211 protein-coding genes, 1 other RNA gene and 6 pseudogenes (1 of these 218 cut by a window edge) are annotated in these 227,634 nt (G+C 59.7%); 121 read left to right on the forward strand and 97 right to left on the reverse strand.

The window, feature by feature from the left end; translation table 11 throughout:
• Positions 1-890 precede the first annotated feature (890 nt).
• From M0814_RS10585 to M0814_RS10680, 20 genes are all read left to right on the forward strand, one after another.
• Complete coding sequence (locus M0814_RS10585) at positions 891-1,274, forward strand: hypothetical protein (protein WP_003229579.1); 384 nt, start codon at positions 891-893, stop codon at positions 1,272-1,274.
• On the forward strand, positions 1,271-1,678 hold the full coding sequence (locus tag M0814_RS10590; RefSeq protein ID WP_177434698.1) for a hypothetical protein: 408 nt from the start codon (positions 1,271-1,273) through the stop codon (positions 1,676-1,678). The genes M0814_RS10585 and M0814_RS10590 overlap by 4 nt, the downstream gene beginning before the upstream one ends.
• A gap of 22 nt (positions 1,679-1,700) precedes the next feature.
• The gene (locus M0814_RS10595) at positions 1,701-1,922 is read left to right on the forward strand and encodes a hypothetical protein (protein ID WP_247868479.1); all 222 of its coding nucleotides are present in this window, start codon (positions 1,701-1,703) and stop codon (positions 1,920-1,922) included.
• The gene (locus M0814_RS10600) at positions 1,919-2,371 is read left to right on the forward strand and encodes a hypothetical protein (RefSeq protein WP_103483745.1); all 453 of its coding nucleotides are present in this window, start codon (positions 1,919-1,921) and stop codon (positions 2,369-2,371) included. Before M0814_RS10595 ends, M0814_RS10600 begins: the two co-directional genes overlap by 4 nt.
• Before the next feature lie 27 nt (positions 2,372-2,398).
• Complete coding sequence (gene tssF / locus M0814_RS10605; RefSeq protein WP_003229572.1) at positions 2,399-4,186, forward strand: type VI secretion system baseplate subunit TssF; 1,788 nt, start codon at positions 2,399-2,401, stop codon at positions 4,184-4,186.
• Entirely contained in the window at positions 4,150-5,157 is a 1,008-nt protein-coding gene (tssG, locus tag M0814_RS10610) for a type VI secretion system baseplate subunit TssG (RefSeq protein WP_003229570.1), read from the forward strand. Before tssF ends, tssG begins: the two co-directional genes overlap by 37 nt.
• A gap of 11 nt (positions 5,158-5,168) precedes the next feature.
• Positions 5,169-7,826 carry a type VI secretion system ATPase TssH gene (tssH, locus tag M0814_RS10615; protein WP_103483744.1) on the forward strand — a complete coding sequence of 886 codons (2,658 nt, stop codon included), beginning with the start codon at positions 5,169-5,171 and terminating at the stop codon, positions 7,824-7,826.
• 10 nt (positions 7,827-7,836) lie between these two features.
• The gene (locus M0814_RS10620; protein ID WP_045122679.1) at positions 7,837-9,357 is read left to right on the forward strand and encodes a sigma-54-dependent Fis family transcriptional regulator; all 1,521 of its coding nucleotides are present in this window, start codon (positions 7,837-7,839) and stop codon (positions 9,355-9,357) included.
• A 333-nt stretch (positions 9,358-9,690) separates the two neighbouring features.
• A complete protein-coding gene (locus M0814_RS10625) occupies positions 9,691-9,831 on the forward strand; it encodes a hypothetical protein (protein ID WP_003229566.1) in 141 nt (46 codons plus the stop codon).
• A gap of 18 nt (positions 9,832-9,849) precedes the next feature.
• Positions 9,850-11,043, forward strand: a complete 1,194-nt coding sequence (gene tagH, locus M0814_RS10630) for a type VI secretion system-associated FHA domain protein TagH (RefSeq protein ID WP_096795407.1) — start codon at positions 9,850-9,852, stop codon at positions 11,041-11,043.
• A 5-nt stretch (positions 11,044-11,048) separates the two neighbouring features.
• Positions 11,049-11,549, forward strand: a complete 501-nt coding sequence (tssJ, locus tag M0814_RS10635) for a type VI secretion system lipoprotein TssJ (RefSeq protein WP_103483742.1) — start codon at positions 11,049-11,051, stop codon at positions 11,547-11,549.
• A gap of 2 nt (positions 11,550-11,551) precedes the next feature.
• A complete protein-coding gene (gene tssK, locus M0814_RS10640; protein ID WP_007962327.1) occupies positions 11,552-12,883 on the forward strand; it encodes a type VI secretion system baseplate subunit TssK in 1,332 nt (443 codons plus the stop codon).
• Positions 12,884-12,888: 5 nt separating this feature from the next.
• On the forward strand, positions 12,889-13,764 hold the full coding sequence (gene icmH, locus M0814_RS10645) for a type IVB secretion system protein IcmH/DotU (protein WP_103483741.1): 876 nt from the start codon (positions 12,889-12,891) through the stop codon (positions 13,762-13,764).
• Positions 13,765-13,776: 12 nt separating this feature from the next.
• Positions 13,777-17,316 (forward strand): type VI secretion system membrane subunit TssM, encoded by a 3,540-nt coding sequence (tssM, locus tag M0814_RS10650; RefSeq protein WP_103483740.1) that lies wholly within the window; start codon positions 13,777-13,779, stop codon positions 17,314-17,316.
• Positions 17,316-18,044, forward strand: a complete 729-nt coding sequence (locus tag M0814_RS10655) for a PP2C family serine/threonine-protein phosphatase (RefSeq protein WP_003229555.1) — start codon at positions 17,316-17,318, stop codon at positions 18,042-18,044. The genes tssM and M0814_RS10655 overlap by 1 nt, the downstream gene beginning before the upstream one ends.
• Entirely contained in the window at positions 18,041-19,042 is a 1,002-nt protein-coding gene (locus M0814_RS10660; protein ID WP_003229554.1) for a serine/threonine-protein kinase, read from the forward strand. The genes M0814_RS10655 and M0814_RS10660 overlap by 4 nt, the downstream gene beginning before the upstream one ends.
• 28 nt (positions 19,043-19,070) lie before the next feature.
• Complete coding sequence (locus M0814_RS10665; protein WP_103483739.1) at positions 19,071-21,119, forward strand: type VI secretion system tip protein VgrG; 2,049 nt, start codon at positions 19,071-19,073, stop codon at positions 21,117-21,119.
• 5 nt (positions 21,120-21,124) lie between these two features.
• Positions 21,125-22,147, forward strand: coding sequence for a tetratricopeptide repeat protein (locus tag M0814_RS10670; protein ID WP_103483738.1), 1,023 nt, complete (start codon positions 21,125-21,127; stop codon positions 22,145-22,147).
• 16 nt (positions 22,148-22,163) lie between these two features.
• Positions 22,164-25,418 carry an EF-hand domain-containing protein gene (locus tag M0814_RS10675; protein WP_103483737.1) on the forward strand — a complete coding sequence of 1,085 codons (3,255 nt, stop codon included), beginning with the start codon at positions 22,164-22,166 and terminating at the stop codon, positions 25,416-25,418.
• Between the two features lie 2 nt (positions 25,419-25,420).
• The gene (locus M0814_RS10680) at positions 25,421-26,254 is read left to right on the forward strand and encodes a tetratricopeptide repeat protein (protein WP_247868480.1); all 834 of its coding nucleotides are present in this window, start codon (positions 25,421-25,423) and stop codon (positions 26,252-26,254) included.
• Between the two features lie 361 nt (positions 26,255-26,615).
• Here the strand turns inward: M0814_RS10680 and M0814_RS10685 are convergent, their stop codons facing one another.
• Positions 26,616-26,951: a DUF6124 family protein gene (locus M0814_RS10685; RefSeq protein WP_247868487.1), complete on the reverse strand. Its 336-nt coding sequence runs from the start codon at positions 26,949-26,951 to the stop codon at positions 26,616-26,618.
• A gap of 104 nt (positions 26,952-27,055) precedes the next feature.
• Here M0814_RS10685 and M0814_RS10690 point away from each other — a divergent pair, with 104 nt between their 5' ends.
• The 8 genes from M0814_RS10690 to M0814_RS10725 all read left to right on the forward strand — a co-directional run bounded on the left by M0814_RS10690 (position 27,056) and on the right by M0814_RS10725 (position 34,923).
• Entirely contained in the window at positions 27,056-27,592 is a 537-nt protein-coding gene (locus M0814_RS10690) for a hypothetical protein (protein ID WP_103483735.1), read from the forward strand.
• A gap of 105 nt (positions 27,593-27,697) precedes the next feature.
• Positions 27,698-29,065, forward strand: a complete 1,368-nt coding sequence (locus M0814_RS10695) for a lysozyme inhibitor LprI family protein (RefSeq protein ID WP_247868481.1) — start codon at positions 27,698-27,700, stop codon at positions 29,063-29,065.
• Between the two features lie 66 nt (positions 29,066-29,131).
• Positions 29,132-30,526, forward strand: a complete 1,395-nt coding sequence (locus M0814_RS10700; RefSeq protein WP_103483734.1) for a TIGR01777 family oxidoreductase — start codon at positions 29,132-29,134, stop codon at positions 30,524-30,526.
• 9 nt (positions 30,527-30,535) lie between these two features.
• The gene (locus tag M0814_RS10705; RefSeq protein ID WP_103483733.1) at positions 30,536-32,986 is read left to right on the forward strand and encodes an alpha/beta fold hydrolase; all 2,451 of its coding nucleotides are present in this window, start codon (positions 30,536-30,538) and stop codon (positions 32,984-32,986) included.
• Between the two features lie 17 nt (positions 32,987-33,003).
• A complete protein-coding gene (locus M0814_RS10710; RefSeq protein WP_103483732.1) occupies positions 33,004-33,486 on the forward strand; it encodes a hypothetical protein in 483 nt (160 codons plus the stop codon).
• Positions 33,487-33,514: 28 nt separating this feature from the next.
• Positions 33,515-33,892, forward strand: a complete 378-nt coding sequence (locus M0814_RS10715) for a hypothetical protein (RefSeq protein ID WP_103483731.1) — start codon at positions 33,515-33,517, stop codon at positions 33,890-33,892.
• 298 nt (positions 33,893-34,190) lie between these two features.
• Positions 34,191-34,724 (forward strand): N-acetyltransferase, encoded by a 534-nt coding sequence (locus tag M0814_RS10720; RefSeq protein WP_103483730.1) that lies wholly within the window; start codon positions 34,191-34,193, stop codon positions 34,722-34,724.
• Between the two features lie 37 nt (positions 34,725-34,761).
• Entirely contained in the window at positions 34,762-34,923 is a 162-nt protein-coding gene (locus M0814_RS10725; RefSeq protein ID WP_177434699.1) for a hypothetical protein, read from the forward strand.
• Between the two features lie 114 nt (positions 34,924-35,037).
• Here the strand turns inward: M0814_RS10725 and M0814_RS10730 are convergent, their stop codons facing one another.
• Entirely contained in the window at positions 35,038-35,409 is a 372-nt protein-coding gene (locus M0814_RS10730) for a DUF6124 family protein (RefSeq protein ID WP_103483767.1), read from the reverse strand.
• 514 nt (positions 35,410-35,923) lie between these two features.
• On the opposite strand from M0814_RS10730, the gene M0814_RS10735 reads away from it, so the two are divergent.
• Complete coding sequence (locus M0814_RS10735) at positions 35,924-36,307, forward strand: helicase (RefSeq protein ID WP_003229522.1); 384 nt, start codon at positions 35,924-35,926, stop codon at positions 36,305-36,307.
• Between the two features lie 257 nt (positions 36,308-36,564).
• On the opposite strand, the gene M0814_RS10740 is transcribed toward M0814_RS10735, so the two are convergent.
• The 6 genes from M0814_RS10740 to exbB all read right to left on the reverse strand — a co-directional run bounded on the left by M0814_RS10740 (position 36,565) and on the right by exbB (position 43,498).
• A complete protein-coding gene (locus tag M0814_RS10740) occupies positions 36,565-37,965 on the reverse strand; it encodes an aminoacyl-tRNA deacylase and HDOD domain-containing protein (RefSeq protein ID WP_003229520.1) in 1,401 nt (466 codons plus the stop codon).
• A gap of 79 nt (positions 37,966-38,044) precedes the next feature.
• A complete protein-coding gene (gene recG, locus M0814_RS10745) occupies positions 38,045-40,120 on the reverse strand; it encodes an ATP-dependent DNA helicase RecG (RefSeq protein ID WP_103483729.1) in 2,076 nt (691 codons plus the stop codon).
• A gap of 9 nt (positions 40,121-40,129) precedes the next feature.
• Positions 40,130-41,059 (reverse strand): hydrogen peroxide-inducible genes activator, encoded by a 930-nt coding sequence (locus M0814_RS10750; RefSeq protein ID WP_027610401.1) that lies wholly within the window; start codon positions 41,057-41,059, stop codon positions 40,130-40,132.
• A 262-nt stretch (positions 41,060-41,321) separates the two neighbouring features.
• Positions 41,322-42,071 (reverse strand): energy transducer TonB, encoded by a 750-nt coding sequence (locus M0814_RS10755; RefSeq protein WP_103483728.1) that lies wholly within the window; start codon positions 42,069-42,071, stop codon positions 41,322-41,324.
• Positions 42,068-42,496: a TonB system transport protein ExbD gene (gene exbD, locus M0814_RS10760; RefSeq protein WP_103483727.1), complete on the reverse strand. Its 429-nt coding sequence runs from the start codon at positions 42,494-42,496 to the stop codon at positions 42,068-42,070. The genes M0814_RS10755 and exbD overlap by 4 nt, the downstream gene beginning before the upstream one ends.
• A 6-nt stretch (positions 42,497-42,502) precedes the next feature.
• The gene (gene exbB / locus M0814_RS10765) at positions 42,503-43,498 is read right to left on the reverse strand and encodes a tonB-system energizer ExbB (protein ID WP_103483726.1); all 996 of its coding nucleotides are present in this window, start codon (positions 43,496-43,498) and stop codon (positions 42,503-42,505) included.
• Between the two features lie 188 nt (positions 43,499-43,686).
• Between exbB and M0814_RS10770 the strand changes: the two genes are divergently transcribed.
• A complete protein-coding gene (locus tag M0814_RS10770; RefSeq protein ID WP_103483725.1) occupies positions 43,687-44,544 on the forward strand; it encodes an SDR family oxidoreductase in 858 nt (285 codons plus the stop codon).
• 20 nt (positions 44,545-44,564) lie between these two features.
• Here M0814_RS10770 and M0814_RS10775 read toward each other — a convergent pair.
• The 7 genes and pseudogenes from M0814_RS10775 to M0814_RS10805 all read right to left on the reverse strand — a co-directional run.
• Positions 44,565-44,675, reverse strand: a pseudogene (locus M0814_RS10775) (metal ABC transporter ATP-binding protein); the annotation flags it as partial.
• 6 nt (positions 44,676-44,681) lie between these two features.
• On the reverse strand, positions 44,682-45,422 hold the full coding sequence (locus tag M0814_RS10780) for a hypothetical protein (RefSeq protein WP_103483724.1): 741 nt from the start codon (positions 45,420-45,422) through the stop codon (positions 44,682-44,684).
• A 73-nt stretch (positions 45,423-45,495) separates the two neighbouring features.
• Complete coding sequence (locus M0814_RS10785; protein ID WP_003229509.1) at positions 45,496-45,876, reverse strand: RidA family protein; 381 nt, start codon at positions 45,874-45,876, stop codon at positions 45,496-45,498.
• Between the two features lie 24 nt (positions 45,877-45,900).
• Positions 45,901-48,006, reverse strand: a complete 2,106-nt coding sequence (spoT, locus tag M0814_RS10790; protein ID WP_103483723.1) for a bifunctional GTP diphosphokinase/guanosine-3',5'-bis pyrophosphate 3'-pyrophosphohydrolase — start codon at positions 48,004-48,006, stop codon at positions 45,901-45,903.
• A 57-nt stretch (positions 48,007-48,063) separates the two neighbouring features.
• Complete coding sequence (gene rpoZ, locus M0814_RS10795) at positions 48,064-48,327, reverse strand: DNA-directed RNA polymerase subunit omega (protein ID WP_003229503.1); 264 nt, start codon at positions 48,325-48,327, stop codon at positions 48,064-48,066.
• Between the two features lie 167 nt (positions 48,328-48,494).
• Positions 48,495-49,115, reverse strand: coding sequence for a guanylate kinase (gene gmk / locus M0814_RS10800; protein ID WP_003229498.1), 621 nt, complete (start codon positions 49,113-49,115; stop codon positions 48,495-48,497).
• Positions 49,116-49,125: 10 nt separating this feature from the next.
• Positions 49,126-49,989 carry a YicC/YloC family endoribonuclease gene (locus tag M0814_RS10805; RefSeq protein WP_003229497.1) on the reverse strand — a complete coding sequence of 288 codons (864 nt, stop codon included), beginning with the start codon at positions 49,987-49,989 and terminating at the stop codon, positions 49,126-49,128.
• Between the two features lie 270 nt (positions 49,990-50,259).
• Here M0814_RS10805 and rph point away from each other — a divergent pair, with 270 nt between their 5' ends.
• The 3 genes from rph to gltS all read left to right on the forward strand — a co-directional run bounded on the left by rph (position 50,260) and on the right by gltS (position 52,979).
• Positions 50,260-50,982 (forward strand): ribonuclease PH, encoded by a 723-nt coding sequence (gene rph / locus M0814_RS10810; protein ID WP_003229494.1) that lies wholly within the window; start codon positions 50,260-50,262, stop codon positions 50,980-50,982.
• Positions 50,983-51,011: 29 nt separating this feature from the next.
• Positions 51,012-51,380: a DUF4870 domain-containing protein gene (locus tag M0814_RS10815; RefSeq protein WP_003229492.1), complete on the forward strand. Its 369-nt coding sequence runs from the start codon at positions 51,012-51,014 to the stop codon at positions 51,378-51,380.
• Between the two features lie 390 nt (positions 51,381-51,770).
• On the forward strand, positions 51,771-52,979 hold the full coding sequence (gene gltS, locus M0814_RS10820) for a sodium/glutamate symporter (protein ID WP_103483722.1): 1,209 nt from the start codon (positions 51,771-51,773) through the stop codon (positions 52,977-52,979).
• Positions 52,980-53,058: 79 nt separating this feature from the next.
• On the opposite strand, the gene M0814_RS10825 is transcribed toward gltS, so the two are convergent.
• Positions 53,059-53,838: an exodeoxyribonuclease III gene (locus M0814_RS10825; RefSeq protein ID WP_003229491.1), complete on the reverse strand. Its 780-nt coding sequence runs from the start codon at positions 53,836-53,838 to the stop codon at positions 53,059-53,061.
• A gap of 82 nt (positions 53,839-53,920) precedes the next feature.
• Here M0814_RS10825 and pyrE point away from each other — a divergent pair, with 82 nt between their 5' ends.
• Entirely contained in the window at positions 53,921-54,565 is a 645-nt protein-coding gene (pyrE, locus tag M0814_RS10830) for an orotate phosphoribosyltransferase (RefSeq protein ID WP_103483721.1), read from the forward strand.
• A gap of 120 nt (positions 54,566-54,685) precedes the next feature.
• Here pyrE and argB read toward each other — a convergent pair whose 3' ends face one another.
• The 4 genes and pseudogenes from argB to coaBC form a co-directional block, all read right to left on the reverse strand.
• Positions 54,686-55,591 (reverse strand): acetylglutamate kinase, encoded by a 906-nt coding sequence (gene argB, locus M0814_RS10835; RefSeq protein WP_003229488.1) that lies wholly within the window; start codon positions 55,589-55,591, stop codon positions 54,686-54,688.
• 17 nt (positions 55,592-55,608) lie between these two features.
• Positions 55,609-57,006 (reverse strand): annotated as a pseudogene (locus M0814_RS10840) (phosphomannomutase/phosphoglucomutase); the annotation flags it as partial.
• A 300-nt stretch (positions 57,007-57,306) separates the two neighbouring features.
• Complete coding sequence (dut, locus tag M0814_RS10845; RefSeq protein WP_003229483.1) at positions 57,307-57,762, reverse strand: dUTP diphosphatase; 456 nt, start codon at positions 57,760-57,762, stop codon at positions 57,307-57,309.
• A 5-nt stretch (positions 57,763-57,767) separates the two neighbouring features.
• Positions 57,768-58,976 carry a bifunctional phosphopantothenoylcysteine decarboxylase/phosphopantothenate--cysteine ligase CoaBC gene (gene coaBC, locus M0814_RS10850; RefSeq protein WP_103483718.1) on the reverse strand — a complete coding sequence of 403 codons (1,209 nt, stop codon included), beginning with the start codon at positions 58,974-58,976 and terminating at the stop codon, positions 57,768-57,770.
• 135 nt (positions 58,977-59,111) lie between these two features.
• Here coaBC and radC point away from each other — a divergent pair, with 135 nt between their 5' ends.
• Positions 59,112-59,786, forward strand: a complete 675-nt coding sequence (radC, locus tag M0814_RS10855) for a DNA repair protein RadC (protein ID WP_103483717.1) — start codon at positions 59,112-59,114, stop codon at positions 59,784-59,786.
• 133 nt (positions 59,787-59,919) lie between these two features.
• On the opposite strand, the gene M0814_RS10860 is transcribed toward radC, so the two are convergent.
• Entirely contained in the window at positions 59,920-61,506 is a 1,587-nt protein-coding gene (locus tag M0814_RS10860; RefSeq protein WP_103483716.1) for an ABC transporter substrate-binding protein, read from the reverse strand.
• Between the two features lie 445 nt (positions 61,507-61,951).
• On the opposite strand from M0814_RS10860, the gene rpmB reads away from it, so the two are divergent.
• Positions 61,952-62,185, forward strand: coding sequence for a 50S ribosomal protein L28 (rpmB, locus tag M0814_RS10865; protein ID WP_003229474.1), 234 nt, complete (start codon positions 61,952-61,954; stop codon positions 62,183-62,185).
• A gap of 11 nt (positions 62,186-62,196) precedes the next feature.
• Positions 62,197-62,352 (forward strand): 50S ribosomal protein L33, encoded by a 156-nt coding sequence (gene rpmG / locus M0814_RS10870; protein WP_003177274.1) that lies wholly within the window; start codon positions 62,197-62,199, stop codon positions 62,350-62,352.
• Between the two features lie 181 nt (positions 62,353-62,533).
• Here the strand turns inward: rpmG and M0814_RS10875 are convergent, their stop codons facing one another.
• Positions 62,534-62,896: a cupin domain-containing protein gene (locus M0814_RS10875; protein ID WP_103483715.1), complete on the reverse strand. Its 363-nt coding sequence runs from the start codon at positions 62,894-62,896 to the stop codon at positions 62,534-62,536.
• A gap of 236 nt (positions 62,897-63,132) precedes the next feature.
• Here M0814_RS10875 and M0814_RS10880 point away from each other — a divergent pair, with 236 nt between their 5' ends.
• Positions 63,133-64,626, forward strand: coding sequence for an aldehyde dehydrogenase (locus M0814_RS10880; protein ID WP_103483714.1), 1,494 nt, complete (start codon positions 63,133-63,135; stop codon positions 64,624-64,626).
• A gap of 187 nt (positions 64,627-64,813) precedes the next feature.
• Complete coding sequence (locus M0814_RS10885) at positions 64,814-65,959, forward strand: MFS transporter (protein ID WP_003229469.1); 1,146 nt, start codon at positions 64,814-64,816, stop codon at positions 65,957-65,959.
• A 128-nt stretch (positions 65,960-66,087) separates the two neighbouring features.
• On the opposite strand, the gene M0814_RS10890 is transcribed toward M0814_RS10885, so the two are convergent.
• Positions 66,088-67,656 (reverse strand): phospholipase D family protein, encoded by a 1,569-nt coding sequence (locus M0814_RS10890; protein WP_103483766.1) that lies wholly within the window; start codon positions 67,654-67,656, stop codon positions 66,088-66,090.
• Positions 67,657-67,952: 296 nt separating this feature from the next.
• Between M0814_RS10890 and M0814_RS10895 the strand changes: the two genes are divergently transcribed.
• From M0814_RS10895 to M0814_RS10910, 4 genes are all read left to right on the forward strand, one after another.
• Positions 67,953-68,600, forward strand: a complete 648-nt coding sequence (locus tag M0814_RS10895; RefSeq protein ID WP_103483713.1) for a DUF1120 domain-containing protein — start codon at positions 67,953-67,955, stop codon at positions 68,598-68,600.
• Between the two features lie 91 nt (positions 68,601-68,691).
• Positions 68,692-69,405: a fimbria/pilus chaperone family protein gene (locus tag M0814_RS10900; protein ID WP_103483712.1), complete on the forward strand. Its 714-nt coding sequence runs from the start codon at positions 68,692-68,694 to the stop codon at positions 69,403-69,405.
• Entirely contained in the window at positions 69,405-71,831 is a 2,427-nt protein-coding gene (locus M0814_RS10905) for a fimbria/pilus outer membrane usher protein (protein ID WP_103483711.1), read from the forward strand. Before M0814_RS10900 ends, M0814_RS10905 begins: the two co-directional genes overlap by 1 nt.
• 14 nt (positions 71,832-71,845) lie before the next feature.
• A complete protein-coding gene (locus M0814_RS10910; protein WP_112997805.1) occupies positions 71,846-72,370 on the forward strand; it encodes a hypothetical protein in 525 nt (174 codons plus the stop codon).
• Here the strand turns inward: M0814_RS10910 and M0814_RS10915 are convergent.
• Positions 72,311-73,789: a PLP-dependent aminotransferase family protein gene (locus M0814_RS10915; protein ID WP_003229457.1), complete on the reverse strand. Its 1,479-nt coding sequence runs from the start codon at positions 73,787-73,789 to the stop codon at positions 72,311-72,313. The genes M0814_RS10910 and M0814_RS10915 overlap by 60 nt on opposite strands.
• Positions 73,790-73,968: 179 nt before the next feature.
• Between M0814_RS10915 and M0814_RS10920 the strand changes: the two genes are divergently transcribed.
• Positions 73,969-74,214, forward strand: coding sequence for a DUF1127 domain-containing protein (locus M0814_RS10920; protein ID WP_003229454.1), 246 nt, complete (start codon positions 73,969-73,971; stop codon positions 74,212-74,214).
• Between the two features lie 117 nt (positions 74,215-74,331).
• Here M0814_RS10920 and M0814_RS10925 read toward each other — a convergent pair whose 3' ends face one another.
• Complete coding sequence (locus M0814_RS10925; RefSeq protein WP_103483709.1) at positions 74,332-75,642, reverse strand: FAD-binding oxidoreductase; 1,311 nt, start codon at positions 75,640-75,642, stop codon at positions 74,332-74,334.
• A 147-nt stretch (positions 75,643-75,789) separates the two neighbouring features.
• On the opposite strand from M0814_RS10925, the gene M0814_RS10930 reads away from it, so the two are divergent.
• Positions 75,790-76,143 carry a YkgJ family cysteine cluster protein gene (locus M0814_RS10930; RefSeq protein ID WP_103483708.1) on the forward strand — a complete coding sequence of 118 codons (354 nt, stop codon included), beginning with the start codon at positions 75,790-75,792 and terminating at the stop codon, positions 76,141-76,143.
• An 88-nt stretch (positions 76,144-76,231) separates the two neighbouring features.
• Here the strand turns inward: M0814_RS10930 and M0814_RS10935 are convergent, their stop codons facing one another.
• Positions 76,232-76,720, reverse strand: coding sequence for an Lrp/AsnC ligand binding domain-containing protein (locus M0814_RS10935; RefSeq protein ID WP_003177284.1), 489 nt, complete (start codon positions 76,718-76,720; stop codon positions 76,232-76,234).
• Between the two features lie 156 nt (positions 76,721-76,876).
• Here M0814_RS10935 and dadA point away from each other — a divergent pair, with 156 nt between their 5' ends.
• The 6 genes from dadA (at position 76,877) to M0814_RS10965 (ending at position 82,968) form a co-directional block, all read left to right on the forward strand.
• Positions 76,877-78,181 carry a D-amino acid dehydrogenase gene (gene dadA, locus M0814_RS10940; protein WP_003229452.1) on the forward strand — a complete coding sequence of 435 codons (1,305 nt, stop codon included), beginning with the start codon at positions 76,877-76,879 and terminating at the stop codon, positions 78,179-78,181.
• Positions 78,153-78,506, forward strand: a complete 354-nt coding sequence (locus tag M0814_RS10945; protein ID WP_003229450.1) for a RidA family protein — start codon at positions 78,153-78,155, stop codon at positions 78,504-78,506. The genes dadA and M0814_RS10945 overlap by 29 nt, the downstream gene beginning before the upstream one ends.
• Positions 78,507-78,600: 94 nt before the next feature.
• The gene (gene alr, locus M0814_RS10950) at positions 78,601-79,674 is read left to right on the forward strand and encodes an alanine racemase (protein ID WP_003229447.1); all 1,074 of its coding nucleotides are present in this window, start codon (positions 78,601-78,603) and stop codon (positions 79,672-79,674) included.
• Positions 79,675-79,762: 88 nt separating this feature from the next.
• On the forward strand, positions 79,763-80,311 hold the full coding sequence (locus tag M0814_RS10955; protein WP_003229444.1) for a cupin domain-containing protein: 549 nt from the start codon (positions 79,763-79,765) through the stop codon (positions 80,309-80,311).
• Positions 80,312-80,493: 182 nt separating this feature from the next.
• On the forward strand, positions 80,494-80,910 hold the full coding sequence (locus tag M0814_RS10960) for a c-type cytochrome (protein WP_103483707.1): 417 nt from the start codon (positions 80,494-80,496) through the stop codon (positions 80,908-80,910).
• A gap of 135 nt (positions 80,911-81,045) precedes the next feature.
• Positions 81,046-82,968: an acetyl-CoA hydrolase/transferase C-terminal domain-containing protein gene (locus tag M0814_RS10965; protein WP_103483706.1), complete on the forward strand. Its 1,923-nt coding sequence runs from the start codon at positions 81,046-81,048 to the stop codon at positions 82,966-82,968.
• Between the two features lie 129 nt (positions 82,969-83,097).
• On the opposite strand, the gene M0814_RS10970 is transcribed toward M0814_RS10965, so the two are convergent.
• Both M0814_RS10970 and rep read right to left on the reverse strand, forming a co-directional pair.
• Positions 83,098-83,670 (reverse strand): xanthine phosphoribosyltransferase, encoded by a 573-nt coding sequence (locus M0814_RS10970; RefSeq protein ID WP_007962388.1) that lies wholly within the window; start codon positions 83,668-83,670, stop codon positions 83,098-83,100.
• A gap of 55 nt (positions 83,671-83,725) precedes the next feature.
• Positions 83,726-85,735: a DNA helicase Rep gene (gene rep / locus M0814_RS10975; protein WP_027610430.1), complete on the reverse strand. Its 2,010-nt coding sequence runs from the start codon at positions 85,733-85,735 to the stop codon at positions 83,726-83,728.
• A gap of 262 nt (positions 85,736-85,997) precedes the next feature.
• Here rep and M0814_RS10980 point away from each other — a divergent pair, with 262 nt between their 5' ends.
• Entirely contained in the window at positions 85,998-87,671 is a 1,674-nt protein-coding gene (locus tag M0814_RS10980) for a bifunctional diguanylate cyclase/phosphodiesterase (protein WP_103483705.1), read from the forward strand.
• Positions 87,672-87,780: 109 nt separating this feature from the next.
• Here the strand turns inward: M0814_RS10980 and M0814_RS10985 are convergent, their stop codons facing one another.
• Complete coding sequence (locus M0814_RS10985) at positions 87,781-89,175, reverse strand: NorM family multidrug efflux MATE transporter (RefSeq protein WP_103483765.1); 1,395 nt, start codon at positions 89,173-89,175, stop codon at positions 87,781-87,783.
• Between the two features lie 158 nt (positions 89,176-89,333).
• Here M0814_RS10985 and M0814_RS10990 point away from each other — a divergent pair, with 158 nt between their 5' ends.
• The 3 genes from M0814_RS10990 to M0814_RS11000 all read left to right on the forward strand — a co-directional run bounded on the left by M0814_RS10990 (position 89,334) and on the right by M0814_RS11000 (position 93,854).
• Complete coding sequence (locus M0814_RS10990) at positions 89,334-90,254, forward strand: LysR substrate-binding domain-containing protein (RefSeq protein WP_103483704.1); 921 nt, start codon at positions 89,334-89,336, stop codon at positions 90,252-90,254.
• A gap of 189 nt (positions 90,255-90,443) precedes the next feature.
• On the forward strand, positions 90,444-92,420 hold the full coding sequence (locus M0814_RS10995; protein WP_103483703.1) for a methyl-accepting chemotaxis protein: 1,977 nt from the start codon (positions 90,444-90,446) through the stop codon (positions 92,418-92,420).
• 219 nt (positions 92,421-92,639) lie between these two features.
• On the forward strand, positions 92,640-93,854 hold the full coding sequence (locus M0814_RS11000) for an aldose 1-epimerase family protein (RefSeq protein WP_103483702.1): 1,215 nt from the start codon (positions 92,640-92,642) through the stop codon (positions 93,852-93,854).
• Here M0814_RS11000 and M0814_RS11005 read toward each other — a convergent pair.
• Positions 93,851-94,498, reverse strand: a pseudogene (locus M0814_RS11005) (ATP-binding protein); the annotation flags it as partial. The gene M0814_RS11000 and the pseudogene M0814_RS11005 sit on opposite strands and share 4 nt — an antisense overlap.
• 258 nt (positions 94,499-94,756) lie before the next feature.
• Here M0814_RS11005 and M0814_RS11010 point away from each other — a divergent pair.
• The 4 genes from M0814_RS11010 to M0814_RS11025 all read left to right on the forward strand — a co-directional run bounded on the left by M0814_RS11010 (position 94,757) and on the right by M0814_RS11025 (position 100,676).
• Entirely contained in the window at positions 94,757-95,302 is a 546-nt protein-coding gene (locus M0814_RS11010) for a TnsA endonuclease N-terminal domain-containing protein (protein ID WP_103483764.1), read from the forward strand.
• On the forward strand, positions 95,299-97,224 hold the full coding sequence (locus tag M0814_RS11015) for a DDE-type integrase/transposase/recombinase (protein ID WP_103483701.1): 1,926 nt from the start codon (positions 95,299-95,301) through the stop codon (positions 97,222-97,224). Before M0814_RS11010 ends, M0814_RS11015 begins: the two co-directional genes overlap by 4 nt.
• Entirely contained in the window at positions 97,221-98,111 is an 891-nt protein-coding gene (locus M0814_RS11020) for a TniB family NTP-binding protein (protein ID WP_093429684.1), read from the forward strand. The genes M0814_RS11015 and M0814_RS11020 overlap by 4 nt, the downstream gene beginning before the upstream one ends.
• A gap of 1,644 nt (positions 98,112-99,755) precedes the next feature.
• Positions 99,756-100,676, forward strand: a complete 921-nt coding sequence (locus M0814_RS11025) for a hypothetical protein (RefSeq protein ID WP_146774680.1) — start codon at positions 99,756-99,758, stop codon at positions 100,674-100,676.
• On the opposite strand, the gene M0814_RS11030 is transcribed toward M0814_RS11025, so the two are convergent.
• On the reverse strand, positions 100,645-101,040 hold the full coding sequence (locus M0814_RS11030; RefSeq protein ID WP_103483698.1) for a hypothetical protein: 396 nt from the start codon (positions 101,038-101,040) through the stop codon (positions 100,645-100,647). The genes M0814_RS11025 and M0814_RS11030 overlap by 32 nt on opposite strands.
• A gap of 318 nt (positions 101,041-101,358) precedes the next feature.
• On the opposite strand from M0814_RS11030, the gene M0814_RS11035 reads away from it, so the two are divergent.
• Together M0814_RS11035 and M0814_RS11040 are read left to right on the forward strand one after the other, a co-directional pair.
• The gene (locus tag M0814_RS11035; protein ID WP_247868483.1) at positions 101,359-101,997 is read left to right on the forward strand and encodes a DNA adenine methylase; all 639 of its coding nucleotides are present in this window, start codon (positions 101,359-101,361) and stop codon (positions 101,995-101,997) included.
• The gene (locus tag M0814_RS11040) at positions 101,997-102,830 is read left to right on the forward strand and encodes an 8-oxoguanine DNA glycosylase (protein WP_103483697.1); all 834 of its coding nucleotides are present in this window, start codon (positions 101,997-101,999) and stop codon (positions 102,828-102,830) included. The genes M0814_RS11035 and M0814_RS11040 overlap by 1 nt, the downstream gene beginning before the upstream one ends.
• On the opposite strand, the gene M0814_RS11045 is transcribed toward M0814_RS11040, so the two are convergent.
• The 13 genes from M0814_RS11045 to M0814_RS11105 all read right to left on the reverse strand — a co-directional run bounded on the left by M0814_RS11045 (position 102,771) and on the right by M0814_RS11105 (position 114,242).
• Positions 102,771-103,445, reverse strand: a complete 675-nt coding sequence (locus tag M0814_RS11045) for a nitroreductase family protein (protein WP_103483696.1) — start codon at positions 103,443-103,445, stop codon at positions 102,771-102,773. The genes M0814_RS11040 and M0814_RS11045 overlap by 60 nt on opposite strands.
• The gene (locus M0814_RS11050; protein WP_103483695.1) at positions 103,423-104,028 is read right to left on the reverse strand and encodes a 7-cyano-7-deazaguanine synthase; all 606 of its coding nucleotides are present in this window, start codon (positions 104,026-104,028) and stop codon (positions 103,423-103,425) included. Before M0814_RS11050 ends, M0814_RS11045 begins: the two co-directional genes overlap by 23 nt.
• Positions 104,025-105,233 carry a PfkB family carbohydrate kinase gene (locus M0814_RS11055; protein WP_103483694.1) on the reverse strand — a complete coding sequence of 403 codons (1,209 nt, stop codon included), beginning with the start codon at positions 105,231-105,233 and terminating at the stop codon, positions 104,025-104,027. The genes M0814_RS11050 and M0814_RS11055 overlap by 4 nt, the downstream gene beginning before the upstream one ends.
• Before the next feature lie 15 nt (positions 105,234-105,248).
• Positions 105,249-105,572, reverse strand: coding sequence for a hypothetical protein (locus M0814_RS11060; RefSeq protein ID WP_093429692.1), 324 nt, complete (start codon positions 105,570-105,572; stop codon positions 105,249-105,251).
• Positions 105,573-105,672: 100 nt separating this feature from the next.
• Complete coding sequence (locus M0814_RS11065) at positions 105,673-106,131, reverse strand: hypothetical protein (RefSeq protein ID WP_103483693.1); 459 nt, start codon at positions 106,129-106,131, stop codon at positions 105,673-105,675.
• A 114-nt stretch (positions 106,132-106,245) separates the two neighbouring features.
• Positions 106,246-107,934 (reverse strand): hypothetical protein, encoded by a 1,689-nt coding sequence (locus M0814_RS11070; protein WP_177434700.1) that lies wholly within the window; start codon positions 107,932-107,934, stop codon positions 106,246-106,248.
• A 150-nt stretch (positions 107,935-108,084) separates the two neighbouring features.
• Entirely contained in the window at positions 108,085-108,420 is a 336-nt protein-coding gene (locus tag M0814_RS11075; protein WP_093429695.1) for a DUF6527 family protein, read from the reverse strand.
• Positions 108,414-109,802, reverse strand: coding sequence for a ThiF family adenylyltransferase (locus tag M0814_RS11080; protein WP_103483691.1), 1,389 nt, complete (start codon positions 109,800-109,802; stop codon positions 108,414-108,416). Before M0814_RS11080 ends, M0814_RS11075 begins: the two co-directional genes overlap by 7 nt.
• Positions 109,799-110,899 (reverse strand): multiubiquitin domain-containing protein, encoded by a 1,101-nt coding sequence (locus tag M0814_RS11085; RefSeq protein ID WP_103483690.1) that lies wholly within the window; start codon positions 110,897-110,899, stop codon positions 109,799-109,801. The genes M0814_RS11080 and M0814_RS11085 overlap by 4 nt, the downstream gene beginning before the upstream one ends.
• Positions 110,900-111,155: 256 nt before the next feature.
• On the reverse strand, positions 111,156-111,491 hold the full coding sequence (locus M0814_RS11090; protein WP_103483689.1) for a YegP family protein: 336 nt from the start codon (positions 111,489-111,491) through the stop codon (positions 111,156-111,158).
• A 112-nt stretch (positions 111,492-111,603) separates the two neighbouring features.
• A complete protein-coding gene (locus tag M0814_RS11095) occupies positions 111,604-112,164 on the reverse strand; it encodes a helix-turn-helix domain-containing protein (protein WP_112997806.1) in 561 nt (186 codons plus the stop codon).
• Complete coding sequence (locus tag M0814_RS11100) at positions 112,161-113,288, reverse strand: ATPase (protein WP_103483688.1); 1,128 nt, start codon at positions 113,286-113,288, stop codon at positions 112,161-112,163. Before M0814_RS11100 ends, M0814_RS11095 begins: the two co-directional genes overlap by 4 nt.
• Before the next feature lie 324 nt (positions 113,289-113,612).
• Positions 113,613-114,242 carry an antitoxin Xre/MbcA/ParS toxin-binding domain-containing protein gene (locus M0814_RS11105; protein WP_103483687.1) on the reverse strand — a complete coding sequence of 210 codons (630 nt, stop codon included), beginning with the start codon at positions 114,240-114,242 and terminating at the stop codon, positions 113,613-113,615.
• Between the two features lie 762 nt (positions 114,243-115,004).
• On the opposite strand from M0814_RS11105, the gene M0814_RS11110 reads away from it, so the two are divergent.
• Positions 115,005-115,592: a hypothetical protein gene (locus M0814_RS11110; protein WP_103483686.1), complete on the forward strand. Its 588-nt coding sequence runs from the start codon at positions 115,005-115,007 to the stop codon at positions 115,590-115,592.
• Positions 115,593-116,099: 507 nt separating this feature from the next.
• On the opposite strand, the gene M0814_RS11115 is transcribed toward M0814_RS11110, so the two are convergent.
• The 8 genes and pseudogenes from M0814_RS11115 to M0814_RS11150 all read right to left on the reverse strand — a co-directional run bounded on the left by M0814_RS11115 (position 116,100) and on the right by M0814_RS11150 (position 125,375).
• Entirely contained in the window at positions 116,100-119,204 is a 3,105-nt protein-coding gene (locus tag M0814_RS11115) for a DEAD/DEAH box helicase family protein (RefSeq protein ID WP_103483685.1), read from the reverse strand.
• Positions 119,205-119,360: 156 nt separating this feature from the next.
• Positions 119,361-120,392, reverse strand: coding sequence for a hypothetical protein (locus M0814_RS11120; protein WP_247868484.1), 1,032 nt, complete (start codon positions 120,390-120,392; stop codon positions 119,361-119,363).
• 259 nt (positions 120,393-120,651) lie between these two features.
• A complete protein-coding gene (locus tag M0814_RS11125; RefSeq protein WP_103483684.1) occupies positions 120,652-120,870 on the reverse strand; it encodes a hypothetical protein in 219 nt (72 codons plus the stop codon).
• A 309-nt stretch (positions 120,871-121,179) separates the two neighbouring features.
• The gene (locus M0814_RS11130; RefSeq protein ID WP_103483683.1) at positions 121,180-122,670 is read right to left on the reverse strand and encodes a hypothetical protein; all 1,491 of its coding nucleotides are present in this window, start codon (positions 122,668-122,670) and stop codon (positions 121,180-121,182) included.
• 154 nt (positions 122,671-122,824) lie between these two features.
• Positions 122,825-123,310 carry a hypothetical protein gene (locus M0814_RS11135; RefSeq protein WP_218565914.1) on the reverse strand — a complete coding sequence of 162 codons (486 nt, stop codon included), beginning with the start codon at positions 123,308-123,310 and terminating at the stop codon, positions 122,825-122,827.
• A gap of 168 nt (positions 123,311-123,478) precedes the next feature.
• Positions 123,479-124,321 (reverse strand): annotated as a pseudogene (locus M0814_RS11140) (magnesium chelatase domain-containing protein); the annotation flags it as partial.
• A gap of 171 nt (positions 124,322-124,492) precedes the next feature.
• The gene (locus tag M0814_RS11145; RefSeq protein ID WP_177434701.1) at positions 124,493-124,663 is read right to left on the reverse strand and encodes a hypothetical protein; all 171 of its coding nucleotides are present in this window, start codon (positions 124,661-124,663) and stop codon (positions 124,493-124,495) included.
• A 34-nt stretch (positions 124,664-124,697) separates the two neighbouring features.
• Entirely contained in the window at positions 124,698-125,375 is a 678-nt protein-coding gene (locus M0814_RS11150; RefSeq protein WP_247868485.1) for an N-acetyltransferase, read from the reverse strand.
• Positions 125,376-125,384: 9 nt separating this feature from the next.
• Between M0814_RS11150 and M0814_RS11155 the strand changes: the two genes are divergently transcribed.
• The gene (locus M0814_RS11155) at positions 125,385-125,579 is read left to right on the forward strand and encodes a HigA family addiction module antitoxin (protein ID WP_103483759.1); all 195 of its coding nucleotides are present in this window, start codon (positions 125,385-125,387) and stop codon (positions 125,577-125,579) included.
• A 283-nt stretch (positions 125,580-125,862) separates the two neighbouring features.
• Here M0814_RS11155 and M0814_RS11160 read toward each other — a convergent pair whose 3' ends face one another.
• Entirely contained in the window at positions 125,863-126,123 is a 261-nt protein-coding gene (locus M0814_RS11160) for an accessory factor UbiK family protein (RefSeq protein ID WP_007920416.1), read from the reverse strand.
• Between the two features lie 413 nt (positions 126,124-126,536).
• On the opposite strand from M0814_RS11160, the gene glnK reads away from it, so the two are divergent.
• The 4 genes from glnK to sutA all read left to right on the forward strand — a co-directional run bounded on the left by glnK (position 126,537) and on the right by sutA (position 129,321).
• The gene (glnK, locus tag M0814_RS11165; protein WP_002555808.1) at positions 126,537-126,875 is read left to right on the forward strand and encodes a P-II family nitrogen regulator; all 339 of its coding nucleotides are present in this window, start codon (positions 126,537-126,539) and stop codon (positions 126,873-126,875) included.
• A 37-nt stretch (positions 126,876-126,912) separates the two neighbouring features.
• Positions 126,913-128,250, forward strand: coding sequence for an ammonium transporter (locus M0814_RS11170; protein ID WP_103483682.1), 1,338 nt, complete (start codon positions 126,913-126,915; stop codon positions 128,248-128,250).
• Between the two features lie 216 nt (positions 128,251-128,466).
• Positions 128,467-128,892 carry a secondary thiamine-phosphate synthase enzyme YjbQ gene (locus M0814_RS11175; protein ID WP_003229414.1) on the forward strand — a complete coding sequence of 142 codons (426 nt, stop codon included), beginning with the start codon at positions 128,467-128,469 and terminating at the stop codon, positions 128,890-128,892.
• A 102-nt stretch (positions 128,893-128,994) separates the two neighbouring features.
• A complete protein-coding gene (gene sutA / locus M0814_RS11180) occupies positions 128,995-129,321 on the forward strand; it encodes a transcriptional regulator SutA (protein ID WP_003229413.1) in 327 nt (108 codons plus the stop codon).
• 85 nt (positions 129,322-129,406) lie between these two features.
• On the opposite strand, the pseudogene M0814_RS11185 reads toward sutA, so the two are convergent.
• The 7 genes and pseudogenes from M0814_RS11185 to M0814_RS11215 all read right to left on the reverse strand — a co-directional run.
• A pseudogene (locus tag M0814_RS11185) lies at positions 129,407-129,526 on the reverse strand (metal ABC transporter ATP-binding protein); the annotation flags it as partial.
• The gene (locus M0814_RS11190; RefSeq protein ID WP_103483681.1) at positions 129,510-130,217 is read right to left on the reverse strand and encodes an HAD-IA family hydrolase; all 708 of its coding nucleotides are present in this window, start codon (positions 130,215-130,217) and stop codon (positions 129,510-129,512) included. The gene M0814_RS11190 and the pseudogene M0814_RS11185, both read right to left, overlap by 17 nt.
• Positions 130,214-131,113 carry a tyrosine recombinase XerC gene (gene xerC, locus M0814_RS11195; RefSeq protein WP_003229409.1) on the reverse strand — a complete coding sequence of 300 codons (900 nt, stop codon included), beginning with the start codon at positions 131,111-131,113 and terminating at the stop codon, positions 130,214-130,216. The genes M0814_RS11190 and xerC overlap by 4 nt, the downstream gene beginning before the upstream one ends.
• A gap of 2 nt (positions 131,114-131,115) precedes the next feature.
• Positions 131,116-131,841, reverse strand: a complete 726-nt coding sequence (locus M0814_RS11200; protein WP_003229406.1) for a DUF484 family protein — start codon at positions 131,839-131,841, stop codon at positions 131,116-131,118.
• A gap of 13 nt (positions 131,842-131,854) precedes the next feature.
• Positions 131,855-132,685 (reverse strand): diaminopimelate epimerase, encoded by an 831-nt coding sequence (gene dapF, locus M0814_RS11205; RefSeq protein ID WP_103483680.1) that lies wholly within the window; start codon positions 132,683-132,685, stop codon positions 131,855-131,857.
• A 3-nt stretch (positions 132,686-132,688) separates the two neighbouring features.
• Positions 132,689-133,936: a diaminopimelate decarboxylase gene (lysA, locus tag M0814_RS11210; RefSeq protein WP_003229402.1), complete on the reverse strand. Its 1,248-nt coding sequence runs from the start codon at positions 133,934-133,936 to the stop codon at positions 132,689-132,691.
• Between the two features lie 9 nt (positions 133,937-133,945).
• Positions 133,946-134,122 carry a lipoprotein gene (locus M0814_RS11215; RefSeq protein WP_003229400.1) on the reverse strand — a complete coding sequence of 59 codons (177 nt, stop codon included), beginning with the start codon at positions 134,120-134,122 and terminating at the stop codon, positions 133,946-133,948.
• Positions 134,123-134,448: 326 nt separating this feature from the next.
• Between M0814_RS11215 and cyaY the strand changes: the two genes are divergently transcribed.
• The 3 genes from cyaY (at position 134,449) to rnk (ending at position 135,674) form a co-directional block, all read left to right on the forward strand.
• Entirely contained in the window at positions 134,449-134,781 is a 333-nt protein-coding gene (cyaY, locus tag M0814_RS11220; RefSeq protein WP_003229398.1) for an iron donor protein CyaY, read from the forward strand.
• A 4-nt stretch (positions 134,782-134,785) separates the two neighbouring features.
• Complete coding sequence (locus M0814_RS11225) at positions 134,786-135,004, forward strand: DUF1289 domain-containing protein (RefSeq protein ID WP_103483679.1); 219 nt, start codon at positions 134,786-134,788, stop codon at positions 135,002-135,004.
• A gap of 259 nt (positions 135,005-135,263) precedes the next feature.
• Positions 135,264-135,674 (forward strand): nucleoside diphosphate kinase regulator, encoded by a 411-nt coding sequence (gene rnk, locus M0814_RS11230; protein WP_103483678.1) that lies wholly within the window; start codon positions 135,264-135,266, stop codon positions 135,672-135,674.
• A 7-nt stretch (positions 135,675-135,681) separates the two neighbouring features.
• On the opposite strand, the gene M0814_RS11235 is transcribed toward rnk, so the two are convergent.
• From M0814_RS11235 to M0814_RS11245, 3 genes are all read right to left on the reverse strand, one after another.
• The gene (locus M0814_RS11235) at positions 135,682-138,522 is read right to left on the reverse strand and encodes a class I adenylate cyclase (protein WP_103483677.1); all 2,841 of its coding nucleotides are present in this window, start codon (positions 138,520-138,522) and stop codon (positions 135,682-135,684) included.
• A gap of 183 nt (positions 138,523-138,705) precedes the next feature.
• Entirely contained in the window at positions 138,706-138,951 is a 246-nt protein-coding gene (locus M0814_RS11240; RefSeq protein WP_003229392.1) for a TIGR02647 family protein, read from the reverse strand.
• 255 nt (positions 138,952-139,206) lie between these two features.
• Positions 139,207-139,491 carry a hypothetical protein gene (locus tag M0814_RS11245; RefSeq protein WP_103483676.1) on the reverse strand — a complete coding sequence of 95 codons (285 nt, stop codon included), beginning with the start codon at positions 139,489-139,491 and terminating at the stop codon, positions 139,207-139,209.
• A 123-nt stretch (positions 139,492-139,614) separates the two neighbouring features.
• Between M0814_RS11245 and M0814_RS11250 the strand changes: the two genes are divergently transcribed.
• Positions 139,615-140,274: a glutathione S-transferase gene (locus M0814_RS11250; RefSeq protein WP_103483675.1), complete on the forward strand. Its 660-nt coding sequence runs from the start codon at positions 139,615-139,617 to the stop codon at positions 140,272-140,274.
• A gap of 110 nt (positions 140,275-140,384) precedes the next feature.
• On the opposite strand, the gene argH is transcribed toward M0814_RS11250, so the two are convergent.
• Entirely contained in the window at positions 140,385-141,779 is a 1,395-nt protein-coding gene (gene argH / locus M0814_RS11255; protein ID WP_103368168.1) for an argininosuccinate lyase, read from the reverse strand.
• Positions 141,780-142,243: 464 nt separating this feature from the next.
• Between argH and M0814_RS11260 the strand changes: the two genes are divergently transcribed.
• The 7 genes and pseudogenes from M0814_RS11260 (at position 142,244) to rsd (ending at position 148,642) form a co-directional block, all read left to right on the forward strand.
• On the forward strand, positions 142,244-142,990 hold the full coding sequence (locus M0814_RS11260) for a LytTR family DNA-binding domain-containing protein (RefSeq protein WP_103483674.1): 747 nt from the start codon (positions 142,244-142,246) through the stop codon (positions 142,988-142,990).
• A 137-nt stretch (positions 142,991-143,127) separates the two neighbouring features.
• Positions 143,128-144,069, forward strand: coding sequence for a hydroxymethylbilane synthase (gene hemC / locus M0814_RS11265; protein WP_103483673.1), 942 nt, complete (start codon positions 143,128-143,130; stop codon positions 144,067-144,069).
• Complete coding sequence (locus tag M0814_RS11270) at positions 144,066-144,833, forward strand: uroporphyrinogen-III synthase (RefSeq protein ID WP_103483672.1); 768 nt, start codon at positions 144,066-144,068, stop codon at positions 144,831-144,833. Before hemC ends, M0814_RS11270 begins: the two co-directional genes overlap by 4 nt.
• A gap of 16 nt (positions 144,834-144,849) precedes the next feature.
• Positions 144,850-145,992, forward strand: coding sequence for a uroporphyrinogen-III C-methyltransferase (locus M0814_RS11275; RefSeq protein WP_103483671.1), 1,143 nt, complete (start codon positions 144,850-144,852; stop codon positions 145,990-145,992).
• Positions 145,989-147,227, forward strand: a complete 1,239-nt coding sequence (locus M0814_RS11280; protein ID WP_103483670.1) for a heme biosynthesis protein HemY — start codon at positions 145,989-145,991, stop codon at positions 147,225-147,227. The genes M0814_RS11275 and M0814_RS11280 overlap by 4 nt, the downstream gene beginning before the upstream one ends.
• Positions 147,228-147,445: 218 nt before the next feature.
• Positions 147,446-147,998 (forward strand): annotated as a pseudogene (locus tag M0814_RS11285) (disulfide bond formation protein B).
• A gap of 185 nt (positions 147,999-148,183) precedes the next feature.
• Complete coding sequence (rsd, locus tag M0814_RS11290) at positions 148,184-148,642, forward strand: sigma D regulator (RefSeq protein ID WP_103483669.1); 459 nt, start codon at positions 148,184-148,186, stop codon at positions 148,640-148,642.
• A 77-nt stretch (positions 148,643-148,719) separates the two neighbouring features.
• Here rsd and M0814_RS11295 read toward each other — a convergent pair whose 3' ends face one another.
• A complete protein-coding gene (locus M0814_RS11295; protein WP_003229378.1) occupies positions 148,720-149,385 on the reverse strand; it encodes an FKBP-type peptidyl-prolyl cis-trans isomerase in 666 nt (221 codons plus the stop codon).
• Between the two features lie 192 nt (positions 149,386-149,577).
• Between M0814_RS11295 and M0814_RS11300 the strand changes: the two genes are divergently transcribed.
• Complete coding sequence (locus tag M0814_RS11300; RefSeq protein WP_103483668.1) at positions 149,578-150,732, forward strand: AlgP family protein; 1,155 nt, start codon at positions 149,578-149,580, stop codon at positions 150,730-150,732.
• Here M0814_RS11300 and M0814_RS11305 read toward each other — a convergent pair.
• The gene (locus tag M0814_RS11305) at positions 150,729-151,193 is read right to left on the reverse strand and encodes a TIGR02444 family protein (RefSeq protein ID WP_103483667.1); all 465 of its coding nucleotides are present in this window, start codon (positions 151,191-151,193) and stop codon (positions 150,729-150,731) included. The genes M0814_RS11300 and M0814_RS11305 overlap by 4 nt on opposite strands.
• A 50-nt stretch (positions 151,194-151,243) precedes the next feature.
• Between M0814_RS11305 and M0814_RS11310 the strand changes: the two genes are divergently transcribed.
• The 3 genes from M0814_RS11310 to rhtB all read left to right on the forward strand — a co-directional run bounded on the left by M0814_RS11310 (position 151,244) and on the right by rhtB (position 154,570).
• On the forward strand, positions 151,244-153,154 hold the full coding sequence (locus M0814_RS11310; RefSeq protein ID WP_003229372.1) for an ATP-binding cassette domain-containing protein: 1,911 nt from the start codon (positions 151,244-151,246) through the stop codon (positions 153,152-153,154).
• Entirely contained in the window at positions 153,154-153,735 is a 582-nt protein-coding gene (locus M0814_RS11315; RefSeq protein ID WP_003229371.1) for a mechanosensitive ion channel family protein, read from the forward strand. Before M0814_RS11310 ends, M0814_RS11315 begins: the two co-directional genes overlap by 1 nt.
• A 202-nt stretch (positions 153,736-153,937) precedes the next feature.
• On the forward strand, positions 153,938-154,570 hold the full coding sequence (rhtB, locus tag M0814_RS11320; protein WP_064589768.1) for a homoserine/homoserine lactone efflux protein: 633 nt from the start codon (positions 153,938-153,940) through the stop codon (positions 154,568-154,570).
• 189 nt (positions 154,571-154,759) lie between these two features.
• Here the strand turns inward: rhtB and M0814_RS11325 are convergent, their stop codons facing one another.
• The 5 genes from M0814_RS11325 to M0814_RS11345 form a co-directional block, all read right to left on the reverse strand.
• Positions 154,760-155,503 (reverse strand): penicillin-binding protein activator LpoB, encoded by a 744-nt coding sequence (locus M0814_RS11325; protein ID WP_103483666.1) that lies wholly within the window; start codon positions 155,501-155,503, stop codon positions 154,760-154,762.
• A gap of 3 nt (positions 155,504-155,506) precedes the next feature.
• Positions 155,507-156,094: a penicillin-binding protein activator LpoB gene (gene lpoB, locus M0814_RS11330; RefSeq protein ID WP_003229365.1), complete on the reverse strand. Its 588-nt coding sequence runs from the start codon at positions 156,092-156,094 to the stop codon at positions 155,507-155,509.
• 36 nt (positions 156,095-156,130) lie between these two features.
• Positions 156,131-156,505 carry a YcfL family protein gene (locus tag M0814_RS11335; protein WP_103483665.1) on the reverse strand — a complete coding sequence of 125 codons (375 nt, stop codon included), beginning with the start codon at positions 156,503-156,505 and terminating at the stop codon, positions 156,131-156,133.
• Positions 156,506-156,520: 15 nt separating this feature from the next.
• Positions 156,521-157,915, reverse strand: a complete 1,395-nt coding sequence (locus M0814_RS11340; protein WP_003229360.1) for a hypothetical protein — start codon at positions 157,913-157,915, stop codon at positions 156,521-156,523.
• Positions 157,916-158,129: 214 nt separating this feature from the next.
• Positions 158,130-159,524: a hypothetical protein gene (locus M0814_RS11345; RefSeq protein WP_103483664.1), complete on the reverse strand. Its 1,395-nt coding sequence runs from the start codon at positions 159,522-159,524 to the stop codon at positions 158,130-158,132.
• Positions 159,525-159,716: 192 nt separating this feature from the next.
• Between M0814_RS11345 and M0814_RS11350 the strand changes: the two genes are divergently transcribed.
• The 3 genes from M0814_RS11350 to M0814_RS11360 all read left to right on the forward strand — a co-directional run bounded on the left by M0814_RS11350 (position 159,717) and on the right by M0814_RS11360 (position 163,163).
• On the forward strand, positions 159,717-160,616 hold the full coding sequence (locus tag M0814_RS11350) for a LysR family transcriptional regulator (RefSeq protein WP_103483663.1): 900 nt from the start codon (positions 159,717-159,719) through the stop codon (positions 160,614-160,616).
• 86 nt (positions 160,617-160,702) lie between these two features.
• Positions 160,703-162,598, forward strand: coding sequence for an FTR1 family protein (locus tag M0814_RS11355; protein WP_103483662.1), 1,896 nt, complete (start codon positions 160,703-160,705; stop codon positions 162,596-162,598).
• Positions 162,599-162,707: 109 nt separating this feature from the next.
• Entirely contained in the window at positions 162,708-163,163 is a 456-nt protein-coding gene (locus tag M0814_RS11360) for a YaiI/YqxD family protein (protein WP_103483661.1), read from the forward strand.
• Positions 163,164-163,293: 130 nt separating this feature from the next.
• Here M0814_RS11360 and elbB read toward each other — a convergent pair whose 3' ends face one another.
• Positions 163,294-163,962 carry an isoprenoid biosynthesis glyoxalase ElbB gene (elbB, locus tag M0814_RS11365; protein WP_103483660.1) on the reverse strand — a complete coding sequence of 223 codons (669 nt, stop codon included), beginning with the start codon at positions 163,960-163,962 and terminating at the stop codon, positions 163,294-163,296.
• Between the two features lie 114 nt (positions 163,963-164,076).
• Between elbB and M0814_RS11370 the strand changes: the two genes are divergently transcribed.
• Complete coding sequence (locus M0814_RS11370) at positions 164,077-165,312, forward strand: sterol desaturase family protein (protein WP_103483659.1); 1,236 nt, start codon at positions 164,077-164,079, stop codon at positions 165,310-165,312.
• On the opposite strand, the gene M0814_RS11375 is transcribed toward M0814_RS11370, so the two are convergent.
• Positions 165,293-165,943, reverse strand: a complete 651-nt coding sequence (locus M0814_RS11375) for a DedA family protein (RefSeq protein ID WP_003229351.1) — start codon at positions 165,941-165,943, stop codon at positions 165,293-165,295. The two genes, M0814_RS11370 and M0814_RS11375, sit on opposite strands and share 20 nt — an antisense overlap.
• Positions 165,944-166,150: 207 nt before the next feature.
• Between M0814_RS11375 and hemB the strand changes: the two genes are divergently transcribed.
• Positions 166,151-167,164 carry a porphobilinogen synthase gene (gene hemB, locus M0814_RS11380; protein ID WP_103483658.1) on the forward strand — a complete coding sequence of 338 codons (1,014 nt, stop codon included), beginning with the start codon at positions 166,151-166,153 and terminating at the stop codon, positions 167,162-167,164.
• Between the two features lie 18 nt (positions 167,165-167,182).
• Positions 167,183-169,408: a polyphosphate kinase 1 gene (gene ppk1, locus M0814_RS11385; RefSeq protein WP_003229347.1), complete on the forward strand. Its 2,226-nt coding sequence runs from the start codon at positions 167,183-167,185 to the stop codon at positions 169,406-169,408.
• Positions 169,409-169,576: 168 nt separating this feature from the next.
• On the opposite strand, the gene ppx is transcribed toward ppk1, so the two are convergent.
• The 5 genes from ppx to M0814_RS11410 all read right to left on the reverse strand — a co-directional run bounded on the left by ppx (position 169,577) and on the right by M0814_RS11410 (position 174,162).
• Entirely contained in the window at positions 169,577-171,079 is a 1,503-nt protein-coding gene (gene ppx / locus M0814_RS11390; protein ID WP_003229345.1) for an exopolyphosphatase, read from the reverse strand.
• A 235-nt stretch (positions 171,080-171,314) separates the two neighbouring features.
• Positions 171,315-172,052, reverse strand: coding sequence for an amino acid ABC transporter ATP-binding protein (locus M0814_RS11395; protein WP_103483657.1), 738 nt, complete (start codon positions 172,050-172,052; stop codon positions 171,315-171,317).
• A complete protein-coding gene (locus M0814_RS11400; RefSeq protein WP_103483656.1) occupies positions 172,039-172,689 on the reverse strand; it encodes an amino acid ABC transporter permease in 651 nt (216 codons plus the stop codon). Before M0814_RS11400 ends, M0814_RS11395 begins: the two co-directional genes overlap by 14 nt.
• Positions 172,686-173,354 (reverse strand): amino acid ABC transporter permease, encoded by a 669-nt coding sequence (locus M0814_RS11405; RefSeq protein ID WP_103483655.1) that lies wholly within the window; start codon positions 173,352-173,354, stop codon positions 172,686-172,688. The genes M0814_RS11400 and M0814_RS11405 overlap by 4 nt, the downstream gene beginning before the upstream one ends.
• Positions 173,355-173,376: 22 nt before the next feature.
• Positions 173,377-174,162: a transporter substrate-binding domain-containing protein gene (locus tag M0814_RS11410; RefSeq protein ID WP_103483654.1), complete on the reverse strand. Its 786-nt coding sequence runs from the start codon at positions 174,160-174,162 to the stop codon at positions 173,377-173,379.
• Positions 174,163-174,418: 256 nt separating this feature from the next.
• On the opposite strand from M0814_RS11410, the gene M0814_RS11415 reads away from it, so the two are divergent.
• The 6 genes from M0814_RS11415 to M0814_RS11440 all read left to right on the forward strand — a co-directional run bounded on the left by M0814_RS11415 (position 174,419) and on the right by M0814_RS11440 (position 181,695).
• A complete protein-coding gene (locus M0814_RS11415; protein ID WP_045122669.1) occupies positions 174,419-175,126 on the forward strand; it encodes an FCD domain-containing protein in 708 nt (235 codons plus the stop codon).
• A 120-nt stretch (positions 175,127-175,246) separates the two neighbouring features.
• Positions 175,247-175,576 carry a thioredoxin TrxA gene (trxA, locus tag M0814_RS11420; RefSeq protein WP_003206727.1) on the forward strand — a complete coding sequence of 110 codons (330 nt, stop codon included), beginning with the start codon at positions 175,247-175,249 and terminating at the stop codon, positions 175,574-175,576.
• Positions 175,577-175,823: 247 nt separating this feature from the next.
• Entirely contained in the window at positions 175,824-177,083 is a 1,260-nt protein-coding gene (gene rho, locus M0814_RS11425) for a transcription termination factor Rho (RefSeq protein WP_003229334.1), read from the forward strand.
• Between the two features lie 141 nt (positions 177,084-177,224).
• On the forward strand, positions 177,225-179,180 hold the full coding sequence (locus M0814_RS11430) for an acyltransferase family protein (protein WP_103483653.1): 1,956 nt from the start codon (positions 177,225-177,227) through the stop codon (positions 179,178-179,180).
• 80 nt (positions 179,181-179,260) lie between these two features.
• The gene (ubiD, locus tag M0814_RS11435) at positions 179,261-180,727 is read left to right on the forward strand and encodes a 4-hydroxy-3-polyprenylbenzoate decarboxylase (protein WP_003229330.1); all 1,467 of its coding nucleotides are present in this window, start codon (positions 179,261-179,263) and stop codon (positions 180,725-180,727) included.
• Positions 180,727-181,695 (forward strand): CDP-6-deoxy-delta-3,4-glucoseen reductase, encoded by a 969-nt coding sequence (locus tag M0814_RS11440; protein WP_103483652.1) that lies wholly within the window; start codon positions 180,727-180,729, stop codon positions 181,693-181,695. The genes ubiD and M0814_RS11440 overlap by 1 nt, the downstream gene beginning before the upstream one ends.
• 23 nt (positions 181,696-181,718) lie before the next feature.
• Here M0814_RS11440 and M0814_RS11445 read toward each other — a convergent pair whose 3' ends face one another.
• Positions 181,719-182,195: a sn-glycerol-3-phosphate transporter gene (locus M0814_RS11445; RefSeq protein WP_103483651.1), complete on the reverse strand. Its 477-nt coding sequence runs from the start codon at positions 182,193-182,195 to the stop codon at positions 181,719-181,721.
• Positions 182,196-182,549: 354 nt separating this feature from the next.
• Here M0814_RS11445 and M0814_RS11450 point away from each other — a divergent pair, with 354 nt between their 5' ends.
• Complete coding sequence (locus M0814_RS11450; RefSeq protein ID WP_045122668.1) at positions 182,550-183,218, forward strand: gamma-glutamylcyclotransferase; 669 nt, start codon at positions 182,550-182,552, stop codon at positions 183,216-183,218.
• On the opposite strand, the gene glpT is transcribed toward M0814_RS11450, so the two are convergent.
• Complete coding sequence (gene glpT / locus M0814_RS11455) at positions 183,194-184,543, reverse strand: glycerol-3-phosphate transporter (RefSeq protein ID WP_003229323.1); 1,350 nt, start codon at positions 184,541-184,543, stop codon at positions 183,194-183,196. The two genes, M0814_RS11450 and glpT, sit on opposite strands and share 25 nt — an antisense overlap.
• 226 nt (positions 184,544-184,769) lie before the next feature.
• Between glpT and M0814_RS11460 the strand changes: the two genes are divergently transcribed.
• Together M0814_RS11460 and M0814_RS11465 are read left to right on the forward strand one after the other, a co-directional pair.
• Positions 184,770-185,399, forward strand: coding sequence for a flagellar basal body-associated protein FliL (locus M0814_RS11460; RefSeq protein ID WP_103483650.1), 630 nt, complete (start codon positions 184,770-184,772; stop codon positions 185,397-185,399).
• Between the two features lie 177 nt (positions 185,400-185,576).
• Positions 185,577-186,191 carry an energy transducer TonB gene (locus tag M0814_RS11465; RefSeq protein WP_103483649.1) on the forward strand — a complete coding sequence of 205 codons (615 nt, stop codon included), beginning with the start codon at positions 185,577-185,579 and terminating at the stop codon, positions 186,189-186,191.
• A 90-nt stretch (positions 186,192-186,281) separates the two neighbouring features.
• On the opposite strand, the gene M0814_RS11470 is transcribed toward M0814_RS11465, so the two are convergent.
• Positions 186,282-187,259 carry an NADPH:quinone oxidoreductase family protein gene (locus M0814_RS11470; protein WP_103483648.1) on the reverse strand — a complete coding sequence of 326 codons (978 nt, stop codon included), beginning with the start codon at positions 187,257-187,259 and terminating at the stop codon, positions 186,282-186,284.
• Between the two features lie 150 nt (positions 187,260-187,409).
• Here M0814_RS11470 and M0814_RS11475 point away from each other — a divergent pair, with 150 nt between their 5' ends.
• Positions 187,410-187,817: a flagellar basal body-associated protein FliL gene (locus M0814_RS11475; RefSeq protein ID WP_003229316.1), complete on the forward strand. Its 408-nt coding sequence runs from the start codon at positions 187,410-187,412 to the stop codon at positions 187,815-187,817.
• 16 nt (positions 187,818-187,833) lie between these two features.
• Here the strand turns inward: M0814_RS11475 and M0814_RS11480 are convergent, their stop codons facing one another.
• The 4 genes from M0814_RS11480 to M0814_RS11495 all read right to left on the reverse strand — a co-directional run bounded on the left by M0814_RS11480 (position 187,834) and on the right by M0814_RS11495 (position 193,211).
• Complete coding sequence (locus M0814_RS11480; RefSeq protein WP_103483647.1) at positions 187,834-188,952, reverse strand: ABC transporter permease; 1,119 nt, start codon at positions 188,950-188,952, stop codon at positions 187,834-187,836.
• Positions 188,952-191,678 carry a ribosome-associated ATPase/putative transporter RbbA gene (gene rbbA / locus M0814_RS11485; RefSeq protein WP_103483646.1) on the reverse strand — a complete coding sequence of 909 codons (2,727 nt, stop codon included), beginning with the start codon at positions 191,676-191,678 and terminating at the stop codon, positions 188,952-188,954. Before rbbA ends, M0814_RS11480 begins: the two co-directional genes overlap by 1 nt.
• Positions 191,675-192,640, reverse strand: coding sequence for an efflux RND transporter periplasmic adaptor subunit (locus M0814_RS11490; RefSeq protein ID WP_103483645.1), 966 nt, complete (start codon positions 192,638-192,640; stop codon positions 191,675-191,677). The genes rbbA and M0814_RS11490 overlap by 4 nt, the downstream gene beginning before the upstream one ends.
• A 121-nt stretch (positions 192,641-192,761) precedes the next feature.
• Complete coding sequence (locus M0814_RS11495) at positions 192,762-193,211, reverse strand: EVE domain-containing protein (protein WP_103483644.1); 450 nt, start codon at positions 193,209-193,211, stop codon at positions 192,762-192,764.
• Between the two features lie 197 nt (positions 193,212-193,408).
• Between M0814_RS11495 and M0814_RS11500 the strand changes: the two genes are divergently transcribed.
• Positions 193,409-193,564, forward strand: coding sequence for a hypothetical protein (locus M0814_RS11500; RefSeq protein ID WP_003229308.1), 156 nt, complete (start codon positions 193,409-193,411; stop codon positions 193,562-193,564).
• 35 nt (positions 193,565-193,599) lie between these two features.
• On the opposite strand, the gene M0814_RS11505 is transcribed toward M0814_RS11500, so the two are convergent.
• The 4 genes from M0814_RS11505 to M0814_RS11520 all read right to left on the reverse strand — a co-directional run bounded on the left by M0814_RS11505 (position 193,600) and on the right by M0814_RS11520 (position 195,018).
• On the reverse strand, positions 193,600-194,205 hold the full coding sequence (locus M0814_RS11505; RefSeq protein ID WP_103483643.1) for a 5-formyltetrahydrofolate cyclo-ligase: 606 nt from the start codon (positions 194,203-194,205) through the stop codon (positions 193,600-193,602).
• 80 nt (positions 194,206-194,285) lie between these two features.
• Positions 194,286-194,464: non-coding RNA, 6S RNA (gene ssrS, locus M0814_RS11510), on the reverse strand.
• Between the two features lie 30 nt (positions 194,465-194,494).
• Positions 194,495-194,812, reverse strand: coding sequence for a cell division protein ZapA (locus M0814_RS11515; RefSeq protein WP_003229305.1), 318 nt, complete (start codon positions 194,810-194,812; stop codon positions 194,495-194,497).
• On the reverse strand, positions 194,809-195,018 hold the full coding sequence (locus M0814_RS11520) for a TIGR02449 family protein (RefSeq protein WP_103483758.1): 210 nt from the start codon (positions 195,016-195,018) through the stop codon (positions 194,809-194,811). The genes M0814_RS11515 and M0814_RS11520 overlap by 4 nt, the downstream gene beginning before the upstream one ends.
• Positions 195,019-195,152: 134 nt before the next feature.
• On the opposite strand from M0814_RS11520, the gene M0814_RS11525 reads away from it, so the two are divergent.
• The 9 genes from M0814_RS11525 to gcvH all read left to right on the forward strand — a co-directional run bounded on the left by M0814_RS11525 (position 195,153) and on the right by gcvH (position 204,699).
• A complete protein-coding gene (locus M0814_RS11525) occupies positions 195,153-195,713 on the forward strand; it encodes a YecA family protein (protein WP_103483642.1) in 561 nt (186 codons plus the stop codon).
• A 27-nt stretch (positions 195,714-195,740) separates the two neighbouring features.
• Positions 195,741-197,075 (forward strand): Xaa-Pro aminopeptidase, encoded by a 1,335-nt coding sequence (pepP, locus tag M0814_RS11530; protein WP_103483641.1) that lies wholly within the window; start codon positions 195,741-195,743, stop codon positions 197,073-197,075.
• The gene (gene ubiH / locus M0814_RS11535; RefSeq protein WP_003229299.1) at positions 197,072-198,259 is read left to right on the forward strand and encodes a 2-octaprenyl-6-methoxyphenyl hydroxylase; all 1,188 of its coding nucleotides are present in this window, start codon (positions 197,072-197,074) and stop codon (positions 198,257-198,259) included. The genes pepP and ubiH overlap by 4 nt, the downstream gene beginning before the upstream one ends.
• Positions 198,252-198,737 carry a DUF4442 domain-containing protein gene (locus tag M0814_RS11540; protein WP_103483640.1) on the forward strand — a complete coding sequence of 162 codons (486 nt, stop codon included), beginning with the start codon at positions 198,252-198,254 and terminating at the stop codon, positions 198,735-198,737. The genes ubiH and M0814_RS11540 overlap by 8 nt, the downstream gene beginning before the upstream one ends.
• Before the next feature lie 9 nt (positions 198,738-198,746).
• Positions 198,747-199,964: a 2-octaprenyl-3-methyl-6-methoxy-1,4-benzoquinol hydroxylase gene (locus M0814_RS11545; RefSeq protein ID WP_177434707.1), complete on the forward strand. Its 1,218-nt coding sequence runs from the start codon at positions 198,747-198,749 to the stop codon at positions 199,962-199,964.
• A gap of 243 nt (positions 199,965-200,207) precedes the next feature.
• The gene (locus M0814_RS11550; protein WP_103483638.1) at positions 200,208-201,212 is read left to right on the forward strand and encodes an extracellular solute-binding protein; all 1,005 of its coding nucleotides are present in this window, start codon (positions 200,208-200,210) and stop codon (positions 201,210-201,212) included.
• Positions 201,213-201,411: 199 nt separating this feature from the next.
• On the forward strand, positions 201,412-203,028 hold the full coding sequence (locus M0814_RS11555) for an iron ABC transporter permease (RefSeq protein ID WP_003229293.1): 1,617 nt from the start codon (positions 201,412-201,414) through the stop codon (positions 203,026-203,028).
• Between the two features lie 156 nt (positions 203,029-203,184).
• Positions 203,185-204,267 (forward strand): glycine cleavage system aminomethyltransferase GcvT, encoded by a 1,083-nt coding sequence (gene gcvT / locus M0814_RS11560; RefSeq protein ID WP_003229291.1) that lies wholly within the window; start codon positions 203,185-203,187, stop codon positions 204,265-204,267.
• A 48-nt stretch (positions 204,268-204,315) separates the two neighbouring features.
• Positions 204,316-204,699: a glycine cleavage system protein GcvH gene (gene gcvH, locus M0814_RS11565; RefSeq protein WP_103483637.1), complete on the forward strand. Its 384-nt coding sequence runs from the start codon at positions 204,316-204,318 to the stop codon at positions 204,697-204,699.
• Positions 204,700-204,755: 56 nt separating this feature from the next.
• Here the strand turns inward: gcvH and M0814_RS11570 are convergent, their stop codons facing one another.
• On the reverse strand, positions 204,756-205,898 hold the full coding sequence (locus M0814_RS11570) for a DegT/DnrJ/EryC1/StrS aminotransferase family protein (protein WP_103483636.1): 1,143 nt from the start codon (positions 205,896-205,898) through the stop codon (positions 204,756-204,758).
• Positions 205,899-206,054: 156 nt separating this feature from the next.
• On the opposite strand from M0814_RS11570, the gene gcvP reads away from it, so the two are divergent.
• A complete protein-coding gene (gene gcvP, locus M0814_RS11575; RefSeq protein ID WP_103483635.1) occupies positions 206,055-208,928 on the forward strand; it encodes an aminomethyl-transferring glycine dehydrogenase in 2,874 nt (957 codons plus the stop codon).
• Positions 208,929-209,116: 188 nt separating this feature from the next.
• On the opposite strand, the gene M0814_RS11580 is transcribed toward gcvP, so the two are convergent.
• Complete coding sequence (locus M0814_RS11580; RefSeq protein ID WP_177434708.1) at positions 209,117-209,437, reverse strand: DUF2388 domain-containing protein; 321 nt, start codon at positions 209,435-209,437, stop codon at positions 209,117-209,119.
• 135 nt (positions 209,438-209,572) lie between these two features.
• Between M0814_RS11580 and M0814_RS11585 the strand changes: the two genes are divergently transcribed.
• Positions 209,573-210,550 carry a hypothetical protein gene (locus tag M0814_RS11585; protein WP_146774681.1) on the forward strand — a complete coding sequence of 326 codons (978 nt, stop codon included), beginning with the start codon at positions 209,573-209,575 and terminating at the stop codon, positions 210,548-210,550.
• Between the two features lie 4 nt (positions 210,551-210,554).
• Here M0814_RS11585 and M0814_RS11590 read toward each other — a convergent pair whose 3' ends face one another.
• Together M0814_RS11590 and M0814_RS11595 are read right to left on the reverse strand one after the other, a co-directional pair.
• The gene (locus tag M0814_RS11590) at positions 210,555-212,339 is read right to left on the reverse strand and encodes a GspE/PulE family protein (protein WP_103483632.1); all 1,785 of its coding nucleotides are present in this window, start codon (positions 212,337-212,339) and stop codon (positions 210,555-210,557) included.
• Positions 212,340-212,429: 90 nt separating this feature from the next.
• Positions 212,430-212,768, reverse strand: a complete 339-nt coding sequence (locus M0814_RS11595) for a hypothetical protein (protein ID WP_103483631.1) — start codon at positions 212,766-212,768, stop codon at positions 212,430-212,432.
• A gap of 126 nt (positions 212,769-212,894) precedes the next feature.
• On the opposite strand from M0814_RS11595, the gene M0814_RS11600 reads away from it, so the two are divergent.
• Positions 212,895-213,359 carry an Lrp/AsnC family transcriptional regulator gene (locus tag M0814_RS11600; RefSeq protein ID WP_027610503.1) on the forward strand — a complete coding sequence of 155 codons (465 nt, stop codon included), beginning with the start codon at positions 212,895-212,897 and terminating at the stop codon, positions 213,357-213,359.
• 142 nt (positions 213,360-213,501) lie between these two features.
• On the opposite strand, the gene M0814_RS11605 is transcribed toward M0814_RS11600, so the two are convergent.
• Positions 213,502-214,872, reverse strand: a complete 1,371-nt coding sequence (locus tag M0814_RS11605) for a CYTH domain-containing protein (RefSeq protein WP_003229277.1) — start codon at positions 214,870-214,872, stop codon at positions 213,502-213,504.
• 156 nt (positions 214,873-215,028) lie between these two features.
• On the opposite strand from M0814_RS11605, the gene argE reads away from it, so the two are divergent.
• Both argE and argA read left to right on the forward strand, forming a co-directional pair.
• The gene (argE, locus tag M0814_RS11610; RefSeq protein ID WP_103486203.1) at positions 215,029-216,183 is read left to right on the forward strand and encodes an acetylornithine deacetylase; all 1,155 of its coding nucleotides are present in this window, start codon (positions 215,029-215,031) and stop codon (positions 216,181-216,183) included.
• A gap of 269 nt (positions 216,184-216,452) precedes the next feature.
• Positions 216,453-217,751 carry an amino-acid N-acetyltransferase gene (gene argA, locus M0814_RS11615; RefSeq protein WP_103486205.1) on the forward strand — a complete coding sequence of 433 codons (1,299 nt, stop codon included), beginning with the start codon at positions 216,453-216,455 and terminating at the stop codon, positions 217,749-217,751.
• 123 nt (positions 217,752-217,874) lie between these two features.
• Here argA and tauA read toward each other — a convergent pair whose 3' ends face one another.
• The gene (gene tauA / locus M0814_RS11620) at positions 217,875-218,867 is read right to left on the reverse strand and encodes a taurine ABC transporter substrate-binding protein (RefSeq protein WP_177434702.1); all 993 of its coding nucleotides are present in this window, start codon (positions 218,865-218,867) and stop codon (positions 217,875-217,877) included.
• Positions 218,868-219,233: 366 nt separating this feature from the next.
• Here tauA and M0814_RS11625 point away from each other — a divergent pair, with 366 nt between their 5' ends.
• The 8 genes from M0814_RS11625 (at position 219,234) to M0814_RS11660 (ending at position 226,496) form a co-directional block, all read left to right on the forward strand.
• Entirely contained in the window at positions 219,234-220,559 is a 1,326-nt protein-coding gene (locus M0814_RS11625) for an OprD family porin (RefSeq protein ID WP_103486206.1), read from the forward strand.
• Between the two features lie 294 nt (positions 220,560-220,853).
• Entirely contained in the window at positions 220,854-221,492 is a 639-nt protein-coding gene (locus tag M0814_RS11630) for a peroxiredoxin (RefSeq protein ID WP_103486207.1), read from the forward strand.
• A gap of 324 nt (positions 221,493-221,816) precedes the next feature.
• The gene (gene ssuE / locus M0814_RS11635) at positions 221,817-222,410 is read left to right on the forward strand and encodes an NADPH-dependent FMN reductase (RefSeq protein ID WP_003229266.1); all 594 of its coding nucleotides are present in this window, start codon (positions 221,817-221,819) and stop codon (positions 222,408-222,410) included.
• An 88-nt stretch (positions 222,411-222,498) separates the two neighbouring features.
• Positions 222,499-223,479, forward strand: coding sequence for a sulfonate ABC transporter substrate-binding protein (locus M0814_RS11640; RefSeq protein WP_103486208.1), 981 nt, complete (start codon positions 222,499-222,501; stop codon positions 223,477-223,479).
• 25 nt (positions 223,480-223,504) lie between these two features.
• Complete coding sequence (ssuD, locus tag M0814_RS11645; RefSeq protein ID WP_003229262.1) at positions 223,505-224,653, forward strand: FMNH2-dependent alkanesulfonate monooxygenase; 1,149 nt, start codon at positions 223,505-223,507, stop codon at positions 224,651-224,653.
• 8 nt (positions 224,654-224,661) lie between these two features.
• Positions 224,662-225,444, forward strand: coding sequence for an aliphatic sulfonate ABC transporter permease SsuC (gene ssuC, locus M0814_RS11650; RefSeq protein ID WP_103486209.1), 783 nt, complete (start codon positions 224,662-224,664; stop codon positions 225,442-225,444).
• A complete protein-coding gene (gene ssuB, locus M0814_RS11655) occupies positions 225,441-226,247 on the forward strand; it encodes an aliphatic sulfonates ABC transporter ATP-binding protein (protein WP_103486210.1) in 807 nt (268 codons plus the stop codon). Before ssuC ends, ssuB begins: the two co-directional genes overlap by 4 nt.
• Before the next feature lie 33 nt (positions 226,248-226,280).
• Entirely contained in the window at positions 226,281-226,496 is a 216-nt protein-coding gene (locus tag M0814_RS11660) for a TOBE domain-containing protein (protein WP_003229256.1), read from the forward strand.
• A 159-nt stretch (positions 226,497-226,655) separates the two neighbouring features.
• Here M0814_RS11660 and M0814_RS11665 read toward each other — a convergent pair whose 3' ends face one another.
• Together M0814_RS11665 and M0814_RS11670 are read right to left on the reverse strand one after the other, a co-directional pair.
• Positions 226,656-227,288, reverse strand: a complete 633-nt coding sequence (locus M0814_RS11665; RefSeq protein ID WP_045122665.1) for a TetR/AcrR family transcriptional regulator — start codon at positions 227,286-227,288, stop codon at positions 226,656-226,658.
• A gap of 249 nt (positions 227,289-227,537) precedes the next feature.
• On the reverse strand, positions 227,538-227,634 hold the 3' portion of the coding sequence (locus M0814_RS11670) for a glutamine synthetase family protein (protein ID WP_003229254.1). It continues 1,280 nt past the right edge of the window; 97 of the gene's 1,377 nt are visible here — the last part of the coding sequence; the start codon falls outside the window, past its right edge; the stop codon is at positions 227,538-227,540.

Here is a 227,634-nt window from a genome sequence, read left to right on the forward strand (position 1 = left end):
CTACGCCGAAGCCAACACCGCGCCGTTCCTGCCGCCAGGCAAGCATCCCTGGCAATGGGACGGCTACGACACGGCCGGCATCCTCGACACCAAAATCCTCAAAAGCCCAAACCTCAAGGTACGTCTGACCGCGACCGGAGCAGGCAAGCAGCAAGTCACCGAAGTGAAGCTCGCTTGTTCGGCCGAAGAGGTGAAGTGGGTCGATGTGCGTATCGATCGTAATGCCAAGACCGTGGAAGTGACCCTGCGCCCGAGCTTCTCGGATGGTGGCAGCAGTGGTTCCACGCCTGGCCTGGTGCCTACGCCATTCAGCACTCTGCTGGGTTGGGCCAAGGAAGGCATCGAACTGTATTGGTCTCGCAATGGTTCGCGCGGCGGTGGTATTGCAGAAGGCATCACGACCAGCAAAGGGGTCTACAAAGTCACGGTCAAGGCCGACGTCAATGTCGAGCCCAAGGCCGGGAACTTCCCGTTGATTGATTCGTTGTCAGCGGACTTCGGTCGTTCGACCAGCCTGGCGATTGCCCGCAAGGTTTACCACAACGCTGGCTATGCCTTTGACCAGCTCGTCAAGCGTCAGGGCCTCACGGCTGCGGATGCTGCCAACTACGCCCAGGAAGAGTTCAAAGAGACTTCGGCGCATGAATTCGGGCATCTGATTCTCAACGAATACGGTGGCGGGCTGATCCCGAATTACTCGTGGACGCACAAGGAAACGTCAACGTTGATGCAGAACCCCAAGGCCAACCACCCGACACCGAGCACGGGTGAGGTGGATGTCATGCATTACTTCAGCAGCTACACCCAGTCGGCCGCCAACCTGCAGAAGCGCATGGCCGCTTCCGAACAAGACGTGAAGAGCTTGCTTTGGCTGGCCAGGGTTGAATTCGATGACTAGGTTCGCCGGTTTCATCCTGCTGTTTGTCTCCCTGTACGGCTGCGCCGCGCAGCAGGTCTACAACAACCATGTGTACATGGAAAACCGTTGTGGCCAGCCACTGGAGATCAAGGTCTCCAACAGCTCGAACATGCATTCACTGGAGCGCAACCTTACCGTTGCAGCAGGCGCACGCGCGCTCGTGGCGAGTTTTGCTTCTTACGGTGAAGACGTGATCGAACAGATCCCGAGCAATTATCAACTGACCCTCCACGATGCCGCGGGTAGCAAGACCCTGGACGCCGCTCAGTTGAAACAACACCTGGCTGCCGTCGAGAAAGTCACTGAAGGCACGCAGCGCGAGTGGACAATCAGCGAGGCATCGGTTTGTCCATGAAACTGCCAAAGACGATTTTGATGATGAGATGGGTAAGTTTCTTCGCGTACTTCTTTTCGCTGACTGCATGCGCTGCGCAGCAGGTCTATCGCAATGATGTTTACCTGCTGAACACTTGTGGAGTACCACTGGAGCTGACGCTGGCGAACGACTCCAACTATGCCGATCAGCCACGCTGTTTCACGTTAAACCCGAACCAGCGCAGTTCCATCGGCAACTACCAGTCATTCGGTGAAGACGTATCCGGTCAGATCAGCGACCAGTACAGCCTGTCGATCAAAAGCCAGAACGCGACTAAGTCCATCGACGCGCAGACCTTGCGAAATGCAGTAGCGAGCATCGAAAAAACTGAAGAAAAAGCGGTCCGTTCCTGGACGGTCGATACCGGGGCTTTCTGCCCATGAAGCATTTGTTCGGGTGGGTTCGATGAAACTCAAAGTTTGGCAATGTCTCATCGCTTTTCTCGGCTCGGTCGGTTTGCTGACGATTGTGGTCGGCTTGACGCTGCTGGTGCGAATGCAAAGCTCGACCGAACCAAAGCTGTTCGCGCATCCCAACGCGCTGTGGGTTGGAGCCGAGGATGGCGGGGTGTTCGTCGAGATTACCAAGCACGAAGCGCCGGATCACGCTGTGGAGGTTCGCCGATGACCGACTCATCAAGCGAGATGCTCGTCCTCAGTCGCGCGCAACTCAGCTTCTTCATGGCTGCATTGTGGCTGCCACTGCTGGCGGTGTTGGCGTTTACTTCCTATGACCAGTGGAATGGCGAGTATTTAACGCCCGAGTCGTCCGGGATTTATTGGCAGTACCTGTTGTGGTGGGGAATCCCCGGGCTTCTTGGTTTCTCGCTGTGGATGTCCCGATCGGCGCAGCGCCGGAACGAGCAGCAGGCATTGCGAATGGTTTGGTTGGCGCCGGTGAAGTTCATCCCGTTCTATGCCGTGCCGTGGATGCTGTATGGCTTGCTCAGTCTGGTCGTCGGTCAGCTCAGTGATGCCTACATGGCGTACGGCTGGATCACGATTGTGCCGTTCCTGCTGATTGGCGGTTATGTCTGTGCCGGCGTGACGGTCGCGCTCTACAGGATATTTTTTTGATGAGTTCCACTACCAGGCAGGTAACCCGTGTCCTTTAACCACTACTACCAAAGCGAACTCACCGCACTGCGCCAACTGGGCCGCCGTTTCGCCGAGCGTAGTCCGGCGTTGGCGCCGTTCCTGGGCCAGGCCGGGCGGGATCCGGATGTGGAGCGGTTGCTGGAAGGCTTTGCGTTCCTCACCGGGCGGCTGCGGCAGAAGCTCGATGACGAACTGCCGGAACTCAGCCATTCGCTGATGCAGTTGTTGTGGCCGAACTACATGCGCCCGCTGCCGGCGTTCAGCATTTTGCAGTTCGATCCGTTGAAGCGTTCCGGGCCGGCGCTTTTGGTCGAGCGCGATACGCCGATTGAAAGCAAACCGATCGAAGACGTGCGTTGCCGTTTCCGCACCTGCTACCCGACCGAAGTGCTGCCTCTGGATCTGGCCGCGCTGAACTACTCGGTGAAGGGCGACGGTTCGCTGCTCAGCCTGCGTCTGGAGATGAGCGCCGACGGCCACCTCGGTGAGCTGGAGCTGAGCAAACTGCGCCTGCACTTTGCCGGCGAACGCTACATCAGCCAGATGCTCTACCTGAGCCTGCTGCGCAACCTGGAAGGCATTGAGCTGATCCCGCTCGACGGCGCTGGCAAGCCAATCGATGGCGTGGCCGGCAAGCCGATGGCGTTCAAGATTCCGGGTGACCGGGTCAAGCCGGTGGGCTTTGCCGAAGAAGAAGCGTTGATCCCGTATCCGCTGAACACCTTCCGTGGCTATCGCTACCTGCAGGAATACTTCGCCTTCCAGGACAAGTTCCTGTTTGTCGACGTCAACGGTCTGGACATTCTCAAGGCGCTGCCGGAAGACACCCTCAAGCAGATGCGCGGCCTGGAGTTGCGTTTCGATATCCGCAAGAGCGGCATCATGCGCATGCGTCCGACGCTGGATAACGTGAAGCTGTTCTGCACGCCGATTGCCAACCTGTTCGCGCACGACGCGCTGCCGATCCGCCTCGATGGCAAACAGGATGAATACCTGCTGCTGCCGGCGGAATACGATCTGGAAAACTGCGGCGTGTTCTCGGTGGAAACCGTCACCGGCTGGAAGCCCGGCGGCCTCGGTTATCAGGAGTACGTGCCGTTCGAATCCTTCGAGCATGACCCGAGTTTCGACGTGCCCAACAGCCGTCCGCATTACAGCATCCGCCAGCGTTCATCGTTGCTGCATGACGGCCTCGACACCTACCTGAGCTTCGGCATCCGCCACACCGAAGCCCACGAAACCCTGTCGATCGAGCTGATGTGCACCAACCAGAACCTGCCGCGCAAGCTCAAGCTCGGCGACATCTGCATGGCCTGCGAAGAGACCCCGGAGTTCTTGAGTTTCCGCAACATCACCCCGGCCACGTCGAGTTTCGCGCCGCCGCTGAACCGTGACTTCCTGTGGAAGCTGATCAGCAACATGTCGCTCAACTATCTGTCGCTGGCCGATGTCAACGCGTTGAAGGTGATTCTCGAAACCTACGACCTGCCGCGCTACTACGACCAGCACGCGGAGAAGGTCAGCAAACGCCTGCTCGGCGGCCTCAAGCACATCAAGCACCACCACGTCGACCGGCTGCACCGTGGCTTGCCGGTACGTGGTCTGCGCACCGAACTGACCATCGACCCGGAAGGGTATATCGGCGAAGGCGACCTGTTCGTTTTCGCTTCGGTTCTTAACGAGTTTTTCGCGCTTTACGCCAGTCTCAATTCGTACCATGAGCTGCGGGTAAAAAGCACACAGGGAGAGGTGTACCAATGGACACCACGTATGGGCCTGCAGCCCCTGCTTTAAGCGGGCTGACCAAGGTAATACGCGAGTACTCGCTGTTTCAGGCCGTGCTGCTGGTGATCGACCGGCTGCGCGAGGCGCACCCGTACCTCAGCGAAGACGATTTGTATGATCAGGTGGAGTTCCAGGCCAACCCGAGCCTGGGCTTTCCGCGCAGCGACGTCGATCGCGTGGAGTTTTTCGAAGAGCACGGGCAGATGCGCGCGCGCATGCGTTTCAACCTGATCGGCCTGGTCGGCTCCGGTTCGCCGCTGCCGGCGTTCTACGGCGAACAGGCTCTGGGTGACAGCGAGGACGGCAACCCGACGCGCAACTTCCTCGACCTGTTCCACCATCGCCTGCAACGGCTGATGCTGCCGATCTGGCGCAAGTACCGCTATCGCGCCAGTTTCCAGAGCGGAGCGATCGACCCGTTCTCGTCGCAGCTGTTTGCGCTGATCGGTCTGGGTGGCGACGAGATCCGCAAGGCCAAGGAACTGAACTGGAAACGCCTGCTGCCGTACCTCGGTTTGCTCAGCTTGCGCGCGCACTCCGCGGCGCTGATCGAAGCCGTGCTGCGTTACTACTTCAAGCACGAAGACCTGGTCATCGAGCAGTGCATCGAGCGTCGCGTGGAGATCCTCGACGAGCAGCGCAACCGCCTCGGTCGCGCCAACAGCCTGCTCGGTGAAGACCTGGTGCTGGGCGAACAGGTGCGCGACCGCAGCGGCAAATTCCGCATTCACATCACCGAACTCGACTGGGAGCGATTCCACGAATTCCTGCCGATCGGTTTCGGTTACCAGCCGCTGTGCGCGCTGGTGCGGTTCACCCTGCGTGACCCGCTCGATTACGACATTCGCCTGGTGCTGCGCCCGGAAGAAATCCGCGAACTGCGCATTGGTGAGAAGAACGACTGTCGCCTGGGGTGGACCAGTTGGCTGGGCTGCGAAAAAGCAGACGGCGTGGTCACCCTGGGCAGCAAAATTCATTAAGGACGTGAGCCATGATCAACGTAGACCTGCAACAACTCATCCAGGCGCTGGACGCCGAAACCCGTCGCGATCTGGAGCGTTCGGCTGAACGTTGCGTGGCCCGTGGCGGCAGCAAGATCCTCGTCGAAGACCTGCTGCTGGGTCTGCTGGAACGTCAGAATGGCTTGCTGTCCCGCGCTTTGCAGGATGCCGATGTCGACGCCGGTGAACTGAGCGCCGCGCTGCAATCTCGCGTTGAACACAGCGCCTCGCGCAACCCGGTGTTTGCCCCGGAACTGGTGCAGTGGCTGCAAGACGCGCTGCTGGTGGCCAACCTCGAACTGGGCCAGACCCAGGTCGAAGACGCCGCGTTGATCCTCGCGCTGCTGCGCAACCCGATGCGCTACGCCGGCAGCCGTTACCAGCCGCTGCTCGCCAAATTGAACATCGATCGCCTGAAGGAATTTGCCCTGTCGCAACAGGAGCAACCGGCCGCCAACGGCAAGCCGGCGGCGCAGGGCGAATCGCTGCTGCAGCGCTTCACGCACAACCTGACCCAACAGGCCCGCGACGGCAAACTCGACCCGGTGCTGTGCCGCGATGGCGCGATCCGGCAGATGGTCGACATTCTCGCCCGTCGCCGCAAGAACAACCCGATCGTGGTCGGTGAGGCCGGTGTCGGTAAAACTGCCATCGTCGAAGGCCTGGCCTCGCGCATCGCTGCCGGTGAAGTGCCGCAGGTGCTCAAGGGTGTTGAACTGCTGTCGCTGGACATGGGCCTGCTGCAGGCCGGTGCCAGCGTCAAAGGTGAATTCGAGCGTCGTCTCAAAGGCGTGATCGACGAGGTCAAAGCCTCGCCGAAACCGATCATCCTGTTCATCGACGAAGCCCACACCCTGATCGGCGCGGGCGGCAATGCCGGTGGTTCCGACGCGGCCAACCTGCTGAAGCCGGCACTGGCCCGTGGCGAACTGCGCACCATCGCCGCCACCACCTGGGCCGAGTACAAGAAATACTTCGAGAAGGACCCGGCGCTGGCCCGTCGTTTCCAGCCGGTGCAGTTGCACGAACCGACCGTCAGCGAAGCGGTGACAATTCTCCGTGGTCTGGCGCAGGTCTACGAGAAGAGCCACGGCATCTACCTGCGGGATGACGCGGTGGTCTCCGCTGCCGAGTTGTCCGCCCGCTATCTGGCCGGTCGCCAACTGCCGGACAAAGCTGTCGACGTGCTCGACACCGCGTGTGCCCGCGTGCGCATCAGCCTCGCCGCCGCCCCGGAAAGCCTCGAACGCCTGCGCGGCGAACTGGCCGAAGGTGGCCGTCAACGTCAGGCTCTGCGCCGCGATGCCGAGGCCGGTTTGCTGATTGACCACGAAGCGCTGGACGCACTGGAAGCGCGACTGGACGAAGCCGAAAGCGAAATGGTCGCGCTGGAAAGCCTGTGGACCGAACAGAAGCAGCTGGCCGAGCGCCTGCTGGAACTGCGTCAGCAACTGGCCAAGGCTCGTGAAGCTGCTGCCGTCGAGCCGACCGTCAGCGTTGAAGAAGACGCCGAAGGCACGGTGATCGAAACCCTCGTTGCCGAGGTCGAGGAAGGCCAGAGCGTCGAAGCGCTGGAGGCCGAGCTGAATAAGACCCACAGCGCCCTGACCGCTGCGCAGGTCAAGGAGCGTCTGGTCAGCTTCGAAGTCTGCCCGCGTCTGGTGGCCGAAGTGATCAGCGCCTGGACCGGCGTGCCGCTGGCGCAACTGGCCCGCGAACACAACGCCAAGGTCGCGAGTTTCGCCACCGACCTGCGCACGCGCATCCGTGGTCAGGAACAAGCCGTGCACGCTCTGGATCGCTCGATGCGCGCCACCGCCGCTGGCCTGAACAAACCGGACGCGCCGGTCGGCGTATTCCTGCTGGTCGGCCCGAGCGGCGTCGGCAAGACCGAAACCGCGCTGGCCCTGGCTGACCTGCTGTACGGCGGTGACCGTTTCATCACCACCATCAACATGTCCGAATTCCAGGAGAAGCACACCGTCTCGCGTCTGATCGGTGCGCCACCGGGCTACGTCGGTTATGGCGAGGGCGGCATGCTCACCGAAGCGGTGCGCCAGAAGCCGTATTCGGTGGTGCTGCTCGATGAAGTCGAGAAGGCCGATCCGGACGTACTCAACCTTTTCTACCAGATCTTCGACAAGGGCGTGGCGAACGACGGCGAAGGTCGCGAAATCGATTTCCGCAACACTTTGATCCTGATGACCTCGAACCTGGGCAGCGACAAGATCAGCGACCTCTGCGAAGACGGCGCCCGCCCGACCGCCGAGCTGCTGGAAGAGACCATTCGCCCGGTGCTGAGCAAACACTTCAAACCGGCGCTGCTGGCGCGGATGAAAGTGGTGCCGTACTACCCGGTCGGCGGCCCGGTGCTGCGCGAGCTGATCGAGATCAAGCTCGGTCGTCTCGGCGAGCGCCTCAACCGTCGTCAGCTGGATTTCAGCTGGTGCCAGAACCTCGTCGATCACCTGTCCGAGCGCTGCACGCAAAGCGAAAGCGGCGCGCGCCTGATCGACCATCTGCTCGACCAGCACGTGCTGCCGCTGGTAGCCGATCGTTTACTCGATGCGATGGCCACCGGTGAAAGCCTCAAGCGTGTGCATGCCACGCTCGACGGCAACGCCAGCGTGACGTGCGAGTTCGCCTGAGGTGGGTGTGATGTTCACTCAAGTGCCGCAGCCACTGGTCTATGCCGAAGCCTTGCTGGCGCAGTTCGCCAGCCTGTCGCGCGCGGCGGACGGTGCTGCGCTGCTGGGTGACTTCGTGCGTGGTCTGGCCGAGCTGAGCGGTTGCGAACTGACGCAGCTGTACCTGCTCGACGCCACCCACACCTGCCTGGGGATGAACGCCGAATGCCTCGACGGCGCGCTGCAACCGCGCGCCGCCACCAGCCTGCCGGCGGACTACAACGGTGAGCAACTGCTGCAATTCGCTCTGTGCCAGAACCGCGTGGTGTGCCTGGATGACCTGGGTGCCAGCCTGCACGAAACCAGTTTCCTGCCGGCCACCGCCGGTGCCTGGCAATCGCTGCTGTGCGTGCCGCTGGTCAATCAGCAGAAGGCGGTAGAGGGCCTGTTGCTGTGCGCCAGTCGCCGTCACGTTGACCTGCAGGGTTTTGCCGATTCCCTCGGCCAGCTCGGCTCGTTCGTCCTTGGTCAGTTGCACTTGCTGCAACGCCTGCGTCAGCCGGTCGGGGTCGAGACGCCAGTGAGTCGTAGCGTGCCGAGTCTTAACGGCTATGGCCTGATCGGCAAGAGCGCGGCGATGCGTCAGACCCACTCGCTGATCAGCAAAGTCCTGCACAGCCCCTACACCGTGCTGTTGCGCGGCGAGACCGGGACCGGCAAGGAAGTGGTGGCGCGGGCGATTCACGATTGCGGTCCCCGTCGCTCCCAGGCGTTCATCGTGCAGAACTGCGCAGCGTTCCCGGAAAACCTGCTGGAAAGCGAGCTGTTCGGCTACCGCAAGGGCGCCTTCACTGGCGCTGATCGCGACCGTGCCGGACTGTTCGATGCGGCCAACGGCGGCACCTTGTTGCTCGATGAAATCGGTGACATGCCGCTGTCGCTGCAGGCGAAGATTCTGCGGGTGTTGCAGGAAGGCGAGATCCGCCCGCTGGGTTCCAACGACACGCACAAGATCGACGTGCGCATCATCGCCGCGACGCACCGCGACCTGGCGGTGCTGGTCAGCGAAGGCAAGTTCCGCGAGGACCTGTACTACCGCCTGGCACAGTTCCCGATCGAACTGCCGGCCCTGCGTCAGCGCGAAGGCGACATCCTCGATCTGGCCCGGCACTTCGCCGACAAGGCCTGTGCTTACCTGCAGCGCGACCCGGTGCGCTGGTCTGACGCGGCGCTTGAACACCTGTCCGGTTACACCTTCCCCGGCAACGTGCGGGAACTCAAGGCACTGGTCGAGCGCGCGGTGCTGTTGTGCGAGGGCGGCGAATTGCTGGCCGAGCATTTCTCCCTGCGCATGGAGCCGATGCCCGAAGACCACAGCGGCCTGAACCTGCGCGAACGCCTGGAAAAAGTCGAACGCACTTTGTTGCTCGACTGCCTGCGCAAGAACGACGGCAACCAGACCCTCGCTGCCCGCGAACTGGGCCTGCCGCGCCGCACGCTGCTCTACCGCCTCGGGCGCCTGAATATCAACCTGGGTGACTTCGATGGTTGATCTGAACCTGGCTCTTGCAGTGTGCCCAACTCCTGTCTTGAGGGGCTTCTCTGTGGCGAGGGGATTTATCCCCGATCGGCTGCGAAGCAGTCGTAATCCAGCTAATGCGGTTCTCCTGAAAGAACCGGTAATCAGGTTTTGGGGCTGCTTCGCAGCCCATCGGGGACAAGTCCCCTCGCCACAAATTGCTCACCTATCACAGGGGGGCGGTGTACCCCTTGTGAGGGTTCGAAGGCCCCGATGTAGAGCCTTCGAGACCACCCAAAGAATTAATTTCAGCGCCGCCCGCAAGGGTCGGCGCTTTGTGCTTTGTCTACCCCTGGAGACCCTCTGATGTCTGTTCGTCACTGGCACGCTGTCCTGCTGACCCTCGTCGTTCTATGCGGCCTTGGCGGCTGTAGCGGCAATTACAAATTCAACGACAACGACTATCGCCCGTTGGGTGATCCGCAAGCGGTCAATCGCGGCAAGTGACCGCAAGGAGCATCAAACATGGAATTGGTTTTCGAAATGCTGAACACCAAGCAGTTCGTGCCCACCGAGTTGTGCCAGAAGACCTTCAAACAGGCTGGTGGCGTGATCGGGCGGGGCGAGGACTGCGACTGGATCATTCCTGACCGCAAGCGTCATCTGTCCAATCACCACGCGATTGTCAGCTACCGCGAGGGCACGTTTTTCCTCACCGACACCAGCAGCAACGGCGTCCAGGACGGCGGCAGCGGCGCACGCCTGCACAAGGGCGAACCGGTGCGCATCGAGCACGGCAGCACCTACGTGCTCGGTGACTTCGAGATTCGTGCGCGGCTGGTGCGTGACCCGGCGACCTTCGATGGTGAAGTCGGCCGTCCGCGTGCCGCTGGCAGCATCATTCCGGACGACGCCTTCCTCGACCTTGATCCGCTGAACGCGATTGAACAGCAAGAGCGTGTCTATTCGGAAATCGACGAACTGTTGGCCCCGACCGCCAAGCCCGAGGACTCCCGTCAGCGCGCCGACTATGCACGCATCGACATGGAAAGCCTGATGGTGCCGGAGCTGATCGCCCCGGTTGAGCCCGAGCCAGCTCCGGCCCCGAAGGTCGTCGAGCGGCAGAGCGAGGGTTTCTGGGAGCATTTCGGCGCGGCGCTGGGCGTTGACGTCAAAGGCCTGGATCACGACGCCCGCGAAGCGCTGGCACTCAACGCCGCACGTCTGCTGCGGCAGAGCATCGGCGGTTTGCAGCAGAGCCTGCGCACCCGTTCGGAGCTGAAAAACGAACTGCGTCTGGCCCAGACCACCGTGCAAGGCACCAACAAGAACCCGCTGAAATTCGCCGTCGATCCGAGCGAAGCGCTGGAGATTCTGTTGCAGCCGCACAAGCCTGGTCATCTCCCTGCCGAGCAGGCGATTTCCCGTGCGTTCCGCGATCTGCAAGCGCATCAGGTCGCGCTGCTTACCGCCAGCCGCGCCGCCGTGCGCGGCACCCTGGAGCACTTCTCGCCGGAGCAACTGACCCTGCGTTTCGAGCGCGACAACAAGCCGTTGATCGCCACGTCGGGCGGGCGCTGGAGAGCGTTCGGCCGTTACCACCAGGCACTGCGTCAGGACGATGACTGGAGCGAGCGCCTGCTGGCCCGCGATTTCGCCCAGGCCTACGAAGAACAGATCCGCCTGATCTCCACCCTCCACACCGACCACCAAGGATGATGCGCATGTCTCGCCGCTCGACCGCTTTTTTCAAGACGCTGACTGCGCTCACCGTACTGGTGCTGCTCGCCGGTTGCTCGTCGCTGTCGCCGTACTCGAAAGTGACCAAGGTCAATCTGAAGCTGACCGGCAGCGATCAGCTCAACCCGGACCTCAACGGTCGTCCGTCGCCGATCGTCGTGCGCCTGTTCGAACTCAAGCACCCGGTGACTTTCGAGAACGCTGATTTCTTCAGCCTCTACGAGCGCGCCAAGGAATCCCTCAACCCGGATCTGGTGGCCAGCGAAGAACTCGAACTGCGCCCGGGTGAGACCGTGGAAATGAAGCTCAGCGTGGAGGAGGGCAGCCGCTACGTTGGCGTTCTTGCCGCGTATCGCGATCTGCCGGAAACCAAGTGGCGCTACACCGTGCAGGTCACGCCGCTGGAGCTGACCGAGGCCGATCTGACCCTGGATCAGGCGGGTATCCGCAACACCCATGAAGCGCTCGCCAAGGCGGATGACTGAACATGAATACCCATAAAGTCATTTGGCAGGAAGGCATGCTGCTGCGGCCGCAGCACTTCCAGCACAACGATCGCTACTACGATCACCAGATGAAAACCCGCACCCAGTTGCTGGGTGGCTACACCTGGGGTTTCCTCAATCTGGAGATCGACCTGCAGTTCCTCAACATGGGCAAACTGGTGATCAGTGCCGCGTCGGGAATCCTGCCGGACGGCAGCCTGTTCGAACTCGGCGGCAACACCGAGCCGCTGGCGCTGGACGTGCCGCCGAACACCGGCAACACGCCGATTTACCTGGCGCTGCCGTTGGTCACCGGTAACCACATCGAGGCGCGCCGTCCGGAGCAGTCCGATGTGCTGGCGCGGTACACCGCGTATGACGCCGAAGTGGCTGACTCCAACGCCGGCGACGATTCCGCCAGCCAGGTCAGCTGTGGCCGCCCGGACTTCAAGCTGTTGCTCGGCGAGCAGCAGAGCGATCAGGCCTATGTGAAGCTGAAGATCTGCGACGTGCTCGACACCACGCCGGACGGCGTGATCAGCCTCGACCCGGATTTCGTGCCGACTTACATTCAGGCCCACGCTTCCAGTTATCTGCTGTCGTGCCTCAAAGAAGTCATCAGCATGCTCAACCACCGGGGCGACACGATCGCCGAGCGGATTCGCTCCAACGGCAAGGTCGGTGGCGCGGAAGTCGGCGACTTCATGATGCTGCAACTGATCAACCGTACCGAACTGCTGCTGCGCCACTACCTCGGTCTGGAGCAGGTGCACCCGGAAGAGTTGTACCGCACGCTGCTGACCATGCTTGGCGATCTGGCGACCTTCTCCAGCGACAGCAAGCGCCCGCGTCTGGACAGCCGCTATTCCCACGCCGATCAGGGCGCGAGCTTCCGCAAACTGATGGAAGCGATTCGTCAGGTGCTGTCGATGGTGCTGGAACAGCACGCTATCGAACTGATCCTGCAGGCGCGTCAGTACGGGATCATCGTTTCGCCGTTGCACGACCACAAACTGCTCGGCTCGGCGTCGTTCGTGCTGGCGGCAAGTGCCAACTGCGACTCCGAAGAACTGCGCCACCGCTTGCCGGCGCACCTCAAGGTCGGCCCGGTGGAGCGCATCCGCCAACTGGTCAACCTGCACCTGCCGGGGATCAAGGTCAAACCGTTGCCGGTGGCCCCGCGGCAGATCGCGTTCCACTCGAACAAAACCTACTTCATCCTCGAACTCAGTTCCGAAGACCTGGCGCAACTCGAGCGCTCCGGCGGCTTCGCGTTCCACGTGTCCGGCGAATTCGCCGAGCTTGAACTGAAATTCTGGGCCATCAGGAACTGACCGACATGATCAAGGAAACGGATTACAACCAGGACGACAAAACCGTCCTGCTCGATCGTCAGGGCCACGGACCGGCAGCCAGTCCGCTGACCGACTTCGCCGCGCCGCCGCGCTTCGAGCAACTGGAAGAACGGATGATCTACGCCGCGCGCCTGCGCCCGGCGGAGGCGTTCAACATCAGCCTCAATTCGCTGGTGGCGGCGTCGTCCGAACTGCTCTCGGAAGTGGTGCGCCTCAAGCACAGCGAAACCCGCGAAGACCTCTACGCGCTCAACGAGCGCCTGACCGCCGGGCTCAAGCTGTTTGAAGTGCGCGCGTTGCACAACGGCGCCGAAAGCAGTCAGGTGATGGCCGCCCGTTACGTGCTCTGCACCGTGGTCGACGAAGCTGTCGTGACCACACCGTGGGGCAACGAAAGCGAGTGGTCGCAGATGAGCCTGCTCAGCAGCTTCCACAACGAGACGTTCGGTGGCGAGAAGTTCTTTCAGCTGCTTGATCGTCTGTCGAAGAACCCGGTCAAACACCTGCCGATGCTTGAGCTGATGTACCTGTGCCTGTCCCTCGGTTTCGAGGGCAAGTACCGCGTGCAGGCGCGTGGCATGCTCGAACTCGAAGGCATCCGCGACGCCCTGTACCGGCAGATCCGCCAGTTGCGTGGCGACGTGCCGCGCGAGTTGTCGCCGCACTGGGAAGGCCTCAACGATCAGCGCCGCAACCTGGTGCGCATCGTGCCGGCGTGGATGGTGGTGCTGTTCACTGTCGTCTGCCTGGTGGTGATGTATTCGGGCTTCGCCTGGGTTCTGGGCGAGCAGCGCGACACCGTTCTGCAACCCTATCAGCCGATCGATCCGGCCGCGGTTCAACCGCAGTCGCAGCCGTAACAGGGACGTGTGATGAAAAAGTTTTTCAAGAAAGTCGGCGCCTTCCTGCGCCAGACCTGGGTCTGGACCTTGCTGCTGGTGCTGTTCGTGGCATTGCTGGTGTGGTTCGTCGGCCCGTTGTTGGCGGTGGATGACTACAAGTTCTGGGAGAGCGCGACCTCGCGCCTGCTGACCATCAGCGTGCTGTTCCTGATCTGGGGCCTGACCATGGTCTTCGTCAGCTGGCGCGCGGGCATCCGCAAGAAAGCTGTCGAAGAAACCGAAGACGGTCAGGATCGCATTCGTCGTGACGAACTGATCGAAGAAGAGCAGAAAGAGTTGAAGGCGCGCTTCAAGGACGCGCTGAAAACCCTGAAGACTTCGAGCCTGTATCGTGGCCGCAGCGAACGCTGGCGCAACGACTTGCCGTGGTACCTGTTGATCGGTCCGCAGGCTTCCGGCAAGACCAGCCTGCTGGACTTCTCCGGGCTGGAATTCCCGATCAACAAGATCGACCGCAAGCTGACCCGCGACACCCTCGGCACCCGTCATTGCGACTGGTACTTCGCCGACCACGGTGTGCTGATCGACACCGCCGGACGTTACACCACACAGCCGGACGCGGAAGTCGACGGCAGCGCCTGGACCACCTTGCTCGAACTGTTGCGCAAGCGTCGTCGCGGGCGTCCGTTGAACGGCGTGCTGGTGACCATTCCGGTGGAATCCCTCACCGGTGGCAGCGAGCAGGACATCGACACCCTGGCGCGCCAGGTGCGCGGTCGTCTGCAAGACGTCTATCAGAAACTGCACGTCGATGTGCCGGTGTATCTCGTGCTGAGCAAGGCGGACAAGCTGCTCGGTTTCGACGAATTCTTCGATCAACTGACCCGCGAAGAAAGCGATCAGGTGCTGGGGACCAGTTTCCGCAAGGATCAGGTCGGCACCGACGTCGCGGTACTGCGCAGCGAGTTCGAAGAGCTGCTGCGGCGCCTGAACAATCAGGTGATCATGCGCATGCACTCCGAGCGTGATACCCAGCGCCGTGGCCGCATCCTCGACTTCCCGCATCAACTGGGGCAGATCGGCGAGCGCCTGTGCCTGTTCGTGGATATGGCGTTCACCGGCAACCGTTACCAGCGCGCGTCGCTGCTGCGTGGTTTCTACCTGACCAGCGCCCCGCACCTGACTCAGGAAATGGACGCGACCACCGCCGGCATCGGCGCCAACCTCGGCATGAATGCCGGCGTGCTGCCGACCCTGCGCAGTGGTCGTTCACGGTTCATCCATCATCTGTTCAGCCGGGTGATCTTCCCGGAATCGGATCTGGCCGGTTTGGACAAGCGCGAGCGCAGCCGCATTCATTGGGGCCAGCGTGCGTTGTACGTCGGTGCACTGGCGGCACTGGCGCTGTTCGGCATGCTCTGGGCCGGTGGTTTCTCGGCCAACTATGAGCGTCTGGAAAACCTGCGCACCTTGGCCCAGAACTGGACTCAGCAACGTTCGGCGCTAACCCCGCGTGATGATGCGATGGGCGTGCTGAAAACCCTCGACACCAGCTACGCCGCGACTCAGGTGTTCCCGAAGAAAGGCGACGTCTCGTACCACGAGCGTGGCGGTCTGTATCAGGGCGAAGACGTCAATCCGGTGGTCAGGCAAGCCTACGAGCATGAGCTCGAAGCGCAATTGCTGCCAAGGGTCGCGACCCTGCTTGAAGGGCAGATCCGCGCCAACATGAAGGACCGCGACAAGCTGCTCAACAGCCTGCGTGCGTACCTGATGCTGAACATGAAAGACCGTCGTGACGCCGCGTGGCTCAAGGACTGGGTCGCCACTGACTGGTCGCAGCGCTACACCGGCAACACCGCGGTGCAGAACGGCTTGAACACCCACCTCGAGCGCCTGCTGAAGCAGCCGTTCATCTACCCGCTGAACGATCAACTGGTGACTCAGGCACGTCAGGTGCTGCGCGCCGAATCGCTGGCCACCGTGGTCTACCGCATGCTCCGCGAGCAGGCGCGCAACCTGCCGGAATACCGTTTCAGCCAACACCTCGGCCCGCAGGGCTCGCTGTTCATCGGCACCGAATACGTGATCCCGGGGTTCTACACCCAGCAGGGTTATCAGCAGTATTTCTCGGTGCAAGGCTCGGCGCTGGTCACCGACATCCTGCGTGACAACTGGGTGCTGGGCGAAGGCGCGGGCATCAGCGACATGGACTTGCGTCGCCTGATGGTCGAGCTGGAGCAACTGTACTTCCGTGACTACGCCAATTACTGGAGCGAAGCCGTTGGCCAAGTGGCATTGCCGCCGATCAGCGACGCCGGTGAAGGCGCCGAGCAACTGGCGGGCCTGACGTCGGCCAACTCGCCGGTGCTGGCATTGCTCACTGAAGTGCGCGAGAACACGCGCTTCCCGGCTCCTGCCGATCCGGTGGATGAAGCCGGTGATGCTGCCGATGCACTGGCAGGGCAGAAAGGCAAACTGGGCAAGGTCGGCAAACTGGCCTCGGCTGTCGCCGACAAGGCTTCGGCGCTGAACGTGGCGAAGAGCCTGCCGGACACCGCGAAGAAATCCCTGCAACGTCGCTTCGAGCCGCTGCATCGTTTGCTCGATGACAACAACGGCCCGGCCGCTGACCTGACCCCGGCCCTCACCGCGCTCAACGACCTGCAACTGCAACTGTCCGGTCTGGCCCGTTCCAGCACGCCGGAACAAGCCGCGTTCGAAATGGCGAAAACCCGCATGAGCGGCCAGCGTGATGCGCTGACCAACCTGCGTGCGGCCTCGGGTCGCCTGCCGCGTCCGCTGAGCGTGTGGTTCAACGTGCTGGCCGAGGACTCGTGGCGCCTGGTGCTCAACGATGCCTACCAATACCTGAATGGCCGTTATCAGAACGAGCTGTACAGCGTGTATGGCAAAACCATCAGCAAGCGTTATCCGTTCAGCGCCAGCAGCACCAGCGACGTGGCGATCAGCGACTTCCGCGAGTTCTTCCGCGCTCAAGGCACCGTCGACCGCTTCTTCGACAGCTACATGCGTCCGTTCGTCAGCGGTGATCCGGGCAACTACCGGATGCGCAGCGTCGACGGTCACAGCCTGCCGGTGTCGAAGATGTACCTCGACCAGATGGCGGCGGCGCTGACGATTCGCCAGAGCTTCTTCTCGATCAACCCGGCCGAGCCGACCGTGCAGTTCAAACTGGAACCGTACACCCTCGATCCGGCGGTGAGCCGTTCCGAGTTCAAGTTCGGCGACAAGACCATCGAATACCGTCACGGCCCGATTGTGCCGGTGTCGTTCAAGTGGCCGACCGATGCTGAAGACGGTCGCACCAGTCTGGTGATGGACAAGATGGCGGGGCGTCCGATCGGTATCGAGAAGAACTCCGGCCCATGGTCGCTGTTCCGTCTGTTCGACCTGATGCAGACCGAGTACCTGACCGGTCGCGACGTGCTGGTGCTGAAAGCCGACGTGGGTGGCCTGCGCGCCAACTACCTGCTGACCAGCCAGCGCACGCCGAACCCGTTCGACATGGGCGTGCTGCGCACCTTCCGTATGCCGGTGCAGCTCTGATGCTGGTGGCCAGTCCCTGGCGCAGCGCGGCGCGTACCGACCCGGGCAAGGTGCGGGCGCGCAACGAAGATGCCTTCCTCGATAATCCACAGCAGGGGCTGTGGGTGGTCGCGGACGGCATGGGCGGTCATCAGGGTGGCGACATCGCCAGCCAGTTGATCGTCGCCAGCCTGGCTGAACTGCCGCAGCACGAGGACTTCGACGAACGCCTCAAAGCCATCCGCCAGTGCCTGCACTGGCTGAACCGGCGTTTGGGGCAGGAGTTGACGGTCACCGCCGGGCGTCACGACAGCATCATGGGCAGCACCGTCGTGGCGCTGCTGGTGGAAGGCAATCGCGCGGCCTGCATCTGGGCCGGCGACAGCCGTTGCTACATGTGGCGCGGGCAGCGGCTGTATCAGCTGTCCAAGGATCATTCGCTGCAACAGCAACTGATCGACGAACAACAGATGAGCGTCGAACAGGCGGCGGCGCATCCGGCAGCTCAGGCCTTGACCCGAGCCGTCGGCGCCGCCGAACAGCTGACCCTGGATGTCCTCGAACTCGAGGTCTATCCGGGCGATGCGTTTTTGCTGTGCAGCGATGGTTTGTATCAGGGCCTGAGCAGCGATGCCCTCGGCAACGCCCTCAGCCTCAGCGCGCCGCACGTGGCGCTGGAACGTCTGTTCGACGGCGCCCTGCGGGGCGCCGCCCGGGACAACCTGACTGCCGTGGTGATCCGCCAATGACTGAAATCGAATCCTCAGTCGATGACTTGCTGATGAGCGAAGAGCAGGCCAGCAACCTGACCTACTTCGCCTTCGCCAAGGCAAACAACGCCGAGCCGTTGCTGGCGCCGACCAAGGCCAGCATCGGTGCACTGCCGGACGTACTCGCCGGCCGCTACCACCTCGAGCGTCTGCTCGGGGCCGGCGGCATGGGCGCCGTTTACCGGGCGCGGGATCTGCTGCACGAACAGTTCGGCGATCCCGACCCGTACATTGCGCTGAAAATCCTCAGCGAAGAATTTGCCGAATCGCCGGACGCCAGTGCCTTGCTCTACAGCGAGTTCGCCCTGACCCGACGCCTGCGCCACGACAACGTCGTGCGTGCACATACTTTTGAAGTCGATACCGACTGCCAGCGGGCCTTCATCACCATGGAATACATGCGTGGCCTGACCCTGGACAAATTGCTCTGCGAGCGGCCCCTGGGCCTGCCGTGGAAAGAAACGCGCGACATCGCGCTGCCGCTGCTCGATACGCTGGCCTACGCCCACCGTCGCGGCGTGCTGCACGGTGACATGAAACCGAGCAATGTCATGCTCAGCGAAGACGGCCTGCGCCTGTTCGACTTCGGTCTCGGCCAGGCAGACGAAGGCGTGTTGCCCGGCCTGCCGCACCTGAGCCGCGAGCGTTTCAACGCCTGGACCCCGGGCTACGCCGCCCCCGAACTGCTTGAGGGCCAACCGTTGTCGGCCAGCGCGGACGTGTACGGCGTGGCCTGCGTGATCTATGAACTGGCGAGCGGCAAACACCCGTTCCGCCGCTTGCCCTCGACCCAGGCCCGCGACGAGCACCTGGAGCGCGAGCTGCAAGCCCCGGCGAACTTACCGAAACTCGGCTGGCCAGCGCTGCGAACCGCGCTGAGCTTCAATGCGGCAGAACGCACCATCACTGCCCAACAATTGCGTGACGCCTTGGGCGCCACTTCGTCCTGGCTGCAACGGTTGCGACTTCGGGCGTAACGGACGACATTCGAACAGGGAGCGCTTTATGTTCAACCCAGCTAACGAAACCCACTTCAGCCTCAAGGTCGAAGACTACGTGGGCGACCTGCAAGTGCTGTCGTTCACCGGCACTGAAGGCATCAGCCAGCCGTTTCGTTTTGACCTCGAACTGGTCAGCGAAAACCCCGATCTGGATCTGGAAAAGCTCCTGCACAAACAGGCGTTTCTCGCATTCGATCCACAGGGCTCGGGCATTCACGGCCAGATCTACCGCGTCGCCCAGGGCGATGCCGGCAAGCGCCTGACCCGCTACAAGGTCTCGCTGGTACCGCAACTGCAATACCTGCATCACCGCACCAACCAGCGCATCTACCAGCAGATGTCGGCGCCGAAAATCATCGCACTGATCCTCGACGAACACGGGATCAAGGGCAACGCCTACAGCTTCCAACTGAGCCAGCCGTGCCCGGATCGCGACTACTGCGTGCAGTACGACGAAACCGACCTGCACTTCGTCCAGCGCCTGTGCGAAGAGGAGGGTATTCACTACCACTTCCAGCACAGCGAAAAAGCCCACCTGCTGGTGTTCGGCGACGACCAGACCGTGTTCCCCGACCTTGGCCAGCCGACTGCCTACATACAGGGCAGCGGCATGGTCGCCGAAGAACCGGTGATCAAAGGCTTCAAACTGCGCCTGGAAACCCGCACCAGCCGCACCACGCGCCGCGACTACGACTTCGAAAAGCCGCGCCTGCAAATGGAAGCGGCCTACAAACCGGACGGCGCTCTCGATAGCAAAGACGCTGAACCGGATCTCGAAGACTACGACTACCCGGGCCGCTTCATCGACCGCGCACGCGGCAAGTTCCTCAGCCAGCGCGCCCTCGAACGCCACCGCGCCGACTACCGCCAGGCCGAAGGTCGCGGCGACCAGACCAAACTGGTCAGCGGCCACTTCATGGCCCTGTCCGACCACCCGCGCAGCGAGTGGAACGACCTGTGGCTGCTCACCGAAATCTTCCACGAAGGCAAACAGCCGCAAGTCCTCGAAGAAGGCGTGACCAGCGACACCACCGACAACAAGGACGACTTCCACCAGGGCTACCGCAACACCTTCCTCGCCACCCCGTGGGACGTGTTCTACCGCCCGGCCCTCGAACACCCGAAACCGCGCGTGCTCGGCAGCCAGACCGCCATGGTCACCGGCCCCAAAGGCGAAGAAATCCACTGCGACCAATACGGCCGCATCAAAGTCCAGTTCCACTGGGACCGCGAAGGCCTCGCCGACGACAAAACCAGCTGCTGGCTACGCGTCTCCAGCTCCTGGGCCGGCGACCGCTACGGTGCGATCAGCATTCCGCGCGTCGGCATGGAAGTCCTCGTCACCTTCCTCGAAGGCGACCCCGACCAACCCCTCGCCACCGGCTGCCTGTACCACAAGGAAAACCCGGTGCCGTACGCCCTGCCGGCCAACAAAACCCGCAGCGTCTTCAAAACCCTCAGCTCCCCGGGCGGCGGCGGGTACAACGAACTGCGCATCGAAGACAAGAAAGGTGCCGAACAAATCTTCATCCACGCCCAGCGCGACTGGGACGAAAACATCGAGCACGACCAGAAAATCCGCGTCGGCAACGAACGTCACGACACCGTGGTGAAGAACACCTACACCGAGCTGAAGGCCGAAGAGCACCGCACCACCATCAGCGACCGCAAGATCGAAGCGAAGCTGGATGATCACCTCACGGTTGGGCAGAACCAGCATGTGAAGCTGGGGACTGCGCAGCTCACCAGCGTGGGGAAAGAGATTCACCTCAAGGCTGGGGACAAGATTGTTATTGAGGCGGGGACGGAGCTGACCATTCTTGGTGGTGGGAGCTTTATCAAGCTCGATGGTGGTGGTGTGACCGTGGTTGGGCCGGTGGTGAAGATTAATGCGGGTGGCTCGCCGGGGAGTGGGACTGGGATCGGGATTAAACCGCCGGTGCTGCCGGGGGCGGCGGATAAGGATAAGGCGGGGAGTTTGATGGATCAGGCGTTGTTGAATGCGTCGCCTGAGAAGGTTAAACCGAAGGCTTTTTTTGTATTTTCTGAGTGATCGACATGAATGGTTTGTTGAAGAAGAGCAATGGCTTCGCCGTAGCGGCTTTCACCGCCTCGCTGTTGAGCCTGGTTCATGGAAGCGCTTATGCGGATGAGTGTCCGTCCGAGGACTTTTCCCAGTTCCTGCCGGCGTTCTCTGCGAATGCTGAAATTCAGCAGCGGTTGACTGCGATGACGGTGAAATCGCTGGTTTTGAAACCTGCTGGGGAGAGCGGAAATTTTGAGCCGCAAACGACGGGAGTCAAAAGCTCGACATTGGCCTTTCCACTGATGGCGCCCGTAGCCACAGGTAAGACAGAAGGTGTCGAAGTCGAAGCGGTTGACGACAGTCACTTCAACGTTGTTGATAAGCGTGCAGGTAACAGCAACATCAAGATCTTTAACTTTTCTCGCCAGGCGTGTTGGGTTTTGGAGGGTGTTGAGGATTGGTCGATTAGTGAGAAAAATCTCGTAGTGGCGAGTACGCCGACCATGAACACCTCCGAGAATTTTTGTTATCAGCGCGCGCAAGCCTTCGCTGGGTTAGGTGGGTTAGAGCAGTATCGGCTAACCGGTGAACTGTTTGTGGCTGCGCTGGAAAACTATGTGTGCGCTGCTGCTTCTGGAGACCCACAAGCAAGTTTGAGTGCTGCGGGTCTGAGTCTTTCTGGAATGGCACCACAGTTGGAAACGGAAAAAGTCGAGGCGCTTTTCAAGGCTGCCGCGACAACGCTTGCCGACGGTGCAGCCTCTCTTTCGACTTTCTATTGCTACGGGAACAACCCTGTACCCGAAGGGCCTTGCCGACATCCAGAGCAAGCCGAAAAAGAGCTTATTCGCGCTGCATCAATGGGTTCGGCAGATGCGATGAATTACTTGGGTTACTCGTTTGAAGAAGGAAGGCTCGTTACCAAAGACATGTCCAGAGCGCTTGCCTGCTATCGCCTCGCCGCTGACAAGGGTAACGACACCGCTGCCGGAAATCTGAAACGTTTAAACGCGCAAGACGCTGCTGCTTCTACCAAGACCAGCTATTGCTATTAATTTGCAGGATGCAGAAATGACCGAACCACTCGATTTAAGAAACCAGTACACCGGCGGTGATTACGTCTACCTGATGGGAGGTAATGGCACCCAAACCAACGCGGCGGGAAAAAAACTGATCGATTGTTCACATATGGTGAACCTTCTGCTCACTGGCGCGGGCTATCAGATTGAGTATGAGGAGACGAGAGCTATGAACGCCTCCTCTCGCTTTTACACCGTAGTGCCGCCGACAGAGGTCAAGAAAGGGGACATTGCTCTTTGGATTGACATACTTCCTCTAACGGGAGGTAGTCGTCGTCTGTTTCATACTGGCATTGTCATGGAGTACAACGCGGCGACGCGTCAAGGAAAAATTTTTGGTGCTCAGACCACTAACGGACCTTCAGAAGCATTCTTTGGAACTAACCCGCCTGCTTACTACTGGCCTGTTCCAACAAAATTTCTGAGAGCTAAGGAGGAATATCGGACAGGTGCCACGCCAGCTCCCGCGCCGTCGGCAGCACCTGCACCGGCAGGCCCCGCCCCTCTGATGAACTTTCAATATCCGTTCAGAAAAGCTGACGGTAAACAGTTCGCTGATGCGGAGGAGGTTTACAAAGCCCTCGAGGCTGAAACTGCTGGCCACTACTTGCTAGGCAGCAACAAGTTCTGGCATGGCGGCATTCACATCAGCAATGCCAGCGCTCCTCAGTGCATCTTGAACGAACCAATTCGGTGTATGGCCGACGGTGAAGTCGTGGCCTACCGACTTAACGAAGATTATTTGGAGTCTACGTTCGGTGAAAATGAGAAAAAACTGAAGTATTCCAACTCGTTTTGTTTGGTGCGACATGAGTACAAATCTGCGCCGAACCCAGAAGACGGACCGAATAAAGGCAAGCAAAACAAGCTGAATTTCTACAGCTTGTACATGCACCTTCTGCCCTTCAAGCGTTATCCGCTGACTGAGGAAGAAACTCCGAAGCCTCAAGTGACCATGAAAGTAAGTGACTTCAACGCTTACGACGATTTCCCTGAATCCAGTAGCGTTCAGAACGTCGGCAAGCTCGTTGCGGGGACCAAACTTGAAATACTGGATCAAAAGGCCCTAGGCACAGTTACCTACGCAAAAGGCAAAATCCTGTCAGGTAGCGTGAAAAAAAGCGGTCACAAAGTTCGCGAGACTGGCAAAGAGGTTTGGTTCGCATACTTGAAAGACGGAGAACCCTACAAAAACTCCAAACCCGCACGTATATGGCTGGCAGACCCGATCCCGGAGCGTTTAAAGCCAAAATATTGGCAAGGTAAGGTGAAAGGAACCGCGTTGACAAGATTGGATCTTTATCAGGGTCCTATCTCTGCCCAAAATGGGCAGAATGCCGGTGATAAGATTGGCTCGCTGCAACTTAACCCTCAAAGTTCTGTGGAATTTGAAAGCAAAGAGGTACTGAACCTCAATGTTGCAGGGACAATTCGTAGAATGGCGAAATGTACCAGCAGCGGTAGCTTGGCTGGGACGGGAAACCTTCCTCCCAGCTTCTGGGTGATTGTGGAAAACGAATATGTTGCCTGGGATGTAATCCCGAGTAGCTTCAATTCTGTAGAGCCTGCAAGTACCGGTATCAAGGCAGGTGATCCGATCGGATACTTAGGGCTGACAGAAAACCTCACAGGCGAAGATGGCGGCGTAACCAATAAGTATCAGGTTCATGTCGAGATATTCACTGCTGATGTCGACGTAAAAAATTTTCTTCAAAACGCTGCTGATTTGAAGATAGGTAAACAATATCTGCATCTTTTGGCAGGAGCTGAGATCAAGAAAAAGGCGCCTGCTACCGGTAGTATTCCGGTCAAAAAGGAGCATGTTGTTGATTTAAGCAAGGCTCCCGTGATCAAGGAAGGCGATGAAAGCTGGTATGACGTCAGTGTGGTGGAAGACGATCAACCGTTAAAGGGACTTGTTAAAAAATCTAGCGCAACGCTCATCACTCAGCACGACTGGGAGAAATTGGGTTTTCAGATCGTGGAAGAAACAAACACCGTTGCCGATGGATTCCTCGACCCTCAAGACATGCCTCAGTTCTTCAAAGATCTTTTCGTCAAAATTGATAAAAACCACGACGGGGATGTTGATCGCAATGAACTCTCTGAGGCATTGAAAAATGTTGATATGAGAGATCACTGGGCGAAGCTCATTGCTCACCATCCAACTGAGTGGAAGGACAAGGCGGAGTCGGTTAAGTGGAGTAAGTTGGATAAATTACTAGAAGCATCTCCAAAAACGTTGAAGCACGAAAAAGAACGGATAAGCAAATATGTTTTTTGGAGTGAGCTGTCTGGTAAGGCCGCTGTTAGTTCAGATGTAGTTTGGCATTTTCATCCGGTTGAATTCATAAAAAATATGACCGCCAAAAAAATCTGCGAGTGCAATGCTATTGTCAAAGTGACTCGTTGGAATTCTAGCACTATGACCCATTATGGCCCACTACATACCGGTGATAAAGAGTTAGGCAGTGCTCCTCAATGGGATGAGCTAGTATCTGCGGGGAGGATTACAGCGGATGAAAAGAAAATCATTGTTGTCATGTCGGGGAATGAAGCAAAAATCAATGGGGTACAGTGTTATGACAGTGAAGTGATCACTGCGGGAGCGATGCAGAAAACAATGAAAGTCACCGGTGGCGGTGAGCTGCCAGATCAAATTAAAAAATTCAAGGATCAATATCCAGATGCATATGTAGAATTTTTTGAATCTAAAGGTTGGAAGTTAGATGAAGCTGGTGTATCCCCGCAATTATATTATCAGGGGGAGGCTCGAGCTAACGGCGCTAAATTGGAAAAACAGGCACTAAAAGAAAACCTGCAACTTGGATGTAATGAAGCGACCTTTGGCAAGGTAATTGATTGCCAACCAGTTTCTGCGATGGCGTGTGCAATTGCAAGCCCGCTATACGTGGAAATACAAATAATGGATTTTATTGATAGGCTGCATGCTGCATTGAGTAAAGTGCCCTCGGGGTACAGCTTTAGTGCCGAAAAGTTATTTAAGTCTCCTTTAGGAAAGGCTGTAGTACTTGATCATGATATAAATAGGCCCGCCTTTGTCAAGGATGATTTAGGTGCAGCGCTCGACACGTTTTTCTCCCAGAATCCGGCGGTAAGTAGGAATATTGATACCTGGGGGGCGGCGCACGGCGCGAATGAGCGGAAGGTTCTCGATTTGTATGGTAATAACAGAAGAATGACGAATCCATCTCTCCGTTATAATCACTTAAAGGCAGGGCTTTGAAAATGTTAAAGGCAAAATTTTTTATAGGTACATGTCTAGTTTTTTCAATTGGATCTTTTTGTAATGCCGCAGATTCGAGTTTGACGAGTGCCGATGGTGCGATGCTCAAGTTTTCTTCTTGGGATCAAGGTACCGCTGTATGGAAGCGCGCTACCTTCTCCAAGATCAACGACAGCTATGATTTATACGATAATGGGAACAAAGCTTCAGTTGGCGTAGGTATTAACTCTGATTCTCTTTCACCCAGCAAAAAATATGCGTTGGTTCAGCGAACTGTATTTGGAGAGTTGAGCAATGGGCAAGAGGTGGTTGCCACCGAGAATAATTATTGCGATATGGTTTCAATGGATACTGGTTGCGTACTTTTGTCACGCTCCGCTGAAGCGTGTTCTGGAAGTTGGAAAGGGGGAAATTGGTTGACCGATGGGGGAGAGGTGATTGTGCCGAACTTGGAGACGATTTCTCCTAACAACCTAATAAAGTCAGTGGAATCGATTAATAATGCGTCTGCGAAAGGACGTGCTGTAAAAGACCAACTATTCATGGGGGTCGAATCTTATATGAGTTGCTACCCGGCCAGTAAGAACGTCCAAGCCTTGAACAATGTCGGTTTCTATCTAGCACAAGCAGGTGATGATTCGTCCGCACTGAGGATCTATCGGGAAATCGAAGTAGTTGGTAAGCGGACTGTGCTGATGCTCAATATCGCGGACTCTTTGTGGAATTTGAAAGAAACTTCCGAGGCTGCGAAATATTACAAAAAATACTCTGACGCCATGATCGCGGAAGGTAAAGCCGGAAAAGTGCCTGCACGCGTTGCTGAACGGGCGAAATAGCGACGTGAGGGAGGTTTCGATCCTGGGCGGCATGCGCACCACCGAGGCGTATGTGCGGTGATCGCGTGGATGGGCGTGTGCTTAATCCATGGCTCGACATTTTTGCGGGAATTGCGTAAGCCTTCGGCAGTGATGCCGTAAGTTGACCCGCAGTGTAATGGGGACAGGCCACGTTTTAGAAATTGCTCGAAAACCGTGGTCTGTCCCCATTTTCTATCGGCTGATCTGGATGAGCCGGTTGAATTGGTGTACGACAAAAAGTATTCAGAGCTTTATGAGAAGTGCGTTGCAAAGCTGAATAACTGACCGAAAAATAGCTTAACGGAGGACGGATTTATTTGAATCCGCCCCCTTCTTATCTTTACGTCTTCACTTCCTGCCTCGCCGCAGTTAACTCCTCCAGATGATCCAGCGCACGCTCCACCATAAGCTGCGCGCCATCGGCAATTCGGCTAAGGGCTAACGCTACGGAGCGGTTGGGGCCTTCGACATCGTCGGCTAATTTGGCAGCGATGGCGCTGATGGACAACATGTCTTCGGAGGCGTTGGCCAGGAGGTCTTCCGAGTCGATGTCATTGGCGACGGTGAAGAGTCTGCCTTTGCGGCGTTTGGACTGTTTGTCGTTGGTAGGCGGGAAGGAGTGAAATAGGGCCAGACCACCTTTTAGTAGTATCCGAAAAACGTGGTTTGTCCCCAATTTCCCCAAATGGTGAATGGCGGCCAAAATGGATATGCGGACAGGAACAGTAGGTTTCAAGCACTCGCTGCACTTATGAACATTAACTAAGAGGTCGTTCTGCTATGCTCCGTGTATTTATGTTTGCTTTTGTTTTCCTTCTGGCGCACTCCAGCAGTGCGCAAGATGTGGAATATCTTCAGGGAACGGTAATCCAAGGACCATTTAGAACTGACGTCGTAAATGGGGGTGAATTATCATTCCTGCAGACGACGAGCGAGGAGTTTCCTGTTTCTCTGGTTCTGGATGTTGTTGGGATCGACAATAAAAAAAATAGAAGTCTTGTCGATAAATACGATGTGGCTGGGTCAGACCCAAAAATTGAGTCGATTTTCTTTTATCCAGTTAAGGGTAAGAAAAATGTGCTTGTTTTGGTTTCTTGGGAAATTACGAGCAGAGGAATTGGAACGTACGGGACCCTTTATCAAGTTTATGGGTATGAAAAAAGTGCGGACAATAAATTGGTTGTGAATAAGCTTGTCCGATTTGATAAGAATCTGAGTGGGATGGAAGGATATCAAGAAGGTGAGGAGCAACATTTTCCTTATGTTAATGCAGGGTTGATAAAATCTTATATCAAGAAAATAAATGGCGCTAAATAGCGATGGCTGCCAATGTTTTGCGTTTAATAGGGCAGGCTACTCTTTATTATGCGTGAACGTTGTTTGGCCCCGGCTCGCCGAGCGCAAAGCCTGAATGACTCAAGGATGAACACAGTGAACCGTTTCGTTTTTACCCTTCTGGCCGTGCTGCTGCCGGTTTCAGCGGCCTATGCGCAGGACGACTGCAGCCATGTCACATCAAGCCTGGAAATGGTGCCCTGCTCGGAGGCGGCGAAGAAGGCTGCCGATACGCAGTTGAACCTCAGCTACAAGCAATTGATGGCGCGGCTTGAGTCTGATTATCGAGCGGATCCGGCATTGGGAGCGGAGTACGCAGCGAAGGTTAAAGAATCGCAACGTGCATGGCTGAAGTTGCGCGATGCGAACTGCCCTTTGGAGGCATTCGAGATCGAGACGGGGATGCCGGCGCATGTGTTCGCGGTCAACTCGTGTATCGCCAGAATGAGCCGTGAGCGCTCGGCGTATCTGGACAAGATTGTGCCGGCACCGTCGGCGCAGTTATCCGAAAAAGTCAGCGCCAGTAATGCTTGCCCATCCGAGGATTTCTTACCCTTCCTGGCAGTGTTTTCTGCCGATATCGAAGCACAGCGCCGGCTCACCGCGTTTACCGTCAAGTCGATGGTGTTAAAGCCAAAAGCCGAGCCGGGACGTTTCGAGCCTGTGACCACGGGCGAGAAGGGCGCCGGATTGGCCTATCCGTTGATGGCATCTATTGAATCTCGCAAAACGCCGGGTGTTGTGATTTGGGAATACGACGACAGCCACTCAACTGTTGTGGATCGACGCGCCGGCTGGAGCAACGTCAAAGTCTTCAATTTTTCCCGTCAGGCGTGCTGGGTGCTTGAAGGCGTTGAAGACTGGTCTATTCGCGAGAAAGACCTGGTCGCGGCGAGTACGCCGACGATGAGCAAGGAAGAAAGTCTCTGTTTCCAGCGTGCCGAGGCGTTCGAAGCATTGGCTGCACCGGAAGACCAGCCTCGCACCGTTGAGTTGTATGAGGCCACGCTGGAAAACTTGTTATGTGCAGCACACTCCGGAGACCCACTTGCCAGTTATAAAGCCGCTATTTTGAGCCTCTCGGGCATGGCGCCGCAGGTGCCGACGGATACTTTAGAGTCACTATTCAAAGCAGCGGCCACTACTTTGCCGAACGGTGCGATGGGACTTTCCGAGTTTTACTGCGATGGCAACGAACTAACATCCGACGGTCCCTGCAAAAATCCTGCGCTTGCAGAGCAAGCACTGATGGGCGCCGTAAAAATGGGCAATGCCAACGCGATCAGCAAGTTGGGATCTACCTTCGCTAGCGGCGAATGGGGTACCAAAGATCCATCTCGAGCCATGGCCTGTTACCAAATGGCCCTCGCGAAGGGTAGTGATGGCGCGCGTTTCGGTTTGGAACACTTGAAGAAAAACTCCTCCACACCAATCCAACCCAGCTACTGCTACTGACAACCCCCGAAACCCCACGCATTCCTTTAAACTCCCCACCCCCAAGGAATGCGCTCAGGACACGGAATGCCAGCCCCCTCGATCTCCCTTCGCCCAGCGTTAGTACTCTGGCTATATGCCGCCGCAATCGCGCACATACTCGCCGGCCTCACCCTGACCTGGGCCGGTCACTCCGGTTTACTCGACGGCTATCTTCAAGTTCTCGAACTCGCATTCTGGGGCGCAGACCCGGTGCCCGTCGCCGGCCACGAACAACAAGTCTGGTGGCTCGCGCTGTTCGGCGCGACGCTGCAAAGTTATGCGCTGTATATGCTCGCGCTGGTGCACATCGGCAATCGCTCGAAAGCCCCGATGGCGTGGGGATGGTTGATCGCCGGCATCCTGTTATGGGCGCCGCAGGACATGTGGCTTTCAGCGCAACAACAGGTCTGGTCGCACCTGTGGCTCGATGGTTTTGCGTTGCTGGTGTTGTTGCCGCCGCTGGTTTGGCTGTATCGCCATGACCGCCGAAAATCCCCTTCAGTAAAGACTCCGAGCACATCCAACCCGTTTGTTGGCAGCGCTTTCAAACGCGTACTGATCACCGGCGGCACAGGGTTTATAGGTGAAGCTTTAGTCCACCAGTTACTCGACGCCGGTCATTCAATTAGCGTTCTAACGCGTGATCCGTTGAGCGCCGCCACCTTGTTCAACGGCCGCGTCCGCTGTGTGTATTCGCTCGGCGAACTCAGCCACGACGAAACCTTCGACGTGGTGATCAATCTCGCCGGCGCGCCCGTCGCCGGTCCACGCTGGAGTCCCAAGCGTCAGGCGCAACTGCTCGCCAGCCGAGTCGGCACCACCGAAGCGTTGATGACTTGGTTGAAGAACACCGAGCACAAACCAGCACTGTGGATTCAAGCCTCGGCCATCGGTTTCTACGGCGTGCGCGATGCCAGCGAAAGCCTCGATGAACACGCCAGCAAGGGCGACGGTTTCATGGCCGAACTCTGCGCGCGTTGGGAAGCCGCCGCGCAACCGGCCACTGAGTCTGGCGTGCGTCAGGTGGTGCTGCGTCTTGGCGTGGTCTTCGGCCCGGGCGGCGCGTTGACGCCGTTGCTGCTGCCGTTCCGCTTGGGCTTCGGCGGGCGCATGGGCGATGGTCGGCAGATCATGAGTTGGGTGCATCGCGATGATGTGCTTCAGGTGATTGCAAGGGCTTTCAATGACGACAATCTGCGCGGCACCTACAACATGGTGGCGCCGGAAACGGTCAGTCAGGCAGCGTTCGCCGAGCAGGCCGGCAAGGTCCTCAAGCGTCCGGTGTGGTTCCATATTTCCGCCGCGCCAGTGCGTGCAATGGCAGGGGAGATGGCGCAGCTGTTCTTCGACGGTCAGCGCGTGGTGCCGCAGCGTTTGACCGAGGCTGGCTACACATTCCGCTTTCCAACCCTCGACGCCGCTCTGCGCGATCTGACCTGAGGATCGCTCATGAGCAAGCCCTTGATGTACCTGTTGGCCGGCAACGGCAGCGCCGCCGATTGGTGGGATGACGCGCTGCCGCACTTCAAGCGTTACGAAGTGGTGCCGCTGGAGTTGCCGGGTTTCGGCGCCAATCCGCAGCCGCCCTGTGAGGATCTGGCGGACTACGCGCAGACCTTGCTGGCGATGACACAGCAGGGCAGCGCGATCATGGCGGTCGGGGTCAATGCGTTGCTGGTGTTGCATGCGTTGCAATGTCGGCCGGGGCACTTTTCCCGCAGCGTTTTGTTGGCGCCAGTCGGTGCGTTTCTGTGGCAGCGGCGGTTGCCTGCACTGATGTCGCCGCTGCCGATCCGCAAGACCATTCACTGGCTGCTGTCGAACCAGCCCACACTGTTCGCGCGCAAGTTTTCCAACCAGACCTGGACGCCCGCGCAGTACCAGCGCATGGGCGCCGGCTATGCGCGTTGCCGTGCGTTCGTGCCGCATTGGGACCTGATTCGCGCAGATACTGCGTTGCCGCTGCTGGAGTGGATCACCGATCCGGTCGAGTTGGTTTGGGGCGATCAGGACGCGGTGCTTGGCATCGAGCAAGCGGCGGCGTGGTCGGCGATTCTCGCTCGCGCTGATCTGACTATCAGCCTCAAACCCGGTTGGGGCCATTACCCGTGGATCGACTCGCCCGCGCAGTTCGCGCAATGGCTGGAGTTGGGCGAGCGCGGGTTTGTTGCGCACACCAAGGGCGGGCGTTTGCGCCTGGCTGAACTGGCGCGGCAAGCTGTGCCGGCGGCGCTGACGCTCAACGATTGCAATGATCCGCGTCTGCCAACATTTCTCGCTGCCCAACCCGACGTGACCTGGGCGGTGCGCTCCTCCAGTTATGGCGAGGATCAGGCCGATTCGGCGAATGCCGGTTTGAGCACCACCTATCTGCGCGAGCCGCCCGCCAATGTGCCGAAACGTATCGCCGAACTGACGGCCGAAGGCGTCGAGGAAGTGGTGGTGCAACGCTTCATCACGCCGGTAGTTTCCGGGATCGCCTTCGTGCGACATCTGTCTGTAGAACTGGAATGGGTTGAAGGCCATCTCGAATCGTTGGCCGACGGTCACGTCAGTCCCTCACGAGCAACGCTTTCGCGGCTAGGTGATGCGTGGCGCAGCGGCACGTTCATGCCGTCCCACGGCTTGACCGAAGACCGGCTCTGGCGCTTTCTGCAAGACGTGTTGCGCGTGTTCCACTACGTGCCCGGCGACGTCGAATGGGCCTGGGACGGCTCGCAACTCTGGCTGCTGCAATACCGGCCGATCAGCGACTACGGCTGGCGCCGGCACCTCACCGCCGCGAACATCGCCGAGATCCTGCCACCGCAACCGAGCGTGCTGGTGGAGTACGCCCAGCGCCGAGCCGCTGCGAGTATTCCGGCGATCATGGCGCGTTGGGATGCGCGGGTGCTGCAGGACAACGAGACGTTCACTGCTGTGTTCGGCGGCGCGTCCTACATCAACAATGACCTGTTTCTTGCCCGGTTGGCCGACTGGGGCATCAGCGCCGATAACTACGCCGGTGAAGTTGGTGGTGCGACGCCGCATCTGCCGTGGCAACCGCTGCGGATGTTGCGTTCGCTGCCGTTGTTTTTGCGTATGCAACGCAAGGCTCGCGGCCATTTGCTGAACCTTGAAAACGGTTTGCAGCGCTGCGATCGGGAGCTGGCCGAACTGGTCGCCCAAAGTGCCAATGGCCAGCAATTAGCAGACTGGTTCACCCGGTTCTACGTGTTCGTGGTGCAAGGCAATTTGTGCATTGCCACTGCACTGGCCAGCAGCGGTGGTGATTGGCTGGGCCGCCCGCCGACCGCGTACGACAATCTGGAAAACAGTCCTCATCGACTGCCGTGGGAAACCGATCCGGCTACCCCGCGACCCGCGTCGAGCGAACTGCCGCTACAGTCATTCCCACAATGGTCCGGGCTGATCCGCCTCGCGCATTCGACCGGCCTGCCGGGCCTGCGCGGTTACTACCTGCAAGTACGCGAGTGGTATCGCGACAATCTGATGCGCATCTTCTTCCGTCTGCACCACGCCATGCCCATGGCGGATCGCGAACATTGGTTCGCGCCGCATCCCGACGTGCGCACCCGCGATGGCAGCTTCTGGCAGGACGGTCGCGAAGGTGCGGAGCAAGCGACCGGATTCATGATTTATCCGGGGCAAGCGCAAGGCATTCTCGGCGAGGACATCTTGCTCGAAGACACCCTCGATCCCGGGCGTCACGCGCACTATCAGACCGCCCGGGCGGTGATTGCGCGGATGGGCGGGCGCTTGTCGCATGGCTCGACGTTGTTGCGCGAGTTGCGCAAGCCGTCGGCGGTGATGCCGCAGGTGGATCCGGCGTGGATGGGGTGTGAGGTGTTGTATCGGGATGGTGAGTTGGAATTGATCAATTCGAAGGATAGGAAGTGAAAACACTATTGTTGCGTATGAACTGGCTGTCACTGGTAGCGGGCAGTCTCTTGGCAATTTCAACCGCCATGGCCTTCGCTGCAGATCCAACCTTCAAGGATTACACCGTCACGCCAGTTTTCACCGGCCCCAACCATAAGCTGGTGCCGCAAGAAAACAGCAGCCCAATGATGGACCAAGCGCGGGCACAAGCCCTGAAAGGCAAGGTCAACTTCGCCGGCCATTACATCCTGCACAGGCTCGGCTGCGGCGGCAACGCCATTTGCGGCGAAATGCTGGACGCCCAGACTGGGGAAGTCGTTGGTGGTCTGTTGAATGCCTACGACGGCAGCACCTTCGGCATTGTCTACCAGCCCGACAGTCGCATGCTCATCGTTTCCGGCATTTCCGCCGATACTGAAGAAGACGCACAGGGCAATGAGCTGGAAACCCGCTACAGGACTCGCTACTACGAGTTTGTGAACAACGAGTTCCGATTGCTGATGTTCAAAGACTTGTAATCGCCGCCGCTTGATTAAGGATGATTGGATGAACCGTTTTTCCATTCGGCTCACGCCGAATGCTCTTTTACTCTTGCCACTTATCTGCGCCATCCCGGCATCCGCCGAGGCAGCGAATTGCTATGGCTATCTCACCGAAATGGTCAGGAGCAGCAATTTCCCGTTTCGCTATGTCAGCAAGGACAAGGTCAACTTGCTGATTGATGAAGATGACGGCGAAGTGGTGCGTGCGAAGTTGCTCTTTGACACCGACGGTACCGGCACCATCGGCTGGATCAAATACACCCCGGCCACTCGGGTATTGCTCAACACCTCGGCGGAACTGGAGGAGCCAGTGGAGCTGTCATTCGATGCCAAGTTCGCCGACGGCTATGCAAAGTGCATGACTAAACAGCGGGTCGGTTAACGGCGAAAAGGATGTCTTCATGAGTCATCGTTATTTGGCGGGCAGCCTTGCGCTGCTGCTTTCGCTTCCAGCTTTCGCCGCTCCGGAAGGATGCCTACACCCAGCGCGATGTTATGCAATGTGGCGGTGTTGAAGTGGTGTTGGTGTCGTCCTGCCGTTGGGCGATGGCGTAGGCGGCTGAAGCTAGAGGCCGCGGATTGCTCGGACCAGATAATCAATGTCAGGGTATTTCTGTTGATGTTCAAAAGCCTTCAAACGCCGCTACGCTCTCGAGCTTGAAAATTGCCAGTGGTTGTCCATGTCCAAGAATCGAGGGAACGGGTATCGCTACCAGATCTGGCGATCTGAGGCGCGCAAGGCAGCGGAAGCTCTGGCGCGCGAGAACCAGAACCTCATAACCAGAGGTATTGATACAACTCAAATTCGTTATGAGCCCATTACTCTTGCTGCCATCGAAGCCGCCGATCTGTGGGGGGATGAGGCTACGCTATACCCATGGCATGACGTGCATCAATGGAAGCAGGCTGACATCCGAGGCTTTGATGTCTCGCTTTGGTTCGACCGGGAATTATGTGGGTTGTGTTATGCCTCACCTCGCAAGAGCAAGCTGTGCATCAAGATTGTGATTCTGGAGGGCAAGCCGGACAGATCTCATCCGTTGCGAGGAGCCGTGGCTGCTTTGGCGCTAACCGCGATTGAAAACTACGCGATCTTAATAGGTTGTACGGAAATTGAAGTTCAAGAACCAGCCGCCGCTGCTATACCGTTGTATGAGAGTTTAGGGTTTGGCTTTGATCCGACGGGCCGGCTTGTTATTGGGGTTGAGCGGTAATACTATCCAGTCAAATTTCGAGACCCGAGAGGTTTCCATGAAAAAGTCCAAACATGAACCCAAGCCTATGATGGCTGCCCGGTTCCAGGCCGAAGCTCGTGAGGTTTTGGCCAAACGTTCCGGTAAGCGCAGCCGCTTTCTGGATGTCGCACTGTCCAAAGGCAGTGATTTCGAGCCTGTCGGTCGACTGGCCGGCTGAAGGTTTCGGATTCTCGAAAAAGCTGCCTGATTGGCAGTTTTTTTGTGTCTGGATTTTTTACCGATAGGTGCAGAAAGGGGACTTAACGTCCCCTTTTTTCATCCGTAAATCCCGCTACGACTTGGCTGCCAGGTTCCGCACTTCAATGTGGTCGAGCGTCCCTTCCACCATCAATCGCACCCCATCCGCCATTCTGCTCAGGGCCAGTGCTACCGAGCGGCGGGAGCCGTGGAGGTCGTCGGCGAGGTCGCAGGCGATGGCGCTGATGGACAGGAGGTCTTCGGAGGCGTTGGCCATCAGGGCTTCGGCATCGGTGCCGGGGGTGAGGCTGAAGAGGCCGGTTTCGCGTTTGGATTGGGATTCGGTGCGCGGTTTGAAGTGGTGGTCGAGGGCGAGTTCGGCGGCCTCGTGGAATTTCTTGGATTCCAGCGATTCGTAGGGCGATATGTCTGGGGTGTCGGGGGGATTGGGTGTTGGTTTGATCATAGGTATTTTCCGAGTTATGGAGCCAACACCGTTTCGCTTGCTTCGAGAGGGTGGCAGCTGTGTATAGGTGTGCAAGACCGGACTCGGAAACCGGCAGACCCGAAGGCCTCCCATACACAGCCGCCATAACAGTTCGCGAGCATAGGAAAACGCCCGGCGAATAGCCATAACTGAATGCATAACGAGTCTGGACTTGCACGTCCGTATCACCAATTCGTGGTGACCTATTGAGGCTATCGATGAACCCTCATCCTGCCTAGTTCACGCACAACACCACGCCTTGCAGGAAATTTCCCATAGGTTTGCAGGCCGGAAGATCAAAAGATCGCAGCCTTCGGCAGCTCCTACAGGGATGTGTTTCAACAGGTGTAGGACGTGGAGTTTAGAAGCGTGACTTGGCGGTCATCGTGCGGGAAATGGGCCGCATCATCCTCCAATAGCGGCGGATAGTGGCGTTATCGTCTGAATCCCTTACACTGCCCCGGCCGTTCATTTTCCTTTTGAGGCTGTGCGCATGAAATTTCGTTTTCTTCTGTGGATGATGGGTTTGTTGATGGGTAAGGCCAGCCGGACAAATCCTGCGTTCCAGCAGCAGTTGGGTGACAAGGATCTGGTGTTTCAGCTGCAGACGCTGGACGGGAAAGTGGCGCGGCATTTCGTGGTGAAGAATCAGCGCGTTACCAGCAAGTCTGGGGTGGTGGCGGAGCCGGCGTTTGCGATTGCGTTCAAGGATGCGGGTTATGCCTTTGCCACGATGCAGGCGAAGAACAAGCAACTGGCGTTTATGCAGGGGATTCAGGATAAGTCGATTCAGCTGAAGGGGAATCCGGCGCTGGTGATGTGGTTTCAGGGGTTGATGAAGTATTTGAAGCCGAGGAAGGCCAAGCCTAAGGCTTGAGCCGAGTCTTGATGAGAAGAGCTTTTGTGGCGAGGGAGCTTGCTCCCGCTGGGCTGCGGAGCGGCCCCAAAACCTGAAAGCCGAGTTTTGCCTGACACACCCTGCTGGCTGGTTTGCGACTGCTGCGCAGTCGAGCGGGAGCAAGCTCCCTCGCCACAGGGGTTCAGTACATCCAGGAAACCGAGGTGGATTCATCGCGAGCAGGCTCGCTCCCACAGGGATTTGTATAAATCCTGGGGGAGCGGGCCTGTTTGCCTTCAGGCCTGGCTGAACTGCGAGGCCAGTTCGCGCAGCAGGACTTCGGCTTCGAGGACTTTGCTGACGACGTCGTTGGCTTTGTCGCGGGTCAGGCCGACGCGTTCGAGCAGGGCGTCGGGGATGTCTTCGTCGGGGCCGGAGCCGATGCCGCGGCTGCGCAGCAGGCGCACGGCCAGGCAGACGAGGTTCGGGTATTCGGCGTAGGCGCCGTCGTAGCTTGGGTCGTGCTGGAAGCGCAGGGCGGTGGCCAGTTCATCGGGCATGTCCCAGTAGCGCATCAGCCACGAGCCGATCTGTTCGCGGCTGATACCCAGCAGGTGCTGCTCGATGTAGCTGTGGCACAGGTGCGGGTTGACCTCCAGGTGACGGCAGATCAGCGAGAAGTGCGGCGGGAACACGTGGGCCAGCAGCAGGTAGCCGAAGTTGTGCAACAGGCCGGCGAGATAGGTCAGGCCGGCTTCCGGGCGCTGGGCGCGCGGCATGGCGCGGGTCAGGCCTTCGATGACGGCGGCGGTGTAGATCGACTGCTGCCAGTACGGCGTGGTGTGTTGCGGGTGGTCTTTCGGCAGGCTCAGGGTCTTGCCGAGGGCCAGGCCCAGCGCCAGGTTGATCACCAGATCGAAACCGAGCACGCGCACGATCGCGTCTTCCACCGAACGGATTTTGCCCGGCGACGCGTAGTACGGCGATGCGGCCCAGCTCACCACTTGTGCAGCCAGCGCCGGGTCGGTTTCGACCACGCCGGTGATGTCGTCGATGGTGGCGTTGGGGTCGACGCGCAACTTGATAATTTTTTGCGCCGTCTCGGCCAGCGGCGGAATTTCGATGGTCGCTTCCAGACGCTGCTGAATCCGGCGTGCAGTGAACGCCTGCACAGCCTGGGTGATTTCCTCGCGGTCATCGTCCGGGCGATCAAGGTTCGGACGGATGCTGCTCAGGGCTTCGCCGAAATTGGCGGCGCTGGCCTTGGTCAGCATGGTCTTGAAGTCTTCGCTGGCGATTTCCAGGAGCAGGCCCGGCTCGCCGGAGTTGATCAGCAGCTTCGGTTCACGCAGCAGGCTTTCTTCGTAAAGGCACGGCGAACTAGTGAGTGCCGGCAGGCCCGGCAGCAGGCTCAGGCTGTGTTTGCCGAGCATCTTTTCCAGGCGCTCGGTGGACACGGCGGTCAGGCGTCGGCCAGTCAGTTCGGCGAGGCGATTGAGGTCGAGCAACTGGCTCTGCGGAAACAGCACCATCAGCGCGCCCACAGCATCGTCCAGCAATACGGCTTGTACCTTGCGCGAAGCATTGAGGCCGTGGTGGTCGAGCACTTCTTCGTAAGCGATGCCCAGCTTGCCCAGCAGCAGCCGAATGACGGACGGAGCGTGCGGGAGTTCGGGGGCGAGAGCGGCTTCGGTCATGGTGTGTATCCGTTTTTGAAACAATGGCAGGAGTATAACCAGCTCTGTAGGAACGATCCTGCACAAACTGCGACGGTGCTCACACTTGGCCGTATTGCTGCCCGTGGCGCAACCAGCGGTCGAGCAATGGGCTGACGTGAGTCGGCCAGCGCTCGAGCAAAGCTTGCGCGGCATCGCGTACGGCGGGCAGCAGGTCGGCGTCGCGCATCAGGTCGGCGACCTTGAATTGCAGCAGACCGGTCTGGCGCGTGCCGAGCATTTCGCCGGGGCCGCGCAGTTCGAGGTCTTTTTCGGCGATGACAAAACCGTCGTTGGTCTCGCGCATGATGCCCAGGCGCTGGCGGCCGATCTGCGACAGCGGCGGATGGTAGAGCAGCACGCAATGGCTGACCGCGCTGCCCCGGCCGACGCGGCCGCGCAATTGGTGCAGCTGCGCGAGGCCCAGACGCTCAGGGTTTTCGATGATCATCAGGCTGGCGTTGGGCACGTCCACACCGACTTCGATCACGGTGGTGGCGACCAGCAGTTGCAGGTTGCCGGCCTTGAATTCGGCCATGACCGCCGCTTTTTCGGCGGGCTTCATGCGCCCGTGGATCAGCCCGACTTTCAGCTCGCCGAGGGCGGCGGTGAGGTCTTCGAACGTGGTTTCGGCGGCCTGACAGGTCAGCTCTTCCGACTCTTCGATCAGCGTGCACACCCAATAGGCCTGACGCCCTTCGGCGCAAGCGCTGCGCACCCGTTCGATGACTTCGACGCGACGGGTGTCGGTGACCAGCACGGTGTTGACCGGGGTACGACCGGGCGGCAGTTCGTCGAGGATCGAGGTGTCGAGGTCGGCGTAGGCGCTCATCGCCAGGGTGCGTGGAATCGGCGTGGCGGTCATGATCAGTTGATGCGGGCACATGCGCCCGCCGACGCCTTTCTGCCGCAGCGCCAGACGCTGCTGCACGCCGAAGCGGTGTTGTTCGTCGATGATCACCAGTGCCAGATTTTTGAACTGCACTTCGTCCTGGAACAGCGCGTGGGTGCCGACCACCATCGGCGTGCCGCTGGCGATCTGTTCCAGCGCGGTGACGCGATTCTTGCCCTTGAGCTTGCCGGCCAGCCACGCGACGTCGATGCCCAGCGGTTCGAGCCAGCGCTTGAAAGTGATGAAGTGTTGCTCGGCAAGGATCTCGGTCGGCGCCATCAGTGCGACCTGATAACCGGCCTCCAGTGCTTGCAGCGCCGCGAGGGCGGCGACCACGGTTTTGCCCGCACCAACGTCGCCCTGAATCAGCCGCAGCATCGGTTCGTGCTGGCTGAGGTCGTAGGCGATTTCGTTGCCGACGCGTTGCTGGGCGCCGGTCGGGTTGAAGCCGAGGTTGGCCAGGTATTTCGGTGGCAGTTGTTTCGCCTTCGGCATCGCTGGCGCGCGCAGTGAACGCATGCTTTCGCGCAGACGCTGTTGCGACAGTTGATGGGTCAGCAGCTCTTCGAAGGCCAGCCGATGCTGGGCCCAGTGATGACCGAGGGCCAGCTCATCGACATCGGCGTCGGCGGGCGGGTTGTGCAGGTAGCGGATCGCGTCGGCCAACGGCGCCAGTTGGTAGTCGCGGGCCAGTTCGGTCGGCAGCCAGTCGGGCAGGGTGTTTGGCTTGAGCAGCGTCAGGGTCTGCATGCACAACTGGCGCAGGCGCTGTTGGGTCAGGCCTTCGGTGAGCGGGTAGACCGGGGTCAGGGTTTCATCCACGGGCGGCGGTTCGTCACCGGTGATGGCGCGGTATTCCGGGTGGTAGATTTCCAGCCCCGAAGCGCCGGGCCGTACTTCGCCGTAGCAGCGAATCCGCGTGCCGCGCTTGAGGCCTTCTTTCTGCGCGTTGCTGAAATGGTAGAAGCGCAGGCTCAGCCCGCCGGTGCCATCCTGCATGCGCACCACCAGGCTGCGACGCCGGCCCATGACCACGTCGGCGCCGCTGACGGTGCCTTCGACCACGGCGTCCTGGCCCGGTCGCAAGTGGCCGATCGGCACCACGCGGGTGCGATCCTGATAACGCAGCGGCAGGTGGAACAGCACGTCCTGGAGATTCTCCAGGCCGACCTTGGCGAGTTTCTCGGCCATGGCTTCGCCGACACCCTTGAGTGCCGTCACCGACACTTGCGACAGCTCGGTCATGACCCTGGCTTAACCGGCCGTAACCGGTGCGGCGGGCTTGGCCACCGAGCACAGGCGAACGGAGTCGGCGAGGATTTCGATGGCTTTCGGCCGCGGGAAGCTCGCGCGCCAGGCAATTGCCACGGTGCGGAACGGCACCGGCGCAGACAGTGGACGCACTTCGATCACGCCGGGGGCGTAGTGGTGGCTGTCCACCGCCGACAGCGGCAGGATCGAGATGCCCAAACCGGACGCGACCATGTGGCGGATGGTCTCCAGCGAGCTGGATTCCACCGTGGTGTGCTTGGCGCCATCGTTGCCCTTGGTCAGGGTCGGGCAGGCCTCAAGCACCTGGTCGCGGAAGCAGTGGCCTTCGCCGAGCAGCAGCAGGCTCTTGTCGTTGAGCAGGGCAGCGTCGATGGACTCCTTTTGCGTCCACGGGTGCTGGGCCGGCATCAAGACGTAGAACGGCTCGTCGTACAGCGGCAGAGTCAGCACGTCGGCTTCGTTGAACGGCAGGGCGATGATGATCGCGTCGAGTTCGCCGTTGCGCAGTTTGTCGCGCAGCACATGGGTGAAGTTTTCTTCGATGTACAACGGCATCTGCGGGGCGACCCGGTGCAGTTGCGGAATCAGGTGCGGGAACAGGTACGGCCCGACGGTGTAGATCGCGCCGACTTTCAGCGGGGCGGTCAGCTGGTTCTTGCCGGCCTGGGCCAGTTCACGGATGCCTTGGGCCTGCTCCAGGACTTTCTGCGCCTGGGCGACGATGCCTTCGCCGACCGGAGTCAGGCGCACGGCGCTTTTGCTGCGCTCGAAAATCAGCACACCGAGTTCGTCTTCAAGTTTTTTCACGCCCACCGACAGGGTCGGCTGACTGACGTGGCAACGCTCGGCGGCGTGGCCGAAGTGCTGCTCTTGGGCGAGGGTAACGATGTAGCGTAATTCTGTGAGAGTCATAGCAAGCGTCCATGAAGTTGCGGGCCAAGCATAACGGCTGCAATCGATAGACGCACGTTATCAGACTGAGTGAGGAATGCGACACCGGGCAATGTGAGTTTGCCGTTGCCAGATAGGCAAAAGGCACCTTTCGGTGCCTTCTCGATCCCACTGTCGATACATAACCCCTGTGGGAGCGGGCTTGCTCGCGAATGCGGTGTGTCATAACCATTGATGTCGACTGACACGACGCTTTCGCGAGCAAGCCCGCTCCCACATTGGATCAGCGGCGTCTCTCGAGGGAGTAAACGAACGGCGCGACAATTTCGATCGAGCCGTTGGTCAACATGTCCGCCGGTGGCTTGGGCAGCGGTTGGGCGCGGCGGATCATTTCCAGGGTGGCTCGGTCCAGATCGGCGTTGCCGGAGCGGCCTACCAGTTCGAACGACAGCACATTACCTTCGGCATCCACCACGAAACGCAGACGGTTCAGGCCTTCCTTGCCCCGTGCCTGCGCGCTTTGCGGGTACTTTTTGTACTTGGCCAAGTGCGCGAGCAGGGTGCCTTGCCAACTGGCCTTGGCGGCCAATTGTGCGGGCGACGGGCCCGGTGCCGGCTGGGCGGATTTCTCCGTCGGTGCCTGGGTCGGTTGCGTGTCGGCCGGTTTTTCCTCGGAAGGTTTTTCCTTCACGGGTTCCGGTTTTTTCTCGACCGGTTTGGGTGGCTGCGGTTTCGGCTTTGGCTTGGGTTTCGGCTTCGGTACGGCAATCTCGGCCTTGGGTGCTTCAGCCAGTTTCGGAATCGGCAGCTCTTCAACCGGAGCCGGTGGCTGCGGCGGTGTGACGACTTTCGGCGGAGCAGGCGGTGGCGGGGCCGGAACCGGTGCCAGCTCGACCACCATTGCCTGCGGCGGCAGTTCGATGGGCGGGCGGGCGGTCCAGTTCAGCGCCAGCGCGATGGCCAGCGCGTGAACGCCCAGCACCACGGCCAGGCTACCGCTGTAACGCGTCAGCTTATGGCGCGTCGTGATCATTTCTTGGCTGCGCTCTCGAGGCCCACCAGACCGACCTTCAGGTAACCGGCCGAGCGCAATTTATCCATCACGCTCATCAAGTCGCCGTAGTCCACGCCCTTGTCGGCCTGGAAGAAGATGGTGGTGTCTTTCTTGCCCTGGGTCTTGGCGTCGAGGACGGCACCAAGGGTTTCGGCGTTGACTTCGTCGTCGCCGATGTACAGACGCTGATCAGCTTTTACGCTGAGGAACACCGGTTTCTCCGGGCGCGGCGCCGGTTTGGCGGTCGAGGCCGGCAGGTCGACTTTGATGTCCACGGTGGCCAGCGGCGCGGCCACCATGAAGATGATCAGCAGCACCAGCATCACGTCGATGAACGGCGTGACGTTGATTTCGTGGTTCTCGGCCAGATCGTCGTCTGCGCCTTCTTTCAAATGCAGGCCCATGGCCGATTACCCCACTTTCACCATGTGCGGTTGCGAGCTGCTGCGCTCAGGCTGGTGGTCGAGGTCACGGCTGACCAGCAGCAGAACCTGCGCCGAAGCGTCGGACACCTGCGCCTTGTAGCCGGCGATGGAGCGGGCGAACACGTTGTAGATCACCACCGCAGGAATCGCAGCAACCAGACCCAGCGCGGTGGCCAGCAGCGCTTCGGCAATGCCCGGCGCCACGACGGCGAGGTTGGTGGTCTGGGTCTTGGCGATGCCGATGAAGCTGTTCATGATGCCCCACACGGTACCGAACAGGCCGACGAACGGCGCGGTGGAACCGATGGTGGCGAGGACGCCGGTGCCGCTGCTCATGTTGCGGCCACAGGCAGCGACCAGACGCTCAAGACGGAAGCTGACGCGCTCCTTGATGCCTTCTTTCTCGCGGCTGTTGACCGACAGGCGCATCTCTTCGAGCGCGTCGTGCACCAGCAGGTTGGCCAGGGTGCCTTCTTTGGCAGCTGTCGCGCTGGCTTCCTTGAGGGTGGCGGCTTTTTTCAGGGCGGTGATTTCACCCCGCAGACGACGCTTGGCGCCCATCAGCTCGAAGCCTTTGGCGATCCAGATGGTCCAGGTGATGATGGAAGCGATGGCCAGACCGATCATCACGATTTTCACGATGATGTCGGCGTTCTGGTACATGCCCCAGGGCGACAGGTCGTGGGCCATGCCCAGGGAGTTGTCGGCTTCCAGCTGTTGCGGATCGATCTGCTTTGCCAGTTCACCGAACTTGGCCAGAGACGCTTGTACTTCTGGCGGCAGTGAAGAGGTGTCGACGCTGCCATCAGGATTTCTCGGCACGTCCTGTGGAGCGGTGGCGGCCGATTGGTTGGCAGCGGGTGCAGTGGCGTCAGCGAAAGCGGCGGTCGGTGCCAGCATCAGGCTGAGCAGCAGGGCCGCCACCGCGCTCCAGGCGCGAGGTCGTGTGGTTGGCGAAGCGGGGAATTGATTACGTGTCATGCTGGCCGGACCTGAGGTAGAAAAACGGTGATGCTCTTCCAGGCCTCGTGAGGCCGAGAACAAAAGTGGGGTGCATTATTGCAAGTAATTCTTGTTAACAAAAGTAATAGAGTTTCTTTTTTTCCTTCATTGCTAGCCGTTCGTCCTTTGCGAGGGCTAGTCTGTTCCTTTCGTTTGGGAGTTTTTTGATGTCTGCGCCTTCTGTTTTGATTGCCGGTTGTGGTGACGTCGGCAGTCGTCTGGCTACGCAATTGTTGGCCGCCGGCTGGGAGGTGCATGGTCTGCGCCGTGATGTTTCGCGTTTGCCGGACGGCGTCATCGGCGTGGCCGGTGACTTGTTCAAGGAAGATTGCCCAGAGACCTGGCCGGTCGGGGCGGTGGATTACCTGGTGTATTGCGCAGCGGCAACCGATCACGATGAGGCCGGTTATCGTGCGGCTTACGTGCAGGGTTTGCAGAACGTGCTGAGCTGGCTGGACGACTATGGGCAGACCCCTGAGCGGCTGCTGTTCGTTTCCAGCAGCAGTGTGTACGGGCAGCAGGAAGGGGAGTGGGTCGACGAGAACTCAGAGACTGTCGCCAGCGGATACTCCGGGCGACTGATGCTTGAGGCCGAGCAAGTGGCGCTGAAAAGCGGCATTCCGGCGAGCATCGTGCGCCTGACCGGTATTTACGGCCCGGGTCGTGAGTGGCTGCTGACCCAGGTGCGTCGCGGTTATCGGGTGGCGGTCGAGCCGCCGCTGTACGGCAATCGCATTCATGCCGATGACGCGGCAGGTCTGATGGCGTTTCTGCTGGAGGCGGCTCATCAGGGCAAGCCGTTGCAGGATATCTATATCGGTGTGGACGACGCGCCGGCACCCTTGGCCGAAGTGGTTGCCTGGCTGCGCGAGTATCTGGGGGTTACCGATTGGGCGGAAGACGCCAGCGTACGTCGCACCGGCAGCAAGCGCTGCAGCAATGCCCGGGCGAAGGCGCTGGGCTGGACGCCGAAGTATCCAAGCTACCGCGAAGGCTATGCGGCGATTCTTGAAGGCAAATGCTGACTTCCTAACGCCACAAACCACTGTGGGAGCGGGCTTGCTCGCGAAGAGGGTGTGTCAGGCAACATTGATGTCGACTGACACACCCCCTTCGCGAGCAAGCCCGCTCCCACAGGGTTATGTGTTGCTCTCAGGTGTGGTTACTGCTTCTCAAGCAACCACTTGCGTTCACCCGGGGTGAACTGCGGCATTTCATCCGCCAGCGCGCTGTTCACTGCCTGGAAAATCTCCAGCGCCTTGCCTTTGCGGGCAAAGATCCAGTTGTTGCCCTGGCCGTTGAGTTGCAGCCACATGCTGTCGTGGTCGCTGTTCATCGAGGCACAGTCGCCTGCCAGGCACAGGGCATAGCGGTCGGCGCCGGGCAGACCGGACACCTGGCCGTCGGCCTGGAACTGCACGGTGCCGCCTTCGCCGTCGCCGCTGGCAATCTTCCAGCTGCCGCCCAAGTAGGCCGAATACAATGCGCGTTCGAAGCTGGCGCCGATTGGCGCACCTTCCGGCACGGGGATTTGTGCGCGGTCGAACAACTGGTCGGGTTCGTTCTCGGTGGCGGCTTGTTTCATCCGGCCGCCGTCACGTTTCAGCTCACTGCCGGAGCTGCCATAGAAGTCGACTTTCCAGGCGCCGGACTGTTCGCCCTGCAGCCGTCCTTCGACGTTCTCGAAGCCGTTGGTGTAGCGGGCCTGACCGGCCTTGGTGTTGACGTCCCACTCCAGGTTCGGGCCATAGGCCTGAAGCGCTTCGCGCAGGGGGCCGCCCTTGGCAGCAGCATCGATCGCCACCTGGTTGATCCAGGTGCCGCTGATGTCACGGTCGGCGGGGTCGCTGGCACAGCCGCCGAGGAAAATGGCGAGCAGCGAGAGAGCAAGCGCTTTGCGCATGGTGGAATCCTTTCAAAACCTTTTCTTTACCGCAGAGCAGTCGGCGCAGCGTGTGAGGGCTGCGCCGTGTGCATTACTCGATGACCAGGATGGCATCCATTTCGACTTGCGAACCCTTCGGCAGGGCAGCAACGCCGATGGCGGCGCGGGCCGGGTACGGCTGGTCGAAGTACTTGCCCATGATCTCGTTGACCTTGGCGAAGTGGCTCAGGTCGGTGAGGAAGATATTCAGCTTGACGATGTCCTTGAACGAACCGCCGGCAGCTTCAGCCACGGCTTTGAGGTTCTCGAACACCTGGACGGTCTGGGCTTCGAAGCCTTCAACCAGTTCCATGGTTTTTGGGTCCAGAGGAATCTGGCCCGACATGTAGACAGTGTTGCCGGCCTTGATCGCCTGGGAGTAGGTACCGATGGCGGCTGGGGCCTTGTCGCTGGTGATAACAGTCTTGGTCATGTATGACTCCTTGTTAGGTGTGAGTTAGGCACGCATGCGGGTGATGCGGATGACCCCGGTCAGGGCGCGCAGTTTCTTGATCACGCGGGCCAGGTGCACACGGTCGTGGACGCTGACCACCAGCTGGACGACGCTGATGCGGCCATCGCGCTCGTCCATGCTGATTTTCTCGATATTGCCGTCGGCCGCGTTGACGCTGCTGGCCAGCAGGGCGATCAGGCCGCGTTGGTGTTCCAGTTCGACGCGCAGCTCGACGTTGAATTCGCCGGTGACATCCTTGGCCCACGAGAGCTGGATGCATTTTTCCGGGTTGTGCCGGATTTCGCTGATGTTGCGGCAGTTGTCCAAGTGCACGACCATGCCTTTGCCCGCCGACAGATGGCCGACAATCGGGTCGCCCGGGATCGGCGTGCAGCACTTGGCGTAACTGAGCACCAGACCTTCGGTGCCGCGAATCGCCAGCGGACCTTCCGGACTTGGCAACTGTTCACCTTCGCCGAGCAGACGGCGCGCCACGACATAGGCCATGCGATTGCCCAGGCCGATGTCTTCGAGCAAATCTTCGATCAGTTCGAGGCGGTACTCGGTAAGCATGGCCGTGACGCGCTCGGCCGGGATCTTCTCCAGCGAGCTGTCGAAACCGTTGAGCACCTTGTTCAGCAGGCGTTCGCCGAGGCTGATGGACTCGGAGCGGCGTTGCAGTTTCAGCGCGTGGCGGATGTGCGTGCGTGCCTTGCCGGTGACCACGAAGTTGAGCCACGCCGGATTCGGCCGCGCGCCTGGCGCGCTGACGATCTCGACCGTGGAGCCGCTTTGCAGCGGTTCGGACAGCGGTGCGAGACGGCGGTTGATCCGGCAGGCGATGCAGCTGTTGCCGACGTCGGTGTGCACCGCATAGGCAAAGTCGACCGCCGTGGAGCCTTTGGGCAGCTCCATGATCCGGCCTTTGGGCGTGAACACGTAGACCTCGTCCGGGAACAGGTCGATCTTCACGCTCTCGATGAATTCCAGCGAGTTGCCGGCACGTTGCTGCATTTCCAGCACACCTTTGACCCACTGACGGGCACGGGCGTGAGTGCCTTTCGGTTGCTCGTCACCGCTGGATTTGTACAGCCAATGGGCGGCGATGCCGTTATTGGCCATCTCTTCCATTTCGCGGGTGCGGATCTGGATCTCGATCGGTACGCCGTGCATGCCGAACAGTGTGGTGTGCAGCGACTGATAGCCGTTGGCCTTGGGGATCGCGATGTAATCCTTGAAGCGCCCCGGCAACGGTTTGTACAAATTATGCACAGCACCCAGCACGCGGTAGCAGGTATCGACCTTGTCGACGATGATCCGGAACGCATAGACGTCCATGATCTCGTTGAAGGCCCGACGCTTGCCGCGCATTTTCTTGTAGATGCCGTAGAGGTGTTTCTGGCGCCCGCTGACTTCGCCCTCAATGCCGTCGATCGCGAGGCAGTGGCCGAGGGACTCTTCGATCTTGTTGACGATTTCCTTGCGGTTGCCCCGGGCGCGCTTGACCGCCTGGTAGATCCGCGCGGAACGCATCGGGTGCATCGCCTTGAAGCCGAGGTCTTCAAATTCGATACGAATCGCGTGCATGCCCAGCCGGTTGGCGATGGGCGCGTAGATTTCGAGGGTTTCCTTGGCGATCCGGCGGCGTTTTTCCCCGGATAGCACTTCCAGCGTGCGCATGTTGTGCAGGCGGTCGGCGAGTTTGACCAGGATCACGCGAATGTCGCGCGCCATGGCCATGGCCATTTTCTGGAAGTTTTCGGCCTGGGCTTCGGCCTTGGTCTCGAAGTTCATCTGGGTCAGTTTGCTGACCCCGTCGACCAGTTCGGCCACGGTTTCACCGAACTGCGCTTGCAGCGCCTCTTTGGCGATACCGGTGTCTTCGATCACGTCATGCAGCATCGCGGCCATCAGGCTCTGATGGTCCATGTGCATGTCGGCAAGAATATTCGCCACCGCAAGAGGATGCGTGACGTACGCCTCGCCGCTGCGCCGGCGCTGACCGTCATGGGCTTGTTCGGCGTAGAAATACGCTCGGCGGACCAGGTTGACCTGGTCGTTGCCGAGGTAGGTCGATAAGCGATCGGCGAGGGCGTCTATGCTCGGCATGATGACTCCTGCCGTAGGCTGTGTTCCCGCGCCGTGCTACGTCGACCAGGCATAGGCTTAGACGGCCTCGTTGGACTCGTCCTCGAACGCAGCGAAGACCGGGTCTTCATGGACAATTTCCTGCTCGGCGATGAACTCGTAGCTCATCAGGCCTTCAGCGATTTCACGCAGGGCGACAACGGTAGGCTTGTCGTTTTCCCACTGGACCAGTGGCTCTTTGCCGCCGGTGGCCAGTTGACGGGCACGCTTGGTAGAGAGCATGACCAGCTCAAAGCGGTTTTCCACGTGTTCTAGGCAGTCTTCAACGGTTACGCGGGCCATGGTATTCCTCGGAGCGAATGCAATATGCGCGCTGCCCGGTTGGGCGAGCGGACTGAGCAGTTTAAAAAATCACCAGCGATTAGGGAAGCGCTGATTTTTTGACCAGACCCTTCAACGCGCTGCAAGCACCAATGTAAAGCCCTTGCAGCGGTTTTGGGAAGTGCTGATTAACCCAGCAGTTCGGCCAGCAATTTGCCAAAACGTACCTGCTGGCGTTTCTGTTGCAGCTGGTTGGCGCGGAAAATCGCCTTCAGATCGTCCAGTGCATGGGCGAAATCGTCGTTGATGATCAGGTAGTCGTACTCGACATAGTGGCTCATCTCGCTGACCGCTTCGCGCATCCGGCCGTCGATGATCTCGTCGCTGTCCTGACCGCGGTTGGTCAGGCGCTGGTGCAGGGCCTGAAGCGACGGCGGCAGGATGAAAATCGAGCGTGCCTGCGGCATCAGCTTGCGCACTTGTTCGGCGCCTTGCCAGTCGATTTCCAGAATCAGGTCGTGACCTTCGTCGAGCGTCTGCTGCAAGCGGCTTTGCGAGGTGCCGTAGAAGTTGCCGAAGACTTCGGCGCGTTCGAGGAAGTCGCCGTGCTCGCCCATCTTCACGAACTCTTCGCGGGTCACGAAATGATAGTTCACGCCGTCCACTTCACCCGGACGCATGGCGCGGGTGGTGTGGGAGATCGAGACGCGGATCTCCGGATTCGCATCGGTCAAAGCCTTGACCAAGCTGCTCTTGCCCGCACCCGATGGCGCGGAAATGATGTACAGGGTGCCGGTGCTGTGGGTCATGTCTGTTGCCTTACTCAATATTCTGCACTTGTTCACGCATCTGCTCGATCAACACCTTGAGGTTGACGGCGGCCTGGGTGCTGCGCGGGTCGAAGGCCTTGGAGCCCAGTGTGTTGGCTTCACGGTTGAGCTCCTGCATCAGGAAGTCCAGGCGCCGGCCGGCGGCACCGCCGGACTTGAGCACCCGGCGAACTTCGATGATGTGCGTGCTCAGGCGATCCAGTTCTTCAGCCACATCGCTCTTTTGCGCGAGGATGACCATTTCCTGTTCCAGACGCTGCGGATCCAGTTCGGCCTTCATGTCGGTGAAGCGGTCGAGGACTTTCTGGCGCTGGGTCGCGAGCATGTGCGGCACCAGTTCGCGCAAGGTCACGACATCCTCTTCAATTGAAGTCAGGCGCTCGTTGATCAGGCGTGCCAGCTCCGCGCCTTCGCGCTCGCGGCCGGCCTTGAGTTCTTTCAGGCCTTGATTGAACAGGGCCAGCGCCTCGGCGTTCAGGGCTTGCGGATCGGTCGCGTCGGCCACCAGCACGCCTGGCCAGGCCAGCACTTCCAGCGGGTTCAGCGCCGCCGGGTTCTTGATCAGGCCGGCAACGGTTTCGGCGGCGGCGACCAGTTGCGCGGCGCGCTCGCGGTCGACCTGTAACGGTTTGCCGGTGCTTTCTTCGGTGAAGCGCAGGGTGCATTCCAGTTTGCCCCGCGACAGGCCCTGACGCAGGGCTTCACGTACCGCGCCCTCAAGGTCGCGGAACGACTCCGGCAGGCGCAGGTGCGGTTCGAGATAGCGGCTGTTGACCGAGCGCAGCTCCCAGCTCAGGGTGCCCTGGACGCCGGCTTTTTCGACGCGGGCGAAGGCGGTCATGCTGTGCACCATGGCGGTGACCTCGCAATGCAGATCGGCGCAGAAGGGATGTTCCGCAGGCTCGATATCAATGAATTTAAGCCGACTGGCAGCAAAGGCGCAGGATTGTAGCGCAGTGCGGCGGATGCGCCCAAACACACGGTGTGACAAAGGGCTGCAGGCCGTCGGTTATGCGCGTTTCAGGCCTCTGGGTCGACGGTCGGAATTTTTAACCCGTGCCCAGGCGCGGTGCAGCGCTCTATAATGCTCGGCAGTTTTCCGTCCCCAGTACAGGTATTCCCTATGAAACGTCCAAGTGGTCGCGCTGCCGATCAGCTTCGCTCGATCCGCATTACCCGCAACTACACCAAACACGCCGAGGGATCCGTACTGGTCGAATTCGGTGATACCAAGGTCATCTGCACCGTCAGCGTCGAAAACGGCGTGCCGCGCTTCCTCAAAGGGCAAGGCCAGGGCTGGTTGACCGCCGAGTACGGCATGCTGCCGCGCGCCACTGGCGAGCGTAATCAGCGTGAAGCGAGCCGTGGCAAGCAGGGCGGCCGCACTCTGGAAATCCAGCGTCTGATCGGTCGTTCCCTGCGCGCTGCGCTGGACATGTCCAAGCTGGGCGACGTCACCCTGTACGTCGACTGCGACGTGATCCAGGCTGACGGCGGCACCCGCACCGCGTCCATCACCGGCGCGATGGTGGCACTGGTCGATGCGTTGAAAGTGATCAAGAAGCGCGGCGGCCTGAAAGGCGGCGACCCGCTCAAGCAAATGATCGGCGCCGTGTCGGTCGGTATGTATCAGGGCGAGCCGGTGCTGGATCTGGACTATCTTGAAGATTCCGCCGCCGAGACCGACCTCAACGTGGTGATGACCAGCACTGGTGGCTTCATCGAAGTCCAGGGCACCGCCGAAGGCGCGCCGTTCCAGCCGGAAGAGCTGAACGCCATGCTGGAACTGGCCAAGAAAGGCATGAACGAAATCTTCGAACTGCAAAAGGCCGCACTGGCCGACTGAGCAGGTTCGTAACCCGCAAGGAGGACGCGATGAGTGATGAGCAAGAGTTGCTGCCCAAGCCGAGCCAGGAGGTTCGCCAATGGGCGATGTTTTGTCACTTGTCCGCCTTGCTGGGGATCTGGATTCCGTTCGGCAACCTGATCGGGCCGCTGATCCTGTGGCAGATGAAGCGCGAAACCGATCCGTTCATCGATGCCCAGGGCAAGGAAGCACTGAACTTTCAGATCACCGTGGCGATTGCTGCCGCCATCTGTCTGCTGTTGATGGTGCTGATCATCGGCTTCTTCTTGCTGGGGCTGCTGGCCATCGGGGCATTGGTGTTGACGATCATTGCCGGGGTGAAGGCGAACGAAGGCTTTCCCTACCGTTATCCATTCACCTGGCGACTGATCAAATAACGATCAGTACAAAGCTTGCGTGACTCGCAAAGTTTTAATGTAAATGCCCTGACTTGTCAGGGCATTTGTGTTTTTTGCAACTCGAATAATTACTCTTGCGTGTAGGAGAAGTTCTATCTGCGACAAGCGGTAGTCGATTTTTTTACATATTTAACTCTTACACTTTTAGTCACAACTGCAATGCTTTAGCGCGATCTCAGTCCTTGGCAATAGGACTTGGCGATTGTTAAGGTTACTCCGCGTAACGTTACTTCAGAAATATTTCGATATATTCAAGCCATCGAAGGTCCTTGAATTCCAAGTCAATCAGTGTTGAGACAGTCAGCCGATTCAATAGGCGTGCGCGGGTAAAAAGTGCGCCTGATGAATATATAGCCAAGAATAATCCCAATGATCCAGCTCGATTTTTATGGAACGCTCGTGGCCGCCTCTCTAGTGCTTTTACTGGGGCGGGGACTTATTGCACGAGTCGATTTTTTGCGTAATTACAATATCCCTGAACCCGTCGCCGGTGGACTGGTGGTTGCGCTGGTTTTATTGATGTTGCGAACTTTTGATATAGAAATCAGATTCGATACTTCACTACAGACCCCGTTGATGTTGGCGTTCTTTGCCACAATCGGTTTGAGCGCAGACTTTGCCAGCCTGAAAAAGGGTGGTCGCGTAGTCGGCATATTTCTACTAGCGGTTACCGGGCTTTTGCTGGTTCAGAACGCGTTGGGCATCGGCCTTGCCACAACGCTGGGTCTTGATCCGTTGATGGGGCTCCTGACGGGTTCAATCACGCTTGCGGGCGGTCACGGTACGGGGGCGGCGTGGGGCACGGTATTCAGTGAAAAGTACGGCCTCGCTTCGGCCTCCGAGCTTGCAATCGCCTCGGCAACCTTCGGTCTGGTCCTGGGCGGTTTGATTGGTGGGCCGGTGGCTCGCCTGCTCATCAAGCGTGTTGAGGTGCCCGGTTGCCAGCCTCAACAAACGCCACGGATGCCAAAGGGTTTTGAGCAGCCGAACAAAGAGCGTTCGATTACGCCCTTTTCTTTTATCGAGACACTGGCATTGATTGCGGTCAGTTTATTGGCTGGCAATCTGCTGAATGGCTTTCTGCACGGAACCCCATTCGAGTTGCCGACGTTTGTCTGCGTTTTGTTCGTGGGAGTGGTGCTACGTAATGGGCTGTCGGCGCTGGGCCTGTATCAGGTATTCGAGCGTGAAGTGTCGGTGCTGGGTAATGTCAGCCTGTCGCTGTTTCTGGCAATTGCCTTGATGTCTCTCAAGCTCTGGGATCTGGCAGCTTTGGCACTGCCGATATTCATCATCCTGGCTGCGCAAACGTTGGTCATGGCGCTGTTTGCGATTTTCGTGACATTCAGAGTGATGGGCAGTAACTACGACGCGGCGGTCCTGGCGGCGGGGCATTGCGGTTTTGGCCTGGGCGCAACGCCAACGGCCATTGCCAACATGCAGGCGGTGACGCAGCGTTTCGGGCCTTCGCAGATTGCGTTTCTGGTGGTGCCGATGGTCGGTGCATTCTTCATCGACATCATCAACGTGATCGTCATCAAGCTTTACCTGGCCTTACCGTTTTTTGTCGCCGTCTGAGGTCTGGACTGCTTCAGGCGCAGCATAAAAAATGCCCGTATCTCGCGATACGGGCATTTTTATAACTGCGAAACGACGCTTAGATGGTCAGCGTCCAGTCGTAGTCGACGATCAGCGGCGCGTGCTGCGAGAACCGTGGCTGACGCGGCAGGCGTGCGCTGCGTACGAAGCGGCGCAGGCCCGGGGTCAGCAGCTGGTAGTCGAAGCGCCAGCCCAGATTCAGCATCTCGGCCTGCTCGTTGTCCGGCCACCAGCTGTACTGGTCGCCTTCGCGGCTGACTTCGCGCAGGGCATCGACATAGCCCATGTTGCCGACAATCTCGTCCATCCAGGCGCGTTCTGGCGCCAGGAAGCCCGGGGATTGCTGGCTGTCGCGCCAGTTCTTGATGTCGAGCTTCTGCTGCGCAACGTACAGCGAGCCACAATAAATGTACTCGCGACGTTTACGCCGCTGCTTGTCCAGGTACTTGCCGAAGTCGTCCATGAGCTTGAACTTCTGGTTCAAGTCCTCATCGCCGTTCATCCCCGAAGGAAGCAGCAAGGTGGCAATACTGACTTTGTCGAAATCTGCTTGCAGGTAGCGCCCGTAGCGGTCGGCCGTCTCGAAACCGAGACCGCTGATGACAGCCTTCGGTTGCAACCGCGAATACAAAGCCACGCCGCCTTGGGCAGGGACTTCAGCATCGCAGGCATAAAGGAAGTAGCCATCCAGTTGGAAGGCTGGGTCATCCAGTTCAAAGGCGGAGGCACGGGTGTCCTGCAGGCAGATGACGTCGGCATTCTGTGCCTGCAGCCAACTGAGCAAACCACGCTCGACTGCAGCCTGAATACCATTGACGTTCACACTGATGATCCGCATAAATGGCCCCAAAAATCGCGTGCGTGTATGATACACGGCGTCAAGCTAATTAGCTAAATCCGTGGTATTTGGGGTTTTTTTCATGCAAGCGTATCAGCGCGATTTCATTCGTTTTGCCATCGATCGCGGCGTTTTGCGCTTCGGTGAGTTCACCCTGAAGTCCGGGCGCACCAGTCCCTACTTCTTCAATGCCGGCCTGTTCAACTCGGGTTCGGCCCTGGCGCAGCTGGGGCGTTTCTACGCTGCAGCCATCGCCGAAAGCGGCATTCCTTTCGACGTATTGTTTGGCCCGGCCTACAAAGGCATCCCGCTGGCAGCCACCACCGCTGTCGCACTGGCCGAACACCACAACCGTGACCTGCCATGGTGCTTCAACCGCAAGGAAGCCAAGGCCCACGGCGAAGGCGGCAGCCTGGTCGGCGCGCCGCTGACCGGTGAAGTGCTGATCATCGACGACGTGATCACCGCCGGCACCGCGATCCGCGAAGTGATGCAGATCATCGCTTCCCAGGAGGGCGCCAAGGCGGCCGGCGTGCTGATCGCCCTGAACCGTCAGGAGCGTGGCAACGGCGAATTGTCGGCGATCCAGGAAGTCGAGCGTGACTTCGGTATTCCGGTGATCAGCATCGTTTCGCTGAACCAGGTGCTGGAATTCCTCGCCGACGACACACAGCTCAAGCAGCATCTGCCCGCCGTGGAAGCGTACCGCGCCCAGTTCGGCGTCTGATGTCATAGGCGCTTGTGTGGCGAGGGAGCTTGCTCCCTCGCCACAATAGATGGAAGGCCGCAGGCAAAAAAAGACCCCGCTCAGCCAGGCTGAGCGGGGTCTTTTTGTTTGCGCGACGCCTTACGGACGCTTGCGATTGCTGATCAGCGTGCCCACACCAGTGTCGGTGAAGATTTCCAGCAGGATCGCGTTCGGTACGCGACCGTCGATGATCAGCGAGCTGCCAACGCCACCCTGAACCGCTTCCAGCGCGCAACGGATCTTCGGCAGCATGCCGCCGTAGATGGTGCCGTCGGCGATCAGGTCGTCGACCTGCTGGGTGCTCAGGCCGGTCAACACGGTGCCCGACTTGTCCATCAGGCCGGCGATGTTGGTCAGCAGCATCAGCTTCTCGGCTTTCAGCGCCTCGGCGACTTTACCGGCCACGAGGTCGGCGTTGATGTTGTACGACTCACCGTTCTCACCGACGCCGATCGGCGCGATCACCGGGATGAAGTTGCCCTTGACCAGCAGGTTCAGCAGCTCGGTGTTGATCCCGACCACTTCACCGACCTGACCGATGTCGATGATTTCCGGCTGGGTCATCTCCGGGGTCTGGCGGGTGACGGTCAGTTTCTTCGCACGAATCAGCCCGGCGTCTTTACCGGTCAGGCCGATGGCACTGCCGCCGTGACGGTTGATCAGGTTGACGATGCTTTTGTTGACCTGACCGCCGAGGACCATTTCCACCACGTCCATGGTCGCGGCGTCGGTGACGCGCATGCCATCGACGAAGTGGCTTTCGATCGACAGACGCTTGAGCAGATCACCGATCTGCGGGCCGCCGCCGTGAACCACGACCGGGTTGATGCCCACGGCTTTCATCAAGACGATGTCGCGGGCGAAGCCGGTTTTCAGCTCCTCGCTTTCCATCGCGTTGCCGCCGTATTTGATCACCAGGGTCTTGCCGACATAACGTCGGATGTAAGGCAACGCTTCGGACAGAACCTGGGCGGTGTGGGCGGCGGCTTCGCGTTCGAGGGTCATTCAGGGCTCCGGGTGAATCAGAACGGTAGTTGGAGATCAGGTGCAACGCGTTTCAATTGGGCGTGGAACACATCCTTGATGCGCTGCAATTCAGCCTCGTCATCGGCCTCGAAGCGCAGCACCAGCACCGGTGTGGTGTTGGAGGCGCGCACCAGGCCCCAGCCTTTGGCGTAATCGACCCGCACGCCGTCGATGGTGGTCAGGTCAGCGCCTGGGCCCCACTGTGCGTCGTGCAGTGCATCAATGATGCTGAATTTGCTCTCCTCGGTCACATGGATATTGATTTCCGGCGTAGAAATATCGTTCGGGAAGGTCGCAAACAGTTCTTCCGCGGTGGATTTTTCCTTGCTGAGGATCTCCAGCAGCCGTGCGGCGCTGTAGATGCCGTCGTCGAAACCGAACCAGCGCTCCTTGAAGAAGATGTGGCCGCTCATCTCACCGGCCAATAGAGCACCGGATTGTTTCATTTTCTTTTTGATCAACGAGTGACCGGTCTTCCACATTAGCGGGCGACCGCCGTATTCCTTGATCAACGGCACCAGACGGCGGGTGCATTTGACGTCGAAGATGATTTCCGCGTCCGGGTTGCGCGCCACCACGTCGCGGGCGAACAGCATCAGCAGGCGATCCGGGTAGACGATGCTGCCGGTATTGGTCACCACGCCGACGCGGTCGCCGTCACCGTCGAAGGCCAGACCGAGGTCGGCGTTGGTTTCCTTGACCTTGGCGATCAGGTCGACGAGGTTCTCAGGCTTGCCCGGATCCGGGTGGTGGTTGGGGAAGTTGCCGTCGACTTCGCAGAATAGCGGGATGACTTCGCAATTCAGCGCTTCGATCAGTTGCGGGGCGATCACGCCGGCCGCGCCGTTGCCGCAGTCGACCACGACTTTCATGCGTCGGGCCAGTTTGACGTCCCGGACGATTTCGGTGGTGTAGCGGTCAAGGATTTCGACCTGGGTCACGCTGCCCTGGCCGCTGCTCAGATCGTTGGTCTTGATGCGCTCGTGCAGCACCTGGATCTGCTCGTTGGCGAGGGTGTCGCCGGCGATCACGATCTTGAAGCCGTTGTAGTTCGACGGGTTGTGGCTGCCGGTGAGCATCACCCCGGATTTACCCGCGAGCACGTTGGCCGCGTAGTACAGCGCCGGGGTCGGGACCAGGCCGACATCGCTGACATGGCAGCCGCTCTCGGCGATGCCGCGGATCAGCTCCGCAACCAGCTCCGGGCCGGACAGGCGGCCGTCGCGACCGACGGAAACATTCGGTTCACCTTGGGCCAGGCTCTGTGAGCCGATGGCGCGGCCGATCCAGTAAGCGGTTTCGGCATTGAGGAATTCCGGCACGGTGCCGCGAATGTCATAGGCGCGGAAGATGCTGTCGGGAAGCTTCGGGGCGATCTTGGCGGGGGTGCTCATCTGCACAAATGCTCCATCTCGAAAGTGGCGGGACACACCGACGATTCACTCGGCGGCAGGCTCAAACTGAAGGGTATGACGGCGTTTTCCACAGAGAGTTCGTGGTGTGAAAGGGCCATGACGCCTTGTCTGGCGTGGCCTGCGGCCGGCAAAACCTTGATTTTCGGTGCTAAAACCTGCTGCACAAATTTTATGGCGAGGGAGCTTGCTCCCGCTTGGGTGTGCAGCGCCCACAAGATTTCGGGTCTGCTGCGCAGCCCAGCGGGAGCAAGCTCCCTCGCCACAGAAATTACCCGTGGATCATTTAGTGCCGGTATGGCCAAAACCGCCCGCGCCGCGTTCGGTTTCAACGAACTCTTCAACCATTTCGAAGTGCGCCTGCACCACGGGTACCAGTACCAGCTGCGCCAGACGCTCGCCGACGGTCATGGTGAAGTCGGACTGGCCACGGTTCCAGCAGGACACCATCAGCGGTCCTTGATAATCCGAGTCGATCAGGCCGACGAGGTTGCCCAGCACGATGCCGTGCTTATGGCCCATGCCCGAGCGCGGCAGGATCAGTGCGGCGAGGTTCGGGTCGCCGATGTAGACCGACAGACCGGTAGGAATCAGCACGGTTTCACCCGGCTTGATCACGATGTCCTGTTCCAGCATGGCGCGCAGGTCGAGGCCGGCGGAGCCCGGGGTGGCGTATTGCGGCAGCGGGAATTCGGTACCGATGCGTGGGTCGAGGATCTTGGCTTGCAAAGCGTGCATGTAAATTAAACCTGGTTCAGACGTTCGGCGATAAAAGTGACCAGTTGGCGAGCGATCTTGCTCTTGCTGGTCTGGGCGAAAACACTGGCATGAAGCTCACGGTCGATCACGCTGCAGGCGTTTTCTTCGCTGTTGAATCCGATGCTCGGGTTGGCGACGTCGTTGGCGACGATCAAATCGAGATTCTTGTCTTTCAGCTTGCGTGCAGCGTAGTCGAGCAGGTGTTCGGTCTCGGCGGCGAAGCCGACACTGAACGGACGGTCGGGACGGGTCGCGATGGTGGCCAGGATGTCCGGGTTACGCACCATTTGCAGGACGAAGCCGTCGCCGCTTGTAGGGTCTTTCTTGAGTTTTTGCGGGGCAACGACTTCCGGACGGTAGTCCGCCACCGCTGCCGAGGCGATGAACACATCACACGGGATGGCCGACTCGCACGCGGCGAGCATGTCGCGGGCACTGACCACGTCGATACGCGTGACGCGATCCGGCGTCGGCAGGTGTACCGGGCCGCTGATCAGGGTCACGCGGGCGCCGGCTTCCACCGCGGCTTCGGCCAGAGCGAAGCCCATTTTCCCGGAGCTGTGGTTGGTGATGTAGCGCACCGGGTCGATGTTTTCCTGAGTCGGGCCGGCGGTGATCACCACGTGCTTGCCGGTCAGTGACTGACGCTGGAAACAATCCGCCGCGCACTGCGCCAGATCGGTGGCTTCCATCATCCGGCCCATGCCGACGTCGCCGCAGGCCTGGCTGCCGGAAGCCGGGCCGAAGGTCTTCAGGCCACGGCTTTCAAGGAGTTGCAGGTTGGCCTGCGTCGCCGGGTCGCGCCACATGGCCTGGTTCATGGCTGGCGCGACGGCCACTACGGCATCGGTAGCAAGAACCAAAGTGGTCAGCAAATCGTTGGCGATGCCTTGGGCCAGACGGGCGATCAGGTCGGCGGTGGCCGGGGCGATCAATACCAGATCGGCCCACTTCGCCAGCTCGATGTGGCCCATCGCCGCTTCGGCGGCCGGGTCGAGCAAGTCGAGGTGAACCGGGTGCCCGGACAGGGCCTGCATGGTCAGCGGGGTGATGAACTCGGCGCCGCCATGGGTCATGACCACGCGCACTTCGGCGCCCTGGTCGATCAGGCGACGAACCAGATCGGCGCTCTTGTAGGCCGCAATGCCGCCGCCGACGCCCAGAACGATGCGTTTCCGATACAGCCGCTGCATAGGTCTGCCTTTCATTTCGTGGGTGACATACGTGGCGAAACCCCCTCCCCAGGGTGAATTCGCCCGCAAAAAAGATGGGCTACGATATCACAGCGACCGCTACGGAACAGCGGCGCCCACAGACAAGGAAGGTGTATGAGTATTCGCGATTGGCCAGCGGCGGAGCGGCCGCGGGAGAAGCTACTTGAACAGGGCGCGGGAAGCCTTTCCGATGCTGAATTGCTGGCGATTTTTCTTCGTACCGGGGTCACGGGAAAAAGCGCGGTGGATCTGGCGCGACACCTGTTGACGCAATTCGGCAGCCTGCGCGCATTGCTGGAGGCCGATCTTGCGGCGTTCAGCGTGCAGTTGGGATTGGGGCCTGCGAAGTTCGCACAGTTGCAGGCGGTGCTGGAAATGGGGCGGCGGCATCTGGCCGAGCGCATGCGTAAAAAACCGGCGCTGGAGAATCCGCAGGCAGTTCGGGATTACTTGAAGTCCATGCTGCGCCATGAGCCGCACGAGGTGTTCGGTTGCCTGTTTCTCGATTCCAAGCATCAAGTGCTGACGTTCGAGGCGCTGTTTCGCGGCTCGATCGACAACACCAGCGTGCATCCCCGGGAAGTGGTGAAACGCTCATTGGCCAACAACGCGGCGGCGGTGATTCTCTGCCACAACCACCCGTCGGGGAATAGCGATCCGAGCCAGGCGGATCGGCAACTGACCAAGCGCTTGCAGAAGGCTCTGGACCTGATTGATGTGCGGGTGCTGGATCACTTCATCATTGGCGACGGCGAGCCGCTGTCGATGGCGGAGTGTGGCTGGATGTAGCTTTCAACAACAAACGCCAACCCTGTGGGAGCGGGCTTGCTCGCGAAGGCGATGTGTCAGTCAATAAAATTTTGGCTGATCCGACGCCTTCGCGAGCAAGCCCGCTCCCACAGGGGAATTGTGTTGTGGCGGGTTATTTCAGGGAGACCCTGGAATAGTCCTGCCGCCCGAACGGGCTGACGGAATAACCCTGCACATCCTTGCGCGTCAGCGCATAGGCAGTCGGGTGCGCCAGCGGCAACCACAGCGCCTGCTGCTGAATCTGCGCCTGGGCCTGTTCATACAGCTTGGTGCGCACGCCTTGCTCGCTGGTGGTTTTGCCGGCGCTGATCAGCTTGTCCAGATCGGCATTGCAGTAGCGGGCGAAGTTGGTGCCGGACTTGACCGCCGCGCAGGAAAACTGCGGCGTGAGGAAGTTGTCCGGGTCGCCGTTGTCGCCGGCCCAGCCCATGAACAGCAGGTCATGTTCGCCAGCCTTGGCGCGGCGGATCAGTTCTCCCCACTCGATCACGCGGATTTCCGCCTGAATGCCGATTTCCGCCAGATCCGATTGCAGCAACTGCGCCCCCAGACTCGGATTGGGGTTGAGCAGGCTGCCGGACGGACGGGTCCAGATGGTGGTCTGGAAGCCGTCCTTGAGTCCGGCCTTGGCCAGCAGCGCCTTGGCTTTGGCCACGTCGTGCGGGTAGCCCGGCAGGTTCTTTGCGTAGCTCCAGGTGTTCGGCGGGTAAGGGCCGTTGGCGGGTTCGGCGGTGTCTTCGAACACGGCTTTGACGTAGTTGGCCTTGTCGAAGGCGAGGTTGATCGCCTGGCGCACCTCCGGCTTGTCCAGCGGTGGGTGCTGGCTGTTGATGCCGACGAAAGCCGTCATGAACGCGTCAGTCTTTTCCACTTTCAGGGTCGGTTCTTCCTGCGCCGCTTTCACGTCCAGCGGTTTTGGCGACAGGGCGATCTGACACTCGTTGCGCCGCAGCTTTTGCAGGCGCACGTTGGCGTCAGGGGTGATGGCGAAGATCAGCGGATCGACCGCCGGCTTGCCGCCGAAGTAGTCCGGGTTGGCCTTGTATCGCACCGAAGCGTCTTTCTGGAAGCGCGTGAACACAAACGGGCCGGTGCCGATCGGCTGGCTGTTGAGCTTGTCGGTCGCGTCGGCCTTGAGCAGCTTGTCGGCGTATTCGGCGGAATAGATCGAGGCGAAACCCATGCTCAGGGTCGCGAGGAACGTCGAATCCGGGTGGTCGAGGGTAAAGCGCACGGTCAGCGGATCGAGTGCGTCGATTTTCTTGATCAGCGCCGGCAACTGCATGGATTGGGCGTGCGGGAAACCGCTTTGCGCCACTTTGTGCCATGGGTTGGCCGGGTCGAGCATGCGGTCGAAGCTGAATTTGACGTCTTCGGCGCTCAGGGTGCGGGTCGGTTTGAAATAGTCGGTGCTGTGAAACTTCACCTGCGGGTGCAGCTTGAACACATAAGTCAGGCCGTCGGTGCTGACTTCCCAGCTGTCGGCCAGGCTCGGCACGACTTTGCCGCTGGCGGTGTCGAAGTCCACCAGGCGGTTCATCAGCACGTCGGCCGAGGCATTGGTGGTGGTCAGCGAGTTGTATTGCGCCACGTCGAACCCTTCAGGGCTGGCCTCGGTGCAGACGCTCAGGGCGGCGGCCTGGGCCAGGGGGCTCAGCAGAAGCGGGGCGAGCAACAGGGGTAGGGCAGCGAGGCGCATGGTCGGCTTCCTTTACAGATCGAAGGCCATCTGCAGGTGCAGTCTGGAAAAGGGTTACCCTAGAGGGCTGGATTGCAAATGACTATCCCCTTTTGTATTTTTCGGGGCCGGGCACTGGCGTTTTTCAGACCGCGGTGCACCCAGAAAAGTCGGAAACCTCTGTCAGAGCGGTTTTCTGCGACGAGTGGTCAAAACTCGCGCCAGCCTTTATCCAAAGCGTCCGCAGCCGGAAAAAGTGCCTTTTTAGCGGTTGATTGCACATCGATTGTTGTTGCACCCCGGTCTTTCTGGTATAAAGCAGCGCTCTTTTCTAGGGGCCCGGTTCCTTCACTGTAGGTGTAGCCGGTAAGACCTCTAAAGAAACGCGGCGCCTGGCGCCAAATGACTGAGAGATTAAGCGGCCAACCCATGCCGGGTTGGGCATGTGGTTTTAGAGGGCTGAGGCATGTCGAGAGTATGTCAAGTTACCGGTAAGGGTCCGGTAACCGGGAATAACATTTCCCACGCAAACAACAAAACCCGTCGTCGTTTCCTGCCGAACCTGCAGCATCACCGCTTCTGGGTTGAAGAAGAGAAACGTTTTGTGCGTCTGCGCGTATCTGCCAAAGGCATGCGCATCATCGACAAGCGTGGCATCAGTGTCGTGCTCGCCGAACTTCGCCGCGATGGCAAGATTTAAGGGAGCTAATCATGCGTGAATTGATTCGTTTGATCTCGAGCGCCGGTACTGGTCACTTCTACACTACCGACAAGAACAAGCGTACTACTCCGGACAAAATCGAGATCAAGAAATATGATCCGGTTGTTCGTAAGCACGTGATCTACAAGGAAGGCAAAATCAAGTAATTGATTTTTCCCGACTTACAAAAAAGGCCCGTATCTCACGATACGGGCCTTTTTTGTTGTCTCGGATTTCTGCGATGTCTGGCCGGGCCTCTTCGCGAGCAGGCTCACTCCTACATTGGAATTCGGTTCCCTGTAGGAGTGAGCCTGCTCGCGATAGGGCCGGATCAGTCAGCGAAAATCCTCAAGCCTTCTGCTCAAAGATCACATAGATCTTGCGGCAAGCCTCCAGCACTTCCCAGGTACCACGGAAACCGGCCGGAATCACAAAGCGGTCGCCAACACGCAAGGTCTTGGCATTGCCGTCGCTGTCGCGCAGCACCGAAACCCCCTGCAGGATTTCGCAGTATTCATGCTCGGTGTAGTTCACCGTCCACTGTCCGACCGCGCCTTCCCACACGCCGACATTCATTTGCCCACAAGGGCTGTCGTACTGATTGAACACCGCTTGCTCGGGATCGCCCTTGAGCACTTTGGCCGGGTCCGGGCGATAGCGTTCGGCTGTGCTGGTGGTCAGGCTGATATCGACGACGTTCTGGATGTTCATTGTTGTTTTCTCCCGTGATGACGGCGCGGTGGCTTGAAAGGGCCAAAGTCTATGTTTATTAAAATGAACACCGCAAGGCCGTATGGCGCGCTTATGTCAAATATATTGAAACAACCCCGGCCGCTGGTTTAGGGTGGCGGGTGCCTTGGGCCGAAAAAGCAGGCCGGCCGGGCAGCATTCCTGAAGACGTCCGCGAAGAACGCGGCGCTCGTATTCAACAAGAGGAGGACACTCGAATGACCACCCTGACTCGTGCCGATTGGGAACAACGTGCTCGCGACCTGAAGATCGAAGGCCGCGCCTACCTCAACGGCGAATACACCGACGCCGTCTCCGGCGAGACCTTCGAGTGCATCAGCCCGGTCGATGGCCGTCTGCTGGGCAAGATCGCCAGCTGTGACGCCGCCGACGCCCAGCGCGCCGTGGAAAACGCTCGTGCCACGTTCAATTCCGGCGTCTGGTCGCGCCTGGCGCCGAGCAAACGCAAAGCCACCATGATTCGTTTCGCCAGCCTGCTCAAGCAGCACGCTGAAGAGCTGGCGTTGCTCGAAACGCTCGACATGGGCAAGCCGATCAGCGACTCGTTGTACATCGACGTCCCGGGCGCGGCGCAAGCGCTGAGCTGGAGCGGTGAGGCGATCGACAAGATCTACGACGAAGTCGCCGCCACGCCGCACGATCAACTGGGTCTGGTGACCCGCGAGCCGGTGGGCGTGGTCGGTGCCATCGTGCCGTGGAACTTCCCGCTGATGATGGCCTGCTGGAAACTCGGCCCGGCGCTGTCGACTGGTAACTCGGTGATCCTCAAGCCGTCGGAAAAATCCCCGCTGACCGCCATCCGCATCGCTGCGCTGGCGGTTGAAGCCGGCATTCCGAAAGGCGTGCTCAACGTGCTGCCGGGCTACGGCCACACTGTTGGCAAGGCGCTGGCGCTGCACAATGACGTCGACACTCTGGTGTTCACCGGTTCGACCAAGATCGCCAAGCAACTGATGATCTACTCCGGCGAATCGAACATGAAACGCGTCTGGCTGGAAGCCGGTGGCAAGAGCCCGAACATCGTCTTTGCCGATGCGCCGGACCTGCAGGCAGCTGCTGAATCTGCCGCCAGCGCCATCGCCTTCAACCAGGGCGAAGTCTGCACCGCCGGTTCGCGGCTGCTGGTCGAGCGTTCGATCAAGGACAAATTCCTGCCGATGGTGATCGAGGCTCTGAAAACCTGGAAGCCGGGCAATCCGCTGGATCCGGCAACCAACGTCGGTGCGCTGGTCGATACCCAGCAGATGAACACCGTGCTGTCGTACATCGAGTCCGGTCACAGCGACGGCGCCAAACTGGTCGCGGGCGGCAAGCGCATCCTTCAGGAAACCGGTGGTACTTACGTCGAGCCGACGATTTTCGACGGCGTGAGCAACGCGATGAAGATCGCCCAGGAAGAGATCTTCGGCCCGGTGCTGTCGGTCATAGCCTTCGACACCGCCGAAGAAGCAATCCAGATCGCCAACGACACGCCGTATGGCCTGGCCGCAGCGGTATGGACCCAGGACATTTCCAAGGCGCACCTGACCGCCAAGGCGCTACGTGCCGGTAGCGTGTGGGTCAACCAGTACGACGGCGGCGACATGACCGCGCCGTTCGGCGGCTTCAAGCAGTCGGGCAACGGTCGTGACAAGTCGCTGCACGCGTTCGACAAGTACACCGAGCTGAAGGCGACGTGGATCAAGCTGTAAGCCGTTAGCGGGAGCCCGGTCACTCCGGGCTCCCTGACGAAACAGAGATCCCCTGTGGGAGCGGGCTTGCTCGCGAAAGCGGTGTATCAGTCAGCACATCTGCTGAATGTGAAACCGTTTTCGCGAGCAAGCCCGCTCCCACAGTGATTTTGTGGCGCACATAAAAATATCCACAGGAGCGTGGAACATGCGTTGGGCGACGTATTTCGCCGTGTTGGCGTCTGTCTTGAGTGTTGGCCTGGCCCTGGGGGTCAGCATGCCGTTGGTGTCGTTGCGTCTGGAAGGCTGGGGTTATGGCTCCTTTGCCATTGGCGTGATGGCGGCGATGCCGGCGATTGGCGTGCTGCTGGGGGCGAAGATTTCCAGTCACTTGGCGGCGCGTTTCGGCACGGCGAACCTGATGCGTCTGTGCCTGTGGGCGGGTGCGTTGTCGATCGGCTTGCTGGCGTTGTTACCCAGCTATCCGATCTGGCTGGTGCTGCGGCTGATGATCGGGGTGATCCTGACCATCGTGTTCATCCTCGGCGAGAGCTGGATCAATCAACTGGTCGTCGAACACTGGCGCGGTCGTCTGGTCGCTCTGTATGGCAGCAGCTATGCGCTGAGCCAGCTGTCTGGTCCGCTGCTGCTGGGTGCGCTCGGCACTGAGCACGACTACGGGTTCTGGGTCGGTGTCGGGCTGCTGACAGTCTCGCCATTGCTGTTGATGGGCCGCAGCGGAGCGCCGAGCAGTGAAGCCAGCAGTGTGACGTTCAGCGATCTGTGGGGTTTTGCCCGCGAGCTGCCGGCGATTGCCTGGGCGGTGTCACTGTTCGCTGCGTTCGAGGCGATGATCCTCACGTTGTTGCCGGTGTATTGCCTGCAGCAGGGCTTTACTGCCGAGATCGCGTTGGCGATGGTCAGCACGGTGGTGGTCGGCGATGCGCTGCTGCAACTGCCGATTGGTGCGCTGGCGGACTACCTGTCGCGACGCACCTTGTTCACCGGTTGCGCGGTGGTGTTGATGCTGTCGAGCCTGGCGATTCCGCTGTTGATCGACACGCTGCTGATCTGGCCGTTGTGGGTGTTGTTCGGGGCCAGTGCCGGTGGGCTGTTCACCTTGTCACTGATCCTGATCGGCGAGCGTTATCGCGACGACGCGCTGGTGCGCGCCAATGCGCACATTGCGCAGCTGTGGGGTGTCGGTTGTCTGATCGGGCCGTTGATGGCGGGGGCGGGCAGCCAGTGGATCAGCGGGCATGCGTTACCGCTGTTGATGGCGGTGGGGGCGTTCGGGTTGGTGATTCTGCTGATGCGCCAAGGTGCGTTCGGCACGGTGGCCGAGCCGGCCTGATTCGATTGATTACCTGTGGCGAGGGAGCTTGCTCCCGCTTGAGTGCGTAGCACTCACAAAATTCCGGGGCCGCTGCGCAGCCCAGCGGAACGGTGCGACGAGTCGACAAGCTCCCTCGCCACAATTGACTACAGCATCCGCTCCAGACCGACAGTGGTGCTGAACCACGCATTGAACCGCCGCCACCAGCTCCCGGGTTCCTTGGTCAGCGTGTGCATCTGGCCGTTGTCCTCGGTCACCCAGACGATCTTGCCATCCTGCAGTTTCGCCTCATAACTCAGTGCCGGTGCCATGCCTTGCAAGGCCAGTTCGCGTACGCGTTCGGCCAGTTCCGGGCTGTCCACCAGGACCCCGACCTCGGTGTTCCACAGCACCGAGCGCGGGTCGAAGTTGAACGAGCCGATGAACGCTTTCTGCCGGTCGAAAATCATCGCCTTGCTGTGCAGGCTGGAATCCGAACCCCGGAATGACTTGCTGTAGAACAGGTGTGGGCCGCTGCCATAGTTATCCCCAGGCTGGCGGCGCAGTTCATACAGCTTCACGCCGTGCTCCAGCAGTGCCTTGCGATACGGCGCATAACCGCCGTGCACCGCCGGTACATCGGTGGCCTCCAGCGAGTTGGTCAGCAGACTCACCGAGACCCCGGCGTCGGCACGCCCGGTCAGGTACACCAGCCCCGGCTGGCCGGGTACGAAATACGCCGAGATCATGATCAGTTCTTTGCTGACGCCGCGCAGTTCCGGCGCCAGTTGCGTGGTCAGCAGCAGTTGCGGGTCCGGCTCGTCCTTGGCCAGCACCTTGCTCGGCGCATCCCACAGCGCCTGATTCCAGGCCCAGATCAGTTCCTTGCGCCAGATGTCCATGCGCGGCGCGGTCTTGAACGTCATCAGCTGTTGATACAGCGCGTGGTTCTGTTTGCGGGTTTCATCCAGCGATTCTTCGAGGCGCGTGCGGGTGTTCTGCAGGTCTTTGGCGCTCGGTTTGCTCGAGAGGAATTCGTCGATCGGCTTGCTCAGCGCGCTGTTCCAGTACTGATCGAAACTGTGCCCAAGCTGCTCGGCCACCGGGCCGACGCTGAGCATGTCGATGTCGGTGAAATTCAGGTTCGGTTCGGCATCGAAATACTCGTCGCCCAGATTGCGCCCGCCGACGATGGCCACGCTGTTGTCCGCCAGCCACAGCTTGTTGTGCATGCGCCGATGTTGCAGCGACAGGTTGAACAGGCGGCCGGCGGCGCGGGTCACGCCCGTGCTGCGGCCCAGGTGCAGTGGATTGAACAGGCGGATCTGGATCTGTGGATGCGCCGCCAGCGTGGCGATGATCGTGTCGAGACCGTCGCTGGTGGTGTCGTCGAGCAGGATGCGTACGCGCACGCCGCGGTCGGCGGCCTTGAGCAGTTCTTCCACCAGCATCCGCGTGCTGACGCCGTCGTGGACGATGTAGTACTGCAAGTCGAGGCTGGTTTGCGCATTGCGGATCAGTTCGGCGCGAGCGGTGAAGGCCTCAGTGCTGTTGGACAGCAGGCGAAACCCGGAGCGGCCCTGATAGGGCGCCGCCTGGGCCTGAATCGAGCGACCGAATGCGGAGCCGGCAGACGGCAACGCCTGACTGGGTTCACGCGCTACATCGAGATTGGCGCAACCACTGGCCAACGAACACAGGACAAAGACAGCGAGCAATTTTTTTCCGGGTCGCACGTTGCTTTCTCGGCTGGGGCTGGGGGTGACGGAGTATGGCATGCAGAGGATTTCAAAGACCGCTTCCAGGCGGATCCTCGCCACACTGTGTAAACAATTAGTCGTTCGAAAGTAGGAATGAGTTCGCATGTGTTTTTGGACTATTTGCCATGTCGTTTTTTCCGCTCTTGGTTGGTGCCTATTCCTACATACGGATCCTGCAAAAAAGGAAATCATCGCCCCCGGTATTCACGGCCCCGGTGAAAGCGATGCCCTGAATACCTGCCATTTATAAATAGCCGAACAAGTAGGGACTGATGAAAAAAACAACATGGATGGCGGCCATCGCGGCCGCGGTATTGCCGACGCTGGCCGCTGCCGAGAGCGTGGATCTGAACGTGATCGGAACCATTATTCCGACCTCGTGCATCCCGGCATTTGCCGGTGGTGGCACCGTCGATCTGCGCAAGATTTCGGCGGCCACACTGAACAAGACCACGCAGACGCTGCTGCCGGCTCACGATATTTCGCTGCACATCAATTGCGATGCGCCGGCGCCGGTGGAGGTGTCGGTCAGAGACAATCGTGCGGCAACCAAATTGCCGGGCATCAACGATGGCGCCGGTAACAGCGATCCGGCCTTGTTTTACGGGCTAGGCGAAATCGGCGGCATCCGTATCGGCGGCTTCGCTCTGCGCCACGGGCGTCCGGAAGCCGACGGTATCCAGCAGACCCTGATGACCCGCACCCTGGCGGCGCCGGCGTGGCAATTGCCTTCCTCGCCGCTGGTGAGCAATGCCCCGGCGCTGTACTCCTGGGGTACCGTGGCAGCCGGCCCGGTCGCGGCGCGCCATCACGGGTTTCCGATGAGCCTGTTGCCGATCATTGGCCCGAGTAACGCGCTGCCGATCGCCAGCGAGATCCCGCTCGATGGCTCGGTCACCTTCGACATGTACTACCTCTGATCGACAGAGCCCGGCCGTTGCCGGGTTCTTTCAGGTTCATTCGGCGCGTCCTTAGACGGGGGCGCTGAAACTTTCCAGCGGAACAATTCCGATGCCGATTTCAATGTGCCGTCCTGGCTTCAGGGCGCTGCCACTGTGCCTGCTCGCCGTGATTTTGATGCCCAGCGCCCACGCTGCCGGAATGGTGCCGCAAACACCTGTGCTGGTGGTGGATGAAGGTCTCGGTGAGGCGACGATGAATGTCCGAAATACCGAGTCCCGTCCGGCCCTGCTGCACACCACGGTGGTAAACATCGAGCCGCATGATCAAACGCAGTTGCTGTTCAGCCCGTCGGTAACCCGTGTCGAGGCCGGGGCGGTGCAGCAAGTGCGGTTCATTTTGCAGAGCGCCGAACCGTTGCAGACCGAGCGTCTGAAGCGGGTGATTTTTGAAGGGATCAATCCTGTGGCAAGTGCTGACGGCGCCCGGGTCAATCTGGGCGTGCGGCAAAACCTGCCGGTGATCCTGCGCCCCGCCGGCCTGCCGGTGGAGCGCGAGCCATGGCATCGCCTGAGCTGGTCGGCCACTGCTGAGGGCTTGCTGGTCAGTAATCCCAGTCCTTACGTCGTTCGGCTGGCGAAGGCGATTGTTCCGCTGCCGGGCACACAGGCGGTGGATCTGCCGCGCACCTGGATCCTGCCTGGCGAGCGCCTGTCTGTCGCGTTGCCCTTGAGTTTGACGGTGCGGACCATGGGCGTGCGAATTTTTCCGGCCACCACCTATGGCTTTGCGGTCGATCACTTCGATGCTCCGGTAACGCACTGATGCGCAGGCCTGCCCGTCGGGGACTGGCGCTGGTGATGGTTCAGGGCGCAGGCGCAGCGCTGGCCGGCGAGGTGGTGGAGTTCGATGCGCAGCTGCTTCGCGAGCGCGGACTCGACCCCGCATTGGCTGCGTACTTTCGCCAGGCACCGCGTTTCTCCCAGGGCACGCGCCTGGTAGCACTGGAGGTCAATGGACAGCCTCGCGGCCGCGTGTTCGTGACGTTCGATGCCGAGGGCGAGCCGTGCCTGCAACCGGCCTTGCTCAAGGCTGCCGGCGTGCGCTCGCAAACCTCTGCGGCGTCGGCAGACCGACAGCCGTGCCTGACACTGCGCGAAGGTCTGCCCTCGGCCATCATTGAGTTGCATCCCGGCCAGGAACAGATCGACCTGCTGTTGCCGACCGACCTGCTGGCGTTGCCGGAGTTTCAATCGCGCAGCTTCGCTAATGGGGGTGTGGGCGGTGTGTTTAACTACGATGCGTTGCTGATGGGCAGCCGGCACGAGGGACAGCGCAGCGACTTTCGCAGCCTGGGCTCGGAGATTGGCTTGAATGCCGGCGACTGGATCCTGCGTAGCCGGCAGTCCTACACGCAACTTCCGGACAGTACGCGTTTCGAGCATCTGTATGCCTATGGCATGCACACCCTGGAAGACGACGAAGCCAGCGTGCAGATCGGCCAGTTGAATCTGCAGTCGCCCCTGTTTGCCGGCGATTCGTTCAGCGGCGTGCAGATCCTGCCGGAAGACGCGTTCGCGCAAATGCGTGCGGCACAACAGGGTGCGCGTGGTGAGGTCGAGGGCATCGCCTGGTCGCCATCGCGGATCGAAGTCCGGCAGAACGGCGTGCCGATCTACACCACGCGAGTTCCTGCCGGGCCGTTCACCCTGCGCGCGCTGCCGCTGTTGAGCAACCAGCTTGACCTTGAGGTGAGCGTGCACGAGCAAGAAGGGCAGGTGCGGCGCTTTCGCGTCCCGGCCGCCAGCCTGCAGGATGCCCGGTTCGACCGGGCCGACACATTCAATCTGGCGCTGGGCACTGTGCGACGCCAGGGCTCGGATGATCGTCGGGCGCCGTCGTTCGCCACCCTTGGCAAGGAATGGAGCCTGTCGCGAGCGCTGCGCATGAGTGGCGGTGTACTCGGTGGTTCGGACTACCTGTCGGCGGGGTGGGGGCTGCAGCGGCAATGGCCGGGTAATCTGACCACCGGTGTGCGCCAGCTGCTGTCCAGCGACCGGGCTACAGGCGTTGCGGGTCATCAGGTGCAAATGACCGTGAATGCCGTGCTGGCGCCGAGCCTGTCCACCAGCGTGGTCGCTGTGCGTCGTGGCCAGGGCTTTCGTACGCTGTCGGACACTGGCTGGAACTCGCAGCAGGGCCGGGCCGAATTGCCCGGGCGCGAGCACTGGACGTTTGCCCTCAACGGTTCCGTCGAACGCTGGGGCGCGTTCGGCATGACCTGGTCGCGTTACACCAGCTTGGATCAGCCGCCGCATATGCGCCTGGGGCTGTCGTGGTCGCAGACGCTGCCCGCGCGGATCAGTCTGTCATTGAGCCTGGAACGGGGAATCGGCGATGCCGACGTGGGGCGCCGGGGCACCTCGGCTTACCTGACGGCGGCGATGCCATTGGGCGAACAGCGCCGGGTTCGCAGCTACCTGCGCAGCGATCCACGATCCGGGGTGCGCAGTGGCGTGTCGATGAGCGAAGTGCTCAGTGAAACCCTGGCCTACAGCGCCAGTGCCGAACACCCTGAAGACGCGGCGCCGTCGCTGGGATTGCGGGTCAACGCTCTGGCGCGTTACACCCGTCTGGACTTCGGTATCAGCCAGCGGGACGAAGCGAGCGAATTCGATGTGGGCCTGCGTGGCGGCATGGCACTGCATCGCGATGGCGTCACGCTGTCGCCCTATCCGCTGCGCGAGACCTTTGGCGTGCTCAAGGCCGGCGATCGTGCGGGTCTGAAGTTGTCCACGCCGCAAGGTCCGGTGTGGACGGACGGAGCGGGCCGGGCTGTGGCGAGTCTGCCGGCGTATTCGACCGCCCGGTTGGAAGTCGACCCGTTGAGCCTGCCGCGCAACGTCGAGGTGCTCGACGGTTATCAAGAAGTGGAAGCCGGGCGCGGGTCGGTGCAGCACCTGGAGTTCTCCATCACCCGCGTGCGGCGCGTGCTGTTGAAGGCCAGGACGGTTGATCGGCAATGGCTGCCCAGTGGCCTGGCCGTACAGGACGGGCAAGGTGAATACCTGACCACGGTGCTTGAGGCCGGGACGATCTTTGTGCCGGACATCAAGCCTGGGCAACCGTTGCGGGTGCAGCTATCGGACACCACGCACTGCGAGCTGCAATTCACCCTGGCCGAATCGCCTGACGAGCACGCACTGATCGAGCCTGTCGAAGCGCTCTGTCAGCCTTTGAGCAATACATGACTGAGGTTTTTCCCATGCAACGATGGATTATCCAGATCATGCTGGCATGGCTGTTGTCCGCATCCGCCATGGCCAGTGCGAGCTGCCAGATGACGCTGTCGCCGGGCGCTGTGGACTATGGCGTCCTGACGAGGGCGCAACTGCTGGCGCGGCCATCGAGTGGCGACGACGGCAGCTTCGGGGTGCGCAGGGTTCATCTGCGGATTCAATGTCCGGATGTGCGCTCGATCAGTTGGTCCTTTGCTGCCCCGAGCAGCGATGCGCTGCATTATCGCTGGGCACCGGGACGGTTGCAGGTACGCATAGTGACGGTGCGTCTGGACGGCGCGCCGGTGCAGTGGCAGCGCGAGGGAGAGCGGGCGGGCGCGGCGGATTTGCTGCAGCCTGGCGATCGCATCGTGAGCTGGCGCGCGGGCAGCATCGCCACCGGTCGTCATCTCGACGTGGAGCTGGACATCGAGGCCCGCGTCAGCGATGCCTCAAGCCGTGTCGCCGACCTTCGTCGCTTCGACGGGCACGGTACGTTTCGGCTCGAATGACTCGGTTTCGGCCAGCAGTCTGCTCGCCGCTGCGCCGACCTTGCGCACCGCCTCTTCGATCTGCGGTGTCGGTTTGGCCGCGTAGTTCATTCGCAGGCAATTGCGGTATTTGCCCGAGGCGGAAAAGATGCTGCCGACGGCGATCTGTACGCCTTGATCGAGCAGCGCACGATTGAGTTTCAGCGTATCGAAACCCTCGGGTAGTTCGACCCAGAGCATGAAGCTGCCCTGCGGGCGACTGGCGCGGGTGCCGGCGGGAAAGTAGCGAGTGACCCAGTCGATCATCGCGTCGCGATTGCGCTGGTATTGCGTGCGCATCCGCCGCAAGTGCGGTTCGAAATGGCCGCCCTTGAGAAATTCGGCGATGGCGATCTGCGGCTGCGGTGCGGTGGAGCCGGTGCTGATGTATTTCATGTGCAGCACCCGTTCCAGATAACGACCCGGTGCCACCCAACCGATGCGCAGGCCTGGGGCCAAGGTCTTGGAAAACGAGCTGCACAGCAGCACTCGACCATCTTCGTCGAAGGACTTAATCGTGCGTGGACGCGGGTAGGTGTAGGCCAGCTCGCCATACACATCGTCCTCGATGATCGCCACGTCGAAACGCTGTGCCAGGTTGAGCAGGGCGCGCTTGCGCGACTCCGGCATGATGTAGCCCAGCGGGTTGTTGCAGTTGGGGGTGATCTGGATGACCTTGATCGGCCACTGCTCCAGCGCCAGTTCCAGCGCTTCGAGGCTGATACCGGTGAGCGGATCGGTGGGGATTTCCAGGGCTTTCATGCCCAGGCCTTTGAGCGTTTGCATGGCGCCGTGGAAGCTCGGCGAATCCACCGCGACGATGTCGCCCGGTTCGCAGATTGCGTGGATGCTGGTGGACAGCGCTTCGTGGCAACCGGTGGTGATCACCAGGTCGCTGGCGCTCAACTGGCAGCCGGAGTCGAGCATCAATCGAGCGATCTGTTCGCGCAGTTCGAGGGTGCCGTGAATGTTGTCGTAATACAGACCGGGCATGTCCTGCCGGCGGCTGATCCGCGCCAGTCCGCGCAGCAGCGGTTTCATGGTGGGCGTGGTCACGTCGGGCATGCCGCGCCCCAGTTGCACCACGTCCTTGCGTGGCACTGCGCGAATCAGCTCCAGCACCTGATCCCACTGCGAAATCTCCACCGGCCGCTGCGCGGGACGCCCGACCGCAGGCAGTTCCGGCAGCTCGCGCCCGACTGGCACAAAGTAGCCGGACTTGGGTTTCGGTGTGGCCAGGCCGCTGTCTTCGAGCATGCGATAGGCCTGCTGCACCGTGCTGAGGCTGACCCCATGTTCTACGCTCAAGGCGCGCACCGAAGGCAGGCGATCGCCAGGACGGTAGAAGCCTTGTTCGATGCGGGTGCCGAGCAGCTCGGCGAGGTTCACATACAGGGTCATGGCACTGCCTCGATGCAGGTGATTCAATAAACCAGTACAGATGCGGCAAAAATCGGTGATTCAGTCTCAGGAATGGCAAATCTGTATGGAGTTAATACAGAAGTGTTGAATCTGTAATGCTTTTGCCGACCCGCGCATCATGGAATCTCTGGCTACCCAAGTAAACAGGAGCGACAAAAATGAACGGCTTGAGCGATGTGCGGCTGACGTTACACAGTCAGGAACTGGAGGCAGGGCAGGAGGACAGTGCATGGAATACCGCCATGCGCAACGCGCCGTCCGGCCTGAGTCGCTGGGGCCTGTTCTGGCATCGTCTGCACACGCGCAAGGCGCTGTTGAACCTGACGCCGGAGCAGCTCAAGGATGTCGGGTTGACCCGGGAGCAGGCGCATGAAGAGGGGTTGAAGCCGTTCTGGCGGATCTGAAGGATGTGGTGCTGTTTCTGACCCCATCGCGAGCAGGCTCACTCCTACAGGGGAATACGTTCCTACTGTAGGAGTGAGCCTGCTCGCGATGAGGGCATTAAGGCTGGTGCAAAAACCTCAGACCAGCTCTTTGAGCCGATGCCACAACATCCCCAGCGCCAGCAACGGCGAACGCAAGTGCTTGCCGCCAGGGAAGGTGATGTGCGGCACCTTGGCAAACAGGTCGAAGCCACCGCTGTGCTGCCCGCTGATCGCCTCAGCGAGCAATTTGCCCGCCAGGTGCGTGGCATTCACCCCATGCCCGGAATAGGCCTGGGCGTAATACACGTTCGGCTGATCATTGAGCCTGCCGATCTGTGGCAGTCGATTGGCGCCGATGCCGATCATTCCGCCCCATTGATAGTCGATCTTCACGCCTGCCAGTTGCGGGAACACTTCGAGCATCTTCGGCTGCATGTACGCGCCGATGTCTTTCGGATCGCGCCCGGAATAATGGCAGGCGCCGCCGAACAACAAGCGTCGATCCGCCGAGAGTCGGTAGTAATCCAGCGCCACGCGCTGGTCGCAGACCGCCATGTTTTGCGGCAGCAGGCTGTGCGCCAGTTCTGCGGACAGGGGTTCGGTCGCAATGATGTAACTGCCGGCGGGCAGTACTTTGCCGCTGAGTTGTGGATTGAGGTCGTTGAGGTAAGCGTTGCAGCCCAGCACCAGGGTTTTCGCCCTCACTGAACCTTGAGCGGTGTGTACGCGAACCTCGGGGCCGTAGTCGATGCGGGTGACCGCCGATTGCTCGAACAGTTTGACGCCCAGTTGCTGCGCGGCAGCGGCTTCGCCCAGTGCCAGATTCAGCGGGTGCAAGTGCCCGGAACCCATGTCGATCAAGCCGCCGACATAACGCTTGGAGCCAACCACGGTGTGCATTTCATCGGCTTGCAGCAGACGGGTTTCATAGCGATAGCCGAGGCTGCGCAGCTCTTCGGCGTCTTCGGCAAAGCCTTCGAGGTCGGCAGGCTTGTTGGCAAGGTCGCAGTAGCCCCAAGTCAGGTCGCACGGGATCTGGAAACGTTCGACGCGCTGACGGACGATTTCCACCGCTTCCAGGCCCATCAGTTTCATCTGGCGTACGCCGTCGGCGCCGATGACATTAGTGAACTGGTCGAGCCCGTGGCCGACCCCGCGAATCAACTGCCCACCGTTGCGACCACTGGCGCCCCAACCGATCCGATGCGCTTCCAGCAACACTACGCTGAGACCGCGTTCGACCAGTTCCAGCGCGGTGTTCAACCCCGAGAAGCCACCGCCAACCACGCACACGTCGGCAATCACTTCGCCTTGCAGCACCGGATGGTCAGGCTGCGGCAGGCTGCTGGCGGCGTAGTAAGAGGCAACGTGGGGTTGGCTCGCGAAGGTTCGGGCGCGGGCATTCATGGGCATCATCCAACGGCTGGGTGTCGAGAAAATTTGACGGAGCATAAGCCGCACGGCCGAAGACGGGCAACACTGGTCGGCCGTTGCTGTCTGGATCACGGCTTTTGCGGCACAATTGCCGCCTATTTCATGTGGGTTACTGTTTCGATGAGCTGCAACAGCCAGAAAATCCGCACCCTGCGTCAGCAGATCCCCTCGTTCGAGTGCGTGCCCGGTTGCCACGATTGCTGCGGGCCAGTGATCACTTCACCGGAAGAAATGGCCCGCCTGCCGCGCAAGACCCGCGCCGAGCAGGATGCGGCGATGGACGAGCTGAACTGTGTGCACCTGGGGCCGAATGGCTGCACGGTGTATGAGGAGCGGCCGCTGATTTGCCGGTTGTTCGGGACGACGAAGACGTTGCCGTGCCCGAACGGGCGGGGGCCAGTGGAGTTGATTCACCCGCGCGTAGAAAAGCAGATCTTCGAGTACATGGCTTCGAATCGGCAGGTGCTGGTCTGAAAAGATCGCAGCCTTCGGCAGCTCCTACAGGAGAACGCATTTCCATGTAGGAGCTGCCGAAGGCTGCGATCTTTTGATCTTCCAAATCTCAGTCTGGAATCGGCAGGCTCAGGCTCTCTTTCACCTCTTCCATCACGATATAGCTTTTGGACTCACGCACATGCGGCAGTTTCAACAGAATGTCGCCCAGCAGTTTGCGGTACGAGGCCATCTCGGAAATCCGCGCCTTCACCAGATAGTCGAAATCCCCTGACACCAAGTGGCACTCCAGTACGTGCGGCAATTTCAGCACCGCGCGGCGGAACTCTTCGAACGTGTCGCCGGATTTGTAGTCGAGGCTGATCTCGACGAACACCAGCAGGCTACCCTTCAAGTGCTGCGGATTCAGGCGGGCGTTGTATCCCATGATGATCCCCTCGCGCTCCAGCCGCCGCACCCGCTCGGTACACGGCGTGGTGGACAGCCCGACCTTTTCCCCGAGTTCGGTAAACGATATGCGCCCGTCCGCCTGCAGGATCCGCAAGATGTTGCGATCGATCTTGTCCAGCTCACGTTTGGTCTGAGTGTTGGTACGCATAGGGGATGCGCCTCCGTGAAAAGGGTTTTTGCCGAGAATTGTCGCCAAATATAGGCGCTTATATAGTGAAATGCACTGGCCATTCTTTTTTACACTGCGCGCATCATTGCTCTAACAACAGACGTACGCGGCCCTGCCGCGATGAGGGATACAAAAATGCGCGTAATGGTCTTGGGTAGCGGCGTCATCGGTACCGCCAGTGCTTACTATCTGGCCCGTGCCGGGTTTGAAGTGGTGGTGGTCGACCGGCAGCCAGCCGTGGCCATGGAGACCAGTTTCGCCAACGCCGGCCAGGTGTCCCCGGGCTACGCCTCGCCGTGGGCCGCGCCGGGCGTGCCGCTCAAGGCCATCAAGTGGCTGCTGCAGCGCCACGCGCCGCTGGCGATCAAGGCCACTGCCGACATCGACCAGTACCTGTGGATGGCGCAGATGCTGCGCAACTGCACCGCCAACCGTTACGCGGTGAACAAGGAGCGCATGGTGCGTCTGTCCGAGTACAGCCGCGACTGCCTCGACGAACTGCGCGCCGAAACCGGCATTGCCTACGAAGGCCGCAGCCTCGGCACCACCCAGCTGTTCCGCACTCAGGCACAGCTCGATGGCGCCGCCAAGGACATCGCCGTCCTGAAAGAATCCGGCGTGCCGTTTGAAGTCCTCGACCGCGCCGGCATTGCCCGCGTCGAGCCGGCACTGGCCAACGTCACCGACATCCTCGCCGGCGCCCTGCGTCTGCCGAACGACCAGACCGGCGACTGCCAGATGTTCACCACGCGCCTGGCGGAAATGGCGGTGAAACTCGGGGTGGAATTCCGCTTCGGCCAGGACATCCAGCGCCTCGACTACGCCGGTGACCGCATCAACGGCGTGTGGATCGACGGCAAGCTGGAAACCGCCGACCGCTACGTGCTGGCCCTCGGCAGCTACTCGCCGCAATTGCTCAAGCCGCTGGGCATCAAGGCGCCGGTGTATCCGCTCAAGGGTTATTCGCTGACCGTGCCGATCACCAACCCGGCCATGGCCCCGACCTCGACCATTCTCGATGAGACCTACAAGGTCGCGATCACCCGTTTCGACAACCGCATCCGCGTCGGCGGCATGGCCGAGATCGCCGGTTTTGACCTGTCGCTGAACCCGCGTCGGCGCGAAACCCTGGAGATGATCGTCAACGACCTTTATCCTCAGGGCGGCAATCTGGCCGAGGCGAGCTTCTGGACCGGTCTGCGTCCGACCACGCCGGACGGCACGCCGATCGTTGGCGCCACGCCGTTCAAGAACCTGTTCCTCAACACCGGTCACGGCACCCTGGGTTGGACCATGGCGTGCGGTTCCGGTCGTTTGCTGGCCGATCTGATGGCGAAGAAAAAACCGCAGATCAGCGCCGAAGGCCTCGATATTTCCCGTTACGGCAACAAGCCTCAGGAGTCCGCAAAACATGGCAATCCAGCGCCAGCTCACCAATGAGCGCATGAGTCAGATCGTCAGCCACAACGGTACGGTGTATCTGGCCGGACAGGTCGGCGACGACTTCAACGCCGGGATTGAACAACAAACCCGCGAAGTCCTGGCCAATATCGAGCGTCTGCTCGATCTGGCCGGGACTGACAAGCAGCATTTGCTGTCGGCGACGATCTACCTGAACGACATCGAGGCGCACTTCGCCGGGATGAATTCGGTGTGGGATCAGTGGTTGCCTAAAGGCGCCGCGCCGGCCCGTGCCACCGTCGAAGCGAAGATGGCCAAGCCGAGCATCCTGGTCGAGATTTCCATCGTCGCCGCGTTGCCGTAATCGTTTCAAAGATCCCTCTCCCGGCGCTGTTGGCGGTTCACGCCGTCAGCCAGCGCCGGTTTTTCTTCCCATGACCGCCAAGAAGTCTGCTGCCATGCGTCCTGCCCGTGCCCTGATCGACCTTCAAGCCCTGCGTCACAACTACCGAATTGCCCGCGAAGTCACCGGCGCCAAGGCGCTGGCGGTGATCAAGGCGGATGCCTACGGTCACGGTGCGGTGCGTTGCGCCCAGGCGCTGGAAGCCGAGGCCGACGGGTTTGCCGTCGCCTGCATCGAAGAAGCGCTGGAGTTGCGCGCGGCCGGCATCAAGGCCCCGGTGCTGCTGCTCGAAGGCATCTTCGAAGCCGATGAACTGGCGCTGATCGTCGAGCATGATTTCTGGACCGTGGTGCATTCGCTGTGGCAGCTCGAAGCCATCGAGCAGGCTGCCCTGAGCAAACCGATCACCGTGTGGCTCAAGCTCGATTCCGGCATGCACCGCGTCGGCCTGCATCCGAAGGATTACGCGGCCGCCTACCAGCGCCTGCTGGCCAGCGGCAAAGTGGCGAAGATCGTGCTGATGAGCCACTTCGCCCGCGCCGATGAACTGCATGAGCAAAGCAGCGCCGATCAGGTTGCGGTGTTCGAGGCGGCGCGTCAGGGCCTCGCCGCCGAGGTCAGCCTGCGCAACTCGCCGGCCGTGCTCGGTTGGCCGCAGATCCACAGCGACTGGGTGCGTCCGGGCATCATGCTCTACGGTGCCACACCGTTCGAAGAAGCCAACGCCGTAGCCGAGCGCCTGCAACCGGTGATGACCCTCGAATCGAAAGTCATCTGCGTGCGCGAATTGCCCGCCGGCGAGCCGATCGGCTATGGCGCCAAATTCATCACCGACAAACCGATGCGCATCGGCGTGGTAGCCATGGGCTATGCCGATGGCTACCCGCGTCAGGCACCGACGGGCACTCCGGTGCTGGTGGCCGGCAAACGCAGCCGGATTCTTGGCCGTGTGTCGATGGATATGCTGTGCATCGACCTTACCGATGTGCCGGAAGCCGACCTCGGTTCGACCGTCGAGCTGTGGGGCAAGAACATCCTCGCCAGCGAAGTGGCGCAGTGGGCGGACACCATTCCGTATCAGATCTTCTGCAACCTGCGTCGCGTGCCAAGGCTCTATTCCGAGGGTTGACGCCGCTGCGGGGGCCAAGTGTTGTAAATACTGAACGCTGTCGCCATGATAACGCTCAATATTCTTACAACATCAGGAGGCTCCCGCCTTGGACGTCGGTGAACGACTGCAATCGATCCGCAAGCTCAAAGGGCTTTCCCAGCGTGAACTCGCCAAGCGCGCGGGCGTCACCAACAGCACCATTTCGATGATCGAAAAGAACAGCGTCAGCCCTTCGATCAGTTCGCTGAGGAAGGTTCTGGGCGGGATTCCCATGTCCATGGTCGAGTTCTTTTCCGAAGAAATCCTGCAGGAAAAACCGACCCAGATCGTCTACAAGGCCAACGAGCTGATCGACATTTCCGACGGCGCCGTGACCATGAAACTGGTCGGCCGCGCACACCCGAGCCGGGCCATCGCGTTCCTCAACGAAATCTACCCGCCGGGCGCCGATACCGGCGAAGAAATGCTCACCCATGAAGGCGAGGAAACCGGGATTCTGGTGGAAGGTCGTCTGGAATTGGTGGTGGGCCTGGAAACTTTTATTCTCGAAGCCGGCGACAGCTACTATTTTGAAAGTACCAAGCCGCATCGCTTCCGGAATCCGTTCGACGCGCCTGCGCGACTAATCAGCGCAGCCACGCCGGCAAATTTTTAACGATAGAGGCGCCAAGCCATGACGGCGAAGGCATCCGCAGAGTTTTTCCACCGCGCGGTATAACCCCTTCGACTATGGGGTTGTTTCAGTGTGGCGGGCTACCCGCTATACTTGCGCCCGCCTGCGAACCGTGGCCGCAGGCGTGAATAGCCACCATTGAGGGTGAACGCGTGAATCTAATTATGAAAATGCTGGCCGCACCAGCAACCGTACTGGCCCTCTGGGCTGTCAGCGCTCAAGCTGCGACGAATGACGACATTGCCAAGCGCCTCGAGCCGGTCGGCCAGGTGTGCGTTCAGGGGCAGGAATGCAAAGGAATGGAAGTCGCTGCCTCCGCTGGCGGCGGCGGTGGTGCGAAGACGCCGGACGAAGTGATTGCAAAACATTGCAACGCTTGCCACGGTACCGGCCTGCTGGGTTCGCCGAAAATCGGTGATGCCGCAGACTGGGGCAAACGTGCCAAAGAGCAAGGCGGGATTGACGGTTTGTTGGCCAAAGCCATCACCGGGATCAATTCCATGCCGCCAAAAGGCACCTGCGCCGATTGCTCGGACGACGAGCTCAAGGGCGCGATCGAGAAAATGTCCGGCCTGAAATAAGCCGCGCCTCTGACGAAAAAAACCGTCTTCGGACGGTTTTTTTGTGCCTGCGATTCACGGCTTTCGCTGTCCTTTGCAGCAAAGTCGAGGCAAGCTCGGTCTACCCCTATTCACGGAACGGGCAGGAGGCTTCAGATGGTGCAGTTGTGTTCGATCGAACAGGCAGTGGACGATGTGCTTGCACGCTTGCCGGCGCACATCCACATGGGCATGCCGCTGGGGCTGGGCAAGCCCAATCACTTCGTCAACGCGCTGTACCGGCGGATCAAGGACTTGCCCGAGCGGCAACTGACGATCTATACCGCGCTGTGCCTCGGTCGCCCGACGCTGGGTGATGGTCTGCAGAAGCGCTTCATCGAACCCTTCGTCGAGCGTGTATTCGGCGACTACCCCGAATTCGATTTCCTTGCCGACCTGCACCGCGACAGCCTGCCCGCGAATATCCGCATCGAACAGTTTTTCATGCAGCCCGGCAGCCTGCTCAACAGCCCGCCGGCCCAGCAGGATTACGTCAGCAGCAACTACAGCCATGCCGCCCGCGACATCAATGCTGCCGGCCTCAATCTGGTGGCGCAATTGCTCGCCAGCAGCAGCGAACATCCCGATCGCCTGAGCCTGAGCTGCAACCCGGACATCACCCTCGACCTGTTGCCGATGATCGCCAAGCGCCGCGCCGCCGGGGAGACCATTCTGCTGGTCGGCCAGGTGCACACCGATCTGCCGTACATGCCCGGTGATGCCGAAGTCGATATCGACACCTTCGACCTGCTGATCGACGCGAAGGACAGCAGCACGCTGTTTTCCACGCCGAACATGCCGGTGGGCTTTCAGGATCATTTCATCGGCTTGCACGCCAGCACTCTGGTGCGCGATGGCGGCACCTTGCAGATCGGCATCGGTTCGATGGGCGACGCGCTCACGGCCGCATTGCTCGCGCGGCAGGCAGACAACGCCGGTTACCAAGCCTTGCTCAACGACATCAATCTCAGCCAGTGGGCACAGTTGATCGAGCGCGAGGGCGGTACCGCGCCATTCGCCAAAGGCCTGTATGGCTGCAGCGAAATGTTCGTCAACGGCCTGCTGGTGCTGGCCGATGCCGGGATCATCCGGCGCAAGGTCTACCCCGACGTGCAGACGCAGCAACAGGCCAACGCCGGCACCCTCGATGAAGCGGCGCAGACCGATGGCATCTCGGTTCACGGCGGCTTCTTCCTCGGCCCACGCAGTTTCTACGAGCGCCTGCGCGAATTGCCGTTGAGCAAGCGCCTCGAATTCAACATGACCCGTATCAGCTACATCAACGAGCTGTACGGGCAGGAAGAATTGAAGCGCTTGCAACGGCTTGATGCACGGTTCATCAACACCGTGTTCACCATGACGCTGATGGGCGCGGGCGTGGCCGATCAACTGGAAGACGGGCGGGTGCTCAGCGGCGTCGGCGGGCAATACAACTTCGTCGCCCAGGGCCATGCGCTGCACGATGCGCGTTCGATTCTGATCCTGCGCAGTTGGCGTGAGTCCGGCGGCGAGGTCAGTTCGAACATCGTCTGGGAATACGGGCATTGCACGATTCCACGGCACCTGCGCGACATCGTGGTCACCGAGTACGGCATCGCCGACCTGCGCGGCAAGACTGACGCGGTGGTGATCGAGTCGTTGCTGAACATCAGCGATTCACGCTTCCAGCCAGAACTGATCGAGCAGGCGCAGAAGGTCGGCAAGCTGCCGCAGGATTTCCGTCTCGATCCGCGTTTCGCCGATAACACCCCGCAACGCTTGCAGGCAATTGCCGCGAAGCATCCGAATCTGTTTCCGGAATATCCGCTGGGCTGTGATTTCACCGCCATTGAGCGGGATTTGCTGCGGGCGCTGAACTGGCTGAAGAGCAAGTTCAAGCTGAGCGAGATATTGGAGCTGGGCAAGGCCGCGCTGGATGCGCCGGAGGCTTCGACGTTCCCCGAACACCTTGAACGTATGCAACTGGCCCACCCGGAAGGCCTGAAAGAAGACATTTTCCAGCGCCTGCTGCTCACTGGCCTGAAGGCTACCGCGCAATAACTGCCTGACCCAAAACCAACTGTGGGAGCGGGCTTGCTCGCGAAGGCGGTGTGTCAGTCAAAGAATAGCTCGACTGACACGACGCCTTCGCGAGCAAGCCCGCTCCCACAGGGGGTAATGCGGTGTGGCTTATTCGATGAAGGTAACGACGCCATCCTTCAGCGATTTCACGCGAGCCAGCGATTCAACGCGGTAGCCCTGCGAATCCAGTTCGGCCCGCCCGCCCTGGAACGACTTCTCGATCACGATGCCCAGACCGGCAACGGTGGCGCCAGCCTGCTTGATGATCGAGATCAACGCCTGCGAGGCTTTACCGTTGGCCAGGAAGTCGTCGATGATCAGCACGCGGTCGCTGCTGGTCAGGTGCCGTGGCGAGATGGCCACCGTGCTTTCGGTCTTTTTGGTGAACGAATAAACGGTCGCCGACAGCAGGTTTTCTGTCAGGGTCAGGGACTGTTGCTTGCGGGCGAAGATCACCGGCACGCCCAGGTTCAGACCGGTCATGATCGCCGGGGCAATGCCCGAGGCTTCGATGGTGACGATCTTGGTGATGCCCGAATCCTTGAACAGCGTGGCGAATTCGTCGCCGATCAGCTTCATCAGGGCCGGGTCGATCTGGTGGTTCAGAAAGGCGTCGACTTTCAGGACCTGGTCGGAAAGCACGATGCCTTGTTCGCGGATTTTCTGCTGCAATGCTTCCATGAAGCTGTCCTCGTTCAGCGCCTGTGCGCCCTAAGCTTTAAAAAAGTGGTCAATTCTAGCGCTTTAACATCGCGCGTATATCAGCCAATGCGCTATTGCCGCGCACGGCTTTGACTTCGGTCGGTGTGTCGTCGTTGCCTTCCCACGCCAGGTCGTCCGGCGGCAGCTCATCGAGGAAGCGGCTTGGCGCGCAGTCGATGATCTCGCCGTACTGCTTGCGCTTGGCGGCAAAGGTGAAGGCCAGGGTCTGACGGGCGCGGGTGATGCCCACGTAGGCCAGGCGGCGTTCCTCTTCGATGGTGTCGGCTTCGATGCTGGAGCGGTGCGGGAGGATTTCCTCTTCCATGCCCATGATGAACACGTAAGGGAATTCCAGGCCCTTGGACGCATGCAGGGTCATCATCTGCACGCCTTCGGCGCCGTCCTCTTCTTCCTGCTGACGCTCGAGCATGTCGCGCAGAACCAGTTTGCCGATGGCGTCCTCGACGGTCATCTCGCCGTCTTCGTCTTTTTCCAGGGTGTTCTTCAAGGCTTCGATGAGGAACCAGACGTTGCTCATCCGGTAGTCCGCAGCCTTGTCGCTGGAACTGTTGGTGCGCAGCCAGTTCTCGTAGTCGATGTCCATGACCATGCTGCGCAGCGCCGAGATCGGGTCTTCGCCGGCACACTGCTCACGGACCTTGTCCATGAAGCGCTTGAAGCGCGACAGGCGATCGGTGAAGCGGCTGTCCAGATGCTCGCCCAGACCGATTTCGTCGGTGGCGGCGTACATCGAGATCTTGCGTTCGGTGGCGTAGTTGCCGAGTTTTTCCAGGGTGGTCGAGCCGATTTCCCGGCGCGGCACGTTGATCACGCGCAGGAAGGCGTTGTCGTCGTCCGGGTTCACGATCAGGCGGAAGTAGGCCATCAGGTCCTTCACTTCCTGACGCCCAAAGAAGCTGTTGCCGCCGCTCAGGCGGTACGGCACCTGGTGGTGCTGCAACTTCAGCTCGATCAGCTTGGCCTGGTAGTTGCCGCGATAGAGGATCGCGAAATCGCTGTACGGGCGGTCGGTGCGCAAGTGCAGGCTGAGGATTTCCATGGCCACGCGCTCGGCTTCGGCGTCCTCGTTGCGGCAGCGGATCACGCGGATCTCGTCGCCGTGGCCCATCTCGCTCCACAGCTGTTTTTCGAATTCGTGCGGGTTGTTCGAGATCAGCACGTTGGCGCAGCGCAGGATGCGGCTGGTGGAGCGGTAGTTCTGCTCGAGCATCACCACTTTCAGCGACGGGTAGTCATCCTTGAGCAGCATCAGGTTTTCCGGCCGTGCGCCGCGCCAGGCGTAGATCGACTGGTCGTCGTCGCCCACCACGGTGAACTGGTTGCGCTTGCCGATCAGCATCTTCACCAGCAGGTACTGGCTGGCGTTGGTGTCCTGGTATTCGTCGACCAGCAGGTAACGCACCTTGTTCTGCCACTTTTCGAGGATGTCGGCGTGCTCTTCGAAGAGTTTCACCGGCAGCAGGATCAGGTCGTCGAAGTCCACCGCGTTGAACGCCTTGAGCGTGCGCTGATAGTGGGTGTAGACGATGGCGGCAGTCTGTTCTTTCGGATTGCGCGCGTTTTCCAGCGCCTGGGCCGGCAGGATCAGGTCGTTTTTCCAGGCGCCGATCATGTTCTTGATCTCGTCGACGCCGTCGTCGCCTGCGTATTCCTTCTGCATGATGTCGGTCATCAGGGCTTTGACGTCGGTCTCGTCGAAGATCGAGAAACCGGGTTTGTAGCCCAGCCGCGCATGCTCCTTGCGGATGATGTTCAGGCCCAGGTTGTGGAAGGTGCAGACCGTCAGGCCGCGACCTTCGCCGGCACGCAGCAGGGTGCCGACCCGCTCCTTCATCTCGCGCGCGGCCTTGTTGGTAAAGGTCATGGCGACGATGTACTGGGCGCGGATGCCACAGTTCTGGATCAGGTGCGCGATCTTGCGGGTGATCACGCTGGTCTTGCCGGAGCCAGCGCCGGCGAGCACCAATAGAGGGCCGCCGACGTAGTTCACGGCTTCTTGCTGCCGGGGATTGAGTCGGGACATACGAAAATTCGGGAGTCGTTGACGAAATGGGCCGGCATTTTAACAGGCTCAGCGATTTGTGCTGCTCTGTCCGACTTGTGACGCACCACGCGATTCAAATTTGCCGGTTTTGTTACTTTCACGCAGGATGCGCGGTGATTTTGCGGCTAATGTACTCATTCATGACACAAAATAACGGTTTGATAACCGTTGTCATTTGGTCATTGATCATCGCAACGGCATAATGCCCCGCCCACATCATTGCAGAGTCTAGGGAGCTAGCTTGTCTACGCCTGTCGAACCCTTGCGTTTGCTGCTACTGGCCGAAGAGCCAGCGTGGACAGCGTTATTGCGCGAGTGTCTGGCTCCGATGGGGAGCGCGGCGGTGCTGATCAGCGCGCCGAGCTGGGAGTCGGTCAGCAGTCTGTTCGAAGACAACCGTCATGCGGTGTTGTTGACCGTTCCCGCGTTGCAGCCGGCCCCGGGCCGTTGCAGTCTGCCGACCGTGTTGCTGCTGGAACACGAACCGGCCACCGCGCCCGTTGGCGTCAGCGACTGGCTGGTGTTCGACGCCCTCGATGCCGGCATGCTGCGCCGTTGCCTGCGTCATGTGCGTGAGCGCGGCGTTCTCGAAAACACTCTGCAACGCCTCGCTGAACAGGATCCGCTGACCGGCATCGCCAATCGCCAGGGCTTTCAGACCCTGCTGACCGCGCGGCTGGCAGAAAACGACGGGCGCGGTCTGGCCCTGGGACATCTCGATCTCGACAACTTTCGTCATGCCAACGACGCCCTCGGGCATCAGGCCGGCGACCGTCTGATCCTGCAAGTCGTCGCCCGGCTGAAAAGTCAGCTGGAGGCCGGTGATCAACTGGCGCGCCTGGGCAGCGACGAATTCGCCCTGCTGATCGATACCCGCCGCGCGCCGCAACGCGCCGAGTGGATGGCCGAACGCATTACCGAAGCCTTGTCCGAACCCTATTGGGTCGACGGCGAAAGCCTGTTGATCGGTTCCAGTCTCGGTATCGCCCATGCCCGCGCACAAGGTGGTGCCGACCCGCTGATGTGGCACGCGCACATCGCCATGCAGCAGGCCAAGAGCACGCAGGGCTGCACCTTCCATATCTTCAACGAACGCATCAATCGCAACGCCCGGAGCATGGCCGACCTCGAAAGCGAGCTGCGCCGGGCGTTGCGCCGCGATGAGCTGGAGCTGCATTACCAGCCGCGACTGAATCTTGCAGACGGGCAGATCGTCGGCCTCGAAGCCTTGGTGCGTTGGCGTCATGGCGAGCGCGGTTTGCTGCCACCGAGCGAATTCGTGCCGCTGGCCGAGCAGAGTGGTTTGATCGTGCCGTTGGGCTACTGGGTGATTTCCCGCGCGTTGCGCGATATGCAGGCACTGCGCGAGCGCGGGCTGCCGGCGCTGCACATGGCGATCAACCTGTCGTTCCGCCAGTTTCAGGACAGCCAGTTGCTGCCGACGCTCAGCCGGCTGATTGCCGAGCGCGGGGTCGAGGCGCAATGGCTCGAATTTGAACTCACCGAAACCGCCGTGATGCGCCGCAGCGATCTGGTCAAGCAGACCATGGACGCCCTCGGCCGCCTCGGCGTGCGTTTCTCGCTGGATGACTTCGGCACCGGGTTCTCCTCGTTCGTACACCTCAACAGCCTGCCGATCACGCTGCTGAAGATCGACAAAAGCTTCGTCGGCGGCATGGAGCAACGCGAAGAGAACCGCAAACTGGTGCATGCGATGATCAACCTCGCGCACAACCTGCATCTGGAAGTGGTCGCGGAAGGGGTCGAAACACCGGAGCAACTTGAACTGCTGCGCGGGTTTGGCTGTGATCAGGTGCAGGGTTATCTGATCAGCCGGCCGTTGCCGTTGGCGGAACTGGTGGAGTACCTGACGTTTGGTGCCAGCCAGCAGCCAGCCCTCGAAATCGTGAGCTGAACACATAACCCCTGTGGGAGCGAGCTTGCTCGCGAAGGCGGCGACACGTTCAATATACATGTGTCAGGTACACCGCTTTCGCGAGCAAGCTCGCTCCCACAGGGAAACTTCATTCAGGTTGAGGGATGTTGAAGCCTCGAGATTGCGGCTCCAGCCGAATCATCCGCTTCATCTTCCATTCAAACGCCAGCGTCAGGCTCACCGCCGCGCATGCCAGCCCCAGCGCCAGCCCCCACCAGACGCCAGTCGGCCCCCAATGCAGGTGAAACGCCATCCACCACGCCGCCGGCGCGCCGATCAGCCAATAGCAGCCGAGCCCGACCAGAAACGTGGTTTTCGCGTCCTTCAGCCCACGAATGCAACCCATGGCAATGGTCTGCGTACCATCGAACAGCTCGAACCACGCGGCCACCGCCAACAGGCTTACGGCCAGACGAATCACCTCGGCAAACGCCGGATCGTTGTGATCAAGGAACAACCCGACCAGTTGATTCGGCAGCAGCCAGAACACCATGGCAAAACCCAGCATCACCACCGCACCGAAAACAATGCCGACCCGCCCGGACATTCGCGCATCGCTCAGTTGCCCGGCGCCATAATGCTGGCCGACGCGCATGGTGATCGCATAGGACATCCCCGCCGGCACCATGAACGCCACCGAAACGATCTGCAGGGCGATTTGATGGGCGCCCAGCTGCGTGCTGCCCATGGTGCCCATGCACAGCGCGGCGAAGGCGAACAAGCCGACTTCCACAGCATAGGTGCCGCCAATCGGCAGGCCGAGACGCCACAGCTCTTGCAGATATTGACGATTGGGTCGCGACAGACCGGCGCGCAACGGGTAGGCGTCGTAGGCCGGATGCCGGCGGATGTGCCACGCGAGCGCCAGCGCCATGCAGTTGGCCACGATTGCCGTGACCAGACCGATGCCGGTCAGCCCCAGTTTCGGCAGGCCGAACATCCCGGTGATCAGTGCGTAATTGAGCAGGAAGTTGGCGACGGTGCCGCCGAGGCTGATGACCATCACCGGGGTCGCCCGGCCAATCGCACTGGTGAAGCCGCGCAGGGCCATGAAGCTCAGGTAACCGGGCAGGGCGAAGGGCAGGGCAATGAGGAATTGCCCGGCGGCATGGACGTTGGTTTCGGTCTGGCCGAACAGCAGCAACACCGGTTTCAGGTTCCACAGCAGCAGTGCGGCGCCGAGCGCCATCAGCCATGCCAGCCACAACCCGGCCTGGGTCAGGCGGGCCGCGCCGATGATGTCGCCGGCGCCCTGACGGATCGCCACCAGGGTGCCGACCGCTGCGATCACGCCGATGCAGAAAATCGACACGAACGAATAGCTCGCCGCGCCAAGACCGCCACCGGCCAGCGCTTCGGGACTCAGGCGCGCCATCATCAGGGTGTCGGTCAGCACCATCAGCATGTGCGCCAACTGTGAAGCGATCAACGGCCCTGCCAGCCGCAGGATGGCCCAGAGTTCGGTACGCACGGGATGCTGCATGGTCATCACCACTCATAAAAAGAGGGAACAGGGAATCGTCGATTCTCGGCGCTTAAACGCTTTCGCACAAAGGGATAAAAAGGATGGGTGGCATGATTAAAACTCATCCTGAGCAGATTCTGCTAAGTTGGCCACAACCCGCTATAGGAGCTTTCTGAATGTCCCGTCGGCTTCCTCCCTTGTATGCCCTGCGCGCATTCGAAGCGGCGGCGCGGCACAGTTCGTTCACCCGCGCCGCCGAAGAGTTGTCGATTACCCAGAGTGCGGTGAGTCGGCACATTCGCACGCTTGAAGAGCATTTCGCCTGCAAGCTGTTTCATCGCAGCGGACGCAACCTGCAACTGACCGAGTCAGCGCGGATGCTGTTGCCGGGGATCCGCGACGGTTTTGCGGCCCTAGAGCGCGCCTGCAACACCTTGCGCGCCGAAGACGACATCCTGCGCATGAAAGCGCCGTCGACCCTGACCATGCGCTGGTTGCTGGCGCGGCTCAGCCGTTTTCGTCATCTGCAGCCGGGGAACGAGGTGCAACTGACCAGCGCCTGGATGGATGTGGATTCGGTGGATTTCAACAATGAACCGTTCGACTGCGCCGTGCTGCTCAGTGATGGGCATTTCCCGCCGGACTGGGAAGCCAGCCTGCTATTCCCGGAAGAGCTGATACCGGTGGGCGCGCCCAATCTGCTGAACGACCAGCCGTGGGATGTTGCGCGTCTGGCGTCCACCGAACTGTTGCACCCGACTCCGGATCGGCGCGACTGGCGCAGTTGGCTGGAGCACATGGGCCTGTCCGATCAGGTCTCGCTCAAGGGCGGACAGGTGTTCGATACCCTGGAACTGGGGATGATCGCCGCAGCCCGAGGCTACGGGGTGTCGATGGGCGATTTGCTGATGGTCGCCGAAGATGTGGCGCAAGGCAGACTGAGCCTGCCATGGCCGATCGCGGTCGCCAGCGGACTGCATTATTACCTGGTGTGGCCGAAAACCCGTCCGGGAGGTGAACGTTTGCGCCGCCTCAGCGACTTCCTGCAAGGCGAAGTACGCGCCATGGCGTTGCCGCTGGTCAAGCGCTTGAGCTGAAACGTTCGAGCCCGCACAATGCCGGCCTTGCGCCATAACCCCGCTATTTACTCAAGTATTCGGTTTCACCGCCGAAAATGAGCATGTGGAACCGTCGTGCCGGTCGCCACGATTTCACCCCCATTATTAGAATTTTCCGAGCAAGTGCTGCGATCAAGGAGGATCCGGTGGCTCGGCCAGGAGCTGTCCATGTCTCAACCTCGCGCCCGGATCGCCTCGCAGCTGGGCCTTGCGCTCGCTGTGATACTGGCGATTGTCATCAGCGGCAGTACGGTGTTTGCCCTGCGTTCGCTGGATACCGCCAACCTCGCCACCCGTGAAGAGCACCTCGCCAGTGAGGCGCGGCTGCTGGCCGACCAACTGAGCACCTTCCACGGCACGCTGCGCGAAAGCACCCAGCGCCTGAGCGGGCTGTTCGAGAAGCGCTTCAGCGCGGGCCTGAGCATTCACCCGGATGAGCCGGTGACGGTTGCAGGCACTCAAACCCCGGGCCTGCACCTGGGCAGCGAAGTGTTGAACAACAACTTCAAGGAAGTTGACGAGTTCAAGCAGATGACCGCTGGGGTCGCCACGCTGTTCGTGCGTAGCGGTGAAGACTTCGTCCGCGTCAGCACATCCTTAACCAAACAGGACGGCACGCGCGCTATCGGCACCTTGCTCGATCACGCGCATCCGGCCTACGCGAAGTTGATGGCCGGTCAGGGTTACGTCGGTCGCGCCTTGCTGTTCGATCGCTCCTACATGACTCAGTACACGCCGGTGCGCGATGGCAGCGGCAAGGTGATTGCGGTGTTGTTCGTCGGTTTCGACTACACCGATGCGCAGAACGCCCAGTTCGCCAATCTCAAGCGCTTCCGTATCGGTCAGAACGGTTCGCTGGCGTTGCTGGATGAGCAAAACAAATGGCTGGTGGCGCCGGCGGGGGTGCAGGCGCTGGATCAAGCGGTGCCGGTGATCAACGGCTTGGCGAAGACGCCGGGCAAGGGGCAGTTCTGGAGCGACAGCGGCGAAGATTTCTACAGCATTGCCGTGCCGTTCGAGGGCGGCCCGTGGTCGGTGGTGGCGAGCATGCCGAAGTCCGAGATTCGCGCGGTGACCTGGAGTGTCGGCACCCAACTGGCCATCGGCAGTCTGCTGGCGATGCTGATCGCGGTGGGCGCGGCGATGTGGCTGCTGCGCAGCAAGCTGCAACCGCTGGGCGACCTTGTGCGTCAGGCCGAAGCGCTGGGCGCCGGTGATCTGAGCGTGCGCCTGAATGTGTCGAGCAACGACGAGATCGGCCAGTTGTCCCGTGCGTTCAACCAGATGAGCCAGGCGCTGTCGACCATGGTCGAGCACATCCGCCGCTCCTCGGAAGAGGTCAACAGCCGTGCCCAGGCGTTGTCCGGTTTGTCCGGCGGTGCGTACGAAGGCATGGAGCAGCAGTCCGGCGAAATCACCAGCATGGCCGGTGCGGTGGAAGAGTTCAGCGCCACCTCGCTGAACATCGCTGACAACATGGGCAACACCCAGCGTCTGGCTCAGGAAAATGCCCAGCAGACCCAGATCGGTCGCACCTCGATGCAAGAGGCGTCGTCCTCGCTGGAGCAAATTGCCGGCGCGCTGAACACCACGGCCACAGTGATCAACACCCTCGGTCAGCGCTCCCAGGAAATCGGCGGCATCGTCAGCGTCATCACCTCGATTGCCGAGCAGACCAACCTGCTGGCGCTCAACGCTGCGATTGAAGCCGCGCGCGCCGGTGAACAGGGCCGTGGCTTTGCCGTGGTGGCAGACGAAGTGCGCAACCTGGCGTCGCGCACCCGTCAGGCCACCGACGAAATCTCCGGGATGATTCACAGCATCCAGCAGGAAACCGGCAACGCCATCAGCACCATGGAGCAGGGCAACCTGTTGATGCAGGAAGGCCTGTCGCGCAACGCCAATGTCGCATCGGCGCTGGCGCGGATTGATGAACAGAGCCGTTCTGCCGGCCAGCAGTTCGCGGCGATTACCACCGCGACGCAGGAGCAGAGCAGCACGGCGACCTTGCTCAGCAGCAATCTGCAGAGCATTGCCTTGGCCAACAGTGAGCAGCGTGAGGTGGTGTCGAACCTGGCGGTGACGGCCAAGGAGCTGGAGAAACTGGCAGCGGACTTGCGTTCCGAGGTTGATCGCTTCCGTTGATGTACAGCTGAAATAGCTATCGCGAGCAGGCTCACTCCTACAGGTATATCGGTTGGTCGCAATGTTTGTGATCCCTGAAGATCCCTGTAGGAGTGAGCCTGCTCGCGATCGCCTCACTGCCAATCCTGGGTAAAACACTCGATCTCTTGCTCTTTCACACTTGCTGAAACGTTTCCGCAGCGCTATAAAACTGGCACAACTCCAATAAAGGCTGCTGCCATGACCCCGCTCAAACTTGCCGTCGCCCTCGGCGCACTCTCTGCTGCCTCCCACGCCATGGCCTGGGACTATGTCCTTCTCGATACCAACAAACCCGCGCAAAACTGGAGCATCACCAGTGAGCAGCTCGGGGTGAAAACCGACAAACCCTTTTCCGTGAGTCTGCGTACCCTGCACGGCGGGCGACAGGAAGGTGTCAGCATCGTCGATATCGATAACGGCACGATGAAACTCTCGGTGGTACCGACCCGTGGCATGAATGTCCTGCAAGCCTCTGTTGGTAGTGTGCGCATGGGCTGGGATTCGCCGGTCAAGGATGTGGTCAACCCGGCGTTCATCGAACTCAATGGACGCGGTGGTCTGGGTTGGCTGGAAGGCTTCAATGAGCTGGTGGCCCGCTGCGGTTATGAATGGGTCGGCCATCCCGGCATGGACAATGGTGAGTTGCTGACTCTGCACGGGCGCGCTGCGAACATTCCGGCCAGCAGCGTTACCCTGCACATTGATGAGAAGCCGCCGTACGCCATCAGCCTGCGCGGCGAACTGAAAGAACAGGCGTTCAAGAAAGTAGACTTTTCGGTGGTGACGGAGCTTGTCACTGAGCTCGGCAGCACCCGTTTCGCTCTCAACGATACGCTGACCAATAACGGCGATTATCCGAAGGAATATCAGGCGCTGTATCACAGCAACTTCAGCACGCCGTTCCTCGAGCAGGGTGCACGGTTCGCGGCGCCGGTGAAACAGGTCTCGCCGTTCAACGACAAGGCCAAAGCCGAGTTGGCGGACTGGCAGATTTATCGCGGTCCAACCAAGGACTATGACGAAACCGTCTATAACGTCGTGCCCTACGCTGACGCCAAAGGCGAAACCCTGACTGTTTTGCACAACAAGGCTGGCAGCCTCGGTGTCTCTGTTGGCTTCAATACGCAGCAACTGCCGGTATTTTCCCTGTGGAAAAACACCGATACCCAAGGGCAGGGCTATGTCACGGGCCTTGAGCCGGGCACCAGTTTTTCCTACAACCGCCGCTATCAGCGTCCGTTGAATCTGGTGCCGACCATTGCGCCAAAGGCCAGCCAACAGTTTCAGATCAGCTACAGCCTGCTGGCGGACAAAGGCGCTGTGGATAAAGCCTTGAAGCGCGTGACCGAGATTCAGGCCGGGCGTGAAACCGAAGTGCGGCAGACGCCGCTGGTTGATCTGACCGAGCATTAAGGCGTCGCCGGCCGATACTGCAGCGCCTCGGCCAGATGCTCACGGCGGATTGCATCGACTTGCTCAAGGTCTGCCAGGGTTCTGTCGACTTTGAGCAAACGATGGGCTGAGCGTAGTGACAGGGTCAGCCGTTCGCAGGCCGACTCCAGCCAGGTTTCATCGGCTGTGGATAACTTGCAGTGGCGTTTCAGTCCCGGCAGATCGAGAAAGGCATTGGCACAAAGCTGACGCTTTTGCTGGCGTTCGCGTGCCTCGGCCACCACGGCTGCCGCACTGGCGCTGTCCTCGCCTGGCTTCACTGCCGGATTCAACGCCGTCGCTTCCCGCGCCACCGTCAGGTGCAGATCAATCCGATCCAGCAACGGCCCCGATAGCTTGTTGCGGTAGCGCTGCACCATGTCCGGTGTACACGAGCACTTGCCGCTCGGCTCGCCAAGATATCCACAGGGGCAAGGATTCATGGCCGCCACCAACTGGAAACGCGCAGGAAAGCGTACGCGATCCTTGGCTCGGGCGATCACGATATGTCCGGACTCCATCGGCTCGCGCAGAACCTCCAGCACCTTGCGATCAAACTCCGGCAATTCATCGAGAAACAGCACACCGTGATGCGCGAGGGTGATCTCGCCGGGTTGCGGTTTTGAGCTGCTGTCGGCTTTCGGAATAGCTGCGAAAGCGCTACGCTAAAGGCCTCATAACACCGTCTGTCTCTGCTGAATTTGCTGCGAATAATTTCCGAAATAACTGCGACAGGATTGAGAATGTCTACAAATAACTGCGACCAGCCTAAACAGGTTCGGCGTATCAAGCCTACGAGACGCAGTGTCTCGGGTGTTATGCCATTTCGAGGTGCGGGCGGGATTCCCTTCGAATCTCTACTCGAGAGAGATTTTCTTAAACGAATGAGGTTTTCTCATCGAGTTTCATCTGTGGTCGCCCAGCCGGTGAGAATCGATTTTATTGACCTACACGGTCGACCTCAGACGTACACGCCGGACTTCTTGGTCTACTACCACCAAGGGGGCAACAGTCATGTCCATTACATCAAACCAATGCTTGTTGAAGTGAAACCTGCGTATCTCTGGCGTGAGCACTGGCGAGCTTGGTCCGGGAAGTGGAAGGCCGCTCGGCGTTATGCCAGAGAACAGGGGTGGTCATTCAGCATCTACGACGAATCCCGAATTCGTGGCCTGCCTCTGGAGAACATCATTTTTCTCGAACGCTTCGAGCGAATGACTTTTGATCGCGAAGACATCGACATGGTGCTCAACACTCTGCAAGAGACAGAGATCTCTCCAGTGCACTATTTGCTAGCGCGTCACTTCAACGGCATTTATCGAGAAAGAGGTGTTTCCCTTCTCTGGCATCTCATCGCAACTGGCCGAGCCGAGTGCGACATTACTGAACCTCTCGATCAGTTCCTTGAGGTGTGGATACCTCACTTATGAACATCTACGAAATTGATACCGATGAGCATTTGATCCCTTTCGAGCCGTCCAGATCGCGCGTAGCAATTGAGGTCGGCGCGATGGTGCGTCGTGACAAGGCTATCTACCGAATCCTTCAAATATTGGGGTTCGATACAGTCATCGGTGTGGAGGTAGAAACCGGTGTAAGTGCTTCGTTGCGGGTGCCGGAACTTCGGGCTGTCGAGCAAGAAAGAATTGATGGGCTCTACGTCAATCATGATGTAGCGACCATCAACTCTGACGACTGGGCCGTCGCGCAGCAGCGCTTCTCGGCAATAAGCCCTCTAATCAACGAGACCGTTAATCCTAGGTACACCGTAGAAGCGCGGGCGAAAGAGGTTGGTGTTGATACTGCCACGCTGTACCGGTGGCTGGAGCGCTACCAGAACTGGAACGAAATTCTCGCCTTGGTTCCGCGCAAGCGTGGCTGGAAAAGTGGGGCAACGAGGCTGACGATTGAAGCTGAGAAGATCATTCAGGATGTGATCGACGATCACTATCTCAAGTCTCAAAGACCGAGCATTCAATCGACCATCGCGGAAGTGGCGATGCGCGCCAAAGCTCAAGGTATTACCCCTCCAGGTGCCTCCGCGATCCGTGCTCGAATTGCCAAAATTCCCGAAAAGCAGGTTCTTAGAAAGCGTGGCTTTGCTGATCAGGCTCGTAACAGGTACACACCGTCTGTGGGCAAGTTTCCGGGGGCTGGCTATCCGCTTGCGGTCATCCAGATTGACCATACCCCTATCGACCTGATTGTCGTTGATGATCTTCATCGCAAACCCATCGGCCGCTTATGGCTCACAGTTGCCATCGATGTGCATTCCCGAATGATCGTTGGCTACTATCTGGCACTTGAGGAACCATCGGAAATCTCCGTTGGCATGTGTATCGCTCACGCGGTGCTGCCGAAGGAGGACTGGCTCAACGTTCACCAGGTAGAGGGTGATTGGCCAGTATGGGGCTTCCCGCGAGTCGTTCACTCCGATAATGGGCCGGACTTTCGCGCGGAGAACGTTCGACGTTCTTGCTCGAATTACAACATCGAGAACGTCTTTCGCCCGGTCAAAGTTCCTAAATATGGTGGGCATATCGAACGGTTGCTCGGGACGTTCATGCGCATGTTGCACGAGTTACCTGGCACAACGTTCAGCAACACGAATGACCGAGACGGGTACGATTCGGACAAGAACGCGACGTTGACGATGGGCGAGTTCGAGAAATGGTTAGTACGGGCCATCCTCCGCTACCACCAGAGTCCTCATTCAGCTATTTACATGAGCCCAGCCCGAAAGTGGCAGTTGGGCTTCTTTGGAAATCGCGAGCTTGATCCCCTTGTCAGTGTTCCGCCGCGCCCAGATGATGCGCTAACGGTGCAGCTGGACTTCCTGCCATCTTTTCGTCGTACCGTACAGACCTACGGCGTCCAGATCGACGTGTTCTATTACTCCGAGGCCTTGCGACACTGGATCAACACCACTGATCCTGAAACTGGCCTAGCGAGGAAATTCATTTTCCGGCGAGATCCGCGTGACATAAGTGTCATTTGGTTCTTCGACCCATTACTTAAGCAATATTTTCGCGTTCCAGTCGCAAACCAGGCTTTCCCCGCAGCTACCGTTTGGGAGTTCAGGGCCGCTAAGAAAAAGGCGGTGGACGAGGGGCGAGAGAACATCGACGAAGCGACGATATCCAGACTAATAATGGAGAATCGTGAGCTGGTGAAAAGTGCCTCTCAGATGACCAAAAAAGCACGTAGGGATGCCCAGAAGCTCAAGGTGCACGGGAAAAACGTTACTCCTGCATCCCCCAAGAGATCTGTAGCCCAAGTTGTCGCGGATTTGCCCGCATCGCCAGACGGCCTACTGCTCGATGACGTTGAATTGATCGGTGACATTTCATGAGTGAGTACGCGCATCTTCTGCCGGATTTTCGACCGGTTCTTCAGCTCTCAGATCGTGAGCGTATTTTGTTCATGGGTGAGCCACGCTGGATTGGTTATGGAGCCGCTCATAATATCCTGGAGAACCTCGGTTACTTGTTCGATATGCCCAAGCGACCCCGCATGCAAAATCTGCTGATTGTCGGCGATTCTAACAACGGCAAAACAACGATCGTGCGCCAGTTCATGAAGACTCACGGTGAAGGCTACGTCAACGAAAATGCCGATCCAGTGCGGCCCGTGATCCTTGCCGAAGCACCGGCATCCGCCGATGAAAAGGATTTTTATATCGCATTATTGGATCGCCTTTGGATGCCGTATCGAACGACGGACTCCAAGGTTTCATTGCGCTATCAGGTCTTCCATTCCTTTCGCGAGCTGAACGTGCGGATGCTGATCATCGATGAAATCCATTCGCTTTTAACCGGCTCTGCGATCAAGCAACGAGAGGTCATGAATGCCATCAAAGCCCTGTGTAACGAGCTGGCTATTCCAGTGGTTGGTGTAGGAACACCTGATGCCGTCAGGGTGCTCCATCATGATCCGCAACATGCCAGTCGATTTGACGTGGTCAAACTGAATCTTTGGAAGCTCAACCCTGACTTCCAACGGTTGTTGAAGGCCTTTGAAGCCATCCTGCCACTTAAGCGTGCTTCGGAGTTGTACAAGGCGGACAAGGCGCAGTTGATCCATTCGATTTCCGGTGGCAACACAGGCGACATTCATCGCCTGTTGGTCGAGTGTGCAAAGGAGGCAATAGTTTCGGGTAAGGAGCACATAGACAGAGAGCTGATCGAGAGTAAGTCGTGGCTGCGTCCTACACGTGGCATCCGGGAGCTGATGGGGTAGCGCCTGTATGGCCACTTTCTCAATCACTAATTGCGGACGAGTTGCTGTCTTCGTGGCTGGTGCGCGTCGCACTGGCCCACGGCTACTCACCCAGTAACTTGGCGTCCGTGGTGTGGCCGGCATTTCGAATCTGGACTCAGGATTTTGATCGTGGGATCGAGCTTCGAAGGTTGGAAGTGCTCGCTGCATACACTGGGATTACAGCAACCACATTGCAGTGTTCAACACTGGATCGAGTCGCGAAGTTGCTGGTCAATGACCCTTCGAAGCAGACTGGTGTCTGGCCGTGGGTGCTTGTACTAGGTTGTCGTAGTAGGTTTCATGCCGGCGGGCTCCAGTGTTGCCCCGAGTGCTTCACCCAAGGAAAAACGTTTTACCGAATTCAATGGCGATTGGCTTGGCACACGAGTTGTCCCATCCACAACGTCGGCTTGATCGACTGTTGCCAGCGATGTCACTCTCCTTTGCAGCCGGGCCTACTGCAGGCGAGCGAACTTATGGGCCAATGTCACGCCTGTGGTGCCTTGCTCGGAGCATGCGCTCGAGTGGCGGCTCTGCCAGACGCGCTTGCTATTCAGCAGTACGCGGATCAATTGGTCACAGCGCCTGGATCATTCGGAAATATCACTCTGGATTTCACACAGTGGATGCGGGTGGCGCGTGCGATGATTAGCTTGTTGCAAGTTACTGCCCGACAACGTTCGCAAACACTACTGCTATTTTGCAAAAACCTAGGTGTGGATACGACATCCCTAACACCCGCATCGCTGGGCCTACCGTTCGAATATTTAGCACAGCCCGAACGTGCCAAATTGCTTGGGGGAGCTTGGGCGCTGATGACCGCTGGGCCAGACATATTCATCCACGAGGCCAAACGACTTGCCTTACCTTTGTATGCCCTTCATGTTCCTCCCCATGGAGCACCGGACATCTTGATCCGCATGGCGAGCGCGTTGAAAGTCCACTCCCCGCATCTGGCTAGTCAGCGTAACGATGATCATCCTCGCACGCAGATGGAGGTGTTACGCATGTGGTTGCGATTGACGAGAAGGATGAGACGAAATGGCCTCTGACCAGGCGAGCACCACTCCGACGTGCTGTGACTGCGGCAGGGCAATGCTCAAGGCGAAGAAGGTTCATGAGGGCCAGCGCTATTGTGCGACCTGCTACCCGCGCTTGTTCAAGCGACGGATGTGCGCCGGCTGTGGAAATTTCGCAAGGTTACCCATATTCGATCTATCCGCTCGATGCGGTGGTTGCGCGCGTAATCGTCCTTGCGTGCGCTGTCAGAAGGTCGAATTCAAGATTGGCCTGATGACTCAGTATGGCCCGGCGTGTAAGGCATGCGCGCGATATTTTAGAGTGCCGGCACCTTGCGAGGTCTGCGGCAAACTTTCACGGCAACTGGCTCAGAATCAAATAACGGGTTTGCGTTCTTGTCCGAAGTGCAGCGGTCCCGACGCTGCTACGTGCCCTAGTTGCCGCCGCCATCGAGTTCTGGTGGAAAGTGCGCAGGGAGAGAAACTTTGTAAACCGTGCAGCTACGAGGGGACGCGGCCTTGTGGCACATGTGGCACTGACATGCCGGCGGGTCGAGGCCATGAGTGTGAGCACTGTTACTGGCGGCGTACGCTTAGAAGTCGTTTGGCAATAGATCAGCAGGGTTTCGCTTCTCCTGAGGTAGGCGCGTTGTTTGTGAGCTTTGGCGAATGGCTTGAGCGCGAGATGGATGTAAAGAAAGCGGCGGCCAGGGTACATACTTACTTCGACTTCTTTAGCCAGATCGATCATCTATGGGGTCGTATTCCTTCCTACGAAGCTCTGCTCGAGCACTTCCATGCCGGTGGCTTGCGTAGGGCTGAAGTACCCATGCGGTGGCTTGTACAGGCTCATGGGGTACGCGCAACTGCTGATGCTCGCGAAGCACACTCGGAACAGCGCCGATTGGATGAGTTGCTATCTCAAGTTACAGGGCAATGGGAAAGCGATGTGTTGACCAAGTATCACCGTGCCTTGATCGCCAAGCTGAGTCAACACGACGTCCAGTTGCGTTCAGTCCGGCTGGCTATTCGTTCGGCGGTAAATTTTTTGAACCAGGTACAACTGACCGGTGGGGCATTACCCACCCAGCGTACGCTTGAGTCTTTTTGGCGACATTGGCCTGGGCAAGTAGCGGCGGTGACAGGCTTTATCAACTTTCTCAACAAGACTCTCAATCTGAAGCTGGATCCGCGACCAAATGAGAAGTGGCTGAAAGCTGCTAAGCGTCATAAGTCCGAAAGAGAGCTGATCGATCTTTTCAAAAATCGTTATGAGGTCAGAGACTTTGAGGCGAAGTGGATAGTCAAAGGATTGGCCTATTTTCATGGTATTAGTCGAGCGAACCACAAGTCGTTGGACTTTCGCCCAGCCTCATTCCGCGAGGTGGCAGGATTCGAAGTAGACTTTGCGGGCAGCACACTCTGGGTGCCGTCTGCTGAGAGTTACGGATCAACGCACGTTGATGCTGAAACGTTAGGGGCAGCGACCTTGCTCATTGCAGGCTCAGGAGATCGCGCGCGGTGATTTGCTGGCGATTGCCATCGCCTAGCAGAACATACACCGTGTTCTTGGTGATAAAAAAACCGTTATCGTCATAGCTTTGTTGGAAAGAGCTACGAACCCAGTCCCCAGCGGAAAAGCGTCCACGACTGTCATGTACTACATGTAGTGCATATAGAAGTACTGGCTTCAAGCCACGGGACAGAAGGATATCCCGCTCTTCTTCGGTGATTTCCAGGTCGAGTATCGCCCAGTCTTTCACAAGACAGAATGAGTGATGCGCAAATTTCCCGTGCGCCACTATGGCAGCCTCATCGGCCGACAAGTTGCAGCCTTTGACTGTCTGCCGGTCTCTCCCAATAAGCTTTTCAAGTCTTCCGAGATCCATTGGCGAGGTACTCTCGAGAATTGGCCGTGTGTTTCTGCACGCCTATGTGCAGGCGAATATGAACACTAGCTTCTGAGAGATTGATGATGGAAGTGCCAGTCCAGGTTGTCAAAAGGCTAAATCGCTAGTTCTTTTGCTTGAAGGGCAGCGGTGAGCTGTTCTGTAGGCTTGCTAGTAAGTACCGCAGCGGCTGACGGCAACATTGATCCTTTTAACCGTCGGTCGACACCTTCTCGCTCCTCATTGACATCATCGTCAGATATGACGATGCTTGAGTGCATGAGATATCCAGGCGGGAAAGGCAAGTGCTACCAGCACTTGATCAACCTGATGCCACCGCATCAGACCTATATTGAGTCGCACCTTGGCGGCGGCGCGGTCATGCGCAACAAGAAACCTGCGCAGCGCAGCATCGGGATAGACCTCGATGCGAAGGTCATTGACCGTTGGCTCGCGGAGCTGCCAGGGGTATGTGAGCTTAAAAAAACCGATGCGTTGGGGTTTCTAGAAAACTTTGAGTTTACTGGGGACGAGCTGGTTTACGTTGACCCTCCCTATGTGCCGCACACCCGCCGAAGGGCCAAGGTCTACCGTTGCGACTACTCCGAGGCCGATCATGTACGGCTGTTGCACCTGCTTAAAACACTGCCCTGCAAAGTGATGCTTTCTGGCTACGACAACGAACTCTACGACGCGCAGTTGGTGGGTTGGCACAAAGTGAAATTCCAAACCAAAACCCACGTGGATGTACGCGAGGAGGTGGTGTGGATGAATTTTGAACCACCTGCACGTTTGCATGACTCTAGATATATGGGTGCAACATTTCGCGATCGGCAAACCATCCAGCGTCGTCAGGCGCGGTTACGAGATCGTATCGACAGCATGAGTGCAGCAGAGCGCTATGATTTGCTGCAATGGATGCAGGAACAATACGGTGACGCCGAGGAGGCAGCCTGATGCAGCTGGGCGCGATTTTCATGGATCACGTGGTCTTCAATGTCGAGTTGCCAATGCCAGACTCGGAAGTGATTCCGGGTGTTCCGTGGGGCGCAATCGAAGCTTTTCCGACACCCGCGTATTGGGCTTATCAGGTCTACGCCCGACGGCTGCAAGGCGAGCGCATCAACTACAAACTGGGTGCGACTCTGAAAGAAGAAGTGGGTGCATGCCTTTTGGGAGGTCACGGCATTCCTGCCAGTGTTGGGCTTGCAGCCTTCCACCATGTCAAAGCGCGTGGGGCATTTGGAGATCAGCCACCTTCAGAGGAAGTGCTACTGGAATGGCTCAAGGAGCCAATATCGGTGGAGGATCGGACGGTTCGTTACCGGTTTGCCAAACAGAAGGCGCGTTACCTAGCTGCAGCACTGCACAAATTGGCAACCGAGTATCCCCCGCTGAGCACGGGGCGAGCCCTACGAGATTGGCTGCTGGACATTCCCGGCATCGGTTACAAGACGGCTTCATGGGTGGCGCGCAACTGGCTGGACGCAGACGATGTCGCCATTCTCGACATTCATATTCTGCGCGCAGGTCTGTTGGGCAAGTTCTTTGAACAGAGTCTGACTGTTGAGCGCCATTATCTGGAGTTGGAGGAGCAGTTCATCCAATTCAGCAAAGGATTGGGTGTGCGAGCATCTGAACTGGACGCGCTGATCTGGCTGGAAATGATGTCTTCCTCGGCGACGGTCCACAGCATCATGGGCATGGGTCAGACTTCACCTGAACGACGTTCACGGGGCAAGCCCAAGAAAAGCCAAGCCGACGCCAACCAATTGACTTTCCTCAGCTAGGGCGCTGGCCCACGGTTCGCCAGTGATGCCCAGTGGGCAGAAATTCAGCCCCAAGCCGCACGCAGCGAGCGCCATTGTCGCTACCTGTGCGCCGGCATCTCTCCAGATCAAACTGCACCCGTCCTGATATTTCGCCAAAGCTTTGCCAGGCTCAGCCAGAAATAAGATCAGAGTGGCGTGTGGGGCGTTGAGAACTTGCTGGCTGTGCTCCCAGAGTCCTTCAAATGCCTTTGGTGCAGTAGTCAGCTCGGCGAGGAAATGCCCTCTAGGTTCATACAGCCACCAGCGCTCGTCATGGGGTCGCTTGATGACCAGGTGTATGGGATGGATTGCCCCCGCCGATGGTGACGCGCGGTATTCAAGCTCGAAACCCAGATCGGATGGCCACGTCTCATAAGTGCGACAGGCGTACCAGAGAAAATCAGCTAGCCCAACGTCCTCAAGAGACGCGAACTGACGTACTGTTCTTCTCTGCTGAAGTACTTCAAGTACTGCCGGCGAGGCTACGGGTAACCCTGCCGGCAGATGCTGGATCTTTCCTGTGACCCACCGAAACGGTTTATAAAGATCGTTGGGGTGCTTGGGAAATGGATTACCCAGATCGATCCAAGTCATATCCGACCTCTTCGAACACCTCAAAGTACTTGTTACAGCCACGGCAGTTGCCACAAGGAACGTCGGCTTTATGGCAACTATGCGCCCATGCCAGATAGCCTGAGGGAATACCTGATGCGCGAACTAGCTCTTGCGTGGAGAGTTTTATGGCCGGAGCCTCAATGCGCATTCCGCCTTCCTGAAGTGACATCAGTTGGCTGATCGCGTCCACGAACTCGGGTGTACCGTCTCGGTGGGATCCGTCCGACTTCACTGTTCCCAACCATAGATGCGTCACGTCGTACGAAATGGGTTTCATTGCTGCCAAAGTAATCAGCATCTGATTGCGATATGGCCACCAGTCTGAGGCAGGGGCCAAACCATCTGCCGTAGTACCGGCCATGTCACCGGAGCCGAGGCTACGACAGTCAATCTCCAGAACGTAGTGCTCAATTCCCAAGCGTTCACAAATAGCTTTGGATGCGGCGATCTCGGCATTAGCTGCCAACTGACCGTAATTGAGGGTGAATGCCAGATCAGGGCGCTTCCACCAGGCGAGTGACAAGGAGTCCATGCCCCCTGAAAGCAAAAGTGCGATTTTCATAGCTTGATCGCCTCCCAGACCGTCTGATAAATCGATGACACGTAGTCATCACAGATCAGGCAGTCCGACCCTTCCATCATCTTCTTGTCTTGGGCTGATTCGTTCTCCGAGTACAGCACCACAGGTTTGGTTAGAGCCCTGGCGTAACCGATCTCATAGATCGTGCCTGAATCCAGTCCATCGCCAATGGCAAACAACAGATCGCAGTCACGGATTGCCTGAATATCTAACTCAACGACGTCTTCAGCCGAGCCAAGCCCTACGTCGTGATAGGGGGAGAAAACGCGCAGTCCCATCGCTTGTAGATCGTTCAGCGCTTCGCGGATCATCCAGAGTTGAGCCAAGGTAAAAAACGGGCCCGCCAAATACACTTGGGGTCTGAAACCGTTGCGGTATCGATCTGAGGCAACCAGCGCTTCAGGTGTATAACCGCTGAGTTGCTTGGGCGTAGGATATCCCTGAGTCTCGCAATAAAAAGCAGTGGCCTTGGATGCGATTGCAGCAGCTTCAGTGGCGTTGTGTCCCTGCTCTAGCCACGCGTATGCAAAGTGGGCAGCAAAGGTGTCGCCTGAACCGATCTTCCAGACACGCTTCGTCCGGTAAGCCGGCACGGAGGTAATTGCCCCATGCTCGTACACCAGCGCGCCCAGCGGCCCCATCTTGATGATGACTACTTCCGCGCCTTCTTTTTGGGCAAGCAGTGCTGCCAGCTCTTCCACAGTCAAATCGGAATCACACAGCTGTTGTGCTTCGTGGCGATTCAGGACAAGTGCCAAATGTTTGGCCTTCGAGCCGTTGGCGCTGAAAAACTCGGGATTGTCCGCACTCTGTGGGTCGTAAACGGCGTAGTCGGCATCTACTACGACAGTGCCTTCGATCATGCCAAATCGAAGAACACGGGGGGCTGCAACCTGAATGCTGATAGCAGGATCGGCATGACGATAAGCAATCTGCGGGGTAGCCAAGCCATGGGTGTAATCGAACGATACGCTTTGGGGCACATCGGTAGGCTCCAGCGTGAAGCCTTCGAGTGCTGCGCGGTTGCTCATGATGAACAACGACTGGCTGTCCAGAGGGCTGTGGAGCTCCACATCACCCCCAAAACGAGAAATCGCCGTTGCCGCCCTGCCTGCGGAGCCGTAGTACTCTTGCCAACTCGGGCGTAGACAACGCTCCCTGTACACACCACCTGCGACGGTAATCATAAAGCGCTCCTTGCTTCACTTGACGGGATAGATGAGGACTCGTACTTGGCCGTTGTTGATAGCGAGTACTCTGGCGGCGTACATGTAACCTTCACTCATGCAGATCCGCAGGCGTTGGAGGCGCGGGTCTGCGATTCCGCCGGCGATGTTGCCACGCCAGAGTGCATGCACAACGGACTGACCGTTCTGTTCCCCGGATACGATGTCCAGGATGTCGTTGACGTGCAGCTGATCCACAATCTCTTCCTTGGGGGATGCCAACTGCGCACTAAACGACAGCTGATCACACACCTCAGGCGTTTCAATCGTCGGGCCTTGGGGCCCTCCAGTACCGGACATGAGCATTTCCTTTTGCTAAGCGAGGGTCATAGCAATATCACGAGGTGATATCCAATTGCTATCAGTCTCGCCGGTTGATTTGGCCAATTGATACTTCGCCTTAGTGGGGAAATATCAGATCTTTTCGCAACATCGTTCCGGCAATCGCAGCGGGCTTGAAGTCCACAATACCAGCTTCTCCCAGAGGCCCAGTCGCTTGCAATGGCGGTTCGAGAGTGTAGGTTTCTCCCGTACTACTGAGCTGAATTTCATCGAAGTAAACATCGCGAGTGTTGTTGACCTTGGCGACTTGGCGCCCGAGCAAACGACTGCCTTTCGGAATGGTGATGTTCTCGAAGTTGTCGTAGACGTTCTGGTAAACCATTGCCGATACTTGATCAGGATCGACACGCTCCAGCGTCAGATTGATGAAGGATCCCTGCGTCAGTTCATACGGTTGAGGTTGGTGTAATTGAGCTTTGATCGCCGTGTCATTGACCAGTTGCTGAGCCGAGGCAGAACCCGAAAGAATCAGCACCTGAACCATTGCCAATACGGCAGTCAGCTTTTTAAAACGCATAGTTATCTCCAGTGCTTCAATGTAGAAATGATTCAGAAACCCAGCCGTACGTGCCCGGACTGTCCAGTTCAAGCGCATGCAAAATCTGGTAGAGCACTGCTGCGCAGGTGGCACTCATACAAGCTCCACTCCCAGCTTTCTAAACGCACCTATTAGCCGGTTGCGATAACGAACCTGCTTGTCTTTCTGGGTGTGATTAAAGGTTTCGAAGCCTTGGGGGAAGAAGTTGGCCATATTTTTAAAGACGCCCTTTTTGTACCGGATTGAGGAGCTCAACTTCTCTACGAATTGTGAAAACTCTTCCTCGCTCGACACGTGCGATTTCATTAATAGCCCTGCACGCCCTGAGCTTTGATCACCTTCGATTTCCTTACGCTGGGTCTCGAAGCAGAAGTAGTCCACACTGGCGATCTGGATGCGCAGCACCAATAGGCCGCGCAACTGATTGGTGCCTCGGTCGAGGTAGACCCAGCTGCGTACATCACTGGGAATCTTCGAGTTCTCGATGGGAGCCAGCACAAGTACTTTGGCTGGCTCACTCGAGCTGAACCCATCAGTGGGGGTATACCAATCCAAGCGCGTGATTTTGTTCTTCTCGCATTTTTTCAGAGATGCGAAAGCGTTCCAGATATCACGCAGAAACCCGTGAGACTCCAACTTGGCTTCTGCAACGTGCTCTGCCTTGCCGACGTTCTTGCCGGAACCGACACCGTCGCCGTCTGCCAGGGAGTCAGGCCTTGGTGGATTTGGGCCAAGCCTCCCTTTATCTGTGGGAACAATTTTTTTGGTTTTGACAACCTTCCTCCTCTTCCCCAATGCCTTGAAGGGTGGAGCTTTGACGATCGTGATTTCTGAGTGCTTGTCAGGTTCAACATAAGACTGTTCCTGAAGAAACTCTTCAGCATGCGCAGATCTTAACGGACGTGGCATGACCAATCTCCCAGCACCCTCCTTCCCATCGGTAGAGTCAAATTTTAAAGCTTGCCACTGAATGTCTTCCCCGATGGGTTCGCTGGAGCCCACTAAATCGAGGCAAAGAAATGTTTTGCCGCCGTTAATCCACTTCCCTCGGCACTCTAGCGTTCCAGGGCCGGTAAACCACGGTTCCGCTTCCAAGTTCACCTTTTGCAGCGGGGATCGGGAAGCAAACTGTGAGTTGATTTTCTTTGTGCGCATCTCGGTGTAGCTGTCATACATAAGATGAGCCAAATACACGGCATCGTAGTTACGCATTCTGCGAGACGGCTTGACCAGCCACTGGTGAGCAGAAGGTCGCGGGTCTTCATAAAGCACGTCCATCACGTCTGACCATTTGAGAGTGGTCAATGCCCGGCAGACATCCATGTTCCTAGCATAGGCTCTAGCAAAATAGTCAACGCAAGAAACCAGCAGATTGCCTTTTGGCAGCTTGAAGTTGATCAGTTTCATGCTGTCTCGCTCGCCGTAATGCAGGGGGTAATCCTGATCAGAGAAGATGTGGCCCATACCCATCTGATTGAGCTCCAACCGAGATGTCAGACTCCAGCCTTCCGGAGAGAAATCCACATCGAATTTTCTCTCTTGCATCAATGTGTCCGACACACATTTACCCCGCCTCCAGATCGTTCCGATCCGATAGTGAGGAATGGTGCTCAGTGGCAGGCTCACAAATTGGCCTGCCGAGGGAACGTTCTTTTTCAAGGAACGGAAATACACATCCACAAGAGGCATGGAGCGGGCACGAATGTTGTGCCGGATTTGGGCATACGACCAGACGATGTAATTACCGCTAAGGCGCGCCACGCCAGAGTCGGGATGAGTCAAATCGGATCGTGGATAGGAGAACTCAACACGTTTAACTGGCCCCACCTTACAGCCCCTTAGTCTGAAAATTCCGCTCTTAATCCTGCATAAAACCGCCTACCTCAAGCGGACGGCGTTATGCAGGGCTAGGTGAAACATTGAGGTCTGGGACTAAGCCCAATGTACTTTTCCGTGACGAATCCAAAAGTGAGACTTGCAGCCGCTTTTTAGCCATACGGAAGGGTGGAGAGAGGGATGACCGTGCTTATCAAGTTCGCAATCCCATCTGGGCCGGGCTTCCTCGATCAACAAGAGTTCAATAGTGTGTCCACAACCGCATGGGCATTTGAATCCCACACACCAGTCCTCTTGCCCATCTCTGGCCAAAACGAGTGATCGCATCGGCATTTTTGCTGGCAACGAATCCCCCTCGATCACCACGAGCGTTCTCGCCGGAAGCAATGGGTCTAGCTTGCTCACAACGTACTGAAATAATTTTTTCAGCATGGTGTCCTCGCACTCAGGTCAGGAAGGCCGAGCAGCGGCTCTTTGCAGCTCTGGGCGAGCTGGGATTTCGGGCTAGGGGAGTAGGCTGTTTCGTTGAAGTAGTCTTCCTCACAGCCCGATAACGTAAAAATAGTTCGCGCATATTTGCCGTTCTCATCTTCTCGATATGGGAAGGCTCGCGCGATGAATTCAGATACGCACGCTGATGCCGCACGCATGTTGAGCGTGATCACGGCAGGCGCTTCCTCCTGCATACCGGTGATGTATCCGCGCTCCACTTGATCCTTGTGCGCTTGCGGATCCACCTGATGAAGATATTCGGCTAGCAACGTTTGAGGGGTGTACACGCCGCGATCACCTAGTGACGAGCCACCGGGTTTCACATAATCAATCCGGCCGACCACGTCCGTGATGATCCAGTGATCATCACCATCTTTACGAGTAGGAATCTTCACTCCCACGTCAAACAGCGGAATAAGGAACGTCGTGGATATCAGATCCGCGACCATCCGCGCCTGGTGAGTGTCGACGCAGCAGAAAATGACATCGGCGCCTGCGGCTGCGAGAACCGCTTCACGTGTCAGGATGGAGGCGTTGATTGATTTGGTGAACGGTACCGCGCGAATACGGTTGATGGCTTGCGCGAACATTTCCACCTTTGGCCGACCCGCCAGGGCATCTTGAAGTGTGGCATTCAGAATCCGGTTGAGGTTCTTCTCTTCAAGCTGATCGTGATCAATGAGGATGACCTCGCCGAACCCAAGTCTTGCGACTTGTTCGGCCACGATTGAACCGGTGCCAGAGACCCCAATGACGACGGCGCTCAGTCGGTTTAGGGTTGCTGTCATACCCGAGGTAAACGCGACCACGGGTTGCTCTGGCAATGGGACAGATCCCTGCCAGTATTTGATGTCATCGCCTGCAACCGTAACTAAAGCGACCGGTGTGCATTGGCTTTTCAGATCGTAGACGCGAGCGCGCATCGCGCCACCTGGCACCATGATTGCTGATCCATGAATGGCGGCAACGCCTTGAATCAAGCACGGTATGGTTTTGGCATCGCTTTGGTCGTCTACTTCGGAAAACTCGAAGTAGCCGCCGGGGTGGGAGTGAACCAAGATAATAGAGAGCGATTCACTCTCAGCAAGGTCGATGGCTTGTTCGAGATACCGGCCAGGCCAGCTTATGTAGTCCGCATCACGCCGTTCGCATTCGGCGTACGGCACGGTTATTAGGTGCTTCGAGAGTAGTTTTAGATTCTCTCCCTCAAAGCGCGTGCACACGAGAATGGCGGCGGCTTCCAGGCCGTCGCCCGGGAACAGATGTTCCCGAAGCGAGGCATGAATCTCCTCCGTCAACACAAGACGAGAGTCGATGCTCATTCACCGGTCTCCTTGAGGAGGCAGCCCTCAACCAGTGCCAAGTGAGTAATGACGTTGTCGGTCGCTGGATTCCATGGATGAGTACTGCGATGACGAGACCACCGCTGGAAAGACACACCATCGATTACCACTGTGTAATCCGCGCAAGGGATGGCGACTCCACTGGTGAGGCCGACCGCTGGGTACAGGTAGAACATGTCGATCTCTGTGGAGGGATACCCCGCCGGGATCAGGAGTGCCAGCCGCACGTTTTGATGTGTATAGCCCTGCGGCAACGGATAATCGTTGATCACCAACCAACGGTTCCCCTCCGGGGTCAAACACGTTTCCCAGTGGCTGGCAGTCCGATCCAGATGCTGCTCATCGATAGGGAGCAAGCTGAAAAAGCGACGTGGCGGCACAGGTACCTCACCATTGCCCACATCCTTGGGTGTCAGGCGCAGTTTTTCGATGCCCGGTGTCCGCAAGTCGATGATGTCGTCGAGCGACTTCTCCACCTTTGGTTGACCTTCGACCTTGAAGTAGATATGCCAACCTTCATTTGGGTTCATGCCTGCGCGTACTACGGCGTCGCGTACCGAAATTGTTGGAGTCTCGATCTCAAGAATGACCCCTTGAACGTTGAGCTTCCACACAGCTTTACGGGTAACGAAGCGCTCAATGCCCGACTGATCCAAGTTGACGAAGTCGGTGGCTTGAATTTCCAAGTCGGCTTCGTCCTCGCGCTCCAGCAGCAGGCGTTTGTTTTCACCGACCTCTGCCAGTTTGCGAACCTGGTAGCCAGTGATCTGCTCAAATGGCCATTCCAGGCGAGCGCCATCTACAGTGAGAAAGTAGGTGCGATCCGTCTCTGCGACTAGGAAACGGGTCGGTTCTTGGGTGAGCGTGACGATCTCATCAGGACGGATGTCTTCCATGGCCCCGGAAGCGAGGAGCTGCAATACGATGGCCAGTTGATCCGGTTTGAAGCCAGCCGCCGCCGCAATCTGCGCGCCAGTGGGTGTTTGATCCTCGATAGTTACCTTGCGGAAGTCGAGGTTTTTGCCAGCCACTTCGATGACGAAGCCGCTGTGGTGGTTTTGGGACGTAGCTTGCATGGTTTGTTTCTCCAAACGGTTGCCCCTGAGGGCGGTTAATGACCCCAAACGAGGCCATTTCTTTTCACGTTGGAGGGAACACGATCAGTACTTGACCGATCGGCAACGCACGAAGATACTCATCCAGCACAGACGTATTCGTGTTTGAGCTAAGGCGCAACTGCAATTGCGCTTTTAGCTTTCCTTCCTTCGATGTCTACTCAAATTCCTTTTCATGCCGCTTCCTATTCGTGTGAGGCGCGTTTTGCTGCGCGCCTTATTTTGTTAGGTCAACCACATCCGCTTGTGGGGCATGCCGTTTCACTGCGGCAATGCCGGCCTCACGTGCGTGCGCTGAATCGTAGAGTTCGCTCTGCCCGACGATTCGATTGTTCGCAGCTCTCACATGGAAGGAGAACTGTTCGCCCTTTGTTACGAACCTTCCGTAAAACCTGTCGTACGGAGCGTGCTCGCGACAGGAGCCAATGCCATTTTCGCAACCTGCCAGCGTCTTGTAGGTTTCGCTGAAAAGGATGATTTCCCCGTTGGGAGCCTTCAGATGAAAGTACCTTCCATCGCTGGTTGCCCACTTGATCTCGAAACGCGCCCTCATCACTCCTCCGACCCGCTCTCAACCTATCTCAGTAAATGAACCTGTTTAACAGAGGCAATAAAAAAGGGCCTGAGCAGAAGCCTAGACCCTTTTTCTGTTTAAAGAAAGCCCTTTAAGCAGATTTTCCAACAACCTGGTAAATAAATTCCTTGCCGCCCGTCTCTGCAGCCTCTTCGACGCGCATAAGGAAGCCTTCCTCGGCTAAGCGCTTGAGGCGAGTGCTGGCGTTTTGAACGCTGATACTGAGTTCTTCAGCAACTTTTGCGGTGGTGGTTGAGCGGCGACTGATCACTAGTTCAAGCAGAGGCTTGCTTGCAGCGGTAGGTTCCAGGCCGGCGAATCTGCATTGACTGCCAACCCAGCATGTGAGGCGTTCTTTTCCAGACACCGCAGCACTATTTAAGTTTTCAAATATATCTTCATCTAAAAAATCAAACGCAAAAAAAGTAATCTTTTTGCTGTAGCGTTTGATGATGTAAATTAATGACTCACGGAGAAAAGAAGTGTCAGCACCTTCTAAGTTAGAAAACGATACGCCAATTATGGAAGCATCTTTGTATTTATCGATGTGATCCAATAATTTGGCATATGTTTGCTTACCCCTTGAAGTTCCGTAGGGGTTGATTTCGTCCGTGAAGTCCCGCAGGGCTATAATGTAAGTTTTCTCGTTCATGGCTCGAGTTTAAGCAGAGGTTGTGTTTTTGTCAAGCTGAATTCAAATACTATGTGAGTTCCGATCAGTTTCGGGAGATTTAATGTCCAGGACTTATTCTCCAAAACTCCCGCTTTATACTCCATCAACACAGAGAAGTTTTCTTGTCTGATCTTAATGGTTGCGTTCAGTTCAACAGCTTTCGAATGGCTATTATGTAGTCCGGCTCCTCCGCCGCCCTCCCGGCTGCTGAGGCCGCCTTTTAAGATGGCGTGGAGAATGAGTTTTGGATCCGATACTGGCAGCGAGGGATCGAATTTTTTTGCCAATAGCGGGAGGTGCTCATCGATAGCAGGACGTAGCGTCTCACAAATTCCCTTGCCGGAATCTGATATCACGGTGATAACTTTCGCTCTTTTATCAGCACTACCATAGCACTGAAGCCCAGCGAAACCGGGGATTACGGTTCCTGAATGCTCTTCGACGTTGGCCACGAACTCAGACACTACGGTGAACAGTTTGTTTGAGTTGTTTTTGCCAAAAGCTTCAATAAAGCTATTCTTGAGCCGCTCGGGGACATTGTCACTGTTATCACCGTAAGCGTTAATTTCTAAAAACTCGACCAGGCCGATATTGTTGGCGTTGTAGCGTTGAGCGGCAGAGCTAGAAGGTCTTTTCGGTAGAATTTTAATTGTCGAATCCAGCCTGTCGACAAAGCCTGCACGATTTAAATAAGAAAGGGCTGCTTTGTTTTCAGAGAAGTCCAGTTCTACTTTTTTCTTAGCAGCCACAAGTTGATTTGCTATCGCAAGTATTTTTGCAGCTGCGCACAGCAGTATTTTGCGCTCGCCGGGAATCTTAATAGTCACATGGCCGTGATCGGCATCAAGCGGTGAACCTGATTTACTCAAAGCTTTTTCAAAATGAGTATCTGTTAGCCAAGTTCCACCACAGGTCAGTTCCAAAACGAAACTGGCACTTTTAATCACGGACCATCCGAATGTGTCAGGATCTTGGATAAAAATCTCAAGGTTTTCATGAAGGTGGTGAGATACCGCCTTACGCTCTAATACCAATTGGCTTGCTATTTCTCTCGCTTTCAAGCCGGGAAACTTGCTCAGTAGCTGAATAATCCTTTTCTGCATAAAGCGCTCGAAACTTACTTGGTGGCAGCGACTGAGGTTAAGACGCTGCAATGAGTCAATGCCGTAGCGTACTTGGTTCGGATACCGTGCGTGAGTCCTGGGCTACCGAACCTACATTTCGACGTAAACCACGGGATGATACGCATGTCCTGATCGGCGTGGGATCAAAATGCTACTACGTAATTGTTTTGCGTAGGGTTTTTCTAGACGATCTGCATAGCGGTTTAGACATATAGATACCATATGTTATGTTATGTTATGTTATGTTATTGCATTTACAGCTTGGCATAGGTTACGAAATCTCGATCAGTTTGATTGTGGCGCCTAGTTGTACAGACCCTCAGCTATTTGAATCAGCATTTCCTCTACTTGGCGCAATCCGGAGGTAGTCGACAGCACCTCGAACGGACTCGCTCCGCTGAGGTGGGATTTTGGTTTTGTCAGCCAGCGATTAGCTTTCTCCGAATCGCTGAAGACTGCTACAGCCAAAGCGACGATGTGGACGATGCGATAAACCTGATCGCTTTCACTGGATTTCAAAAGCTGGTTCTTCGCCAAGCGTGATTTGAGCGTACGGGAGGGAATAATTCTATTGAGTTCGCTGAGGGGAAAAGCTCCCTGCTCCAAAAGTGCTTGAAGTAAGCTGGCGGGGAATCCCGATTTAATCCGTTCATGGATGGTTCGATCTGGATCTCCAATGGGAATGTGGAGATAGTCTTCCAAGTGTCGCCGGTAAATTCGATGAAGGTCTATTCGCAAGATTTCAGTCATTGAATGGGCAGTCGAAGAGCGCTGCATTGGCTGAAGCACAATGACCTCATCACTCACCTCGATGCTCAATTCGTCGCCAATTTGTAGACCGATTTGCGCAAGCAACGCGGTCGGCAAAATGACAACCCCATCTCCGCTACCGTCCCCGGTGTCGGTGCATCTAACCTTCCAGGGTTTGCTCATGATTCGCAGCTCTCGCTTAATCGCTGAGTCAATCGATTATGCTCGTGTTACCTCTGAGACGTAAGACGTAGGGGCGTTTTTGGTGACAAGCTTCACTGCGCCTTAAACATTTCGATCAACCTCGACATCAGTTGCCTGCGGCGGCGGATGTGTGGCGAACGTTTCCGATTGGAAACGAGCTCTGCATAGCTTATGTCGTGTGTTTTGCGAATCGTGATTCACCGGCAAACCTTTCGCAGGCCTGGTAAAACCTCGATCAGTGTTCCCATCTTCAAATGCTCCTGAAGCGTCCATGTCGACACTTGTGCGATCCAGTGTCCAGACAGCACCGCTATTATCTGAGACTTGACGTCGCCAAAGATCATATTCCCTTCAGTCACTCTGCGTTTCCTGTCGCCCGCTTGCGAGCCAACAGGATGACGCGGTTTACCCTCCAGTTGGGTAGACCATACAAAACAAAGCGGTGATCACTCTTGGTCAGCTTCGTCTTGCTGTGTCCCTTGCTCCTGCGAATAAACTGCCGAGGCAAAAAGTCCTGCGTTCGATGCCTGCACTGATGAATAGTCCCAAATACCAAGCGTTTGGGCCATTGCAGCTTGCCCGAGCGAGCGGCTTTTCCCCCATCCGAGGAGGCTACTGAATTGATTGTGGTGGAAGTGATAGTGACACTAGTAATAAGCATCGGTTATGAGCGTTAATGAAGATATCCCACCTTTGTGAGGTCGGTGTGTCATGTGTTTAAGACTTGCTTAAGGAATTTGCATGCGTTTGGTAGTTATTGGTGGTGCGATGGTGGCTTTGGCTACGCTAGCAGGTTGTGCGGGCTTGAACCTTTTCGATAAAGGTCCTGTGGTTGTGGATTACCACGCGGGTACGACAGAGCAATCAGGCTTTCCTAGGAGTGCCTCTGGCACTGACGACAGTTTTTTTAATGGCGCAGGCTCTGAGCGCAGGCAGACCTTTGGGCCATATCACGTGCGCCAATGTAATGCGGAGCGCACGTCGTGTTCATTGGGCCTCGTGATCCTGAACACCAATATGCAAATCCTTTCCGTAGGTGAGGCGACAGCGAAGCTCCAGGTCAAGATCGATTACAAGGTTGGTGCTGAGTCGCATCGCGACGTGGCGGGTGTCCTCGAGAGGAAGCTCACTAATCCTGAGATCGTCCACGATCAGGGCTCTGTGTCACGCATCGCCGAAATTCCCTACGGAGAGGTACGTCACGTTGATTTGCCATACGGTCTGAGCTACACCCTCTGCGTGTCTGCCCCTGGCGTAAAACCCGAGAATGCCAGGCCATGCGCGAATCAACTTAATGTGAATAGCCCTGCCAGCACTCCTACGTTCTGAAGCAATGCTTGTCGACGTGTGTCAGCCGGTCAGCCTGAGTTCTTTGTTCTTGATGTTTGCAATAGAACCGAGGGGCAGCGAATCAAATTTATTGAATGGCTAGTTGGCAGCTGCGCGTTCTGGAAAATCTGGATTTGCCAAAACGGTTTACCTCGTGCGATGGAGTGGATCCCGCCCCCATCCCCATCGCCTGCTCGACATGTCGAGCCGTGAGTAAACCGTCATTCGGTTTGATCTCAACTCAAGGTAGATGTCGTAAGCCAATTTGACCACGCTGAGGCGAGCTTCCAAGCTTGAGCTTGTCCACTTTGTGTTCGTAGTCATTGACCTTGCTTTACGAGAGTCGGACGCCGACGAGCACATTACCCAATTCCGCTTTCACTGATTTGGTCACCACCAAGGTCTAGCTCATGCGATCGCTCGCCGTGCCCCCATTGATCTGTTGAAGCAGCACTGCTGCCAATGGAGGGGGCGCATTTGGTTTAATTTAGCTTGTTTTCTTAAACTCTACTTTTTATGCGCAACAGCATTTGTCCCAACGGTTTTCGCAACAGTTCTTTTGTTGGTTTTTTTTGCTGGTTTTGCCAGAAATGGAATATCGAATATCGTTACTTGGACACCAAGCTGACGCGCATAGCCGATTAATCCATCGAGTAGATGAAGCAATTGAGCCGTCTCAGCTGTCCGATTAGAGGCGTGTCTAACAGCTGCTTTCAGCTTGGATAGATCGCAGCAACCAGTTGTCACTAGCACGACGTGCAATCGCGCGTTTGCGCTGTCAATAATCTCATTACGTAATTTTTTCCACAATTTTTTGCCAGTAGGGCAGTTGGAGGGGGATTGATATATCCGAGGAATATCTGTCTCGTTCCATCGGGCGGTCTTAGTCCACGAGCCGGCACCTGCGGGTATCTCCTGGCCCCGTGAAAGATAAACGAGGTTTTTCATGGCTTGGGCTACAACATCATGAAAGGCGGAAGCTGATATTCCCGCTCCTTTCCCAGCCTTCGCGTGAATCAACGCGAGTTCTTTTTCTACGAAATTCGCTACGACAAAGTCTGCACACTCGGATCCAAGGTCATCACAAATGATTAATTCAGGTGAAAATCCGATGGGCAGATTACCTTCAGCAATTCGTTTGAATAGGGAGTCTTCAATGAACGATGTGGCCTTCTTACCGCTGATCTTAGCTTGTGCAATTTCACTCTTGGTGCCTTTCTCGTTACTGCACGCCGCTATCACTGGCCTGATGATTTTGTCGAATAGCATCTGCTCGGCGTGTTTGTAGTCCACCGCATAAAAATTGCGACCTTGGTATACCATCTCGCCGCCCTGCAAGCCTATTAGCAGCATCTCCTGATTCTGATTGAGGAAGTCTGCAAGGTTGCGTTTCACGGAGCTGCCTAACTCGTGCACTTGGACGCTGGAGACGCCTCGAGACCTAAACCAAAAGCGCCCTTTGTTTCGCTGATACTCCATAGATAGCAAAGCATGGACTGTGGTCGTTGGTTCGTCGGTCGAGAACTCGAATTCGCATTCAAAAGCTGTGTTGCAACCCGCCGCTACACTCTGAATTGAAATTGACGATTTGGTAACGAGCAAATTCTTTCCGTCTGATTGCGGGACTTGAACATTCTGCTGAGTAAAGTCAACTGATATCGACACTGGAATGGGCGCATTTGGCGCCGTACAAGGTTGCATGTAGCGCTGTAAGACTGGATGGTTTGTGCTCTTTGCAGAAAGAGCCGCTCCAATTGACTTGGCCCAGTTCTTGAAAATCGCAACAGAGTGCTGCCTTCGCTTACGTTCAGATAGCTCTTCTCGGACGCGCCCTCGGTGTAATCCTATGTAACGCCTGCTACCTAATGATGCACCCCGAGCAGCCCGGCAAATTTGGACTCGATCAGTTAAAGATGCCGGAATAATGTTTAGGTCGTGCCCGCGATGTTCAGATGCCCTTAGGACAGTATCAAACGGTACGGCGCTGCTTACTGCGATGTTCGTTACTCGGTATGACGTATCCATAAGGCCGGATAGGTCCGATGCACCTAGCTCAATCGTATGGTTTTCCAAGAGATTTTCTGGGAACGTTCCAGTGGTATCTGACACCAGTAGATAGCCGTCGGTAAGAGCGACGCAATGGGCTTCAAGTCGTATCTCATAGAAAGATGTGTCCTCTAGAAGCCTCGAGTTTGCTACGGAGGCATAGACCCAAAGAGCGAAGTCACCGGATTGCTGACAAGGCGTATTGGGTTGACCCAGAATGATTGCGTCCGTCAGATTGAGGCTGTCTGTACAGTCCTCAATGTATTCTTCAAGTTTGAAGCTTGGCTGAATTTTACGGACGAGAACGCTCGGCGCGATAGCAACCTGAGCGTCATCGGAAAGGATATCGGTTCGAAAGCACCTACGGAAACGACCATCGAAGTATTCCACAGAGGGTTGCGCAGCCAAGAGACCTTCGACTACACGCCTGAAGTGCTCAGCATCCATGACGCTAGTGTTTTTTTCGAAGTCTCGATATGCAAGCCAACGTTCTTCGAGCTCGTATTCGGGCGGAGCCATAATTAAAGCTGGCGAGTCGGTTGCGCCAGATTTGCTTTTCCGCAGAACTCGACCTATTTGTTGAACTAACTTCCGGTCGTTGTTCACATTGCACATGAAGGCCAGGCAGCAGAAGCGAGAATCGTCCAGTCCCTCCGTCAGTTTATTTTGATGAACCCAAATTTGGGCCGGGTTGTTGAGAAGGGGTACGTCTTTGACAAGCGCTACCTCTTTGGAACCCTCAAACTGCTCATGAATCCCGATAGCACTTAGCCCAGCCTTTTGTAGAATGCCTACTACTTCACGAATATCGTTAGCAGTCGCACAGCAGACGATTGCACGTGGATGTGCGCTCGCCAGCTTTTTAGAGGTCTCGGCTTCTTGCCATTCCCTGATGAAATCCTTGCATAATGTTGGAATATCAACTGCGTTAGAAAGCGGCACGAAAGCCAGCTTACGAATAATGCCTTTTGCCTCGGCCTCTTCGTGAGTGAAGTGAAATATAGACGACTGTGTATTCTTAATACGGAAGAGTTTTAGGTCGTTGCGATAGGGCGTTGCGGTGAGTAAGACAGTGGGCTTGCGTAGTCCCTTCACTGCGCGTCCCCACTCAATAGCTGGTTCGTAGTGACACTCGTCAACAACAACAGTTTCTATGAACAATGCGAGCTCAAGATATAGAGGCTCATTTGTTCTTCTAAGCTCAGTCAATGCGCTGAAGGTACAGACAATAACCTTGGCTTCAGCGTCTTCCAATACCGATTTGGCGGAAGATGGAAGTAAATTTACCACTTTCCCAACTGGCGCCCTTCGGTCCACGCTTGTCCAGAATCCCTGCTTCAGAGCATCGATCATTTGGTCGCGAAGATTCGCCCAAGGTGTCAGGACTAGCGTTCTTCCATTCGCACTGAGCAGTGAAAGGCAAGCGATAACACCTGTTTTACCTGTACCGGTTGGCATCCTAACGAGGCAAGGTTCAGGTACATTTCTTAGGTGATTAAGTAGAAAGGTAAGTGCAGATCTTTGATGCGGCCAAAGCCCGAGTTCGCTTGGTATGTCCTTGAACATGTATCTACCTTCCCTTTGATCTCGAAGCTGTCAAAATGACCGCATCACGGTGTAAAGCTTTAATCCTAAGGGCTCAAGCGTCGTTGGCATAGCTCAAGCCGGGAAAAGGCTGCTCAATGTAGCCTTGACCAAGTAGCGCTTTGAGTTCGCACTGCTTTAGATCCCAGAAAGATCGGGAGCTTCGACGATTCGCATCAGTTTGCCTTGAGCGGGCGCACTCAAGGTATTCCGCGAACGAGGGTTGATCGCGAGAACGCCTGGATTCAGTCGCCCCTCGAGGATACGATTTTCGTTCTCCGCCTTTTCCCTAAACATCATCATGACTCCGTAATCCTCACGCAATGTCACCTGCAGGACTGCGGAGATGATCGTCGCTCTCTCAGCGATAATCGCCGCCTTCTCTGTAACAGGTTTCATGAAGAGACTGACGGGAACCGGATCGCGTGCTGTGCCATCCCTTTTGGGCTCCGGTCTATTCTCAACGAGTTCCCTTGATGTGTTTTTTCGGGCGTTGCGTCTTTGACCTCCAACGAGCTCCCAAGTCGTCTGACCGATCCCATAGACGGCATGCTCGGCGAGAGATGGGCCGCCTACTCCCTTGTCGGCATTGAACTGAACACCATAGAAGAATGCATCGGGGCACATAGCGGCGTCATTAACAACGATGACAAGCACGTCTTCCGGCCCAACGACCCCTTCTTCAAGGTACCCTTCATACTTGGTCAGTTTTTCCGCAATCCCGTGGCTTATTCTAAGCAGGGTACGTTCCCGGAGATCTGTTGCATCGACAGGGCAGGGATTCAAAGGGTCATAACCCTTGAACAATTCGTTGATTCTGGAGTCGTCACCAGTCGAGGGTGTGATTAGTTCGAGCCAGATTCGTCTGCCCTCTACCTTTACACAGAAGTCTGGCCCTTTTCCCCTAGGGGAGGGTTTAGGATCAAGGCCCGAATGGCACAAACGCTCGTAAAGCAACATCTCGCCCAACCGCTGGGTGGACGCGCTTACGTCCTTTGAGCATATGCCATTTAAGAAGATTGGATCTGCGCACCCACTAGCCATGAAATCGTGGAACACATGAGTCAAATTTTGGTGTGCCTGCTCAGTGAATTCAGCGCCGAACCCAGCCTCATAGCGTCTGCTGAGCGTAGCCCTCCACCGTGAGAACAACTCCTCTTTATTAACCACGCTTATCCCTCTAATATTCAAATTTGAGACGAAATGATCAGCATCAAGGAGATCAAGACTCTGATTTTCGAAATATTCATCTAGCCAGAGTCACCTCTATTTATAAAATGTTGGTATACGAATCAGAACTAAGCAGGAAATCCAGTCGCATTATCTTAATATTTTTCGCACCTGTTTCGAAAACCTACACCCTCCCTCTGTCAGTCCCCAGCATTGAGGCGATTCAAACAGAGAGCTGCCTTGCCGCGCATTGAGTGATCTATGACTGCCTTAACCTAATAATGGCGTTTGTAATGGCTCGAGCATTTTTGTCCAGTGTTTCCATTGCCGACATAGAGTTAGCGGCGACACTGCCCACTCCATTTTCTGCCAGCCACTTGGTTATTTCTTCTATTGCTGCACCTAAAGCGTGCTGATTGTGGAGGAGCAGTGTCAGAGCATCCGCTGTGGCGATCTTGCAGTCTGAGTTATCTGGCATGTTTCGTCCTTGGCCCGTGAGCAATGATGTCGGAAGCTTAGCTCACATTGGCATTACCTGAGGTCGTTGGTTAACTCAGTGTTGTCCAGGTGTTTGCTTTGGACTTTGCGGCCCGCATTGGAGTAGCACGCCTCTGACTTTTGGCGGGCAGGAGACGTCCAAAGCAGCCTTTGTGAAGGACGCTTACGACTAAATCCAGAAGCTGGACTTCGGATTCTTGCCCAGCTCGGCGATTTAATGCCAAATGCCATCCCCGTGAATACGCAACCATTGCCTCGGTTGACAGCTTTAAAAATCTATGTTGCTCAATTAATATTTTAGCAATGGTTGGAGGTGCGTTAATGAGTTTTCGTATATAGGAGGAGGGTTGTCTTTCGTTTCAGAAAGCCTCTTGCTGAGGCCCAATAAGCAACTGGACTGCCGGCCCTTGATTGCGAAATATATCAGCTGTTCGATGTGCGCACGCTTTATGCTTGCAGTCTCCGCATACCGTCGAACCCCGTTCGCTAAAAGGTCCCAGTCATTATTTCCAAAATAAATCTGTCCGTACGCTTGCTTTAGCAATTCATCCGCGTGTGGAGGAATTACGTGGTCGACCCCCTTTGATAATATCTTTCGTCCGGGGAAAACTGCGTAGCTGGAGTTGCTTTTTCCTTTGAATTCATTGTCGGTTTTTGAGTTGTTATAAAAAGCGCCAATCAATGTCAGTGAAAATATAAATAGGTTTGGCGATTTTCCATGATTCTCTCTAGCTTCTTGGGGGCCGCCTCTCCTTCCCCGGGTTGAGATATAGTTTTCTTGCAGATGTACGCTGCGTTTCACTGCAAAATCTATGTCTGAGTAGTTCATTGGTCGTTTAAATTCTGAATTCGGCCCGATCAAAAGCCCTTCAGGTCCAAACCAGCTAGTCAATCCATCCCTGAGTCTTAGTATTCTGTCACGAGGACTAAGACGATCCATTTCTATTGGGACTTCGGTTATTCCTCGCTTATTGAGCTTCTCCAGAATGTCAATCGCTAAACCTGCGGCTTCGCGTCCTCTTGCTTCTTTGGCCGCGAACTCAAGCAATATGCGATTAGCGGACAGGTTCGCGCTGATTAAAGCCAACAGGCTATTGGAGGCTACTTGCTGTTTGGTGCTGTCTTCTTCGAACCAACGAGACAGAATGTTTTTAAAGTGTTCGAGAGCTTGGCTCGAGAGCTCTCGGGTTACAGCAGATGGCACGCTTCTGCCTTTCGGCCACTCATGCTGCAAAACCCAAAGCTTTTCGCTTTCATGCAACTGTGCTTCCATCCATCTTTCAAGGCACGCGAGAACATGCCCGAAGATTGTGTCGGAGCCCAGCGGGCCGCTTGCTAGCTCTACGGGGGCCTCGGTTTGGTCGTTGATCCAGGACAGCATCGGTTTGTAATGTTTTTGCTGAACCGGTGGCATTGCTTTTAGAAGTCTTACGAAGACTTGCTGACGTACTTTCCCAACAAGCAAATTTTCCTCTAGCTGATTGGGCCCATCAAGCGACCACAAACGGAGTGATGCGTCCTTGTTCGGCTCAATCTGATTTTCACCATGGGTACCTTTAGCCCAAGCTTCCAGGGGCACGTTCCCGAGAATTGCCGAAGCCCATTTGTGGTGTAAAGATTCGGTCGCGCCGTTGAAAATGGTCGCAACATCTAGCACTTCGTGACGAAAGGCGGTTTTCGCAAGTGTGGCGGCTGTTTTCTCATCGCAGGTGAGGATTCCCCGCAGCCGGCTTTTCACTAGCTCTAGATCATTGGTGTCGTAGAAAACATTGCGTGGCATTTCGCCTCCAATTGTAAATGCACACCGGCTTCAGATGCCGAGGATAATGTTGCTCTAAATGGGGTGTGGTTGGGCAGCATTTGAGTACTGCGGTGACCCTCTCCACGGTCGCTGTTAGGCGGCCATGGAGAAGACCTACCTTCACGATGAGCCTTTAAAAGTCGTCATCATCTGATTCTTCGTCAAGCTCGCCGGTACCACCGCAGCGGGTGCAGATATCCACTTCTAGGGTCTCATCCCCGTAGCAAGCGTGGCATTGAGCGAATGGGTTATCTTCGGTAGGGTCGAAGCCAGTGCCATTACAGTCTGGGCATTCGATCTCGATCGGGCCGCCACGTCCATGGCATACATGGCAAGGGCGGTTCTGCTGTTGCTGATAGAAGGGTTGGTTACTCATTTCGGGTATCTCCGATGAAGGTGGCGAACCGGAATGGTTCACCTGCCCGAATCTTAAGAAAGCGCCTTTGAGTTTTTTCAGGGTAAATTCACGGAGTGCAGGATTGCGATCAATTTGATCGCTTGTTCTCGCCTCCAATACCGCCCAACTGTACCCACGCCCCCCTAAAATCGACGCATAATCTCTCGAATCCTTACCTTTAGCTTCCCGTGTCTGATCGACGCGGCCATTCATTTGCGTCATAGCGATTCCGAATAATCTCAATGGTCGCTTTTGGCGTCTCATCGGGCGCAGGATGGCCATCGAACCTACGAACAACCGATTTTCGACATTGCGATGATTCAGGTAGAGGGGCTGCCAAAAGTCGCATTAATTTCGAAAAAATCGCACTTATTTCGAAAACCGACAGCTGCCTCCGACCAGCGCCGGACCGGATGCCGAGTGGTGCGGCTGGCGAAACGGGCGCTGCGGCCAATGTGTCAGCGGCACGCCGCTGGCGACCGATTGAATCGCTGCCACTTCCAGGGCTTCGCATTCAGACAGCGGCGGCAGCAGCCCCGGCAAGCGACTAGCCAGCAATGTTTTGCCCGTCCCCGGTGGCCCGCTGAACAACAGGTTGTGCGCGCCCGCCGCCGCAATCAGCAACGCCCGTTTCGCGGCCATCTGACCTTGCACTTCATTGAGGTCGGGATAGGGTTTCGCTGCATGAATCAGCCCGTCCGACACATAAGGCTCGACCGGTGTATGCCCGTTGAAATGCGCCACCGCCTCCAGCAGATGGTCCACCGCAAACACCTTCAGGCCCGAAGCCAGGCACGCCTCCTCGGCATTCGCCCGCGGTACCACCAGTGCCCGCCCGGCCTTGCGCGCCGCCAGTGCCGCCGGCAACACCCCGCGCACCGGCCGCACCGCACCGGACAACGCCAGCTCACCGAGGCATTCCACCTCATCCAGCGTCAGACACGGTACCTGCACACTCGCTGATAGAATCCCCAAGGCAATCGCCAGATCAAAGCGCCCGCCATCCTTGGGCAGATCCGCCGGCGCCAGATTCAAGGTGATCCGCCGCGCCGGAAACTGCAGCCCGGAGTTGATGATCGCGCTGCGTACCCGGTCCTTGCTCTCCTTCACCGCCGCCTCGGGCAGGCCGACCATGGTCAGCGAGGGCAGACCGTTAGCGAGATGGACTTCGACGGTGACGGCAGGGGCTTCCACGCCAATCTGGGCGCGACTGTGGACGATGGAGAGGGACATGGTCGTTCCTTGAGCTGAATCGGGGACCGCTTCCTGCGGGTTTTTGAAGGGTAGTCTGGGGAGAGGGCGTTGGTCGGACAGTTTTAAGGTCGAACTTTCACTTGATGTTTCTGAAGGCACTAATCCTCAGGCATAAAAAAACCGCCTGTCAGGCGGTCATTTTTGCGGTACTCAGGTTCCACCACCGGCGAGCCAACCATCGGGCTCCATTTCCTTGCCATAGGTCGCGGCCACTTTCAGAAAATGCCGCTGACTGGCTGAAACTCTGTCCGGCAAACCGAGTGCCTCGATACCCGGTTTGGAAACCCGTACCGGTTGGGCTTTCTGCTTCTTCTGCTTCATAAACACCTCAGGTGCCGGGATGCTTGATTCGATCTTATTGGTCGTCCAACGGAAAGACAAGGCGACCGGTTGTATCAAAATAAAATCCCAGTGTTTGATAGGAAGGGATGGCGCCTGAGTCTGGCTCTTGGACTTCGATTTGCGTGCACCCCAGCTTCCGGGCGTAGAACTCTGTTGTCAGCAATGCCATCGGAGCGATCCAGCCCCGCAAGGTATTCGTCTTGCAGGTGTGTCCCTGCAAAAGGACGATTTTCATGCAGATCGTGCTTCTTCGCGGCGTTGCGTAGCACAATCCGCACAGTTCTTCTTCGTACCAGAACGCCAAGTCCAGTCCTTTTGCATCTTTGGTCTTCCAGTCCAGAACAGCTTCCCAAGGAAATCCAATTGGGCCGCTCCACTGGTGATATGCGTTGATTGCTAATGGAGTAATCGGATCGATCCTGAGTGATAGAGGATCAACTCCAGCTGCCAGGGCTTCTGGGTCCATGGACATTGTTTGATGTGCGAGTTTGCGGGATTCAGATTTGAGTGTCTGATTTCGAAGCTCGGTACCTTTTCCTTTTCGTCGCATCGTCTTGTTCTGTGGGATCAATCTGTAGACGATATCGAAGGCATTGATGCTTACGTAATCAGGCGTAGGAGCTGATTTTTGTAGGGCCATGCCCTGATAGTTGTAGGACGCCGGCGAAACGGTTTCGATAGCTTGCTGCAACCGTTGGGCATGACTGTCATGGACCTGGCCATGCCCACGAGCTGGCCTGAAACCGAGATCGAGAAGCTTGTGAAATGCCAGCTCAGGATATGCGCCCATCTGGCAATCAGGCTGGCGATCCACCTCAAAACCACGCCTGAGTTCTGGATGAATCTTCAATCGACTTACGATTTACGCAGAGCTCAGATCAGGCACGCGGGTTAGCGAACCGGAGCAAAAGGACCCCGGCAGACCCGAAGGTCTCCCACGCACAATCGCCATGAAACGATGTGCGGTAAATGTAGCCGCCATCATGGTTGTCGTGCGCCTTGAGCTGTCCAGGTCGCCAAACCCGGTGCTGAACATTCAGCATCGGTTGAGCTTGGAAACCTGGGCTTTTCGGCGCAATCGGACGGCGGTGGTGCAGGTTGTAGGACGTTGCCGAGAGGATTGAAAGGCTGAAGATCAAAAGATCGCAGCCTTCGGCAGCTCCTACAGGGGGAGCGGATTATTCAGCGGGCGGTGTCAGCTTCGCTTCCATCTCGGCGACTTTGGCCTCAAGGCTTTCAAGGCGAGCGCGGGTACGGGCGAGGACGACCATCTGACTATCAAATTCTTCGCGGCTCACCAGATCCAGTTTGCTGAACGCACTTTGCAGCAGCATCTTGAACTGGCTTTCGATTTCGGCTTTCGGCAGCGGGGTGTCGCCGCTGAAGAGGCGGGAGGCAGTGCCGCTCAGGGCGTCGAGGAAGTCTTTGGGCGCGAGCATGGTGGATGTCCTGTAAACAATGGCGGGCAGTGTATCACGCAGTGTCTATAGTCATTTGCGCAGGCATGGATGCACGCTTTTCGCGCAAGCGGACGGACGGCAGCGCACCGTTGTTGTGCGTATCCATCGTGGGTTTTGCGCGCGAGCGCCTGCGGCAGCGGCCAAGGGATTGAAATCAGGGGGATTTGGCAAGATGGCAAGCTTTCTGCTTAGTCGGTAGTGACCCATGCACTGATGCAGTCGCTGTGACGAATGCAGTGCGGCAGGCGGGACGGGGAGTTTCGCCGGCAGCGGTTAGCTGGCGTCAGTCGGGCAGGTAAGGCCGACGATGCGTTACAAAGCCAGGCACTGCGCTTAGACTTGAGTCGGGTTTGTTTTCCTGGGGCAAGTCCACCAATTCGGGAGAGAGTTTCATGAAGCTAGTCACTGCCATCATCAAGCCGTTCAAGTTGGACGACGTGCGCGAGTCGCTGTCCGAAATCGGCGTGCAGGGCATTACCGTCACTGAAGTCAAAGGCTTCGGCCGGCAGAAGGGTCACACCGAGCTGTATCGCGGCGCGGAGTATGTGGTCGATTTTCTGCCCAAGGTGAAAATCGACGTTGCCATCGACGACAAGGATCTGGATCGGGTTATCGAGGCGATAACCAAGGCTGCCAACACCGGCAAGATCGGTGACGGCAAGATCTTCGTGGTCAATCTGGAACAGGCGATCCGCATCCGTACCGGCGAAACCGATACCGACGCGATCTAAACGCCGCCACAAACCCAACGCCCCAGGAGAAAACAATATGACTCTGCGTAAATTCGCAGGGCTAGGCGCCCTGTTGTCCATCGTAATGCCCGGCCTGGCTATGGCGGCAGATCCGGTGGCGCCTCCAGTCCTCAATTCCGGCGACACCGCCTGGATGCTGACCTCCACAGCCCTCGTGCTGTTCATGACCATTCCCGGCCTCGCGCTGTTCTACGGCGGCATGGTGCGGTCGAAAAACATTCTTTCGGTGATGATGCAGTGCTTCGCCATTACCGGCCTGGTCACCATCCTGTGGTTCCTTTATGGCTACAGCATGGCGTTCGACACCACCGGGATGGAAGCCAACGTCGTCAACCTGAACTCCTTCGTCGGCAGCTTTGCCAAGGCCTTCCTCGCGGGCATCACGCCTGCCAGCATTACCGGCCCGGCAGCACTGTTCCCTGAAGCGGTGTTCGTCACTTATCAAATGACCTTCGCCATCATCACCCCGGCGCTGATCGTCGGTGCCTTCGCCGAGCGCATGAAGTTCTCCGCGATGCTGGTGTTCATGGGCGTCTGGTTCACGCTGGTCTACGCGCCGATCGCGCACATGGTCTGGAGCGGTCCGGGTTCGCTGCTGGGCGACTGGGGCGTGCTCGATTTCGCGGGCGGCACCGTGGTTCACATCAACGCCGGTATCGCCGGTCTGGTGGCGTGCCTGGTGCTGGGCAAGCGCAAAGGCTTCCCGACTACCCCGATGGCACCGCACAACCTTGGTTACACCCTGATGGGCGCGGCGATGCTGTGGGTCGGCTGGTTCGGCTTCAACGCCGGTTCCGCCGCGGCCGCCAACGGCACTGCCGGCATGGCGATGCTGGTCACTCAGATCGCTACCGCTGCTGCTGCACTGGGCTGGATGTTCGCCGAGTGGATCACCCACGGCAAACCTAGCGCACTGGGCATTGCCTCGGGTGTGGTTGCCGGTCTGGTGGCAATCACGCCGGCAGCCGGTACCGTGGGCCCGATGGGCTCGCTGATCATCGGTCTGGCGGCCGGTGTGGTGTGCTTCTTCTGCGCGACCACGCTGAAACGCAAACTCGGTTACGACGACTCCCTGGATGCCTTCGGCGTGCACGGTATCGGCGGTATCCTCGGCGCGATCCTCACCGGCGTGTTCGCCGCGCCGGCGCTGGGTGGCTTTGGCACCGTGACCGACATCGCTTCGCAAGTGTGGATTCAGTGCAAAGGTGTCGGCTTCACGGTGATCTACACCGCGATCGTCACCTTCATCATCCTCAAGGTACTGGACGTGGTCATGGGCCTGCGTGCCACCGAGGAAGAAGAGGCAGTGGGTCTGGACCTGGCACAACACAACGAACGCGGCTACAACCTGTAAGTACGCGCATCGAAAAAACTTGCCCGGCTTGCCGGGCATTTTTTTGTCTGGAATTTGTCATTCAGGTAGTGGCTGAAAGGATTTTTCGTACGGCTTTGGTCGTGTTTACGACAAGCGTTTTTCTGCGGCCAATGGCTTACATCATTGCAGGAATATTAGGGCCTTTGTTTTTTCCCAGAGCGCGCTAGAATGCGCCCCGAACGTGCGGAGAACTGTATGTGGCAACAGACTCTGATAACCCTGCGGGCACGGCCCCGGGGCTTTCATCTGGTAACGGACGAGTTACTCGCCGGCCTGCCTGAACTCAAGGCGTGCCGGGTCGGTCTGTTGCATTTGTGGCTGCAGCATACCTCGGCGTCGTTGACCATCAACGAGAACGCCGATCCGGCGGTCCGTCGCGACTTCGAACGATTTTTCAATCGTCTGATCCCACAAGGAACAGACGGCTATGAGCATAACGACGAAGGCCTGGACGACCTCCCGGCGCACTTCAAGGCCAGCGTACTTGGCTGCCAGATCAGTCTGCCGGTTTCGGCAGGGCGACTGGCTCTGGGCACCTGGCAAGGCGTTTATCTGGGCGAGCACCGTGATCATGGCGGTGCCCGTAAAGTCCTCGCCACCCTGCACGGTGAAGGGGCGTAAACCGTTGGTCACCAGCGGTTACCGATTTTTTTACGGCGACTTTCGACAGTCGCCAAAGCTGGTCTATAACTAATCTGCTTTTCGCAAGTCATGAGGTAGAACATGAGCGACGATGATCTGGAAAACGACGACCTCGAAGTAGGCGACGAAGACGAGGCCGAGGAAGGCCTGGAAGCAGCAGCGGAAGACGTTGCTGACGACGATGGCGGTGACGATACGCCGGCCCCGGCTGCCAAAGGCAAAGCCAAGGCTGCGGTGTCGATCGACGAATTGCCGAGCATCGAAGCCAAGAACAAGGAGCGCGACGCCCTGGCCAAGGCCATGGAAGAATTCCTTGCGCGCGGCGGCAAGGTGCAGGAAGTGGAGGCCAACGTGGTCGCCGATCCGCCCAAGAAGCCGGACAACAAGTACGGCAGCCGCCCTATCTGAGGCGTGCCGCTTGCTTGCTGAAAAAGCCCGCCGTCGCTGCGGGCTTTTTCATGCCTGAAATAAAGTCATGGATGCAGGCAATCCCCTGTGGGAGCGGGCTTGCTCGCGAAGGCGGTGTGTCATTCAAATTATATGTCGACTGACACGGCCTCTTCGCGAGCAAGCCCGCTCCCACAGGGGGTAGTGGATCAGTTCGAGAGGGCATTCCAGCGCGCCAGTACTGCCGGCAAATCAGTCAGGCTGCGGATCTCGGCGTCCGGCAGGCGCTCGGCTTCCCAGACCTTGCCCGTCGGGTTGAACCAGATCGCGCGCATGCCCGCTTGTTGCGCCCCGGCAATGTCATCGCCGGGATGATCACCAATGTGTACCGCCAGATCAGCGCTCACACCACCACGCTGCAACGCCTCGTGAAACAGCCGCACATCCGGCTTGGCGATGCCGATGTCTTCCGCGCACAACGCAAACTTGAAGTAATCCGCCAGGCCCAATCGACGCACGTCGGCATTGCCGTTGGTGACCACGCCGAGGGCGTAGTGGTTGGCGAGGATTTCCAGAGTCGGTTCGACTTCGGGAAATACCGTGATCTGGTGCCGCGCGTGCAGGAACACTTCAAAACTCTTGTCGGCCAGATCGGAAGCTTCGCCGTGGGCGTACCCGGCGTCTTCCAGCGCGTGGAACAGCACGCGCCGACGCAACGCGCTGATGCGATGTTTGAGGCCCGGTTCGCTGGCCAGCACCCGCTCGCGAATCGCCCACAGATGCTCCACCGGCACCGCGCCCAGATTGGGTGCGTGTTCGCTCAACCACTGGCGCAATACCGCTTCGGCGCTGACGATCACCGGGGCGGTGTCCCACAGGGTGTCATCGAGGTCGAAGGTGATCAACTGGATGTTCATGAATCGTCGCCTTTGCTGCGTTTGGCCCGTGGATGGGCGCTGTCGTAGACCGCCGCCAGGTGCTGGAAGTCCAGGTGGGTGTAGATCTGCGTGGTCTTGATGTCCGAGTGGCCGAGCAGTTCCTGCACCGCGCGCAGATCCTGCGAGGATTCCAGCAAGTGGCTGGCGAAGGAATGCCGCAGCATGTGCGGGTGCAGGTTCTGCCCCAGCTCGCGCTCGCCAGCCAGTTTCACCCGCACCTGAATCGCCCGCGGACCAAGACGCCGGCCTTGCTGGCTGACGAACACGGCGTCGTCGGCCGGGTTGGTCATGGCCCGCAGCGGCAGCCATTGCTCGAGTGCTTCGCGAGCCTTTTTGCCGACCGGCAGCAGACGGGTCTTGCTGCCCTTGCCAAGCACCTGAACCATGCCGTCGGCCAGATCCAGCTGATCGAGATTGAGCCCGGTCAGCTCGGACAGGCGCAGGCCCGAGGAATAGAACAGTTCGAGAATCGCCTGATCACGGCGGGCGAGAAAATCGTCCTCGACCGCACCCTCAAGCAGTTGCAACGCACGGTCGGTGTCGAGGGTTTTTGGCAGGCGCCGCTCGCCTTTCGGCGGCGCCAGACCGGTCGCCGGGTCGTGGTCGCACAGGCCTTCGCGATTCAGATAGTGATAGAGCCCGCGCACCGCCGAGAGCAATCGGGCAAGGCTGCGCGACGACTGCCCCTGGGCATGCAGGCGGGCGATCAGGCTGCGCAGACGCTGAATATCCAGCGCCGCCCAACTGCCAATGTTCTGCTTGAGGCACCAGCCGAGGACTTTATCGAGGTCGCGGCGGTAGGCCGACAGGGTGTGCGGCGACACCTGTCGCTCACTGCGCAGGTGTTCGCAGTAAGCGTCCAGTTGTCGTTCCATGCTCAGCGTACCGAGCGCAGGGAGCTGTTGACCCGTGGCAGCACGCGGCCCATGACTTCGGCGATGTAGCTGAGGAACAGCGTGCCCACCGAACTCTTGTAGTGCTGCGGATCACGGCTGGCGATTGCCAGAATGCCGTGAATGCCCTGATGACTGACTGCGACCACCGCGGTGGAGCCGATCTGCTTGCGCTGTTCTTCGCCGAACAGGAAGTCCAGCTCATGTTCCCGCAGGGTGCCGCTGACGCTCTTGCCTTCGGTGAGCAGACCGCCGATCGCGGTTTGCGCGTCGGCATGAGTCACCCAACGGCCAACCGGTGCCGGGTTGTCGCCGAGCAGGATCAGGCTGACGAAGGGCACCTGAAAATCCTGACGCAGGCTGTCTTCGACGCTGATCACCACGTCTTCCAGACTGGCGGCGTCCATCAGGGACAGGATCAGGCGGCGGGTCTTGTCGAACAGGCGGTCGTTGTCGCGGGCCACGTCCATCAACTGCGAGAGGCGATGCCGCATCTCGATGTTGCGGTCGCGCAGGATGCTCATCTGCCGTTCGACCAGCGATACGGTGTCACCGCGCTGATGCGGAATGCGCAGGGCGGGCAGCAGTTCTTCGTGCTCGACGAAGAAGTCCGGATGAGCCTCGAGGTATGCGGCAACCGCTGCCGCCTCCAGGCTCTCGGACGCTGATTCGTCGGACTGTCGGGCGGGTACCTGAGGCTTATCGGTCATGGCTTCTGCTCACTCAAAGACGCACTTGTCCTTCGTATACACGCACTGCCGGGCCGGTCATCAGCACCGGTTGGCCAGGGCCTGCCCATTCAATGGACAGACGCCCGCCTGGCAGGTCGATCATCAGCGGCGAATCCATCCACCCCTGACTGATTGCAGCTACAGCGGCGGCGCAGGCGCCGGTGCCACAGGCCTGAGTTTCCCCGGCGCCGCGTTCCCAGACGCGCAACTGCGCACGGTTGCGGTCGATGACCTGGATGAAACCGACATTGACCCGCGCCGGGAAGCGCGGGTGGTGTTCGATTTTCGGCCCCAGTTCATGCACCGGTGCGTTGTTGATGTCCTGTACGCGCAGCACCGCATGGGGATTGCCCATCGACACGGCGGCCAGCTCGACCGTGGTGCCGTCGACCTCCAGTTGATAGCTGGTAGCCTGCGCCGGCGCATCGAACGGAATGTCCGCCGGCACCAGGCGCGGCGCGCCCATGTTCACCCCGATCTGGCCGTCGTTACGCACGTCCAGCTCGATGATGCCGCCCTTGGTCTCGACGCGAATCTGCCGTTTGGCCGTCAGGCGCTTGTCCAGAACGAAGCGCGCGAAGCAGCGTGCACCGTTGCCGCACTGTTCCACTTCCGAGCCATCGGAGTTGAAGATCCGGTAACGGAAATCCACGTCCGGATTGCTCGGCGCTTCGACGATCAGCAACTGGTCGAAACCGATACCGGTGTGCCGGTCGCCCCATTGCTTGGCGTGCTTGGGCTGAATATGCGCGTGCTGGCTGACCAGGTCGAGAACCATGAAGTCATTGCCCAGGCCGTGCATTTTGGTAAAACGCAGCAGCATGGGTTACTCCGGCAGCAGGCTTTCGCCGGCAAACAGCTCGGCCACGGTTTCGCGGCGGCGCACTTCAAAAACCTGATCACCGTCTACCAACACTTCAGCGGCACGGCCACGGGTGTTGTAGTTGGAACTCATCACGAAGCCGTAGGCACCGGCCGAATGCACGGCCAGCAGGTCGCCTTCTTCCAGCGCCAGCTCACGATCCTTGGCGAGGAAGTCGCCGGTTTCGCAGATCGGGCCGACCACGTCGTACTGGCGTGCGGCGCTGTCGCGCGGCTTGACCGCGGTGATGTCCATCCAAGCCTGATACAGCGCCGGGCGGATCAGGTCGTTCATCGCCGCGTCGACGATGGCGAAATCCTTGTGTTCGGTGTGCTTGAGGTACTCGACCTGAGTCAGCAGCACGCCAGCGTTGGCGACGATGAAGCGGCCAGGTTCGAACACCAGCGCCAGGTCACGGCCGTTCAGACGCTCGCGTACGGCCTTGATGTAGTCGCCGGCCAGTGGCGGCTCCTCATCGCGATAACGCACGCCCAGGCCACCACCGAGATCGATGTGGCGCAGATGAATGCCGCAATCGCCGAGGCGGTCGACCAGATCCAGCAGACGGTCGAGGGCATCGAGGAACGGTGGCAGGGTGGTCAGTTGCGAGCCGATGTGGCAGTCGACACCGATCACTTCCAGGTTCGGCAGGTGCGCGGCGCGCACGTACACATCTTCGGCGTCGGCAATGGCGATGCCGAACTTGTTCTCTTTGAGACCGGTGGAAATGTACGGATGGGTGCCGGCGTCGACGTCCGGGTTCACGCGCAGCGAAACCGGTGCGCGAACGCCCAGCTCGGCAGCCACGACTTGCAGGCGCTCAAGCTCGTCGGTGGATTCGACGTTGAAGCAGTGCACGCCGACTTCCAGCGCGCGACGCATGTCGTCACGGGTCTTGCCGACGCCGGAGAACACGATCTTGTCGGCGCTGCCGCCAGCGGCCAGCACACGTTCCAGCTCGCCACGGGAAACGATGTCGAAACCGGCGCCGAGACGGGCCAGGACATTCAGCACGCCGAGGTTGGAGTTGGCCTTGACTGCGTAGCAGACCAGGTGCGGCATGCCGGCCAGCGCATCGGCGTAGGCCAGATATTGGGCTTCGATGTGCGCACGCGAGTAGACATAAGTGGGCGTGCCGAAGCGGTCGGCGATGGCGGACAGGGCCACACCTTCCGCGAACAGCTCCCCGCCACGGTAGTTAAAAGCGTCCATGGCGATCCCTTATTGGTAAACGTCGTGCTTGTGCGCCTTGGAGGCAGGTTGTTGTTGCGACGACTTGGCTTGCTCGGCCGGGTCCTGATCGTCATCCGGCAGGTACAGCGGGCCTTTTTGACCACAGGCGGAAACGAGGCAGGCAACCGCGACGAGCGCAGCAAGGGAAGAGATCAGGCGCTTCATGGCGAAATCCTTGAAAATGCGTTAATTGCGCCGGAGTATACCGGCCACCCGGCAGCTTGCCTATGCGAGGGGGTTCCCGTCCGGCGGGGCTTGCCCAAAGCTGTCCGGGCTTGCGCAATGCCCTGTAGGAGTGAGCCTGCTCGCGATTGCGGTGTGTCCGCCAGCAATAATGTTGAATGTGCCGGCCATTCGCGAGCAGGCTCACTCCTACAGGGTTTGGTGTCGGGAGTGGGGCAGGTGCTTGGTCGTTAATCTTTGCAATCGGCCGGCAGCGTCCGTATCTTGCGGCGCTTGAGCCTGATCAGACATTTTTTGAGGTTGCCACAATGAGTTTGTCCGAAGCGCGTTTCCACGATCTGGTCGATGAAACCCAGGAAAAACTGGAGGACATCTTTGACGAAAGCGACCTGGATATCGACCTGGAAAGCTCGGCCGGTGTACTGACTGTGAAGTTTGAAAACGGCACGCAGCTGATCTTCAGTCGTCAGGAGCCGTTGCGTCAGCTGTGGTTGGCGGCGGTCTCCGGCGGTTTCCACTTCGACTACGACGAAGAGAGCGAGCGCTGGATGTGCGACAAGAGCGAAGAGCAGCTGGGCGAGATGCTCGAGCGCATCGTCAAGCAGCAAGCCGGTGTCGAATTCGATTTCGAAGGTCTGTGATTTCGTGACTGACACCGCACCTGTTCGTCCGCCAAAGCCGCTTTACAGCAACATCAGCCCGGCCGTGCCTTCGCCGTGCAGCGGCGTGTGCCGGCTGGATGAACAGAAGGTTTGTCTCGGCTGCTTCCGCCATGTCGAGGATATTCGCGAATGGCGCTCGGCCGATGATGAGCGCCGTCGGATCATCTGCCAGCAGGCTGCCGCACGAAAAGCCCTGACTTGACTCGACCCTGTGGTGAGGGGATTTATCCCCGATAGACTGCGCAGCAGTCTCAGAAGCTTGGGGCCGCTGCGCGACCCATCGGGGATAAATCCCCTCGCCACAGGGGTTCTTGCCAGATCAAAAGTGGGTGGCTTGTATATTTTTTGAGCTGTGATAGTGTCCGAACACGCCTCAACCCATCGAGGCCTGGTGAAAACCCCGTCTTTTTTGGCGGGGTTTTGCTTTTTTTGTGTGCAGAAGAAAGGAGTCTGCCCGGATCATGACCGCACCTTCCATCACCCTTACCCGTCTGGACGTACAACGTCTGGAGCGCCTGATCGACAGCCTGGATGACACGCTGCCGGGCGTGATCGCGCTGCAAACCGAACTGGACCGCGCCGATACACTGGTCGGCCACGATGAAGTGCCCGCTGATGTCGTGACGATGAATTCCCGCGTGCACTGCCGCGAAGAAGGCAGCGGCAAGGACTATCACCTGACGCTGGTCTATCCCAATGACGCCAACGCCGACGAAGGCAAGATCTCGATCCTGGCGCCGGTCGGCAGCGCGCTGCTCGGCCTGAAAGTCGGTCAGCACATCGATTGGCCGGCACCGGGTGGCAAGACCCTGAAACTGACCTTGCTGGAAGTCGAATCGCAGCCGGCCAACGGCGGTGAATTCCGCGAATAAACCCGCCTCAGACCTGTTCGAGCGCCTCGTTCAGGGCGCGCTCCAGGTCGGCCTTGTAGCGCAGATACAAATTGCTTGAACTCTGACCATCACCGAGCAGGCCCGAGAGGTCCAGGTCGGTGATGTAGCAGCGATAGCGCTCGGTCTCGCGGCGTTGCTCGACGATCTCCCGGGCGACCACGCGGAACAACTGGTCGCCATGTTCCAGCTCGCTGAATTCCCGTTGATTGCAATACAGCGTGACCTGCACCTCTCCGGGTGCGGCTTTGCCGACAATCGCCTGTACGTCGTAGAAAGGTTTGTTGACCGGTGTCTGCGGCGTTGGCCGAGCCTCGACCCGTCGAGCCCTGCCCGGGCCCGAGGGCAACAGCTGGTAATACAAAATATCGAGAACCGCCGGGCTGGCATCCATTGGCAGCAGCGCTTCACGGCGGTACTGGATCGATTGCAGAAAACGCTGCAGTGGCACCAGCAGGCTCTGTTCGTCGTGATACGGCAGATGCTGTTGCCACAGCGCGTTGAACTCATCCAGCACGTACAGCTCGGCCTGTTGTTCAGTGATCCGGTAGAACACCTGAATCGATTCCGGCTGGCCCATCGGCAGGATCAGCGCGAGATCGTGATCCTCCAGTGCCATCGGGTCCAGGTGCAGCGGGCTGTAGCGCGGCTGTTCTTCGCCGAGGTAATCCAACAGCGCCGGCAAGGTAGCGAGCGCGACATGGTTGACCTGGCCCGGCACCAGCTCCAGCACGTGATAGTGCTGTTGCACCTGAATCAGGTAGCGGTGATTGAGCTCGCTGAGCAGCAGGGTCTGCGCGGTGTCGATGACTTCTTCGACGCGCCGGGCAATGAACTGCGCGCGGTTATGGCAGAAGCAGCGCACTTTCAATGACGGCTGCTGCGGGCCGCGCGGCAGATTATTGAGGTAGTCGCGCAGGCAATCGAGCAACGCGTGGGGGCCGTCGAAACGGTTGACCAGCACTTCGTTCCAACTGTTGAGCGTGACCTGATCGAGGGTCAGCACAAGGTTTTCGCGCACCCCGGCGTAACTCAGGGAATCGGTGCGTTCGGTGGTCATCAGGATGTTCAGGTCGCGGTGATGCTTGAGCGGATCGACACCGACGTTGACCAGGATCAGCACTTCGCTCGGCACCGCGGCGCGCAGCAGCGGTTCTTCGGCGACGGTCGGCAAGGGCAGGGCGATGCACTGCTGCAGGCTGCCGAGCAGGTTGAACAGTTCGAACTCGCTCAAGTCGCTGGTGCCGGGGTGCAGGGCCAGGCGGGTGCTACTGTCGATCACGCCGTTGCGGTGGCACCAGGTCAGCAGTTCGAGCAACTCACGGCTGCGCTTGATCGGCGCGAAGTGCTCCCATTCCAGCGCAGTCAGGCTGCCGTTGTACAGGCCCCACTGGGTTTGCCCGGGCTCTTTTTTGTTCGGCGACTGCACCAGGGTCAAAGTGTCTTCGGCCAGATCCGGGGCGATGCCGGGATTGATGAACTCGACCTTGTCGGCCTTGCGTTCGAACGCGGCGTACAAGCGGCGACCGAGCACATTGAGGTCGCGCTTGTTGATCAGGCTGACGGTCTGTTCGGTGCGGGCGAACTGGGTCAGGAAGCGATAGCTGTAGTTCAGTTCATTGACCAGGGCGCGGCGTTCGGCACTGACCTGACGGACTTTCCACTGGCTGCGGCTGTCGAGCAAGGCCAGTTGCCGCTGATCCCAATGCCACTCGTGGGCCAGGCGCTCCAGCAGCGAGCGCTGCCAGCTCTGGGTGCGGCTGTTGCCGGTAAGCTTGCGGTTGACCTTGAGATAAAGCGCGCGCCGCACCAGCTCCAGCCGCTCCGGCTCGTTGCGGGCGCTGAGGTATTCCTCGATGCGTCGGTACACCACCATGTACGGATCCAGCTCATCCAGATCCAGCTGATTGGCGAACACGGCCTGCTTGTAGCGCAGGCTCAGGCACTGCACGTTCGGGTGCTCGCTGGCGTAGACCTCGGTCAGCAACAGCTTGAGCACCGACTTGTAGGGCGACTCGATGCCCTTGAACAATTGCCACAGGCCGGCGCCGATGAACTCGCCCGGCGGAATCGTCGCCAGATGCCCGAGATCAAGTGTCTCGTCGGCGCGAATGAAGCGCTTGGACAGCAGGGTGTGGGTGTACTGGTCGTAGGCGGTTTCTTCGTAGACCGGCACCAGCCACCAGATCGGTGTGCGCCCGGCCAGCCAGATCGCGGTGCGATAAAACTCGTCCAGCAACAGATAGTGCTGAGTGCTGCCGCAGTTTTCGGAGCTAAGCTGGGTGTCGCGTTCGCCTTTGACGAAGCGCACCGGATCGATCAGGAAGAAGTGCGCCTCGGCGCCTTGGGTCGCGGCCCAGGCTTCGAGGAGCTGGCATTTTTTGCGCAGTTCGGCGAGTTCGTTTTCGCTCAGGTCCGGTGCGTGGCAAACCCACACGTCCATGTCGCTCTGATCGGCCTGAGCCAGGGTGCCGAGGCTGCCCATCAGAAACAGTCCGTGAATCGGCCGAGGCGGGTTGCTGCCATGGCGCGGCTTGTAGGAGAACGAGCGGGTCAGGCGCTGCGCTTCGGCGAGGGCGCTGGCGTCCGGTTCATAGTTGGACAGCCCGGCGGGGGTGCTGCCGGAAACATAGCCCGGCAACAGCGGGTGATTGACGTGGAAGAACAGTGGCAGCAGGGTCAGTACGCCTTGCTGGCGGGTCGACAGACCTTCGAGCGCCCGGCCAAGGCGACCCTCATTGAGCTTGAGAAAGCGCGCGCGCAGCTGGCTGAGCACCTTGCGGTCGATGCCTTCGTCCAGGTCGGGGCGGATTTCATGGGTGCGCGTCATGTCAGCTCAAACCGGCTCGCAGGCTCGGACGAAGAGGGTCTCGGAATGGGAGGCAGTTTAGCCTTTGCGCAGCGGGACTTTTAAGCTGAATTTGTTTTTTGACGTCAGATTTTTAGCGCGGGGTGCCGGGTGGGCCCGCGGAAATCCCGTGGCAGGAGTTCCCGTGGGCAAAGACGGGGGGAATCAGGCGGTTTCCTGCTCTCTCAGAATGGTCAGCACGGTTTGCACATTTTGCGCGGCATCACGACCCAGGCTGGTCAGATACCCGCCATCAGGCTGGTCGGTGAGTTCTTTCTCGAAGAGGCGTTTGGCGGCGGCGATATGTTTCGGGGCAGCGGTCTGATGAATTTTCAAACCTTCCTGGGAACTGTCCAGGTTGAAGAGTGCGAGGACTTCCAGTTCGGCAACCAGCTCAGGGGTAAGCGACATAAGGACTCCAGACTTTCTAGGAATTAGACGACAGCGCCCCTAAGGTGAACCCGCTTTTGCGGCATGTCCAGTGCCGGTGGCCGGGTTTTTCCTTTCGAGGTGGAGTGCAGTGTAGTCAGGGGCCTGGAGATGGTACGGCAGATACGTAACAAACATTGTAGGAGTGAGCCTGCTCGCGATTGCGCCGTGTCAGTCAGCTGATTTTTTGCTGAAAGAACGCAATCGCGAGCAGGCTCACTCCTACAGGATCGGGGTTTACTGCTTTTCCGGTGGCAGCTCGGGCAACTTACGCAGCGCTGCTTCGTACCACTCGGTATCGAACGCGCGGTCTTCGTCGAGCATTGCGTCAATCTCGTAGGCCAGCACATGGGCCATCAGATTAAGGATCTCTTCGCGCTCGACGCCCACCAAAGTCAGTTTGTTGAACGTCGCCTTGGCCGCTGGCGGGTTGTCGCTTTCGATCTGGTTCTCGATGGCTTCGATCAACGTCGCCTCGGTGAACTCTTCTTCGTCGTTGTCGATGTCTGTCGGCTCGCTCATGGCAGGCTCCTCAAGGAAAGGCGCCAGTTTACCCGCATTCAGCGGCGTGATGCTGCTGGCAGGATCGTGGCGGGCGATCTATAAACAGTGACTGCCCACCCCGCACGGCCTGGAGGCTATGTGATGTTCAAGCTCTACGGATTCGCTGTCAGCAACTACTACAACATGGTCAAGCTGGCGCTGCTGGAAAAGGGCCTGGCGTTCGAAGAAGTCACCTTCTACCCGACGCCGACGCCTGAATCATTGGCGATCAGTCCACGCGGCAAAGTGCCGGTGCTGGGCGTCGAGGCGGGTTTCATCAACGAAACCGCGATCATCCTTGAATACCTCGAACAGACCCAGAAGGGCACGCCGCTACTGCCGAGCGATCCATTCGAGCGGGCGCAGGTGCTGGCGATTGCCAAGGAAATCGAGTTGTACATCGAGCTGCCGGGCCGCGCCTGTTATGGCGAAGCGTTCTTTGGCGCGGCGGTGCCGGAGGCGATCAAGGAGAAAACCAAAGCCGAGTTGCTGCTGGGTTTCGCGGCGTTGGGTCGACACGGCAAATTCGCCCCGTACGTGGCGGGCGACAGTTTGAGCATCGCGGATGTGTACTTCCTGTACAGCGTGCCGCTGGCGTGTGCGGTCGGGCAGAAACTGTTCGGGATCGATTTGCTGGCAGAGATGCCGAAGGCCAAGGCGCTGTTGGAGCGGCTTGAGCAGAATCCGCATGTGCAGAAGATTGCGGCGGACAAAGAATTGGCGATGCCGGCGTTTTTGGCGATGATCGCAGCGAAGAAGTAGGTCTTGCAGTGTTCTGAAGTCAGCATTCGCGAGCAAGCCCGCTCCCACATTTGGACTGTATTAACAAATCCAGACTGTGGGAGCGAGCCTGCTCGCGAAGCTTTTGACCTTTAGCGGCTGGCGATGAGGGCCTGACCGCGAGCCACGGCGGCCTTGACCTGCGCCGGCGCAGTCCCGCCGATATGGTCACGGGCATTCACCGAACCTTCCAGTGTCAGCACGGCGAACACGTCCTGCTCGATCTGATCGCTGAACTGACGCAGTTCTTCCAGGCTCATCTCGGCCAGATCCTTGCCGGTGTCGACGCCGTACTTCACCGCGTGACCGACGATTTCGTGGCAGTCACGGAACGGCAGGCCACGGCGCACCAGGTAGTCCGCCAGGTCGGTCGCGGTGGAGAAACCGCGCAGCGCCGCTTCGCGCATGATCGCGTGCTTCGGCTTGATCGCCGGGATCATGTCGGCAAAGGCCCGCAGCGAATCGCGTAGGGTGTCGGCGGCGTCGAACAGCGGCTCTTTGTCTTCCTGGTTGTCCTTGTTGTAGGCCAGTGGCTGGCCTTTCATCAGGGTCAGCAGGCCCATCAGCGCACCGAACACACGGCCGGTCTTGCCGCGTACCAGTTCCGGCACGTCCGGGTTTTTCTTTTGCGGCATGATCGAGCTGCCGGTGCAGAAACGATCCGGCAGATCGATGAACTGGAACTGCGCGCTGGTCCACAGCACCAGCTCTTCGGAGAAACGCGACAGGTGCATCATCGCGATGCTCGCGGCCGAGCAGAACTCGATGGCGAAGTCGCGATCGGACACGTTGTCCAGCGAGTTGCCGCCGACGGCGTCGAAGCCCAACAGTTGCGCGGTGTATTCGCGGTCGATCGGGTAGGTGGTGCCGGCCAGCGCGGCGCTGCCCAGTGGCATGCGGTTGGTGCGCTTGCGGCAGTCGACCAGACGCTCGTAGTCGCGGCTGAGCATTTCGAACCAGGCCAGCATGTGGTGGCCGAAGGTCACTGGCTGGGCAGTTTGCAGGTGAGTGAAGCCGGGCATGATGCTCGCGGCTTCGCGCTCGGCCTGCTCCAGCAGGCCTTTTTGCAGGCGGGTGATCTCGGCCAGGATCAGGTCGATTTCATCACGCAGCCACAGCCGGATGTCGGTGGCGACCTGGTCATTACGGCTGCGCCCGGTGTGCAGTTTCTTGCCGGTGATGCCGATGCGATCGGTCAGGCGCGCTTCGATGTTCATGTGCACGTCTTCGAGGTCGACGCGCCAGTCGAACTGGCCGGCCTCGATTTCGCCCTGAATGGTCTTCAGGCCGTCGATGATACTGTCGCGCTCGGCATCGGTCAGCACGCCGACCTTGGCCAGCATAGTGGCGTGGGCGATCGAGCCCATGATGTCGTGGCGATACAGGCGCTGGTCGAAGGTGACGGAGGCGGTGAAGCGGGCGACGAAGGCGTCGACGGGTTCACTGAAGCGGCCGCCCCAGGACTGATTGGTCTTGTCAGTGCTCATGAATTCGCTCGTATCGGCTTGAAGAAAGAAGGCGTGAAACGCTGGCGCGGATAATAACAGGGTTGCCAATCCTGTCGCTGACACCGGTCGATACGTTTTTTTCTCATCTGCTCATTCATAGTCGGCGCTGTCTGCGGGGGATTTGCGCAAGGATATTTTTCGATTGAGCAATATCGGCCCGGCAAGCGTCTACAGTTGGACATAAGGGTCGGCGCGACTGCGGATCGCGCAAGTGCCGACTATAAGAAGAGGGGGTGGGTGCTTTTGTCCTTTGGCATACCCCGTGAAAAACGCAGGAAACAGCGGGCTTTGAGCAGTACGACGCGGACACTGGCAAATATTGCTGGCCGACGTACGGCACTTTTTGGCGCTCGGGCTAGTCTTAGCGTGGATCGCGGTGACGGACGTCACTTCACCTGTCTACGCTATCCTTGTGCGAGACTCACGCAGGAATCCAGCGCAATATGAATGTCCTGATCGTTGATGACGAACCACTGGCTCGCGAGCGCCTAAGCCGAATGGTAAGCGAGCTCGAGGGTTATACAGTCCTGGAGCCCAGCGCCACGAATGGCGAAGAGGCGTTGGCGCTGATCGACAGCCACAAGCCGGATATCGTGCTACTCGATATCCGCATGCCGGGCCTCGATGGCCTGCAGGTCGCTGCCCGTCTGTGCGAGCGCGAAACGCCGCCGGCCGTGGTGTTTTGCACCGGCCCCGATGAATTTGCCGTGGAAGCCCTGCAGGCCAGCGCCGTGGGCTATGTGGTGAAACCCGTGCGAACCGAACATCTGCATGACGCCCTGAAACGGGCTGAACGTCCCAACCGGGCCCAACTCTCGGCCCTGACCCGTCCCGCCGCCGAAAGCGGTAACGGCCCGCGCAGCCATATCAGCGCCCGGACCCGCAAAGGCATCGAGCTGATCCCGCTGGATCAGGTGGTCTATTTCATTGCCGATCACAAATACGTGACCCTGCGCCACGAGACTGGCGAAGTGCTGCTGGACGAACCGCTCAAGGCCCTTGAAGACGAATTCGGCGAGCGTTTCGTGCGTATCCACCGCAACGCGCTGGTCGCCCGTGACCGCATCGAGCGTCTGCAACGCACGCCGCTGGGGCATTTCCAGCTGTTCCTCAAAGGCCTCAATGGTGATGCGCTGATCGTCAGTCGTCGGCATGTGGCCGGTGTGCGCAAGATGATGCAGGGCCTCTGACCCGGCCTTCGCGCTTGGTTTCACTTTCTTCTACCGGGCATTGCAGGCCAGGGAGGCCACGCCGTTTCTGATTCAAGTCAAAGTGGATTTGGCTGAGCTGTTATTATCCGCCGTATCTATTCAGTACGGATTGATCCATGTCCTCTCGCGAAATCCGCATCGCCACCCGTAAAAGTGCGCTGGCCCTCTGGCAGGCCGAATACGTCAAAGCTCGTCTGGAAGCGGCCCATCCGGGTTTGCTGGTGACGCTGGTGCCCATGGTCAGTCGCGGTGACAAGCTGCTCGACTCGCCGCTGTCGAAAATCGGCGGCAAGGGCCTGTTCGTCAAGGAACTGGAAACCGCGCTGCTGGAAAACGAAGCCGACATCGCCGTGCACTCGATGAAAGACGTGCCGATGGACTTCCCCGAAGGCCTTGGTCTGTTCTGCATCTGCGAACGCGAAGACCCGCGTGATGCTTTCGTTTCCAATACCTACGCCAGCCTGGATGCGCTGCCTGCCGGCGCCATCGTCGGCACCTCTAGCCTGCGGCGTCAGGCGCAACTGCTGACCCGTCGTCCTGATCTGGAAATCCGCTTCCTGCGCGGTAACGTCAACACTCGTCTGGCCAAGCTCGATGCCGGTGAGTACGACGCGATCATCCTCGCGGCGGCCGGTCTGATTCGTCTCGGTTTCGAAGACCGCATCACCTCGGCCATCAGCGTCGACGACAGCCTGCCGGCCGGTGGCCAGGGCGCCGTTGGCATCGAGTGCCGCAGCGCCGACACGCAAATCCACGCCTTGCTCGCACCGTTGCATCACGCCGACACCGCTTCGCGCGTGACCGCTGAACGTGCGCTCAATAAACATCTGAATGGCGGCTGCCAGGTGCCGATCGCCTGCTACGCCGTGCTCGAAGGTGAGCAGTTGTGGTTGCGTGGGCTGGTGGGCGAGCCGAGTGGTGGCAAGCTGCTCAGCGCCGAGGCGCGCGCGCCGCGTGCCGATGCCGAGACGCTGGGGGTGAAGGTTGCCGAAGACTTGCTCAGCCAGGGTGCCGACGACATTCTCAAAGCGGTGTATGGCGAGGCAGGTCACGAGTGACTGGCTGGCGCCTGCTGCTGACGCGCCCTGCGGATGACTGTGCGGCGCTGGCCGCGGAGTTGGCCGGACAAGGGATTTTCAGCAGTTGCCTGCCGCTTCTGGACATAGCGCCGCTGCCGGTCTCTGCCAAGATACGTCAGGCGCTGGCGCGGCTCTCGGGTTGCAGCGCGGTCATCGTGGTCAGCAAACCGGCGGCGCGGATTGCGCTTGATCTGCTGGACGCTTATGGACCTCGGTCGTTGTCGATGCCGTGGTTCAGCGTCGGCGCGGCGACTGCGCAGATTCTTCGCGATCACGGTCTCGACGTACACTTTCCCGCCGACGGCGATGACAGTGAAGCCCTGCTGCAATTGTCGCGTCTGCGCGAGGCGGTCACCGAGCCCGGCGCGCAGGTGCTGATCCTGCGTGGCGAGGGTGGCCGCGAGCTGCTCGCCGAGCGCCTGCGCGCGCTTGGTGCTAGTGTCGAGTATCTGGAGTTGTATCGGCGTGACCTGCCGGCCTACCCGCCGCAAGAGCTGCCGCGGCGGATTGCAGCGGAACGCTTGAACGGGCTGGTGGTCAGCAGTGGACAGGGTTTCGAGCACTTGCGCCAGATGGCCGGCGATGCCTGGCCTTCAATTGCGCAGTTGCCGTTGTTTGTGCCGAGCCCAAGGGTCGCCGAGCTGGCGCGTGCCGCCGGGGCCCGAACAGTTGTGGATTGCCGCGGCGCGAGTGCCGCGGCTTTGCTGACGGCGTTACGGGAGCATCCCGTGCCCGTTCTCTAATGCAAAGGATGGATACGTGAGCGAAACAGCCTTGCCTAAAGATGATGTCCAGCCTGTGATCGATGCCCAGGTTGAAACTCCACCGCCGGCCAAAGAGCCGCGCCGAGGCAACGGACTGGCCATTGTCGCCCTGTTGCTCGGCGCTGCCGGCGTGGCGATCGGTGGCTGGGGGGTCTGGCAGGTGCGTCACCTGCAGACCAACACCGCACAACAGTCCGATCAGGTGCAGGCGTTGAACGATCAGGCGCAGAGCCTCAAGCTCAACGAACAGCGCCTGACCGAGCGCCTCGCGCAACTGCCCGGTGCCGATGAACTCGCCGAGCGCCAGCGTCTGGTGACGCAACTGCAGGGTGATCAGCAGCGCCTCAACCAGCGCCTGGAAACCGTTCTCGGCGCCAGCCGCAAGGACTGGCGTCTGGCCGAGGCCGAGCATCTGCTGCGTCTGGCCAGTCTGCGCCTCTCGGCCCTGCAGGACATCAGCAGCGCCCAGGCGCTGGTGCAGGGGGCCGACGAAATCCTCCGTGAACAGAACGATCCCGGCTCGTTCGCCGCCCGCGAGCAAGTGGCCAAGACCCTCGTCGCCCTGCGCAGCACCGAGCAGCCGGATCGCACCGGGCTGTTCCTGCGCATCGGGGCCTTGCGTGATCAGGTCATCCAACTGACCGAACTGGCGCCGGAGTACAAGGATCGCGGCGAATCGCTGCTGGGCCTGACCGCTGACGGCGATGGTGCCAGTCGCTGGGCGCAGTGGTGGGATCAGGTGTCGCGCTACATCCGCATCGATTTCAATGCCGACAAGAATGTGAAGCCACTGCTGGCCGGGCAAAGTCTGAGTCAGGTACGCCTGGCGCTGAGTCTGGCGCTGGAGCAGGCGCAATGGGCGGCGCTCAATGGCCAGGGGCCGGTCTACAGCCAGGCGCTGACCGAAGCACGGGATGTGCTCAAGGGCAATTTCAATCCGGATAATCCGCAGAGCAAAATCATGCTCGAACAGGTTGCCGAGCTGAGCCAGCAACCTGTGACGGTCAAGACCCCGGATCTGACCGGCACGTTGAGCGCGGTGCAGGCTTACCTGGAACGCCGTAACGTCAACGCTGAAGAATCGGTCAAACCGTTCGCCAAACCTGCCGCCAACACCGCGCAGGAGACCACGCCATGAAACGCCTGTATGTGATCGTGTTTCTGGTGATCGCCGCGACGGCGGCGCTGGGCCTGGCGATTGCCGAGCATTCCGGTTACGTGCTGGTTGCCTACAAGAGCTTTCGCTATGAATCGAGCCTGTGGGCGACGCTGGCGCTGATTGCGGTGTTGTGGCTGGTGATCTGGGGCATCAAGGCCCTGGTCGAGCTGATCATGACGTCCGGTGGCGTGGTCAATCCGTGGTCACGGCGCAACCGCAGCCGTCGGGTGCAGGTGGCCATCGAACACGGTCAGCTGGATCTGGCCGAAGGTCGCTGGGCCAGCGCGCAACGTCACCTCGCTCGCGCCGCCGAGGCCGAGCGCCAGCCGCTGTTGTATTACCTCGGCGCGGCACGCGCGGCCAACGAACAAGGCAAGTACGAGGAGTGTGATCAGTTGCTTGAGCGTGCCCTGGAGCGCCAGCCTCAGGCCGAACTGGCGATTGCCTTGAGTCACGCGCAGTTGCAGACCGATCGTGGTGACACCGACGGCGCCCTGGTGACCCTGCAAGCGATGCACGAGCGGCATCCGCATAACGTGCAGACCTTGCGACAGTTGCAGCGTCTGCATCAGCAGCGTGGCGACTGGGCGGCGGTCATTCGCCTGTTGCCGGAACTGCGCAAGGACAAGGTGTTGCCGCCGGCCGAGCTGGCGGAACTCGAACGGCGTGCCTGGGGCAACAACCTGTCCCTGGCGGCGCATCGTGACGAGGACGGCAAAGTCGGTCTGCAGTCACTCACGCGTGCCTGGGAGCAATTGACTTCCGCGCAGCGTCAGGAGCCGGCGCTGGTGCTGGCATACGCCGAACAACTGCGTCAGCTGGGGGCTCAGGTCGAGGCGGAAGAAGTCCTGCGCAGCGCCCTCAAGCGCAAGTACGACAGCCACCTGGCACGTCTTTATGGCCTGGTGCGCGGCAGCGATCCGGCGCGTCAGTTGCAGACCGCCGAAGGCTGGCTCAAGGAGCATCCGGCTGATCCAAGCCTGTTGCTGACCCTCGGTCGTCTCTGTCTGCAAACCAGCTTGTGGGGCAAGGCACGGGATTATCTGGAAAGCAGTCTGCGGGTGCAGCGTAACCCGGAAGCCTGCGCCGAGTTGGCGCGCCTGCTCGCGCAACTGGGTGATACCGAGCGCAGCAACCAGTTGTTCCAGGAAGGTCTCGGACTGCTGGATGAACGCCTGCTGGCCGCGCCGTTACCGGTGCCGGTTCGCGCCTGAAATCACGAGGGAGGCCACTCCCTCGTCAACGTTCAGTGAGCGAATAATTACCTCTGGCGGGCGTGTTGGGCAAAGTCCTACAGCGGACTACACCTATTCCTCTCGCGCCTGTCGGGTTTTCCCTACACTTCTGGTGAACTGTCGCCAGGCACCTGCCTTGAAAGGCTGACAAGCTTTCCTCTACCGTAACTGCCTGTCTCCACTGCTACGGAAAAGCCATGTCGTTGGCCTGTTCACGCTCCTTGTTTTTTACGGCTTTCACTGCAGGCGCACTGGCCCTGGGAGCTTCCTATTACCTCGAATATGCGGTCGGGCTGACGCCCTGCAGTCTGTGCCTGGCGCAACGCTTCTTCATGGCGTTGCTGATGGTCTGTTGCGGGCTGGCGGCGATTCACGGCCCACGGCGTGTCGGCCTGTCGCTCTATTGGGCGACCGCGCTTGGCCTGAGCCTGGGCGGGACCACGGCGGCCTGGCGGCAGGTGTTGTTGCAGAGTGATCCGCTGGTGCAAATGACCAGTTGCGCGCCCGATTCCGAAGCGCTGTTCAGCAACCTGCCGTGGTTGTGCGCAACGCTGCGGATGTTCAAGGGCGGTGTCGATTGCGCGGAAATTTTCCTGGACGCTGTTCGATTTGAGCATCCCGGAATGGAGTCTGCTGTTCTTTGTGGCGATGTCGATCCTTGCGGTTTATCAGTTACTGCGTCTGGTCTGGAGCGCGCTGCAACGACCGCTCAGCGGCGAAGCGTCGCACCGGGCGCTGGTCGGGGATTAAACACTTGTATGAACTTTATCTCCTGCGTACCTTGAAGCCATAGGCGTGCGGGCATAATCTGGCCCGCACGTGTCATTGGATTTATGTTGCTCGATGACGCTCTGCCCGGTCGGCCTCCAAGCGTAAAAGCCAGAAGAGGGGCGCGGGTGTAGAGCAGCATGACCCACAAGGGAAGAGAGATCGCCATGCTCGAAAGTTGTCAGAATGCTCAGGAACGCTGGGGTGGAGTTCATCTGCTGATCGACCGCTGGTTGCAAGAGCGTGAAGAACTGATCGGTGCCTACGACAAGCTGGGTGCGCAACCTCAGGCCTTGTCCGAGAGCCGCAAGCCCTTGCAGGAGTTCTGCGGCGTGCTGGTCGATTACGTCTCGGCCGGGCACTTCGAGATTTACGAACAGCTGACCGGCGAAGCCAAGGCGTTCAACGACAAGCGCGGCCTCGAGCTTGCCGAAACCCTCTACCCGCGCATCGACGTCATCACCGAAAAACTCCTCGCCTTCAACGACCTTTGTGATGAAGGCAAATGCGTCGCCGAGAAGTTCAAGGAACTGGGTGGCCTGCTGCACGAACGCTTCGAACTGGAAGATTGCCTGATTGAAGTGCTGCACACCGCGCACAAGCAGGAAGATCCGGTTCAGGCCTGATTCGTTTCTCGCCGACATGAAAAACGCGGTGCGCCGAAAGCGCACCGCGTTTTTTTATGCAGGCGAGTCGGCGTCGGTCAGCTCGTTGCACCGCGCAATTCGACCTCAAACACCAGCGGTGTGAACGGCGCGATCAGATCGCCCGCACCGTCGGCGCCGTAGGCTTGATCCGATGGAATCACCAGTCGCCACTTCGCGCCAACCGGCATGTTCTGCAACGCCGTACGCCACCCGGCAATCACGCTGTCGAGGCTGAACCATTGTGGCTGAGTGTTCTGATCGAACACGGTGCCATCCGGCAGGCGACCGACATACAGCACCTGCACTTTTCCATCCGGCCCGGCCTTGGGGCCAGTGCCCGGGCTCAGCTCGGTCAGCAGGATGCCGTCGGCCAATTCCTTCACACCCGGTTTGGCTTTTTCGGCGGTGAGAAAACGCTGCTCGTTTTCCATCGCGGCATCACTGGAAGGCAGCGACGAGTGTTCGGCGTTTTGCGATTCGTGATCCGCCAGGATCTGCTCGATCCGCGCTTCGCTCAGGGCCAGCGGCTTGCCTTGATAGGCCTGCTGCAAACCTTCGACCAATGCCTGAATCTGCAATTGCGGCACCTCTTGGCGCAAGCGTTCACCGAGGCTGGCACCGAGGCTGTAGGCCAGATCGTGAGCATCGTTCGCGGTGGTTTTTTCGTCGGCGTGGGCGGCGGAAAAAATCATCCAGAGGGATAAAAAAAGGTAGCGCGACATGGGCACTCTCCGTCCTGAGATGCGGGCGATTATGCCAGCGCGAAGGTCTGCAACGGTGAACTGCTTTTGTCTTTGTGCAGAACATTTTCACTTCGTTGCAACGCAACGGTTTCGATACTGTCAAGATGACCTAGCGGCGGTAACTGCAGAGGTCTAGTATGAGCCGCACTCACGTCAGCCAGGAGGTAAACCATGTCGGCCACCAAGAAGCCTGTAAACACTCCGTTGCACCTACTCCAACAACTCTCGGGCAGCCTGCTCGAGCATTTGGAAAACGCTTGCTCCCAAGCCTTGGCTGATGCTGAAAAACTGCTCGCCAAACTGGAAAAGCAACGCGGCAAGGCGCAAGAAAAACTGCACAAGTCCCGTACCAAATTGCAGGACGCAGCCACTGCCGGTAAAGCCAAGGCGCAGAACAAGGCCAAGGCTGCCGTCAAAGAACTCGAAGACTTGCTTGACGCGCTGAAGGGGCGTCAATCCGACACTCGCGGCTACATTCTGCAACTCAAGCGTGATGCCCAGGAAAGCCTGAAACTGGCCCAGGGTGTCGGCCGTGTGCAAGAGGCTGCCGGCAAAGCGCTGTCCTCCCGCGCCGCCAAACCAGCAGCAGCGCCTGCGAAAAAAGCGGCAGCCAAACCTTCTGCGGCGAAAGCCCCGGCGAAAACCGCTGCGGCAAAACCGGCAGCCAAACCAGCAGCCAAGGCACCGGCTAAAACCGCCGCCAAACCTGCTGCAAAAACCGCAGTGAAAAAACCGGCTGCGGCGAGCGCTGCGAAACCGGCCGCACGTACTGCCGCTGCCAAACCTGCAGCGGCAAAACCGGCTGCCAAGCCAGCAGCAAAACCTGCTGCGCGCAAAGTCGCTCCGGCAAAAACTGCTGCTAAACCAGCTGCCAAAGTAGCGGTAAAACCGGCTGCCAAACCTGCCGCGAAAACCGCCGCTGCAAAACCGGCAGCCAAGACTGCGGCCAAACCGGTCGCGGCAAAACCTGCTGCCAAGGTTGCTGCCAAACCAGCGGCCAAGCCTGCCGCTAAAACCGCTGCCAAACCTGCAGCAGCAAAACCTGCGACCGCTGCAGCCAAGCCTGCCGCCAAACCAGTAGCCGCAAAGCCAGCCGCAAAGCCAGCCGCTAAACCAGCCGCCAAGCCAGCTGCCAAACCTGCCGCGAAAAAACCGGCCGTTGCCAAACCAGCTGCCGCCAAACCGGCGACTGCACCTGCCGCCAAGCCAGCCGCTCCGGCGCCGGCCGCCGCGCCTGCTCCAGCCGCTTCCACCTCGACCACCACGACTGCGCCAACGCCAGCCGCTGCGTCGAGCGCCAGCAGCAACCCGACCAGCGCTTCCTAAGTGCCGGTTGCCGCGACGCGCAGCACTTGCAGCGCGTCGCGGTTCGGGCTGGCGGCCGATCCCGTCAGACTTTCCAGCCACTCCCCCGACGCTGATGCGTCATCGCGCGGCCAATCCTGCGCAACCTGTTCCAGTTGCCACAGCAGATGCCGTTCGGCTTCCAGCTCCAGCGCTTTCATTTGTTCTCGCAGCCCCTTGAGCACCGGATCTTCCTCGGCCAGGGTTTTCCACTGAGTACGCAACGCACGCAGTGGCTGCACCACCTCCACATCCCACGGCCCCACCAGCATTTTCAGCTGCTGCACGCGCTGTTCGTCGCAGGCCGCGCCGCGCTGTTCCAGCCATAAACCACACAGCAGCAGGCAGACATTGGCCCCCGCCGTTTGCAGTTGCAGGCAAGCAGGTTCCACGCCCGGTCGGGCGTAGATGGCAAGGGAAAAGCTCCACAGGTCAGAGGACATCGTGCTACTCGCGCCAGTTGTGAGCGAAGCTGGTAGACTCCGCCGCCATTATGATCCGACTTCAGAACCTGACTTTACAGCGTGGCCCGCAACGTCTGCTAGAAGACGCCGAGCTGACCCTGCACGCCGGCCACAAAGCCGGCCTCATCGGTGCCAACGGCGCCGGCAAATCCAGCCTGTTTGCCTTGCTGCGCGGCGAGTTGCACCCGGACTCGGGCGATTGCCTGCTGCCGGCCGACTGGCGGATCGCGCACATGCGCCAGGAGGTCGACACGCTCGAACGCCTGGCGGTCGACTATGTGCTCGATGGCGACCTGCGTCTACGCGAAGTGCAACGTGACCTCGCCGCCGCCGAAGCGGCCCACGATGGCACGGCTCTGGCCCGTCTGCACGCCGAACTCGACAGCGCCGACGGCTATACCGCCGATGCGCGGGCGCGCAAGTTGCTGGCCGGTCTCGGTTTCACCAATGAACAGATGGATCGTCAGGTAGGAGATTTCTCCGGTGGCTGGCGGATGCGTCTGAACCTGGCGCAGGCCTTGATGTGTCCGTCGGACTTGTTGTTGCTCGACGAACCGACCAACCACCTGGATCTCGACGCGATCATCTGGCTCGAAGAGTGGCTGAAAAGCTACCCGGGCACCCTGCTGCTGATTTCCCACGACCGCGACTTCCTCGATGAAGTGGTCGATCACGTGGCCCATGTCGATCAGCGCAAACTGACCCTCTACCGTGGTGGCTACACCGCGTTCGAACGCGCCCGTGCCGAACGTCTGGCCCAGCAGCAACAGGCCTACGAGAAGCAGCAGGCGCAACGTGCGCACATGGAAAGCTACATCGCCCGCTTCAAGGCCCAGGCCACCAAGGCCCGTCAGGCGCAGAGCCGGATCAAGGCCCTGGAGCGCATGGAAGAGCTGTCGGCGGCCCACGTCGATTCGCCGTTCGATTTCGTGTTCCGCGAATCGACCAAGATCTCCAGTCCGCTGATCGACCTGTCCGATGCGCGTCTGGGTTACGGCGATAAAACCATCCTGGAGAAGGTCAAGCTGCAACTGACCCCGGGTGCGCGGATCGGTCTGCTCGGGCCGAACGGCGCCGGTAAATCGACCCTGATCAAGAACCTTGCTGGCGAACTCGAGCCACTGGCCGGGCGTCTGACCCGTGGCGAGAACACCGTCGTCGGCTACTTCGCCCAGCATCAGCTCGACTCGCTGGATGCCAAGGCCAGCCCGCTGCTGCATTTGCAGCGTCTGGCGCCGACCGAACGTGAACAGACCCTGCGCGACTTCCTCGGTGGTTTCGACTTCCGTGGCGCACGCATCGACGAGCCGGTGCTGAATTTCTCCGGTGGCGAGAAAGCGCGTCTGGCGCTGGCATTGATCGCCTGGGAACGGCCGAATCTGTTGCTGCTCGACGAACCGACCAACCACCTCGACCTGGAAATGCGCCTGGCGCTGACCATGGCGCTGCAGGAATTCAGCGGCGCGGTATTGGTGGTGTCTCACGATCGGCACTTGCTCAAGAGCACCACCGACAACTTCTACCTGGTCGCCGATGGCAAGGTCGAAGAGTTCGATGGCGACCTCGAAGACTACGCGCGCTGGCTGGTGGAATACCGTCAGCGCAATGCGCCGGTCAGCAACACTCCGGTCAATCCGGACAAGACCGACAAGAAGGCTCAGCGCCAGGCCGCCGCTGCATTGCGTCAGCAACTGGCACCGCACAAGCGCGAGGCCGACAAGCTCGAAGCCGAACTGGGCAAGCTTCACGAGAAGCTGGCGAAGGTCGATGCCAGCCTCGGCGACAGCGACATCTACGAGCCGGCACGCAAGAACGAGTTGCGTGATCTGCTGGCCGAACAGGCCAAATTGAAGGTGCGCGAAGCCGAGCTGGAAGAAGCGTGGATGGAAGCGCTGGAAACCCTGGAAAGCATGCAGGCGGAGCTGGAGGCGTTGTCCTGATGGACGCGTTCAAGTGGCCATTGCCGGCGGTGTGGGTCGAGCCGATCTGGCTCGGTGTGCAGATTCTGCTGATCCTGCTGGCCGGTTATCTCGCTCAGCGCTTCGTTGCCAAAGGCCTGACCCGTCTGGGTGAGCGCTACCCGTTTCCGCCGCAGCTGCTGATGCCGCTGCGTGGCGGTCTGCGCTGGCTGATCATGGGCAGCGCGCTGATCTTTGTGCTGGAACGCCTCGGGGTGTCGGCCACGGTGTTGTGGACGGCGCTGTCGGGTTTCGTCGCGGTGGCGGCGGTGGCGTTCTTCGCGATGTGGAGTGTGCTGTCGAACCTGCTGTGCGCGATTCTGATCTTCACCGTCGGCCCGTTCCGCCTCGGCGATGTGGTCGAGCTGGTGGACACCACCGACAAGCCCGGCGTCAAGGGCCGGGTGGTGGCGATCAATCTGCTGTACACCACATTGATCGAAGCCGAAGAACTGGGAACAGGCAGTGCCATGGTGCAAGTGCCGAACAGCCTGTTCTTCCAGCGTTCGGTGCGGCGCTGGCGCGGGAGTGATGTGTTTCCTTCGAGCGGTTTCGAAAAGTAGTCTTCGGGCGTCTGATCAGACGCCTTCGCGAGCAAGCCCGCTCCCACATTGGATCTGTGATCGACACAAATCCAATGTGGGAGCGGGCTTGCTCGCGAAGAGGCCATCAGCCGCGCCCGGACCATCCAGCAAAAATCGGTAGTCATCCGCGCCAAACCGCATTAGCTTTGACGTCTGTCACGATTCACAGTCGAGGTGTGCGATGGAGCTTCAAACATGGCTGGCATTCTTTGCCGCCTGCTGGGTGATCAGTCTGTCCCCGGGCGCGGGCGCCATTGCGTCGATGTCCAGCGGCCTGCAATACGGCTTCTGGCGCGGCTACTGGAACGCGTTGGGCCTGCAAGTCGGCCTGGCGGTACAGATTGCAATTGTCGGCGCCGGGGTCGGCGCGATTCTCACCGCATCGGCCACCGCGTTCTATGCGATCAAATGGTTTGGCGTGGCCTATCTGGTCTACCTGGCGATCAAGCAATGGCGCGCGCTGCCCATGGACATGAGCGATGACGCCGCCGTGCGCCCGATCGGCAAGCCGCTGGCGCTGGTGTTCCGCGGCTTTCTGGTGAACATCAGCAACCCCAAGGCACTGGTGTTCATGCTCGCGGTGCTGCCGCAGTTCATCAATCCGCACGCACCGCTGCTGATGCAGTACCTGGTGATCGGCGTGACCATGATCTGCGTGGATCTGATTGTCATGGCCGGCTACACCGGTCTGGCGTCCAAGGTGCTGCGCCTGTTGCGCACGCCGAAGCAGCAGAAACGCATGAACCGCACGTTTGCCGGGCTGTTCATTGGCGCGGCGGCGTTCATGGCGACGTTGCGTAAAGCGGTGGTGTAAAACCCGCAGGCAGAAAAAAGGCGACCTCTTGGGGTCGCCTTTTTTTATCCGCCAAGACTTTGGAGTGACGCTCAATTGTGGCGAGGGAGCTTGCTCCCGCTTGAGTGCGCAGCGCTCACAAGCTTTTGGGTCTGCTTCGCAGCCCAGCGGGAGCAAGCTCCCTCGCCACAGAACGCGTTCAGCCAAGAGTCAGCGCAAGATCACCGGCGCAGTATCACGCGGCAAGTTGTTGCGCTGCGGCGCTTCACGCGGCTGCTCGTACCCGCCGCCACCGAGCTGCATGCTCAGTTGCCCGGCGACGTCTTCGCCCAGCGCTTTCGACACGTCACGCACCACCCGAGGGCGATTCAGCGAGATCTTGATGTCGCGGCCGTTCACCAGTTTGGTGTCCTGTGCTTCGCCCATCGCCGTGAAGGCCGAAGTGATCTCGTAGGTCTTGGTGTTGATCAGGCTGAAATCGGCCACCAGCGTCAGGCCCAAAACCGCCGAATAGCTGTCGGTGTGCGCCAGCTCGTTCATGTCCTGGGTGAAGTCGATGTCCGACACGGTGCCGAACAGCACATAGTCGGCGCCCTTGAAGTTGCCGGCCTTGATCCGCTTGATCACGTCGTACACGTCACCCTTGGACGATGCGGTGTACGGCGTGCCCTGCACCAGCTGAAACATCCCGGTGCGGAGGATTTCACCCTTGATGTCGCCGGTGAATTTACGCAGCTCACCTTGTTCGATGTAGCTGGTGGTCGCTTCCAGCTCGTTGTAGTTCGAGGAACCACTGGAGCTGTAATAACCCTCGCGATAATTGTTCTGCGCCGAAACGATGTGGATGTACTGCTCCACCCGTTCCTGATACGCCAGATCCGTTACCGCGACTTTCGGGGCCGCTTGCACGCTGAACGCGCAAGCCAGGGCCATCATGCCAATCCATGTGCGCATCAATTAACGCTCCGTGGTTTTGCGGATCTCTTTTTCGTCCATCCACTCGGCCAGACCGCTTTCAACGTCGATCAGTTGCAGGCTGAATTTGTAGAAGACGTCCTTGTAATCGCTGCTGCGCTTGACGATCGAGCTGATCGAGCCTTCCAGACGATATTTGGCAGCGATCATGTTGCCGGTCTTGGCCACGGTGCTCTTCTTGTACAGACCGCTCTGGTTTTGCAGCTTGAGCTGATCGACCTGGCTCTGCATTGCGGTGTTGTCGCTGGCGAAGCGGGCGGTGCCGGACTTCATCAGTTGAGTCTTGATGCTGGTGGTGATTTCGCGGGTATCGATGTACTCGCTGGTCTTGTTCTTCACGTCGTAGACCTGCACCACCGGGCGGCCCTGCAGGATGCCGGACTGGGCCAGCGAGCGGGTCATCGATTCGGCGATCATTTGCAGGTCGGTCGAACCGAATTCGTTGGTCACGGTTTCAACCGCTTTGGTGTCGCCGTAGCTGATGTTCTTGCTGCCCAGGGTCGGCGAGGTGTTGGCGCAACCGGAAGCCAGTAGGGCGAGGACGGCGATCAAGGAAAAGCGTGCAAACATGGGAATGCTCTCTAAAACAGAAATAGGGTGGCGGACTTAAGGCGTCTTGAGTTCCAGGCGGAAATCCACGGCTTTCGGGGTCGGGGCGATGCCCTGGATGAAGCTGGTCTGGGCGCCGTACATCATCTGGCTTTTCCAGACTTCTTCCTCGGCGACCGGGAAACCTTCCGGGCCCAGCCAGGCGAAGCGGTAGTAGAACGTCTTGTTGCTGTTGAGGGTGTTGGTCAACTGCACATTGACGGTCATGAAGCCGTTCTCGCGGGCGACGCGCATGGCGCCAACCGCGATGTGTTTCTGCGGGCCCATGGCCACGACCTTGCTCGCGGCGCTGCCCGGCTCCGGTGGTGGCGGGGTGGCGCAGCCGCTGGCCAGGACGGCGAGAGCGGCAACGGCGAAGAGTTTCAAGCGCATGCAAAGACTCCGTTCTTAAGGTTGTTTGAGGCTGGCGACGTTGGTCGCGCCGGCGCTCGGGATGACGTGGGCGGCGAGGCCCGCAGCGAACACCTGATTACCCACGGCGCGCAGGCTGATCACCTGGTAGCGCTGATCGACGGTGACCTTGACCACCGAGCCACCGACGGCGCTCGGCAGACTGACTTGGTGTTCGCCTTTCTTCAAGCGCAGACGCACCACTTGGGTGTTGTCCGGCAGGGTGCGCCACGTACGGGTATCGGCACCTTCCAGCACAGCTGAAGAAATACCCACGGCGAGGCCGGCCAGCGGGTTGGTTTCGTTGATCTTCTTCTGCGCCACACCTTTGGTGATCGCGCGCACGGTGGTGCGAACGATGATCCCCGGCATGTCATCGCGCAGGGCGCGACGGGACATGGCGGTGGTGCTGTTGAGGGCGGTCAGGTTGACTTGCTGGCCATCGACGCCAATCTGCGCGAACGGTGCGGTAGAGGTGTCAGGCTTGATGATCGGGAACGACAGCGGGGTGATCACCACGTTGTTGGAGATCGGCAACGGCAGCGGCACGCGGATCGAGTCGCGCGCTGGCGCCAGACCGCTTTGCACCACGATCAGGATGTCGCTGTCGTCGCTCTTGGTCGGCTTGTCGAGATTGACCAGCGCCTGCTCCAGCAGCGGCGTGTTCGGACGCAGTTCGGCGGCTTTACGGTAGCCCGGCGCAGCCAGGTCTTTCTCGCCCAGGGCTTCGTAGACGAAACCGGCCAGGTAATGGCTGAACGCACTCTGGTAGCTGTTTTTCAGACTGACCACTTCTGGCGCATCGAGGCTGGCGACCGGGTAACCCTGCAGATCCTTGTACTGAGTCTTGATGCCTTCTTTTTCGGCCTCTTCCTCGCTCTTGAGGTATTCCTTGTCACGCAGGTCGGCGATCACCGCTTCACGTTCGTGAGTCTTCTTGATCGCGGTGCGGGCGCCGTCGAAGTCGTTGACCGCCAGCAGGTTGAGGGCCATCTGCGTGGTCAGCATGACTTTTTCGTAGTCGTAGCCTTCGTAGCGGCGGACCTTGTCGTTAACGATGAAGCTGCCGAACTGCGCCAGGTATTTGCCGGAGTCGAGCTTGACCGCATCTTCCCACTGCCCGACCACCTGATCGGCACTGGTCCAGGCGTTCTGACTGCCGGACAGGTCGCCCTTGGCGCGCAGCAACTCACCTTTCTCGAAGTAATAGAGCAAGTCTTTGTCGGGGCCGGTGTTGTTTTTTTCCAGCAGGGTCAGCGCGGCATCGACGTTGCCGGTGGCCAGTTGCTGGTTGGTCTGGGCCAGTTCCGAATCGTAGTTGCGAAACGCCGAACAGCCGGACAGCAGGGTGACAGCGCTGAGCGCGATCAAGGTGGGAGTGCGCAATGCCATGGGGGTACTTCTTCCCTGAGCTAGAAACTGCATCAGCCGCCGGTGCTGGTCGGGCTGGTGTGACCCATCGACAGTGGCGCTGGCCTCCTGCCAATTCCTCATAACCAGAGGAGCTTTTATGCCGCGTCGCTATAGCGCGGGCGCGGCATTATAAGCGGGCGATGCTGGCCATGTAATAGCTTTTTAATCGCACTTGTTAGTTTGGTGCCATTACTTATTTCACGGCGGATACGCGATTTCCCACCGACGTTGCAGGTTGAAAAGCGCTGCCGTTCGCGTAAATCCGCTCGCCCAGCACGCGAAGGCCGATCATCTGGCGATTCTGGTCGATGCGGATGTTCAGTGGAGTGCCTGAAGTGTTCGGCAGGCTGATCTGGTGCTCGCCCTTTTTCAGACGCAGGCGCACGACCTGTGTCAGGTTGGGCAGGGTGCGCCAGGTGCGGGTGTCGGCCTGCTCGAAACCATCCCACTGGGTGACGTAGGAGGCCTTGGCCGGATTGCGGCGATTGTCGGTACCTTGAACGTCCGCCGCGAGGAACGCCCGGTAGGTGGTGCGCTGGATAATCCCAGGCATGTCGTCACGCAGTGTGCGCAAAGACATATCGGTGATGCTGTTGACCGCGATCAGCTTTTTCTCGCGACCGTCGATGCGGACCTGCTTGAACGGCGCGGTGGAGTTATCCGGCACCATCACCGGGAAGGAAATGTTGGCGACGATCACCTGACCGTCCTTGAGCTGCACCGGATACGGTACGCGCACCGAGCTGCGGGCCGGTGCCAGACCACTTTGCACGATGATCAGCACATCGCTTTCGTCGGCCTTGAGTCCGGGGCTGTCGAGGTCGCGCAGTGCCTGTTGGAAAAACGGCATGTCCGGGCGCAGCTCGATGGCCTGACGATAACCGGGCGCCGCCAGGTCTTTTTCGCCGAGCGCCTCATAGGTGAAGCCGGCGAGGTAGTGACTGAACGCGCTCTGGTAACCGTTTTTCAGGGCAATCACTGCCGGGGATTCGAGCATCACCACCGGATAACCCTGCAGGTCCTTGTAGTGCACGCGCGCGCCCTGGGCCTTGGCCGCATCTTCGATACGTTCGTATTCCAGCTCCCGCTGCCGGGCGATCAGCGCTTCGCGTTCGTGGGTTTTCTTGATGTCGGCACGGGCCCCGTCGAAGTCATTCAGCGCCAATTGGTTGAGGGCCATTTGCGTGGTCAGCATGACTTTTTCATAGTCGTAGCCATCGTAGCGCCGCAGCTTGTCATTGATGATGCCGCCCCAGTGATCGCCCATCGCCGCGAGCAACTTGTCACCGGTGGTCTCGATCGTGTCCTGGCGCTCGATGATCATCTGCTCGGCGCTGCGCCAGGTTGTCTGGCTCTGCGGCAGCGCGCCGCCGGCGCTGAGGACGGCGCCCTTTTCGAAGTAGTAGAGCAGGTCTTTTTCCGGATCCGGGTTGTGCGCTTCGATCAGCGCCAGGGCGCCGTCGATATTGCCGGCCTTGAACTGGTCGGTGGTCTGTTGCAGTTCCAGGTCGTAGTTGCGATACGCGGCGCAGCCGCTCAGTTGCACAACAGCGGTGATCAACAGGGGCAGCAGCAAGCGGTGGGGCATGAGGGGGTTCATCCTTGAGCGGGAAATGCGACGAGGTGGCGCATTATAGGCGGCAATAGTGGCCAAGTGATGCGTGGTTTTTGTTTGCTGATTGCACAGATCATTTGGATCACGCGGTGGATTTACCGGTGGGATGGATGCGGGGTTTGGGCTAGCCTTGCTGGCCTGACGCTTAACCATTGCGGGACTTCAATGAATCAACTGCAAGCCATGCGCGCGTTTCGTTGCATCGTCGAGTGTCGCGGGTTCAGCGCCGCTGCCGAGCGCCTCGACACCACCCACTCGACGATCTCCCGACAGTTGCAGCAGTTGGAAAGCGAACTGGGCACGCGGCTGATCAATCGCAATACCAGAGGATTCAACCTGACCACGGCGGGGCAGCAGTATTACGCGGCGTGCGTGGACATTCTCGAACGCCTCGATCAAGCCGCGCTGGCGGTCGGTCAGGCACATGAAAGCCCCAGCGGTGTGCTGCGCATCAGTGCACCGATGGTGATCGGTACGCTGGAACTGGCGAGCTGGCTGCCGGCATTCCAGCAGCGCTATCCCGAGATTGAGGTGGACCTGTCCTGCGATGACCGTTTCGTCGATCTGATCGCCGAGGGCTTCGATGTAGCCCTGCGCATCTGCGGACCCTTGGCCGATTCATCCATGGTGGCGCGGTTGCTGACCGTCTCGGACATGTTGCTGGTGGCTTCGCCGGCTTACGTGGCGCGCAATGGTCTGGTGCGTCTGGTGCGCGAACTCGCCGAGCATCAGTTGCTGGCGTTTGCCGGTGGCAGCGACTGGACGCTGACCGATGCGCGCGGGCTCACCAGCAGCGTGCGCGCGCAGGGCCGCTTCAAGGCCGATTCGATCAGTGCGTTGCATGCTGCCGCGCTGGCCGGGGTCGGTATCGCCGCGTTCACCCGGGCCACGGTGCAGGAGGATCTGCTCAGTGGTCGGCTGGTGCAGATCCTGCCCAACTACAACCTGGGGCAGCGCCACTATTACGCGCTCTATCCGCATGCCCGGCATGTCGCGCTGAAGGTGCAGGTGTTCGTCGAATTCATGCTGGAGCATTACCGCAATACACCCGTCGCGCTGCGTTAAAACGCCACGAGACATCGACAGAGCTTGAGTGAAAAGCGTTCGAAGTGAACAATATGTAACTTCGCATTTCCATTTGAGACTCATTCATGACTGCCGCGTCCCGATTCCTGGCCTGGCTGGTGTTCCCTCTGTTGGCCCTGAGCAGTTCCAGCCTGCTGGCCGACACCGTGGAAGGCGCCCCGCAGGCGCTGCACCTGCTCGATTACATCAGCGCCGACTACCCGCCGACGGTCGAGGCGGGCAAGGTCGTCGACGACGGCGAGTACCGTGAGCAACTGGAATTCACCCAAGTGCTGCAGGGGTTGATCGGCGGCCTGCCGGCCAAACCGGAGAAGGCGGCGCTGGAGCAGGGCGTCGAGGCTCTGCATGCGGCTATCACCGCGAAGCAGGACGGCGCTGAAGTCGCGCGTCAGGCCCGGCAACTGGGGGCGCAACTGGCGGTGGCGTATGAAGTCAGCCAGGCGCCGATCATCACTCCCGATCCGACCCGGGGCGCGCCGCTGTACGCCCAGAACTGCTCGGTGTGTCACGGCGCCAGCGGTGCCGGCGACGGCCCGGCGGGCCTCGGCATGACGCCGCCACCGGCCAATCTGCGCGATGCCGCACGCATCGATCACCTGAGCCTGTACGCGATCTACAGCACCCTCGGCCAAGGCGTCGAAGGCACCGACATGCCGGCGTTCGCCGATCAACTGGACGACCGTCAGCGTTGGGATCTGGCGACCTACATTGCCGGTTTCAGTGCCGACCCGGCCGCAGCCAAGTCCGACAAGACCTTCAACATCGCTGATCTGGCGCGCCAGACCCCGGCCGAGGTGCAGGCCGCCGAAGGCCCGCAAGCGGCGGCGACCTTCCGTGCTCAGCGCGCCCAGCCACCGCAGGTCAAGCGCGGCCCGGCGCAGTTGCTCGATTACACCGCCGCCACGCTGGACAAGAGCCTGGCGGCGTATCGCGCCGGCGATCACGATCAGGCCTATGACCTGTCGGTGGCGGCGTATCTGGAAGGTTTTGAACTGGTCGAAAGCTCGCTGGATAACGTCGACGCCAACGTGCGCAAGGACACCGAAAAATCGCTGATGGCCTACCGTCAGTCGTTGCAGGACGGCTTGCCGGTGGCGCAAGCCGAGCAGCGCCTGGACGCGGCCAAGGGCAAGTTGAAAGAGTCCGCCGAACTGCTCGGCAGCGATGGCCTGAGCTGGTCGCTGAGCTTCATTTCCGGCCTGTTGATTCTGCTGCGCGAAGGCCTCGAAGCGATTCTGGTGCTGGCAGCGATCCTCGCGTTCCTGCGCAACACCGGCCAGCAGTCGGCAGTGCGCAGCGTCAACATCGGTTGGGGCCTGGCGCTGCTCGCCGGGCTTGGTACCTGGGCGCTGGCGGCGTATGTGATCGACGTCAGCGGCTCGCAGCGGGAACTGCTTGAGGGCGCTACGGCGCTGTTCGCCAGCGTCATGGTGCTGTGGCTCGGCGTGTGGATGCACGACCGGCGGCACGCGGCGGCCTGGCAGGATTACATCAAGCAGAGTCTGGTGGGCGGCGGCGGGCGTTTCGGCTTCGCGATCCTCGCGTTCTTCTCGGTGTACCGCGAGTTGTTCGAAGTGATCCTGTTCTACGAAACCCTGTGGCTGCAGGCCGGCCCCGCCGGGCACGACGCGGTGCTGGCCGGTGGTGCGACGGCGCTGGTGCTGCTGATCGGTCTGGCCTGGGTGATCCTGCGTGGCTCGGCGAAACTGCCGCTGACGCTGTTCTTCAGCATCAACGCCGGTCTGCTCTGTGCGTTGTCGGTGGTGTTTGCCGGGCATGGCGTGAAAGCGCTGCAGGAAGCCGGGATCTTTGGCACGCGGCCAGTGGCGTTCCTTGAATTCGACTGGCTGGGGATTCATGCCGATGCCTATTCCCTGACGGCGCAGGCGCTGGCGATTCTGGCGATTGTTGTGTTGTATGGGCGCAGCCGGATGGCCGAGAAGCGGCGGGTCGTCGCTTAAAAAGCATTCGCTGGCGCTCACATTCGCGGGCAAGCCCGCTCCCACAGGTTTAGCGTTAACCTTGTGGGAGCGTGGCTTGCCCGCGATGCTTTTAAGAGAGGAAAAGAAGATGCGTGTATGGATCGATGCCGACGCCTGCCCCCGGGCCGCCAAGGATCTGGTGGTGAAGTTCGCCCTCAAGCGCCAGTTCGAAGTGGTGCTGGTGGCTGGACAGCCGCAGACCAAACCGGGGCTGGCCATCGTCAAACTGATCGTGGTGCCCAGCGGCCCGGATGCGGCGGACGATTATCTGGTGGAACACGCGGTGCCCGGTGAGCTGGTGATCTGCAGCGATATTCCGCTGGCCGATCGTCTGGTGAAGAAGGGCGTGGCGGCGCTGGATCCGCGCGGCAAGGAGTTCGACGCGCAGAACATGGGCGAGCGCCTGGCGGTGCGCAACCTGTTCACCGACCTGCGCGAACAGGGCCAGATCAGCGGCGGCCCGGCACCGTTCGGCGAGCGCGAGAAGCAGGCGTTTGCCAATGCGCTGGACCGCATCCTCACGCGGCTGATCCGCAAACCCTGAGCCAAACACAAATCCCATGTGGGAGCGGGCTTGCTCGCGAAGGCGTCGTATCAGACAACATTGATTGGAATGACACACCGCTTTCGCGAGCAAGCCCGCTCCCACATTTCGCTCTGCATGCAGTCAGAGATCAAACATCGTTTTCGTGGGTGAGTTCGAGCACCCGGTCGACCAGTTTGTTGATCCCCGAAGCCGCTTCACTGATGTTCTGCGCCAGCATGTAAGCCGGGGTCGTCACCAGTTTGCGTGCCTTGTCTTCGATGATGTCGGTCACTGCGCAGTCTTCGTGGGTGGCGCCCATCTTGTTCATCGCGGTAGCAGTGTCGGCGTCATTGCCGATGGTGCAGGTCACGCCCGGGCCGTAGATCTTCGCTGCCAGCGCCGGCGAGATGCACATCAGGCCCACCGGTTTACCCGCTTCGGCGAACGCTTCGGCCAGTTCCAGCACTTGCGGCTGCACGCTGCAGCCGGCGCCTTCGACGGCGAAATTCGAGAGGTTCTTCGCCGCACCAAAACCGCCAGGCACGATCAGCGCGTCGAAGTCATCGACGTTGGCCTCGCGGATGTCCTTGATGTTGCCGCGGGCAATGCGCGCTGACTCGACCAGCACATTGCGCGTCTCGGGCATTTCTTCACCGGTCAGGTGATTGATTACATGCAATTGCGCGATGTTCGGGGCGAAGCATTGCACCTGCGCGCCACGTTGATCCAGGCGCAGCAGGGTGATGACGCTCTCGTGGATCTCGGCGCCGTCGTACACGCCGCTGCCGGACAGGATCACTGCAACTTTTTTGCTCATGGGTTTCTCTCCAGATTCATGGCGCTAAATGTCCACTAAATTGTCGCGCGTTGCCATAGGGGGAAAGGGCGGCTACACCTAGGATCTGTCCATAGAATCCGACCGGGGCGCGCCATGGACTTCATTCTGTATGCAGTGCCGTTTTTCTTCGTGCTGATGGCCGCCGAGCTGCTTGCCGATCGCTGGCGCGGGACCAGCCACTATCGCCTCGCCGATTCGGTCAACAGCCTCAGCGCCGGGGTGTTGTCGACCACCACCGGCCTGTTGACCAAGGGGTTTGGGCTGCTGACGTATGCGTTTGCCCTGGATCATCTGGCGCTGATCAGGTTGTCGGCCGACAGCCTCTGGGTCTGGGTGCTGGCCTTCGTCTTCTATGACTTCTGCTATTACTGGCTGCACCGGTTGGGCCATGAGCGCAACATTCTCTGGGCCGCGCACTCGGTGCATCACCAGAGCGAGGAGTACAACCTCTCCACGGCGTTGCGCCAGACCAGTACCGGGTTTCTGCTGGGCTGGATCTTCTATTTGCCGATGGCCGTGCTCGGCGTGCCGCTGCTGGTGTTTGTCAGCGTCGCGGCGATGAATCTGCTGTATCAGTTCTGGGTGCACACCCGGCACATTCCCAAGCTCGGCGGGTTCGAGTGGTTCTTCGTTACGCCATCCAATCATCGGGCCCACCATGCACAGAACGCTCTCTACATGGATCGCAACTACGGCGGGGTGTTCATTCTTTGGGATCGGCTGTTCGGCACGTTCCAGGAAGAGGACGACAACGAGCCAGTGATATTCGGGGTGACCACGCCGCTGGCGAGCTGGAATCCGCTGTGGGCCAATGTGCAGTTTTATGCGCAGTTGTGGGACGACGCCCGCCGCGCCGAACGCCCGTGGGACAAGCTGCGAATCTGGTTCATGCGCACTGGCTGGCGTCCGGCGGATGTCGCGGCCAAGTACCCGCTGAACAAACCGGACCTGAGCCGCTTCCGCAAATTCGAAGTGCCGCTCGACAGCCGCCGTCAGTGGTATGTGGCGTTGCAGTTCTGCGTCTATATCGCGCTGGGCAGTTACCTGATGGGGCAGGCGCAGCATCTGCCGATCTCCGCGTTGCTGCTGGGGTGGGGCGCGGTGGCGTGGGGGTTGTTTGTGCTGGGGGTGGCGCTGGAGAGTCGCCCATGGGCGTTGTCGGTCGAGCTGCTGCGGCTGGCGTCGAACCTGCCGCTGGTGTGGCTGGCGCCGCTGCTCGGGCTATGGCCGGCCAGCCCGTTGGCCTGGGCTGGTTTGCTCGGTTACAGCCTGCTCAGCGGCATCGGGCTGTATGGCTGTCGCCAGCGCGTTACTCGGCTGGCGTCTTAGGTTCGGCGGGTTTGGTTTGCTCCGCTTGAAGCAGGTGCGCCGCTTTTGCGGCTTGCTCGTCGGCGTAAACCTGCTTGGCCAGGCGCGCATTCTTGAAGCGGCGACGCAGCCACAGGCCGACACCCAGTACCAACAGCGCGCCGAGCACCCACAGTTCGTACTTCTTGATGCTGCCGAGCATGCCTTCGAGCACCGCACCGAAGTGGTAGGCAGCGGCCGCGAGGGCGGTGGCCCAGATTGCCGCACCGATGCCGTTGAGCAGCAGATAACGTCCCGGCGGATACCCCGACAGGCCGATCGCCACCGGCATCACCGTGCGCAGGCCATAGACGAAGCGAAAGCTCAGGACCCAGATGTCCGGGTGCTTGCGGATGTGTTCCAGCGCGCGGTCGCCCATCATCTGCCAGCGCGGTTTGCGCGCCAGTAATTTGCGCCCGTGCTTGCGCCCCAGGAAGTACCACAGCTGATCGCCGGCATAGCTGCCGAAGAACGCCACGACCACCACCAGGTTGATGTCCATGTATCCACGGAACGCGAGGAAGCCTGCGAGCACCAGGATGGTTTCGCCTTCGAAGAACGTGCCGAGGAACAAGGCAAAGTAGCCGAAGTCATGCAGAAATTGTTGGAGCATTGTCTGGGTGCTGGCGAAATGAACGCGCAGCCTAACCCTTCGGACACATTCAGGAAAGTGTCGAAATGTGTCTCGACGTGAACAATTCCTACGCTGACAATGGAATGCGGCTACATGTCACGGGGTGCGCACAACTGTAATCTGTTGGTCATAATGGCCGCTTATAACTGTCACGCTCGCCCGTTTGCGCGGGCTCAGGAGTCTGCCGTGAGCTTTACCCCTGCCAACCGTTTGTTCCCAGCCACGCGTTTGCGCCGCAACCGTCGTGATGATTTTTCGCGCCGGCTGGTTCGGGAAAACGTACTGACGGTCGATGACCTGATCCTGCCGGTGTTCGTGCTTGAGGGTGAAAACCGTCGCGAAGCCGTGGCCTCGATGCCCGGTGTCGAACGTCTGACCATCGATCTGCTGCTTGAAGAGGCGGCGCAATGGGTCGAACTGGGGATCCCGGCGCTGGCGCTGTTCCCGGTCACGCCAACCGAATTGAAATCCCTCGACGCTGCCGAAGCCTGGAACCCGCAGGGCATCGCCCAGCGCGCCACCCGCGTCTTGCGTGAGCGTTTCCCGGAATTGGGAGTGATCACCGACGTCGCGCTTGATCCGTTCACCACCCACGGTCAGGACGGCATTCTCGACGAAGACGGCTACGTGCAGAACGACATCACCGTCGACGCACTGGTCAAACAGGCTTTGTCCCACGCCGAAGCCGGCGCTCAGGTCGTGGCGCCGTCGGACATGATGGACGGCCGCATCCAGGCGATCCGCGAAGCGCTGGAGCTGGCCGGTCACGTCAACGTGCGGATCATGGCCTACTCGGCCAAGTACGCCAGCGCCTATTACGGGCCGTTCCGCGATGCCGTGGGTTCGGCAGCGAATCTGGGCAAGGCCAACAAGGCCTCCTATCAGATGGACCCGGCCAACAGCGACGAAGCGCTGCACGAAGTCGGTGCGGACTTGTCTGAAGGCGCGGACATGGTCATGGTCAAACCCGGCATGCCGTACCTGGACATTCTTTTCCGGGTAAAAGATGCCTTCAAGGTGCCGACCTTCGTCTATCAGGTTAGCGGCGAATACGCCATGCACATGGCGGCGATCCAGAATGGCTGGTTGAGCGAGGCGGTGATTGTCGAATCACTGACCGCCTTTAAACGTGCCGGCGCTGATGGCATCCTGACTTACTTTGCTGTCCGTGCCGCTCAATTGTTACGAGAGCAGAAATAGCCCTCCCAGGAACATTCGATGAATACCGAAGGACTCACTGAAACTGCAGTAAAAGAAGCTCAACCGGTGGTGGAGCAAATCACCGAAACCCCGCCGGAACTGGAGCCTGCGCCACCCGCGCCGGTCACCGAACCCGTCGCGGCGGCGCCAGTGATTGCGATCCCGGGGCTGGATGACAGCAGCCTGTACATCCACCGCGAGCTCTCGCAACTGCAGTTCAACATCCGCGTGCTGGAACAGGCGCTGGACGAGTCCTATCCGTTGCTGGAGCGGCTGAAGTTCCTGCTGATCTTCTCCAGCAACCTCGACGAATTCTTCGAGATCCGCGTCGCCGGCCTTAAAAAGCAGATCACCTTCGCCCGCGAACAGGCCGGTGCCGACGGTCTGCAACCGCATCAGGCGCTGGCGCGGATCAGCGAGCTGGTGCACGGTCATGTTGACCGCCAGTACGCGATTCTCAACGATATCCTGCTGCCGGAGCTGGAAAAGCATCAGGTGCGCTTCATCCGTCGCCGTCACTGGACGACCAAGATCAAGACCTGGGTGCGCCGCTACTTCCGCGATGAGATCGCACCGATCATCACCCCGATCGGCCTCGACCCGACGCACCCGTTCCCGTTGCTGGTGAACAAGAGCCTGAACTTCATCGTCGAACTGGAAGGCATCGACGCCTTCGGTCGCGACTCCGGTCTGGCGATCATCCCGGCACCGCGCCTGCTGCCACGGATCATCAAGGTTCCGGAAGAAGTCGGCGGCCCGGGCGACAACTATGTGTTCCTCTCGTCGATGATCCACGCCCACGCCGATGACCTGTTCCAGGGCATGAAGGTCAAGGGCTGCTACCAGTTCCGCCTGACCCGAAACGCCGACCTGGCACTCGACTCCGAAGACGTCGAAGACCTGGCGCGCGCTCTGCGTGGCGAGCTGTTCTCGCGGCGCTACGGTGATGCGGTGCGTCTGGAAGTCGCCGACACCTGCCCGAAACACCTGTCGGACTACCTGCTCAAGCAGTTCAACCTGAGCGAGACCGAGCTGTATCAGGTCAACGGCCCGGTCAACCTGACCCGTCTGTTCAGCATCACCGGCCTGGACAGCCACCCGGAGCTGCAATACACGCCGTTCACCCCGCAGATCCCGAAACTGCTGCAGAACAGCGAGAACATTTTCAGCGTCGTCAGCAAACAGGACATCCTGCTGCTGCACCCGTTCGAGTCGTTCACTCCGGTGGTCGACCTGTTGCGCCAAGCCGCCAAAGATCCGCATGTTCTGGCCGTGCGCCAGACCCTGTACCGTTCCGGCGCCAACTCGGAAATCGTCGATGCGCTGGTGGACGCCGCGCGTAACGGCAAGGAAGTGACCGCGGTCATCGAACTGCGCGCACGCTTCGACGAAGAGTCCAACCTGCAACTGGCCAGCCGTCTGCAAGCGGCCGGTGCGGTGGTGATCTACGGCGTGGTCGGCTTCAAGACCCACGCCAAGATGATGCTGATCCTGCGTCGCGAGGCCGGCGAGATCGTGCGTTACGCGCACCTCGGCACCGGTAACTACCACGCCGGCAACGCCCGTCTGTACACCGACTACAGCCTGCTGACCTCCGATGACGCGCTTTGCGAAGACGTCGGCAAACTGTTCAGCCAGTTGATTGGCATGGGTAAAACCCTGCGCATGAAGAAGCTGCTGCATGCGCCGTTCACCCTGAAGAAGGGCATGCTCGACATGATTGCCCGGGAGACCCAGTTCGCCCTCGATGGCAAACCGGCGCACATCATCGCCAAGTTCAACTCGCTGACCGATCCGAAGATCATCCGCGCGCTGTACAAGGCCAGCCAGTCCGGCGTGCGCATCGATCTGGTGGTGCGTGGCATGTGCTGCCTGCGTCCGGGCATCGCCGGGGTTTCGCACAACATCCATGTGCGCTCGATCATCGGTCGCTTCCTCGAGCACACCCGGGTGTTCTACTTCCTCAACGGTGGCGAGGAGCAGATGTTCCTCTCCAGCGCCGACTGGATGGAGCGCAACCTCGACAAGCGCGTCGAGACTTGCTTCCCGGTGGAAGGCAAGAAGCTGCTGACCCGCGTCAAGAAAGAGCTGGAGCTGTACCTGACCGACAACACCCACAGCTGGAGCCTGCAGTCGGATGGCCGTTACATCCGCAACACGCCAACCGGCAACCAGAACCCGCGCAGTGCGCAGGCGACGTTGCTGGAGCGGCTGGGCAGCCCGATTCTGCCGGTGAGCAGCTGACCTTCAGCCCAATAAAAAGGCGATCCTTGCGGATCGCCTTTTTTGTGCCTGTCGTTCACCCACCTGTGGCGAGGGAGCTTGCTCCCGCTGGACTGCGCAGCAGGCCCACGCTTTAAAAGAAAGGGCCGCTTCGCGCCCCAGCGGGAGCAAGCTCCCTCGCCACGAGGATCAGTGCACGGTGAGGACAATGCCAACCCGCGTCAGCCAGTCGGCTTCGAGACCAAAGTCGGCCTGAGTCAGCTGATTCTCATCCAGCCAATTCTCCGGGAACTCCACGTCGAGGTTGTCGCCCTTGGCATGCAGCGTCACTTGCGGCATCGCCTGGGTGCCACGGATGTGGTGGAACAGGATCGCGAAGCGCAGCAGCACACAGAGGCGGATCAGCTTGTCGCCGTCGTCACCGAATTCGGCGAACTTGTCCTTGGGGATGTTGCGGCGATGGCCGCGCACCAGCAGGGCGAGCATTTGCTGGTCTTCGCGGGAGAACCCGGCCAGATCCGAGTGCTCGATCAGGTAGGCGCCGTGCTTGTGATAATGGTAGTGCGCAATGTCGAGGCCGACTTCGTGGACTTTCGCCGCCCAGCCCAGCAGTTCACGCCAGATGCCGTCGTCCAGTTCCCAGTCTTTGGCGACCTGATCGAAAGCGTGCAGGGCTTTGCGTTCTACCCGCGCGGCCTGTTCCAGGTCGACGTGGTAACGCTCCATCAGCGAAGTCAGGGTGCGTTCGCGCACGTCTTCGTGGTGATGGCGTCCGAGCAGGTCGTAGAGCACGCCTTCACGCAGCGCGCCTTCGCAGTGATCCATGCGTTGCAGTTCGAGGGCATCGAAGATCGCTTCGAGAATTGCCAGACCTGCGGGGAAGATCGCCCGGCGGTCAGGTTTGATGCCTTCGAAGTCGATCTTGTCGACATCACCCAGTTTGAACAGACGACGCTTGAGCCATGCCAAACCTTCGGCATTCACTTCGCCGGTGCCATGCCCGCCGGCCTTCAGCGCCAGACCGATGGCGCGGATGGTGCCCGAGGAGCCGATGGCTTCATCCCAGGTCAGGCGGTGCAGGGCGTGTTCGATGCTCATGATCTCCAGCCGTGCCGCGGTATACGCCTGGGCGTAACGGGCCGGGGTGATCTTGCCGTCCTTGAAGTAACGCTGGGTGAAGCTGACGCAGCCCATTTGCAGGCTTTCGCGCAGCAGCGGTTCAAAACGCTGACCGATGATGAATTCGGTACTGCCGCCGCCGATGTCGGCCACCAGGCGCTTGCCCGGGGTGTCGGCGAGGGTGTGCGAAACGCCCAGATAAATCAGCCGCGCTTCTTCACGGCCGGAGATGACTTCCACCGGGTGGCCGAGGATTTCTTCGGCGCGGTGGATGAATTCCAGGCGATTGCGCGCTTCGCGCAGGGCGTTGGTGCCGACGATCCGCACGGCGCCCAGCGGCATGCCGTTGATCAGTTGGGCGAAACGCTTGAGGCAGTCGAGGCCACGCTGCATCGATTCTTCGTTGAGATGGCGCTCATCGTCGATACCGGCGGCGAGCTGCACTTTCTCTCCGAGGCGCTCCAGGATACGGATTTCACCGTTCTGGGCCTTGGCCACGACCATGTGGAAGCTGTTGGAGCCCAGGTCGATTGCGGCGATCAGGGACAGATTCTTGGCTTTGGATTGCGGCATGGTCTGGGGGTCTCGGTCGATAACCCCGCCATCGTGCCACGATCAAACGCTGGCGCCAACGCGCATGGCTCAAACCGTTGATCCTGCGCATAAAAGCTTGAGACCGCGGCGCGGCCATTCGCGAGCAAGCCCGCTCCCACAGGTTTTTGTGTCGAACACACAATCATGTTCCGCCGCAGAACCCTGTGGGAGCGGGCTTGCTCGCGAAGAGGCTATTACAGCCACTGCAAATCCTTCAGGCTGTCGTTTCGACCGTCCCAATGAAATTCGCCAGCTCTGCCGTCTGCGGATGGGCGAACAACACCTGCGGATCCCCCACCTCATGCACCTTGCCATGGTGCATGAACACCAGTTTGTCACCGACTTCCCGGGCAAAGCGCATTTCGTGGGTGACCATGATCAGGGTCATGCCTTCCTTGGCCAGTTGGCGCACCACAGCGAGCACTTCGTTGACCAGTTCCGGGTCCAGCGCCGAGGTGATTTCGTCGCACAGCAACACTTTCGGCGACATCGCCAATGCCCGGGCAATCGCCACGCGCTGTTGCTGACCACCAGACAAGCGATCCGGGAAGGCGTCGAATTTCTCTCCAAGGCCCACGCGTTCGAGCATTTTGCGCGCCAGCTCCGCAGCCTTGGCCTTTGGCACTTTCTGCACCACCTGCGGCGCGAGCATCACGTTTTCGCCGACGGTCAGGTGCGGGAACAGGTTGAACTGCTGAAACACCATGCCGACTTTCTGCCGCAGGCTGCGCAGGTCGGCGCGGGCGGCGTCGAGGTATTCGCCGTCGACTTCGATCACCCCGTCGTTGATCGACTCCAGGCCGTTGAGGGTGCGCAGCAGGGTGGATTTGCCCGAGCCGCTGCGGCCGATGATTGCCACCACCTGGCCTTCCTCGACACTGAGGTCGATGCCTTTGAGCACGTGGTGATCGCCGTAGTATTTATGCAGGGCGGAAATTCTAAGCAGAGGCATGCAGTCTCCTTTCCAGGTAGCGCGCACTGAGCGACAAGGGGTAGCAGAGCAGGAAGTAGCCGAGGGCGACGAGGCCATAGACCATGAATGGTTCGAAGGTGGCGTTGGCGAGCATGCCGCCGGTCTTGGTCAGCTCGGTGAAACCGATGATCGAGGTCACCGCAGTGCCCTTGACCACTTGCACCGAGAAACCCACGGTCGGCGCCACGGCGATGCGCAGCGCCTGCGGCAGGATCACGTAGCGCAACTGCTCCAGTGGATTCAGCGCCAGGCTCGACGAGGCTTCCCACTGACCATTGGGAATCGCTTCGACGCAGCCGCGCCAGATCTCCGCCAGGTACGCACTGGTAAACAGCGTCAAGGCAATCGCCGCGGCCATCCACGGCGAGATTTCGATCCCGGCCAGCGCCACGCCGAAGAACACCAGAAACAGTTGCATCAGCAACGGTGTGCCCTGGAACAGCTCGATCCAGGTGCGGGCAATGTTGCTCGGCAAGCGGTTTTTCGAAATGCGCATCACCAGAATCAGCAGCCCGACGAGGCCGCCGCCGATGAACGCCACCAGCGACAGCGCCAGCGTCCATTGCAGGCCGGTGAGCAGGTTGCGCAGGATGTCCCAGAAGGTGAAGTCGCTCATCGGCTGCTCCTCGCGATATAGCGGCGACCGACCCAGTTCAGCAGTTGGCGGATCAGCAGCGCCATGCACAGGTAGATCAGCGTGGTCAGCGCGTAGGTTTCAAAGGCGCGGAAGTTGCGCGATTGAATGAAGTTGGCGGCGAAGCTCAGCTCCTCGGTGGCGATTTGCGAACACACCGCCGAGCCGAGCATGACGATGATGATCTGGCTGCTCAGGGCCGGCCAGACCTTGCCCAGTGCCGGCAGCAGGATCACGTGACGGAACGCCTCGAAACGGCTCATCGCCAGTGCGGCGGCGGCCTCCAGTTGTCCGCGCGGAATCGCCTGGATGCCGGCGCGGATGATCTCGGTCGAATACGCACCGAGGTTGATCACCATCGCCAGCACCGCCGCCTGCCACTCGGAAATCTGCACTCCGAGCGAGGGCAGGCCGAAGAAGATGAAGAACAGTTGCACCAGGAATGGCGTGTTGCGGATCAACTCGACGTAGACGCCGAAGATTGCCGAGAACGGGCGGATGTTCCACGCCCGCACCAGCGCGCCGACAATGCCCACGCCGATCCCGAACAGCGCGCCAATGGCCGTCAGTTCCAGGGTAAACAGTGCGCCGCGCAGCAACAGATCGGTGTTTTGCAGCACCGGCATGAAATCGAACTGGTAAGCCATCAATTGTCTCCCGCGCGATCGATCAGAGATCGGCCGGCAGCGGCTCTTTGAGCCAGGTCTGCGAGTTTTTCTCCAGCGCGCCGTCAGCCTTGGCGGTGGCGAGGATCTCGTTGACCTTGCCCAGCAGCGCTGGCTCGTTCTTGTTCACGCCAACGTAGACCGGCGAATCCTTGAGCTTCACTTTCAGCGCCGGTACGCGTTTCGGGTTCTTCTCGCTGATGGCGACCATCACCACGTTGCCGCTGGCGATCAGGTCGACTTGCCCGGCGAGGTAGGCGGCGATGGTCGAGTTGTTGTCTTCGAAACGCTTGATGGTCACGCCTTCGGGGGCGACCTTGGTCAGCTCAATGTCTTCGATAGCGCCACGAGTGACGCTGATGGTCTTGCCTTTGAGGTCGTCGAGGCTGCTGATTGCCGCGTCCGGCGGGCCGAACACGGCGAGGTAGAACGGCGCGTAGGCGTTGGAGAAGTCGATGACTTTCTCGCGCTCCGGGTTCTTGCCCAGGCTGGAGATCACCAGGTCGACCTTGCCGGTGGTCAGGAACGGGATGCGGTTAGTGCTGTTGACCGGGGTCAGTTCAAGTTTGACCTTGAGTTGGTCGGCCAGCAGCTTTGCCGTGTCGATGTCCAGGCCACGGGGTTTCATGTCCGGGCCGACTGAGCCGAACGGCGGGAAGTCCTGGGGCACCGCGACTTTCAGCGTGCCGCGTTTGACCACGTCGTCCAGACCGTCGGCGTGGGCGGGGGCCTGGCTCAGCATCAGGCTGGCAAACAGGGCGGTGAGGAGGGCGCTGTAACGCAGGCTCATGGCAAATCTCCGGATCGGCGGGAAGTGTTTTCTGCGATCGGACAGAGCACGCGCCGTGCCAATACCCGGATTTATCCCCGGCAGGCCGCGGGTTTGCCGGGTTTGTTCGGTCTTACTGGTCTGAACAGTCAGGTGGTTTTTCGCACCTCGATAGCGCATCGACAGCGGACGCCGAACCCCGCTGGGGCACGACTTGCCGGATCCGGCGAATAGCTTTACAACTAGCCGCACCTTGGCCTGGCTCGTCTGAAAAACCATGAACTCGATCTCCCGTGCGGTACCCGAAGTGGCGCTGCAAGCGATCCGCAAACTGATCACCGAACAGGGTTTCGGCGCGGGCGATGCGTTGCCGTCGCAACGGGACCTGGCGGTGCAACTGGGGGTCAGCCGCGCGTCGTTGCGCGAGGCGCTGTCGTCGCTCAGTGCGCTGGGCGTGATCAGCATCCAGCCGGGCAAAGGCGTGTTCGTGCAGGCGCCGGTGGAACTTGGGCACGGTGAAAATGCCCCGGGCTGGCCGTTTGCGGCGCAGGCCTCGCCGCTGGATATCTTTCAGTTGCGCTATGCACTGGAGGGATTCGCCGCCGGGTTGGCGGCGGTGACCTTGAGCACGTTCGATCTGGATGCGCTGGAGGACAACGTCGCGGCGATGCGCGAGCAATTGAAGGCTGGGGACTTCGAGGCCGCGGCGAAACTCGACTTCGAATTCCACCGGCGCATTCTGCTGGCCAGCGGCAATCAGGCGATGCTGAGCATCCTCACCGCCAGCGCCGAAATCTTTCTCGAGAGTCAGAAACTACCGTTCATCCGCGCCGAACGGGCGATGGAAACCTGGCAGGAGCACCGCAAGATCCTTCGTGCCCTGGCGCGCCGGGCGTCCGCTGCCGCCCAGAAAGCCATGCAGGAGCATGTGCGCAACGCGGCACTGCGCACCGGGATCGCCTTCATCGCCCCCGCCACCGCGTGACTTGAGCTATACCCAGACTCATGGGGCGCCATAGCAAGACTCAATCATCTGCGGCTTCCTGAACAAGGGAAGGGCGGATATGATGGGCCACGTTTTTTTGCTTACAACCTGGAGAATTCCATGAGCAGCGATCTTATCAAACACGTTAGCGACGCCAGCTTCGAAGCCGACGTACTCAAGGCCGAAGGCGCTGTACTGGTCGACTACTGGGCTGAATGGTGCGGCCCTTGCAAAATGATCGCTCCGGTTCTGGACGAGATTGCCGAGACTTACAAAGGCAAGCTGACCGTCGCCAAACTGAACATCGACGAAAACCAGGAAACCCCGGCCAAGCACGGCGTGCGTGGTATCCCGACGCTGATGCTGTTCAAGAACGGCAACGTTGAAGCGACCAAGGTCGGCGCTCTGTCGAAGTCGCAACTGGCTGCTTTCCTCGACGCCAACATCTAAGCGTCGCTGCAAAGTGCCCTGAAAAAGCCCCGCAAATTGCGGGGCTTTTTGCGTATTCAGGGCTAGACGCTCCGAAATTCAGGTGGTACATTCGGCCCCGCACTGGTTTCTCCACTGCCCCCTGCTAGCCGTCGCCGACGCACTCCTTTTCGAACAAGTTCGCGATCCTGTCGCCTTCTCCGCGGCGCGGCCTCATTAAGCCAAAAGCTTAATTTCCCCCCTCCATAAATGATTACGTCATTCCTATATGAATCTGACTGAACTCAAGCAAAAGCCGATTACCGAACTGCTCGAATTGGCCGAACAGATGGGCATAGAAAATATGGCCCGTTCGCGCAAGCAGGACGTGATTTTCTCCCTGCTGAAAAAGCACGCGAAAAGCGGCGAGGAAATCTCCGGTGATGGCGTGCTGGAGATTCTCCAGGACGGCTTCGGCTTCCTGCGCTCCGCTGACGCTTCCTACCTCGCCGGCCCGGACGATATCTACGTCTCGCCGAGCCAGATCCGTCGTTTCAACTTGCGCACCGGTGACACCATCGTTGGCAAGATCCGCCCTCCAAAGGAAGGCGAGCGTTACTTCGCTCTGCTCAAGGTCGACACGATCAACTTCGATCGTCCGGAGAACGCGAAGAACAAGATTCTCTTCGAGAACCTGACCCCGCTGTTCCCGACCGTGCGCATGAAGATGGAAGCCGGTAACGGTTCCACCGAAGACCTGACCGGTCGTGTGATCGACTTGTGCGCCCCGATCGGCAAAGGCCAGCGTGGTCTGATCGTTGCACCGCCGAAAGCCGGTAAAACGATCATGCTGCAGAACATCGCCGCGAACATCGCCCGGAACAATCCTGAAGTTCACCTGATCGTGTTGTTGATCGACGAACGTCCGGAAGAAGTGACCGAAATGCAGCGCACCGTGCGCGGCGAAGTGGTTGCCTCGACCTTCGACGAGCCGCCGACCCGTCACGTGCAGGTTGCCGAAATGGTGATCGAGAAGGCCAAGCGCCTGGTCGAACACAAGAAGGACGTGGTGATCCTGCTCGACTCCATCACCCGTCTGGCCCGTGCCTACAACACCGTGATCCCGAGCTCCGGCAAGGTGCTGACCGGTGGTGTTGACGCCCACGCCCTGGAGAAACCGAAGCGTTTCTTCGGTGCTGCGCGCAACATCGAAGAAGGCGGCTCGCTGACCATTATCGCCACCGCGCTGGTTGAAACCGGCTCGAAGATGGACGAAGTGATCTACGAAGAGTTCAAGGGTACCGGCAACATGGAGCTGCCGCTGGACCGCAAGATTGCGGAAAAGCGCGTCTTCCCGGCCATCAACATCAACCGTTCCGGCACCCGCCGCGAAGAGTTGCTGACCGCCGACGACGAACTGCAGCGCATGTGGATCCTGCGCAAGCTGCTGCACCCGATGGACGAAGTGGCTGCCATCGAGTTCCTGGTCGACAAGCTGAAAACGACCAAGACCAACGACGAGTTCTTCCTGTCGATGAAGCGCAAGTAAGACGAAAGCTGTTTAAAAAGAGCGCCCCGCAAGGGCGCTTTTTTTTGTACCGGTATATTTGTATCTGGATTGAAATTTGTACGACTGATAACTTTCGCCCTTTCCTTGGACTTTGTATCCGAAAAACGAGAAAGGGCTTTCATGCACACGTTTGGCAATCGCCGTGATATCGACGGATTACGGGCACTGGCGGTTATTCCCGTCGTACTTTTTCATTTCGGATTCAATACATTCAGTGGCGGCTTTGTCGGCGTTGATGTGTTCTTCGTCATCTCCGGCTTCCTGATCACCACCATCCTGTTCCGTGAAATCAGTGCACAGCGTTTCAGCTTCGTTGATTTCTGGGCGCGCCGTGCCCGCCGCATCATTCCTGCCCTGACCGTGGTGATGCTGGTCACGCTGGCGTTCGGCTGGCTGCTGCTGACAGCCAAAGACTTTGCCGAACTGGGACGAACGGTGCGCTATCAGTCGCTGTTCATCTCCAACATTCTGTTCATGCGCGAGGACGGCTACTTTCAGCCTGCTTCCGATCTGAAGCCGCTGCTGCATACCTGGTCGCTGGCGGTGGAAGAGCAGTACTACATTTTCTTCCCGTTGCTGATGGCAGCCCTGATTCGTTATGCCCGTCATTGGCGCTGGATGTTGTTCGCCGTGCTGCTGTTGTCGTTCGGCCTGAATATTCATCACATCGGGTACAAACCGGAATTCACCTTCTTTTCGCTGCCAACCCGGGCCTGGGAGCTGCTCTGTGGCGCCATGCTGGCAGTGATCCCGGCGCCAAGGCAGGCCGTGCGTGGCTGGGTTTACCAAGGGGTGGGACTCGCCGGTCTGGCGGCGGTGCTGGTCGCGGTGTTCACGTTCGACAAGTCCACCGTGTTCCCGGGCTGGGCCGCGCTGTTGCCGGTCTTGGGCACCATGGCGCTGATCTGGTCGGGTGCGCAAGGGCCGAGCTGGACGGCGCGCCTGTTGAGTCTGCGTGCGCTGGTCTGGGTCGGTTTGCTCTCTTACTCGCTGTACCTGTGGCACTGGCCGGTCTATGTCTACGCCAACGCCATTTCCATCGACGGTATTCTGCCGCTGGAGGCGCTGGGCTGGATTGCCCTGTCGCTGGGCCTGGCGTGGCTGAGCCTGCGCTATGTCGAGTTGCCGTTCCGGGAGAAGCGTCTGCTCGCCAGCCGTAAGGCGGTGTTGACCGGGGCTGTCGCTGCCATCGTGGTACTGGCGACGACAGGCACGATGATCCGCGAGTCTGACGGTGTTCCGCAGCGGTTGACCGGCAAGGCCCTGGAATATGCACAGTCCCGCGAATGGCGGAACGGGCAGATGAAATGCATGTTGGTCACCCAGGACACGGTGCCGGACAAGGCCTGTCTGCTCGGTGACAATCAGGATGTACCGGCCACTCAAATGGTTTGGGGTGACAGTCACGCCGCTGCGCTGCTGCCGGCCATCGATAGCCATGCACGTCACGAAGGCCGCCCTGTCTGGCTGTTCAGCATGAGCGCCTGCGCGCCGGTTATCGGTAATGACCAGCGCGCGCGTTGCAACGAGTTCAACGAACACACCATGAACAAGGTGCGCAGTCTGGGAATAAAGGATGTGGTGCTGGCGTCCAACTGGAGCCTGTACATTTATGGTCGCGAGGACGGCGATAAAAATGTTTTGCTCAACTCCCGGGACAATGTCGCCCAGGCCGAACAGCGCATGGCGGCCGTGCTCAAGGCACGTGTGGCCGCCCTGCGCGAAGCCGGCGTGCAAGTCTGGCTGTTCAAGGATGTACCGCTGCAGCGCAAAGGCAGCGTCAACCGCCTCACCAGCCTGGCGCGGATCGGGCGTTCTGCCGAGGGTCTGGGTCGCCCGCTCGAAGACCATCTGGCACGCGAGCATTTCATCAGCACGCTGTTCGACGCCATGAGCGCCGCTGACCCGGGGGTCCATGTGATCGACCCGACGCCGATGATGTGCGCGAACGGCGTTTGCAACATTGAAGTCAACGGTCACTCGCAGTACCGGGACGAGGATCACCTGTCGGATGTCGGTAGCGCCCGATTGAGCCCGTTATTTGCGCCAATGCTGCTGGGCGCTAGCCAGAATTGAGCGATGCCGGGCACTGACGGGCTGCTGTTTGCCCGTCAGAGCAGGTAGGATGTACGCCTATTTTGAGGGTGCCATCGTCAATGAAATTCAAGGATCTTCGGGATTTCGTGCAGCAGCTTGAGCAGCGCGGAGAGTTGAAACGCATCCAGATTCCCGTCTCGCCGGTGCTGGAGATGACCGAGGTGTGCGACCGCACACTGCGGGCCAAGGGCCCGGCGCTGCTGTTCGAGAAACCGACCGGTTACGACATTCCGGTGCTCGGCAACCTGTTCGGCACCCCGGAGCGGGTGGCCATGGGCATGGGCGCCGAGTCGGTCAGCGAACTGCGCGAGATCGGCAAGCTGCTGGCCTTCCTCAAGGAACCGGAGCCGCCGAAGGGCCTGAAGGACGCGTGGTCGAAACTGCCGATCTTCCGCAAGATCATTTCGATGGCGCCGAAAGTCGTCAAAGACGCGGTGTGCCAGGAAGTGGTCATCGAAGGCGACGACGTCGACCTGGCGATGCTGCCAGTGCAGACCTGCTGGCCCGGTGACGTCGGCCCGCTGATCACCTGGGGCCTGACCGTCACCAAAGGCCCGAACAAGGACCGCCAGAACCTCGGTATCTACCGTCAGCAAGTGATCGGCCGCAACAAGGTGATCATGCGCTGGCTCAGCCACCGTGGCGGTGCGCTGGACTTCCGTGAGTGGTGCGAGAAGCACCCGGGTCAGCCGTTCCCGGTGTCCGTGGCGCTGGGTGCAGACCCGGCGACCATTCTCGGTGCAGTGACGCCAGTGCCGGACAGCCTTTCCGAATACGCTTTCGCCGGTCTGTTGCGCGGTAACCGCACCGAATTGGTCAAATGCCGTGGCAACGACCTGCAAGTGCCGGCCACTGCCGAGATCATCCTCGAAGGCGTGATCCATCCGGGCGAAATGGCCGACGAAGGCCCGTACGGCGACCACACCGGGTACTACAACGAAGTCGACAGCTTCCCGGTGTTCACCGTCGAACGCATCACCCACCGGATCAAGCCGATCTACCACAGCACCTACACCGGTCGTCCGCCGGATGAGCCGGCGATTCTCGGCGTGGCGCTGAACGAAGTGTTCGTGCCGATCCTGCAGAAGCAGTTTCCGGAAATCACCGACTTCTACCTGCCGCCCGAAGGCTGCTCGTACCGCATGGCCGTGGTAACGATGAAGAAGTCGTATCCGGGGCATGCCAAGCGCGTGATGCTCGGCGTCTGGTCGTTTTTGCGACAGTTCATGTACACCAAGTTCGTTATCGTTACTGACGACGATATCAACGCCCGGGACTGGAACGACGTGATCTGGGCCATCACTACGCGCATGGATCCCAAGCGCGACACGGTGATGATCGACAACACGCCGATCGACTACCTCGACTTCGCCTCTCCGGTGTCCGGCCTGGGCTCGAAAATGGGCCTGGATGCCACCCACAAGTGGCCGGGCGAAACCACTCGCGAGTGGGGCCGTGTGATCGTCAAGGACGACGCCGTCACCCAGCGGATCGATGCCATCTGGAATCAGTTAGGAATAGATTGATGCGTGTAACCCTGCAGCCCTCCGGAGCGGTGCTTGAGATACGGCCCGGTGAGCGGATTCTTGATGGTGCGCGGCGCCTGGGCTACGACTGCCCGCAAAGCTGCCGCAACGGCAATTGCCATGTGTGTGCGGCGTTGCTGGTGGAAGGCCGGGTCGAACAGGCCGGCAAGGTGCACGACCACGGCGAGTTCTACACTTGCATAGCCGAGCCGCTGGAAGATTGCATCCTGCTGTGGGATGGCGTGCTCGCGTTGGGAGAACTGCCGGTGCGCAGCCTGTCGTGTCAGGTCATCGAATGCCGGGACGTCGGCGGCGACACCTGGCGCGTGCGTCTGCGGGCGCCGGCCGGCAAGCCGCCGCGTTATCACGCCGGGCAGTACCTGATGATCGAGCGTGAGAGCGGCGAGAAGTCGGCGTTCTCCATGGCCTCGGCGCCGCACGGCGGGCGCGATCTGGAAATCCACGTACTCGCCCGCGAAGCCAGTGCCCTGAGTCTGATCGAGCAACTGCAGCGCAACCCGCTGGTGCGCGTCGAATTGCCGTTCGGTGACACTCACCTCGCCGAATTGCCCGACGGGCCGCTGGTGCTGATCGCCGCCGGTACCGGCATGGGCCAGATCCACAGCCTGATCGAACACTGCCGTGCCAACGGCTTCAAACACCCGGTGCATCTGTATTGGGGTGTACGCCGTCCGGAAGATTTCTACGAGATCGAGCATTGGGACGAATGGTTGAAGCTGCCCAATCTGTTCCTGCACAAAGTCGTCAGCGACCAGTGCGGTTGGGAAGGGCGCTGCGGGATGTTGCACCAGGCCGTGTGTGAAGACTTCGCCGATCTGAAGTCCCTGCACGTCTACGCCAGCGGCTCGCCGGCGATGGTCTACGGCACGCTGGATGCGTTAGTTGAAGCCGGCATGGATGCACACCAGATGCGCGCCGACGTATTTGCCTACGCGCCTCGATCCTGATCCGTGCGAATTGAGCCGCGCCCCTAGAAACGCACGCCGGTCGTCACCATCGCCGCATTGGCGCCGAGAAACACCAGCTCGGCGGCCAATGGGCCGTAGTGAGTGCCGACGGACGGAATGATCACCGGCGCAACGCCGTAGCGGTTCAACGGAATCTTGTCCTTGTAATCACCGCGATAGCCCTGCAACAGCCCACCCGTGACTTTCAGATACACCGGATACTCGCTGCTGTCATAGCGTTTGCCGGCATAGGCGTAATTCGATCGCTGGCGGAACGAGTTACGGAAAGTTGCCCCGCCAAATACCCAGCCGGAAGCCTGATTGCGTTCAATGCCGATCAAGTCCTGATGATTATTGTGTTCGGGGTCGGGCGAATAATGTCGGGTGTAGACACTGGTCTGTGCATACCAGAAGCCCTGGTCTTTTTGATTGTCATCCTCGGCCAGCGCCTGGTCGGTTTGAATCAATAGCAATGCGGCCAAAAGCCTTGGTTTCTTCATTGTGCAGCCTCGGTTAAACGGGATGGCTTGCGCCAGAGGAAGGCCGTTATACGTAGGCGTTCAGCGACGGGAAAGACAGAAAGTCCGACAGTTTAGTAGGAAGATTCCTGCGCTTTCTTGAACCAATCCTGAACAAGCGAAGGCTTATGCATATTTCATTCGGGTATTTAAGAAATTTCGGCAATGGTATTAGGCTATATGAAACCGCATAGCGTTGACTGATACACCCGATTTAGCGCTATCGAGCAGGTCATACATCCTTTAGCACTTTTCGTTTTAGATTTACTGCTATATGTTCTATCGAACGAATTGCGCTTACATCTTGTAATACTTGCGGGGCCGAACACTTCCGTCATGACAGCCATAGAATCTGCTTTTCTGAATCTGGCTTATCCTCCGCGGCTCGATCTGGGGCCGCAGCTCACTCACGAACAACTTCTCGCTTCCATGCAATCGACCATGGCGCGCCACAAGGGCGGGCCGGTGTGGCTGTTCGCCTACGGGTCGCTGATCTGGCGCCCGGAATGTTCGGCGGTGGAGCGGGTGCGCGGGCGAGTGCATGGCTATCATCGCGGTTTGTATCTGTGGTCGCACGAGCACCGTGGGACGCCGGAAATGCCCGGGCTGGTGTTCGGTCTGGATCGCGGCGGTTCGTGCAGCGGCTTTGCCTATCGGCTGCCGGAAGAAAATCTCGACGCTGCGCTGTACGCGCTGTGGAAACGCGAGATGCCGTTCCCGTCCTATCGCCCACACTGGCTCAACTGCCGTCTTGAGGACGGTAGCCAGGTTCAGGCGTTGGGGTTTGTTTTGGAGCGACACCTGCCCAGCTATGCCGGCAACTTGCCGGATCATGTGCTGAGTCAGGTGTTCGAAAGCGCTTGCGGGCGCTACGGCACCACTCGCGATTATGTCGAGCAGACCGCCCACGCCCTGCGCAGCCACGCCATGCCGGATCGAAATCTGGAGGCGCGGCTCAAGCGCTGCCAGTCAAAAGCCGATCAGGCGACGGCTTCACGACTCTGACTGGCGACTTGTTTGTGCCATAGCGTCGGCGCCAGGAAGGCCATCGACAGCAGGCAAGCGCCCACCAGCAGCACGAAACCACCGTCCCAGCCGAAGTGGTCAACGGTGTAGCCCATCGCCGCACTTGCCGCGACCGAACCACCCAGATAGCCGAACAGACCGGTAAAGCCCGCTGCCGTACCGGCGGCTTTCTTCGGCGCCAGTTCCAGCGCCTGCAGGCCGATCAGCATCACCGGGCCGTAGATCAGGAAGCCGATGGAGAACAGCGCGATCATGTCCACGGTCGGGTTGCCTGCCGGATTCAGCCAGTAAACCAGGGTCGCAACGGTCACCAGCGCCATGAACACCATGCCGGTCAGGCCACGGTTGCCACGGAAGATCTTGTCCGACATCCAGCCGCACAGCAGCGTGCCCGGAATGCCCGCCCATTCGTAGAAGAAGTAGGCCCACGAAGTCTTGTCGACGTCGAAGTGCTTGGCTTCTTTCAGGTAGGTCGGCGCCCAGTCCAGTACGCCGTAACGCAGCAGGTAGACGAAGACGTTGGCCATGGCGATGTACCAGAGCATTTTGTTGCGCAGCACGTATTTGACGAAGATTTCCTTGGCACTGAATTCGTCTTCGTGGCTGGCGTCGTAGCCTTCCGGGTAGTCGTTCTTGTACTTTTCGATCGGCGGCAGGCCGACCGATTGCGGGGTGTCGCGCATGGTGATGAAGGCAAACACCGCCACGCCCAGCGCCACCGCTGCCGGAACGTAGAAGGCTGCGTGCCAGTCGTTGAACAGGCCCATGCCGATCAGGAACAGCGGGCCGATCAGGCCGCCACCGACGTTATGCGCCACGTTCCATACCGAAACCACGCCGCCACGTTCCTTCTGCGACCACCAGTGAACCATGGTGCGACCGCTCGGCGGCCAGCCCATGCCCTGGGCCCAGCCGTTGATGAACAGCAGGATGAACATCATGGTCACGCTGGACGTCGCCCACGGCGCGAAACCGAAAATGAACATCACTCCCGCCGAAACCAGCAGACCGAACGGCAGGAAGTAGCGCGGGTTGGAACGGTCGGAGACCAGGCCCATCAGGAACTTGGACAGGCCGTAGGCAATGGCGATGGCCGACATCGCCAGACCCAGATCGCCACGGCTGTAGCCTTCGTCGATCAGGTACGGCATGGCCAACGAGAAGTTTTTGCGCAGCAGGTAGTAACCGGCGTAACCAAAGAAGATACCGGCGAAGATCTGCCAGCGCAGGCGTCGGTAAGTACTGTCTATTTTTTCTTCAGGCAATGGAGCCTGATGTGCGGCAGGTCGAAAGAAAGCAAACATTCAAGAGCTCCAGATTTCTTGTTTTGACTGCGGATGCGAATGTTACAGTTTCGTTACCGAAAATAGCACCGGTTCGCATCGGCAAAACAGCGGAAAATGTTGGAAGTCGCACGTTCTTTTACGAACCTGTCGCTCAGCTGTAAGAACAGGGCGTTTTCACCCCTTGTTAACATTGGGTGACTTAGACTCGCGGCCCGTTCAGCCGATTGATCAGCCGAGATAAGAAATGTCACTGAAGGTTCGCATGTTGGTGCCGAGATTTTTGGTGGCGGCTGGAATCGCCGTTGTCATGCTGCTCTTGATCGTCACTGATCATCCGGCCCATTCCGGTCTGCGCAACACCACGGTGCTGATCATTCGGCACGCGGAAAAGCCGGATGCGGGATCGGTACTCAATGCCCGCGGCGAACAGCGTGCGGCCGCCTACGTCGACTATTTCAATCCGCTGAAACTCGACGGCCAGACGCTCACCCCCCAGCGCTTGATCGCTGCCGGCGACACCCCGGAGAGTTCGCGTTCGCGCCTGACGCTGACGCCGCTGTCCGAGCGTTTGAAACTGCCGATCGAGCAGCCCTACGTCAATGGCGATCTCCATCAACTGGTCGGGTTGTTGCGCAAGAGCAATCAGGCGCCGACGGTGCTGATCGCCTGGCATCACGGCCATATCAATAAGCTGATCAAGGCGTTCGGCGGCGACGCGACAGCGCTGATGGGACAGGAAAAATGGCCGGATGATGTATTCGACTGGCTGATCGTCCTGCGCTTCGATGAGAACGGGCGACTGATCCCGTCTCGCAGCCATAAAGTGCAGGAACACCTGTTGCCGGGCGACCTCGCTGGTGCAAGCGGCGGCTAAACGTCCGTCAGAAAATGTACCTGAAGCCCTTTGCGCAGGGGGCTGGCCAGAATTCTCACCGAGATCAGGAAATGTCCTGCATCGCAAAGCGAAGCTGCGCCATTCAGTTAAAGGACCTTGCTCCGTAACCTTTCTGTAGTTGCCGAACAGGCATTTCACTAGGGAAGGGGCGGGATCATGCGATGGTTTTTTGCTGGGCTTTTATTGATGATCTTCAGCCTCGCGCTGGCAGCGGAAGGGTTGCTCATACCCGAAAACAATCCCATGCCGATTTACCCCAAGGTGTTGTCCAGAGCCGGGGTCGAAGGCGAGGTCAGGGTCAGCTTCATCGTCAAGGCGGATGGTTCGGTCAGCGGGATCAACATTGTGCAAAGTGCTCATCCCGAGCTGGCTGAGGTGGTTAAAGATGCGGTAACACAGTGGCGATTCAAACCCTGGACGGTAGCGGGAGAGCGGCCGGCGGAGCAGTCGGTCGTTGCGCCGATAGTCTTTCGCCTGGATCTGGATCAGCCGATCGACATCAATCAGTGGCTGAAGTCAGTTAAGTGTCACGTCATCAATGGCGGTTTCAGAAACATGCCAGAGCACGCGTTGGTTGACGCGAAGGTGTTCGACTACACCCGTGCGTACATTTCGAACGTGATCCACAAGAGTCAGTTGGCCTATGAGCAGCGACTGGCGATCATCGCCGAGATGAACCGGCGCGTACCGATGATCGTCAGGGGCTGCCGGGAAAACCCCATGCGTAGATACATGAGTTTTCTGCCGGGGGAGGTTCGTGATTTGCTTTGACAGGTGGCGACGCAGCGCCGTTGAGGGTGACGCTGCGTCGCTGCTGTGCGCGGCTCAAGCCGATTGCGGGAAGTCACCGGCCTGAAAAACTCAGCGCACCTGCACCACCACCTTGCCCACAGCCTTGCGTTGCCCCAGATCATTGATCGCTTGCGCCGCGTTGCTCAGCGGATACACCTGCGACACCAGCGGTTTCAACTTGCCCTCGGCGAACCAGCTGAACAACTGCTGGAAGTTCGCCGCGTTTTCCTGCGGCTGGCGCTGGGCGAAGGAGCCCCAGAATACGCCGACCACTGCCGCGCCCTTGAGCAGGGCGAGGTTGACCGGCAGTTCGGGGATGCGCCCGCTGGCGAAGCCGACCACCAGCAGGCGGCCGTTCCAGGCGATGGCGCGAATGGCCTGGTCAAACAGGTCGCCGCCGACCGGGTCGTAGATCACGTCGGCGCCCTGGCCGTCGGTGAGGCGTTTGATTTCGTCCTTGAGGCTGGTTTCGCTGTAGTTGATCAGTTCATCGGCGCCGGCGGCCTTGGCCACGGCGAGTTTTTCCGCGCTGCTGGCGGCGGCAATCACTCGGGCGCCCATGGCTTTGCCGATTTCCACCGCCGCCAGACCGACGCCGCCGGAAGCGCCGAGCACCAGCAGGGTCTCGCCCGGTTGCAGGTTCGCGCGCTGCTTGAGGGCGTGCATCGAAGTGCCGTAGGTCATGCTGAACGCCGCAGCGGTATTGAAATCCATCGACGCCGGGATCGGCAGCACGTTGTAGCCCGGCACCGCGACCTGTTCGGCGAAGCTGCCCCAGCCGGTCAGGGCCATGACCCGGTCGCCGACTTTCAGATGGCTGACTTTCTCACCGACGGCGCTGACCACGCCGGCCGCTTCGCCCCCCGGAGAAAACGGGAAGGGCGGCTTGAACTGATACTTGCCCTCGATGATCAGCGTGTCCGGGAAGTTGACCCCGGCGGCGTGCACCTCCAGCAGGATTTCGTTCTTCTTCGCGACAGGACTGGCGACGTCTTCCAGCACCAGCGATTCGGCAGGGCCGAAGGCTTTGCACAGCACGGCTTTCATCAGGGCTATTCCTTTGGGAGTGATGGCCGATAAGTGTAGGTGTGTCAGTCAACGGGTCAACGAGCATGCCCGACCCTGATAGTCAGCCATAAGCTTGTGCTTGCGCGGCGGGTCGTTATGCTAGGCCGCAAACCGGATAAGGAGCGAATTGTGAAAGCGTGGATCATGTTGTTGCTGGCCCTGTCTCTGCCTATGGCAGCGCTGGCCGAAGAAGCCAAAGAAGGCGAGGCCCCGAAGGTCAACTACATCACCCTGAACCCGCCGTTCGTGGGTAACTACGGGCTGGACGGTACGCCCAAGCTCAAGGTCTACAAGGCCGACGTGGCGCTGCGTGTGACCGGCGACGAGGCGACCAAACTGGTCAAGGCCAACGAGCCGCTGATCCGCAATCAGCTGGTGGCGCTGTTCACCCAGCAGACGACCGAGGCGATGGGCAGCATCGAAGGCAAGGAGAAGCTGCGTCAGGAAGCGCTGAAGCAGACTCAGCAAGTGATGAATGACGAGACCGGCAAACCGGTGGTTGAAGATCTGTTGTTCAACAACCTGATCATTCAGTAACCACGCTGGCCGCTGTTCAGGACGCCAGGCTCTTGCGAAAGCGCGCCAATGCGATGACGAAGAACAGCAGGCCGATAGCCGTCAGCGCCAGCAAGTCCGGCCAGACCACGCTCAGCCCGGCATCGCGAAACAGAATCGCGGCGCTGAGGCTGACAAAGTGTGTGGACGGCGAGCCCTGCATGACCCATTGCAGCCACCGCGGCATGCTGTCCAATGGCGTGCTGCCGCCGGACAGCAGCAACATCGGGATGATCACCGGAATCGCCAGCAGACCGAACTGCGGCGTCGAACGCGCCAGCGTCGCCAGAAAGATGCCCAGCGCGGTACTGGCAAACAGATAAACCGCAGTCACCAGCAAAAACAGGCTCATCGAGCCGGCCAACGGCACATCCAACAGGCCTTTGACCACCACCTCCAGCGACAGCCAGGTGCACAACACCACCACCAGCAGGTTGCTCCAGATTTTTGCCAGCATGATTTCCAGCGCCGTCAGCGGCAGCACCAGTAAATGGTCGAGCGTGCCGTGTTCGCGTTCGCGCAGCAGCGCCGTGCCGGTGAGGATGATCGCCAGAATGGTGATGTTGTTGACGATCTGAATCACCGCCAGAAACCAGCCACCCTCCAGATTGGTGTTGAACAGGGCGCGAGTAGTCAGTTGCACGGGCGCCTTGGCCGCTGCGTTGCCCTGACCGGCATAGTCGAGCAATTCGCGCTGGAAGATCCGGCCGATGTAGCCGGCGCCCATGAACGCTTGGCTCATGGCTGTGGCATCGACGTTGACCTGAATCGCCGGTTGCCGCGCGGCGAGCAAGTCGGTTTGAAAGCCCGCCGGAATATTGATCACGAAGGTGTACTGACCGCTGTCCATGACCTGATCCAGTTGCGCGTAAGGCAGCAGCACCGGCGTCTGGAATTCCGGCGGCTGCAGGGCCTGGGCCAATTGGCGTGAAAGGGCGCTGTGGTCTTCGTCGACGATGGCCACGCTGGCGTTGTGCACGCCGATCACCGAACCGGCGGCGGGCATGTAGATCGCCACAGTGAAAGCGTAGAACAGAAACAGCAGCAACACGCTGTCATGGCGCAGGCTGGTCAGTTCCTTGAGTCCCAGGCGCAGGATGTGCGCGAACTTGTGCATCAGGCCTCCTGCTTTTTCAGCATGATCAGGCTCAGCCCGGTGAACCCGACAAAGAACCCGAACAGCGCCAGGCACTGCGGCCACAGCTGACGCAAGTCCAGCGCTTTGGTGAACGTGCCCACCGCAATGTCGAGGAAGTGCCCCGCCGGAAACAGCATGCCCATCACTGCTGCCGCACCTTCCAGTGAAGAGCGCGGCACGATCAATCCGGAGAACTGGATGGTCGGCAGGCTGGTGATGATCATGGTGCCGAGGATCGCGGCGATTTGTGTGCGGGTGAATGCCGAAATCAGCAGGCCCATGCTGGTGGTGGCCAACACATACAGCAGTCCGCCGAATGCCAGCGTCAGTAGGCTGCCCTTGAACGGCACGCCGAACAGCCAGCGATTCATCGCCACCAGCACTGCGAGGTTGACCAGACTGACCAGCAGGTACGGCGCCTGTTTGCCCAGCAGAAACTCCAGACGGGTCAGGGGCGTGGCGTAGAAATTGGTGATCGACCCCAGCTCCTTTTCGCGGACGATGCCGAGCGCCGTGAGCATCGCCGGAATGAAGGCGAGGATCAGCGCCATGACCCCGGGGCCGATGGCGTTGACGCTGACCACGTCCTGGTTGTAGCGAAAGCGGGTTTCCAGACTAGCGGCCGCCGGGTGGGCCAGCGCGGGGCTGCTCTGCTCGGCCAGCTGTTGCAGATTGCCCAGGTGCACGGCTTCAACATAGTTACGGCTGGTTTCGGCGCGAAACGGCATGCCGCCATCCAGCCACGCCGCCACGGCGGGTTGGCGCCCGGCGTACAGATCGCGGCCGAATCCGGGGGGAATCTCCAGCGCCAGTTTGATTTCCGAGCGTTGCAGGCGCCGGTGCAGTTCCTGCGGGTCATGAATGGCCGGCTGTTCGTCGAAGTACCGGGAGCCGCGAAACGCCTCCAGATAAGCTCGGCTTTGCGGTGTCTGATCCTGGTCGTACACGGCGAACGCGAGGTTTTCCACGTCCAGCGAGATGCCGTAACCGAAGATCACCATCATGAAAATCGCCCCGGCCAAGGCGAACGCCATACGCACTTTGTCGCGCAGCAGCTCCTTGCCTTCGCGACTGGCCACGGCCAACAGGCGACCGAGGCTGAAACCGTGCTGGGGCACTGGTGTTGTCGCAGCGCTCGGCGGCGCCATTTGCGGCTCGGCCACAGGCGCTGATGCCTGAGCACCCTGAGCCTGTTCCAGGCAGGTGACGAAGGCCGCTTCCAGCGTCTCTCCCGCAAACTGGCGTTGCAGCGCCGCCGGGGTGTCGCACGCGAGGACCTTGCCGGCGTGCATCAATGAGATGCGGTCGCAGCGCTGCGCTTCGTTCATGAAGTGCGTGGAGAGGAAGATCGTCACGCCTTGCTCGCGGGACAACTCGATCAACAGTCGCCAGAAGTCATCGCGAGCCGCCGGATCGACGCCGGAAGTCGGCTCATCGAGGATCAGCACTTCCGGGCGGTGCAGCACCGCCACCGCCAATGACAGACGTTGGCGCAGTCCCAATGGCAACGCCCCGGAAGGCTGGTCGGCGACCGCAAGCAGATTGAAGCGCTGAATCAATGACTCGATGCGTTGTGCACTCTCGGTTTTTGGCAGATCGAACAGCCGCGCGTGCAGCTCGAGGTTCTGCCGCACACTCAGTTCGCCATACAGTGAAAAACTCTGCGACATGAAGCCGACCCGCTTGCGCGTGGCCAGATCCTTGGCGTTCACCGGGTTGCCGAGCAGCGTTGCACTGCCTTCGCTGGCCGGCATCAACCCGGTCAGGACTTTCATGGTGGTGGTCTTGCCGCAGCCGTTGGAGCCAAGAAAGCCGAAAATTTCACCACGGCCAATGGCAAAACTGACGTGATCCACAGCGGTGAAATCGCCGAAGCGCAGCGTCAGGTCGTGGGCTTCGATGGCGATGTCGCTGCTGTTGCCGGTGCGCGGTGGAATCACCAGCGGTTGAGCGTCGTGATGGCTGTCACCCTGAAAATGAGTGAAGGCGTCGTCGAGCTTGCCGCTGGAGGTGACGGTCGCCAGCTCACGACTCAGGCCGGTGGCGATCAACTTGCCGGCGTCGAGCATCAGGCAATGCTCGAACTGCTCGGCTTCTTCCATATAGGCCGTGGCAACCAGCAGCGTCAGTTGCGGGCGCTGGCGTCGCACATCGTCGACCAACTCCCAGAAGCGCCGGCGCGAGAGCGGGTCGACGCCGGTGGTAGGCTCATCGAGGATCAGCAGATCCGGTTCATGGATCAGCGCGCAGCACAGCCCGAGTTTCTGCTTCATGCCGCCGGACAACTTGCCGGCGGGGCGCTCGGCGAACTTCAGCAGATCCGTGGCGAGCAGCAGGCTATGCATGCGTTGCTCGCTTTCAGCCTTGGACAGGCCGAACAACGTCGAAAAGAACTGGATGTTTTCGCGGATCGACAGCTCGGGGTACAAGTTGCCGCCCAGCCCCTGCGGCATGAAGGCGATGCGCGCATAGAGTGTGTCGCGATGCCGGCGATCCTCGATCGCGCCACCGAGCACCTCCAGTTGCCCTTGCTGTAAGGTCTTCACGCCGGCAATCAATCCCAGCAGGCTGGACTTGCCCGCACCATCGGGGCCGATCAGCCCGCAGCGGGTGCCGGTGGGCAGGCTGAAGGCAATGTCGCTCAGCGCTTGCTGTTTGCCGTAGCGGTGGGCGATACCGTTCGCTTGAACCGCAAGGCCGCTCATTGCAGATTGGCCGGCCATTCGACGGGCGCGATCCGCACGTAGCCGGCGCCGGGCATACCGGGTTTGGCCTGCGGCACGGCGCTGGGCTGGACGAGGCGCAGCTTGACGCGGAACACCAGTTTTTGCCGCTCGTCCCGGGTCTCGACCTCTTTGGGGGTGAACTGCGATTTGGCCGCGACGAAACTGATTTTTGCCGGCAGCGGTTTATCGGGCAAGGCATCGAGCAGCACTCGCGCCTCGTCGCCCACCGCCAGGCGTCCGGCCACCGCGGCTGACAGATAGAGGTTCATGTACTGGTCGTTGGGATCGATCAGCAGCAAGACCCGGCCCCCGGCCCCCAGCACTTCGCCGGGCTCGGCCATGCGCAGCTGGATCACGCCATCAATCGGCGCGCGCAGACTGCTGTCGTCAATTTCGCTGGTCAACTGCGCGACTTGAGCCTGTGCCGCGCCAATCGCCGCACTGACAGCAGACACCTGGGCCCGGGCGGCGACAACGGCGGCATTACCGGTGCCAAGACGTGACTGCAGTTGATCGATGATTTGCGCGCTGACATAACCGTGCTTGAACAGTGATTGCGAACGCCCGAGCTCTTGCTGGGCCAGCAACAGCTCACTCTGGCGCAATTGCACGTTGGCCTGAGCGGCGTTGAGATTTTCCCGGGCGCGCAACACTTCGGCTTCGGCCTGATTGCGCTGGGCTTCGAGGGTTCGAGTGTCCATGCGCGCCAGCAGTTGCCCTTTACTGACTTTGTCGCCTTCATCCACAAGCACCTCGGCGAGGCGCCCGGGAGTCTTGCTGGCGATCTGCACTTCGGTGGCTTCCAGCCTACCGTTGCCCATCGACAGCCCTTCGACCAAGCGGCTGCTGATGGACATCCAGTAACCCAATCCGCCAGCGGCGGCGAGTAACACCAGGAGCGAACCGGCGTATAGAAGTGAAGAACGGCTGTGCGTCGACATGGGGGCATCCTGCGGCAGTGGCTTGCAGTCTGACTGTTCAAGCGTTCCGTTCGCTTGATGTCAGTCAAATGAGCGTCAAGCCTAGCCCCTTTTGTCGGTAAAAACCGTGACCGGCAAGTTCTCAGCGCAAGCCGAGCACGGCGGCCCACTGTTCGGCTGTCACCGGCATGACCGATAGACGACTGCCTTTTTGCACCAACGGCATTTCAGCCAGGGCGGTCTGCTGTTTCAGATAATCGAGCTTCAGCACCCGGGCAAACGTCTCGACATGTGCAACATCAATCGCAGTCCAGGCGTTTTTATCGGGTGTGGCCTTCGGGTCGAAGTAATGGCTCTCGGGTTCCAGTGCGGTGGGATCCGGGTACGCCGCCTCGATTATTTTGCCGATTCCGGCGATACCCGGCTCCGGGCAGCTGGAGTGGTAGAAAAAGAACTCATCGCCGACCGCCATCGCCCGCAGGAAATTGCGCGCCTGATAGTTGCGAACCCCGTCCCAGCGCGCTTTGCCGAGTTTCTCCAGATCTTTGATCGAGAGTTCGTCGGGCTCGGATTTCATCAGCCAATAGGCCATGTCTTTTGCTCCTCAAGCGGTCATTGGGCAGGTTGTCGGGCAATTTTATGACAAACCGACGGTCGGTTGACGTCAGCGTTTGCGCCGAGGTTCACGTTGTCGCAAAATGCCGGCCTTTAAAGCTTGACGCTGCTGCACGGCCTACGAATGGAAACCGCTGCTGTCATCGTGATGATGTGCCTTGAGGGGGGCAATCGATGAAACGCAAACCGGATTTGCTATGGACTTTGGTTATTTTGTTCGGCCTTGGCGTCGTGACCACCGGTTACGCGCAAAGTCTATGGACGAGCAAGACCGATGCTCCGGTTGAAGTCGCGCAACAGGTCCAACAGTCGACCGCCTTCAAGCGCTGAAACTGCCTTCCCGACGCCGCTGATCTGCGCGGCGTCTATCCCGCGAAATACCACGCCTTATCGGTGACCGTGCCCTGCAACGGTACATCCCAGCTGGCCTGCGCCAGGCGTTCGACCTTCTGACATTCATGGGCCAGGCCCAGCAACGTCGGCTTGCGCCAGTTTTTGCGCCGGGCCAGGTACGCCAGACTGCGGTCGTAGAAACCGCCACCCATCCCCAGGCGTCCGCCAGCATCGTCAAACCCCACCAGTGGCAACAACACCAGATCCAGGGTCCAGATCTTGCGCTGATGGGCCAGATTGGCTCGTGGTTCGAGAATGCGGAAGCGGTTGGGCTTGAGCTTTTCGCCGGGGCGAATCCGCTGGAACACCATTTTGGTTCGCGGCCAGGCGCTGAGCACCGGCAGGTAGGTGGCCTTGCCGCGGCGCTGGGCTTCGCGCAGCAGCAGGCGTGGATCGATTTCGCCATCGGTGGGCAGATACAGCGAGATGTGTCTGGCCCGGCGAAAGTGCGGGTCTTGCGCCAGTTGCCGGAACAAGCCTTTGGCGGCCTGCCGTTGTTCACCGGGAGTCAGTGCACGGCGCGCCTTGCGCAGCAGGCGGCGGAGTTGCGGGCGGGGCAGCAGCGCAGGTTCGGTCATGGTTCGGCTTCGGCAGGTGAGGGCGAAAACGCACGCATAAAAAATCCGATGCCGGCAAAAACCGGCATCGGATTCGAATCAGGCTCCCCGGATGAACCGCTGTCAACTTAGCCCTTGAACCCGAAAGTTCAAGGTGGAAGATGCAGTAGACTTTAAGGCTTTCCGTCTGGCGGACATGCACACCAGCCCAACGTGCAACTTCCAGGGTAGTGCGAATCGGCTCAGGGACATCGTCAACTGGCAAGCACCCCAGGGAGTGCGGCGAGTATACCTCAAGCGGCCTGGCGAATCAGCCCTTGCTGATGTCCGGATCGTCGGCCAGCACCAGATCGACACGATCGAGCAAGTCGCGCACCTGTTCACGGGTCGAGCCGCTGGCCTGGACGTCCGGGCGCTCTTCTTTGTGCAAGAGGTCGTGGGTGATGTTCAGCGCGGCCATCACCGCAATACGGTCGGCGCCGATGACTTTGCCGCTGCTGCGGATCTCGCGCATCTTGCCGTCCAGGTAGCGGGCGGCGCTGACCAGATTGCTGCGTTCTTCCTGGGGGCAGATGATCGAATATTCTTTGTCGAGGATCTGCACGGTAACGCTATTGCTTGAACTCATGAGTCTTGCTCCAGGGCCTTGAGGCGCGAAATCATCGATTCGACCTTACGCCGGGCGATTTCGTTTTTTTCAATGAGGTGAGCGCGTTCCTCGCGCCAGGTCTTTTCCTGAGCTAGTAAGAGTGCGTTTTGACTCTTTAGTTGCTCGACTCGGGTAATCAGCTTTTCGAGTCTGGCCATCAGCGCTTGCAGGTCGGTGTCTTCCATTGTGTCCACTGAATTCATCTGATGGGCGGCAGGCGCCTGGCTGGCGGACAGCCTTTAATAGTCTTGGCGAGTCTGTCGATGTAGGATACAAGGCCTTCATTCTAGACATAGCGCCGTCTGGCGCCTAGCTGCCCATGACCATTGCGAATTCCCCGTACCAAGCCTTTGCCACCCTGCTGACTGCCAGCGGCCACAACGTCTCGCCTGCCGAACTGCACGGCCTGCTGCTCGGCCGCAGCTGCGCCGGTGCCGGCTTCAACGCCGACGAGTGGCTGATCGATGCCGCCGAACTTCTGGAAACCGAGCCACAGGACAACGTCCGCAACGCCCTGATCGGCCTGCAAGAGATGGTCAAGGGTGAGTTGACCGGCAGCGACGTCACCGTCGTTCTGCTGCTGCCAACCGATGACGCACCGCTGGCCGACCGCGCCGCCGCACTGGGCCAATGGTGCCAGGGCTTCCTCAGCGGTTTCGGCCTGAACTGCCGCGACAGCAGCATGCTCAGCACCGAAGCCACCGAAGTGCTGCAGGATCTCGCGGCGATCTCCCAGGTGCAAGACGCTCTGGAAGAATCCGAAGACGGCGAAAGCGACTACATGGAAGTCATGGAATACCTGCGCGTCGCGCCGCTGCTGCTGTTCTCGGAAACCAGGAAAGCCGACGTGCCGCCAGCCGCCAAGCCGTCGCTGCATTAATCGCGTGCCAGGGAAAGCCATCTGCTCATGACCCATATCCCCAAAGCGGAATACAGCCGTCGCCGCAAGGCCCTGATGGCGCAGATGGAACCCAACAGCATCGCGATCCTGCCCGCCGCCGCGGTCGCGATCCGCAACCGCGACGTCGAGCACGTCTACCGCCAGGACAGCGACTTCCAGTACCTCAGCGGATTCCCCGAGCCACAGGCGGTCATCGTCCTGATGCCCGGCCGCGAGCACGGCGAGTACGTGCTGTTCTGCCGTGAACGCAATGCCGAACGCGAGTTATGGGACGGCCTGCGCGCCGGCCAGGAAGGCGCGATCCGTGATTACGGCGCCGACGACGCGTTCCCGATTACCGACATTGACGACATCCTCCCGGGCCTGATCGAAGGCCGCGACCGGGTGTATTCGGCAATGGGCAGCAACCCGGAATTCGATCGGCACCTGATGGACTGGATCAACGTGATCCGCTCCAAGGCGCACCTCGGCGCCCAGCCACCGAACGAATTCGTTGCCCTGGATCACCTGTTGCACGACATGCGCCTGTATAAATCGGCGGCAGAAGTGAAGGTGATGCGCGAAGCCGCGCGGATTTCCGCTCAGGCGCATATCCGCGCGATGCAGGCCAGCCGGCCCGGGCTTTACGAGTACAGCCTGGAAGCCGAACTCGATTACGAATTCCGCAAGGGCGGGGCGAAGATGCCGGCCTACGGTTCGATCGTCGCTGCTGGGCGCAACAGCTGCATCCTGCATTACCAGCAGAATGACGCGCTGCTCAAGGACGGCGATCTGGTGTTGATCGACGCCGGTTGCGAGATCGACTGCTACGCCAGCGACATCACCCGCACCTGGCCGGTCAACGGCAAGTTTTCACCCGAGCAGAAAGCGATTTACGAACTGGTGCTGGCCTCGCAGGAAGCCGCATTCGCTGAAATCGCCCCGAACAAAAACTGGAATCAGGCGCACGAAGCCACGGTGCGGGTCATTACCGCAGGACTGGTCAAGCTCGGAATCCTGCAAGGCGAGGTCGATGAGTTGATCGCGACCGAAGCCTATAAAGCGTTTTACATGCACCGTGCCGGCCATTGGCTGGGCATGGATGTGCACGACGTCGGCGAATACAAGGTCGGCGGCGAATGGCGGGTGCTGGAGGTCGGCATGGCGCTGACCGTCGAGCCGGGCATCTACATTGCCCCGGACAACCAGAACGTAGCGAAGAAATGGCGCGGCATTGGCGTGCGCATCGAGGATGACGTGGTAGTGACCAAGACCGGTTGTGAAATATTGACCAGCGGCGTACCGAAAACCGTCGCCGAAATCGAAGCGCTGATGGCGCAAGCACGGACACACGCGGCATGAGTCGAGTCAATCTGGCAATCATCGGTGGCGGCCTGGTCGGCGCCAGCCTGGCGCTGGCCTTGCAGGCCGGGGCCAAGGCGCGTGGCTGGAAAATCGTCCTGATCGAACCGTTCGCCCCCGGCGACAGCTGGCAGCCGAGCTACGACGCACGTTCGTCGGCGCTGTCCTTCGGTTCGCGGCAGATCTATCAGCGGCTGGGCGTGTGGCAGGACATTTCCCGCCGCGCCGAGCCGATCAAACAGATTCACGTCTCCGACCGTGGTCGCTTTTCCACCGCTCGTCTGTCGGCGATGGAAGAGGGCGTGCCGGCCTTGGGCTACGTGGTGGAAAACGCCTGGCTCGGCCAATGCCTGTGGCAGCATCTGGATAAAGACGTGATCAGTTGGCGCTGCCCGGCGGAAGTCACGCGCATGGAGCCGCTGCCCGACGGCTATCGCCTGACCCTCAACGATGAAACAACCGTTGAGTGCGATCTGGCGGTGCTCGCCGATGGCGGCCGTTCCGGTCTGCGCGAGCAACTGGGCATCAACGTGCGCAAGCGTCCGTACAACCAGAGCGCACTGATCGCCAACATCACCCCGAGCGAAGCGCACAACGGCATGGCCTTCGAGCGTTTCACCGACGAAGGGCCGATGGCCTTGCTGCCGCTGCCGGACAACCGTTGCGCGCTGGTCTGGACCCGTCTGGGCATGGACGCGCAACGCCTGGCCGATTTGAGCGAACGCGATTTCCTCAGTGAACTGCAAGGCGTGTTCGGCTACCGCCTCGGCACCTTGAAACAGGTCGGTGCGCGGCATCTGTATCCGTTGTCGCTGGTCGAGGCCGAGGAGCAGGTGCGCTCGCATCTGGCCGTGCTGGGCAATGCCGCGCACAGCCTGCACCCGATTGCCGGACAGGGCTTCAACCTGTCGCTACGCGACGCCGATGCGCTGGCCGCCGCACTGCTTGCCAGCGACAAACCGCTGGGCGACTTCCCTACATTGCAGGCGTACCGCGAGCGGCAGCGCCTGGACCAGGAGCTTACCGTGGGCTTCTCTGATCAAGTCACCCGACTGTTCGGCAGCACCCAGCCGCTGGTCTCGCTGGGGCGCAACATCGGCCTGCTCGGCCTCGATCTGCTGCCGCCGGCCAAACGCTGGTTCGCCCGTCAGGCCATGGGGCTGGGGACGCGGCCGGATGCTTGAGTGGTTGAGCCGTTCGTTCGGCAAGGCGCGCTTGATGCGCTGGGTGATGACCTTCTACCCACCGTACCTCGGCTCCGGGGTGCGGGTGCGGCACATCAGCGATGATTTTCGCGACGTTCAGGTGTCGATGGGGCTGGGCTGGTACAACCGCAACTACGTCGGCACCCAGTTTGGCGGCAGCCTGTACTCGATGGTCGATCCGTTCTACATGCTGATGCTGATGGAGAACCTCGGGCCGCGTTACATCGTCTGGGACAAAGCGGCCGACATCGATTTCATCGCCCCCGGCAAGGGCCCGGTGTTTGCCCGGTTCAACATCGACGACACCCTGCTCGACGAGATCCGCCGGCAGACCGCCAGTGGCGAGAAATACCTGCCGCAGTTGCAGGTCGACATTCATGACGGCGCCGGCAACCTCGTGGCGCGAGTCGGAAAAACCCTTTACGTGCGGCTCAAGCCGCAAGCGAGACAGGCTTAAAGCATGGAAATGCGCGCAGATCTGCTGATTGTCGGAGCCGGAATGGTCGGCAGCGCCCTTGCGTTGGCGTTGCAGGACAGCGGCCTGGAAGTGCTGCTGCTCGACGGCAGCCCGCTGAGCGTCAAACCGTTCGATGCCGACGCGCCGTTCGAGCCGCGGGTCAGCGCGCTGTCGGCGGCCAGCCAGCGGATTCTCGAACGCCTCGGCGTCTGGGACGGCATCGCCCAGCGTCGCAGCAGCCCGTACACCGACATGCACGTGTGGGACGGCAGCGGCACCGGGCAGATTCATTTCTCGGCGAGCAGTGTGCATGCCGAAGTGCTCGGTCATATCGTCGAAAACCGCGTGGTGCAGGATGCCTTGCTCGATCGTTTGCACGATTGCGATCTGGGCATGCTGGCCAACGCACGGCTGGAGCAGATGCGCCGCTCCGGCGACGAATGGCTGCTGACCCTGGCCGATGGTCGCCAGTTGCGTGCGCCGCTGGTGATTGCCGCGGACGGCGCCAATTCGGCGGTGCGCCGCCTGACCGGCGTCGCCACCCGCGAGTGGGATTACTTGCACCACGCCATCGTCACCAGTGTGCGCAGCAGCAAGCCACACCGGATGACCGCGTGGCAGCGCTTCACCGATCACGGGCCGCTGGCGTTTCTGCCGCTGGAGCGCGACGGGCAGCAGGACTGGTGCTCGATCGTCTGGTCGACCACCCCGAGTGAAGCCGAACGCCTGATGGCGCTGGATGAAACCGCGTTCTGCCGTGAACTGGAGCGGGCGTTCGAAGGCTGCCTGGGCGAGGTGATCAGCGCTGATCCGCGCCTGTGCGTGCCGTTGCGTCAACGCCACGCCAAACGTTACGTGGCCGAAGGCCTGGCACTGATCGGCGACGCGGCGCACACCATTCACCCGTTGGCCGGGCAGGGTGTGAACCTTGGTTTCCTCGATGCGGCGGTGCTGGCTGAAGTGCTGTTGCAGGCCGCCGAACGTGGCGAGCGTCTGGCCGATGTGAAAGTGCTGAGCCGCTACGAACGCCGGCGCATGCCGCATAACCTGGCGTTGATGGCGGCGATGGAGGGCTTCGAGCGTCTGTTCCAGGCCGACCCATTGCCGCTGCGCTGGTTGCGCAACGCCGGGTTGAAGCTGGTGGAGCAGATGCCGGAGGCCAAGGCGTTGTTTGTGCGTGAGGCGCTGGGGTTGACCGGCGACCTCCCAGCGCTGGCCAAACCCTGAAGGCAATTATTTTTTTGTGGCGAGGGAGCTTGCTCCCGCTGGGCTGCGAAGCGGCCCCAAAAGCCATTTTGGCAGCATTGGGAGTCCTTCGGCCTCCAGCGGGGAGCAAGCTCCCTCGCCACAGAAGCCAGCAATTTGGAATTCATGCAACATCTGGTAACTCCTTGCTCAAGTGTTCGATTGAGCTGGTAAATGTGAGTCCTTATCATTTGGCCCACATTTTCCGACCGAGAGACCACTCCCATGTTGGCACCCAAGCGTCTTCTGACCGCACTGGCCCTGACCCTGATCGGCAGCGCCACCGCCCAGGCTGCCGACGAGGTGGTGGTCTACTCCTCGCGTATCGATGAGCTGATCAAACCGGTGTTCGACGCCTATACCGCGAAAACCGGGGTGAAGATCAAGTTCATCACCGACAAGGAAGCGCCGCTGATGCAGCGCATCAAGGCCGAAGGCGAAAACGCCACTGCCGACCTGCTGCTCACCGTCGACGCCGGCAACCTCTGGCAGGCCGAGCAGATGGGCATCCTGCAGCCGTTCACCTCGAAAACCATCGACAGCAACATTCCTGCGCAATACCGCTCATCCACGCATGCCTGGACCGGTCTGAGCCTGCGCGCGCGGACCATCGCCTATTCCACCGAACGGGTGAAACCGGGCGAGTTGACCACTTACGAAGCGCTGGCCGACAAGAATTGGGAAGGGCGCCTGTGCCTGCGCACGGCGAAGAAGGTCTACAACCAGTCGCTGACCGCGACCATGATCGAAGTGCACGGCGCCGAGAAGACCGAAAAGATCCTCAAGGGCTGGGTCAACAACCTGTCCACCGATGTGTTCTCCGACGACGTCGCGGTGCTGGAGGCGATCAATGCCGGCCAGTGCGACGTCGGCATCGTCAACACCTACTACTACGGTCGCCTGCACAAGCAGAAGCCGGACCTGCCGGTGAAACTGTTCTGGCCGAATCAGGCCGACCGCGGCGTACACGTGAACCTGTCGGGCATCGGCCTGACCAAGCATGCGCCGCACCCGGAAGCAGCCAAGGCGCTGGTGGAGTGGATGACCACGCCTGAGGCGCAGAAGATCTTCGCTGACGTGAACCAGGAATTCCCGGCCAACCCGGCGGTGAAACCTTCGGAGGAAGTGGCGGCGTGGGGTCAGTTCGTCGCTGATACCTTGCCGGTGGAAGTGGCGGGCAAGCGTCAGGCGGAAGCGATCCGCATGATGGATCGCGCGGGCTGGAACTAAAACCTGGTTATATCCTGTGGCGAGGGGATTTATCCCCGATGGGGTGCGAAGCACCCCCAATGCCCTTAATCAAAGCGTACTGATACACCGCGGGCGTAGTTTTTACGAATGCTGCGCATCCGATCGGGGATAAATCCCCTCGCCACAATTGGGGCTGGCATTACTCTTGCGCCGACCCACGATTTATTAGAGAACCCCCTTGGCCCACCCCGCCCAACGCCGCTGGTATCCCATCGTCCTCGCCATTGCCGCGCTGGTGCTGCTACCCCTGAGTGTTCTGCTGCTGTCGTGGCAGACCATCGATCAGCAAATCTGGTCGCACCTGTGGGAAACCCAGATGCCGCGCCTGCTGGGCAACACGTTGATGCTGGTGCTTGGCGTCGGTGTCGGCGTGACGCTGCTCGGTGTCAGTCTGGCGTGGCTCACCAGCCTCTGTGAATTCCCCGGACGGCGCTGGCTCGACTGGGCGCTGATGCTGCCGTTCGCCATCCCCGCCTACGTGCTGGCGTTCGTCTTCGTTGGCCTGCTGGATTTCGCCGGCCCGGTGCAAACGCTGCTGCGTGAGTGGTTCGGCAGCGGCTTGCGCCTGCCACGGGTACGCTCCACCGGCGGGGTGATCGTGGTGCTGGTGCTGGTGTTTTATCCCTACGTTTACCTGCTGGCGCGCACCGCGTTTCTCGCGCAGGGCAAAGGCCTGATGGAAGCAGCGCGGGTACTCGGTCAGTCGCCCTGGCAGGCGTTCTGGCGGGTGGCGTTGCCGATGGCGCGTCCGGCGATTGGCGCCGGTGTCGCACTGGCGCTGATGGAGACGTTGGCGGATTTCGGCGCGGTGTCGGTGTTCAACTTCGACACCTTCACCACCGCCATCTACAAGACCTGGTACGGCTTCTTCAGCCTGCCGAGCGCGGCGCAACTGGCCAGTCTGTTGCTGCTGGTGGTGATGCTGGTGCTCTACGGCGAGCGACGCGCGCGCGGCGCCAACCGGGCGAGCAACGAGCGACCACGAGTCAAGGCGCTGTATCAGCTGCGCGGACTCAAAGCGTTCGCGGCGACCGGTTGGTGTCTGGTGGTGTTTGCCTGCGCGTTCGTGATTCCGCTGCTGCAACTGCTGGTGTGGTTCTGGCAGCGCGGGCGCTTCGATCTGGATGAGCGTTACGCCGGGCTGATCCTGCACACCCTGTATCTGGGCGCTATGGCGGCGTTGATCACCGTCAGCGTCGCGCTGTTGCTGGCGTTTGCCCGACGTCTGGCGCCGACCCGGGCGATCCGTTCCGGAGTCAGTCTGGCCAATCTCGGTTATGCGCTGCCGGGTTCGGTGCTGGCAGTGTCGATCATGCTGGCGTTCAGTTATCTCGACCGCGCATTGGTGATTCCGCTGTCGGGCTGGCTCGGCGGCGCCGGCAAGCCGCTGCTGCTGGGCAGTCTGGCGGCGTTGCTGATGGCCTATCTGGTGCGCTTTATCGCGGTGGCCTACGGGCCGCTGGAAAACAGTCTGGCGCGTATACGGCCTTCATTGCCCGAAGCGGCACGTAGTCTGGGTGTCAGTGGGCCGCGACTGTTTTTCAAAGTGTATCTTCCGTTGTTGCTGCCCGGCACGCTGAGCGCGGCGTTGCTGGTGTTTGTCGATGTGCTCAAGGAAATGCCCGCCACCCTGCTGATGCGCCCGTTTGGCTGGGACACGCTGGCCGTGCGGATCTTTGAAATGACCAGCGAGGGCGAGTGGGCGCGTGCATCGCTGCCGGCGCTGACCCTGGTGTTGGTTGGTTTATTGCCGGTCATCGGCCTGATCCGCCGCTCGGCGCACCGAAACACTTAGTAGTGAGTCCTGAATCATGCGGCTACAATGCGCGGCATTCGGTGCGGTTCGTCTGATAGACCCGTTCGCTGAAATCGGCTGAAAGCCTTCTATTTCGTGGCTTTCACCCCGTACAGCGGCTGTCCGCACCTTCGCCACGCCCGGAAGGAGAAACCCATGGGACAGCGTACGCCTCTGTATGACCTGCATCTTGCCCTCGGCGCGAAGATGGTCGATTTTGGCGGTTGGGACATGCCACTGCATTACGGCTCGCAGGTCGAGGAACACCACGAGGTGCGCCGCGATTGCGGGGTGTTCGATGTTTCCCATATGACCGTGATCGACGTTGATGGCCCCCAGGCCAAGGCCTGGCTGCAGCATTTGCTGGCCAATGACGTCGAACGCCTGCACCGCCCCGGCCGTGCGCTCTACAGCACCATGCTCAACGAGCGTGGCGGCATCGTCGACGACATGATTGTCTATCGCCTCGAAGACCGTTATCGCCTGGTGTTCAACGCCTCCACCCGCGACCAGGATCTGGCGTGGATGCAGGCGCATGTCGCCGGTTACGAGGTGCAACTGCACGAACGCCAGGAACTGGCGATGCTCGCCATTCAAGGCCCGCAGGCCCGGCACAAGATTGCCGAACTGGTGACCCAGTCCCGCGCCGCACTGATCCAGCACCTCAAACCGTTCGAAGCCGAAGTCGATGGCGACTGGTTCATTGCGCGCACCGGTTACACCGGTGAAGACGGGCTGGAAATAGCCTTGCCGGCCGAGCAGGCACCGGGCTTCTTCAACGATCTGGTCGGCGCCGGCATTTCTCCCATCGGTCTCGGTGCCCGCGACACGCTGCGGGTCGAGGCCGGGATGAACCTCTACGGCCAGGACATTCATCAAGATGTCTCGCCGCTGGCGTCCAATATGGCCTGGAGCATTGCTTGGGAACCGGCCTCGCGACAGTTCATCGGCCGTGCTGCGCTGGAAGCGGAAAAAGCTGCCGGTGTTGCCCACAAACTGGTGGGGCTGGTGCTTGAGGAGCGGGGTGTTTTGCGCGCCCATCAAGTGGTTCGTATCGCCGATGTTGGCGAAGGAGAGATCACCAGTGGTAGTTTCTCTCCTACGCTAAGCAAATCGATTGCCCTGGCGCGTGTACCGATGGCCACAGCCGACCGCGCCGAAGTGGAAATCCGTGGCAAGTGGTATCCGGTACGAGTGGTCAAACCGACCTTCGTGCGCCATGGCAAAACCTTGATCTAACCTTTCCCGGCGGGCCTGACCGCTGACAATTTCTTGAGGACACCGAGCATGAGCAATATCCCCGCTGAACTGCGTTTTGCCGAAAGTCATGAGTGGGCGCGTCTGGAAGCCGACGGCACCGTTACCGTGGGCATCAGCGATCACGCGCAGGAAGCGCTGGGCGATGTGGTGTTCGTTGAACTGGCCGAAGTCGGCAAGGTATTTGCTGCCGGTGAGGCTGCCGGTGTTGTCGAGTCGGTGAAGGCCGCTTCCGACATCTACTCCCCGGTCGGCGGTGAAGTGATCGCGGTCAACGAAACGCTGGCTGACTCGCCGGAAGAACTGAACAACGATCCGTACGCTGCATGGATCTTTAAGCTCAAGCCAAGCGACAAGGCCGAGCTGGACAAGCTGCTGGACGCTGCTGCCTACAAGGATTCCATCGGCGAATAAGCAGACTGTGATACTGCAAAAGCCCCGATCTCTCGGGGCTTTTTTGTGGGCGTCGATCAGGCGTCGCGCAATACCGCTTTCACTGCCGCCACCGAACGCTCGACGTCGTCCTTGGTCATGGTGGTGAACATCGGCAACGACACGATCAAGCGTCCAACGCGCTCGGCAACTGGCAACATGCCTTCCTTGAACCCGCGCTCGCGATACAGGCTCAGCAAGTGGATCGGCGGATAGTGATAGCCGATGCCGATACCTTTGGCCTGCATCTGCTCCATGAACGTGGCGCGGGCCGGCAAGCCGTCCTTGCGTTCCGGCAGGACCAGCTGGAACAGGTGCCAGTTGCTCTGGGTGAAGTCCGCTGGCGGCAGTTGCGCGCCATAGGTCGCTTCAAAGTCATCGCCAAAACATTTGAAGTAGTGCCGGGCCAGTTCCTGACGATGGGCGGTCAGCGCCTCGATATGGGCGAATTGACCCAGGCCGATGGTGGCGGCGACGTCGGTCATGTTGAACTTGCCGCCCAGCACGTCGACGTCCAGACCGTCGAAGCCGTTGCGGGTCACGCCTTGCAGGCGGTACTTCTCCGCCAGCCGTGCTTCTTCCGGGGTGTTCAGCACCAGACAGCCGCCCTCGGAGCAGGTGACGTTCTTGTTCGCCTGGAAACTGAACGAGACGAAATCGCCGGTGGCGCCGATGCGCTGACCGTTCCAGCTCGAACCCAGGGCCTGAGCGGCGTCTTCGACAATGCGCAAGTTGTGTTTGCGGGCGATGGCGTACAAGCGTTCCATGTCCACCGGCAGGCCGGCGAGGTACACCGGAATCACCGCTTTGGTGCGCGGGGTGATGGCCGCTTCCAACTGGTCCAGATCGATGTTGCGGGTCACCGGATCGATGTCGGCAAACACTGGTGTGGCGCCGACTTCGAGGATCACGTTGGCGGTGGCGACCCAGGAAATCGGCGTGGTGATCACTTCGTCACCCGGGCCGATGCCGGCGATGCGCAAGGCGATTTCCATGGTGCAGGTGCCGGAGTTGAAGGTGCGCACCGGGCGCCCGCCGAAGTATTCCGACAGTTGTGCTTCAAAGGCCTGGACCTTCGGCCCGCTGGTGATCCAGCCGGAGCGCAGCACATCGCCGACGGCGGCAATCGTGGCTTCATCAATGACAGGTTTGGAAAACGGCAGGAACGGCAGTTGGCTCATGAGGATTCGATCATCCGAAAGTTGGACGCCTGATGCAGGCGCTACAGCATGCCCCGGAACCCCCTCTGCCGCCAAGCCGTGCGCGTCGGTATCGGCTGCTATGCTGGTTTGACCGTGTTGCATTGACGCCGAGCGCCAGCCAAGAGAGAGCCCGTCATGTCCCAGTTGCCATCCTTGAGCCAGTTACGCGACCCCGAAGCCTTCCTGCGTCGCCATTTGGGGCCCGACGCCGCCGAACAACAGGCAATGCTCGACAGCCTCGGCCTCGGCAGCCGGGTCGAACTGATCGAGCAGACGGTGCCGCCGGGCATTCGTCTGAATCGGGCGCTGGATTTGCCGCCGGCCCTCGACGAGCAGGCGGCGCTGGCCAAGCTGCGCGGTTACGCCGAGCAGAACCAGGTCTGGACCAGCCTGATCGGCATGGGTTACCACGGCACGCTGACGCCAACCGTCATCTTGCGTAACGTGCTGGAAAATCCCGGCTGGTACACCGCGTACACCCCGTATCAACCGGAGATCGCCCAGGGCCGTCTCGAAGCGCTGCTGAATTTTCAGCAACTGACCATCGACCTCACCGGACTTGAACTGGCCAACGCCTCGTTGCTCGACGAAGCCACGGCCGCCGCGGAAGCCATGGCCCTGGCCAAGCGTGTGGCGAAGTCGAAGAGCAATCTGTTTTTCGTTGATGAAAACTGTCATCCGCAGACCATTTCCGTGGTGCAGACCCGCGCCGAAGGCTTCGGCTTTGAACTGATCATCGACGCTGTGGATAACCTCAGCCAGCATCAGGTGTTCGGCGCGTTGCTGCAGTATCCCGACACCCACGGCGAGATCCGTGATCTGCGCCCGGTCATTGATCAGCTGCACGCGCAGCAGGCGCTGGCCTGTGTCGCCACCGATCTGCTGAGCCTGTTGCTGTTGACGCCGCCGGGTGAACTGGGCGCGGATGTGGTGTTCGGTTCGTCACAGCGCTTTGGCGTACCGATGGGCTACGGCGGCCCGCATGCGGCGTTTTTTGCCAGCCGCGAAGAGTACAAACGGGCGATTCCGGGGCGGATCATCGGCGTGTCGAAAGACGCCCGAGGCAATGTGGCGTTGCGCATGGCCCTGCAAACCCGTGAGCAGCATATTCGCCGCGAGAAGGCCAATTCGAACATCTGCACCGCGCAGGTGCTGCTGGCCAACATCGCCAGTTGCTACGCGGTGTATCACGGGCCGCAAGGCTTGAAGCGCATCGCCCAGCGTGTGCACCGCTTGACCTGCATTCTGGCGGCGGGCCTTGAGCGCCATGGCATCCAGCGGGTCAACGGGCAGTTTTTCGACACCCTCACGCTGGAGGTGGGCGGCGCGCAGACCGCGATCATCGACAGCGCCAGGGCCGCGCAGATCAACCTGCGGATTCTCGGCCGTGGCCGAGTGGGGTTGAGCCTCGACGAGACTTGCGATGCAAACACGGTGGCCAAACTGTTTGATGTGCTATTGGGCGCCGATCATGGGTTGAACGTCGACGAAATTGATGCAGAAGAGCTGGTTCCCGGGATTCCCGAGCACCTGCAACGCAACACGCCGTACCTGCGTCATCCGGTGTTCAATGCGCATCACAGCGAAACCGAGATGCTGCGCTACCTCAAGCAACTGGAGAACAAGGATCTGGCGCTCAACCAGTCGATGATCCCGTTGGGCTCCTGCACCATGAAACTCAACGCCACCAGCGAGATGATCCCGATCACCTGGCCGCAGTTCGCCAACCTGCACCCGTTTGCGCCTCGGGAGCAGGCGGTCGGTTACACCTTGATGATCGAAGAACTGCAGCGCTGGTTGTGCGCGATCACCGGGTTCGATGCGATCTGCATGCAGCCCAACTCCGGAGCTCAGGGCGAATACGCCGGGCTGCTGGCGATTCGCAAATATCACGAGAGCCGACAGCAGGGCGCGCGGGACATTTGCCTAATTCCTTCTTCGGCCCACGGCACCAACCCGGCCTCGGCGCAGATGGCCGGAATGCGCGTGGTGATCGTCGAGTGCGACGAGGCCGGCAACGTTGATCTGGACGACCTGAAAACCAAGGCGGCCGCGGCGGGGGACAAGTTGTCGTGTCTGATGGCGACCTATCCGTCGACCCATGGTGTGTACGAGGAGGGCATCAGCGAGATCTGCGAAGTTATCCACCAGCACGGCGGGCAGGTGTACATGGACGGCGCCAATCTCAATGCGCAGGTCGGGCTGGCGCGGCCGGCGGACATTGGCGCCGATGTGTCGCACATGAACCTGCACAAGACGTTCTGCATCCCCCACGGCGGTGGCGGGCCGGGCATGGGGCCGATCGGCATTCGCGCGCATCTGGCGCCGTTCGTTGCCAATCACCCGGTGGTGCCGATTGACGGCCCGTTGCCACAGAACGGCGCAGTCAGCGCGGCGCCGTGGGGCAGTGCGAGCATTTTGCCGATCAGCTGGATGTACATCGCGATGATGGGGCCGCAGTTGGCAGATGCCAGCGAAGTGGCGATCCTCGCCGCGAATTATCTGGCGCAGCATTTATCCGGCGCATTTCCGGTGCTGTACACCGGGCGCAACGGGCGGGTGGCCCATGAGTGCATTCTCGATCTGCGGCCGTTGAAGGCGCAGACCGGGATCAGCGAAGAGGACGTCGCCAAGCGTTTGATGGACTATGGCTTCCATGCGCCGACCATGTCCTTCCCGGTGCCTGGGACGTTGATGGTCGAGCCGACCGAGAGCGAGTCCAAGGCCGAACTCGATCGTTTCATCGGCGCGATGCTGAGCATCCGCGCGGAAATCACCGAAGTGCAGAACGGCAATTGGCCGGCGGAAGACAACCCGCTCAAGCGCGCGCCGCATACCTTGGCGGATGTTACCGGAGTGTGGGAGCGGCCTTACAGCATCGAGCAGGGGATCACCCCGGATGCGCATACCAAGGCGCACAAGTATTGGCCGGCGGTGAATCGGGTGGATAACGTTTATGGGGATCGCAATCTGTTTTGTGCCTGCGTCCCGGTGGACGATTACCGCTGATCCTCAGGAAACACACAGACCCATTGTGGGAGCGGGCTTGCTCGCGAAGGCGCTGGGTCAGGCATATGTATGTTTTCTGGCAGGACGCCTTCGCGAGCAAGCCCGCTCCCACAGGGTGGCGTGGTGAATTCGGAATGACAGGCAAAAAAATGCCGCTCGCTCGAGCGGCATTTTTTTTGGCGCAAGGCTTACTCGGATTCCACCGCGTTCTTCGCCAGAATCGCATTCGCCAGTTCCATGTCCGTGGCCTGCAGGCCCGGGTTGTCGGCGCGGACTTTCTGCATCGCCGCTTCCAGGTACGGCCCGCGGATACCGCCGTCGCTGGCAACGAAGCTGCCGGCGTCGTCCTGCGCGGCGACGATCAGCTTGTGATCCTTGAAGGTCAGGTAGGTCGAACCGGTGGTGGCACCGGAGGAAATGACGTTACGCCAAAAGCCGTCGGCCATCGCTGAACCAACGGGAAGGGACAGCAAGGCAAGGGTCGCGACAGCAAGTTTGAGACGCATGATTGAGTGACTCCTGGGGGTTATCTAAGGCGTTGGATCGTCATTTACCCGATCCGGTTCCATGACTGCTCAGTCATGGAGCTGATGAGCTGGAGGTACGCAGGGTAGTTTGGCACCATGCACCCCGGTTTTTCATGCATGGACGCTGCCTTGGCTTTTATTTCTCTGATGTACGTGATGGTGTGGACAGTATGCACGGCGGCCTTTATCGGGCTTACGGTGCTGGTGATCATGCTGTGTGTGCCGACGTGGCGTCGTGCACTGTTGCGTCATCCACGCAAAGTGAGTGTTCTGGGGCTGCTTTGTCTATCGGTTGTCGGTGTGACCATCAACCAGATCACCAGCAGCATCGCAGACACTCTTGCCCGCAATTTAAGACTGAAGCACGAGGTTCAGGTCGAGGGTCTCAAATTGCCTGCGGGCACGTGGTTGCATCTAATGACCATCGATCCACTGGACGCGAACGGTCAGCCGCAGATCCATGGCCTGGCGAGTCTGGACACTGCCCGGTTTCCTGCGCCGCAAACCCTCATGGGCGCGCGGGTTTCTTCACTGCAGATGTATTACCTGACGAGCGGAGAGATGCGCCTCGTCGGTGACCAGATAATTGATGGCTGGCCCTGTGCCCGCGACACGTTGCTGACCGTGAACTTCAGCGAAGAAACCCGGTTGCGCCCCGACCTCTGGCAGTTTGACGGCTGTACTTTGGTCGCCGGTGCAAAAGTCGCCGGTTTGGCCTGGCCAGCCAAGAGTCGAGTGCAGAAGCAGGGCAACGAATACAGTGTCAGCTATTGGCAGGCATCGGAGTCCGTTTCGATTCAGGGCATTGAGTTGATGACCGCGACCGTGGAGCTCGATCAGCAACGCAATCCTCTGCATTGGAGTGGTCAACTGCGCAATCCAATGGCGCTGGGTGATTGGCGGTACCCCCGAGGCACTCGGGCAGCCCAGGGCAAGCCGCAAACATTGCGCATGACGTCGAGCCAGACGTATACCGCGAAAAATGTGCGCACCGGTGAGACCCTGAAGCCCAATTACTCGATCCTGCAACGTGTGCCAAATGGGCAGGTGCTATGGATCAAGCCCAATGCCGAGATTGATGATCTCGACTGGTAGCCGGTTATTTCTGTTCGCTCTGCGGTGTTACCCGCAGCACCTCCTCAATGGTGGTCAGCCCCGCCGCAACCTTTTGTGCGCCCGACAGGCGCAGGCTGCGCATGCCTTCCTTGAAGGCTTGCCGCCGGATCGCGGTGAGGTCGGCGTCGGGGGTGATGAAGGCCTTGAGGCTGTCGCTCAGTTGCATGATTTCGTAGACCCCGGCGCGTCCGCGATAACCGGTGTCGCGACATTCCAGACAACCGATAGCGCGTTGCGCATTGCCCGGCAGCGGCGCCTGCCAGGGCCGGGTCAGGGTTTGCCAGTCTTCCTCTTGCAGCGTCAGCGGCGCCTTGCAGTGCGGGCACAGCGTGCGCACCAGGCGCTGGGCCATGACCCCGAGCACCGTAGCCTTGATCAGATAGTGCGGCACGCCGAGTTCCAATAGCCGACTGATCGCGCTGGGGGCATCGTTGGTGTGCAGGGTCGACAGCACCAGGTGGCCGGTGAGTGCAGCCTGAATCGCCATTTCCGCGGTTTCCAGATCGCGGATCTCGCCGATCATGATGATGTCCGGGTCTTGCCGCATCAGCGCGCGTACCCCGGCGGCGAAACTCAGGTCGATGTTGTGCTGGACCTGCATCTGGTTGAACGCCGGCTCGACCATTTCGATTGGGTCTTCGATGGTGCAGAGGTTGATTTCCGGCGTCGCCAGTTTCTTCAGCGTGGTGTAGAGCGTGGTGGTCTTGCCCGAACCGGTTGGCCCGGTGACCAGAATGATGCCGTTGGGCTGGCGGGTCATGTCCTGCCAGCGGCGCAGGTCGTCGGCGGAAAAGCCCAACTGATCGAAGTCCTTGAGCAGCACTTCCGGGTCAAAAATCCGCATGACCATTTTTTCGCCAAACGCGGTGGGCAACGTTGAGAGCCGCAGCTCCACCTCGCCACCGTCCGGGGTCTTGGTCTTGACCCGGCCGTCCTGGGGTTTGCGCTTCTCGGCGACGTTCATCCGCCCGAGGCTTTTCAGGCGGCTAACAATGGCCATGGTCACCTGCGGCGGAAATTGATAGATGTTGTGCAACACGCCATCAATGCGGAAACGCACGGTGCCCTGTTCGCGGCGCGGTTCGATATGGATATCACTGGCGCGCTGCTGGAAGGCGTACTGGAACAGCCAGTCGACGATGTTGACGATGTGCGCATCGTTGGCGTCCGGCTCCTGATCGCTGGCGCCGAGGTTGAGCAGTTGTTCGAAGTTGCCGAGGTTGCCGCTCTGCGCGTCGGCATTGCTGGCGCCGCTGACCGATTTGGCGAGGCGGAAGAACTCGACGCTGAAGCGCTGGATATCCGCCGGGTTGGCGACGACCCGTTTGATCGGCAGCTTCAGCACGTGGGTCAGGTCAGCCTCCCAACCGGTGACGTAGGGCTGGGCGCTGGCCACGACCACCGCGTCGCGGTCGACCGCTACCGCGAGAATCTTGTGGCGTTGGGCAAAGGCGTAGGACATCAGCGGGGTGATGGCGGCGACGTTGATCTTCAACGGGTCGATGCGCATGTACGGCTGGCCGGCCTGTTGCGCCAGCCACAGGGTCAGGCTTTCCAGATCCAGATGCTTGCCCGGACGGCTGAGGTCATCCAGTTGCTGGCTGGCAATGAATTCCAGCGGATGCTGCTGGCCGTGGGGCGCGTGGCGCCGCCGGGCATTGAGCGCCTGCTCCGCCGAATCCTGGCTGATAAAGCCCTGGGCGACCAGTTCACGCAACACATCGTTGAGATCCAGCCAGCGGTCCTGAGTGGCGAGTTGAACGGACATGCGGGCTCCTTTTGAACGACTGTGCGCAAAGGATAGTCGTGGCCCCGCAGACTGTTGGGCCACTACCCGACAAAGCCGTTGCCGGATTTGTCAGCCGGCCGCCTGGGCTGGCGCAGCCCACGCCGTGTCAGCGTTTTGCAGGTTCACCGAGCAGACGCTGATCAGGTTACGAAGTTTTTCCGCAATCACCTGCGCGCGATGCCAGCTGAGCCCGTCGATGACGATGTCGATCGACAGCAGATCGTCGAGCCGTTCGACGTGGACCTGCTGCGGCGTGAGGAACTGCAGCGCGAACAGGTTCAGCACCCGCACCAGCAGATCCGGCTCGGCTTCGGCGAGCAGTTGATAACTCGCACAACAGTGGGCGTTGTTGACGTTCCACACATCGGCGCGGGGCGCAGGGGTATTCACGGCTTCGAGGTGAGGCATGTCCGGTCTCCAGAGTCAGTGGAGGAATTTTTACATTCGGTGTCGGGCATTTCTTGTCTAAGATGAGCGGATTCGCGGATTGCACGACTGGAACGATTCGTAAAATGATCTTTTTGAGGATTGATTATGCATAGCGAGCTGGACAGCTACGACCGGCGGATTCTCGCCCTGCTGCAAGAGGACGCGTCACTGTCCAGCGCGCAGATCGCCGAGCAGGTGGGGCTGTCGCAATCGCCGTGCTGGCGGCGGATTCAGCGGATGAAGGAGGAGGGGATCATTCGCGGGCAGGTGACCTTGCTCGATCGCAAGAAGATCGGCCTGAACACGCAGATCTTCGCCGAGATCAAACTCAACGCCCACGGGCGTTCGAACTTCACCGAATTCACCGAGGCGATTCGCGGTTTTCCGGAAGTGCTGGAGTGTTATGTGCTGATGGGCGCGGTGGATTTTCTGTTGCGGATTGTCGCGGCGGACATCGAGGCGTATGAGCGGTTTTTCTTCGAAAAACTGTCGCTGGTGCCGGGGATTCAGGAAGTGAACTCGATTGTGGCGTTGTCGGAGATCAAGTCGACGACCAGCCTCCCGGTCTAGCACGGATGGCCTCTGTGGCGAGGGAGCTTGCTCCCGCTGGGCTGCGAAGCGGCCCCAAAATCTGCAATTGCAGGAATCGGGAGTCCTTCGGCCTCCAGCGGGAGCAAGCTCCCTCGCCACAGTTTTCAAGTGTTGCTGAGCATCACATACGCAGCAGCATTTTCCACGCACGATTCTGATAAACCGCAATTGCCTGCTGCTTGCGCGCATCGAGCAGTTCGTCAGTGATGGTCGGTTCGTTGGCCAGTTGCGCCAGTTTGTTCAGCTCGCCGTACAGGCGATCCATTTCCGCGATCTCCAGCACGTTACGCGCATGGTGCAGCCAGACCTGGATGCGTTCGATGCGCGGCAGTTGCTCGGCCAGATCTTCCGGTTGCTGCTGATAGCGCTGCAATTGCAGGGACGTGGCTTCTTCGCCCAGCAGGCGCGGCAGCCAGCTGTGCAGTTGCGCGGCGCCCTGGCGGTTGCCGCGGGTGTTGCGCTCGGCGGTCCAGGTGCGGGCCAGCAACCAGCGCGACGCAGTCAGCGAGAACAGACCCCAACGCGGGTCTTCCAGCTCCTCAAGGAACTGTTCCGGCGCCGCTTTGCGCACGTCTTCGTCTTCGATGCCGACCTGAACCAGCGGGCGCCAGTCTTCGAGCAATGCGTCCAGCGCCACGCGCAGGTCGTGAGTGGCCGGACGCGGTGCGGCCTGGCCGAGGCTGCTGAGCAGGGCGCGCATTTCCGCAAGGTTCTCGACCCAGTCCTGCAGCAGGCGCCAGTGGCCGTTGAAACGATACTGTTCAGCCAGACGCTGGCTGCTGCCGAGCAAGTGCCAGCCCAGCGCGGCGAAAGCGTCGTCGAGTTGGGTTTCCGGGGTCAGTTGCGGCGCCGGCAGGCTCAGCGAGTAGCTGTTGGCGTCGTACAGACGGTAGCCGCGCTCGGCCTTGCTGATGTCGCACGGCATCAGGGCCAGGGTCTCGGCCAGTTCGGCGGCCAGTTCCAGCAGCGCGGCAGGCTCGCCTTCGCGCAGCTCCAGTTCCAGCTCGCAGATTTCTTCTTTCTGTTTGCCGACCACCACGTGACCGAGGTCCAGCGCCGCTTCGATGACCACTTTGGCCTTGCCGCGGCCCCAGGCGATTTCCGCGCGCTCGCGGACGAAATCGGTGGTGAAGATCGGCTTCAGGGTTTTCTTGTCCAGCTCGGCCAGCGACTCGGGCCAGCATTCGCCGTCGAGTTTCTTCACGTCGAGCTTGGCTTTGGGCAACTTCCAGTCGTACTCGTTACGCTCGGACAGACCGGCAACACTCTGACCACGGGTCTTGAGGGTCTGAATCACTTCGTCACCGTCCTTGCGCAGGCGCAGGGCAACTTTGGCCTGAGCCAGATCGCGCTCGGGGGTGTCGAAGTACTGGTTCATCAACTCACGGCGTTCCCAGCCATTTTTGTTGCGTTTCTTCAGTAGCGGGTGCTCGCGCAGGGCAGCGAGGGTTTCGCGGCTGACGCGGAGTTTGATTTCGGTTTCTTTCTGCATGGCCGGAAAATCCAGGATCGGGAGCGCAGCCGGGGGAATGTGTGGCTGCCAAGGCCGTGCAGTGTACAGGACTCAAACTTCCTACGCCCTGCGGCGGTTTATTCCGAGCGCCGGATGGCTCTATGATGGACTTCAAATCGGGAGTTGGAGTCAGCGATGCCTTTGCCATCCATGCAAGACCAGTTCGCTGCACTGATCGCCGCACCGTCGGTCAGTTGCACCCAACCGAGCCTGGATCAGTCCAACCGGGCGGTGATCGATTTGCTTGCCGGTTGGCTGGGCGATCTGGGCTTCAGCTGCGATATCCAGCAGGTCAGCCCCGGCAAATTCAACCTGCTCGCCAGTTTCGGCAGCGGCCCCGGTGGCTTGGTACTGGCCGGGCACAGCGATACCGTTCCTTATGACGATGCGCTGTGGCAGACCGATCCGCTGAAACTCACCGAGGTCGACGGCCGCTGGGTCGGGCTGGGCAGTTGCGACATGAAGGGTTTTTTCGCACTGATCATCGAGGCCGTGCAGCCGCTGCTCGATCAACCGTTCAAGCAGCCGCTGCTGATCCTCGCCACCTGTGATGAAGAAAGCTCGATGTCCGGTGCCCGGGCACTGGCCGAGGCCGGCAAGCCGCTGGGCCGTGCGGCGGTGATCGGCGAGCCGACCGGGCTCAAACCGATCCGCCTGCATAAAGGTGTGATGATGGAGCGCATCGACATCCTCGGGCAAAGCGGCCATTCGTCGGATCCGCGCCTGGGCCACAGCGCCCTCGAAGCGATGCACGATGCCATCGGCGAACTGCGCGGTTTGCGTCTGTTGTGGCAGCGTGAATTCAACAACCCGCAGTTCAGCGTGCCGCAACCGACCATGAACTTCGGCTGTATTCATGGCGGCGACAACCCGAATCGCATTTGCGGCCAGTGTTCACTGGAGTTCGACCTGCGTCCGCTGCCGGGCATGGACCCCAATGTCCTGCGTGCGGAAATCCTGCGCAAGCTCAATCCGGTGGCCGAGCGGCATCAGGTGAAGATCGATTACAAGCCGTTGTTCCCGGAAGTGCCGCCATTCGAGCAGGCCGCAGACACCGAATTGGTGCGCATCGCCGAAAAGCTCACCGGTCACAGTGCCGAAGCAGTAGCGTTCGGCACCGAAGCGCCTTATCTTCAGCGCCTGGGTTGCGAAACCATCGTGCTCGGCCCCGGCGACATTGCCTGTGCGCACCAGCCCGGCGAATACCTTGAAATGTCACGTTTGCAGCCTACCGTGCATCTATTGCGGCAGTTGATTGAACATTACTGCCTGAGCCCGGACAAACCCTGATGTCCCCCTGTGGGAGCGGGCTTGCTCGCGAAGACGGTGGGTCAGTCGACATGGATGTACCTGATACACCGCTTTCGCGAGCAAGCCCGCTCCCACAGGGGGGGGGCGGTGTTTTGTCTGACCAAACGCTGTAAATTGCCAGCACCCCAACCCGTATTCATGAGGAGAGCGCGCGTGTCGCCAAGCCTGTTCCGACGATAACCATCAGCCCGCTGTGCGTTTTCCGTTTCGCCCTTTTTCCGGCTGCTATTTATTACAGGCCCAGGTTCATGCCCGAATACGTTAATTGGCTTCGTCACGCGTCCCCTTACATCAATGCCCACCGCGACTGCACCTTCGTCGTCATGCTGCCCGGCGACGGCGTGGAGCATCCGAACTTCGGCAACATCGTCCACGACCTGGTGCTGTTGCACAGCCTCGGCGTGCGCCTGGTGCTGGTCCACGGTTCGCGCCCGCAGATTGAAACCCGACTCGCCGCCCGCGGCCTGACTCCGCACTACCATCACGGCATGCGCATCACCGACGCGGCGACGCTGGAATGTGTGATCGACGCGGTCGGCCAGTTGCGCATCGCCATCGAAGCGCGGCTGTCGATGGACATGGCTTCGTCGCCGATGCAGGGTTCGCGCTTGCGGGTGGCCAGCGGCAACCTGGTGACCGCGCGGCCGATCGGCGTGCTCGAAGGCGTCGACTATCACCACACCGGCGAAGTGCGCCGGGTCGATCGCAAAGGTATCAACCGTCTGCTGGACGAGCGTTCGATCGTGCTGCTATCGCCGCTGGGTTATTCGCCGACCGGTGAGATTTTCAATCTGGCCTGCGAAGACGTCGCCACCCGTGCCGCCATCGACCTCGGTGCCGACAAGCTGCTGCTGTTCGGCGCCGACCTCGGTCTGATCGACGAGAACGGCAGGCTGGTGCGCGAACTGCGTCCGCAGCAGGTGCCGGCGCATTTGCAACGTCTGGGCAATAACTATCAGGCGGAATTGCTGGATGCCGCCGCCGAAGCCTGCCGTGGCGGCGTGGCGCGCAGCCATATCGTCAGTTATGCCGAGGACGGTGCGCTGCTGACCGAACTGTTCACCCGTGACGGTGGCGGTACGCTGGTGGCCCAGGAGCAATTCGAGCTGGTGCGCGAGGCGGCGATTGAAGACGTCGGCGGTCTGCTCGACCTGATCAGTCCTTTGGAAGAGCAGGGGATTCTGGTGCGCCGTTCGCGCGAAGTGCTGGAGCGCGAGATCGAGCAGTTCAGCGTGGTCGAGCGTGAAGGGATGATCATTGCCTGTGCGGCGCTGTATCAGATCGCCGATTCGGATGCCGGTGAGCTGGCGTGCCTAGCGGTGAACCCGGAGTACCGCCACGGCGGTCGCGGTGATGAACTGCTGGAACGCATCGAGACCCGTGCCCGGGCGCAAGGGTTGAAAACCCTGTTCGTCCTCACCACCCGTACCGCGCACTGGTTCCGCGAACGCGGTTTCGAGCCAAGCAGCGTCGAGCGCCTGCCGGCGGCGCGGGCGTCGCTGTACAACTATCAGCGCAACTCGAAGATCTTCGAAAAGACCCTCTGACGATTACCGAAGGACTGTTGTGGAGAGGGGATTCATCCCCGATGGGCCGTGCAGCGGCCCCCGCTTCACCAAAAGCAGGGACTGCTGCGCAGTCCATCGGGGATGAATCCCCTCACCACCTGTTCAATTGTTTTCAGTTACAAACTTCGCGCTGACATACGGCGAATAGTCCGGCAGCACCGTTTCAACCTTGCCCTGTTCCTTCAAAAACTTCGCGGTCTCACCAATCGCCTTCGCCGTGCCGCCGTCCAGCAACGCAGTGGATTGCTGCGCCTTGGCGTCCGGGAACGCCGAACCGGCGAGCAGTTCCGGCACATCGGCGGCGTTGGCACCGGTCAATTTGGCGATTTTCTGTACCGGCTCGGATTCGGCGGTCCAGCTGTCTTTATGGCTGGCGTAATCGGCAAACGCGTCTAGAGTGACCTTGGCAAATTTGGCCACCACCTCAGGATGCTTCTCGGCGTAGTCCTTGCGTGCGACCCAGACTTCGAACGTCGGGGCGCCCCATTGGCCGACTTGTGCAGCATCGGTCAGGGTCTTGCCGGTCTTGCGGATTTCGCCCAGTGCCGGTGACCAGACAAATGCGCCGTCGATGTCGCCACGCTTCCATGCCGCAGCGATTTCCGCCGGTTGCAGGTTCACCACTTTGACTTTCGAGGTGTCCAGGCCCCAGTGCTTGAGTGCGCCGAGCAGGCTGTAATGGGACGTGGAAACGAAGGGCGTGGCGATGGTCTTGCCGACCAGGTCCTGCGGGGTGGTGATCCCGCTGCCATTGCGCACCACCAAGGCTTCGGCGGCATTAATTTGTGCTGAAACAATGAAGGCGACGATTGGCAGATTGCGTGAGGCGGCCGCTGCCAAAGGGCTGGAGCCGAGATTGCCGATCTGCACATCGCCCGATGCAATGGCTGTCACAACTTCCGGGCCACTATTGAAGCGTCGCCAGTCGATCTTCTGGCCGATGGTTTTTTCGTAGGTGCCGTCGGCCTGAGGGACTTTGCTCGGGTCGATACCGGTTTGATAACCCACCGTGAGGTCGGCGGCTTGAGCGGAGAAAGAAATTATCGCTGACACACAAACTGTAACAAATTGACTAGATAGTGCCCGTTTGGCCATGATGGCGTCGCCTTTTGGATAGGGTTTGACGTGGTTTGAATACGTCAACGCTAAGCGATCTAAAAAAGGGCGAACAAATACCATTTAGTAATTAGCTTAGTAGCCGATATCCTGTGTTGCGCTGCAGGTGGCCATTACTGGGCCATATAGCTAGATAGTATAAAAAAGAATGAAATAATTCTTTTTGGGGTTATCAGGAAAGTCAGTACTGTGCAGGGACCCAAATACTGCGATTAGACCTTGGTCGTAGACACACAAGGTTACGATTGACTTGTCAGTCACGCTCTGGCGCTAATCGCGAACCTACGGATCCGGGCATTCGACCAGGACCAGGAACACAAGAATTAGAAACGAGAGGAGCTTTACATGAACAAGTCCACCTTGGCCCTGGCTGTGGCCGTAGGGGTTTTGGCGCAGCAGGCAGGCGCCGCCGGTTTCATCGAAGACAGCAAGGCCACTCTGGGCTTGCGCAACTTCTACATCAACACCGATAACCGTGACGGCACTGGCCCGAACAAGAACGAAGAATGGGGCCAAGGCTTCGATCTGCGTTTCATCTCGGGTTACACCCAAGGCACCGTGCAGTTCGGTGTTGACGCGATCGGCCTGTACGGCGTGCGTCTGGATTCCAGCCCGGCCACCAGCGGCAACTCGACCGGTACTGCTTCGGGCGGCACCGTGTTCCCAAGCGATGGCAACCGTGCAGTGCATGACTTCGCGAGCCTGGGTGTGACCGGTAAGGTCAAGATCTCCCAGACCGAGCTGAAGGTCGGTACTCTGCTGCCGAACAACCCGGTCATCAAATACAACGACGGTCGTCTGCTGCCACAAACCTTCCAGGGCGAAGCGATCACCTCGAACGAGATCAAGGACCTGACGCTGACTGCCGGTCAGGTTGAGGCCGTGAAAGGTCGTAACTCCAGCAACAACGAAAACATGTCGATTGCTGGTGCCAACGCCGGTTCGAACTACGACAAAGGCGTGTTCAGCAACAAGTTCTACTACGCTGGTGCTGACTACAAGCTGACCAAAGACCTGACCGCCTCGTACTACTACGGCGAGCTGAAAGACTTCTACTCGCAGAACTTCCTGGGTCTGGTACACAACTGGGGCATCGGCCCGGGCGTACTGAAAAGCGACCTGCGTTACTACCGCAGCCGTGACAACGGTGCCAACGGCGATACCGCTGCCTACTACACCAGCGGTTACTACGGTGGCAAAACTGTCAAAGGCAAGGTCGACAACGATCTGTACAGCTACCTGGCCCTGTACTCGGTTGAAGGTCACACCTTCGGTGCCGGTTATCAGTACACCAAAGGTGACAGCGACTTCCCTTGGCTGAACCAGGGTGACGGCTCGTCCAACAGCACCATCACCGACATGCAGATCCAGAAGTTCGCCCGTGCTGGCGAGCGTACCTGGCAGGCTCGCTACGGCTACGATTTCGCCAAGATCGGCGTTCCTGGCCTGACCGCCAACCTGATCTACCTGCGTGGTAACAACATCGACACCCCGCTGGGCGAAAAAACCGAGTGGGAACGCGACCTGACCATCGGTTACGTGATTCCGGAAGGCCCGCTGAAGAACCTCGGCGTAGCCTGGAAAAACGCGATGTGGCGTACCGACCTGGCGAACACCCGTTCCCAGGACGAAAACCGCCTGATCGTCAGCTACTCGATCCCGCTGCTGTAATAGCGCGTTCAAACTGCTGATGTAAAAAAAGCCCCGTCCGGCACCGTGCCGGACGGGGCTTTTGCGTTTTCGAGTCAGGCTCACCCCCGTAAGCCTGTCCCGAAATTCCCTCTTTGCAGCAACTCAAGGCCTTCTCGAACCTTGAGAGCGATGTTCGTCGCGATGCCGTCTAGCGTCCAGTGAACGATGTTTAATATTCCTTTAGATTCTAGATATCTATTTATTTATTCTTTTTCATGATGTCGAATCCCGAGCTACAGTTGAGTTCTCCAACAACTCATCAGGAGCAGCACCATGAGCCTCAGACTCGGCGACATCGCCCCCGACTTCGAACAGGATTCCAGCGCCGGCAAGATTCGTTTCCACGAGTGGCTGGGCGATAGCTGGGGCGTGCTGTTCTCCCACCCGGCCGACTTCACCCCGGTGTGCACCACCGAGCTGGGCTTCACCGCCAAGCTCAAGGATGAGTTCAGCAAGCGCGGGGTCAAAGCCATCGCCTTGTCGGTTGACCCGGTGGACTCGCACCACAAGTGGATCGAGGACATCAACGAAACCCAGAACACCCTCGTCAACTTCCCGATCCTGGCCGACGCCGATCGCAAGGTTTCCGATCTCTATGACCTGATCCATCCGAACGCCAACGACACCCTGACCGTGCGTTCGCTGTTCGTGATCGATCCGAACAAGAAGATTCGCCTGACCATCACCTACCCGGCGAGTACCGGGCGCAACTTCCACGAGATCCTGCGGGTGATCGATTCGCTGCAACTCACCGACAACTACAAAGTGGCGACCCCGGCCAACTGGCAGGACGGTGATGAGGTGGTGATCGTGCCGTCGTTGAAGGACGAGGAAGAGATCAAGCAGCGTTTCCCGAAAGGTTATCGCGCCGTGAAGCCGTACCTGCGTCTGACGCCGCAACCGAACAAGTGAATCAGTGAAATTTGGGCTGTAGCTACCGCCGCCTTCGCGAGCAAGCCCGCTCCCACAGGGGAACGCATTCCAAATGTGGGAGCGGGCTTGCTCGCGAAGGCGTCGGCACAGCCGACACAAAATTCAGAACCACAAAGCAGGGAATTTCAGGTCGTGTTCACGGCCTGTTTTTTTGCCCGGAACACAGCAAATAACATATCTCTAAAACGCATAACCAAATGAATAAATATGATTTATGGATATATAAATCAGCTGGTAAGGTCACTCCCATCGAAGCGAGATCGCAACCCGCGAATCGCCTGTAACGCGTAAGGAATCGTCTGAATGCTGGTCGTCTCACTCGGTGGCAGTCCCAGCCTGCGCTCCCGTTCCGGGGTGCTGCTGGAACGCTCGCAACACTGGTTGCGGCAGCAAGGGGTCGAAGTGGTGAGTTATCAGGTGCGGGACTTCCCGGCCGAAGATCTGCTCCATGCCCGCTTCGATAGCCCGAAAGTGCTCGACCTGCTGGCGCAGATTGAAAACGCCGATGGCCTGCTGATCGCCACGCCGGTGTACAAGGCGTCGTTTTCCGGTGCGCTGAAAACCGTACTGGATCTGCTGCCGGAACGTGCCCTGAACCACAAGATCGTTTTGCCGATGGCCACCGGCGGCAGCATCGCCCACATGCTGGTGGTCGATTACGCGCTCAAACCGGTGCTGTCGGCATTGAAAGCGCAGGAAATGCTGCAAGGAATTTTTGCCGAGGACAGCCAGATCGCTTACGGCGAAGGCAGTGCCGCGGCGCAACTGGCACCCGCGCTGGAGCAGCGTCTGCATGAAGCGCTGGATCAGTTTGTCAGTGCCATGGCTCGCCGGCCGAAGCCGCTGGAGCCGGGCCTGTTGAATGAACGTTTGTTGAGTGCTCGCTGGAGCATTTAAGCCTCACCGAAATTGAAGTACTGGCCTTACTCGCCCGCCAACGGGCAAGCAGGTGCAGCCACAACCCAACAGCAAAAAGGAGAGCGCTATGCGCACTGTATTTTTGCGTCGCGGTCTGGTCGCTCTGTTTGCTGCGGCTGTGTCCTTCGGCGCCATTACTCAAGCTCAAGCCGAGACCTTGCGGATCGGTTATCAGAAGTACGGCACGCTGGTGCTGCTCAAGGCCAAAGGCACTTTGGAAAAACGTCTGGCCGCGCAAGGCGTGGACGTGCAATGGACTGAATTCCCCGGCGGCCCGCAACTGCTTGAAGGCCTGAACGTCGGCTCGATCGACTTCGGCGTCACCGGTGAGACTCCGCCAGTGTTCGCCCAGGCTGCCGGCGCCGATCTGCTCTACGTCGCCTACGAACCACCAGCACCGACCAGCGAAGCGATCCTCGTGCCGAAAGATTCGCTGATCAAATCGGTGGCGGATCTGAAGGGCAAGAAAGTCGCCCTGAACAAAGGCTCCAACGTGCACTACCTGCTGGTGCGCGCGCTGGAAGACGCCGGTCTCAAATACTCCGATATTCAAACCGTATTCCTGCCGCCGGCCGATGCCCGCGCCGCGTTCGAGCGTGGCAGCGTCGATGCCTGGGTGATCTGGGATCCGTACCAGGCCGCTGCCGAAAACCAGCTGCAGGCGCACACCCTGCGTGACGGCAAAGGCATCGTTGACAACCACCAGTTCTATCTCGCGACCAAACCTTACGCGCAGAAAAATCCCGAGGTGATCAAGACCCTCGTCGAGGAAGTGCGCGCGGTGGGCGAGTGGTCCAGGGCCAACCCGCAGGACGTGACTCAACAGGTCGCGCCGCTGCTCGGCCTGTCGCCGGAGATCACCCTGACCTCGGTGAAACGCCAGGGCTACGGTGCGTTGTTCCTGACCCCGGATGTGGTCGCCGCGCAACAGAAAATTGCCGACACCTTCTACCAGCTCAAGCTGATTCCCAAGCCGTTGAGCATCAAGGATGTGATCTGGACACTACCGGCCGCTGTGGCCCAAAGCTCGGTTACCCAAGCCCAGTAAATCGAATCCCCAAGGAGACCACTCCATGAGCCTCAACATCTTCTGGTTCCTGCCTACCCACGGCGACGGCCATTACCTTGGCACCGCCGAAGGCGCACGCGCCGTTGACCACGGTTATCTGCAACAGGTCGCACAAGCGGCGGATCGTCTGGGCTTTGGCGGCGTACTGATTCCCACCGGCCGTTCCTGCGAGGACTCGTGGCTGGTGGCAGCATCGCTGATCCCGGTAACTCAGCGTCTGAAGTTCCTTGTCGCCCTGCGCCCCGGGATCATTTCCCCGACGGTGGCGGCGCGACAGGCAGCTACCCTGGATCGTCTGTCCGGCGGTCGTGCGCTGTTCAACCTGGTGACCGGTGGCGACCCGGAAGAGTTGGCCGGTGATGGTCTGTTCCTCAACCACGAAGAGCGCTATCAAGCCTCGGTGGAATTCACCCGCATCTGGCGTCGGGTGCTGGAAGGCGAAACCGTCGATTACGACGGCGAACACATCAGCGTGAAGGGCGCCAAACTGCTCTATCCGCCGATCCAGCAACCGCGTCCGCCGCTTTACTTCGGTGGCTCCTCGGAAGCGGCGCAGGATCTGGCCGCCGAACAAGTCGAGATGGTGCTGACCTGGGGCGAGCCGCCAGCGGCCGTCGCCGAGAAGATCGAGCAGGTGCGCGCCAAAGCCGCCAAACTCGGGCGTACCGTGCGCTTCGGCATTCGTTTGCATGTGATCGTGCGGGAAACCAACGCCGAAGCCTGGCAAGCGGCAGACCGGCTGATCTCGCATCTGGACGACGACACCATCAAGCGTGCGCAGGCATCGCTGGCGCGCTTCGATTCGGTCGGTCAGCAACGCATGGCCGCGCTGCATGGTGGTAGCCGCGACAACCTCGAAGTCAGCCCGAATCTGTGGGCCGGCGTCGGTCTGGTGCGTGGCGGTGCCGGTACTGCACTGGTCGGCGATGGCCCGACCGTGGCCGCCCGCGTCAAGGAATACGCGGATCTCGGTATCGACACCTTCATCTTCTCCGGTTATCCACACCTCGAAGAGTCGTACCGCGTCGCTGAACTGCTGTTCCCGCACCTCGACATCGAGCGTCCGGAACTGCCGAAAAGCGCCGGTTACGTCAGCCCGTTCGGCGAGATGGTGGCCAACGACATTCTTCCCAAAGCCGCGTCGCAGAGCTGAGGCGCGCCATGAAGAAAATTATCCACGGCCTCGCGCCCTGGGCGTTGCCGGTGCTCCTGCTGGCGGTGTGGCAGTTGTCGGTGTCGGCCGGTTGGTTGTCGACGCGGATCCTGCCGGCACCGGTGGCAGTGATCGAGGCCGGTGTCAGTCTGGTGCGCAGCGGCGAGATCTGGACGCACCTGGCAATCAGCGGCTGGCGCGCGGCGCTGGGCTTCACCATCGGTGGCAGCATCGGCCTGGCGCTGGGTTTCATCACCGGCCTGTCGAAGTGGGGCGAACGCCTGCTCGACAGCTCGGTACAGATGATCCGCAACGTGCCGCACCTGGCGCTGATTCCACTGGTGATCCTGTGGTTCGGCATCGACGAGTCGGCGAAGATTTTCCTGGTCGCACTGGGCACGTTGTTCCCGATTTACCTCAACACCTATCACGGCATCCGTAACGTCGATCCGGCGCTGGTGGAGATGGCGCGCAGTTATGGCTTGAGCGGTTTCAGCCTGTTCTGGCAGGTGATTCTGCCGGGCGCGCTGCCTTCGATTCTGGTCGGGGTGCGCTTTGCGCTGGGCTTCATGTGGCTGACGCTGATCGTCGCCGAAACCATTTCGGCCAGCTCCGGCATTGGTTATCTGGCGATGAACGCCCGCGAGTTTTTGCAGACCGATGTGGTAGTGCTGGCGATCCTGCTTTACGCGGTACTCGGCAAACTCGCTGACCTCGCCGCCCGTGGACTTGAGCGTGTGTGGCTGCGCTGGCATCCGGCCTATCAGGTGGCCAAGGGAGGTGCGGCATGACCGCTCAACAACCTCCACGCCTGCTGCGCGGGATTCCGCTGGTGGTGCGCAATCTGCAGAAAACCTTTGGCGCGCGGCAGGTGCTGCGCGACATCGACCTGCACATTCCGGCGGGGCAATTCGTCGCCGTGGTCGGGCGCAGCGGGTGCGGCAAGAGCACCTTCCTGCGCTTGCTCGCCGGCCTCGATCAACCGACTGGCGGCGACCTGCTGGCCGGTGCCGCAGCGCTCAGCGATGCGCGGGAAGACACCCGGCTGATGTTCCAGGAAGCACGGCTGCTGCCGTGGAAAAAGATCATCGACAACGTCGGTCTCGGCCTTAAAGGCAACTGGCGCCCGCAAGCACTGGAAGCGCTGGAAGCAGTCGGTCTGGCGGATCGCGCCCATGAGTGGCCGGCAGCCTTGTCCGGTGGGCAGAAGCAGCGCGTGGCGCTGGCCCGGGCGCTGATCCACCAACCGCGCCTGTTGCTGCTCGACGAGCCGCTGGGGGCGCTGGATGCCCTGACCCGGATCGAGATGCAGCAACTGATCGAACGCCTCTGGCAAAAGCATGGGTTCACCGTGCTGCTGGTGACCCACGACGTCAGCGAAGCGGTGGCGATCGCCGACCGGGTGATTCTGATCGAGGACGGTGAAGTCGGCCTCGACCTGCAAGTGGAGTTGCCTCGTCCGCGAGTGCGCGGATCGCATCGACTGGCGGCGCTGGAAACCGAAGTGCTCAACCGTGTTCTGTCCCTGCCCGGCGAGCCGCCGGAGCCGGAACCTGTTTCACCACTGCCTACGCAATTGCGTTGGGCTCAATAACTCAAGTTACAACCAACGACAGGAATCAAAGCCATGACTATCAAAGCCATCAACGTGCGCAACCAGTTCAAAGGCTCGATCAAGGAGATCGTTCTCGGCGACGTGCTGTCGGAAATCGACGTGCAGACCGCTTCCGGCATCGTCACTTCGGTGATCACCACCCGCTCGGTCAAGGAGCTGGAACTGGTGGTGGGCAGTGAGGTGATTGCCTTCGTGAAATCCACCGAGGTGTCGATCGCCAAGTTGTAAGCCTGTGAGTAAAAAACAACCCCGAAAGGCGTGAGCCCTTCGGGGTTTTTTGTTTATCGTGAGTTCAGCGGCGCGGCCTTCGCGAGCAGGCTCGCTCCCACAGGGAACCGCATTCCAAATGTGGGAGCGGGCTTGCTCGCGAAGGGGCCGGTGAATGCGCTAGAGAACTCTCTTGGGTAGATACGGCGGCAGATACAGGCCGATATAGGCATCAAACACCCGCATCCCTTCCTCGGCCATGCGCGGGGTGATCTGCCCGTGTTGCTGCACCGAGCGCGCATACACGCGGTCGCCCAGTTCCATCGCCAGGGCAAACACGTCGACATCGCTTGGCAGGCGCGGCAATTCGAAGTGATGGTCGAACAGTTTGTGCATCAGGTCGCCGAGTTCGATGTCGTGCTGGCGGTCGGCCTGGGTCACTTCGGTCAGGCCGTGCTGGGCGAGGATCAGCTGGCGAGCGGCGGCGTCTTCGTCGTAGATCTCCAGCATGCGCTGCTCGACCAGTCGCGACAGGTCACGCCAGTCGCGCAGCGCCTCGTGGTCGATCGGCGCTTGCAGGCAGGCGCGGAAGGCTGCGTGCACATCGGCAGTCAAGGCTTCCAGCAGCGCCGGGACGCTGGCGAAGAAGTGATACACGGAGGACGGCGGAATCTGCGCGCGTTCGGCGACGCTGTAGATCGACAGACTGGCCACACCCTCGGCGGCCAGCAGCGTACGCGCGGCGTCGAGTATCGAGTCGATCCGCGCCTGGCTGCGGGCACGGGGTTTGCGAACGGTGGCGGGACGCGTCATGGAAGTCTCCTGCGGGGCAGCGGGCATTGTACGAGCCGAGCAGTGTGTTGTCTGCCAGGACGCCTTCGGGAGCAAGCCCCCTCCCACAGTTGATCTTCTGCGTACAAAAGATCCCCATTCGCTGTAGATCCCCTGTGGGAGGGGGCTTGCTCCCGAACCGCCGCAGGCGGCCATTCAGATCAGAATTCGGCCATAAAAAAACGCCGTGGGCCAAGACGGCCGACGGCGTTTTATCTGGTCGCAATCCGCTTAAACGGTATGCAGATACCAGTTGTACTCAAGGTCAGAGATGGAGTGTTCGAACTCCTCCAGCTCGCTTTCCTTGCAGGCGACGAAGATATCGATG

This window comes from Pseudomonas sp. MWU12-2020 (genome assembly GCF_023100605.1).
GTDB lineage: Bacteria > Pseudomonadota > Gammaproteobacteria > Pseudomonadales > Pseudomonadaceae > Aquipseudomonas > Aquipseudomonas fluorescens_H.

Bases quoted from the DNA above. Each gene is read 5' to 3' on its own strand.
- M0814_RS10585 (WP_003229579.1), top strand. From the start codon at position 891: ATGACTAGGTTCGCCGGTTTCATCCTGCTGTTTGTCTCCCTGTACGGC.
- M0814_RS10590 (WP_177434698.1), top strand. From the start codon at position 1,271: ATGAAACTGCCAAAGACGATTTTGATGATGAGATGGGTAAGTTTCTTC.
- M0814_RS10595 (WP_247868479.1), top strand. From the start codon at position 1,701: ATGAAACTCAAAGTTTGGCAATGTCTCATCGCTTTTCTCGGCTCGGTC.
- M0814_RS10600 (WP_103483745.1), top strand. From the start codon at position 1,919: ATGACCGACTCATCAAGCGAGATGCTCGTCCTCAGTCGCGCGCAACTC.
- tssG (WP_003229570.1), top strand. From the start codon at position 4,150: ATGGACACCACGTATGGGCCTGCAGCCCCTGCTTTAAGCGGGCTGACC.
- tssH (WP_103483744.1), top strand. From the start codon at position 5,169: ATGATCAACGTAGACCTGCAACAACTCATCCAGGCGCTGGACGCCGAA.
- M0814_RS10620 (WP_045122679.1), top strand. From the start codon at position 7,837: ATGTTCACTCAAGTGCCGCAGCCACTGGTCTATGCCGAAGCCTTGCTG.
- M0814_RS10625 (WP_003229566.1), top strand. From the start codon at position 9,691: ATGTCTGTTCGTCACTGGCACGCTGTCCTGCTGACCCTCGTCGTTCTA.
- tagH (WP_096795407.1), top strand. From the start codon at position 9,850: ATGGAATTGGTTTTCGAAATGCTGAACACCAAGCAGTTCGTGCCCACC.
- tssJ (WP_103483742.1), top strand. From the start codon at position 11,049: ATGTCTCGCCGCTCGACCGCTTTTTTCAAGACGCTGACTGCGCTCACC.
- tssK (WP_007962327.1), top strand. From the start codon at position 11,552: ATGAATACCCATAAAGTCATTTGGCAGGAAGGCATGCTGCTGCGGCCG.
- icmH (WP_103483741.1), top strand. From the start codon at position 12,889: ATGATCAAGGAAACGGATTACAACCAGGACGACAAAACCGTCCTGCTC.
- tssM (WP_103483740.1), top strand. From the start codon at position 13,777: ATGAAAAAGTTTTTCAAGAAAGTCGGCGCCTTCCTGCGCCAGACCTGG.
- M0814_RS10655 (WP_003229555.1), top strand. From the start codon at position 17,316: ATGCTGGTGGCCAGTCCCTGGCGCAGCGCGGCGCGTACCGACCCGGGC.
- M0814_RS10660 (WP_003229554.1), top strand. From the start codon at position 18,041: ATGACTGAAATCGAATCCTCAGTCGATGACTTGCTGATGAGCGAAGAG.
- M0814_RS10665 (WP_103483739.1), top strand. From the start codon at position 19,071: ATGTTCAACCCAGCTAACGAAACCCACTTCAGCCTCAAGGTCGAAGAC.
- M0814_RS10670 (WP_103483738.1), top strand. From the start codon at position 21,125: ATGAATGGTTTGTTGAAGAAGAGCAATGGCTTCGCCGTAGCGGCTTTC.
- M0814_RS10675 (WP_103483737.1), top strand. From the start codon at position 22,164: ATGACCGAACCACTCGATTTAAGAAACCAGTACACCGGCGGTGATTAC.
- M0814_RS10680 (WP_247868480.1), top strand. From the start codon at position 25,421: ATGTTAAAGGCAAAATTTTTTATAGGTACATGTCTAGTTTTTTCAATT.
- M0814_RS10690 (WP_103483735.1), top strand. From the start codon at position 27,056: ATGCTCCGTGTATTTATGTTTGCTTTTGTTTTCCTTCTGGCGCACTCC.
- M0814_RS10695 (WP_247868481.1), top strand. From the start codon at position 27,698: ATGAACACAGTGAACCGTTTCGTTTTTACCCTTCTGGCCGTGCTGCTG.
- M0814_RS10700 (WP_103483734.1), top strand. From the start codon at position 29,132: ATGCCAGCCCCCTCGATCTCCCTTCGCCCAGCGTTAGTACTCTGGCTA.
- M0814_RS10705 (WP_103483733.1), top strand. From the start codon at position 30,536: ATGAGCAAGCCCTTGATGTACCTGTTGGCCGGCAACGGCAGCGCCGCC.
- M0814_RS10710 (WP_103483732.1), top strand. From the start codon at position 33,004: ATGAACTGGCTGTCACTGGTAGCGGGCAGTCTCTTGGCAATTTCAACC.
- M0814_RS10715 (WP_103483731.1), top strand. From the start codon at position 33,515: ATGAACCGTTTTTCCATTCGGCTCACGCCGAATGCTCTTTTACTCTTG.
- M0814_RS10720 (WP_103483730.1), top strand. From the start codon at position 34,191: ATGTCCAAGAATCGAGGGAACGGGTATCGCTACCAGATCTGGCGATCT.
- M0814_RS10725 (WP_177434699.1), top strand. From the start codon at position 34,762: ATGAAAAAGTCCAAACATGAACCCAAGCCTATGATGGCTGCCCGGTTC.
- M0814_RS10730 (WP_103483767.1), bottom strand. From the start codon at position 35,409: ATGATCAAACCAACACCCAATCCCCCCGACACCCCAGACATATCGCCC.
- M0814_RS10735 (WP_003229522.1), top strand. From the start codon at position 35,924: ATGAAATTTCGTTTTCTTCTGTGGATGATGGGTTTGTTGATGGGTAAG.
- M0814_RS10740 (WP_003229520.1), bottom strand. From the start codon at position 37,965: ATGACCGAAGCCGCTCTCGCCCCCGAACTCCCGCACGCTCCGTCCGTC.
- recG (WP_103483729.1), bottom strand. From the start codon at position 40,120: ATGACCGAGCTGTCGCAAGTGTCGGTGACGGCACTCAAGGGTGTCGGC.
- M0814_RS10750 (WP_027610401.1), bottom strand. From the start codon at position 41,059: ATGACTCTCACAGAATTACGCTACATCGTTACCCTCGCCCAAGAGCAG.
- M0814_RS10755 (WP_103483728.1), bottom strand. From the start codon at position 42,071: ATGATCACGACGCGCCATAAGCTGACGCGTTACAGCGGTAGCCTGGCC.
- exbD (WP_103483727.1), bottom strand. From the start codon at position 42,496: ATGGGCCTGCATTTGAAAGAAGGCGCAGACGACGATCTGGCCGAGAAC.
- exbB (WP_103483726.1), bottom strand. From the start codon at position 43,498: ATGACACGTAATCAATTCCCCGCTTCGCCAACCACACGACCTCGCGCC.
- M0814_RS10770 (WP_103483725.1), top strand. From the start codon at position 43,687: ATGTCTGCGCCTTCTGTTTTGATTGCCGGTTGTGGTGACGTCGGCAGT.
- M0814_RS10780 (WP_103483724.1), bottom strand. From the start codon at position 45,422: ATGCGCAAAGCGCTTGCTCTCTCGCTGCTCGCCATTTTCCTCGGCGGC.
- M0814_RS10785 (WP_003229509.1), bottom strand. From the start codon at position 45,876: ATGACCAAGACTGTTATCACCAGCGACAAGGCCCCAGCCGCCATCGGT.
- spoT (WP_103483723.1), bottom strand. From the start codon at position 48,006: ATGCCGAGCATAGACGCCCTCGCCGATCGCTTATCGACCTACCTCGGC.
- rpoZ (WP_003229503.1), bottom strand. From the start codon at position 48,327: ATGGCCCGCGTAACCGTTGAAGACTGCCTAGAACACGTGGAAAACCGC.
- gmk (WP_003229498.1), bottom strand. From the start codon at position 49,115: ATGACCCACAGCACCGGCACCCTGTACATCATTTCCGCGCCATCGGGT.
- M0814_RS10805 (WP_003229497.1), bottom strand. From the start codon at position 49,989: ATGGTGCACAGCATGACCGCCTTCGCCCGCGTCGAAAAAGCCGGCGTC.
- rph (WP_003229494.1), top strand. From the start codon at position 50,260: ATGAAACGTCCAAGTGGTCGCGCTGCCGATCAGCTTCGCTCGATCCGC.
- M0814_RS10815 (WP_003229492.1), top strand. From the start codon at position 51,012: ATGAGTGATGAGCAAGAGTTGCTGCCCAAGCCGAGCCAGGAGGTTCGC.
- gltS (WP_103483722.1), top strand. From the start codon at position 51,771: ATGATCCAGCTCGATTTTTATGGAACGCTCGTGGCCGCCTCTCTAGTG.
- M0814_RS10825 (WP_003229491.1), bottom strand. From the start codon at position 53,838: ATGCGGATCATCAGTGTGAACGTCAATGGTATTCAGGCTGCAGTCGAG.
- pyrE (WP_103483721.1), top strand. From the start codon at position 53,921: ATGCAAGCGTATCAGCGCGATTTCATTCGTTTTGCCATCGATCGCGGC.
- argB (WP_003229488.1), bottom strand. From the start codon at position 55,591: ATGACCCTCGAACGCGAAGCCGCCGCCCACACCGCCCAGGTTCTGTCC.
- dut (WP_003229483.1), bottom strand. From the start codon at position 57,762: ATGCACGCTTTGCAAGCCAAGATCCTCGACCCACGCATCGGTACCGAA.
- coaBC (WP_103483718.1), bottom strand. From the start codon at position 58,976: ATGCAGCGGCTGTATCGGAAACGCATCGTTCTGGGCGTCGGCGGCGGC.
- radC (WP_103483717.1), top strand. From the start codon at position 59,112: ATGAGTATTCGCGATTGGCCAGCGGCGGAGCGGCCGCGGGAGAAGCTA.
- M0814_RS10860 (WP_103483716.1), bottom strand. From the start codon at position 61,506: ATGCGCCTCGCTGCCCTACCCCTGTTGCTCGCCCCGCTTCTGCTGAGC.
- rpmB (WP_003229474.1), top strand. From the start codon at position 61,952: ATGTCGAGAGTATGTCAAGTTACCGGTAAGGGTCCGGTAACCGGGAAT.
- rpmG (WP_003177274.1), top strand. From the start codon at position 62,197: ATGCGTGAATTGATTCGTTTGATCTCGAGCGCCGGTACTGGTCACTTC.
- M0814_RS10875 (WP_103483715.1), bottom strand. From the start codon at position 62,896: ATGAACATCCAGAACGTCGTCGATATCAGCCTGACCACCAGCACAGCC.
- M0814_RS10880 (WP_103483714.1), top strand. From the start codon at position 63,133: ATGACCACCCTGACTCGTGCCGATTGGGAACAACGTGCTCGCGACCTG.
- M0814_RS10885 (WP_003229469.1), top strand. From the start codon at position 64,814: ATGCGTTGGGCGACGTATTTCGCCGTGTTGGCGTCTGTCTTGAGTGTT.
- M0814_RS10895 (WP_103483713.1), top strand. From the start codon at position 67,953: ATGAAAAAAACAACATGGATGGCGGCCATCGCGGCCGCGGTATTGCCG.
- M0814_RS10900 (WP_103483712.1), top strand. From the start codon at position 68,692: ATGCCGATTTCAATGTGCCGTCCTGGCTTCAGGGCGCTGCCACTGTGC.
- M0814_RS10905 (WP_103483711.1), top strand. From the start codon at position 69,405: ATGCGCAGGCCTGCCCGTCGGGGACTGGCGCTGGTGATGGTTCAGGGC.
- M0814_RS10910 (WP_112997805.1), top strand. From the start codon at position 71,846: ATGCAACGATGGATTATCCAGATCATGCTGGCATGGCTGTTGTCCGCA.
- M0814_RS10915 (WP_003229457.1), bottom strand. From the start codon at position 73,789: ATGACCCTGTATGTGAACCTCGCCGAGCTGCTCGGCACCCGCATCGAA.
- M0814_RS10920 (WP_003229454.1), top strand. From the start codon at position 73,969: ATGAACGGCTTGAGCGATGTGCGGCTGACGTTACACAGTCAGGAACTG.
- M0814_RS10925 (WP_103483709.1), bottom strand. From the start codon at position 75,642: ATGAATGCCCGCGCCCGAACCTTCGCGAGCCAACCCCACGTTGCCTCT.
- M0814_RS10930 (WP_103483708.1), top strand. From the start codon at position 75,790: ATGAGCTGCAACAGCCAGAAAATCCGCACCCTGCGTCAGCAGATCCCC.
- M0814_RS10935 (WP_003177284.1), bottom strand. From the start codon at position 76,720: ATGCGTACCAACACTCAGACCAAACGTGAGCTGGACAAGATCGATCGC.
- dadA (WP_003229452.1), top strand. From the start codon at position 76,877: ATGCGCGTAATGGTCTTGGGTAGCGGCGTCATCGGTACCGCCAGTGCT.
- M0814_RS10945 (WP_003229450.1), top strand. From the start codon at position 78,153: ATGGCAATCCAGCGCCAGCTCACCAATGAGCGCATGAGTCAGATCGTC.
- alr (WP_003229447.1), top strand. From the start codon at position 78,601: ATGCGTCCTGCCCGTGCCCTGATCGACCTTCAAGCCCTGCGTCACAAC.
- M0814_RS10960 (WP_103483707.1), top strand. From the start codon at position 80,494: ATGAAAATGCTGGCCGCACCAGCAACCGTACTGGCCCTCTGGGCTGTC.
- M0814_RS10965 (WP_103483706.1), top strand. From the start codon at position 81,046: ATGGTGCAGTTGTGTTCGATCGAACAGGCAGTGGACGATGTGCTTGCA.
- M0814_RS10970 (WP_007962388.1), bottom strand. From the start codon at position 83,670: ATGGAAGCATTGCAGCAGAAAATCCGCGAACAAGGCATCGTGCTTTCC.
- rep (WP_027610430.1), bottom strand. From the start codon at position 85,735: ATGTCCCGACTCAATCCCCGGCAGCAAGAAGCCGTGAACTACGTCGGC.
- M0814_RS10985 (WP_103483765.1), bottom strand. From the start codon at position 89,175: ATGCAGCATCCCGTGCGTACCGAACTCTGGGCCATCCTGCGGCTGGCA.
- M0814_RS10990 (WP_103483704.1), top strand. From the start codon at position 89,334: ATGTCCCGTCGGCTTCCTCCCTTGTATGCCCTGCGCGCATTCGAAGCG.
- M0814_RS10995 (WP_103483703.1), top strand. From the start codon at position 90,444: ATGTCTCAACCTCGCGCCCGGATCGCCTCGCAGCTGGGCCTTGCGCTC.
- M0814_RS11000 (WP_103483702.1), top strand. From the start codon at position 92,640: ATGACCCCGCTCAAACTTGCCGTCGCCCTCGGCGCACTCTCTGCTGCC.
- M0814_RS11010 (WP_103483764.1), top strand. From the start codon at position 94,757: ATGAGGTTTTCTCATCGAGTTTCATCTGTGGTCGCCCAGCCGGTGAGA.
- M0814_RS11015 (WP_103483701.1), top strand. From the start codon at position 95,299: ATGAACATCTACGAAATTGATACCGATGAGCATTTGATCCCTTTCGAG.
- M0814_RS11020 (WP_093429684.1), top strand. From the start codon at position 97,221: ATGAGTGAGTACGCGCATCTTCTGCCGGATTTTCGACCGGTTCTTCAG.
- M0814_RS11030 (WP_103483698.1), bottom strand. From the start codon at position 101,040: ATGGATCTCGGAAGACTTGAAAAGCTTATTGGGAGAGACCGGCAGACA.
- M0814_RS11040 (WP_103483697.1), top strand. From the start codon at position 101,997: ATGCAGCTGGGCGCGATTTTCATGGATCACGTGGTCTTCAATGTCGAG.
- M0814_RS11045 (WP_103483696.1), bottom strand. From the start codon at position 103,445: ATGACTTGGATCGATCTGGGTAATCCATTTCCCAAGCACCCCAACGAT.
- M0814_RS11050 (WP_103483695.1), bottom strand. From the start codon at position 104,028: ATGAAAATCGCACTTTTGCTTTCAGGGGGCATGGACTCCTTGTCACTC.
- M0814_RS11055 (WP_103483694.1), bottom strand. From the start codon at position 105,233: ATGATTACCGTCGCAGGTGGTGTGTACAGGGAGCGTTGTCTACGCCCG.
- M0814_RS11060 (WP_093429692.1), bottom strand. From the start codon at position 105,572: ATGTCCGGTACTGGAGGGCCCCAAGGCCCGACGATTGAAACGCCTGAG.
- M0814_RS11065 (WP_103483693.1), bottom strand. From the start codon at position 106,131: ATGCGTTTTAAAAAGCTGACTGCCGTATTGGCAATGGTTCAGGTGCTG.
- M0814_RS11075 (WP_093429695.1), bottom strand. From the start codon at position 108,420: ATGCTGAAAAAATTATTTCAGTACGTTGTGAGCAAGCTAGACCCATTG.
- M0814_RS11080 (WP_103483691.1), bottom strand. From the start codon at position 109,802: ATGAGCATCGACTCTCGTCTTGTGTTGACGGAGGAGATTCATGCCTCG.
- M0814_RS11085 (WP_103483690.1), bottom strand. From the start codon at position 110,899: ATGCAAGCTACGTCCCAAAACCACCACAGCGGCTTCGTCATCGAAGTG.
- M0814_RS11090 (WP_103483689.1), bottom strand. From the start codon at position 111,491: ATGAGGGCGCGTTTCGAGATCAAGTGGGCAACCAGCGATGGAAGGTAC.
- M0814_RS11095 (WP_112997806.1), bottom strand. From the start codon at position 112,164: ATGAACGAGAAAACTTACATTATAGCCCTGCGGGACTTCACGGACGAA.
- M0814_RS11100 (WP_103483688.1), bottom strand. From the start codon at position 113,288: ATGCAGAAAAGGATTATTCAGCTACTGAGCAAGTTTCCCGGCTTGAAA.
- M0814_RS11105 (WP_103483687.1), bottom strand. From the start codon at position 114,242: ATGAGCAAACCCTGGAAGGTTAGATGCACCGACACCGGGGACGGTAGC.
- M0814_RS11110 (WP_103483686.1), top strand. From the start codon at position 115,005: ATGCGTTTGGTAGTTATTGGTGGTGCGATGGTGGCTTTGGCTACGCTA.
- M0814_RS11115 (WP_103483685.1), bottom strand. From the start codon at position 119,204: ATGTTCAAGGACATACCAAGCGAACTCGGGCTTTGGCCGCATCAAAGA.
- M0814_RS11125 (WP_103483684.1), bottom strand. From the start codon at position 120,870: ATGCCAGATAACTCAGACTGCAAGATCGCCACAGCGGATGCTCTGACA.
- M0814_RS11130 (WP_103483683.1), bottom strand. From the start codon at position 122,670: ATGCCACGCAATGTTTTCTACGACACCAATGATCTAGAGCTAGTGAAA.
- M0814_RS11135 (WP_218565914.1), bottom strand. From the start codon at position 123,310: ATGACGCAAATGAATGGCCGCGTCGATCAGACACGGGAAGCTAAAGGT.
- M0814_RS11145 (WP_177434701.1), bottom strand. From the start codon at position 124,663: ATGAAGCAGAAGAAGCAGAAAGCCCAACCGGTACGGGTTTCCAAACCG.
- M0814_RS11155 (WP_103483759.1), top strand. From the start codon at position 125,385: ATGACTGTCATGGACCTGGCCATGCCCACGAGCTGGCCTGAAACCGAG.
- M0814_RS11160 (WP_007920416.1), bottom strand. From the start codon at position 126,123: ATGCTCGCGCCCAAAGACTTCCTCGACGCCCTGAGCGGCACTGCCTCC.
- glnK (WP_002555808.1), top strand. From the start codon at position 126,537: ATGAAGCTAGTCACTGCCATCATCAAGCCGTTCAAGTTGGACGACGTG.
- M0814_RS11170 (WP_103483682.1), top strand. From the start codon at position 126,913: ATGACTCTGCGTAAATTCGCAGGGCTAGGCGCCCTGTTGTCCATCGTA.
- M0814_RS11175 (WP_003229414.1), top strand. From the start codon at position 128,467: ATGTGGCAACAGACTCTGATAACCCTGCGGGCACGGCCCCGGGGCTTT.
- sutA (WP_003229413.1), top strand. From the start codon at position 128,995: ATGAGCGACGATGATCTGGAAAACGACGACCTCGAAGTAGGCGACGAA.
- M0814_RS11190 (WP_103483681.1), bottom strand. From the start codon at position 130,217: ATGAACATCCAGTTGATCACCTTCGACCTCGATGACACCCTGTGGGAC.
- xerC (WP_003229409.1), bottom strand. From the start codon at position 131,113: ATGGAACGACAACTGGACGCTTACTGCGAACACCTGCGCAGTGAGCGA.
- M0814_RS11200 (WP_003229406.1), bottom strand. From the start codon at position 131,841: ATGACCGATAAGCCTCAGGTACCCGCCCGACAGTCCGACGAATCAGCG.
- dapF (WP_103483680.1), bottom strand. From the start codon at position 132,685: ATGCTGCTGCGTTTTACCAAAATGCACGGCCTGGGCAATGACTTCATG.
- lysA (WP_003229402.1), bottom strand. From the start codon at position 133,936: ATGGACGCTTTTAACTACCGTGGCGGGGAGCTGTTCGCGGAAGGTGTG.
- M0814_RS11215 (WP_003229400.1), bottom strand. From the start codon at position 134,122: ATGAAGCGCCTGATCTCTTCCCTTGCTGCGCTCGTCGCGGTTGCCTGC.
- cyaY (WP_003229398.1), top strand. From the start codon at position 134,449: ATGAGTTTGTCCGAAGCGCGTTTCCACGATCTGGTCGATGAAACCCAG.
- rnk (WP_103483678.1), top strand. From the start codon at position 135,264: ATGACCGCACCTTCCATCACCCTTACCCGTCTGGACGTACAACGTCTG.
- M0814_RS11235 (WP_103483677.1), bottom strand. From the start codon at position 138,522: ATGACGCGCACCCATGAAATCCGCCCCGACCTGGACGAAGGCATCGAC.
- M0814_RS11240 (WP_003229392.1), bottom strand. From the start codon at position 138,951: ATGTCGCTTACCCCTGAGCTGGTTGCCGAACTGGAAGTCCTCGCACTC.
- M0814_RS11245 (WP_103483676.1), bottom strand. From the start codon at position 139,491: ATGAGCGAGCCGACAGACATCGACAACGACGAAGAAGAGTTCACCGAG.
- M0814_RS11250 (WP_103483675.1), top strand. From the start codon at position 139,615: ATGTTCAAGCTCTACGGATTCGCTGTCAGCAACTACTACAACATGGTC.
- argH (WP_103368168.1), bottom strand. From the start codon at position 141,779: ATGAGCACTGACAAGACCAATCAGTCCTGGGGCGGCCGCTTCAGTGAA.
- M0814_RS11260 (WP_103483674.1), top strand. From the start codon at position 142,244: ATGAATGTCCTGATCGTTGATGACGAACCACTGGCTCGCGAGCGCCTA.
- hemC (WP_103483673.1), top strand. From the start codon at position 143,128: ATGTCCTCTCGCGAAATCCGCATCGCCACCCGTAAAAGTGCGCTGGCC.
- M0814_RS11280 (WP_103483670.1), top strand. From the start codon at position 145,989: ATGAAACGCCTGTATGTGATCGTGTTTCTGGTGATCGCCGCGACGGCG.
- rsd (WP_103483669.1), top strand. From the start codon at position 148,184: ATGCTCGAAAGTTGTCAGAATGCTCAGGAACGCTGGGGTGGAGTTCAT.
- M0814_RS11295 (WP_003229378.1), bottom strand. From the start codon at position 149,385: ATGTCGCGCTACCTTTTTTTATCCCTCTGGATGATTTTTTCCGCCGCC.
- M0814_RS11300 (WP_103483668.1), top strand. From the start codon at position 149,578: ATGTCGGCCACCAAGAAGCCTGTAAACACTCCGTTGCACCTACTCCAA.
- M0814_RS11305 (WP_103483667.1), bottom strand. From the start codon at position 151,193: ATGTCCTCTGACCTGTGGAGCTTTTCCCTTGCCATCTACGCCCGACCG.
- M0814_RS11310 (WP_003229372.1), top strand. From the start codon at position 151,244: ATGATCCGACTTCAGAACCTGACTTTACAGCGTGGCCCGCAACGTCTG.
- M0814_RS11315 (WP_003229371.1), top strand. From the start codon at position 153,154: ATGGACGCGTTCAAGTGGCCATTGCCGGCGGTGTGGGTCGAGCCGATC.
- rhtB (WP_064589768.1), top strand. From the start codon at position 153,938: ATGGAGCTTCAAACATGGCTGGCATTCTTTGCCGCCTGCTGGGTGATC.
- M0814_RS11325 (WP_103483666.1), bottom strand. From the start codon at position 155,503: ATGCGCACATGGATTGGCATGATGGCCCTGGCTTGCGCGTTCAGCGTG.
- lpoB (WP_003229365.1), bottom strand. From the start codon at position 156,094: ATGTTTGCACGCTTTTCCTTGATCGCCGTCCTCGCCCTACTGGCTTCC.
- M0814_RS11335 (WP_103483665.1), bottom strand. From the start codon at position 156,505: ATGCGCTTGAAACTCTTCGCCGTTGCCGCTCTCGCCGTCCTGGCCAGC.
- M0814_RS11340 (WP_003229360.1), bottom strand. From the start codon at position 157,915: ATGGCATTGCGCACTCCCACCTTGATCGCGCTCAGCGCTGTCACCCTG.
- M0814_RS11345 (WP_103483664.1), bottom strand. From the start codon at position 159,524: ATGCCCCACCGCTTGCTGCTGCCCCTGTTGATCACCGCTGTTGTGCAA.
- M0814_RS11350 (WP_103483663.1), top strand. From the start codon at position 159,717: ATGAATCAACTGCAAGCCATGCGCGCGTTTCGTTGCATCGTCGAGTGT.
- M0814_RS11355 (WP_103483662.1), top strand. From the start codon at position 160,703: ATGACTGCCGCGTCCCGATTCCTGGCCTGGCTGGTGTTCCCTCTGTTG.
- M0814_RS11360 (WP_103483661.1), top strand. From the start codon at position 162,708: ATGCGTGTATGGATCGATGCCGACGCCTGCCCCCGGGCCGCCAAGGAT.
- elbB (WP_103483660.1), bottom strand. From the start codon at position 163,962: ATGAGCAAAAAAGTTGCAGTGATCCTGTCCGGCAGCGGCGTGTACGAC.
- M0814_RS11370 (WP_103483659.1), top strand. From the start codon at position 164,077: ATGGACTTCATTCTGTATGCAGTGCCGTTTTTCTTCGTGCTGATGGCC.
- M0814_RS11375 (WP_003229351.1), bottom strand. From the start codon at position 165,943: ATGCTCCAACAATTTCTGCATGACTTCGGCTACTTTGCCTTGTTCCTC.
- ppk1 (WP_003229347.1), top strand. From the start codon at position 167,183: ATGAATACCGAAGGACTCACTGAAACTGCAGTAAAAGAAGCTCAACCG.
- ppx (WP_003229345.1), bottom strand. From the start codon at position 171,079: ATGCCGCAATCCAAAGCCAAGAATCTGTCCCTGATCGCCGCAATCGAC.
- M0814_RS11395 (WP_103483657.1), bottom strand. From the start codon at position 172,052: ATGCCTCTGCTTAGAATTTCCGCCCTGCATAAATACTACGGCGATCAC.
- M0814_RS11400 (WP_103483656.1), bottom strand. From the start codon at position 172,689: ATGAGCGACTTCACCTTCTGGGACATCCTGCGCAACCTGCTCACCGGC.
- M0814_RS11405 (WP_103483655.1), bottom strand. From the start codon at position 173,354: ATGGCTTACCAGTTCGATTTCATGCCGGTGCTGCAAAACACCGATCTG.
- M0814_RS11410 (WP_103483654.1), bottom strand. From the start codon at position 174,162: ATGAGCCTGCGTTACAGCGCCCTCCTCACCGCCCTGTTTGCCAGCCTG.
- M0814_RS11415 (WP_045122669.1), top strand. From the start codon at position 174,419: ATGAACTCGATCTCCCGTGCGGTACCCGAAGTGGCGCTGCAAGCGATC.
- trxA (WP_003206727.1), top strand. From the start codon at position 175,247: ATGAGCAGCGATCTTATCAAACACGTTAGCGACGCCAGCTTCGAAGCC.
- rho (WP_003229334.1), top strand. From the start codon at position 175,824: ATGAATCTGACTGAACTCAAGCAAAAGCCGATTACCGAACTGCTCGAA.
- M0814_RS11430 (WP_103483653.1), top strand. From the start codon at position 177,225: ATGCACACGTTTGGCAATCGCCGTGATATCGACGGATTACGGGCACTG.
- ubiD (WP_003229330.1), top strand. From the start codon at position 179,261: ATGAAATTCAAGGATCTTCGGGATTTCGTGCAGCAGCTTGAGCAGCGC.
- M0814_RS11440 (WP_103483652.1), top strand. From the start codon at position 180,727: ATGCGTGTAACCCTGCAGCCCTCCGGAGCGGTGCTTGAGATACGGCCC.
- M0814_RS11445 (WP_103483651.1), bottom strand. From the start codon at position 182,195: ATGAAGAAACCAAGGCTTTTGGCCGCATTGCTATTGATTCAAACCGAC.
- M0814_RS11450 (WP_045122668.1), top strand. From the start codon at position 182,550: ATGACAGCCATAGAATCTGCTTTTCTGAATCTGGCTTATCCTCCGCGG.
- glpT (WP_003229323.1), bottom strand. From the start codon at position 184,543: ATGTTTGCTTTCTTTCGACCTGCCGCACATCAGGCTCCATTGCCTGAA.
- M0814_RS11460 (WP_103483650.1), top strand. From the start codon at position 184,770: ATGTCACTGAAGGTTCGCATGTTGGTGCCGAGATTTTTGGTGGCGGCT.
- M0814_RS11465 (WP_103483649.1), top strand. From the start codon at position 185,577: ATGCGATGGTTTTTTGCTGGGCTTTTATTGATGATCTTCAGCCTCGCG.
- M0814_RS11470 (WP_103483648.1), bottom strand. From the start codon at position 187,259: ATGAAAGCCGTGCTGTGCAAAGCCTTCGGCCCTGCCGAATCGCTGGTG.
- M0814_RS11480 (WP_103483647.1), bottom strand. From the start codon at position 188,952: ATGCACAAGTTCGCGCACATCCTGCGCCTGGGACTCAAGGAACTGACC.
- rbbA (WP_103483646.1), bottom strand. From the start codon at position 191,678: ATGAGCGGCCTTGCGGTTCAAGCGAACGGTATCGCCCACCGCTACGGC.
- M0814_RS11490 (WP_103483645.1), bottom strand. From the start codon at position 192,640: ATGTCGACGCACAGCCGTTCTTCACTTCTATACGCCGGTTCGCTCCTG.
- M0814_RS11495 (WP_103483644.1), bottom strand. From the start codon at position 193,211: ATGGCCTATTGGCTGATGAAATCCGAGCCCGACGAACTCTCGATCAAA.
- M0814_RS11500 (WP_003229308.1), top strand. From the start codon at position 193,409: ATGAAACGCAAACCGGATTTGCTATGGACTTTGGTTATTTTGTTCGGC.
- M0814_RS11505 (WP_103483643.1), bottom strand. From the start codon at position 194,205: ATGACCGAACCTGCGCTGCTGCCCCGCCCGCAACTCCGCCGCCTGCTG.
- M0814_RS11515 (WP_003229305.1), bottom strand. From the start codon at position 194,812: ATGAGTTCAAGCAATAGCGTTACCGTGCAGATCCTCGACAAAGAATAT.
- M0814_RS11520 (WP_103483758.1), bottom strand. From the start codon at position 195,018: ATGGAAGACACCGACCTGCAAGCGCTGATGGCCAGACTCGAAAAGCTG.
- M0814_RS11525 (WP_103483642.1), top strand. From the start codon at position 195,153: ATGACCATTGCGAATTCCCCGTACCAAGCCTTTGCCACCCTGCTGACT.
- pepP (WP_103483641.1), top strand. From the start codon at position 195,741: ATGACCCATATCCCCAAAGCGGAATACAGCCGTCGCCGCAAGGCCCTG.
- ubiH (WP_003229299.1), top strand. From the start codon at position 197,072: ATGAGTCGAGTCAATCTGGCAATCATCGGTGGCGGCCTGGTCGGCGCC.
- M0814_RS11540 (WP_103483640.1), top strand. From the start codon at position 198,252: ATGCTTGAGTGGTTGAGCCGTTCGTTCGGCAAGGCGCGCTTGATGCGC.
- M0814_RS11545 (WP_177434707.1), top strand. From the start codon at position 198,747: ATGCGCGCAGATCTGCTGATTGTCGGAGCCGGAATGGTCGGCAGCGCC.
- M0814_RS11550 (WP_103483638.1), top strand. From the start codon at position 200,208: ATGTTGGCACCCAAGCGTCTTCTGACCGCACTGGCCCTGACCCTGATC.
- gcvT (WP_003229291.1), top strand. From the start codon at position 203,185: ATGGGACAGCGTACGCCTCTGTATGACCTGCATCTTGCCCTCGGCGCG.
- gcvH (WP_103483637.1), top strand. From the start codon at position 204,316: ATGAGCAATATCCCCGCTGAACTGCGTTTTGCCGAAAGTCATGAGTGG.
- M0814_RS11570 (WP_103483636.1), bottom strand. From the start codon at position 205,898: ATGAGCCAACTGCCGTTCCTGCCGTTTTCCAAACCTGTCATTGATGAA.
- gcvP (WP_103483635.1), top strand. From the start codon at position 206,055: ATGTCCCAGTTGCCATCCTTGAGCCAGTTACGCGACCCCGAAGCCTTC.
- M0814_RS11585 (WP_146774681.1), top strand. From the start codon at position 209,573: ATGGACGCTGCCTTGGCTTTTATTTCTCTGATGTACGTGATGGTGTGG.
- M0814_RS11590 (WP_103483632.1), bottom strand. From the start codon at position 212,339: ATGTCCGTTCAACTCGCCACTCAGGACCGCTGGCTGGATCTCAACGAT.
- M0814_RS11595 (WP_103483631.1), bottom strand. From the start codon at position 212,768: ATGCCTCACCTCGAAGCCGTGAATACCCCTGCGCCCCGCGCCGATGTG.
- M0814_RS11600 (WP_027610503.1), top strand. From the start codon at position 212,895: ATGCATAGCGAGCTGGACAGCTACGACCGGCGGATTCTCGCCCTGCTG.
- M0814_RS11605 (WP_003229277.1), bottom strand. From the start codon at position 214,872: ATGCAGAAAGAAACCGAAATCAAACTCCGCGTCAGCCGCGAAACCCTC.
- argE (WP_103486203.1), top strand. From the start codon at position 215,029: ATGCCTTTGCCATCCATGCAAGACCAGTTCGCTGCACTGATCGCCGCA.
- argA (WP_103486205.1), top strand. From the start codon at position 216,453: ATGCCCGAATACGTTAATTGGCTTCGTCACGCGTCCCCTTACATCAAT.
- tauA (WP_177434702.1), bottom strand. From the start codon at position 218,867: ATGGCCAAACGGGCACTATCTAGTCAATTTGTTACAGTTTGTGTGTCA.
- M0814_RS11625 (WP_103486206.1), top strand. From the start codon at position 219,234: ATGAACAAGTCCACCTTGGCCCTGGCTGTGGCCGTAGGGGTTTTGGCG.
- M0814_RS11630 (WP_103486207.1), top strand. From the start codon at position 220,854: ATGAGCCTCAGACTCGGCGACATCGCCCCCGACTTCGAACAGGATTCC.
- ssuE (WP_003229266.1), top strand. From the start codon at position 221,817: ATGCTGGTCGTCTCACTCGGTGGCAGTCCCAGCCTGCGCTCCCGTTCC.
- M0814_RS11640 (WP_103486208.1), top strand. From the start codon at position 222,499: ATGCGCACTGTATTTTTGCGTCGCGGTCTGGTCGCTCTGTTTGCTGCG.
- ssuD (WP_003229262.1), top strand. From the start codon at position 223,505: ATGAGCCTCAACATCTTCTGGTTCCTGCCTACCCACGGCGACGGCCAT.
- ssuC (WP_103486209.1), top strand. From the start codon at position 224,662: ATGAAGAAAATTATCCACGGCCTCGCGCCCTGGGCGTTGCCGGTGCTC.
- ssuB (WP_103486210.1), top strand. From the start codon at position 225,441: ATGACCGCTCAACAACCTCCACGCCTGCTGCGCGGGATTCCGCTGGTG.
- M0814_RS11660 (WP_003229256.1), top strand. From the start codon at position 226,281: ATGACTATCAAAGCCATCAACGTGCGCAACCAGTTCAAAGGCTCGATC.
- M0814_RS11665 (WP_045122665.1), bottom strand. From the start codon at position 227,288: ATGACGCGTCCCGCCACCGTTCGCAAACCCCGTGCCCGCAGCCAGGCG.